At 58.1% G+C, this 223,745-nt stretch carries 223 protein-coding genes, 2 tRNA genes, 1 pseudogene and 1 riboswitch (2 of these 227 cut by a window edge); of the genes and pseudogenes, 112 read left to right on the forward strand and 114 right to left on the reverse strand.

Features of this window, described 5'->3' with window-relative positions; genetic code table 11:
* Positions 1 to 447 carry the start of a circularly permuted type 2 ATP-grasp protein gene (locus ABFT80_RS16090; RefSeq protein WP_347972939.1) on the reverse strand. It extends 966 nt beyond the left edge of the window, so only the first 447 of its 1,413 coding nucleotides appear in the window; the start codon lies at positions 445 to 447; its stop codon lies off the left edge, out of view.
* A gap of 250 nt (positions 448 to 697) precedes the next feature.
* Between ABFT80_RS16090 and ABFT80_RS16095 the strand changes: the two genes are divergently transcribed.
* Positions 698 to 1,114, forward strand: a complete 417-nt coding sequence (locus tag ABFT80_RS16095; protein ID WP_347972940.1) for a DUF4864 domain-containing protein — start codon at positions 698 to 700, stop codon at positions 1,112 to 1,114.
* Here the strand turns inward: ABFT80_RS16095 and tgt are convergent.
* The 12 genes from tgt to ABFT80_RS16155 form a co-directional block, all read right to left on the reverse strand.
* On the reverse strand, positions 1,111 to 2,241 hold the full coding sequence (gene tgt / locus ABFT80_RS16100; RefSeq protein ID WP_347972941.1) for a tRNA guanosine(34) transglycosylase Tgt: 1,131 nt from the start codon (positions 2,239 to 2,241) through the stop codon (positions 1,111 to 1,113). The genes ABFT80_RS16095 and tgt overlap by 4 nt on opposite strands.
* On the reverse strand, positions 2,238 to 3,314 hold the full coding sequence (queA, locus tag ABFT80_RS16105) for a tRNA preQ1(34) S-adenosylmethionine ribosyltransferase-isomerase QueA (protein WP_347972942.1): 1,077 nt from the start codon (positions 3,312 to 3,314) through the stop codon (positions 2,238 to 2,240). The genes tgt and queA overlap by 4 nt, the downstream gene beginning before the upstream one ends.
* Entirely contained in the window at positions 3,314 to 3,763 is a 450-nt protein-coding gene (locus ABFT80_RS16110) for a DMT family transporter (protein ID WP_347972943.1), read from the reverse strand. The genes queA and ABFT80_RS16110 overlap by 1 nt, the downstream gene beginning before the upstream one ends.
* A gap of 18 nt (positions 3,764 to 3,781) precedes the next feature.
* Entirely contained in the window at positions 3,782 to 4,297 is a 516-nt protein-coding gene (locus ABFT80_RS16115) for a peptidylprolyl isomerase (RefSeq protein ID WP_347972944.1), read from the reverse strand.
* 31 nt (positions 4,298 to 4,328) lie between these two features.
* Positions 4,329 to 4,916, reverse strand: a complete 588-nt coding sequence (locus ABFT80_RS16120; protein ID WP_347972945.1) for a peptidylprolyl isomerase — start codon at positions 4,914 to 4,916, stop codon at positions 4,329 to 4,331.
* Positions 4,917 to 4,933: 17 nt separating this feature from the next.
* On the reverse strand, positions 4,934 to 5,434 hold the full coding sequence (gene coaD / locus ABFT80_RS16125; RefSeq protein WP_347972946.1) for a pantetheine-phosphate adenylyltransferase: 501 nt from the start codon (positions 5,432 to 5,434) through the stop codon (positions 4,934 to 4,936).
* 364 nt (positions 5,435 to 5,798) lie between these two features.
* Positions 5,799 to 8,597 carry a DNA gyrase subunit A gene (gene gyrA, locus ABFT80_RS16130; RefSeq protein WP_347972947.1) on the reverse strand — a complete coding sequence of 933 codons (2,799 nt, stop codon included), beginning with the start codon at positions 8,595 to 8,597 and terminating at the stop codon, positions 5,799 to 5,801.
* A gap of 191 nt (positions 8,598 to 8,788) precedes the next feature.
* Positions 8,789 to 9,139 (reverse strand): AzlD domain-containing protein, encoded by a 351-nt coding sequence (locus ABFT80_RS16135; protein WP_347972948.1) that lies wholly within the window; start codon positions 9,137 to 9,139, stop codon positions 8,789 to 8,791.
* Positions 9,136 to 9,879 (reverse strand): AzlC family ABC transporter permease, encoded by a 744-nt coding sequence (locus tag ABFT80_RS16140; protein ID WP_347972949.1) that lies wholly within the window; start codon positions 9,877 to 9,879, stop codon positions 9,136 to 9,138. The genes ABFT80_RS16135 and ABFT80_RS16140 overlap by 4 nt, the downstream gene beginning before the upstream one ends.
* Positions 9,880 to 10,052: 173 nt before the next feature.
* On the reverse strand, positions 10,053 to 12,521 hold the full coding sequence (gene clpA / locus ABFT80_RS16145; RefSeq protein ID WP_347972950.1) for an ATP-dependent Clp protease ATP-binding subunit ClpA: 2,469 nt from the start codon (positions 12,519 to 12,521) through the stop codon (positions 10,053 to 10,055).
* A gap of 7 nt (positions 12,522 to 12,528) precedes the next feature.
* Positions 12,529 to 12,855, reverse strand: a complete 327-nt coding sequence (gene clpS / locus ABFT80_RS16150; protein WP_347973159.1) for an ATP-dependent Clp protease adapter ClpS — start codon at positions 12,853 to 12,855, stop codon at positions 12,529 to 12,531.
* Positions 12,856 to 13,107: 252 nt separating this feature from the next.
* Positions 13,108 to 13,434: a phasin family protein gene (locus ABFT80_RS16155; protein ID WP_347972951.1), complete on the reverse strand. Its 327-nt coding sequence runs from the start codon at positions 13,432 to 13,434 to the stop codon at positions 13,108 to 13,110.
* Positions 13,435 to 13,710: 276 nt separating this feature from the next.
* On the opposite strand from ABFT80_RS16155, the gene ABFT80_RS16160 reads away from it, so the two are divergent.
* Complete coding sequence (locus ABFT80_RS16160) at positions 13,711 to 15,042, forward strand: D-alanyl-D-alanine carboxypeptidase (RefSeq protein WP_347972952.1); 1,332 nt, start codon at positions 13,711 to 13,713, stop codon at positions 15,040 to 15,042.
* A 43-nt stretch (positions 15,043 to 15,085) separates the two neighbouring features.
* Here the strand turns inward: ABFT80_RS16160 and ABFT80_RS16165 are convergent, their stop codons facing one another.
* The 5 genes from ABFT80_RS16165 to ABFT80_RS16185 all read right to left on the reverse strand — a co-directional run bounded on the left by ABFT80_RS16165 (position 15,086) and on the right by ABFT80_RS16185 (position 18,742).
* Entirely contained in the window at positions 15,086 to 15,781 is a 696-nt protein-coding gene (locus ABFT80_RS16165) for a DnaJ domain-containing protein (protein WP_347972953.1), read from the reverse strand.
* Positions 15,778 to 16,512, reverse strand: a complete 735-nt coding sequence (locus tag ABFT80_RS16170; protein WP_347972954.1) for a VWA domain-containing protein — start codon at positions 16,510 to 16,512, stop codon at positions 15,778 to 15,780. Before ABFT80_RS16170 ends, ABFT80_RS16165 begins: the two co-directional genes overlap by 4 nt.
* A 49-nt stretch (positions 16,513 to 16,561) precedes the next feature.
* Positions 16,562 to 16,993, reverse strand: coding sequence for a DUF1489 family protein (locus tag ABFT80_RS16175; protein WP_347972955.1), 432 nt, complete (start codon positions 16,991 to 16,993; stop codon positions 16,562 to 16,564).
* 64 nt (positions 16,994 to 17,057) lie between these two features.
* Positions 17,058 to 18,458 (reverse strand): L-serine ammonia-lyase, encoded by a 1,401-nt coding sequence (locus ABFT80_RS16180; protein WP_347972956.1) that lies wholly within the window; start codon positions 18,456 to 18,458, stop codon positions 17,058 to 17,060.
* Positions 18,459 to 18,613: 155 nt separating this feature from the next.
* Positions 18,614 to 18,742 (reverse strand): hypothetical protein, encoded by a 129-nt coding sequence (locus tag ABFT80_RS16185; protein ID WP_347972957.1) that lies wholly within the window; start codon positions 18,740 to 18,742, stop codon positions 18,614 to 18,616.
* Positions 18,743 to 19,016: 274 nt separating this feature from the next.
* On the opposite strand from ABFT80_RS16185, the gene ABFT80_RS16190 reads away from it, so the two are divergent.
* Entirely contained in the window at positions 19,017 to 19,769 is a 753-nt protein-coding gene (locus tag ABFT80_RS16190) for a DUF599 domain-containing protein (protein ID WP_347972958.1), read from the forward strand.
* Here the strand turns inward: ABFT80_RS16190 and ABFT80_RS16195 are convergent.
* The 4 genes from ABFT80_RS16195 to ABFT80_RS16210 all read right to left on the reverse strand — a co-directional run bounded on the left by ABFT80_RS16195 (position 19,715) and on the right by ABFT80_RS16210 (position 23,170).
* Entirely contained in the window at positions 19,715 to 20,515 is an 801-nt protein-coding gene (locus ABFT80_RS16195; protein ID WP_347972959.1) for a YdcF family protein, read from the reverse strand. The genes ABFT80_RS16190 and ABFT80_RS16195 overlap by 55 nt on opposite strands.
* Positions 20,516 to 20,553: 38 nt before the next feature.
* Positions 20,554 to 22,035 (reverse strand): Asp-tRNA(Asn)/Glu-tRNA(Gln) amidotransferase subunit GatA, encoded by a 1,482-nt coding sequence (gene gatA / locus ABFT80_RS16200; RefSeq protein ID WP_347972960.1) that lies wholly within the window; start codon positions 22,033 to 22,035, stop codon positions 20,554 to 20,556.
* Positions 22,036 to 22,086: 51 nt separating this feature from the next.
* Entirely contained in the window at positions 22,087 to 22,374 is a 288-nt protein-coding gene (gatC, locus tag ABFT80_RS16205; protein WP_347972961.1) for an Asp-tRNA(Asn)/Glu-tRNA(Gln) amidotransferase subunit GatC, read from the reverse strand.
* A gap of 88 nt (positions 22,375 to 22,462) precedes the next feature.
* Positions 22,463 to 23,170, reverse strand: a complete 708-nt coding sequence (locus tag ABFT80_RS16210; RefSeq protein WP_347972962.1) for a metal-dependent hydrolase — start codon at positions 23,168 to 23,170, stop codon at positions 22,463 to 22,465.
* Positions 23,171 to 23,242: 72 nt separating this feature from the next.
* Here ABFT80_RS16210 and ruvX point away from each other — a divergent pair, with 72 nt between their 5' ends.
* Positions 23,243 to 23,728, forward strand: a complete 486-nt coding sequence (gene ruvX / locus ABFT80_RS16215) for a Holliday junction resolvase RuvX (protein WP_347972963.1) — start codon at positions 23,243 to 23,245, stop codon at positions 23,726 to 23,728.
* On the opposite strand, the gene ABFT80_RS16220 is transcribed toward ruvX, so the two are convergent.
* Both ABFT80_RS16220 and ABFT80_RS16225 read right to left on the reverse strand, forming a co-directional pair.
* The gene (locus tag ABFT80_RS16220; RefSeq protein WP_347972964.1) at positions 23,695 to 24,006 is read right to left on the reverse strand and encodes a DUF6105 family protein; all 312 of its coding nucleotides are present in this window, start codon (positions 24,004 to 24,006) and stop codon (positions 23,695 to 23,697) included. The two genes, ruvX and ABFT80_RS16220, sit on opposite strands and share 34 nt — an antisense overlap.
* Positions 24,007 to 24,144: 138 nt before the next feature.
* Positions 24,145 to 25,770: an acyl-CoA dehydrogenase family protein gene (locus ABFT80_RS16225; RefSeq protein ID WP_347972965.1), complete on the reverse strand. Its 1,626-nt coding sequence runs from the start codon at positions 25,768 to 25,770 to the stop codon at positions 24,145 to 24,147.
* A gap of 180 nt (positions 25,771 to 25,950) precedes the next feature.
* Between ABFT80_RS16225 and ABFT80_RS16230 the strand changes: the two genes are divergently transcribed.
* The 4 genes from ABFT80_RS16230 to dprA are packed head-to-tail and all read left to right on the forward strand — an operon-like array spanning position 25,951 to position 30,001.
* Positions 25,951 to 26,913: an aspartate carbamoyltransferase catalytic subunit gene (locus tag ABFT80_RS16230; RefSeq protein ID WP_347972966.1), complete on the forward strand. Its 963-nt coding sequence runs from the start codon at positions 25,951 to 25,953 to the stop codon at positions 26,911 to 26,913.
* Entirely contained in the window at positions 26,910 to 28,196 is a 1,287-nt protein-coding gene (locus tag ABFT80_RS16235) for a dihydroorotase (protein WP_347972968.1), read from the forward strand. Before ABFT80_RS16230 ends, ABFT80_RS16235 begins: the two co-directional genes overlap by 4 nt.
* A 24-nt stretch (positions 28,197 to 28,220) precedes the next feature.
* A complete protein-coding gene (plsY, locus tag ABFT80_RS16240) occupies positions 28,221 to 28,847 on the forward strand; it encodes a glycerol-3-phosphate 1-O-acyltransferase PlsY (protein ID WP_347972969.1) in 627 nt (208 codons plus the stop codon).
* Positions 28,844 to 30,001, forward strand: a complete 1,158-nt coding sequence (gene dprA, locus ABFT80_RS16245) for a DNA-processing protein DprA (protein WP_347972970.1) — start codon at positions 28,844 to 28,846, stop codon at positions 29,999 to 30,001. Before plsY ends, dprA begins: the two co-directional genes overlap by 4 nt.
* Here dprA and ABFT80_RS16250 read toward each other — a convergent pair.
* Complete coding sequence (locus tag ABFT80_RS16250; RefSeq protein WP_347972971.1) at positions 29,963 to 30,166, reverse strand: hypothetical protein; 204 nt, start codon at positions 30,164 to 30,166, stop codon at positions 29,963 to 29,965. The genes dprA and ABFT80_RS16250 overlap by 39 nt on opposite strands.
* 278 nt (positions 30,167 to 30,444) lie before the next feature.
* Between ABFT80_RS16250 and topA the strand changes: the two genes are divergently transcribed.
* From topA to ABFT80_RS16295, 9 genes are all read left to right on the forward strand, one after another.
* Positions 30,445 to 33,057 carry a type I DNA topoisomerase gene (gene topA, locus ABFT80_RS16255; protein ID WP_347972972.1) on the forward strand — a complete coding sequence of 871 codons (2,613 nt, stop codon included), beginning with the start codon at positions 30,445 to 30,447 and terminating at the stop codon, positions 33,055 to 33,057.
* A 6-nt stretch (positions 33,058 to 33,063) separates the two neighbouring features.
* Positions 33,064 to 35,388, forward strand: coding sequence for a ribonuclease R (rnr, locus tag ABFT80_RS16260; protein ID WP_347972973.1), 2,325 nt, complete (start codon positions 33,064 to 33,066; stop codon positions 35,386 to 35,388).
* Between the two features lie 2 nt (positions 35,389 to 35,390).
* Positions 35,391 to 35,825, forward strand: a complete 435-nt coding sequence (locus tag ABFT80_RS16265) for a DUF983 domain-containing protein (protein ID WP_347972974.1) — start codon at positions 35,391 to 35,393, stop codon at positions 35,823 to 35,825.
* Between the two features lie 55 nt (positions 35,826 to 35,880).
* Positions 35,881 to 36,621, forward strand: coding sequence for an NUDIX hydrolase (locus ABFT80_RS16270; RefSeq protein WP_347972975.1), 741 nt, complete (start codon positions 35,881 to 35,883; stop codon positions 36,619 to 36,621).
* Between the two features lie 139 nt (positions 36,622 to 36,760).
* Positions 36,761 to 37,948, forward strand: a complete 1,188-nt coding sequence (locus ABFT80_RS16275) for an MFS transporter (protein ID WP_347972976.1) — start codon at positions 36,761 to 36,763, stop codon at positions 37,946 to 37,948.
* Positions 37,949 to 38,270: 322 nt separating this feature from the next.
* Positions 38,271 to 39,935 (forward strand): 2-isopropylmalate synthase, encoded by a 1,665-nt coding sequence (gene leuA, locus ABFT80_RS16280; RefSeq protein WP_347973160.1) that lies wholly within the window; start codon positions 38,271 to 38,273, stop codon positions 39,933 to 39,935.
* A gap of 135 nt (positions 39,936 to 40,070) precedes the next feature.
* Positions 40,071 to 41,822, forward strand: coding sequence for a tetratricopeptide repeat protein (locus tag ABFT80_RS16285; RefSeq protein ID WP_347972977.1), 1,752 nt, complete (start codon positions 40,071 to 40,073; stop codon positions 41,820 to 41,822).
* Between the two features lie 20 nt (positions 41,823 to 41,842).
* Positions 41,843 to 42,613, forward strand: a complete 771-nt coding sequence (locus ABFT80_RS16290; RefSeq protein ID WP_347972978.1) for an alpha/beta fold hydrolase — start codon at positions 41,843 to 41,845, stop codon at positions 42,611 to 42,613.
* Positions 42,614 to 42,672: 59 nt separating this feature from the next.
* Positions 42,673 to 43,278: a hypothetical protein gene (locus ABFT80_RS16295; RefSeq protein WP_347972979.1), complete on the forward strand. Its 606-nt coding sequence runs from the start codon at positions 42,673 to 42,675 to the stop codon at positions 43,276 to 43,278.
* On the opposite strand, the gene ABFT80_RS16300 is transcribed toward ABFT80_RS16295, so the two are convergent.
* Positions 43,268 to 44,191, reverse strand: coding sequence for a metallophosphoesterase family protein (locus ABFT80_RS16300; protein ID WP_347972980.1), 924 nt, complete (start codon positions 44,189 to 44,191; stop codon positions 43,268 to 43,270). The two genes, ABFT80_RS16295 and ABFT80_RS16300, sit on opposite strands and share 11 nt — an antisense overlap.
* 56 nt (positions 44,192 to 44,247) lie before the next feature.
* On the opposite strand from ABFT80_RS16300, the gene ABFT80_RS16305 reads away from it, so the two are divergent.
* On the forward strand, positions 44,248 to 44,733 hold the full coding sequence (locus ABFT80_RS16305; protein WP_347972981.1) for an NUDIX domain-containing protein: 486 nt from the start codon (positions 44,248 to 44,250) through the stop codon (positions 44,731 to 44,733).
* 12 nt (positions 44,734 to 44,745) lie between these two features.
* Here ABFT80_RS16305 and ABFT80_RS16310 read toward each other — a convergent pair whose 3' ends face one another.
* Complete coding sequence (locus ABFT80_RS16310) at positions 44,746 to 45,732, reverse strand: glutathione S-transferase family protein (protein WP_347972982.1); 987 nt, start codon at positions 45,730 to 45,732, stop codon at positions 44,746 to 44,748.
* 256 nt (positions 45,733 to 45,988) lie between these two features.
* On the opposite strand from ABFT80_RS16310, the gene ABFT80_RS16315 reads away from it, so the two are divergent.
* The 3 genes from ABFT80_RS16315 to rpmG all read left to right on the forward strand — a co-directional run bounded on the left by ABFT80_RS16315 (position 45,989) and on the right by rpmG (position 47,634).
* Positions 45,989 to 46,498: a GNAT family N-acetyltransferase gene (locus ABFT80_RS16315; RefSeq protein WP_347972983.1), complete on the forward strand. Its 510-nt coding sequence runs from the start codon at positions 45,989 to 45,991 to the stop codon at positions 46,496 to 46,498.
* Between the two features lie 67 nt (positions 46,499 to 46,565).
* Positions 46,566 to 47,345 (forward strand): HugZ family pyridoxamine 5'-phosphate oxidase, encoded by a 780-nt coding sequence (locus ABFT80_RS16320; RefSeq protein ID WP_347972984.1) that lies wholly within the window; start codon positions 46,566 to 46,568, stop codon positions 47,343 to 47,345.
* 121 nt (positions 47,346 to 47,466) lie between these two features.
* The gene (rpmG, locus tag ABFT80_RS16325) at positions 47,467 to 47,634 is read left to right on the forward strand and encodes a 50S ribosomal protein L33 (RefSeq protein ID WP_019173400.1); all 168 of its coding nucleotides are present in this window, start codon (positions 47,467 to 47,469) and stop codon (positions 47,632 to 47,634) included.
* Positions 47,635 to 47,989: 355 nt separating this feature from the next.
* Here the strand turns inward: rpmG and ABFT80_RS16330 are convergent, their stop codons facing one another.
* Both ABFT80_RS16330 and ABFT80_RS16335 read right to left on the reverse strand, forming a co-directional pair.
* On the reverse strand, positions 47,990 to 49,360 hold the full coding sequence (locus ABFT80_RS16330; RefSeq protein ID WP_347972985.1) for a PleD family two-component system response regulator: 1,371 nt from the start codon (positions 49,358 to 49,360) through the stop codon (positions 47,990 to 47,992).
* Between the two features lie 37 nt (positions 49,361 to 49,397).
* Entirely contained in the window at positions 49,398 to 49,754 is a 357-nt protein-coding gene (locus ABFT80_RS16335; protein WP_082549745.1) for a response regulator, read from the reverse strand.
* Between the two features lie 231 nt (positions 49,755 to 49,985).
* Between ABFT80_RS16335 and ABFT80_RS16340 the strand changes: the two genes are divergently transcribed.
* From ABFT80_RS16340 to ABFT80_RS16365, 6 genes are all read left to right on the forward strand, one after another.
* Positions 49,986 to 50,285, forward strand: a complete 300-nt coding sequence (locus tag ABFT80_RS16340; protein ID WP_347972986.1) for a DUF3572 domain-containing protein — start codon at positions 49,986 to 49,988, stop codon at positions 50,283 to 50,285.
* Positions 50,285 to 50,938, forward strand: coding sequence for a hypothetical protein (locus ABFT80_RS16345; protein WP_347972987.1), 654 nt, complete (start codon positions 50,285 to 50,287; stop codon positions 50,936 to 50,938). The genes ABFT80_RS16340 and ABFT80_RS16345 overlap by 1 nt, the downstream gene beginning before the upstream one ends.
* Positions 50,939 to 51,011: 73 nt before the next feature.
* Positions 51,012 to 52,331, forward strand: coding sequence for a DNA polymerase IV (locus ABFT80_RS16350; protein ID WP_347972988.1), 1,320 nt, complete (start codon positions 51,012 to 51,014; stop codon positions 52,329 to 52,331).
* Positions 52,332 to 52,534: 203 nt separating this feature from the next.
* Positions 52,535 to 53,311: an amino acid ABC transporter substrate-binding protein gene (locus tag ABFT80_RS16355; RefSeq protein WP_347972989.1), complete on the forward strand. Its 777-nt coding sequence runs from the start codon at positions 52,535 to 52,537 to the stop codon at positions 53,309 to 53,311.
* 83 nt (positions 53,312 to 53,394) lie between these two features.
* The gene (locus ABFT80_RS16360) at positions 53,395 to 54,075 is read left to right on the forward strand and encodes an ABC transporter permease subunit (RefSeq protein ID WP_347972990.1); all 681 of its coding nucleotides are present in this window, start codon (positions 53,395 to 53,397) and stop codon (positions 54,073 to 54,075) included.
* Positions 54,072 to 54,845, forward strand: coding sequence for an amino acid ABC transporter ATP-binding protein (locus ABFT80_RS16365; protein ID WP_347972991.1), 774 nt, complete (start codon positions 54,072 to 54,074; stop codon positions 54,843 to 54,845). Before ABFT80_RS16360 ends, ABFT80_RS16365 begins: the two co-directional genes overlap by 4 nt.
* A 238-nt stretch (positions 54,846 to 55,083) precedes the next feature.
* Here the strand turns inward: ABFT80_RS16365 and dnaE are convergent, their stop codons facing one another.
* Together dnaE and ABFT80_RS16375 are read right to left on the reverse strand one after the other, a co-directional pair.
* Positions 55,084 to 58,569 (reverse strand): DNA polymerase III subunit alpha, encoded by a 3,486-nt coding sequence (gene dnaE / locus ABFT80_RS16370; RefSeq protein WP_347973161.1) that lies wholly within the window; start codon positions 58,567 to 58,569, stop codon positions 55,084 to 55,086.
* Between the two features lie 144 nt (positions 58,570 to 58,713).
* The gene (locus ABFT80_RS16375; RefSeq protein WP_347972992.1) at positions 58,714 to 60,726 is read right to left on the reverse strand and encodes an acetyl/propionyl/methylcrotonyl-CoA carboxylase subunit alpha; all 2,013 of its coding nucleotides are present in this window, start codon (positions 60,724 to 60,726) and stop codon (positions 58,714 to 58,716) included.
* A gap of 183 nt (positions 60,727 to 60,909) precedes the next feature.
* Between ABFT80_RS16375 and ABFT80_RS16380 the strand changes: the two genes are divergently transcribed.
* The 10 genes from ABFT80_RS16380 (at position 60,910) to parE (ending at position 72,011) form a co-directional block, all read left to right on the forward strand.
* Positions 60,910 to 62,037, forward strand: coding sequence for an S-(hydroxymethyl)glutathione dehydrogenase/class III alcohol dehydrogenase (locus ABFT80_RS16380; RefSeq protein WP_347972993.1), 1,128 nt, complete (start codon positions 60,910 to 60,912; stop codon positions 62,035 to 62,037).
* Positions 62,038 to 62,047: 10 nt separating this feature from the next.
* Positions 62,048 to 62,509, forward strand: a complete 462-nt coding sequence (locus ABFT80_RS16385; protein ID WP_347972994.1) for a YaiI/YqxD family protein — start codon at positions 62,048 to 62,050, stop codon at positions 62,507 to 62,509.
* Positions 62,506 to 63,159, forward strand: coding sequence for a DUF1345 domain-containing protein (locus ABFT80_RS16390; RefSeq protein WP_347972995.1), 654 nt, complete (start codon positions 62,506 to 62,508; stop codon positions 63,157 to 63,159). The genes ABFT80_RS16385 and ABFT80_RS16390 overlap by 4 nt, the downstream gene beginning before the upstream one ends.
* Positions 63,160 to 63,167: 8 nt before the next feature.
* Complete coding sequence (gene fghA / locus ABFT80_RS16395; RefSeq protein WP_347972996.1) at positions 63,168 to 64,001, forward strand: S-formylglutathione hydrolase; 834 nt, start codon at positions 63,168 to 63,170, stop codon at positions 63,999 to 64,001.
* A gap of 168 nt (positions 64,002 to 64,169) precedes the next feature.
* Positions 64,170 to 64,553, forward strand: a complete 384-nt coding sequence (locus ABFT80_RS16400) for a helix-turn-helix domain-containing protein (protein ID WP_347972997.1) — start codon at positions 64,170 to 64,172, stop codon at positions 64,551 to 64,553.
* Between the two features lie 102 nt (positions 64,554 to 64,655).
* A riboswitch (glycine riboswitch) is annotated at positions 64,656 to 64,743 on the forward strand.
* 149 nt (positions 64,744 to 64,892) lie between these two features.
* Positions 64,893 to 65,990, forward strand: coding sequence for a glycine cleavage system aminomethyltransferase GcvT (gene gcvT / locus ABFT80_RS16405; RefSeq protein WP_347972998.1), 1,098 nt, complete (start codon positions 64,893 to 64,895; stop codon positions 65,988 to 65,990).
* A gap of 5 nt (positions 65,991 to 65,995) precedes the next feature.
* Positions 65,996 to 66,364 carry a glycine cleavage system protein GcvH gene (gcvH, locus tag ABFT80_RS16410; RefSeq protein ID WP_347972999.1) on the forward strand — a complete coding sequence of 123 codons (369 nt, stop codon included), beginning with the start codon at positions 65,996 to 65,998 and terminating at the stop codon, positions 66,362 to 66,364.
* 14 nt (positions 66,365 to 66,378) lie between these two features.
* A complete protein-coding gene (gcvP, locus tag ABFT80_RS16415) occupies positions 66,379 to 69,183 on the forward strand; it encodes an aminomethyl-transferring glycine dehydrogenase (protein ID WP_347973000.1) in 2,805 nt (934 codons plus the stop codon).
* A 7-nt stretch (positions 69,184 to 69,190) separates the two neighbouring features.
* Positions 69,191 to 69,835, forward strand: coding sequence for a YoaK family protein (locus ABFT80_RS16420; RefSeq protein WP_347973001.1), 645 nt, complete (start codon positions 69,191 to 69,193; stop codon positions 69,833 to 69,835).
* 121 nt (positions 69,836 to 69,956) lie between these two features.
* Positions 69,957 to 72,011 (forward strand): DNA topoisomerase IV subunit B, encoded by a 2,055-nt coding sequence (gene parE, locus ABFT80_RS16425; RefSeq protein WP_347973002.1) that lies wholly within the window; start codon positions 69,957 to 69,959, stop codon positions 72,009 to 72,011.
* A gap of 23 nt (positions 72,012 to 72,034) precedes the next feature.
* Here parE and ABFT80_RS16430 read toward each other — a convergent pair whose 3' ends face one another.
* Complete coding sequence (locus ABFT80_RS16430) at positions 72,035 to 73,156, reverse strand: DUF2336 domain-containing protein (protein WP_347973162.1); 1,122 nt, start codon at positions 73,154 to 73,156, stop codon at positions 72,035 to 72,037.
* A gap of 131 nt (positions 73,157 to 73,287) precedes the next feature.
* Here ABFT80_RS16430 and ABFT80_RS16435 point away from each other — a divergent pair, with 131 nt between their 5' ends.
* Both ABFT80_RS16435 and ABFT80_RS16440 read left to right on the forward strand, forming a co-directional pair.
* On the forward strand, positions 73,288 to 73,752 hold the full coding sequence (locus ABFT80_RS16435; RefSeq protein ID WP_347973003.1) for a MaoC family dehydratase: 465 nt from the start codon (positions 73,288 to 73,290) through the stop codon (positions 73,750 to 73,752).
* Positions 73,752 to 74,630 carry an HpcH/HpaI aldolase/citrate lyase family protein gene (locus tag ABFT80_RS16440; RefSeq protein ID WP_347973004.1) on the forward strand — a complete coding sequence of 293 codons (879 nt, stop codon included), beginning with the start codon at positions 73,752 to 73,754 and terminating at the stop codon, positions 74,628 to 74,630. Before ABFT80_RS16435 ends, ABFT80_RS16440 begins: the two co-directional genes overlap by 1 nt.
* Here ABFT80_RS16440 and ABFT80_RS16445 read toward each other — a convergent pair.
* Both ABFT80_RS16445 and ABFT80_RS16450 read right to left on the reverse strand, forming a co-directional pair.
* A pseudogene (locus ABFT80_RS16445) lies at positions 74,621 to 75,231 on the reverse strand (flavin reductase family protein). The gene ABFT80_RS16440 and the pseudogene ABFT80_RS16445 sit on opposite strands and share 10 nt — an antisense overlap.
* Positions 75,231 to 75,815: a nitroreductase family protein gene (locus tag ABFT80_RS16450; RefSeq protein WP_347973005.1), complete on the reverse strand. Its 585-nt coding sequence runs from the start codon at positions 75,813 to 75,815 to the stop codon at positions 75,231 to 75,233. The pseudogene ABFT80_RS16445 and the gene ABFT80_RS16450 overlap by 1 nt, the downstream one beginning before the upstream one ends.
* 133 nt (positions 75,816 to 75,948) lie before the next feature.
* Between ABFT80_RS16450 and ABFT80_RS16455 the strand changes: the two genes are divergently transcribed.
* Positions 75,949 to 76,947 (forward strand): hypothetical protein, encoded by a 999-nt coding sequence (locus ABFT80_RS16455; protein WP_347973006.1) that lies wholly within the window; start codon positions 75,949 to 75,951, stop codon positions 76,945 to 76,947.
* Positions 76,948 to 76,992: 45 nt separating this feature from the next.
* Here the strand turns inward: ABFT80_RS16455 and thrS are convergent, their stop codons facing one another.
* The 3 genes from thrS to ABFT80_RS16470 form a co-directional block, all read right to left on the reverse strand.
* A complete protein-coding gene (gene thrS / locus ABFT80_RS16460) occupies positions 76,993 to 78,969 on the reverse strand; it encodes a threonine--tRNA ligase (RefSeq protein ID WP_347973007.1) in 1,977 nt (658 codons plus the stop codon).
* A 109-nt stretch (positions 78,970 to 79,078) separates the two neighbouring features.
* Complete coding sequence (gene yidD, locus ABFT80_RS16465) at positions 79,079 to 79,456, reverse strand: membrane protein insertion efficiency factor YidD (protein WP_347973008.1); 378 nt, start codon at positions 79,454 to 79,456, stop codon at positions 79,079 to 79,081.
* Positions 79,453 to 79,614 (reverse strand): hypothetical protein, encoded by a 162-nt coding sequence (locus ABFT80_RS16470; RefSeq protein ID WP_347973009.1) that lies wholly within the window; start codon positions 79,612 to 79,614, stop codon positions 79,453 to 79,455. The genes yidD and ABFT80_RS16470 overlap by 4 nt, the downstream gene beginning before the upstream one ends.
* Positions 79,615 to 79,731: 117 nt before the next feature.
* Here ABFT80_RS16470 and ABFT80_RS16475 point away from each other — a divergent pair, with 117 nt between their 5' ends.
* Entirely contained in the window at positions 79,732 to 80,601 is an 870-nt protein-coding gene (locus ABFT80_RS16475) for a LysR substrate-binding domain-containing protein (protein ID WP_347973010.1), read from the forward strand.
* A 141-nt stretch (positions 80,602 to 80,742) separates the two neighbouring features.
* Here the strand turns inward: ABFT80_RS16475 and ABFT80_RS16480 are convergent, their stop codons facing one another.
* The gene (locus tag ABFT80_RS16480) at positions 80,743 to 81,186 is read right to left on the reverse strand and encodes an iron-sulfur cluster assembly scaffold protein (RefSeq protein ID WP_347973011.1); all 444 of its coding nucleotides are present in this window, start codon (positions 81,184 to 81,186) and stop codon (positions 80,743 to 80,745) included.
* 219 nt (positions 81,187 to 81,405) lie between these two features.
* On the opposite strand from ABFT80_RS16480, the gene folE reads away from it, so the two are divergent.
* The 3 genes from folE (at position 81,406) to ABFT80_RS16495 (ending at position 83,665) form a co-directional block, all read left to right on the forward strand.
* Positions 81,406 to 82,044 carry a GTP cyclohydrolase I FolE gene (folE, locus tag ABFT80_RS16485; protein ID WP_347973012.1) on the forward strand — a complete coding sequence of 213 codons (639 nt, stop codon included), beginning with the start codon at positions 81,406 to 81,408 and terminating at the stop codon, positions 82,042 to 82,044.
* A gap of 39 nt (positions 82,045 to 82,083) precedes the next feature.
* Entirely contained in the window at positions 82,084 to 82,539 is a 456-nt protein-coding gene (gene hisI / locus ABFT80_RS16490; RefSeq protein WP_347973013.1) for a phosphoribosyl-AMP cyclohydrolase, read from the forward strand.
* Positions 82,540 to 82,699: 160 nt separating this feature from the next.
* Positions 82,700 to 83,665 carry a patatin family protein gene (locus tag ABFT80_RS16495; protein WP_347973014.1) on the forward strand — a complete coding sequence of 322 codons (966 nt, stop codon included), beginning with the start codon at positions 82,700 to 82,702 and terminating at the stop codon, positions 83,663 to 83,665.
* A gap of 50 nt (positions 83,666 to 83,715) precedes the next feature.
* Here the strand turns inward: ABFT80_RS16495 and recJ are convergent, their stop codons facing one another.
* From recJ to ABFT80_RS16520, 5 genes are all read right to left on the reverse strand, one after another.
* A complete protein-coding gene (recJ, locus tag ABFT80_RS16500) occupies positions 83,716 to 85,503 on the reverse strand; it encodes a single-stranded-DNA-specific exonuclease RecJ (protein ID WP_347973015.1) in 1,788 nt (595 codons plus the stop codon).
* 64 nt (positions 85,504 to 85,567) lie between these two features.
* Positions 85,568 to 86,545, reverse strand: a complete 978-nt coding sequence (gene glpX, locus ABFT80_RS16505; protein WP_347973016.1) for a class II fructose-bisphosphatase — start codon at positions 86,543 to 86,545, stop codon at positions 85,568 to 85,570.
* A 151-nt stretch (positions 86,546 to 86,696) separates the two neighbouring features.
* Positions 86,697 to 88,010 (reverse strand): homoserine dehydrogenase, encoded by a 1,314-nt coding sequence (locus tag ABFT80_RS16510; RefSeq protein ID WP_347973017.1) that lies wholly within the window; start codon positions 88,008 to 88,010, stop codon positions 86,697 to 86,699.
* A gap of 43 nt (positions 88,011 to 88,053) precedes the next feature.
* Positions 88,054 to 89,271, reverse strand: coding sequence for an LL-diaminopimelate aminotransferase (locus ABFT80_RS16515; RefSeq protein WP_347973018.1), 1,218 nt, complete (start codon positions 89,269 to 89,271; stop codon positions 88,054 to 88,056).
* Between the two features lie 72 nt (positions 89,272 to 89,343).
* The gene (locus tag ABFT80_RS16520) at positions 89,344 to 89,616 is read right to left on the reverse strand and encodes a hypothetical protein (protein WP_347973019.1); all 273 of its coding nucleotides are present in this window, start codon (positions 89,614 to 89,616) and stop codon (positions 89,344 to 89,346) included.
* Positions 89,617 to 89,802: 186 nt separating this feature from the next.
* Here ABFT80_RS16520 and ABFT80_RS16525 point away from each other — a divergent pair, with 186 nt between their 5' ends.
* The 6 genes from ABFT80_RS16525 to ABFT80_RS16550 all read left to right on the forward strand — a co-directional run bounded on the left by ABFT80_RS16525 (position 89,803) and on the right by ABFT80_RS16550 (position 94,672).
* A complete protein-coding gene (locus ABFT80_RS16525) occupies positions 89,803 to 91,635 on the forward strand; it encodes a PHA/PHB synthase family protein (RefSeq protein WP_347973020.1) in 1,833 nt (610 codons plus the stop codon).
* 158 nt (positions 91,636 to 91,793) lie between these two features.
* Positions 91,794 to 93,071, forward strand: coding sequence for a YcbK family protein (locus tag ABFT80_RS16530; RefSeq protein ID WP_347973021.1), 1,278 nt, complete (start codon positions 91,794 to 91,796; stop codon positions 93,069 to 93,071).
* A 79-nt stretch (positions 93,072 to 93,150) separates the two neighbouring features.
* Positions 93,151 to 93,225: transfer RNA gene (locus ABFT80_RS16535), tRNA-Glu, on the forward strand.
* A gap of 241 nt (positions 93,226 to 93,466) precedes the next feature.
* The gene (locus ABFT80_RS16540; RefSeq protein WP_347973022.1) at positions 93,467 to 93,748 is read left to right on the forward strand and encodes a DUF2218 domain-containing protein; all 282 of its coding nucleotides are present in this window, start codon (positions 93,467 to 93,469) and stop codon (positions 93,746 to 93,748) included.
* Positions 93,749 to 93,776: 28 nt separating this feature from the next.
* Positions 93,777 to 93,956, forward strand: a complete 180-nt coding sequence (locus ABFT80_RS16545; RefSeq protein WP_347973023.1) for a hypothetical protein — start codon at positions 93,777 to 93,779, stop codon at positions 93,954 to 93,956.
* Positions 93,957 to 94,063: 107 nt separating this feature from the next.
* Positions 94,064 to 94,672, forward strand: coding sequence for a transglutaminase-like cysteine peptidase (locus ABFT80_RS16550; RefSeq protein WP_347973024.1), 609 nt, complete (start codon positions 94,064 to 94,066; stop codon positions 94,670 to 94,672).
* Between the two features lie 137 nt (positions 94,673 to 94,809).
* Here the strand turns inward: ABFT80_RS16550 and ABFT80_RS16555 are convergent, their stop codons facing one another.
* Complete coding sequence (locus tag ABFT80_RS16555; protein WP_347973025.1) at positions 94,810 to 95,340, reverse strand: gamma carbonic anhydrase family protein; 531 nt, start codon at positions 95,338 to 95,340, stop codon at positions 94,810 to 94,812.
* 97 nt (positions 95,341 to 95,437) lie between these two features.
* Between ABFT80_RS16555 and ABFT80_RS16560 the strand changes: the two genes are divergently transcribed.
* Positions 95,438 to 96,169 (forward strand): hypothetical protein, encoded by a 732-nt coding sequence (locus ABFT80_RS16560; protein ID WP_347973026.1) that lies wholly within the window; start codon positions 95,438 to 95,440, stop codon positions 96,167 to 96,169.
* A gap of 28 nt (positions 96,170 to 96,197) precedes the next feature.
* On the opposite strand, the gene ABFT80_RS16565 is transcribed toward ABFT80_RS16560, so the two are convergent.
* Both ABFT80_RS16565 and cysE read right to left on the reverse strand, forming a co-directional pair.
* The gene (locus tag ABFT80_RS16565) at positions 96,198 to 96,401 is read right to left on the reverse strand and encodes a DUF3126 family protein (RefSeq protein WP_347973027.1); all 204 of its coding nucleotides are present in this window, start codon (positions 96,399 to 96,401) and stop codon (positions 96,198 to 96,200) included.
* Between the two features lie 129 nt (positions 96,402 to 96,530).
* A complete protein-coding gene (cysE, locus tag ABFT80_RS16570) occupies positions 96,531 to 97,379 on the reverse strand; it encodes a serine O-acetyltransferase (protein ID WP_347973028.1) in 849 nt (282 codons plus the stop codon).
* A 124-nt stretch (positions 97,380 to 97,503) separates the two neighbouring features.
* Between cysE and ABFT80_RS16575 the strand changes: the two genes are divergently transcribed.
* Positions 97,504 to 98,289 (forward strand): enoyl-CoA hydratase-related protein, encoded by a 786-nt coding sequence (locus ABFT80_RS16575; RefSeq protein ID WP_347973029.1) that lies wholly within the window; start codon positions 97,504 to 97,506, stop codon positions 98,287 to 98,289.
* On the opposite strand, the gene ABFT80_RS16580 is transcribed toward ABFT80_RS16575, so the two are convergent.
* The 3 genes from ABFT80_RS16580 to ABFT80_RS16590 all read right to left on the reverse strand — a co-directional run bounded on the left by ABFT80_RS16580 (position 98,286) and on the right by ABFT80_RS16590 (position 100,253).
* The gene (locus tag ABFT80_RS16580) at positions 98,286 to 99,059 is read right to left on the reverse strand and encodes an alpha/beta fold hydrolase (RefSeq protein ID WP_347973030.1); all 774 of its coding nucleotides are present in this window, start codon (positions 99,057 to 99,059) and stop codon (positions 98,286 to 98,288) included. The genes ABFT80_RS16575 and ABFT80_RS16580 overlap by 4 nt on opposite strands.
* Before the next feature lie 32 nt (positions 99,060 to 99,091).
* Positions 99,092 to 99,592, reverse strand: coding sequence for a DUF192 domain-containing protein (locus ABFT80_RS16585; protein ID WP_347973031.1), 501 nt, complete (start codon positions 99,590 to 99,592; stop codon positions 99,092 to 99,094).
* Positions 99,593 to 99,656: 64 nt separating this feature from the next.
* A complete protein-coding gene (locus ABFT80_RS16590) occupies positions 99,657 to 100,253 on the reverse strand; it encodes a cold-shock protein (RefSeq protein WP_347973032.1) in 597 nt (198 codons plus the stop codon).
* A 220-nt stretch (positions 100,254 to 100,473) separates the two neighbouring features.
* On the opposite strand from ABFT80_RS16590, the gene gloA reads away from it, so the two are divergent.
* Both gloA and ABFT80_RS16600 read left to right on the forward strand, forming a co-directional pair.
* Positions 100,474 to 100,914, forward strand: coding sequence for a lactoylglutathione lyase (gene gloA, locus ABFT80_RS16595; RefSeq protein ID WP_347973033.1), 441 nt, complete (start codon positions 100,474 to 100,476; stop codon positions 100,912 to 100,914).
* Between the two features lie 72 nt (positions 100,915 to 100,986).
* On the forward strand, positions 100,987 to 102,519 hold the full coding sequence (locus ABFT80_RS16600; protein ID WP_347973034.1) for an acyl-CoA carboxylase subunit beta: 1,533 nt from the start codon (positions 100,987 to 100,989) through the stop codon (positions 102,517 to 102,519).
* A gap of 39 nt (positions 102,520 to 102,558) precedes the next feature.
* Here the strand turns inward: ABFT80_RS16600 and ABFT80_RS16605 are convergent, their stop codons facing one another.
* On the reverse strand, positions 102,559 to 103,611 hold the full coding sequence (locus tag ABFT80_RS16605; RefSeq protein ID WP_347973035.1) for an aldo/keto reductase: 1,053 nt from the start codon (positions 103,609 to 103,611) through the stop codon (positions 102,559 to 102,561).
* Positions 103,612 to 103,759: 148 nt separating this feature from the next.
* Positions 103,760 to 104,239 carry a hypothetical protein gene (locus ABFT80_RS16610; RefSeq protein ID WP_347973036.1) on the reverse strand — a complete coding sequence of 160 codons (480 nt, stop codon included), beginning with the start codon at positions 104,237 to 104,239 and terminating at the stop codon, positions 103,760 to 103,762.
* A gap of 215 nt (positions 104,240 to 104,454) precedes the next feature.
* Between ABFT80_RS16610 and ABFT80_RS16615 the strand changes: the two genes are divergently transcribed.
* Positions 104,455 to 104,619 carry a hypothetical protein gene (locus tag ABFT80_RS16615; protein WP_347973037.1) on the forward strand — a complete coding sequence of 55 codons (165 nt, stop codon included), beginning with the start codon at positions 104,455 to 104,457 and terminating at the stop codon, positions 104,617 to 104,619.
* 90 nt (positions 104,620 to 104,709) lie between these two features.
* Complete coding sequence (locus ABFT80_RS16620) at positions 104,710 to 105,762, forward strand: DUF1176 domain-containing protein (RefSeq protein ID WP_347973038.1); 1,053 nt, start codon at positions 104,710 to 104,712, stop codon at positions 105,760 to 105,762.
* 1 nt (position 105,763) lies between these two features.
* On the opposite strand, the gene ABFT80_RS16625 is transcribed toward ABFT80_RS16620, so the two are convergent.
* The 7 genes from ABFT80_RS16625 to ABFT80_RS16655 are packed head-to-tail and all read right to left on the reverse strand — an operon-like array spanning position 105,764 to position 112,028.
* Positions 105,764 to 106,645, reverse strand: a complete 882-nt coding sequence (locus ABFT80_RS16625) for an alpha/beta fold hydrolase (RefSeq protein ID WP_347973039.1) — start codon at positions 106,643 to 106,645, stop codon at positions 105,764 to 105,766.
* Position 106,646: 1 nt separating this feature from the next.
* Positions 106,647 to 108,254 (reverse strand): molybdopterin-binding/glycosyltransferase family 2 protein, encoded by a 1,608-nt coding sequence (locus ABFT80_RS16630; protein ID WP_347973040.1) that lies wholly within the window; start codon positions 108,252 to 108,254, stop codon positions 106,647 to 106,649.
* On the reverse strand, positions 108,251 to 108,958 hold the full coding sequence (locus ABFT80_RS16635; RefSeq protein ID WP_347973041.1) for an XdhC family protein: 708 nt from the start codon (positions 108,956 to 108,958) through the stop codon (positions 108,251 to 108,253). Before ABFT80_RS16635 ends, ABFT80_RS16630 begins: the two co-directional genes overlap by 4 nt.
* Before the next feature lie 4 nt (positions 108,959 to 108,962).
* The gene (locus tag ABFT80_RS16640; protein ID WP_347973042.1) at positions 108,963 to 109,301 is read right to left on the reverse strand and encodes an XdhC family protein; all 339 of its coding nucleotides are present in this window, start codon (positions 109,299 to 109,301) and stop codon (positions 108,963 to 108,965) included.
* Positions 109,302 to 109,327: 26 nt separating this feature from the next.
* Positions 109,328 to 110,581 (reverse strand): vWA domain-containing protein, encoded by a 1,254-nt coding sequence (locus tag ABFT80_RS16645; protein WP_347973043.1) that lies wholly within the window; start codon positions 110,579 to 110,581, stop codon positions 109,328 to 109,330.
* A 4-nt stretch (positions 110,582 to 110,585) separates the two neighbouring features.
* Positions 110,586 to 111,515 (reverse strand): AAA family ATPase, encoded by a 930-nt coding sequence (locus ABFT80_RS16650; RefSeq protein WP_347973044.1) that lies wholly within the window; start codon positions 111,513 to 111,515, stop codon positions 110,586 to 110,588.
* Between the two features lie 18 nt (positions 111,516 to 111,533).
* Positions 111,534 to 112,028, reverse strand: coding sequence for a flavin reductase (locus tag ABFT80_RS16655; protein WP_347973045.1), 495 nt, complete (start codon positions 112,026 to 112,028; stop codon positions 111,534 to 111,536).
* Positions 112,029 to 112,182: 154 nt separating this feature from the next.
* On the opposite strand from ABFT80_RS16655, the gene ABFT80_RS16660 reads away from it, so the two are divergent.
* Together ABFT80_RS16660 and ABFT80_RS16665 are read left to right on the forward strand one after the other, a co-directional pair.
* Positions 112,183 to 113,241 (forward strand): branched-chain amino acid ABC transporter substrate-binding protein, encoded by a 1,059-nt coding sequence (locus ABFT80_RS16660; RefSeq protein ID WP_347973163.1) that lies wholly within the window; start codon positions 112,183 to 112,185, stop codon positions 113,239 to 113,241.
* Entirely contained in the window at positions 113,241 to 114,248 is a 1,008-nt protein-coding gene (locus tag ABFT80_RS16665) for a P1 family peptidase (protein WP_347973046.1), read from the forward strand. The genes ABFT80_RS16660 and ABFT80_RS16665 overlap by 1 nt, the downstream gene beginning before the upstream one ends.
* On the opposite strand, the gene ABFT80_RS16670 is transcribed toward ABFT80_RS16665, so the two are convergent.
* Positions 114,249 to 114,479 carry a DUF2171 domain-containing protein gene (locus ABFT80_RS16670; RefSeq protein WP_347973164.1) on the reverse strand — a complete coding sequence of 77 codons (231 nt, stop codon included), beginning with the start codon at positions 114,477 to 114,479 and terminating at the stop codon, positions 114,249 to 114,251.
* 112 nt (positions 114,480 to 114,591) lie between these two features.
* Here ABFT80_RS16670 and ABFT80_RS16675 point away from each other — a divergent pair, with 112 nt between their 5' ends.
* The 3 genes from ABFT80_RS16675 to purB are packed head-to-tail and all read left to right on the forward strand — an operon-like array spanning position 114,592 to position 117,208.
* A complete protein-coding gene (locus tag ABFT80_RS16675; RefSeq protein ID WP_347973047.1) occupies positions 114,592 to 115,314 on the forward strand; it encodes a DUF2259 domain-containing protein in 723 nt (240 codons plus the stop codon).
* Complete coding sequence (locus ABFT80_RS16680; protein WP_347973048.1) at positions 115,311 to 115,850, forward strand: hypothetical protein; 540 nt, start codon at positions 115,311 to 115,313, stop codon at positions 115,848 to 115,850. Before ABFT80_RS16675 ends, ABFT80_RS16680 begins: the two co-directional genes overlap by 4 nt.
* A 50-nt stretch (positions 115,851 to 115,900) precedes the next feature.
* Positions 115,901 to 117,208: an adenylosuccinate lyase gene (purB, locus tag ABFT80_RS16685; RefSeq protein ID WP_347973049.1), complete on the forward strand. Its 1,308-nt coding sequence runs from the start codon at positions 115,901 to 115,903 to the stop codon at positions 117,206 to 117,208.
* 53 nt (positions 117,209 to 117,261) lie between these two features.
* Here purB and ABFT80_RS16690 read toward each other — a convergent pair whose 3' ends face one another.
* The 3 genes from ABFT80_RS16690 to ABFT80_RS16700 form a co-directional block, all read right to left on the reverse strand.
* Positions 117,262 to 118,068, reverse strand: a complete 807-nt coding sequence (locus ABFT80_RS16690; RefSeq protein WP_347973050.1) for a VOC family protein — start codon at positions 118,066 to 118,068, stop codon at positions 117,262 to 117,264.
* 195 nt (positions 118,069 to 118,263) lie between these two features.
* The gene (locus ABFT80_RS16695; RefSeq protein WP_347973051.1) at positions 118,264 to 119,166 is read right to left on the reverse strand and encodes an MBL fold metallo-hydrolase; all 903 of its coding nucleotides are present in this window, start codon (positions 119,164 to 119,166) and stop codon (positions 118,264 to 118,266) included.
* A 21-nt stretch (positions 119,167 to 119,187) separates the two neighbouring features.
* On the reverse strand, positions 119,188 to 119,847 hold the full coding sequence (locus ABFT80_RS16700; protein ID WP_347973052.1) for a peroxiredoxin: 660 nt from the start codon (positions 119,845 to 119,847) through the stop codon (positions 119,188 to 119,190).
* A gap of 155 nt (positions 119,848 to 120,002) precedes the next feature.
* Between ABFT80_RS16700 and ABFT80_RS16705 the strand changes: the two genes are divergently transcribed.
* Positions 120,003 to 120,551: an RBBP9/YdeN family alpha/beta hydrolase gene (locus tag ABFT80_RS16705; protein WP_347973053.1), complete on the forward strand. Its 549-nt coding sequence runs from the start codon at positions 120,003 to 120,005 to the stop codon at positions 120,549 to 120,551.
* Here the strand turns inward: ABFT80_RS16705 and ABFT80_RS16710 are convergent, their stop codons facing one another.
* Both ABFT80_RS16710 and ABFT80_RS16715 read right to left on the reverse strand, forming a co-directional pair.
* Positions 120,552 to 121,316, reverse strand: a complete 765-nt coding sequence (locus ABFT80_RS16710; protein WP_347973054.1) for an HpcH/HpaI aldolase family protein — start codon at positions 121,314 to 121,316, stop codon at positions 120,552 to 120,554.
* Between the two features lie 104 nt (positions 121,317 to 121,420).
* Positions 121,421 to 121,738, reverse strand: coding sequence for a DUF1476 domain-containing protein (locus tag ABFT80_RS16715; protein WP_347973055.1), 318 nt, complete (start codon positions 121,736 to 121,738; stop codon positions 121,421 to 121,423).
* Between the two features lie 261 nt (positions 121,739 to 121,999).
* On the opposite strand from ABFT80_RS16715, the gene purC reads away from it, so the two are divergent.
* From purC to ABFT80_RS16735, 4 genes are all read left to right on the forward strand, one after another.
* Complete coding sequence (gene purC / locus ABFT80_RS16720) at positions 122,000 to 122,797, forward strand: phosphoribosylaminoimidazolesuccinocarboxamide synthase (protein ID WP_347973056.1); 798 nt, start codon at positions 122,000 to 122,002, stop codon at positions 122,795 to 122,797.
* Between the two features lie 34 nt (positions 122,798 to 122,831).
* Positions 122,832 to 123,074: a phosphoribosylformylglycinamidine synthase subunit PurS gene (gene purS, locus ABFT80_RS16725; RefSeq protein ID WP_347973057.1), complete on the forward strand. Its 243-nt coding sequence runs from the start codon at positions 122,832 to 122,834 to the stop codon at positions 123,072 to 123,074.
* A 1-nt stretch (position 123,075) separates the two neighbouring features.
* Positions 123,076 to 123,744 carry a phosphoribosylformylglycinamidine synthase subunit PurQ gene (gene purQ, locus ABFT80_RS16730; protein WP_347973058.1) on the forward strand — a complete coding sequence of 223 codons (669 nt, stop codon included), beginning with the start codon at positions 123,076 to 123,078 and terminating at the stop codon, positions 123,742 to 123,744.
* Between the two features lie 74 nt (positions 123,745 to 123,818).
* Positions 123,819 to 124,229 carry a hypothetical protein gene (locus ABFT80_RS16735; protein ID WP_347973059.1) on the forward strand — a complete coding sequence of 137 codons (411 nt, stop codon included), beginning with the start codon at positions 123,819 to 123,821 and terminating at the stop codon, positions 124,227 to 124,229.
* On the opposite strand, the gene ABFT80_RS16740 is transcribed toward ABFT80_RS16735, so the two are convergent.
* Positions 124,226 to 124,465 carry a DUF1127 domain-containing protein gene (locus ABFT80_RS16740; RefSeq protein WP_347973060.1) on the reverse strand — a complete coding sequence of 80 codons (240 nt, stop codon included), beginning with the start codon at positions 124,463 to 124,465 and terminating at the stop codon, positions 124,226 to 124,228. The two genes, ABFT80_RS16735 and ABFT80_RS16740, sit on opposite strands and share 4 nt — an antisense overlap.
* 81 nt (positions 124,466 to 124,546) lie before the next feature.
* On the opposite strand from ABFT80_RS16740, the gene ABFT80_RS16745 reads away from it, so the two are divergent.
* Entirely contained in the window at positions 124,547 to 125,965 is a 1,419-nt protein-coding gene (locus tag ABFT80_RS16745; RefSeq protein WP_347973061.1) for an aminotransferase-like domain-containing protein, read from the forward strand.
* Here the strand turns inward: ABFT80_RS16745 and ABFT80_RS16750 are convergent.
* The 3 genes from ABFT80_RS16750 to ABFT80_RS16760 are packed head-to-tail and all read right to left on the reverse strand — an operon-like array spanning position 125,962 to position 127,434.
* The gene (locus ABFT80_RS16750; RefSeq protein WP_347973062.1) at positions 125,962 to 126,267 is read right to left on the reverse strand and encodes a DUF6958 family protein; all 306 of its coding nucleotides are present in this window, start codon (positions 126,265 to 126,267) and stop codon (positions 125,962 to 125,964) included. The genes ABFT80_RS16745 and ABFT80_RS16750 overlap by 4 nt on opposite strands.
* The gene (locus ABFT80_RS16755) at positions 126,260 to 126,796 is read right to left on the reverse strand and encodes a GFA family protein (protein ID WP_347973063.1); all 537 of its coding nucleotides are present in this window, start codon (positions 126,794 to 126,796) and stop codon (positions 126,260 to 126,262) included. Before ABFT80_RS16755 ends, ABFT80_RS16750 begins: the two co-directional genes overlap by 8 nt.
* Complete coding sequence (locus ABFT80_RS16760; protein ID WP_347973064.1) at positions 126,793 to 127,434, reverse strand: TetR/AcrR family transcriptional regulator; 642 nt, start codon at positions 127,432 to 127,434, stop codon at positions 126,793 to 126,795. The genes ABFT80_RS16755 and ABFT80_RS16760 overlap by 4 nt, the downstream gene beginning before the upstream one ends.
* A 151-nt stretch (positions 127,435 to 127,585) precedes the next feature.
* Here ABFT80_RS16760 and purL point away from each other — a divergent pair, with 151 nt between their 5' ends.
* The 4 genes from purL (at position 127,586) to ABFT80_RS16780 (ending at position 131,868) form a co-directional block, all read left to right on the forward strand.
* A complete protein-coding gene (gene purL / locus ABFT80_RS16765) occupies positions 127,586 to 129,802 on the forward strand; it encodes a phosphoribosylformylglycinamidine synthase subunit PurL (protein WP_347973065.1) in 2,217 nt (738 codons plus the stop codon).
* A 14-nt stretch (positions 129,803 to 129,816) separates the two neighbouring features.
* Positions 129,817 to 130,050 (forward strand): BolA family protein, encoded by a 234-nt coding sequence (locus ABFT80_RS16770; protein WP_347973066.1) that lies wholly within the window; start codon positions 129,817 to 129,819, stop codon positions 130,048 to 130,050.
* A 143-nt stretch (positions 130,051 to 130,193) separates the two neighbouring features.
* On the forward strand, positions 130,194 to 130,529 hold the full coding sequence (gene grxD, locus ABFT80_RS16775; RefSeq protein WP_347973067.1) for a Grx4 family monothiol glutaredoxin: 336 nt from the start codon (positions 130,194 to 130,196) through the stop codon (positions 130,527 to 130,529).
* Positions 130,530 to 130,623: 94 nt separating this feature from the next.
* The gene (locus tag ABFT80_RS16780; RefSeq protein ID WP_347973068.1) at positions 130,624 to 131,868 is read left to right on the forward strand and encodes a multidrug effflux MFS transporter; all 1,245 of its coding nucleotides are present in this window, start codon (positions 130,624 to 130,626) and stop codon (positions 131,866 to 131,868) included.
* Between the two features lie 7 nt (positions 131,869 to 131,875).
* Here ABFT80_RS16780 and ttcA read toward each other — a convergent pair whose 3' ends face one another.
* The 3 genes from ttcA to ABFT80_RS16795 form a co-directional block, all read right to left on the reverse strand.
* A complete protein-coding gene (ttcA, locus tag ABFT80_RS16785; RefSeq protein WP_347973069.1) occupies positions 131,876 to 132,736 on the reverse strand; it encodes a tRNA 2-thiocytidine(32) synthetase TtcA in 861 nt (286 codons plus the stop codon).
* Positions 132,737 to 132,845: 109 nt separating this feature from the next.
* The gene (gene rpsD / locus ABFT80_RS16790; RefSeq protein ID WP_347973070.1) at positions 132,846 to 133,463 is read right to left on the reverse strand and encodes a 30S ribosomal protein S4; all 618 of its coding nucleotides are present in this window, start codon (positions 133,461 to 133,463) and stop codon (positions 132,846 to 132,848) included.
* A gap of 250 nt (positions 133,464 to 133,713) precedes the next feature.
* Positions 133,714 to 134,133 (reverse strand): winged helix-turn-helix transcriptional regulator, encoded by a 420-nt coding sequence (locus ABFT80_RS16795; protein WP_347973071.1) that lies wholly within the window; start codon positions 134,131 to 134,133, stop codon positions 133,714 to 133,716.
* Between the two features lie 137 nt (positions 134,134 to 134,270).
* On the opposite strand from ABFT80_RS16795, the gene ABFT80_RS16800 reads away from it, so the two are divergent.
* Positions 134,271 to 134,909, forward strand: a complete 639-nt coding sequence (locus ABFT80_RS16800) for an NAD(P)-dependent oxidoreductase (protein ID WP_347973165.1) — start codon at positions 134,271 to 134,273, stop codon at positions 134,907 to 134,909.
* A 56-nt stretch (positions 134,910 to 134,965) separates the two neighbouring features.
* On the opposite strand, the gene ABFT80_RS16805 is transcribed toward ABFT80_RS16800, so the two are convergent.
* Genes ABFT80_RS16805 through ABFT80_RS16815 form a run of 3 tightly spaced genes read right to left on the reverse strand, consistent with a single transcriptional unit; the run spans position 134,966 to position 136,873 of the window.
* Positions 134,966 to 135,172 carry a DUF3008 family protein gene (locus ABFT80_RS16805; RefSeq protein WP_347973072.1) on the reverse strand — a complete coding sequence of 69 codons (207 nt, stop codon included), beginning with the start codon at positions 135,170 to 135,172 and terminating at the stop codon, positions 134,966 to 134,968.
* A gap of 59 nt (positions 135,173 to 135,231) precedes the next feature.
* A complete protein-coding gene (gene murI / locus ABFT80_RS16810) occupies positions 135,232 to 136,020 on the reverse strand; it encodes a glutamate racemase (RefSeq protein WP_347973073.1) in 789 nt (262 codons plus the stop codon).
* Complete coding sequence (locus ABFT80_RS16815; RefSeq protein ID WP_347973074.1) at positions 136,013 to 136,873, reverse strand: RNA methyltransferase; 861 nt, start codon at positions 136,871 to 136,873, stop codon at positions 136,013 to 136,015. Before ABFT80_RS16815 ends, murI begins: the two co-directional genes overlap by 8 nt.
* A gap of 162 nt (positions 136,874 to 137,035) precedes the next feature.
* Here ABFT80_RS16815 and ABFT80_RS16820 point away from each other — a divergent pair, with 162 nt between their 5' ends.
* Together ABFT80_RS16820 and ABFT80_RS16825 are read left to right on the forward strand one after the other, a co-directional pair.
* Positions 137,036 to 138,250 (forward strand): NADP-dependent isocitrate dehydrogenase, encoded by a 1,215-nt coding sequence (locus ABFT80_RS16820; RefSeq protein ID WP_347973075.1) that lies wholly within the window; start codon positions 137,036 to 137,038, stop codon positions 138,248 to 138,250.
* A 123-nt stretch (positions 138,251 to 138,373) separates the two neighbouring features.
* Positions 138,374 to 138,739, forward strand: a complete 366-nt coding sequence (locus ABFT80_RS16825) for a PRC-barrel domain-containing protein (protein ID WP_347973076.1) — start codon at positions 138,374 to 138,376, stop codon at positions 138,737 to 138,739.
* A gap of 75 nt (positions 138,740 to 138,814) precedes the next feature.
* On the opposite strand, the gene alaS is transcribed toward ABFT80_RS16825, so the two are convergent.
* The gene (gene alaS / locus ABFT80_RS16830) at positions 138,815 to 141,475 is read right to left on the reverse strand and encodes an alanine--tRNA ligase (protein WP_347973077.1); all 2,661 of its coding nucleotides are present in this window, start codon (positions 141,473 to 141,475) and stop codon (positions 138,815 to 138,817) included.
* Between the two features lie 183 nt (positions 141,476 to 141,658).
* Positions 141,659 to 142,759 (reverse strand): recombinase RecA, encoded by a 1,101-nt coding sequence (gene recA, locus ABFT80_RS16835; protein WP_347973078.1) that lies wholly within the window; start codon positions 142,757 to 142,759, stop codon positions 141,659 to 141,661.
* A gap of 279 nt (positions 142,760 to 143,038) precedes the next feature.
* On the opposite strand from recA, the gene ABFT80_RS16840 reads away from it, so the two are divergent.
* Both ABFT80_RS16840 and ABFT80_RS16845 read left to right on the forward strand, forming a co-directional pair.
* A complete protein-coding gene (locus ABFT80_RS16840; RefSeq protein WP_347973079.1) occupies positions 143,039 to 144,010 on the forward strand; it encodes a carbohydrate kinase family protein in 972 nt (323 codons plus the stop codon).
* Positions 144,000 to 144,917 (forward strand): pseudouridine-5'-phosphate glycosidase, encoded by a 918-nt coding sequence (locus ABFT80_RS16845; protein WP_347973080.1) that lies wholly within the window; start codon positions 144,000 to 144,002, stop codon positions 144,915 to 144,917. The genes ABFT80_RS16840 and ABFT80_RS16845 overlap by 11 nt, the downstream gene beginning before the upstream one ends.
* A 2-nt stretch (positions 144,918 to 144,919) precedes the next feature.
* On the opposite strand, the gene ABFT80_RS16850 is transcribed toward ABFT80_RS16845, so the two are convergent.
* Positions 144,920 to 145,237 (reverse strand): TfoX/Sxy family protein, encoded by a 318-nt coding sequence (locus ABFT80_RS16850; protein ID WP_347973081.1) that lies wholly within the window; start codon positions 145,235 to 145,237, stop codon positions 144,920 to 144,922.
* Positions 145,238 to 145,335: 98 nt separating this feature from the next.
* Between ABFT80_RS16850 and ABFT80_RS16855 the strand changes: the two genes are divergently transcribed.
* On the forward strand, positions 145,336 to 145,833 hold the full coding sequence (locus ABFT80_RS16855) for a GFA family protein (RefSeq protein WP_347973082.1): 498 nt from the start codon (positions 145,336 to 145,338) through the stop codon (positions 145,831 to 145,833).
* Here the strand turns inward: ABFT80_RS16855 and sufA are convergent.
* The 9 genes from sufA to ABFT80_RS16900 all read right to left on the reverse strand — a co-directional run bounded on the left by sufA (position 145,830) and on the right by ABFT80_RS16900 (position 153,884).
* Positions 145,830 to 146,216 carry a Fe-S cluster assembly scaffold SufA gene (sufA, locus tag ABFT80_RS16860; RefSeq protein ID WP_347973083.1) on the reverse strand — a complete coding sequence of 129 codons (387 nt, stop codon included), beginning with the start codon at positions 146,214 to 146,216 and terminating at the stop codon, positions 145,830 to 145,832. The two genes, ABFT80_RS16855 and sufA, sit on opposite strands and share 4 nt — an antisense overlap.
* Before the next feature lie 110 nt (positions 146,217 to 146,326).
* Positions 146,327 to 146,722, reverse strand: coding sequence for an SUF system Fe-S cluster assembly protein (locus ABFT80_RS16865; RefSeq protein ID WP_347973166.1), 396 nt, complete (start codon positions 146,720 to 146,722; stop codon positions 146,327 to 146,329).
* 5 nt (positions 146,723 to 146,727) lie between these two features.
* Entirely contained in the window at positions 146,728 to 147,948 is a 1,221-nt protein-coding gene (locus ABFT80_RS16870; protein WP_347973084.1) for a cysteine desulfurase, read from the reverse strand.
* Positions 147,948 to 148,646, reverse strand: coding sequence for a hypothetical protein (locus ABFT80_RS16875; RefSeq protein WP_347973085.1), 699 nt, complete (start codon positions 148,644 to 148,646; stop codon positions 147,948 to 147,950). The genes ABFT80_RS16870 and ABFT80_RS16875 overlap by 1 nt, the downstream gene beginning before the upstream one ends.
* Positions 148,639 to 149,904, reverse strand: a complete 1,266-nt coding sequence (gene sufD, locus ABFT80_RS16880) for a Fe-S cluster assembly protein SufD (RefSeq protein WP_347973086.1) — start codon at positions 149,902 to 149,904, stop codon at positions 148,639 to 148,641. The genes ABFT80_RS16875 and sufD overlap by 8 nt, the downstream gene beginning before the upstream one ends.
* Positions 149,905 to 149,913: 9 nt before the next feature.
* The gene (gene sufC, locus ABFT80_RS16885) at positions 149,914 to 150,669 is read right to left on the reverse strand and encodes a Fe-S cluster assembly ATPase SufC (RefSeq protein ID WP_347973087.1); all 756 of its coding nucleotides are present in this window, start codon (positions 150,667 to 150,669) and stop codon (positions 149,914 to 149,916) included.
* A 13-nt stretch (positions 150,670 to 150,682) separates the two neighbouring features.
* Positions 150,683 to 151,048, reverse strand: a complete 366-nt coding sequence (locus ABFT80_RS16890) for a cupin domain-containing protein (protein ID WP_347973088.1) — start codon at positions 151,046 to 151,048, stop codon at positions 150,683 to 150,685.
* Positions 151,048 to 152,562 (reverse strand): Fe-S cluster assembly protein SufB, encoded by a 1,515-nt coding sequence (gene sufB / locus ABFT80_RS16895; protein ID WP_347973089.1) that lies wholly within the window; start codon positions 152,560 to 152,562, stop codon positions 151,048 to 151,050. Before sufB ends, ABFT80_RS16890 begins: the two co-directional genes overlap by 1 nt.
* Positions 152,563 to 152,720: 158 nt before the next feature.
* On the reverse strand, positions 152,721 to 153,884 hold the full coding sequence (locus ABFT80_RS16900) for a cysteine desulfurase family protein (protein ID WP_347973090.1): 1,164 nt from the start codon (positions 153,882 to 153,884) through the stop codon (positions 152,721 to 152,723).
* Positions 153,885 to 154,112: 228 nt separating this feature from the next.
* On the opposite strand from ABFT80_RS16900, the gene ABFT80_RS16905 reads away from it, so the two are divergent.
* Positions 154,113 to 154,787, forward strand: coding sequence for an alpha/beta hydrolase (locus ABFT80_RS16905; protein ID WP_347973091.1), 675 nt, complete (start codon positions 154,113 to 154,115; stop codon positions 154,785 to 154,787).
* A gap of 18 nt (positions 154,788 to 154,805) precedes the next feature.
* Positions 154,806 to 155,462: an FMN-binding negative transcriptional regulator gene (locus ABFT80_RS16910; protein WP_347973092.1), complete on the forward strand. Its 657-nt coding sequence runs from the start codon at positions 154,806 to 154,808 to the stop codon at positions 155,460 to 155,462.
* A gap of 74 nt (positions 155,463 to 155,536) precedes the next feature.
* Here ABFT80_RS16910 and ABFT80_RS16915 read toward each other — a convergent pair whose 3' ends face one another.
* Together ABFT80_RS16915 and ABFT80_RS16920 are read right to left on the reverse strand one after the other, a co-directional pair.
* A complete protein-coding gene (locus tag ABFT80_RS16915) occupies positions 155,537 to 156,877 on the reverse strand; it encodes an esterase-like activity of phytase family protein (protein ID WP_455189956.1) in 1,341 nt (446 codons plus the stop codon).
* 106 nt (positions 156,878 to 156,983) lie between these two features.
* A complete protein-coding gene (locus ABFT80_RS16920) occupies positions 156,984 to 158,111 on the reverse strand; it encodes an anhydro-N-acetylmuramic acid kinase (protein WP_347973094.1) in 1,128 nt (375 codons plus the stop codon).
* A 119-nt stretch (positions 158,112 to 158,230) separates the two neighbouring features.
* Between ABFT80_RS16920 and tyrS the strand changes: the two genes are divergently transcribed.
* Entirely contained in the window at positions 158,231 to 159,484 is a 1,254-nt protein-coding gene (gene tyrS, locus ABFT80_RS16925; protein WP_347973095.1) for a tyrosine--tRNA ligase, read from the forward strand.
* A 4-nt stretch (positions 159,485 to 159,488) separates the two neighbouring features.
* Here tyrS and ABFT80_RS16930 read toward each other — a convergent pair whose 3' ends face one another.
* On the reverse strand, positions 159,489 to 162,884 hold the full coding sequence (locus tag ABFT80_RS16930; protein ID WP_347973096.1) for a YhdP family protein: 3,396 nt from the start codon (positions 162,882 to 162,884) through the stop codon (positions 159,489 to 159,491).
* Positions 162,885 to 162,979: 95 nt separating this feature from the next.
* On the opposite strand from ABFT80_RS16930, the gene ABFT80_RS16935 reads away from it, so the two are divergent.
* The 6 genes from ABFT80_RS16935 to ABFT80_RS16960 all read left to right on the forward strand — a co-directional run bounded on the left by ABFT80_RS16935 (position 162,980) and on the right by ABFT80_RS16960 (position 166,954).
* Complete coding sequence (locus tag ABFT80_RS16935; RefSeq protein WP_347973097.1) at positions 162,980 to 163,447, forward strand: peroxiredoxin; 468 nt, start codon at positions 162,980 to 162,982, stop codon at positions 163,445 to 163,447.
* Between the two features lie 341 nt (positions 163,448 to 163,788).
* Positions 163,789 to 165,042 carry a M23 family metallopeptidase gene (locus tag ABFT80_RS16940; protein ID WP_347973098.1) on the forward strand — a complete coding sequence of 418 codons (1,254 nt, stop codon included), beginning with the start codon at positions 163,789 to 163,791 and terminating at the stop codon, positions 165,040 to 165,042.
* 73 nt (positions 165,043 to 165,115) lie between these two features.
* On the forward strand, positions 165,116 to 165,583 hold the full coding sequence (locus tag ABFT80_RS16945) for a hypothetical protein (protein ID WP_347973099.1): 468 nt from the start codon (positions 165,116 to 165,118) through the stop codon (positions 165,581 to 165,583).
* Positions 165,584 to 165,940: 357 nt separating this feature from the next.
* Positions 165,941 to 166,144 carry a CsbD family protein gene (locus tag ABFT80_RS16950; protein ID WP_347973100.1) on the forward strand — a complete coding sequence of 68 codons (204 nt, stop codon included), beginning with the start codon at positions 165,941 to 165,943 and terminating at the stop codon, positions 166,142 to 166,144.
* Between the two features lie 137 nt (positions 166,145 to 166,281).
* A complete protein-coding gene (locus ABFT80_RS16955; protein WP_347973101.1) occupies positions 166,282 to 166,530 on the forward strand; it encodes a DUF6074 family protein in 249 nt (82 codons plus the stop codon).
* A 70-nt stretch (positions 166,531 to 166,600) separates the two neighbouring features.
* A complete protein-coding gene (locus ABFT80_RS16960; protein ID WP_347973102.1) occupies positions 166,601 to 166,954 on the forward strand; it encodes a putative quinol monooxygenase in 354 nt (117 codons plus the stop codon).
* Positions 166,955 to 166,996: 42 nt separating this feature from the next.
* Here the strand turns inward: ABFT80_RS16960 and ABFT80_RS16965 are convergent, their stop codons facing one another.
* From ABFT80_RS16965 to ABFT80_RS16975, 3 genes are all read right to left on the reverse strand, one after another.
* Positions 166,997 to 167,302 carry a DUF883 family protein gene (locus ABFT80_RS16965; RefSeq protein WP_347973103.1) on the reverse strand — a complete coding sequence of 102 codons (306 nt, stop codon included), beginning with the start codon at positions 167,300 to 167,302 and terminating at the stop codon, positions 166,997 to 166,999.
* Between the two features lie 77 nt (positions 167,303 to 167,379).
* The gene (locus tag ABFT80_RS16970; RefSeq protein WP_347973104.1) at positions 167,380 to 167,670 is read right to left on the reverse strand and encodes a Dabb family protein; all 291 of its coding nucleotides are present in this window, start codon (positions 167,668 to 167,670) and stop codon (positions 167,380 to 167,382) included.
* Positions 167,671 to 167,731: 61 nt separating this feature from the next.
* Positions 167,732 to 167,860, reverse strand: a complete 129-nt coding sequence (locus ABFT80_RS16975; RefSeq protein WP_347973105.1) for a hypothetical protein — start codon at positions 167,858 to 167,860, stop codon at positions 167,732 to 167,734.
* 335 nt (positions 167,861 to 168,195) lie between these two features.
* Between ABFT80_RS16975 and ABFT80_RS16980 the strand changes: the two genes are divergently transcribed.
* A complete protein-coding gene (locus ABFT80_RS16980; protein ID WP_347973106.1) occupies positions 168,196 to 169,455 on the forward strand; it encodes a cyclopropane-fatty-acyl-phospholipid synthase family protein in 1,260 nt (419 codons plus the stop codon).
* A gap of 71 nt (positions 169,456 to 169,526) precedes the next feature.
* Positions 169,527 to 170,102 (forward strand): 5-formyltetrahydrofolate cyclo-ligase, encoded by a 576-nt coding sequence (locus ABFT80_RS16985; RefSeq protein WP_347973107.1) that lies wholly within the window; start codon positions 169,527 to 169,529, stop codon positions 170,100 to 170,102.
* On the opposite strand, the gene ABFT80_RS16990 is transcribed toward ABFT80_RS16985, so the two are convergent.
* Entirely contained in the window at positions 170,086 to 170,598 is a 513-nt protein-coding gene (locus ABFT80_RS16990) for an Lrp/AsnC family transcriptional regulator (protein ID WP_347973108.1), read from the reverse strand. The two genes, ABFT80_RS16985 and ABFT80_RS16990, sit on opposite strands and share 17 nt — an antisense overlap.
* A gap of 144 nt (positions 170,599 to 170,742) precedes the next feature.
* Between ABFT80_RS16990 and ald the strand changes: the two genes are divergently transcribed.
* Entirely contained in the window at positions 170,743 to 171,861 is a 1,119-nt protein-coding gene (gene ald / locus ABFT80_RS16995; protein WP_347973109.1) for an alanine dehydrogenase, read from the forward strand.
* A gap of 60 nt (positions 171,862 to 171,921) precedes the next feature.
* On the opposite strand, the gene ABFT80_RS17000 is transcribed toward ald, so the two are convergent.
* Positions 171,922 to 172,479: an OmpA family protein gene (locus ABFT80_RS17000; protein ID WP_347973110.1), complete on the reverse strand. Its 558-nt coding sequence runs from the start codon at positions 172,477 to 172,479 to the stop codon at positions 171,922 to 171,924.
* Positions 172,480 to 172,652: 173 nt separating this feature from the next.
* Between ABFT80_RS17000 and ABFT80_RS17005 the strand changes: the two genes are divergently transcribed.
* Positions 172,653 to 173,183, forward strand: coding sequence for a dihydrofolate reductase family protein (locus ABFT80_RS17005; protein ID WP_347973111.1), 531 nt, complete (start codon positions 172,653 to 172,655; stop codon positions 173,181 to 173,183).
* Here ABFT80_RS17005 and ABFT80_RS17010 read toward each other — a convergent pair whose 3' ends face one another.
* Genes ABFT80_RS17010 through ABFT80_RS17025 form a run of 4 tightly spaced genes read right to left on the reverse strand, consistent with a single transcriptional unit; the run spans position 173,184 to position 176,405 of the window.
* Complete coding sequence (locus tag ABFT80_RS17010; protein ID WP_347973112.1) at positions 173,184 to 173,762, reverse strand: GNAT family N-acetyltransferase; 579 nt, start codon at positions 173,760 to 173,762, stop codon at positions 173,184 to 173,186.
* Between the two features lie 2 nt (positions 173,763 to 173,764).
* Positions 173,765 to 174,616 (reverse strand): 3-mercaptopyruvate sulfurtransferase, encoded by an 852-nt coding sequence (gene sseA, locus ABFT80_RS17015; RefSeq protein ID WP_347973113.1) that lies wholly within the window; start codon positions 174,614 to 174,616, stop codon positions 173,765 to 173,767.
* An 11-nt stretch (positions 174,617 to 174,627) separates the two neighbouring features.
* Positions 174,628 to 175,371 (reverse strand): alanyl-tRNA editing protein, encoded by a 744-nt coding sequence (locus ABFT80_RS17020; protein ID WP_347973114.1) that lies wholly within the window; start codon positions 175,369 to 175,371, stop codon positions 174,628 to 174,630.
* The gene (locus ABFT80_RS17025) at positions 175,371 to 176,405 is read right to left on the reverse strand and encodes a cysteine synthase A (RefSeq protein WP_347973115.1); all 1,035 of its coding nucleotides are present in this window, start codon (positions 176,403 to 176,405) and stop codon (positions 175,371 to 175,373) included. Before ABFT80_RS17025 ends, ABFT80_RS17020 begins: the two co-directional genes overlap by 1 nt.
* 223 nt (positions 176,406 to 176,628) lie before the next feature.
* On the opposite strand from ABFT80_RS17025, the gene ABFT80_RS17030 reads away from it, so the two are divergent.
* Both ABFT80_RS17030 and ABFT80_RS17035 read left to right on the forward strand, forming a co-directional pair.
* Positions 176,629 to 177,270 carry a ChrR family anti-sigma-E factor gene (locus ABFT80_RS17030; RefSeq protein ID WP_347973116.1) on the forward strand — a complete coding sequence of 214 codons (642 nt, stop codon included), beginning with the start codon at positions 176,629 to 176,631 and terminating at the stop codon, positions 177,268 to 177,270.
* Positions 177,271 to 177,363: 93 nt separating this feature from the next.
* Positions 177,364 to 178,179 (forward strand): SDR family NAD(P)-dependent oxidoreductase, encoded by an 816-nt coding sequence (locus ABFT80_RS17035; RefSeq protein WP_347973117.1) that lies wholly within the window; start codon positions 177,364 to 177,366, stop codon positions 178,177 to 178,179.
* Here the strand turns inward: ABFT80_RS17035 and ABFT80_RS17040 are convergent.
* From ABFT80_RS17040 to ilvA, 4 genes are all read right to left on the reverse strand, one after another.
* Positions 178,176 to 179,366: an MFS transporter gene (locus ABFT80_RS17040; RefSeq protein WP_347973118.1), complete on the reverse strand. Its 1,191-nt coding sequence runs from the start codon at positions 179,364 to 179,366 to the stop codon at positions 178,176 to 178,178. The genes ABFT80_RS17035 and ABFT80_RS17040 overlap by 4 nt on opposite strands.
* Before the next feature lie 112 nt (positions 179,367 to 179,478).
* Positions 179,479 to 180,864, reverse strand: coding sequence for a DEAD/DEAH box helicase (locus ABFT80_RS17045; RefSeq protein WP_347973119.1), 1,386 nt, complete (start codon positions 180,862 to 180,864; stop codon positions 179,479 to 179,481).
* Positions 180,865 to 181,162: 298 nt separating this feature from the next.
* Positions 181,163 to 181,696: a DUF1697 domain-containing protein gene (locus ABFT80_RS17050; protein WP_347973120.1), complete on the reverse strand. Its 534-nt coding sequence runs from the start codon at positions 181,694 to 181,696 to the stop codon at positions 181,163 to 181,165.
* A 10-nt stretch (positions 181,697 to 181,706) separates the two neighbouring features.
* Positions 181,707 to 182,963 (reverse strand): threonine ammonia-lyase IlvA, encoded by a 1,257-nt coding sequence (gene ilvA / locus ABFT80_RS17055; protein WP_347973121.1) that lies wholly within the window; start codon positions 182,961 to 182,963, stop codon positions 181,707 to 181,709.
* Between the two features lie 151 nt (positions 182,964 to 183,114).
* Here ilvA and ABFT80_RS17060 point away from each other — a divergent pair, with 151 nt between their 5' ends.
* Entirely contained in the window at positions 183,115 to 184,572 is a 1,458-nt protein-coding gene (locus ABFT80_RS17060) for a TrkH family potassium uptake protein (RefSeq protein ID WP_347973122.1), read from the forward strand.
* 85 nt (positions 184,573 to 184,657) lie between these two features.
* A complete protein-coding gene (locus ABFT80_RS17065; protein WP_347973123.1) occupies positions 184,658 to 185,830 on the forward strand; it encodes an alpha/beta hydrolase in 1,173 nt (390 codons plus the stop codon).
* A 14-nt stretch (positions 185,831 to 185,844) separates the two neighbouring features.
* On the opposite strand, the gene ade is transcribed toward ABFT80_RS17065, so the two are convergent.
* Entirely contained in the window at positions 185,845 to 187,659 is a 1,815-nt protein-coding gene (gene ade, locus ABFT80_RS17070; protein WP_347973124.1) for an adenine deaminase, read from the reverse strand.
* A gap of 249 nt (positions 187,660 to 187,908) precedes the next feature.
* On the opposite strand from ade, the gene ABFT80_RS17075 reads away from it, so the two are divergent.
* The 5 genes from ABFT80_RS17075 (at position 187,909) to ABFT80_RS17095 (ending at position 192,540) form a co-directional block, all read left to right on the forward strand.
* Positions 187,909 to 188,886, forward strand: coding sequence for a tripartite tricarboxylate transporter substrate binding protein BugD (locus ABFT80_RS17075; RefSeq protein WP_347973125.1), 978 nt, complete (start codon positions 187,909 to 187,911; stop codon positions 188,884 to 188,886).
* 287 nt (positions 188,887 to 189,173) lie between these two features.
* Positions 189,174 to 189,635 carry a tripartite tricarboxylate transporter TctB family protein gene (locus ABFT80_RS17080; RefSeq protein WP_347973126.1) on the forward strand — a complete coding sequence of 154 codons (462 nt, stop codon included), beginning with the start codon at positions 189,174 to 189,176 and terminating at the stop codon, positions 189,633 to 189,635.
* A 3-nt stretch (positions 189,636 to 189,638) separates the two neighbouring features.
* Positions 189,639 to 191,144, forward strand: a complete 1,506-nt coding sequence (locus ABFT80_RS17085) for a tripartite tricarboxylate transporter permease (RefSeq protein ID WP_347973127.1) — start codon at positions 189,639 to 189,641, stop codon at positions 191,142 to 191,144.
* A 143-nt stretch (positions 191,145 to 191,287) separates the two neighbouring features.
* Positions 191,288 to 191,373: transfer RNA gene (locus ABFT80_RS17090), tRNA-Leu, on the forward strand.
* 66 nt (positions 191,374 to 191,439) lie between these two features.
* Entirely contained in the window at positions 191,440 to 192,540 is a 1,101-nt protein-coding gene (locus ABFT80_RS17095; RefSeq protein ID WP_347973128.1) for an NADH:flavin oxidoreductase/NADH oxidase, read from the forward strand.
* Positions 192,541 to 192,552: 12 nt separating this feature from the next.
* Here the strand turns inward: ABFT80_RS17095 and ABFT80_RS17100 are convergent, their stop codons facing one another.
* The 4 genes from ABFT80_RS17100 to wrbA all read right to left on the reverse strand — a co-directional run bounded on the left by ABFT80_RS17100 (position 192,553) and on the right by wrbA (position 195,592).
* The gene (locus ABFT80_RS17100; protein WP_347973129.1) at positions 192,553 to 193,551 is read right to left on the reverse strand and encodes an alpha/beta fold hydrolase; all 999 of its coding nucleotides are present in this window, start codon (positions 193,549 to 193,551) and stop codon (positions 192,553 to 192,555) included.
* Between the two features lie 69 nt (positions 193,552 to 193,620).
* Positions 193,621 to 193,944, reverse strand: coding sequence for a DMT family transporter (locus ABFT80_RS17105; RefSeq protein WP_347973130.1), 324 nt, complete (start codon positions 193,942 to 193,944; stop codon positions 193,621 to 193,623).
* Between the two features lie 88 nt (positions 193,945 to 194,032).
* Positions 194,033 to 194,779, reverse strand: a complete 747-nt coding sequence (locus ABFT80_RS17110; protein WP_347973131.1) for a F0F1 ATP synthase subunit A — start codon at positions 194,777 to 194,779, stop codon at positions 194,033 to 194,035.
* A 213-nt stretch (positions 194,780 to 194,992) separates the two neighbouring features.
* A complete protein-coding gene (wrbA, locus tag ABFT80_RS17115) occupies positions 194,993 to 195,592 on the reverse strand; it encodes an NAD(P)H:quinone oxidoreductase type IV (protein ID WP_347973132.1) in 600 nt (199 codons plus the stop codon).
* A 162-nt stretch (positions 195,593 to 195,754) separates the two neighbouring features.
* On the opposite strand from wrbA, the gene ABFT80_RS17120 reads away from it, so the two are divergent.
* From ABFT80_RS17120 to ABFT80_RS17155, 8 genes are all read left to right on the forward strand, one after another.
* Entirely contained in the window at positions 195,755 to 196,495 is a 741-nt protein-coding gene (locus ABFT80_RS17120; RefSeq protein ID WP_347973133.1) for a competence/damage-inducible protein A, read from the forward strand.
* Between the two features lie 58 nt (positions 196,496 to 196,553).
* The gene (locus ABFT80_RS17125; protein WP_347973134.1) at positions 196,554 to 197,393 is read left to right on the forward strand and encodes a universal stress protein; all 840 of its coding nucleotides are present in this window, start codon (positions 196,554 to 196,556) and stop codon (positions 197,391 to 197,393) included.
* A gap of 118 nt (positions 197,394 to 197,511) precedes the next feature.
* Positions 197,512 to 198,009, forward strand: coding sequence for a xanthine phosphoribosyltransferase (gpt, locus tag ABFT80_RS17130; protein ID WP_347973135.1), 498 nt, complete (start codon positions 197,512 to 197,514; stop codon positions 198,007 to 198,009).
* 179 nt (positions 198,010 to 198,188) lie between these two features.
* Positions 198,189 to 198,680: an NUDIX hydrolase gene (locus ABFT80_RS17135; protein WP_347973136.1), complete on the forward strand. Its 492-nt coding sequence runs from the start codon at positions 198,189 to 198,191 to the stop codon at positions 198,678 to 198,680.
* Between the two features lie 77 nt (positions 198,681 to 198,757).
* Positions 198,758 to 200,290 carry an inorganic phosphate transporter gene (locus ABFT80_RS17140; RefSeq protein WP_347973137.1) on the forward strand — a complete coding sequence of 511 codons (1,533 nt, stop codon included), beginning with the start codon at positions 198,758 to 198,760 and terminating at the stop codon, positions 200,288 to 200,290.
* A gap of 593 nt (positions 200,291 to 200,883) precedes the next feature.
* Entirely contained in the window at positions 200,884 to 204,687 is a 3,804-nt protein-coding gene (locus tag ABFT80_RS17145; protein ID WP_347973138.1) for a vitamin B12-dependent ribonucleotide reductase, read from the forward strand.
* 389 nt (positions 204,688 to 205,076) lie between these two features.
* Positions 205,077 to 206,612 (forward strand): ATP-binding protein, encoded by a 1,536-nt coding sequence (locus ABFT80_RS17150; RefSeq protein ID WP_347973139.1) that lies wholly within the window; start codon positions 205,077 to 205,079, stop codon positions 206,610 to 206,612.
* Positions 206,613 to 206,924: 312 nt separating this feature from the next.
* Entirely contained in the window at positions 206,925 to 208,595 is a 1,671-nt protein-coding gene (locus ABFT80_RS17155; RefSeq protein WP_347973140.1) for an alpha/beta hydrolase, read from the forward strand.
* Positions 208,596 to 208,603: 8 nt separating this feature from the next.
* On the opposite strand, the gene ABFT80_RS17160 is transcribed toward ABFT80_RS17155, so the two are convergent.
* The 6 genes from ABFT80_RS17160 to ftsZ all read right to left on the reverse strand — a co-directional run bounded on the left by ABFT80_RS17160 (position 208,604) and on the right by ftsZ (position 216,217).
* Complete coding sequence (locus tag ABFT80_RS17160; RefSeq protein ID WP_347973141.1) at positions 208,604 to 210,358, reverse strand: peptidoglycan D,D-transpeptidase FtsI family protein; 1,755 nt, start codon at positions 210,356 to 210,358, stop codon at positions 208,604 to 208,606.
* Between the two features lie 205 nt (positions 210,359 to 210,563).
* Positions 210,564 to 210,872 (reverse strand): hypothetical protein, encoded by a 309-nt coding sequence (locus tag ABFT80_RS17165; RefSeq protein WP_347973142.1) that lies wholly within the window; start codon positions 210,870 to 210,872, stop codon positions 210,564 to 210,566.
* A gap of 104 nt (positions 210,873 to 210,976) precedes the next feature.
* Positions 210,977 to 212,878, reverse strand: coding sequence for a bifunctional sugar phosphate isomerase/epimerase/4-hydroxyphenylpyruvate dioxygenase family protein (locus ABFT80_RS17170; RefSeq protein ID WP_347973143.1), 1,902 nt, complete (start codon positions 212,876 to 212,878; stop codon positions 210,977 to 210,979).
* 226 nt (positions 212,879 to 213,104) lie between these two features.
* Positions 213,105 to 214,064 carry a quinone oxidoreductase family protein gene (locus ABFT80_RS17175; protein ID WP_347973144.1) on the reverse strand — a complete coding sequence of 320 codons (960 nt, stop codon included), beginning with the start codon at positions 214,062 to 214,064 and terminating at the stop codon, positions 213,105 to 213,107.
* 264 nt (positions 214,065 to 214,328) lie between these two features.
* Complete coding sequence (locus ABFT80_RS17180; RefSeq protein ID WP_347973145.1) at positions 214,329 to 215,033, reverse strand: outer membrane protein; 705 nt, start codon at positions 215,031 to 215,033, stop codon at positions 214,329 to 214,331.
* 155 nt (positions 215,034 to 215,188) lie between these two features.
* The gene (gene ftsZ / locus ABFT80_RS17185) at positions 215,189 to 216,217 is read right to left on the reverse strand and encodes a cell division protein FtsZ (protein ID WP_347973146.1); all 1,029 of its coding nucleotides are present in this window, start codon (positions 216,215 to 216,217) and stop codon (positions 215,189 to 215,191) included.
* A 210-nt stretch (positions 216,218 to 216,427) separates the two neighbouring features.
* On the opposite strand from ftsZ, the gene ABFT80_RS17190 reads away from it, so the two are divergent.
* The 5 genes from ABFT80_RS17190 (at position 216,428) to ABFT80_RS17210 (ending at position 222,232) form a co-directional block, all read left to right on the forward strand.
* Positions 216,428 to 216,931, forward strand: coding sequence for a SixA phosphatase family protein (locus ABFT80_RS17190; RefSeq protein WP_347973147.1), 504 nt, complete (start codon positions 216,428 to 216,430; stop codon positions 216,929 to 216,931).
* Positions 216,932 to 217,014: 83 nt separating this feature from the next.
* On the forward strand, positions 217,015 to 218,472 hold the full coding sequence (locus ABFT80_RS17195) for a YcjX family GTP-binding protein (RefSeq protein ID WP_347973148.1): 1,458 nt from the start codon (positions 217,015 to 217,017) through the stop codon (positions 218,470 to 218,472).
* Complete coding sequence (locus ABFT80_RS17200; RefSeq protein ID WP_347973149.1) at positions 218,469 to 219,560, forward strand: YcjF family protein; 1,092 nt, start codon at positions 218,469 to 218,471, stop codon at positions 219,558 to 219,560. Before ABFT80_RS17195 ends, ABFT80_RS17200 begins: the two co-directional genes overlap by 4 nt.
* Before the next feature lie 72 nt (positions 219,561 to 219,632).
* Positions 219,633 to 220,187 carry a hypothetical protein gene (locus tag ABFT80_RS17205; protein WP_347973150.1) on the forward strand — a complete coding sequence of 185 codons (555 nt, stop codon included), beginning with the start codon at positions 219,633 to 219,635 and terminating at the stop codon, positions 220,185 to 220,187.
* Positions 220,188 to 220,393: 206 nt separating this feature from the next.
* Positions 220,394 to 222,232, forward strand: a complete 1,839-nt coding sequence (locus ABFT80_RS17210; protein ID WP_347973151.1) for a monovalent cation:proton antiporter-2 (CPA2) family protein — start codon at positions 220,394 to 220,396, stop codon at positions 222,230 to 222,232.
* A gap of 12 nt (positions 222,233 to 222,244) precedes the next feature.
* Here the strand turns inward: ABFT80_RS17210 and ABFT80_RS17215 are convergent, their stop codons facing one another.
* Positions 222,245 to 223,745, reverse strand: the 3' portion of a protein-coding gene (locus tag ABFT80_RS17215; RefSeq protein WP_347973152.1) for an L-lactate permease. 287 nt of this gene lie beyond the right edge of the window; only the last 1,501 of its 1,788 coding nucleotides appear in the window; its start codon lies beyond the right edge, outside the window; the stop codon is at positions 222,245 to 222,247.

Genomic DNA, 223,745 nt, shown 5'->3' on the forward strand with positions numbered 1-223,745 from the left:
TTCGCTGATCCGCACGATATCGACGCCGATAATATGCGTGTAAACGCCTGCAGGCGGGCGAACGCCGATCATTTCCGGCAGGAATGCAGCGTTGTTGGCAATCAGCTCTTTGGGAATGCGGCCTGCCCGGATGATTTCCTGACGATGATAGATGTCGTCCAGAAAGGCATTCAGCGCCTGAACGCGCTGCTCGATCCCTTGCGTCAGACGACGCCATTCGGCACCGGAAATTATGCGGGGAACGATGTCGAACGGAATGAGACGCTCGGCCGCTTCCTGCTCTCCGTAAACAGCAAAAGTGATCCCCGTTTTGCGAAACACGCGTTCCGCATCCTGCATCTTTTCCGTAAGACGCGTCGGGTCCTGTTTCTTCAGCCAGTCGTCGTAACCCGAATAGGGCTTTCTCAGTTCGCTTCCATCTGGAAGCATTTCATCAAACGCAGGCAAGCGCTTACTCCCATGTAGTCCCATTTCAAATGGGTACTTCGGGAAATGCAAGCGCAATCGAGAAGGTTGCAAAAAATGCTTGCGCAATCTTCGCGCGCTGCCCATTTCGAAGGCGAATTGCCCAGGCTTTTGAGCAAAAAATGAGCGTAATTCAGTAAATGAGACAGGAATTTCTCAAATCGCGCAGAGCGATGAAACCGAACTTCTGCTTCGCACGTATAAATGTGAAACCGAACGGAGGGTAATACCGATGCTTCGCAGCCTTATTGTTTCAGGATTCGTTTTGGCGGCCTTGAGCACGAATGCGTTTACAGGCGAAGCGGAGGTGAAAGGCGCACAGTCGGTGATCGGCTCGCAACTGGAAGCGTTTCAGTCCAACAACGAATCCGCCGCCTATAATTACGCAGCCCCCAACGTCAAACGCATCTTCCCGACGGTCGACAGCTTCATGTCGATGGTGACGAATGCCTACAAGCCGGTTCGTCAGCCGAAATCGTTCGCGTTCGGAAAGTCGGAAGAAAACGGCGGCAAGATCGTACAGCAGGTCTATATCGTCGGCCCCGACAGCAAGGATTACGAGGCGCTCTACACGCTGGAGCAGCAGCCCGACGGTTCCTGGCTCATCACCGGTGTCAGCCTGAGGGCATCCAACGCGCTTAGCATTTAAAGCGGAGCCAAATCGCCCCGCGCCCAGCCTTCTGTGATCTCACCGGCACGGTTGGTGAAATTCCCGGCTTCTATGGAAGATCTGATGTCCTGCATAAGATGCTGATAATACGAGATATTGTTCCAGCTAAGCAGCATCGCGCCAAGCGCTTCCTGTGACTTGATCAGATGATGCAGATAGGCGCGCGAATAGTCCCGCGCTGCCGGGCAATCGCTTTCCTCATCGAGCGGTCTGGGGTCGTCCGCATGGCGGGCATTGCGCAGATTGACCTTGCCGCGCCTCGTATAGGCAAGACCGTGACGCCCTGCCCGCGTCGGCATCACGCAATCGAACATATCGATACCCCGCGCTACGGATTTCAATATGTCATCCGGCGTTCCCACCCCCATGAGATAGCGCGGCTTTTCCGCTGGCAATTCGGAGCATGTTACGTCGAGCATGGCGAGCATGACGTCCTGCGGCTCACCTACCGCAAGACCGCCGACCGCATATCCTTTGAGGTCCATTGACGAAAGAGCCTGCGCGGAGCGAACCCGAAGTGAAGAAATGTCTCCGCCCTGCACGATGCCGAACATCGCTTTCCCGGCCTGTTCGCCGAACGCCACCTTGCAGCGATCCGCCCAACGAAGCGAAAGCTCCATGGCGCGTTCGATCTCGTTTTCCTTGGCTGGCAAGGCAACGCATTCGTCGAGCTGCATCTGGATATCGGAATCGAGCAATCCCTGAATCTCGATCGATCGTTCCGGCGACATTTTATAGGGCGCACCGTCGATATGGGAACGAAAAGTCACGCCCTGCTCGTCGAGTTTTCGCAGTTTCGACAGCGACATGACCTGAAAGCCGCCGGAATCGGTGAGAATCGGATGCGGCCAGCGCGCGAAATCGTGCAATCCGCCGAGCCGTGCAACACGTTCCGCGCCCGGACGCAGCATCAGATGGTACGTGTTGCCAAGGATGATGTCGGCGCCGGTGCCCCGCACCTGATCCATATACAGAGCCTTGACCGTACCGCCCGTACCGACCGGCATGAAGGCAGGCGTGCGGACCGTTCCGCGCGGCATCGTGATATTGCCACGACGCGCGGCACCGTCAGAAGCGACGACGTTGAATTCAAAATTTTCGGTCATCGTACCTCGGAAGGGAAAAGCAGGCTGCTGTCGCCATAGGAGTAAAAGCGATAGCCGTTTTTGATCGCATGGGCATAGGCGTCACGCATCGTCTCAAGCCCGGAAAACGCCGAAACGAGCATGAACAAAGTCGAACGCGGCAGATGAAAATTCGTCATCAGCGCATCGACGATTTTGAATTTGTAGCCCGGCGTGATGAAAATCCTGGTTTCGCCGGACCATTCGCCAATTTGACCGGGTTCGGTCGCAGCACTTTCAAGCAGGCGCAGCGAGGTCGTTCCGACCGCGATCACCTTGTTGCCGCGCACACGGGCGGCATTTATCGCATCTGCCGTTTGCGCTGAAACTTGGCCGGTCTCGCCATGCATCTTATGATCAGTCGTGTCGTCAGCCTTGACCGGCAGAAACGTTCCGGCCCCGACATGCAGGGTCACGAAATGCCGTTCGATGCCGCGTGCGTCGAGCTTTTCGAAAAGTTCCGGTGTGAAATGAAGTCCTGCAGTGGGAGCAGCTACAGCGCCCTCTTCGCGTGCATAGACCGTCTGGTAATCGGCACGGTCGCGATCGTCCTCCTCGCGCTTCGAGGCGATGTAAGGCGGCAGCGGTATGTGGCCGACAGCGTGCAAGGCTTCATCCAGCACGACGCCCGACATGTCGAAACCGAGCAGAACTTCGCCAGCCTCGCGCTTTTCAAGCACGGTGGCATCGAGACTTCCCGCAAAACACATATTCTGGTCATGGCCGAAGCTGATGCGGTCGCCTTCTGCCAAACGTTTTGCTGGGCGCATGAATGCCAGCCATTGGTCGGGCGCGACGCGCATATGCAGCGTTGCATCGACATTTGCTGTCGCATCGCCGCGCCTGCGAACACCGTTCAATTGCGCGGGTATGACCTTGGTGTCGTTGAACACCATGACATCGCCGGGTTCCAGCAAATCCGGCAGGTCGAAAACACGCAAATCCTCGCGTTTGCCGTGTTGGACGAGCAAAAGCCGCGCCGAATCCCGCGGACTGGCGGGGCGCAGCGCTATGTTTTCTTCAGGAAGATCGAAATCAAAAAGGTCGACACGCATCAGTAAAGTCGAATCATCAATGCGCCAGCAAGAAGCATCATGGCCCCGGCAATCCGGCCAACTGAAATCTCGCGCACGGCAACGCCAAGATAGCCGACGCGATCGATGAGCATTCCGGCGATCAATTGCCCGGTCACGAGAAACGCCATCAATGCCGCCGCTCCAAGCTTTGGCGTGAGGATCGTCGCACTCGTAACATACAGGCCGCCGAGACAGCCACCGGCGATGAAAAGCCATGGAGCCGGTGCACGCCAATCGAGCGAGATACCCTGCATGCGCGTGAACACGAAGGTCACGATGGCAAGCACGACAGCGCCGGCGAAGAACGAAATAGCGGCAGCGGCCACGGGAAGACCCAGGCCGCGCGCCAGTTCAGAGTTTACGGGTGCCTGCAAAGCGATGCAGGCACCGGCGAGGACGCCGAGCAGAGACCAGAAAAAACCTGCCACGGCAGACCTCGTTCAGTTTTAGTTTGTGACGTCGGCCGCAACCTTGATCGACACGATCTTGTCCGGATCCTGCACAGGCTCGCCGCGCTTGATCTTGTCGACATTTTCCATGCCTTCGATGACCTGGCCCCAGACCGTGTACTGGCGGTTCAGGAAGCCTGCATCGTCAAAGCAGATGAAGAACTGCGAGTTGGCCGAGTTCGGGTTCTGCGAACGGGCCATCGAGCAGGTGCCGCGGCCGTGATTGGCATTGGAAAACTCAGCCTTGAGATCGGGACGATCCGAACCGCCCATGCCAGCACGGGCCGGATTGAAATCCTTGCCCGTCGATTTTCCGAACTTCACGTCGCCGGTCTGCGCCATGAAACCTTCGATCACGCGGTGGAAAACGACGCCATCATAAGCGCCTTCGCGTGCGAGTTCCTTGATGCGGGCAACGTGGCCCGGTGCCAGATCAGGGAAAAGCTCGATGACTACATTGCCCTTGGTCGTTTCCATGATGAGCGCGTTTTCGCGATCCTTGATTTCGGCCATAAGATTCAATCCTTTTGTGCTTTAGCGATAGTTAGTTGCCGTCCGCAGCGATGCGGACCTTGACCATGCGGTCGGGGTCGTTGACGACGCCGTTCATGGACGAGTCGCCTTTCTTGATATTGTCCACCAGTTCGATGCCGCTCTCGACATTGCCGACGACGGTATACTGGCCATCAAGCTGAGGTGCCGGTGCGAACATGATGAAGAACTGCGAGTTGGCCGAATCCGGGCTCTGAGCGCGAGCCATGCCGACCGTTCCGCGAACGAAGCGTTCCTGCGAGAATTCGGCTGGAAGATTAGGCCGCTGCGAACCACCCGTTCCGGCGCGTTGCGCATTGTAGCTATCATTCATGTCGCCAAACTCGACATCGCCGGTCTGCGCCATGAAACCGTCGATGACGCGATGGAAAGCGACATTGTCGTAAGCGCCTTCGCGAACCAGCGCCTTGATCTGCTCGACATGCTTGGGTGCAACGTCGGGACGCAGGGCGATCGTCACGTCGCCATCCTTGAGCGTGATGATCATCGTGTTTTCAGGCTCGGCCGCAAATGCGGACGCAGCGCCAGCCAAAAGGCCGATGGAAACGATGAAAGACGTCGCAAGTCTTCTGAGCCGCATGGAAGCTCCTCCTGATTCTATTTGGCGAATTTCTGTTCAAGAATGCCGGCAACAGCTTTTGGTACGAATGGACGAATATTGCCGCCCATCGATGCTATCTGGCGAACAAGTGTGGCGGTAATCGTGCGAACCGAGGGGCTCGCGGGCAAAAAGATGGTCTGTAGATCGGGTGCCATCGTCTCATTCATACCGGCCATCTGCATTTCATAGTCCAGGTCTGTGCCGTCGCGCAGGCCGCGTATCATGATCGAAGCGCCATTTTCGCGTGCCGCGTCTATCACCAATCCATCGAACGACACCACCTTGATGCGTTCGGCGTCGTTCCCGAATTCGTCCTGCATGGACTGTTTTATGAGTTCCACGCGCTCTTCAAAGGTAAAGAGCGGCTTCTTTCCCGGATGAATGCCGATTGCCGCATAAACTGTATCCGCAACGGCCAGAGACGCTTTCAAAACGTCCAGATGTCCGTTGGTCAGCGGGTCGAAAGACCCGGCATATATCGCGATACGTTCGATCATTGGCTGCTTCTAACTGTCTCGATCAAGGATGGCAATCTGCCGGTCATAACCCGTTTTGGTTGGTGAACACGCAATGAACAGCGTCCTCACAATAGAGTCAGCTCCCGTTCTTTAGAAACTGCGATGAAACCAAATCGCCATCTGTCCGTTATGAAGACAAGGAGAATAGACCAATGATGATAATCATGCTTGCAATGTCAATGACTGTCGCCATGCTCATCGCAACTGCTTTCGGCCTTCATCAGGAGGCGGAGAAAGTACGTCACACGGAAAAGAATAGAACCTATTCGAATTTCGGTATTCGATAATTTCCAAGCAAGCCGCGTCGCACTTTTATCAAGCGCGACGCTTTAAACTTGTGACTTCAAGCCTCAGGTGCCTGCTCATCCGTTGCTTCTACTGAAGCGCTCTCTTCAGGCTCAACCAAAGCGCCTTCTTCGAGAATCTCGTCTTCCGCCTGCGGATCGGAGATGCGCTCGACAGAGACAACCTTCTCATCATCAGCCGTATTGAAGATCGTGACGCCTTTGGTGGCGCGGCTGGCCGTACGGATTCCGCTGACAGGCACACGAATAACCTGTCCGCCATCCGACACCATCATGATCTGGTCGGCAGGTTCGACCGGGAATGCGGCAACGAGGCTGCCGATTTCAGCAACCTTGGAAACGTCCGTGGCACGGATACCCTTGCCGCCACGTCCGGTAAGCCGGAAATCGTAGGACGATGAGCGTTTGCCATAGCCATATTCGGTAACGGTCAAGACGAACTGTTCGCGCGCCTTCAGCTCGTCATAACGCTCCTGCGAAAGGCTTGCGTCTTCGACGACTTCCTCATTGGTCAGCGCTATTTCTTCGTCTTCGCCAGTAGCAAGTCTGCGCTCGACTGCAGACTGCTTCAGGTAAGCCGAACGCTCAGCCGGCGACGCATCGACGCCGCCAAGAATGGTCAGTGAGATTGCGCGGTCGGTTGCGGCCATGTTGATTCCGCGAACACCGACGGAGTTGCGGCTCTGGAATACGCGAACATCGCTGACGGAGAAGCGAATGCACTGGCCTGAACTTGCGGTCAGAAGTACGTCATCCATATCCGTACAGGTTTCGACGCCGAGGATTTCGTCGCCTTCCTCCTCCAGCTTCATCGCAATCTTGCCGTTGCGGTTCACCTGAACGAAGTCTGACAACTTGTTCCTGCGCACGGTGCCGCGAGTCGTCGCGAACATGACGTCGAGCTCGCCCCAGCTCGTTTCGTCCTCCGGCAGCGGCATGATGGTGGTGATGCGCTCGCCCTGCTGCAATTGCAGAAGGTTGATGAGCGCCTTGCCACGCGACTGCGGATTTCCGATCGGCAAGCGCCAGACCTTTTCCTTGTAGACGATGCCGCGCGATGAGAAGAACAGCACCGGCGTATGTGTATTCGCCACGAACAGACGCGTGACGAAATCCTCGTCCTTCGTCGACATGCCGGACCGGCCTTTGCCGCCGCGGCGCTGCGCACGATAGAGCGAGAGCGGGACGCGCTTGATGTAGCCCGAATGGCTGACGGTAACGACCATATCCTCACGCTGAATAAGGTCTTCGTCATCCATGTCCGAGCCGCCTTCGCTCAGCACGGTGCGGCGCGGCGTGCCGAACTCATCGCGCACGGCAATCAGTTCGTCCTTGACGATCTGCTGGATGCGGGCGCGAGACGACAGGATTTCGAGGTAATCCTTGATCTCGTCGCCGATCGTGTTCAACTCGTCGGCGATCTCGTCGCGGCCAAGCGCGGTCAGCCTCTGAAGACGCAATTCGAGGATGGCGCGGGCCTGTTCCTCGGACAGATTGTAGGTGCCGTCCTCATTGATCTTGTGACGCGGATCGTCGATCAGCAGAATGAGCGATTCGACATCGCCGGATGGCCAGCGCCGTTCCATCAACTGCTCGCGGGCAGTCTGCGGGTCCGGTGCCTGACGGATGACGCGGATCACTTCATCGATATTGGCAACCGCAATCGCCAGACCAACCAACACATGCGCGCGATCGCGCGCCTTGCGCAGCAGGAACTTCGTGCGTCGGCTGATGACGTCTTCGCGGAAGGCCGTGAACGCCTTCAGCATGTCGATCAGCGTCAGCACTTCCGGCTTGCCGCCATTCAGCGCAACCACGTTGGCGCCGAAGGAGGTCTGCAGCGGCGTGAAACGGTAAAGCTGGTTGAGGATAACCTCGGCCACCGCATCGCGCTTCAACTCAACGACGACGCGATAACCCTGGCGGTCGGATTCGTCACGGATATCGGAAATGCCCTCGATGCGCTTGTCGCGCACGAGTTCCGCCATCTTTTCGATCATCGACGACTTGTTCACCTGAAAAGGAACTTCGGTGATGATGATGGCTTCGCGGTCGTTGCGGATTTCTTCGATGGCAACCTTGCCGCGCATCATGATCGAGCCGCGGCCGGTCGAATAGGCATTGTAGATGCCGGTGCGTCCAAGAACGATGCCGCCGGTCGGAAAGTCGGGACCGGGTATGATTTCCATCAACGCCGCCAGGTCGATGGCCGGATTGTCGATAATGGCAATCGCGCCGTTACAGACTTCCATCAGATTGTGCGGCGGAATATTCGTCGCCATACCGACGGCAATGCCGCCGGAACCGTTCACCAGAAGGTTCGGGAAACGGGCTGGCAGGACACGCGGTTCGCTGCCTGACGAATCGTAGGTGTCCTGGAAGTCGACCGTATCCTTGTCGATATCCTCGAGAAGTTCATGCGCGACCTTGGTAAGACGCGCCTCGGTGTAACGCATTGCCGCCGGCGGATCGCCGTCGATCGAGCCGAAATTGCCCTGCCCGTCGATAAGCGGCACGCGCAACGACCAATTCTGAGCCATGCGGACCAAGGCGTCATAGATCGAAGCGTCGCCATGCGGATGGTATTTACCCATCACGTCGGCTACGGGACGCGCCGATTTCACATATTTGCGGTTCCAGTGATAACCGCTTTCATGCGCTGCATAGAGAATGCGCCGGTGAACGGGCTTCAGGCCATCGCGGACGTCCGGCAATGCACGGCTCACGATAACGCTCATCGCATAATCGAGATATGAGCGCTGCATCTCCTCGATGATCGAAATCGGTTCGATTTCCGAGGGGTTTCCGGGCGGTGCCGGTGTCTTCACGTCGGTCAAATTGCGTCACACATGTTTAAGAATCACCCGCTCTTTATATAGGAACCCGCCAGCTTTCTCCAACGAAGCAAGGTGTTTTCCAGCGATGATTTTCCTTTATTTATCAAACAGATAGATGGAGTTGGGAAGATTTTTGAAATCAAGGGCGCGGCACGCGCCGAAAAATCGCGAAAATAGGCGCAAAAATGCACCTAAAACCCTGCGAAAATACCGATTATCAGGACGATTTCGGCAATTACGATACCTACGAGGACGCGTTTTCCACTGACCAGATAGGCGACGAAGCCGATCACTGCCGCACCGACCCGCAAGGCCAAAGCGGTGTCAGCCAGCGCGCCGCTTGGAAACACGATCAGATTGCCGATCACACCAGCAACGAGCGCCGTCGCGACGGCCCGGACGAGCACCAGAAAATCGGAGCTTTCAGAGATCCGTCCGCCGAAATACACGCCCAGAAAACGCCACGCATCCGTCGCCAGCCAACCTGCAACCAGAATGAATAAAAATGGCCACCACCAGGCCTCGTTCGACCAGAACGTCATACCTGGCCCTTCCGCATGAATTTGTGCGCCAGATAGGCGCCGCCACCACCCAGAATGCCCGCAGCAACCAGGTCGAAGCTCGGCAGGAGCACATGGAAGACCGGGCCGAGGACCAGCCCCAAAATCATGGCGATATGCCCTGCCCGCTCGCGCGCCGAACTCCAGAGCGACGTCAGGAAGTAGATGGGCGTCAGAAGAAACAGTGCGGCAGAAACGACGGGCGGAAAGCTGTCTGCCATCAGAAACACGACCGCGACGACGACCATGTTCATGAGAACCAGCGTGCCGCCCAGCCCCGCATAATAGGTGGTGCGCATATGCTCCGGCACCCGCTTGAGTTTTTCCATCGCCAGCACCCATGAGGTGACGGCAACGAAATGCGAGAGCAGGTAGAGCACCCATTTGCGCGTATGCGGTGCGCGCATTTCGGGAACGAGCGCCACAACCATCGGCATCAATCGCACGGAGGACAGCGCGACGGCAAAGGCGGCTGCAGGCAGCGAGGCCCCGGAAAGGATTGCGCCGATCAGCACGACTTTCGCAGGCAGCGCCCAGACAACGCCGGTCATGAACACGGCCTGCGCCATGGTGATCCCGGATTCTTTGGCAAGTCCGGCAAAGCCGATGAAAGCGCTGGCCAGTATCAAGCCGGGAACGGAAACCGCAGCCATGATGCCGCGAAAGAACCATGTCCCACGCGGCGCGGATTTAGATTGCAACGAAACGTCAGAGTCCGGCATGCAGCGAAAAACCAGCGCGTTCGGCCCAAAACGCCAGCTTTTCCGGTGGAAACACGACGCAAAGGACAAAAAAGTCTGCGCCTCATTACTGAGACGCAGACCGGACTAACACAAACCTCTTGGAAAGTCAGGCCTCATCGACCACGCCAGAAAGCGTCTCGATGAGGCCAGTCTTATGACTTCCGCGGCAGTTGCGGAACAAGACTGCGCTTGCCGCCGTCCTTGCCCTTCGACACCGTCTTGGGCTTCGGTGCCGCTGCTTTCTTGGGAGCGGCTTTTTTCGCCGCAGCCTTTTTCACTGGAGGCTTTTTGACCTCTTCCTTCTTCGGCTTGACGGGCGTTTCTTCAGGCAGGGATTCGAGCTTCAGGCCCTTTTCTCCCGTTTCCTTGGTCTCGACCGTCACGCGAACCGTGCCGCCCTTCTTGAGCTTGCCGAACAGCACTTCATCCGCCAGCGGCTTCTTGATGTGCTCCTGAATGACACGGCCAAGCGGCCGCGCACCCATGCGTTCGTCGTAACCCTTGTCGGCCAGCCATGCGATCGCTTCCGGCGCGAGTTCGAACGTCACGCCGCGATCGGAAAGCTGCGCTTCCAACTGCATGACGAACTTCTCGACCACCTGATGGATGACCGGGATCGGCAGCGAGCCGAACGGAATGATCGCATCCAGACGGTTGCGGAACTCCGGCGAGAACAGCCGGTTGATCGCCTCGACATCGTCGCCTTCGCGCTTGACCGAGCCAAAGCCGATTGCCGCCTTGGCCATCTCGGAGGCACCCGCATTCGTCGTCATGATCAGGATGACATTGCGGAAGTCGATCTGCTTGCCGTTGTGATCGGTAAGCTTGCCGTGATCCATGACCTGCAACAGAATGTTGAACAGATCCGGGTGGGCTTTTTCGACCTCGTCGAGCAGCAACACGCAATGCGGATGCTGATCCACGCCATCGGTCAACAGACCGCCCTGATCGAAGCCGACATAGCCGGGAGGCGCACCGATAAGCCGCGAGACGGTATGGCGCTCCATATATTCCGACATGTCGAAGCGGATCAGCTCGACGCCGAGCGAGGCAGCGAGCTGCTTGGCAACTTCCGTCTTGCCGACGCCCGTCGGGCCTGAGAACAGGTAGGAGCCGATCGGCTTTTCCGGTTCGCGAAGGCCTGCACGTGCAAGCTTGATCGCCGACGACAATGCGGTGATCGCCGTGTCCTGACCGTAGACCACGCGCTTCAGCTCGATTTCGAGACCAGCGAGAACCTGCTCGTCGTCTGCCGAAACCGTCTTCGGCGGAATGCGGGCCATCGTGGCGATGGTCGCCTCGATTTCCTTGATGCCGATGGTCTTCTTGCGCTTGTTATCCGGCAGGAGCATCTGCGATGCGCCCGTTTCGTCGATCACGTCGATTGCCTTGTCGGGCAACTTGCGGTCGTTGATGTAACGCGCCGAAAGCTCGACGGCAGCCTTGATCGCATCCGCGGTGTATTTCACCTTGTGGAAGCTCTCATAATAAGGCTTCAGGCCCTTCATGATCTCGATTGCGTCGTCGACGCTCGGTTCATTCACGTCGATCTTCTGGAACCGGCGCACGAGTGCGCGGTCCTTTTCGAAGAACTGCCTGAACTCCTTGTAGGTCGTGGAACCGATGCAACGAATTGCACCCGACGACAAAGCGGGCTTCAACAGGTTCGAAGCATCCATTGCTCCGCCTGAAGTGGCGCCCGCACCGATGACCGTATGGATTTCATCGATGAACAGAACCGCGCCTGGAAAATCCTCCAGTTCCTTCACGACCTGCTTGAGGCGCTCTTCGAAATCGCCGCGATAGCGTGTGCCGGCGAGCAGAGTGCCCATGTCGAGCGAGAAGATCGTCGCGTCGCGAAGCACTTCGGGAACTTCGCCTTCGACGATCCGCTTGGCCAGGCCTTCCGCGATGGCGGTTTTACCGACACCCGGATCACCGACATAAAGCGGATTGTTCTTCGAGCGGCGGCACAGAACCTGAATCGTACGGTTGATCTCGGTTTCGCGACCGATCAACGGGTCGATTTTCCCGGCCTTGGCCTTGTCGTTCAGATTGACGCAATAAGCAGTCAGTGCGTCCTGCTGCTTCTTCTTGCCGCCTTCTTCGGCGGCTTCCGCACCGGTCGAGCCTGACTGCTCTTCATCCGCGCCTTTCGGCGAACGGCTTTCCGAAGCACCGGGACGCTTGGCGATACCATGCGAGATGTAGTTGACCGCATCGTAGCGGGTCATCTGCTGTTCCTGCAGGAAGTATGCAGCATGACTTTCGCGCTCTGCAAAAATCGCGACCAGCACATTTGCGCCCGACACTTCCTCACGGCCGGAAGACTGGACGTGAATGACTGCGCGCTGAATCACGCGCTGGAATCCGGCTGTCGGCTTCGAATCCTCATCGTAGCCCGTAACCAGATTGTCCAGTTCGGTATCGATATAGGTCAGTACTGTGTGTTTGAGTTCGTCCAGATCGACATTGCAGGCGCGCATGACTGCAGCGGCCTCCGAATCGTCAAGCAGGGCGAGCAGGAGATGTTCGAGCGTCGCGTATTCATGGTGACGCTCGTTTGCAAGAGTCAGCGCCTGATGAAGCGCCTTTTCCAGGCCTTGGGAGAAAGCCGGCATAAAAACCTCACTTTTTCTCCATCACGCATTGCAGCGGATGTTGATTCTGACGGGCAAAGTCCATGACCTGAGACACTTTGGTCTCGGCCACCTCGAATGTATAGACCCCACATTCGCCAACACCGTGATGATGCACGTGCAGCATGATGCGAGTCGCCGCCTCCCGATCTTTCTGGAAAAATCGTTCAAGAATATGGACGACAAATTCCATGGGAGTGTAGTCGTCGTTTAAGATGAGTACCCGATAGAGGCTCGGCTTCTTCGTTTTCGTTTTGGTGCGCGAGATTACTGCCGTGCCACGGCCAACTCCGTTGTTGCCCGGCCCGTCCTGCATCCTTGCCACATTTGATTCTGTGGCTTTCCCGATAGTCTTCAAAAATTCCTTGCCTTTCATCGGGCACGCTTCCGACATTGAATGTAGGTAGTCAAAATCAGATTTTAAGCCCTTCTGCTGCGCTGACAATACGGCTGATGGTGCCATCGGTCGATTTGCCGGCATAGACAGACACAATAAAATGAAACAGACGAAAAAGCCCGGCTGCAAAAAGCAACCGGGCCTTCGATTGGAACGCTGCGCTGGTAAGGCTTAGCTGGCCTTAGCGACGGCCTGTTCGAACGGACGGTATGCTTCCTTGGCGAGGTCTGCGTAAAGTTCGCTGATTTTTGTCGCTTCGGCGACGAAACCTTCATAAGCGCTTTTCGCGTAGTCGGCCTGCACCTGCACTGCCGACTCAAGTGACTTGGAGGAAATCAGCTTTTCGAAAGCAGCACCGCCATTCTCGAAACTTTTCTTGGTGTAATCGCCTGCCTCGGCCGCAATTGCCTGCGTGCCTTTCGAAAGAGCCGCAAAGCTCTTGAGGCTGTGATCTACGAATTCTGCACCGAAATTTCCGGCATTCTCAAACTGCGCCATTTTTATTTCCCTTTTTTGTAGGAATTCGACGGACACCCGTCTTGTGCACTGCATTAATTTTAGATGCGATGCACAAAAAGTCAACATTCGCGCGGTTCGGTATCAACGAGCCTGTAGGTAAAGCTCGAATTAAATGGTGAACGTTCCGGTTACCATAAACGGATTGGTAACGCTGCCCGCGTAACATGCCCCCTTAGACATGAGGCTGGACCTTTGCCGCCTCGGGCGAAACACAAATTCTCAAAGGGTGTAACAGTGCGCAAGGCGTTGTCGGGTATGGCTCTCCGAACATTATTTTCTTTCAAAGGCGCGGTTGCCGCGTCGCTGGCATTGGCGATCTCCTTAACCGCCACGGTTCCAGCATCTGCGAATCCTAAATATGCAGCGATCGTCATCGACGCGAATTCGGGAAAGACTCTTTTCCAATCGAGTGCCGATGAGCCGCGTTTTCCTGCGTCCCTCACCAAGATGATGACGCTCTACATGGTGTTCGAAGCCATGTCGTCGGGCAAACTGACCAAGGAAACGCGCATTCCGTTTTCGGCGCAGGCTGCCGCCATGCCGCCGACAAAGATCGGCGTGAAGGCTGGCAACTCGGTCACCACCGAAACGGTCATCCTGTCGCTCGTTACCAAATCGGCCAATGATGCCGCCGCCGCGATGGGCGAATATCTCGGCGGTTCCGAGCAGGGTTTTGCCCGTTTGATGACGCAGAAGGCCAAGCAGCTCGGCATGAACAACACCGTGTTCAGAAATGCTTCGGGCCTTCCGAACGACCAGCAGCTCACCACCGCGCGTGACATGGCGATCCTCGGCATAGCGCTGCGCGAGCATTATCCTCAGTATTATTCGTATTTTTCGACCAAGTCCTTCACGCTTGGCCGCCAGCGCATGGGCAACCACAATCGCCTGCTCGGCCGCGTCAGGGGTGTCGATGGCATCAAGACGGGTTACACCCGCGCTTCTGGCTTTAACCTGACCTCGTCGGTCGTCGATGGGGATCGCAGCATCGTCGCGGTCGTCATGGGCGGCAAGTCCGGCGCCAGCCGTGACAACCATATGGCAGACCTCATCAAGAAGTATTTGCCTGCTGCATCGACCCGCGACCGCGGTCCGCTCGTTGCCCGTGCCGGCAGCACGACATTTGTAACGATGGCCAGCGCCATCCTGCCGAAGAAGAACGCCCCTACCCCGGATTTCCGTCCTGACAACGCTTTCGTAGCGATGGAAGAAGTGGCACCAACACGCCGTCCGTCCCAGCAGGTCGCATCGGCTGAGGCAGCCATCCAGGCATATGCCGCGTCGGCTCCACGCCCGCAGGTCAATGTGGATGTCGATCCGGTGAATACGGCGTCTGTGCCAAGCGGTTGGGTAATCCAGGTCGCATCTTCAACGAGCCAGAGCGAAGCGCAGGCATTCCTCTCGAAGACCAGCGGTGCTGCACCGCAGGTTCTGGCAGACGCCTCGCCGTTTACCGTGCCTTTCCAGAATGGCAACCAGACCTACTACCGCGCACGCTTTGCTGGTTTCGTGTCCAAGGACGCTGCCTGGAATGCATGTGGCGCTCTGAAGAAGCAGAAAATCGCCTGTTACGCCGTGCAGCAGTAAGCACGGCGTTCCGCCTCCCGGAAAGTAATTTGTCGAAGGAGTATCAATTGTGATTGGAGAGCAGGACGTCCTTGGCTTCGTTGATTCTCGCCGCGAGAAAAGACGTACCTCCGAGATCGGGGTGCAGGCGCTGCATCAAGCGTCGATGCGCCTTGCGGACATCCGCAGCAGCGGCCCCCGCTTCAAGACCAAGGACCTTGTAGGCCTCCTCCTTAGTCATGGCGCCAGAACTTGGCGCAGCTCCCTGCCTGTCGCGACCGTCCGCATTCGCGTCTTCGCGCCAGGCGGGAAATCGGCCATCAAGATAAGTCTGTAAAAGCTGGTCGCTTTCGGGATCCGAGCCGAGCTCCCGATGCAGCTCATTCAGTTCGTCGAGGCTCATGGAATCGAGCGTCTTGCCTTCATGACGTCCCGCCAACACGAAACCATCCAGCGTCCCGCTGTCATGGTCCAGTTCCATTTCGATTGCCGCGGTTCTGACCGTAGATGTCTTTCCCGGTGATTTTTGCTGGGACGAAATCCGCCGCGCCCATGTAAACCAGCCGAGCGCCAGCGAGATCAACCCGCCGCCAACGCCTGCGCGTCCCATGAAAAGCATGATGACGCCGATCGCACCGAGCAAAATCGGGCCGACCATTCGCACCGTCGTTGCGATCTGTTTTGCATCGAGACGCACCAGCGCAACGCACAGCATCGCCAGCAGCATGAACCCCGCCAGAACTCCCAGAAAAATACTCATTTCGGGCCGCTTCCGCGCAGATTTTCGATCATCAGCCGATCATGTGGTGTGCCGCGCTGCTCCAGCGCCTTGAGCCCGCCTGTCGCGTAGACGGCGACCGTCGCCAGCAGTTTCGCCAGGGTTGCGGCAGATTGCCGGTCGAACCGGAACCATGCGCCCTTGGACAGCCGGGCGATTTCCTTGAAAGCGATCTCTGCCGCCGAATCGCGCCCTTCCTGAAATATGAAGACCGGCGTTCCATGAAGGCCGAGGCGACCGGCTTTTTCGGCCAGATCGTCAACATTCTCTTCCATCGCATCGCCGATATAGACCAGTGCATTGACCTTTTTCTTGCCCGTCTCGGCCAGCGTATGCGCCAACACCTTGCCGATCTGCGTCTGGCCGCCCTGACAGGTGATTTTCGTCATCAAGTTTTTGAGAGATGCCGTATCGGCAACGAATTTGGACGCGCGGCATTCACCCAATCCGCGAAAATAGATGAGTTGCACATTGAGCGAACCGGCCTTGCCGACGGCATCGAACATTTCTGCCTGCAGCGAGCAGGCGAGATCCCATGTCGGCTGACGGCTCATCGTGGCGTCCATCGCCAGTGTGAGACGTCCGGCATCCTGCCCGGTATTCTGGATCATGGCAGCGCGCGCCTGACGCACGAACGCATCGATCTCGGCAGACTTCGAGACATTCCTGGCGACGCTCGTCGAGGTCGTGGCGGGTGGGCGTTTTTCATTCATGCTATGAACATGTGGCGATCGCCACGAGCTTGCAAGCCCGCCCCGCGCGTCAAAGCAGCCCAAGGTCCGCCAGTTCGCGCTTCAGATTCGGCGGAAGCTCTGCCGCGCTACCGGTCCCGATGTCGGCCGGCGCATCGGTGTCTTTGAGATAACGCCATCCCTGAAATGCGCGGCGCGGCTGCCAGTCAGTGCGAATGACATTTGGTTTGAGCACGAGCTGGCAGCGGGAAATGCCTTCGCTATCCGTAAACGGACGCACCTCAAGCAAGCGCTGACGGCATTGCACATTGCCCTTGATAACCCAATAGAGCGAACCGCCATCGACAAGTTCGGCCGCGCGCGTCGGCACCATGCGTGTGGTGTGGAATTGCTCGACCGGCTGGCCAGCGCGACGCTTTTCCTCAAGGCGGAAGGCAATCCACTCCTCGAGGTCTTCGACGCTGCTGCAGCCGACGCAGAGTTTTATGAGGTTCAGTGCCATATCAAGAGATTTAGCGAGTGCGCTCGCCCGGTCAACAGTCCAGGCCGGTTCTCCACAGAGCGCGTCAGCATTCCACCACGTTCACCGCGAGACCGCCAAGGCTCGTTTCCTTGTATTTCTCGTTCATATCCATGCCGGTCTGGCGCATGGTTTCGATTGCTGCATCGAGCGGCACGAAATGTGTGCCGTCGCCCTTTGTCGCAAGCGAGGCCGCCGTGACTGCCTTCACAGCGCCCAGCGCGTTGCGCTCGATACAAGGCACCTGAACGAGACCACCTACCGGATCGCAGGTCATTCCAAGATGATGTTCAAGCGCGATTTCCGCTGCATTCTCGATCTGCGCGGGCGAACCGCCCATCACCGCGGCAAGGCCTGCCGCCGCCATTGCCGAGGCCGAACCGACCTCACCCTGACAGCCGACTTCCGCTCCGGAGATCGAGGCGTTGGTCTTGATGATTCCACCGATTGCGGCAGCCGTCAGCAGAAAATCGCGGATGCCGCGCTGGTCGGCATCGACATGGAAATGCAGCCAATAACGCAGCACCGCAGGCAAAACACCGGCAGCGCCATTCGTCGGCGCAGTCACAACGCGCCCGCCAGCCGCATTTTCTTCATTCACCGCCATCGCGTAGATCGACAGCCAGTCATTCGCCAAAAGCGGATTGGGCCGGTTCTGGCGCCATTCTTCCTGGAGCTTGTCGTGAAGAAAGCGCGCCCGGCGTTTTACCTTCAGCCCGCCCGGCATGATGCCGTCCTGCGAAAGCCCACGCTCGATACAGCCGCGCATCGCATCCCAGATGCGGTCCAAACCAGCATCGAGTTGCTCGCGTGTTACGTGGGTTTCCTCATTAATACGCTTCATTTCAGCGATGGAAAGCCCGCTTTCGCCCGCCATTTTCAGCATTTCGACGGCATTCTTGAACGGATAAGGCACGGTTTTGCCCGTCTGTTTCTGCCCGGTCGTCTTCATGCGCTGAAGCTCTTCATCGGAAACGACGAAACCGCCCCCGATCGAGTAATAGATGCGCTTCAAAAGCAGACGGTCTTCACCGTCATACGCGTAGAACGCCATACCATTCGCATGGCCGAGCAACGGCGTTTTCTTGTCCAGAACGAGATCCGTTCCCGGGTCGAAACGATAGGAGGGATGGCCGGGAGGCGAGACTTGTTTGGTGGAGTTGATTTCCTCGATAATGCCGTCAACCTTATCGGGATCGACCGTAACCGGTGTCAGTCCCGTCAATCCAAGCACGACGGCCCGGTCGGTTCCATGCCCTACGCCCGTATAAGCGAGCGACCCGTGCAAGCTTGCGCCCAGTTTTTCAACCTTCGCACCAGCGGGACGCGGCCAGTCATCGCCTGCGAGCTCTTCCAGAAAGCGCACGGCAGCCGTCATCGGGCCCATCGTGTGCGAGCTCGAAGGGCCTATCCCGATTTTGAAAAGGTCGAAAACCGACAGAAACAATTTGCTGTGTCCTCAAATCCGATAGCGTGGGCTATCGGATATAAGATGATGTGTCGAATTTTTCGAGGAAATGGGCTTCGCACCCCCCGCCGTTTGCTAGCGCATCAACGACACTTGGCAAATCACTGTATTCGAATTTACGGTTTGGTTGAAGCTCAGCTTGCAGCGAGAACCGCGGCGGTTTCGGTTCCGCCGACGAGCCAAGCGAGCAGGATGATACCTGCAAAAGCGATCACTGCCTTGGCCGTCAGGCCCCAGCAGGATTTTTGAACGCCATCGTCCATGATTGTCCTGTATCTTTCGCGTTGAACCAATCGTTCAACACCATCCGCCTATCGGCAGGGAGCGATTTACTACTCTTTAACCAATCATTTCGCAACTGCGAAACAAGGCGAAAAACAGACAAATCTTGCACGGCAGCCATGCGAATTTGCTGGCCGTGCCAACGAATTCAATCGTTTGGCGCCGGTTCCTTACTGCACGCATTTTCAATATGTTTGGCTGCATTGTGGCAAGGTGTACAAACCATAGCAAAGCAGGCTGATTTAAGTGGCGGACATGGCCGATTCATATTTTCTGACACTCACCGATTACGCCGCTTTGGCGCTTTTCATCGTCGCATGGCTCGTCCACGGAATGGCTTCCGACGGCAGGATCGTCGGCCGCGTTTCCTTGACCAACGCAATGAATGCACAGCGCGAAGCCTGGATGCGGACCATGGCGAAGCGTGAACTCAGAATGATCGACACGAGCATCATGGTCGGTCTGCAACAGGGAACGGCGTTCTTCGCGTCCAGCGCGCTTATCGCGGTCGGCGGCTGCTTCGCGCTTCTTGGCGCGTCCGATCACGTCTTGAATGTCATGTCGGAACTCTCGCTTGCAGAAAAGCCGCTCCGCTCCGTTTTCGAAATCAAGGTGCTTGGCCTGATAACGATTTTGGCCTTCGCATTTTTCAAATTCGGCTGGTCGTACCGGCTCTTCAACTATTGCTCGATCCTCATCGGCGCCGTTCCGATGGTCAAGGAAGGCGCGGCACATGGCTGGGAACTGGAAGTCGCACTCGGCCGCGCTATCAAGATGAACATCCTGGCAGGCCGGCATTTCAATTCCGGGCTGCGTGCGGTGTTCTTTTCGATCGGCTATCTCGGCTGGTTCATCGATCCGCTTGTGTTCGTACTGACAACCATCCTGCTGTTTGCAGTACTCCTGCGCCGCCAGTTTTTCTCGGCAGCCCGGCAGGCCGTCATTGTTTCCGATCAGGAAGCGTCAGGGCCGGGAAATACCGAGTCGATCCTGCCGGAAAAGCGATAGGCGAAAAGACCGATCCACTCGCGAATGCCGAGCGTCGCGTTCTGCACGCTGTCCAGTGCATTGTCCTTGAAGAAGCCAATGCCTTCCTCACCGGATGTGCGGTAATCGGTCGGCCAGGGCAGAACGGCGAAATCCGCTTTCCTGAACAGCGCCATCGAACGCGGCATGTGAAACGCCGAGGTAATCAGCAGCCAGGTTTCGCCGGGCTGCGGATTGACCAGTTCTTTTGAAAACACGGCGTTTTCAAACGTATTGCGCGAGCGGTTCTCCAGCGTCATCCGGCTCGTCTCGACGCCAAGCGCATTGAGCAGGCGCGGCGCGGTGTCTGCATCGCCCTCGCCTTCAAGGATTAACTCGCCGGAACCACCCGAGATGACGATTTTCGCCTCAGGGAAACGTCTCGCCAGAACGGCAGTCTCGACGAAACGATCCGCCGCATTGTTCAGCTCATAGCCGCCGCGCGCCAGATTGATCGCGCCTTCGAAGCCGCCGCCGAGAACGATGATGCCGTCGATGCGCTCCGGCAATTGCGGGCGCGCAAAGCGTTCTTCAAGCGGGTTGAGCAACATCGCGCCGAACGAGGTCCAGACGACCAGAACCAGGATCAAAAGGCTCGCCAGCGAAAGCGTTGCCGCGAGCCGCCGCATCCTGAGCCAGCCGAGGAAAATCGCGGCAAAGATCAGGAAGATGACCAGGTTCAACGGTTGAATGAAGAACCAGAAGACCTTGGAGAGTACGAAGAACATCGATCAGCCCCCGCTTTTCGTGCGTTCTGCGTTTATGCCTACCACCATTTGTCCGGTGCAAAGCGTCCGGCTGCCTTTTCGATGACATCGGCAGTCTGGAACAGCGATTCCTCGTCGAACGGACGGCCGATAAGCTGCAAGCCGAGCGGCAGACCTTTCGAATCGAGCCCGGCCGGAACAGCGATACCCGGCAGTCCCGCCATGTTCACCGTCACCGTAAAAATGTCATTCAGGTACATTTTGACTGGATCGGAAGCCATTTCCTCGTCGGCAATACCGAATGCAGCGGATGGCGTTGCAGGCGTCAGGATGACATCGACGCCCGCATTGAACGCGTCTTCGAAATCCTTCTTGATCAGCGTGCGAACCTTCTGCGCCTGCAGATAATAAGCGTCGTAATAACCGGCCGAGAGAACATAGGTGCCGATCATGATGCGGCGCTTCACTTCGCGGCCGAAACCGGCGGCGCGGGTGTTTTCGTACATCTCGGCAATGTCCTTGCCCGGAACGCGCAGGCCATAGCGTACGCCATCATAACGGGCGAGGTTCGACGAAGCTTCGGCAGGTGCCACGATGTAATAGGCAGGCAACGCATATTTCGTATGCGGAAGCGAAATATTGACGATTTCCGCACCGGCTTCCTTCAGCCAGGCGATGCCCTGCGCCCAGAGCTTTTCGATTTCTTCCGGCATGCCATCGACACGGTATTCTTTCGGAATGCCGATCTTCATGCCCTTTACGGACTTGCCGATTGCCGCCTCATAATCCGGCACTGCGCGGTCGACCGAAGTCGTATCCTTCGCATCCACCGAAGCCATCGACTTCAACAGGATTGCGGCGTCGCGAACGTCGCGTGCGATCGGGCCAGCCTGATCGAGCGAGGATGCGAAGGCCACCGTGCCCCAACGGGAAACGCGACCATAGGTCGGCTTGATGCCGACCGTGCCGGTGAATGCCGCAGGCTGGCGGATCGAACCGCCTGTGTCCGTGGCAGTCGCACCAGCGCAGAGCCATGCGGAAACTGCGGAAGCCGAACCGCCAGATGAGCCGCCGGGCACCAGATCCTTGTTCGAATCCGTGCCGCGCCAGGGGTTTTTCACCGCGCCGTAATAGGAAGTCTCGTTGGACGAGCCCATCGCGAACTCATCCATGTTGAGCTTGCCCAGCATAACCGCGCCGTCAGCCCAGAGATTGGCCGTGACGGTCGATTCGTAATGCGGCTTGAAACCGTCCAGCACATGGCTGCATGCCTGCGTGTGGACGCCCTCGGTCGCAAACAGATCCTTGATGCCGAGCGGAATGCCTTCCAGCGTTCCGCCATTACCGACGGCGAGCTTCGCATCCGAAGCCTTCGCCATGTCGCGCGCCTTGTCATGCGTGACCGCGATATAGGCATTGAGCGTCGGATTGGCCGCGTCGATGGCGTTCAGGTACGAATCCGTGAGTTCGGATGCGGAAAATTCCTTGTCGCGCAGCGCCTTGCGGGCTTCGGCAATCGTCAGCTTGATAAGTTCGCTCATACACTCAAATCCAGATTCTATTCGCGGAAGCTCGGCGTCTTGCGACGCGACTTACTCGACGACTTTCGGCACGAGAAAGAAGTTCTCGTCGGTCGCCGGCGCATTGGCGACGATGTCGGCCGCCTTGTTGCCGTCGGTCACGACATCGGCGCGCTTCTTCATTTCCATCGGAATAACCGATGTCATCGGCTCGACACCGGAAACATCGACTTCGCTCAATTGCTCGACGAAGCCCAATATGGCGTTCAGCTCGCCTGTCATGCGCTCCGCATCCTGCTCGTCCACCGCAATGCGGGCGAGATGCGCGACGCGCTTTACTGTCTGAATATCTACGGACACAAAAACCTCCGGTAAACCGGGCCAATCACTGCCCGCGCTATACCGGTGCAGACGGCCTCACGCAACAATGTTCGTGCCCGTAAAGCCTCTAGATGTCGAACGGCTCGCCGATCTTCGGCAACAGCACCTTGGCCTTGGCACCGTCCATTCCGGCGACAAACTTGTCGGCATTCGGCTCGATCATGCCGAAAGTAGCGAAATGGCAGGGTATAACCTGCTCGAAATTAAAGAAACGCTGGCAGGCAAGTGCCGCGACCGCGCCGCCCATCGTGAACCGGTCGCCGACCGGCACGATACCGACCGCAGGCTGATGCAATTCGTTGATCAGCGCCATATCCGAGAAAATATCCGTATCGCCCATATGATAAAGTGACTTGTCGTTCTGGAAATGCAGCACGAGGCCTGCGGGATTGCCCAGATAGGTATTCTGGCCGCCCTCGCCCGGAAATGACGAGGAATGCAGCGCATTCACGAATGTCGTGGTGAAACCGCCGCAATCGACCGTGCCGCCATGATTGCCGGGATTGATCTTCTTGTCGCTCACGCCCTGGCCGACGAGATACATGCAAATCTCGAAATTCGCGACGAGCGTCGCGCCCGTGGCTTTGAGGATTTCCACCGTATCGCCGATATGGTCGCTATGGCCATGCGTCAGCAGAACATGCGTAATGCCCTCGGCAGGCCCTTCCCACGGCTTGTTCCATGATGGATTGCCCGTCAGGAACGGATCGATCAGGATCTTTGCGTCGCCCGCTTCGATGCGAAAAGCGGAATGGCCGTACCAGGTAAGTTTCATGATGATCCTCGATTTTTGCTGATCGCAAGGATAGAACGCGACGGGTTCAAGTCAAAAAGAAAGCGGCAGAAATTGGCGATTAGCACAATTGAAGACCTGCAGACGCATCTCGTCGCCGGTAAAACGCTTGCCGCGCTCGACCTCGGCGACAAGACGATCGGCGTCGCCGTGTCGGATCGCGGGCTGTCCTTTGCCAATCCGCGTCAGGTCGTCATGCGCAAGAAATTCACGCTCGACGTCAACGCCCTGCTCGTCACCTTCAAGGCCGACAATGTCGGCGCGGTCGTCATGGGCCTGCCGGTCAATATGGACGGGAGCGAAGGCCCGCGCGCTCAGGCGTCGCGCGCTTTCGTGCGAAATGCCGCGAGGCTGACCGATCTGCCCTTCGCCTTCTGGGACGAGCGGCTTTCGACGGTCGCGGCCGAACGTGCGCTGATCGAAATGGACGTGTCGCGCAAGAAACGAGGTGACCGCATCGATTCAGCAGCGGCAGCTTTTATCCTGCAAGGCGTACTGGACCGTATTCACGCACTCGGCGCGGATGATTCGCCCGAATAAGCGGCGCGCTGCGTTTTGATCCACGCAATGATCGGCTTGCGGCGGCGGAATGCGTAGATCGCCAAAATCAGCAGCGTGTCGATGATACAGGCTTTAACGATCAGCCCCGGAATGATCGTCGGGTCGATTCCGAGCGTTTCCCCGTAAAGCTGGAAGATCAAATCATGAGCCTGCCGCGTCAGCATCACATAGCCGAAATGAATATTGTTGGCAGACAGCAGAAACCAGCCCCAGAAAAGGATGAGTGGTGCGGCCCAAAGTGCCAGAATATAGCGCATCAGCCTCTCCAATCCGTCTTGGAGTGACCGCTTTTCGATGACTTTTCCGAATGACCGCGCATGGAATCCCTGCTTTCGGGATCACAGTGCTGCTTATGTTTTGCGGCTGCAATCTAAACCATTTGTTAAGGTTAATTTCTACGCCGCCGGATAGAGCGTATCCACGATCATTCTTGCATCATGCCGTGCATCCAGCATCCCGTAGGTGCCGCGCCATTGGCCTGCGAGGCGCGTCTCGATGAAAGCATCTGCGATGCGCCCTGCCCCAAGCCGCCGCAACTCCGCTGCTGCTGCCGCCAATGCAAGCTGTTCCGTCAGGATGCGGGCTGAGCCTTCGTCGGAATTCGCGACCTGCATTGCGGCCCGCAACACGCCGACAGTGCCTCGCCCGCTTGGACCGAGATCGCGTTCTATACCGGCGAGCACCTCGTCGAAGAGTGCAGGCGCACGGCCAAGCACGCGCAACACGTCGAGCGCCATGACATTGCCGGACCCTTCCCAGATCGCGTTGACAGGCGCTTCGCGATAGTAGCGCGCGAGCGGCGCTTCCTCGACATAGCCATTGCCGCCAAGGCACTCCATCGTCTCATAAAGAAGCGCCGGTGCGATTTTGCAGACCCAATATTTCACGACGGGCGTCATCGCGCGGGCAAAAGACGCTTCGCTGCGGTCGCTGGCTGCCTCATCGAAAGAGCGGGCCAGCCGGAACGACAATGCGGTCGCGGCAGCCACATCGAGCGCCATGTCCGCCAGAACGCGCTGCATCAGCGGTTGTTCGATAAGCGTAGAGCCATAGACTTGCCGGTGACGCGTGTGGTGCACCGCCTCGGCCAGACCGGCCCGCATCAAGGCTGAAGACGCGACCGCGCAATCCAGCCTGGTCAACGTCACCATATCCATGATGGTTTTGACGCCCGCGCCGGGATCGCCGACCATTTCGCCGATGGCTTCCTCGAATTCGACTTCGGACGATGCGTTGGACCGGTTGCCGAGCTTGTCCTTCAAACGCTGGAACCGCATTCCATTGTTCGACCCGTCGCCAAGCAGGCGCGGAACCATGAAACAGGAAAGCCCTTCCCGCGCCTGTCCAAGCACGAGAAACGCATCCGACATAGGTGCTGACATGAACCATTTATGGCCGGTCAGGCGATAGAAATTGCCACCAGTGCGCTCCGCCTTGGTCGTATTGGCACGAACGTCGGTGCCGCCCTGCTTTTCGGTCATGCCCATGCCGAGCGTCAGCCCGGCCTTTTCAACAGGCGGCTTCTGGCTCTGGTCGTATTTGCGCGTGGTGACGCGCGGCGCCCATTCGCGGAAAAGCTTGGTGCTCGCCATCAATGCGGCAAGCGAAGCGCTGGTCATGGTGAGCGGGCAAAGATGACCGCATTCGAGCTGCGCGGTCAGATAAAAGCGCCCTGCGCGAATCTGATGCCTGCGTCCGGTTTCCGCTTCGCCATTCTCCCAGATCGACGAGTGAAGCCCGCTGGCGATCGAACGGCGCATAAGCGCGTGATAGGCCGGGTGAAATTCCACGACATCGGCGCGACGGCCCTGCCGGTCATGCGTTTTAAGCCGCGGTGTGTCGGTGTTTGCAAGCCGCGCAAGATCCTGCGCTTCCGGCGTAAGCACGAAGCGGCCAAGCCCGTCGAGATCCTTGCGAACAGGCTCCGAAAACCGCTCGGCAAGCTGGATAAGCAGGGGGTCACCCCGCCACGCATTGCTTCCCGTAAGCGGCGGCGGCTGGTTGGTTACCTCGTGCGTCACGCAATTTCCTTTACAATTTCGGGCGCGAATTCGGGGTTATGGACGAATCCGCCCACCGCTCTTTCGGCTTTATAACCCAATGAATGCAACCCGCACGACGAAAATACCGGGGAAGATGGGGTCGATCTCCACACTATGTATTGCCGCAGGCCCCGACCGCGCCTATAGCACCCATTTGATATGACAGAGCCAACAACCTTCCCGCTTTATCCTCACCGCCATCTTCTGGGCATTGCGGATCTGTCGCCGCCCGACATCGAACTTCTGCTGGATAGGGCCGATGCCGCCGTTGCGGTTTCCCGCCAGTCCGAGAAAAAGAAGTCGATCCTTCGCGGCCGAACCCAGATCAATCTCTTCTATGAAGCATCGACACGCACGCAGGCCTCCTTCGAGCTTGCGGGCAAGCGTCTTGGCGCAGACGTCATGAATATGTCGGTCGCCTCTTCTTCGGTGAAGAAGGGCGAAACGCTGATCGACACGGCGATGACGCTGAACGCGATGCGCCCGGACATTCTTATCATCCGCCATGCCTCGGCAGGTGCTGCGGCACTTCTCGCGCAAAAAGTCGGCTGCTCGGTCGTAAACGCCGGAGACGGCGCACATGAACACCCGACGCAAGCGCTGCTCGACGCGCTGACGATCCGCCGTGCCAAGGGCGCACTCTCGCGTCTGACGGTCGCCATTTGCGGCGATGTTCTCCACTCACGCGTCGCGCGCTCCAACATCCTGCTGCTGAATGCGCTGGGCGCTCGCGTGAAAGTGGTTGCGCCTTCCACATTGCTGCCCACCGGCATTGCCCAGATGGGCGTGGAAGTCTGCCGCACCATGCAGGAAGGCCTGAAAGGCGCGGACGTGGTCATGATGCTGCGCTTGCAGCGCGAGCGCATGGAAGGCGCTTTCGTGCCTTCGGTTCGCGAATATTTCCGCTACTACGGCCTTGATGCCGAAAAGCTGAAGGCCGCCAAGGAAGATGCGATGGTGATGCACCCCGGACCGATGAACCGGGGTGTCGAAATCGCCTCCGAAATCGCTGACGGCCCGCAAAGCGTCATTCAGGAACAGGTCGAGATGGGCGTTGCAGTCCGCATGGCCGTCATGGAAGCGCTGCTCGATCCCCGCCGCAATGATGGAGTGCCGTCATGAGCGTCTCCGTCTTCCAGAATGCGCGCATCGTCGATCCGTCGCGCGGTATCGACGAAATCGGCACCGTCATTGTCGACGGAAAGAAGATCGTTGCAGCCGGGGCTTCCGCGCGCAATCAGGGCGCCCCCGGCGGTGCACAAATCCATGATTGCACCGGCAAGACCGTCATCCCCGGCTTAGTCGACTCGCGCGTTTTCATAGGCGAACCCGGCGGCGAACATCGCGAAACCATCGCGTCGGCAAGCCTTGCAGCCGCAGCAGGTGGCGTCACCTCGGTCATCATGATGCCGGATACCGATCCGGTCATCGACAATGTCGCTCTGGTCGAATTCGTACTGCGCACTGCGCGCGACACTGCCGTCGTCAACGTGTTTCCGGCCGCAGCCATCACCAAGCACCTCGAAGGTCGCGAGATGACCGAGTTCGGCCTTCTGATGGAAGCAGGCGCGGTTGCGCTTACCGATGGCCGCGCGACAATCGCAAATGCGCTGACCATGCGCCGCGCCCTCACCTATGCACGCGATTTCGGCGCGGTCATCGCACATGAAACGCAGGACCGGCATCTTGGCGCGACCGGCGTCATGAATGAAGGGCTTTACGCAAGCTGGCTTGGTCTTCCCGGCAGCCCGAGGGAAGCGGAAACAATCCCGCTGCAGCGCGACCTGATGCTGGCGCGCCTCACGCAGGGCAATTATCACGCAGCCAAGATTTCGACGGCCATGGCCGCTGACGCAATTTCGGTTGCCAAGAACGAAGGCACGAATGTCACAGCGGGCGTGTCCATCCACAATCTGTCGCTGAACGAGAATGACATCGGTGAATACCGCACATTCTTCCGGCTTTCCCCGCATCTTCGCGCCGAGGAAGACAGGCTTGCGATGGTCGAGGCACTGAAGGACGGCACGATCGACATCATCGTCTCCTCGCATGATCCGCAGGATGTGGATACGAAGCGCCTGCCTTTCGCCGATGCGGCCGCCGGTGCAATCGGCCTTGAAACGCTGCTCGGCGCTGCTTTGCGCCTCTACCACAATGGCGATGTGCCATTGCTGCGTCTGATCGAAACGCTCTCGACCGCACCGGCCCGTATTTTCGGCCTGCCGGGCGGAACGCTCGCGCCGGGCGCCAATGCCGATCTCTGCATCGTCGATCTGGAAGACCCTTGGGTGGTAAGCGAAAAGGACATTCGCTCGCGCTCCAAGAACACCTGCTTCGAAGGCGCGCGGCTGCAAGGCAGGGTCTTGCAAACGCTTGTTGCGGGCCGCACTGTATACTCGTCCTGACTTGAATAGGCTCCGGGGGGATCAATGTCCGACGCTACATTCACGACGGCATCCTTGCCGATACTGATTGGCTGGCTGGTTTTCGGCTACCTGCTCGGCTCGATTCCTTTCGGACTTCTGCTCACTCGCGCCGCCGGATTGGGCGACGTTCGCAGCATCGGATCGGGCAATATCGGCGCAACCAATGTACTCAGAACCGGCAATAAGGGATTGGCAGCACTCACTCTTTTGCTCGACGCGCTTAAAGGAACAGCGGCAATCGCCATCGCGCTTTATTGGGGCGTACCTGCAGCAATCGTCGCTGGTTTCGGCGCTTTCCTCGGCCATCTCTTTCCGGTCTGGCTCGGCTTCAAGGGTGGCAAAGGCGTTGCAACCTATATGGGCGTGTGCCTCGGTTTCGCGTTCCTCGGCGCATGGCAGGGTCTGGTGACTTTCATCGCAGCCTGGCTCGCTGTCGCGATACTTCTCCGCTACTCCTCGCTTGCCGCGCTGATTGCCATCATCCTCGTTCCGATCGTCTTCTTCGTTGCAGGATTTCAGGAACTTGCACTCGTTTCGGCGATCATGAGCCTGATCGTCATCGCGCGGCATCGCGCCAATATCTCGCGGCTCCTTGCCGGCACTGAATCCCGAATCGGGAGCAAGGGATGATGGAAAAGCCTGCCGGACAGCAATTGAGCGACCGGCAGCGTCTGAACTGGCTTCGATTGATCAGAACGTCGAATGTCGGTCCGGCCACGTTCCGCGATCTTATAAATCGCTTCGGCTCGGCTGAAAAAGCCCTCGAAATGCTGCCGGAACTCGTCCGCACCAGCGGCACGCAGCGCAAATTTCGCATTCCTGCGGCAGAAGAAGCTGAAAAAGAACTCGATTTTGCAAATCGCAATGGCGCGCGCTTTGTGTGTATGGGCGAACCAGACTACCCGGCTGCACTTAAACGCATCGAATATGCGCCGCCGATTCTTGCGGTAAAAGGTGACATTTCGGTTTTGACCCGTCCCGCAATCGCCATCGTCGGCGCGCGCAACGCCTCTCTCGCCGGCATAAAGATGGCTCAAAAGCTGGCCCAACAACTCGGTGAGGAAGGCTATGCCATCGTTTCCGGTCTGGCGCGCGGCATCGATACGGCGGCACATAAGGGCAGCTTGAAAACCGGCACGATCGGCGTTCTGGCAGGTGGTCTAGACCGTCCCTACCCGCCAGAAAACATCCCGTTATGCGGTGAAATCACTTCGAATGGCGGTGTCGTCATCTCGGAAATGCCCTTCGGCTGGGAGCCGCGTGCGCAGGATTTCCCTCGTCGCAACCGCGTCGTTGCAGGTATAGCGCTCGGCCTCGTCGTCATTGAAGCGGCGCAGCGCTCCGGTTCGCTGATCAGCGCGCGACTGGCGAATGAAATGGGCCGTACGATATTTGCTGTGCCAGGCTCACCGCTCGACCCGCGTGCGGCTGGCACCAACCGTCTTTTGAAAGAGGGCGCGACGCTGGTTACGGAAGCGCAGGACGTGCTGGATGCAATTGCGCCTATGCTCGCATCTCCCGTTCAACAACGGTTCTCGCTTGAAGAATCTGCACACGGCATGGATGCGCAGCCGGATACAATTGACGATAGTCTCGCTGCCAGTGACGAGCGCGCGGTCGTCATAGAGATATTGGGACCGACGCCGACGAGCATCGACGAAATCATCGGCCATACGGGGCTGCATGCCTCCCGCATCATGACCGTCCTGCTCGAACTCGATCTTTCCGGTCGCATCGAGCGCCACTCAGGCGGCGCTGTTTCTCTTGTTGGCCTGGATTCGTGAAGGCCGATCACCGCGAATGATGTCGCTCGCTTCGACATATGCCATCTCGATGAGGTAGGCGAGCATGTCGCAGCGCTCCGCTTCCGCCATGGTTCGCAACTGCCCCAGCATCGATTGCATATAGTCCAACGTATCTGTTCGTCGTCTTGCATAAGGCTGAGGCATACGAAATAGTCTCCCTTCTCCGGCAGCGAAAACCGCCGGATTGCTTACGTTCAAGACTGTCGCTACGACGGGCTCGCCTCCCGATCACGAAAAGTATATGTCACATATCTAAAATTGCAATGATATACTTTAATAAACCAAAGGTTGTATGCCGGTTGCGATGCTCATTTGTGCTTGCCTCTTGACCGCATGGCAAAGCACGGCCATGTGACGGACAAAATGAAAACAAGGCCACTCGCTTTTCCGGGCTTGGCCGCTGTTCAGGAAATACCAGCCATATGGACGTCGTAGTCGTCGAATCGCCGGCCAAAGCCAAAACGATCAACAAGTATCTGGGCCGAAACTATAAGGTTTTGGCATCGTTCGGCCATGTCCGCGACCTCCCACCCAAGGACGGCTCGGTCAGGCCCGATGAAGATTTCGCCATGTCCTGGTCCGTGGATGGTCCCTCCTCCAAGCGCCTCGCAGACATTGCGAAGGCAGTGAAGGAGGCCGATGGCCTGATTCTCGCAACCGATCCCGATCGCGAAGGCGAAGCCATTTCCTGGCACGTGCTGGAAGTTCTGCGGCAAAAGAAGGTGCTAAAGGACAAGCCGGTCAGCCGCGTCGTCTTCAACGCGATTACCAAACAATCCGTTCTGGATGCGATGAACAATCCGCGTCAGATCGATGCGCCACTGGTCGATGCCTATCTGGCGCGCCGTGCGCTCGACTATCTGGTTGGCTTCACTCTGTCGCCGGTTCTATGGCGCAAACTGCCTGGCGCCCGCTCTGCTGGCCGTGTGCAGTCCGTCACGCTTCGTCTGGTCTGCGACCGCGAAAACGAGATCGAACGCTTCATCCGCGAGGAATACTGGCAGATCGCAGCCCTGCTCGACACGCCGCGCAATGAAAATTTCGAGGCGCGGCTGACAGTTTTCGAGGGAAAGAAGCTGCAGAAGCTCGATATTTCCTCGAAAGAGCAGGCAGAAGACATCAAGAACATGCTCGACGGCGCGAAATTCAAGACGCTTTCCGTCGAAGCAAAGCCCACGAAGCGCAATCCCGGTCCGCCCTTCACGACCTCGACATTGCAGCAGGCCGCGTCGTCGCGGCTGGGCTTTTCGGCCAACCGCACGATGCAGGTTGCCCAGCGCCTTTATGAAGGCATGGAGATCGGCGGTGAAACGACCGGCCTGATCACCTATATGCGTACCGACGGTGTGCAGATGGTGCCCGAGGCGATCACGGCTGCCCGCCAGTCGATAGCCAAGGAATTCGGCGACAAGTACCTGCCGGAAAAGCCGCGCTACTATTCCGCGAAAGCCAAGAACGCGCAGGAAGCGCACGAAGCGATCCGCCCGACAGATTTCTCGCGCCTGCCCAGCGAGATGAAGAAATTCCTCGATACCGATCAGGCCCGTCTCTACGAGATGGTCTGGAAGCGCGCCATTGCCAGCCAGATGCAGCCTGCCGAAATCGAACGCACGACTGTCGAGATCGAGGCCATCAACGGCTCGCGCACTGCTGGCCTGCGCGCTGTCGGCTCGGTGATCCGCTTCGACGGCTTCATCGCGGCCTATACCGAGCAGAAGGAAGAGGATTCGGAGGACGAGGAAAACAAGCGTCTGCCGGAAATCCGCGCCGACGAGACGCTTGCGAAGCGCGAAATCAACGCGACTCAGCATTCGACCGAGCCACCGCCGCGCTACTCGGAAGCCTCGCTCATCAAGAAGATGGAAGAGCTCGGCATTGGGCGTCCGTCTACCTATGCCGCAACGCTCAAGACGCTTGAAGACCGCGAATACATCACGATCGACAAGCGCCGCCTGCACCCGCATTCCAAGGGCCGCATCGTCATCGCCTTCCTCGAAAACTTCTTCGAACGCTATGTGGAATATGACTTCACGGCGTCGCTTGAAGAAAAACTCGACGAGATTTCCGACGGAAAGCTCGAATGGAAGGCCGTTCTGCGCGATTTCTGGAAGGATTTCTCCGCAGCCGTTGGCGATATCAAGGAATTGCGCGTTACCGATGTGCTCGATGCACTGAACGAAACGCTAGCACCTCTGGCGTTCCCGGAGCGTGAGGACGGCTCGAACCCGCGCGTCTGCCCGAAATGCGGTGTCGGAAACCTGTCGCTCAAGCTCGGAAAATACGGTGCGTTCGTCGGCTGCTCGAACTATCCCGAATGCGGCTTCACACGCCAGCTCGGCGATGCCGTGAACGGCAATGGCGAGCCTGCCGCGATGGAAGACGGTAACAAATCGCTCGGCAAAGACCCATATACGGCTGAGGAAATCACGCTGCGCAGCGGCCGTTTCGGTCCTTACGTCCAGCGCGGTGAAGGCAAGGAAGCCAAGCGCTCAAGCCTGCCGAAAGGCTGGACGGTCGAAAGCATCGATCACGAGCGCGCTCTGGCTCTGCTATCGCTGCCGCGCGATATCGGCGCGCATCCTGAAACCGGCAAGATGATTTCCACCGGCCTTGGCCGCTACGGTCCGTTCGTCCTGCATGACGGCAATTATGCGAATGTCGAAACCATCGAGGATGTTTTCTCGATTGGCATCAACCGCGCCGTTTCCGTGCTTGCCGAAAAGGCATCAAAAGGCCGAGGCGGACGCGGCGGAACGCCAGCCGCACTCAAGGATCTCGGCGAGCATCCGGATGGCGGCGGCAACATCACCGTTCGCGACGGCAAATACGGCCCATACGTTAATTTCGGCAAGGTGAACGCCACGCTGCCAAAGGGCAAAGATCCGCAAACGGTTACTGTAGAAGATGCAGTGGCTTTGATCGCGGAGAAGGAAGCCAAGGGCGGCGGCGCCAAAAAGCCGGCCCGCGCCAAGGCTGCTCCCGCAGCGAAGAAAAAGGCGCCCGCCAAAAAAGCCGCAGCCAAGAAAAAGGAATAATTACAATTGGCAAAAAAGAACCCCGGACGAACAGGCGCTGTCGGAAAGACGCGCTCGTCCGGTTCGTCGGCCCCGACCGACAAGAACAAAAATTTCCGTCCCTCGCGTGACGAGATTCTGCGTTTCATTGCAGAAAACCCGGACAAGAACGGCAAACGCGAAATCGCGAAAGCCTTTGGCCTCAAAGGCGAAGGCCGCATCTGGCTCAAAGATATGCTCGCCCTCCTTCAGGATGACGGGCAGCTTGAGAAAAGCCGCAAGCGGCTGGTCCGCTCCGGCACCCTGCCCAATGTGACGACGCTCGACATTTATGCACGCGACGATGACGGCGGATTGCTGGCGCGACCGTCCAGCCAGCAAGAATCATCCAAAGAATCGATCGTGGTTCGTATCAAGCCGTCGCGCGGTACAGGTCCGGCGGCAGGAATCGGCGACCGCGTCATGGCCAAGGTCTTTCCGACCAACGACCCGACAGGCCCAGCCTACACCGCTCGCGTGATAAAGGTTTTCGAGAAGCGCGAAGACACCGTTCTCGGCATCTTCCGCGTACTCAAGGACGGCACGTACCGCCTGGAGCCGGTCGAAAAACGCCAGGGCGAACTCGTCATCGAGAAGGACTACGCAAACGGCGCGCAAGCCGGCGATCTGGTGGAAGTCGAGCCCGGCCCCTCCAGCCGCTACGGATTGGGCCGCGGCAAGGTGCGTTCGGTTCTGGGCTCGCTGACCAGCGAGAAGGCGGTCTCGATGATCGCCATCCACGCACACGAAATTCCGCATATCTTTCCGCCGGAAGTGATCGCTGAATCCGAAGCGGCCAAACCGGCAACGCTGGAAGGCCGCGAAGACTGGCGTGAACTGCCGCTGGTGACGATCGATCCTGCCGACGCCAAGGACCATGACGATGCGGTCTTTGCCGAAGTCGACACAGATGAGCGCAATCCCGGCGGCATGATCGCCACCGTCGCAATTGCCGACGTGGCGGCTTACATTCGCACCGGAACGGCACTCGACCGCGAGGCGCTCAAGCGTGGCAATTCGGTCTATTTCCCGGATCGTGTCGTGCCGATGCTGCCGGAACGCATTTCCAACGATCTCTGCTCACTGAAAGAGGGCGTGGATCGCCCTGCCCTTGCCGTGCGTATGACCTTCTCGCCGGAAGGCCGCAAGATCAGGCACAGTTTCCATCGCATCATGATGCGCTCATCCGCGAGGCTTTCCTATCAGGAGGCACAGGCGGCAATCGACGGCACTCCCGACGAGGCGACAACGCCCATCCTCGAAATGATCCTGAAGCCGCTTTGGCAGGCTTACGACATATTGAAGCGTGGTCGCGATTCGCGCCAACCGCTGGAACTCGACCTGCCGGAGCGTAAAATTCTCCTGAAGGAAGACGGCACGGTAGACCGCGTTATCGTGCCTCCCCGCCTCGATGCGCATAAGCTCATCGAAGAATTCATGATTCAGGCGAATGTCGCAGCCGCAGAGACGCTGGAAGCGAAGAAGCGAAGCCTCGTCTACCGCGTCCACGACGCGCCCTCACTCGCAAAGCAGGAATCGCTCCGCGAATTCCTGCAGACGCTAGGGCTTTCGCTGGCACGCGGCGCGCAGATGCAACCTGGCCAGTTCAACTCGATCCTTGAGCGTGTTCGCGGCGCCGACCATGAAGCGCTGGTCAATGAAGTCGTTCTTCGCTCGCAAAGCCAGGCGATCTATTCGCCTGACAATCTTGGCCATTTCGGCCTGAATCTGCGCCGCTACGCGCATTTCACGTCGCCTATCCGCCGTTATGCCGACCTGATTGTGCATCGGGCGCTGATAAGCGCGCTCGACCTTGGAAATGATGGCATCACCCGTTCGGAAGAAGAGCGGCTGAAGGACACCGCCGAGCAAATCTCGATAACCGAACGCCGCGCCATGGCCGCCGAGCGCTCGACTGTCGATCGGCTGATTGCCTCGCATCTGGCCGAACATGTGAACGAGACATTCGCCGCGCGTATTTCCGGCGTCACCAAATCCGGCCTGTTCGTGCAACTGCCTCAATATGGCGCAGACGGCTTCATACCGGTGTCATCATTGGGAGATGACTACTATATATATGATGAAGCCGCGCGATCCCTGTTCGGAAGCCGCAGCGGCAAGGGTTTTCAGCTTGCGGACAAGGTCGAGGTAAGGCTTCTGGAAATCGTTCCACTGGCCGGCGAGATGCGGTTCGAAATGTTGAGCGATCCAAAGCCGCTGCCGGGTTCGAAGCGGTCGTTCCATAAAAGCAAACGGCCTCGCTCGAAGTCGCCTGCTGGACATTCGCGACATGCGTCGCGATCTAGGAGATAGGAATGGAAAAACTTGTTCTGGGTGGTCAGGAAGCCGCAGTCAGACAGACGCGCCCTCTCTGGACAGCCATGAAGCGCGGCTTTCTGGGCCGTTGCCCGCATTGCGGCGAAGGCAAGCTTTTCTCGTCCTTCCTCAAAACGGTCGATCACTGCCAGCATTGCGGCGAAGAGATGCATCACCACAGGGCAGATGACCTCCCGGCCTATCTGGTCGTCGTCATCATCGGCCACATCATCGTCGGTGCATTCATGGCGGTCGAAGCGACGAGCACGCTCTCCACATGGCAGCATCTGGCAATTTGGGTGCCGGTCACTATCGTTTCAGCGATTGCCCTGCTCAGCCCCGCCAAGGGTGCGATTGTCGGCCTTCAATGGGCGCTTTACATGCATGGTTTCGGTGGTGAAGAGGATGTCGTCGAGACACATCCTGAATTGTAAAGTGAATTGAAAAACAGTCGTTCCGTCTTAGTACCACCTGAACAAAGAGCCTATCATGGACGGAATGACCAAAGCAGAAGTGGACATTGCCGATGCGAAGGATTTCGCCATCGGAAAAGGCCCTCTTCGGCCGAAAGACGCTGCAACGCTGATCCTGCTGGATCGTCGTGGTGGTGAAATTTGCGTGCTTATGGGACGGCGCCACCAGCGTCACGCCTTCATGCCCGGCAAATTCGTTTTTCCAGGCGGACGCACCGACCCCGCTGATTCCAGAATTCCTGTTCTGCATGATCTGCATCCAGCCGAATTTTCCAAACTTTCCAAAGGCACGAGAGCCGTTGCAGGCGCGCGGGCGCGCGCCATTGCGCTTTCGGCCATCCGCGAAACATACGAGGAAGCGGGCCTGCTCATCGGCCATGCCCAGGCATTCGATACAGCCAAGGAAGGCTGGCTTGGCTTCATGGATCACGGGGTCGCGCCTTCGCTTGAAAATTTGCGCCTCGTCGCGCGGGCAATCACCCCGCCCGGCCGCATCCGGCGTTTCGACACGCGATTTTTCGCCGCCTGGAAATCCGATGTCGCCGTTGCACTTGAAGATGGCGGGCCGACAGACGAGCTGGAAGAGCTTGTCTGGCTGCCGCTTGCCGAGGCGAAAGAGGCAGAGATACCGACAATCACCCGCTCGGTGCTTGGAGATCTTGAAATGCGCCTCGATGCCGATCCCGAACTTTCGCCGGGAGGTCCAGTGACCTTCTATCGGATGATCCGAAACCGCTTTGTTCGTGAAGTTCTGTGAGCGTCATGGCGAAAAGCAGGAAACTTTTTCCCAACGGCACCGTGCTCCATCCATCTGTGTCAGCCGCATTCGTGCAACGCGACGTGATTTCACGTCGTTGTAAAATGCTTTAGCGCCGTCAACGGCAGGTACTTTTCGAATGAATGCATTTTCCAAACCGCATCCCAGCGATACGCGTGTGCACTGGCTATCGATATCGGCGGCGGTTTCTTCGATCGGTGTCGTTGGCATAGCAATCGGCCTCGGCCTTCCTCTGCTCAGCATCATTCTGGAGACGCGCGGCCATTCCGCCTCGATGATCGGTCTCAACACGGCCGTCGCCGGTATCGCCTCGATCGCTGCAGCACCACTGGCAACGCCGCTCGCAATGCGGTTCGGCGTGGTCTGGACTATGCTCGTCTCGATCTTCGTCGGCACCGTGGCATTCGTCGGCTTCTACTTCGCGCCGCAATTCTGGATGTGGTTTCCGCTGCGCGCCATTCTCCACATTGCCCTGACCATTCTCTTCATCCTGTCCGAATTCTGGATCAGCACCTCCGCCCCGCCCCACAAGCGCGGTTTTGTGCTCGGCATCTACGCCTCAACACTGTCGCTTGGCTTTGCGGCTGGTCCGTTTATCTTTTCCAAGATCGGCAGCAGCGGCTTCCTGCCCTTCGGTGTGGTCTGCGGGCTGGTCGCGCTCGCTGCAATTCCTGTGCTGGCAGCCTGGCGCGAAAGCCCGAAAATCGTTCAGAAAAGCGGCGCAAGGAGCTTTCTTCGCTACATCTGGCTGGTGCCAACCGCGACTGCGGCAGTGCTGGTATTCGGCGCAGTGGAAACGGGCGGCTTTGCGCTGTTCCCCGTCTATGGCAGCCGCGCAGGCTACAGCGAAGGCGATGCCGCTTTGCTGCTGAGCATGATCGGCCTTGGCAATGTGCTTATGCAGATACCGCTCGGCATGCTGAGCGACCGCATTCGCGACCGGCGCTATCTCCTGCTTTTGTGCGCCATCATCGGATTTTTAGGCATGCTGCTTTTACCGGCGATCGTCGACAATTGGTATTTGATGGCGACCGTTCTCTTCATCTGGGGCGGTGTCGTTGCAGCGCTCTACACGGTCGGCCTCGCGCATCTCGGCTCGAAACTGCACGGCCATGAACTGGCCAACGCCAACGCCGCCTTCATCCTTTGCTATGGAATAGGCGTCGTTCTCGGGCCGCAGGCAATCGGTATCGGTATGGATCTCTTCGGTAACAACGGCTTCGGCTGGTCGCTGGCAGCCTTCTTCGCAGCCTATATCGCCCTTGGCGTCTGCCGCGTCGCGGTAAAGGTCGTGGGCGGGAAATAGGCATCTTGCCTCTATTATGGCGCTCATGTATGAGAAGCGCATGAACGCCCATCGCGCCAAAACATTTGCAGATCGTCCCGCTTTCGCCGGACAGACCTTGCGCGCGCTTTCTTCGGCACTTCTTCTCCTCGGCCTTATCGGCGATCGCCGGGTCCGCTGATTGGAGCGCCCGGCGGTCGTAATGCCGCCAAGGCGCTGAGCTCCTCATTAATTTTCAGACGAAGATCATGATCGCATCGTTGCGTGTGAGCCCGATAGGCCCGCGAAAGATGCCCGGAGAACGAAGATGAACGCACAGACTGGATTAGCGACCGCCAAGGGAATGCCGGACGCCTCTCGTAAATACGAGCAATATCCGCTGGTAGGCCTCACCGACCGCACATGGCCGAACAAGCAGATCACCAAGGCACCGATCTGGTGCTCCGTCGATCTGCGCGACGGCAACCAGGCACTGGTCGATCCGATGGGTCACGAGCGCAAGGCGCGCATGTTCCAGCTCTTGCTGGATATGGGCTTCAAGGAAATCGAGATCGGATTTCCCTCGGCGTCGCAGACCGATTTCGACTTCGCCCGCTGGGCAATCGAACAGGCCGGCGTGCCGCAGGACGTTTCCTTGCAGGTGCTGGTGCAGTGCCGTCCCGAACTGATTACGCGGACATTCGAATCGCTGCAGGGCGCGACCAATCCGATCGTTCATTTCTACAATTCGACCAGTGAATTGCAGCGCCGCGTCGTGTTCGACAAGGATGTCGGCGGCATCAAGCAGATCGCCACCGACGCCGCCAAGATGATCACCGACATGGCGGCAAAGGCTGGCGGCGGCTACCGCTTCCAGTATTCGCCCGAAAGCTTTACCGGCACCGAGCTGGAAGTGGCCCTGGAGATTTGCAACGCGGTCACTGAAATCGTTCAGCCGACCGCCGACAACAAGCTGATCATCAACCTGCCCTCAACCGTCGAAATGTCCACGCCCAACATCTATGCCGACCGCATCGAGTGGATGTGCCGTCAGCTCGACAATCGCGAAAACCTGATCATTTCCCTGCACCCGCACAATGACCGCGGCACCGGCATCGCTTCGACGGAACTCGGCCTGATGGCAGGCGCCGACCGCGTCGAAGGCACCTTGTTCGGCAATGGCGAACGCACCGGCAATGTCGATGTCGTGACGCTGGCGCTGAACATGTACACGCAGGGCGTCGACCCGGAACTCGATTGTTCCGACATCAACCGCATGAAGGCGGTTTATGAATATTCAAACCAGTTGGTGATCCCGGAGCGCCACCCTTATGTCGGTGAGCTGGTCTACACGGCCTTCTCCGGCTCGCATCAGGATGCGATCAACAAGGGCATGAAGGCGCTGAAGACGGCGAACAAATCGCTGTGGGAAGTACCTTACCTGCCGATCGACCCGCAGGATGTCGGGCGCAGCTATGAGGCGATCATCCGCATCAATTCGCAGTCGGGCAAAGGCGGCATCGCCTATGTTCTGCAGGCTGATTACGGCCTCAACCTGCCGCGCGGCCTGCAGGTCGAATTCAGCCAGAACATCCAGTCGATCACAGATTCGGAAGGCAAGGAATTGTCGTCGCGCCGGATCCATGAACGGTTCATGGAAACCTATGTCGAGCAGCCGGCCGCGCGCCTGAAATTCGTCGATCATCAGACTTTCCCCGATACGGAGGTCAAAGGCCGCCGTGTCGTCGAAGCCACGATCATCGACGATGGCAAGGAGATCACGATCACCGGCACCGGCAATGGCCCGGTCGATGGTTTCGTCGATGCGCTGTCGCGTCATGTCGGTCAGACATTCTCGGTTTTCGACTATTCCGAGCATTCGATTCAGCGCGGTTCGAACGCTTCGGCCATCTGCTACATGGAGGTCGAACATCCCGCAGGCCGAATCTTCGGAGTCGGGCTCAACACCAATATCGTCGCGGCATCGCTCGAAGCGGTGGTTTCGGCTGTCAATCGCGTCCTGAAATAGAGGCCGGATTGCAACATGTCCGCACCTTCTCTGTGGGTGCGGGCATGTTCTTCATCTTGCAACTTGTGCGTTCCGCCAAGCCCCGTATTATTGACGCCAAGGGGAATACAGGGGCAACATTGAAAGGTACCGCGTTTGCAGAGAGAAACGCCTGCCGCCCCCGCAGTGCGCGATACGCTTGAGCGCCTCCTATCGAGCAGAACATTTGGACGATCCGAACGCGCGCGAAAACTTCTGCGCTATCTGGTCGAGCGCGAACAGGCAGGTCAGGCCGACCTGCTGAAAGGCTTTTCCATAGCCGTCGATGTTTTCGGGAAAGATTCCGACTTCGACTCCTCGACGGATTCCCTTGTTCGCGTGCAGGCCGGTCGCCTGCGCGACCTGCTTAAACAATATTTCAAAACCGAAGGTGCGACCGAAGACATCCGCATCGACATTCCGCGCGGCAGCTATGTACCGAGCTATGCATTCGCCAGCGCGCACGCCTCTTCAGGCAAAACGATCGCCGAGACCGGAGCAATCCGCTTGCCGGCCGATACTGCCCGCGAACCTGCCGTCAGGATCGGCAAGGCGCGCCAGAGGCATGATTTCGTACTGGGTCATCTGAAACTCATCTGGGCAGCCCTCGCCCTCGTCATCTTTATTCTCGGCGCGCAATTGATGTTGAATGTGCGCGAGGCCTCGAACACGCCCTTGCTCGTTGCTGGAAACGAGACGGATCGGCTTGCGACCAATGCCGTCACCGCACTCTCCGCCAATGATCAATTGCCGCGTGTATACGTCGTATCCAGATCCGACGACGCACCTGTCACGCTGTTCGAAGGCGCTTTGCGAAACGCGCTTTCCCGATTCGATACTGTCGATCTGATGGCGCGCGACGCCGATCACAGCACGACTGGCGAAGACAGGACGCTTCAATTCCGGTTCGAGATCGCCACGGGGCCGTCTTCAGGCAGCGTGCTGATGGAATTGCAGCATCTGGCCACGGCAAAAGTTCTCTTTTCCAGGGTCTTCCTGCCGGACGATCTTCGCCCCGAATCCATCGACGACGAGATCGCGGAAATGGTAACGGCTTCCATCCCGGTCGCCGGCACAATCTACAGCTTTATCGAGCAGAACAGCCTGCAAACCGGCCTCGTCGCCTGCCTTCTCCTCAACGACGACTATTACCTCGACCAGAGCCGCACCGGCCATGAGGTCGCCTATCGCTGCTTTGAAACCCTCGTAAGGCAAGGCTCGAAATCGCCGCTTGCATTGGCCGAGCTGGCCTCCTTGCAGTTCGAGGCGGCAAATCTCGCTTATGATTACCCGCCGGCATCGGTCTCGGCCGAAGCGCTCGACAATGCGCATCGCGCGCTGGTCATGGGTGCCAACAGCGCCTATGCGCACCGCGCCTATGGCTACATGCAGTCGCGCATGGGGAACAAATCCGAAGCAGTCAGATGGCTGAACAAGGCATATGAGTTGAACCCCTACGATCTGACCATGGCCGCGGCCTATGGCTATGGTCTGGTAATGGCCAGCGAGTATGATCAGGCAGTGCCGATCCTCGCTCGCGCGGTGGAAGTCGCAAGCGTTCATCCGTCATGGTGGGATTACGGGCTGTTTCTCGGCGCTTTCATGACAAACGACATGGCGCTTGCCAACAAAGCTGCAGTGCGGTTCGCTACGGTTAAGCGATCGCATTATCTCGCTGCCCGGCTGATTGTAGCGCAATGGGAGAAAGATGAGCCCCTTGCCGATTCGCTTCGTCGCGACATCCGCAACGACTACAAAAAATTCGCTGCGAACCCGCGAGCCGTCTTTTCCAAACGGCTTTATCCCGACGACATGGTAGACAGGCTGAGTTCGGCGCTACAGGCTGCGGGACTGGGAAATCCAAGCTGAATAAACATTCGAAGGCCTAAATGACTTCAAATCTTTTTCATGCGGGGCGTGCAGGCTCCAATCCGCCCGTTGTTTTCCTGCATGGGTTCGGCGGGAGCCATGACACATGGCAGGCTTTTCCCGAAAAACTGGCGATCGCCAATCGCTGCATTTTTTACGATCTTCCCGGTCATGCGGGATCGCTGGACTTTCCGGGGAATTTCTCGCCCAGACGTGCAGGTGAAGCCATACTTGCCGATCTCGATGCGCAGAACGTCAAGGAATTCCATCTCGTCGGACACTCGATGGGCGGTGCGATCTGCTGCCTGATCGCGATGGCCGCGCCTGAGCGTGTCGCCTCGCTTACGCTGGTCGCACCGGGAGGGTTCGGTCCCGAAATCAACGCGGATCTGTTGCGTCGCTTCGCAACTTGCAGCAGCGTCGAGGAATTGCGCGACTGCCTCAAGCTCATGAGCGGGCCGGGCCACGATCCTGAAAAAGAAGCGCTCGAGGCTCTGTCAAAACATCGGAAAATTCCCGGCCAAACAGAAAAACTGCAGGAAATCGTCGCCATTATCACGCGCGACGGCAAGCAGGGCGCATTGCCGAAAGCAAATCTGGAGAACTTCGATTTTCCGGTTTCGATCGTCTGGGGAACCGACGACGACGTACTGCCCTTTTCGCAGACGAATGATCTCCCGGCGAGTTTCCGCTTTTTCCCCATTGAAGGGGCAGGACACATGCTGCCCGAAGAAGCTCCCGAAATCATCGCCGACGTGATCCGGCAGACCGTTTCCGCGGCCTCACCATAGAAAAGCTGCTTTCCCGCCGCCATCATGCTAATTCATCGATCATTCTGGGGGCAGATTGAATGAATTCGCCGGAAAACGCATCTGAGCAGAACCCGCCGCGCAAGCTCGCCGATGCCGTGCGCGCGGTTAAGAATGCAGTGGCCGACCGCAACGACGTGGTCGTGGAACTGCGTGAGTCGCAGAAAATCCGGCTCGAACTGCTGGCAGCGGAACTCGAACCCGTCTTTGCCGAAGTGCCTGCCGATGTCGATCTGTTCGATTTCGCGATAAGTGCAGGTTTGCAGCCGCGGCTATGGATCGACGCGGTCAGCCACGTCACGATGGGACGCGATACGCGAACCTATCGCTTTTTGCAGGATGGCCGCGCCGGTCGCGTCGTGCTGGCCGAATCCCTCGACATCAAGCCGGTTGCCGATCAGGTCACGCGCTACATTGCCGAACGCATGGTGGAGCGTGAACGCCTGCAATCGGGTGAAACCCTGCCTCTGACGAACCCTCAGCCGGCGCGTGAGATTGAAACGGCGCCCACCCCGCAAAAGCCAGCCAGCAGGCTCAATGGCTTCTTTGCCGGTCTTGGTGTCATCACCGCAGGTGCGCTTGCCGGGCTGGGAATCACCGCCCTGATTCTGTGGGAACGCCTGGCGACGATCCGCATCAGCTTCTGACGAGCTGACTGCTTCCCACTTCAAGATCGCGTTTTTCGATGTCGCTCAAAGGCATCGAAACCCCTGTAAGCCCGCGCCTTGTAAGCTGGATGTTCCAGTTTCCCGCCTCGCCGGAAATATCGAGAAGATTGTATTGCGCAGGCGGCTTTGAAGCCCCCAAGCCCTGCCCGGCAGCCGCGACACCGACAACGGGCGTCTTGTTCTTGCCGCCGATCACGAAAAGGCTCGGCAGATGCGAATGCCCATGCAGCACCAGTTCCGCGCCATGCTTGGCAATCGTCTTGTGGAAACGGCTGATGCCGAACAGCCTTTTGTGCTGCGGAACAGCCCCGCGAACCGGCGGATGATGGATCATGATAACGCGGCAATGTCCGGCCTTGCCTGCAATATCGAGCAACTTTCCAAGCCTCTCGGCCTGCGCCTCACGGAAAAATCCGGTCGCCATGAACGGCGCGGTCGCATGGGCTGAAGAAACGCCGATCAGAGCCACATTGTCGCGAACACGCAAATAGGGAAACGCGTTGCGGTCGGTCGGCGGCGCAAGCCCGTCGCCCGCCATCCAAGGTCCCCAGGCCTTGCAGGCCTTGTCGAACGCACCAGGCACATAGGCATCGTGATTCCCAAGCACTACCGACACATCATCGGGCGAACCGAGTTCCTGCAGCCACAGGCGGGCCATCTCGATTTCGCCATCCAGCGCGAGGTTCACAAGATCGCCAGTCACCGCAAGATGGTTGGGGCTGGATGCCTTCATGTCGTTGACGACAGCATCGATCACGCCGTCATGCATGAATTTGCGGCGGTTTCGCTGCCAGTTCACGTAACCAGTTACCCGCTTGGAAGCGAGTTCGCGATAGGTTAGATCGGGAAGAGGTCCAAGATGGACGTCTGAGAGATGGGCAAGCCTGAACATCCTTTTCTTGTAGGATAGACGTTCAAAGCTTTCCACCCGAAATGTTACAGGCTGAAATGTCAGTTACCCTACGTCAAACCGGCTGGCCTCGTCTGCGCGCCCGGCTGTTCCATTTTTACTTCCTGCTTCGGCGCCCGATGACGTTCGGCGCGCGCGGTATCGTCTATGATGAAGCGGCGAATTCCGTCTTCCTGATCCGCCACACCTATGTTCCAGGCTGGCAATTGCCGGGCGGCGGCGTGGAAATTGGTGAAACCGCGATGGAAGCCCTGACCCGCGAACTGGAAGAGGAAGGCAATATCGTGATCGCAGCCGAACCGGTTTTGAAGTCGCTGCATTTCAATCGGCAATCCAGCCGCCGCGACCATGTGGCGCTGTATCTGATCACGCAATTCAGTCAGAGCGGACCCAAAAAGCCGGATCGCGAGATCGCGGAATCAGGGTTTTTCCTGCTCGACCAGTTACCAGAGCAGACGACGCCAGCCACCAGACGGCGGCTTGGCGAAGTGCTTTCAGGCGAACCATCATCGCCTTACTGGTAGTCATATTGGCACTCAGGCCGCCTTGCGGAAGCGGTCCCGGTCATGTGCCGCATGCAGTTCGATCTCCGGGCCAAGCGGCACGATGCGCGTCGGATTGATATTCGCGTGGCTACCGTAATAATGCGACTTGATGTGGTCGAAATCCACGGTTCCCGCCACACCTTTTACCTGAAACAGATCGCGCAAGTAATTGGAAAGGTTTGGATAATCGGCAATCCGCCTCAGATTGCATTTGAAGTGACCGACATAGACCGGATCGAACCGCACAAGCGTCGTGAACAGCCGCCAATCGGCCTCCGTCATGCGATCGCCAACGAGATAGCGTGACTGGCCAAGACGTGCTTCCAGCGTGTCGAGTGTTTCGAACAGACGCTCGAACGCCTCTTCATAGGCTTCCTGTTTGGTCGCGAACCCGGCGCGATAAACGCCATTATTCACTGCCGGATAGACGATCGCGTTTATCTCGTCGATCTGAGCGCGCAGCGCCTCAGGGTATAAATCGACATTCGCATCGCCCCATTCGTCAAACTCGGAATTGAACATCCGTATGATTTCGGCAGATTCGTTGGAAACGATCGTTTTGCGCTGCTTGTCCCAAAGCACAGGCACCGTCACACGCCCGGAATAGATCGGGTCGGCCCTGGTGTAGATTTGATGGAGATAATCAGAACCATAGAGTTCGTCGCCCGTCGCACCGTCTTCTGCCAGAAACGTCCAGCCATTCTCGCCCATGAAAGGATGCACGACCGAAACGGAAATCACATCTTCCAGTTTCTTCAGGGCGCGAAAGATCAGGGTTCGGTGCGCCCAGGGGCAGGCAAGCGAGACATAGAGGTGGTAGCGTCCGGGTTCAGCCTTGAAGCCGCCCTCGCCGCTCGGCCCGGCAGAGCCGTCACGCGTGATCCAGTTGCGGAATTGCGATTCCGAGCGTTCGAACTTTCCGCTCTTTCCCGTGTCGTACCATTTGTCATGCCACACGCCGTCTACGAGCAAACCCATATCGTTCTCCTTTGCATTCAATGTATGCGACGAGAACAGAAATTCGAGAGATTCGTTTTCAAACACACTGTCACCGCAGTTTTTGACCACAAATCCGATGGACGGGCGCTAAAATTGATGGTAGCGGGCTGATTAATGAACGAGATGGCAAAAATCCGGTTTGACCGACGACGAATGAACGCCCGCGCTTAAACCGCGCCGATAGCGTTGCTGCATCATGCAGCCAACATTTCTCGCATACCCGGATGCCACGACAATGTTCCTCTCCGACGTCACCTATATGGCGGAAACCGCCGCGCACTTTGCCGAGATCGAATCGATCAATGAAGAAGCATTCGGCCCCGGTCGTTTCGCGCGCGCTGCCTACAAGATCCGCGAAGGCGGACCGCATGAGCATGCGCTTTCATTCGTAGCGATCCACAATGACAAGGTCATCGCGTCGGTCCGCCTGACACGGATCGCCGGGGACAAGGGCGAAGCGCTGCTTCTCGGCCCGCTTGCCGTGCGTCCAGCGTATAAGAACAGAGGCATCGGCCGGAAGCTCGTCGCAATCGCCATCGAGGCGGCGCGCCGCGCTGGCGAAGCATGCGTCCTGCTTGTCGGCGATGAACCCTATTATGGCCCGCTCGGCTTCAGGAAGATTCCGAACGGACAGATCACCATGCCGCGCCCGGTCGATCCCGAACGTATTCTGGCTTACGAAATCGAGCCGGGATCAGCCGCGCAATTGCGTGGAAATGTCGATCACGCCGCCCGGAAACGCTGACCAACGCCTTGCCATCCAAACGACTTGCGTCCAAAACTGGACTAACTTAATCCACTTTGGGAATAGCATGAGCGAAAAGAAAGAACCGATCCGCCCGACCGACGACGCGGCGATCCGATTGGCTAAGACATTAATCCGCAACGCGCGCTATGGCGCGATCGCGACGCTCGATCCTGAAACGGACAATCCGCTCGCAAGCCGGGTGGGTGTCGCGACGGACATCGACGGCACGCCGCTCATCCTCATTTCGCTGCTGGCGCCGCACACAAGGGCGCTCATCGCAGACCCCCGTTGCTCGCTACTGGTTGGCGAAACCGGCAAGGGCGACCCCCTCGCCCATCCGCGCATTAGCCTGACCTGTCTGGCCACGAAGCTCGACCGCGACGGAGAGGCCCACGGGCAGGCCAAGCGCCGCTATCTCAACCGAAACCCCAAAGCCGCTCTTTACGTCGACCTTGGCGACTTTTCGTTTTTCCGGCTGGAACCGCAACATGCGGGCCTCAATGGCGGATTCGGCAAGGCATATCTTTTGAAGCGCGAAGAGCTTCTGTCGGAGGCGTCCATATCGGCCGCACTCGCAGATTCGGAGCAAGGCTCCATCGACCATATGAATGCCGATCATCTCGATGCAATCGGCCTTTACGCCGCGCATTTCGGCAAGGCGGATGGCGGCGGCTGGAAGATTTCCGGCGTCGACCCCGAAGGAATGGACCTGATCGACGGCGACCGGGTAACGCGAATCTGGTTCCCTGCACCGCTGTCCGGTGCCGGCGACCTTCGAAAGGTGCTGGTCGAGATGGCGGGCGAAGCCCGAAAAGCCGGAGCAGTGGCGCAAACCAGGGCGTGAGCGCAGTGCGGGCTTGACTTTCCGCAGGCGTTCTTTATGTGTCGCGCAAAGTTTTCCGCGTCCGGGGTTTACGACCTGTGCTGAAGCGGTGCTAACTCCAGACAATTAACGGACGAGAATCATGGCTAAGGCTGCAAACATCAAGATCAAGCTTCTCTCGACGGCCGACACCGGCTTTTTCTACGTGACGAGCAAGAACAGCCGCACGAAAACCGAGAAGCTTTCCTTCCGCAAGTACGACCCGGTTGCGAAGAAGCATGTCGAGTTCAAGGAAACGAAGATCAAGTAATCTTCGTACCAATGGAATTGAAAGCGCCGCCTTCGGGCGGCGTTTTTCGTTTGTGCGAATAAAAATGTGTACCGAAGATAAAGGGGGCCGATCGGTTGCCTGATGACGGTACGAGGAATCCGCTTTCAGTCCGACCGGCCCGCCCCATGGACCCAGGAGATGCGGCGGACCTGAGCGTCACGGGGTTTTCTTATGCGCGTCGGCTTGGCGTTGGGCCGAAAAATCGCACTTAACCTCGAAAGCACGCTCGCCCGAAGCTTGCAGAAAATCAACTATTTATTAAGCAAGCCTGCAGAATCACTGCAATCACGGTAAATTTCCGCGCCATTCAGTCAGTTAAGACCCCGGTTCGGGATCAGGCGGCCTTTGCAACGACGCGGTTGCGCCCCTTCGTCTTGGCTTCGTAGAGAGCCATGTCGGCACGCTTCATGAGATCGGCGATCGTGTCATTGCCGAGTTTCAGCGACGAGACACCGACACTCACCGTAACATCGGCGCTCTTGCCCTCACCTATGATGAACGGCTTGCCCGCCACCAACCCGCGAACGCGTTCTGCAACGCTTTCGGCAACGGCGGCATCCGTATCCGGCATCACGACGACGAACTCCTCGCCACCGTAGCGACAGGCCAGATCGATGCCGCGCACATTCTTGCGAAGCCGCTGCGCGAACTCACGAAGCACCTCGTCGCCGCCATCATGACCGTAAGTGTCGTTGATCAGCTTGAACCGGTCGAGGTCGGTAATCATGATCGACAGCGGGCGTCCGCGCGACACGGCACGCTCAAACAGCGTCGCAAGATTTCCGTCGAGATAGCGGCGATTGTGAAGCCCGGTCAGCCCGTCCGTAACAGCCATTTCGATCGTCTGCGTAACGCTGTGCCGCAATTGATCATTGTAGCGCTTGCGCCGGACCTGAATACGCATGCGCGCAATCAGCTCCTGCCGGTCCACGGGCCGTACGACATAATCGTTCACGCCAAGGTCGAGCGCCCGCGCAATGCGCTCATCGCCATCGTTTTCCGCAATCAGGATGATCGGCAGGAAGCGTGTACGATCCAGCGAGCGAAGCTGCGAACACAGCCGCAAATGGTCGAAATCCTTGAATGCGGTGGAAATCAGCACGCATTCATAGGCTTTTTCGGTCGCCTTGAAGAAACCGACATGCGGGTCCGAAACCACATCCATATCCGCAACATTGCGGAAAATTCGATGCATGATTTCGTGATAGGCCGGATTGTCGTCGATCAGCAGCACCTTGGGAATCGCATCCTCTATGCCCTGGCGCCGGTCCAGCAATTCCTCGATGCCGATATTGTGCGTGGCGGACGCCCGAAGGCGCAGCTCATCGGTCAGCATCTTCAGCCGCACAAGGCTTTTCACCCGCGTCATAAGCTGCAGATCATTGACCGGCTTGGTCAGAAAATCGTCGGCACCAGCCTCCAGACCGCGCACACGGTCGGCAACCTGATCCAGTGCGGTGATCATCACGACCGGAATATGCGCCGTCGCCGGATTGGCCTTCAGCCTGCGGCACACTTCGAAACCGTCCATGCCCGGCATCATGATGTCGAGCAGCACGACATCGACCTTGCCGTTTTCGCAAATATCGAGCGCATCCGGCCCGTTCGTGGCGGTCAGGACTTCGAAATACTCGGCAAGAAGTCGGACTTCGAGAAGTTTGACGTTCGCGGGAATATCGTCGACGACGAGGATATGCGCGGTCATGACCTGCTCGAACTCCGTTTTTCCCCGCGGGCCGGCATTACGCGTCGCCCAGATAGGATTTGATCGTTTCGATGAAACGCGGAACCGAAATCGGCTTCGAGATATAGGCCTCGCAGCCGCCCTGACGGATACGTTCCTCGTCGCCCTTCATGGCGAACGCCGTGACTGCAATGACCGGAATGACGTGAAGATCGTCGTCTTCCTTGAGCCATTTGGTCACTTCGAGCCCGGAAACCTCCGGGAGCTGAATGTCCATCAGGATCAGGTCGGGCCGGTGCGTGCGCGCCAGTTCAAGCGCTTCAAGACCGTTGCGCGTGCGCACGGTTTCATAGCCGCTGGCCTCGATCAGGTCGCGAAAGAGCTTCATGTTCAGCTCATTGTCTTCGACGATCATAACTTTTTTTGTCATCTGAATTCTCATCCCGGCTGCCAGATAGTCTTGGCCGCCATCGCCGCATGCCCCGATAAGGACATCAAACCCGATGACGACACTAACGCAAGAACATTGACGAAACGGAAACCGGATCGTTTGATTCCGTCATATGTTCTCTTTGGTTTCAGTTCGGCTTGCAGTCTTTCCAGCAACTGTCTAGTTCAGGAGTAGATTGCCGCTGGATTGCCGCCGATGAACAGACAGAGCTTAACGCCGGAAAACGCCGAAACAATAGCGGTAAGCGCGCTGGCCTTCATTGCTTCCGACCCGGAATTGCTGCCGCGCTTCCTGTCGATGACCGGCATCGAGGCGAACGCCATTCGCGCGGCCGCAAGCGAGCCGGGTTTCCTTGCAGGCGTCATGCAATTCATCGTCGCGCACGAGCCTACCCTGATGCGCTTTTCGCAAGAATCGGGAATCGCCCCTGAAACCATCGCCGCCAGCGTGAAAGCCCTGCCGCTTGGCGACGACGACAGCTATCTGGAAGCATAATGAGCGAAGATCCCGAAACAGCCCGCCAGATCGCCGAACTGGCGCAGGACACCCGCCCGCTTCTCGTTCTCGATGTAGATGAAGTCGTGCTGGAATTCGTACGCCCGCTGATGGGTTTTCTGAATTCTCAGAATCTCGAACTGAAAACCGATACCTTCCGTCTGGATGGCAACATCGTCGAACTGGGCACCACAAAGGCAGTGGAAAGCGAACGCGTATCCGAACTGATACACGACTTCTTTGTCGTGCAGGCCGAGTGGCAGGAGCAGCTCGAAGATGCTGCCGATTCGATTGCCGAAATCGCCCGCGGCGCCGAGATCGTGTTGTTGACCGCCATGCCGCACCGGCACCGCGAGACGCGACGTGCCCATCTGGACCGCCTTGGCTTCCATTATCCGCTTTTGACCACCGAAAGGGCCAAGGGGCCAGCATTGCGTGCGCTTCGCGGCAAGACGAAAAGGCCGATCGCATTCGTCGACGACACGCCGCACAATCTGGTTTCGGCACGTGCCAATCTGTCGGATGCACATCTGTTTCACATGATGGCGTTCGAGGAATTGCGCCCGGTTCTCCCGCCCCTGCCCGACGACATCATCATGCTGGCAAACTGGCGCGATGCGACACCGAAGATTGCGGCTTCACTCGGGCTCTGAAACACGCCGAATCCGCTTTCTATTTCATGCGCTGATGCTGTAATGTCGCGATGTTCATCATCCGTTCGCAGCTATGGCCACATCAGCCCAAAATGATCCAAACCATGGCTTTTGCCGCGACTGCCTGCGCTTCCAGCGCAGCGACGCGCGGCGTTGCGATTCCTGCGGCAGTCCGAGGATCACGCGACATGCCGAACTCTACGACCTTCACATCGCCCATATCGACTGCGACGCCTTTTATGCAGCCGTCGAAAAGCGCGACAATCCCGAACTGAAGGACCGCCCCGTCATCATCGGCGGCGGCAAGCGCGGTGTGGTTTCGACCGCCTGCTACATCGCCCGCATCAATGGCGTGCGCTCGGCCATGCCCATGTTCAAGGCGCTGGAAGCGTGCCCCGAAGCGGTCGTCATCAAGCCGAACATGGAAAAATACGTCGCAGTCGGGCGCGAAGTACGCGCAATGATGCAGGCGCTGACGCCGCTGGTCGAGCCGATTTCCATCGACGAGGCATTTCTCGACCTTGCCGGCACGGAGCGGCTTCACGGCCTGCCTCCGGCACTGGTGCTGGCGCGATTTGCACGTCAGGTGGAACAGGAAATCGGCATTACCGTCTCGGCCGGGCTCTCCTATTGCAAATTTCTGGCAAAAATCGCTTCCGATTTTCGAAAACCCCGCGGCTTTTCTGTCATTGGTCAGACAGAAGCCGTTGAATTTCTCGGCCAGCAGCCCGTCACGCTCATCTGGGGCGTCGGCAAAGCGTTCGCGGGAACGCTCGAGCGCGACGGCATTCGCATGATCAGCCAGTTACAGCGCATGGAGCGCAACGATCTGATGCGCCGCTACGGCACGATGGGCGACCGCCTTTATTATCTCTCGCGCGGAATGGACGAACGCCGCGTCCAGCCGGACCACGATGCGAAAAGCGTGTCGGCGGAGACGACCTTCAACAGCGATCTGGCAACATCTGAGGAATTGGTGCCGATCCTGCGCGCGCTGTCGGAAAAAGTCTCAGCGCGTCTGAAAAAATCCGGCATCGCCGGGCGGACGGTGGTTCTCAAGCTCAAAACGCGTGACTTCAAGATCAGGACACGCAATCGCGCGCTCGGCAGCTCGACGCGGCTTGCCGACCGGATTTTCCTGACCGGCCTGCAAATGCTCGAAAAAGAACTCGACGGGACGAAGTACCGCCTGCTCGGCATCGGCGTCAGCGATCTTTCCGACGATGACCGCGCCGATCCGCCTGATCTCGTCGATGTTCAGTCGCGCAAGCGCGCGCTGGCTGAGGGCGCAATGGACGCGCTTCGCGGTAAATTCGGTCGAGCCGCGGTCGAAACAGGCTATACATTCGGGCGTGGCCGCAATGCACATCCGGAACAGGAAACCGAAGATTGACGTCGAAAACCGGAACATATTTTCTGAGATTCAGGCATCAGCGAGATTCACAGAGATAATTTTCTACGATATGCAGAATAATCGATATGAAATTCTCAAAGGTTGAAAAATCTCCGCGTCCTTCCTCTTGTTGAAGGCCGATGTGAATCCTAATTTGCGGACAAACGGCACATCGCCGCGAAACCACGAACGGAACGAACATCATGACCTGGCTAAAATCGCTTTTCATTGCTGGCGCACTTCAGGCAGCGCTCGTCGCAATGCCCGCCCATGCAGGCGAAAACCTCAATGACATCAAAGCCGCCGGCGCGCTGAAGATCGGCACCGAAGGCACCTACGCGCCCTTCACCTATCATGATGGCAGCGGCAAGCTGGTCGGTTTCGACGTTGAAATCGGCGAGGCGATCGCAGAGCGTCTTGGCGTGAAGGCCGAATTCCTCGAAGGCAAATGGGACGGCCTGATCGCCGGTCTCGATGCCAAGCGTTACGACGCCGTCATCAATCAGGTCGGCATCACCGAAGCGCGCAAGCAGAAATATGATTTCTCCGAGCCGTATATTGCCTCGAAAGCGGTGCTTATCGTGCGCAGCGACGATGACAGCGTCAAGGATTTCGCTGATCTCAAGGGCAAGAAATCCGCACAGTCGCTGAGCAGCAATTTCGGCAAGATCGCCGAGGCAGCAGGTGCCGAACTCGTCGGCACCGACGGTTTCGACCAGTCGATCCAGCTCGTCCTCAACCGCCGCGCTGACGCGACCATAAATGACAGCCTATCCTTCCTCGATTTCAAGAAGCACAAGCCGGATGCGCCCGTGAAGATTGCCGCCGAGCAGCCTGACGCGGACTATTCGGGCGTCATCATCCGCAAGGGCGAGCCGGAGCTTCTGGCGGCTATCAACGATGCACTGAAGTCGATCAAGGACGACGGCACCTACCAGAAGATTTCCGACAAATATTTCGGTCAGGACGTCTCAAAGTAACGGAGCAGGCATGCGGGCGGTTTCTTGCCGCCCGCGCAACCAGTCGCTAAACACATAACAACAGTTCAGCGGAAGGCCCTGCAATGCCCCATTGGCTACAACTCATGCTCGACTCGCTCGGCCCGCTTTTGTGGGCCGGTCTTGTTTTCACGATACCGCTGACGCTTCTGTCTTTCGTGCTGGGCTTGTCGGTCGGACTTCTGGCAGCGCTCGTCAGACTTTTCGCAGCGTGGCCGTTCGCGGCAATCATCCGCTTTTATGTCTGGATCATCAGAGGCACGCCGCTTCTGGTTCAGCTCTTCCTGATCTTCTACGGCCTGCCCAGCGTCGGCATCGTGCTGGATGCGTTCACCGCAGCCCTTATCGGCTTCACGCTGAATGTCGGTGCCTACACGTCCGAGATCATTCGCGCGGCCATTTCGTCAGTCGCCAAGGGTCAGTGGGAAGCGTCGTTTTCGATCGGCATGTCGTGGGGCCAGACGATGCGCCGCACAATCCTGCCGCAGGCAGCACGCGTGGCCGTGCCGCCGCTATCCAACACCTTCATTTCGCTGGTCAAGGATACCTCGCTCGCCGCTGCCATCACCGTGCCGGAGCTGTTTCAATCGGCCCAGCGCATCGTCGCCACCACTTACGAACCGCTGATCCTCTACATCGAAGCCGCACTCATCTATCTTGCCATCAGCTCGGTTCTGTCTGCTCTTCAGTCACGACTTGAAAAGCGGCTCGACCGCTATGGCGGCTTCATGGAGGCGCGGGCATGATCGAACTCACCAATATCGAAAAGACTTTTGGCGACAACACCGTCTTCAAAAACGTGAATTTGAGCTTCGCGGAAGGCAGCGTGACCGCCCTTGTCGGGCCTTCGGGCGGTGGCAAGAGCACGCTTCTGCGCTGCATCAATCTGCTTGAAATCCCGACTGCCGGCCGGTTGCAGATCGGGCAGGAAGCGCTTGATTTCGAACCCGGCAAGGCAGTCGGCTGGGCTTCGATCCAGAGACTTCGCCGCCAGACCGGCATGGTCTTCCAGAGCTTCCAGCTTTTCCCGCACCGCACGGCCGTCGAAAACGTCATGGAAGGGCTGATCACCGTCCTGAAATGGCCGAAGGAAAAAGCCCGTAAGCGCGCGCTGGAGCTGCTCGAAAAGGTCGGCCTTGCCCAGAAGGCGGACGCATGGCCAGCGACACTTTCAGGCGGCCAGCAACAGCGCGTCGCAATTGCGCGCGCACTCGCCCCTGCTCCAAAAGTGCTGCTGTGCGACGAACCAACCTCCGCGCTCGACCCGGAATTGTCGGGCGAAGTCGTGGAAGTTCTGGCGCAGCTTGCCCGTGAAGGTACGACGATGGTGATCGCCACGCATGATCTGCGGCTGGCATCGAAGGTCGCGCAGGAAGCCGTGTTTCTGGATGGCGGCGCAGTTGTCGAGAAAGGCAACGCGCAGGAGCTGTTCTCGACGCCAAAAAACCCGAGGACAATCCGGTTTATTGCAACGATCACGCAGAAGCCGGCTGAGCAAGCTGGCAGCGGGATTTAGAAGACTGCATTTTTAATAGAAACGCTGGCGGGACATCACCCCCCTCTGCCCTGCCGGGCATCTCCCCCTCAAGGGGGGAGATTACTCCGTCACGAACGCGCTGCATCAATTTTTGACGTCGCAGAATGCAGGCGGAGAGAGTGATGTCATCCAATCTCCCCCCTTGAGGGGGAGATGCCCGGCAGGGCAGAGGGGGTGCCTCGCGATTCCATCAACACAGGAACCGCTCTCGGAATCCCTAAACCAGCTCCACCTCAACCACTCCGGGCACAGCCCGCATTGCCGAGGCAATCTGCGGCGAGATGCGGTAGCGTTCGGGAAGCTCGATCTCGACCTCGCCCTGCGCATTGTCCTTGATGAGCACGAAGCTCACCTGCCCCTCGCCCTTGGTCGACAATTGCCCGGCAAGCGTTCCGAGCGGGCTTGGGTCGCGCAGATAGATGCGCAGCGCCTTCTGCACGCGGCTCGCTTCGTCTTCCAGCGAATGCACCGTCTGGATGCGCAGATTGACGCCTTCAGGCCGGTCTTCCGCCGCAACCGTGATAACCAGCGAGCGGCCAGGCTCGAGAAAATCGCGATATTGCGCGAGCCCTTCGGAAAACAGCACGGCCTCATATTGCCCGCTGACATCGGAAAACTGCACGATGCCCATCTTGTTACCGGTGCGCGTCTTGCGCTCCTGCCTGGTCGTCACTGTTCCGGCGAGGCGACCAGCAGTCGCGCCCTTTTTCACTGCCGCCGAAAACTCGGCCCAGTTCTGCACGCGCATCTTTTCGAGCGTCGTCTTGTATTCATCCAGCGGGTGCGCCGACAGATAGAAGCCGACGACCTGAAATTCACGTTGCAGCCGCTCGGCAGACAGCCACGGGTCTGCAAATGGCAGGTTCAGCGCCTGCGACTGCGCGCCGAGCGACGCGCCGAAAATATCCGACTGGCCGGACGTGGCATTCTGCTGCGCAAGGGCTGCAAGCCCCATCATGCGCTCGACACCCGCCATCATCGATGCGCGATCATGGCCGAAATTGTCGAATGCGCCCGCCATGATCAGGCTTTCCAGAACCCGTTTGCCGACGACCCGCGGATCGACCCGCTCGCAGAAATCGGCAAGGCTGGCAAAGGGCTTGTCGGCACGGCGGTCGACAATGTGCTGCACCGCCGCCTCGCCGACGCCCTTGATGGCCGAAAGCGCGTAGAAGATGCGGTTTTCCGCTACTTCGAAATCGCTGTAGGACGTCATGATCGACGGCGGAACGACATCGATGCCAAGCCGCATCGCATCCTGACGGAAATCGCTGAGCTTTTCGGTGTTCGACATATCGAGCGTCATCGAGGCCGCGAGGAATTCCACCGGATAATGCGCCTTGAGATAGGCAGTCTGGTATGAAACCACGGCATAGGCTGCGGCGTGCGACTTGTTGAAGCCGTAGTCGGCAAACTTTGCCAGCAGGTCGAAAATGAAATCCGCCTGCGGCTTCGAAACGCCCTTTTCGACCGCGCCCGAAACGAAGCGCTCGCGCTGCTTGTCCATCTCCGCGCGGATCTTCTTGCCCATGGCGCGGCGCAGCAAATCTGCTTCGCCGAGCGAGTACCCGGCAAGCTCCTGCGCGATCTGCATCACCTGTTCCTGATAGACGATGACGCCCTGCGTCTCCTTCACCAGATGGTCGATCTTGGGGTGGATCGACGCCAGTTCCTCCTCGCCATGCTTGCGCGCATTGTAGGTCGGAATGTTCTCCATCGGGCCGGGTCGATAGAGCGCGACCAGCGCAATAATGTCCTCGATACGATCGGGTTTCATGCCGATCAGCGCCTTGCGCATGCCCGCACTTTCCACCTGGAATATGCCGACCGTCTCGCCGCGCGAAAGCATCGCGTAAGTCGGCTGATCGTCGATCGGGATATGCGCAAGATCGATCTCGATGCCGCGCCGCCGGATCAGCTTCACGGCGGTTTCCAGAACCGTCAGCGTTTTCAGGCCGAGAAAGTCGAACTTTACGAGGCCCGCATCCTCTACCTTCTTCATGTTGAACTGCGTAACCGGCATGTCCGAACGCGGATCGCGGTACATCGGCACCAGTTCGGAAAGCGGCCTGTCGCCGATGACGATGCCCGCGGCGTGGGTCGATGCGTGGCGGTAAAGCCCTTCGAGCTTCTGCGCCATATCGAGCAGCGTCTGCACGATCGGCTCGCGCTCGGCCTCCTCTGCAAAGCGCGGCTCGCCCTCGATTGCCTGCGCCAATGTCACTGGATTGGCCGGGTTCGCGGGCACCATTTTGCAGAGGCGGTCGACCTGCCCGTAAGGCATTTGCAGCACGCGGCCGACGTCTCGCAGCACGGCGCGCGCCTGCAGCGTACCGAAGGTGATGATCTGCGCGACCTGATCGCGACCGTATTTTTCCTGAACGTAACGAATGACTTCGTCACGACGATCCTGACAGAAATCGATGTCGAAATCGGGCATCGACACGCGGTCTGGGTTCAGGAAGCGCTCGAACAGCAGCGAATATCGAAGCGGGTCGATATCGGTGATCGTGGTCGAGTAAGCGACCAGCGAACCGGCACCCGAACCGCGGCCCGGCCCGACCGGAATGCCTTGCGCCTTGGCCCATTTGATGAAGTCCGCAACGATCAGGAAGTAGCCCGGATATTTCATCCGCTCGATGACGCCGAGTTCGAAATCCAGCCGCTCGCGATATTGCTCTGCCGTGAAACCCGGCGACAATCCATAATCGGCAATGCGCGCTTCGAGGCCCACATGCGCCTGCCGCGCCAGTTCCTCGGCCTCCGCCTTCACCGCCGCGTCAGCATCCGCAATGTCGCCGCCGGTGAAACGCGGAAGGATAGGCCCGCGATTTTTCGGATAGTAGGAGCAGCGCATGGCGATCTCGACCGTATTGTCGAGCGCTTCGGGAATGTCCGCGAACAGCGAAGACATGTCCGCGCTGGTCTTCAGATGATTGTCGGGGCTCAGCCGCCTGCGGTCGTCCTGCGCGACCACCGAACCTTCGGCAATCGCAATCAGTGCGTCATGCGCCTCGTAATCGTCACGGCTCTGGAAGAACGCCTCGTTGGTCGCGACCAGCGGCAATTCATGCCGATAGGCCAGATCGATGGTTGCCGCCTCGACCATTTTGTCATAGCCGCCCAAACGTTCGATTTCGACATAAAGCCGGTCGCCGAACATTTCTTTCAGTGCGAGCAATCGGCTTTCGGCAAGCTCAGTATGGCCGCTTTTCAGCGCTGAACCTATCGGTCCGAGAGGCCCGCCGGTGAGACAGATCAGCCCTTCAGAAAGCTGCTCGACCATCTGTGCCGTGACATGCACCGGATCGCCCGGCGTACCGTCGAGATAGGCCCGGCTGACCAGCCGGACGAGATTGGCATAGCCGACCTCGTTCGCCGCCAGAAGCACGATCGGATTGAGCGGGATCGTCTGGCGGTGGTCGCGCGCGCTGGTCACCTGTTCACCGAAGGCAAATGCCATCTGGCAGCCGATGATCGGCTGGATACCGTCTTTCGAGGCTTTTTGCGCAAATTCCAGCGCGCCGAACAGATTGTTCGTGTCCGTAACAGCGATCGCAGGCGACGAATTCTTCACCGCATAACCGACGACCTTGCCAAGTTGCAGCGCCCCTTCGAGAAGCGAATAGGCCGAATGCACACGCAGATGGATGAACGGCCGCACAGCAATTTTCTGCGCCGGCTTCTTTGTAATGCCATTCATGGCTTCGCGCATCAGCGGGTCGCGCGGGGGCCTGTCATTCGCCATTGGATATTTGCAACCGTCCTTCGAGTCGGGAGGCTTCCATTGTCACGCAACCCGCCACCGGGGTCCAGCATCAATAAACTTCTCTACAGGGAATGCCGCTTATGCGAACTCCATGATCACCGCATCGACGGCAAGGCTATCACCCTGCTTGGCGTTGATCTTCTCGACCGTCAGATCGCGGTCGGCGCGAAGCACGTTTTCCATTTTCATCGCTTCGACGACGGCAAGCGTCTCGCCCGCTTTCACTTCCTGCCCTTCGATGACAGCAACCGAAACGACCAGCCCTGGCATCGGGCAAAGCAGAAGCTTCGACGTATCCGGCGGCAATTTCACCGGCATCAGGCGCTCGAGTTCGGCGGTGCGCGGCAGCATCGTGCGGGTGACGACTGACAATCCCTTCCAGTCGATACGCAGTCCGTTCGGGACGGGGCGAAGCTGCGCCGAAACTTCGGTGTCGCCGACCTGCCCGATCCAGATGGCATCGCCCAAACGCCAATCGGACGCGACCGACAGAGCAGCAGAACCGGCGATCGAAAGATCGAGTTCCATCGGCATCGAAATCATCCCATCGACGATTGCGACATCGAGATAGTCGTCGGCAATGCGCACCACCCAGTCGGGCTTGAGTTCGCCGGAATGCGGCGCGAGTCTGCCTGTCAGGCGGTCCAGCCGGTCGCGCCGCAACAATTCGACGGAGGTCGCGATTGCGGCGAGCGTCGCCTTCTGCTCGTCATCCGGCACGATCGGCGCAAAGCCATCCGGGAATTCTTCCGCGATGAACGCCGTCGAGATATTTCCATCGCGCCAGCGTGGATGCTGCATGAGCGCCGAAAGAAACGGAATATTGTGCTCGATACCATCGACAATGAAATTATCCAGCGCGTCCGCCATGGCATCGATTGCCTCGATACGGGTCGGTGCCCATGTGCACAGCTTGGCGAGCATCGGGTCGTAGAACATCGAGATTTCCGCGCCTTCGGTGACGCCGGTATCATTGCGGATGATACTCTTGCCGTACTTTCCTTCTTCCGGCGGGCGGTAGCGTGTCAACCTGCCGATCGAAGGCAGGAAGTTGCGATAGGGATCCTCGGCGTAAAGGCGGCTTTCGACAGCCCAGCCGTTGAGCTTCACGTCCTTTTGCTGAATGGCCAGCTTCTCGCCCGCAGCAACACGGATCATCTGCTCGACCAGATCGACACCGGTAATGAGTTCCGTCACCGGATGCTCGACCTGCAGACGCGTGTTCATTTCGAGGAAGTAGAAATTGCGGTCCTTATCAACGATGAATTCGACCGTTCCGGCACTTTGATAGTCCACCGCCTTGGCCAGCGCGACCGACTGTTCGCCCATTGCCTTGCGCGTCGCTTCATCGAGAAATGGCGACGGTGCTTCCTCGACGACCTTCTGGTTGCGGCGCTGGATGGAGCATTCGCGTTCGCCCAGATAGATGCAATTGCCATGCGCGTCGGCCAGCACCTGAATCTCGATATGGCGCGGATCGACCACGAATTTCTCGACGAAAACGCGGTCATCGCCGAAGGAGCTTTTGGCTTCCGAGCGAGCGCGGTCGAAACCGTCGCGCACTTCCGCCTCGCTCCAGGCAATGCGCATGCCCTTGCCGCCGCCACCGGCGGACGCCTTGATCATCACCGGGTAGCCGATTTCGGAGGCGATTTTTTCCGCCTGCTCCGCATCCTCGATGATGCCGAGATGGCCCGGAACGGTGCTGACTTTGGCGGCGTTTGCGAATTTCTTGGATTCGATCTTGTCGCCCATGGCCTTTATGGCCTTCGGCTTCGGTCCGATGAAAACGATGCCTTCCGCTTCCAAAGCCTCACAGAAAGATGCGCGTTCGGACAGGAAGCCGTAGCCCGGATGCACCGCTTCCGCCCCCGTCTGCTTGCAGGCCTCGATGATCTTTTCGGGAAGCAGATAGCTTTGCGCGGCGGGCGACGGGCCGATATGCACCGCCTCATCTGCCATTTCGACATGAACCGCGTCGCGGTCGGCGTCGGAATAGACCGCAACCGTCGCGATACCCATGCGACGCGCCGTCTTGATGACACGGCAGGCGATTTCACCGCGATTGGCGATAAGGATTTTCTTGAACATAAAGGGGCATTCCTCCGAAGCGGCTATCTTTCTATGTGCTTGGCTATGGCGGTCAAGTGCACGGGTCGTTGCCCAGACCAAAGTTCAGCACGAAAGCCGGACGAAAATGCCGCTTTTCGGTGTTGATCGGCCAAGCAAAACCTGAAACTTTGGCCGCGAATCGGAATACCTCAGGAGAAATGCATGAAAACCCGCGCCGCCGTTGCCATAGGAGCCGGAAAACCGCTCGAAATCATGGAAGTCGATCTCGACGGCCCGCGCGAAGGCGAGGTTCTGGTCGAGATCAAGGCGACCGGCATTTGCCACACCGACGAATTCACTCTATCGGGCGCCGACCCGGAAGGTATCTTTCCGGCCATTCTCGGTCATGAGGGTGCGGGCGTCGTTGTCGATGTCGGCAAAGGCGTGACGTCCCTGAAGAAGGGCGACCACGTCATCCCGCTTTACACGCCGGAATGCCGCGAGTGCTATTCCTGCTTGTCGCGCAAGACCAATCTTTGCACCTCCATCCGTGCGACGCAGGGCCAGGGCCTTATGCCGGATGGCACCAGCCGCTTCTCCATCGGCAAGGACAAGATTTTCCATTACATGGGCTGTTCGACCTTCGCGAACCACACGGTCCTGCCCGAAATCGCGCTGGCCAAGGTCAATCCCGACGCGCCTTTCGACAAGATTTGCTACATCGGCTGCGGCGTCACCACCGGCATCGGTGCAGTCATCAACACGGCAAAGGTCGAGATCGGCTCGACGGCCATCGTCTTCGGCCTCGGCGGCATCGGGCTGAACGTGCTGCAGGGCCTGCGCCTTGCCGGTGCCGACATGATTATCGGCGTCGACATCAACAATGACCGCAAGGCCTGGGGCGAGAAATTCGGCATGACGCATTTCGTCAATCCGAAGGAAGTCGACGGCGACATCGTGCCTTATCTGGTCAACCTGACAAAGCGCAATGGCGACACGATTGGCGGCGCGGACTATACGTTCGATTGCACGGGCAACGTGAAAGTCATGCGCCAAGCCCTTGAATCTTCTCATCGCGGCTGGGGCGAGAGCATCGTCATCGGCGTCGCAGGTGCCGGTCAGGAAATCTCGACGCGTCCATTCCAGCTCGTCACGGGCCGCTCGTGGAGAGGCACCGCATTCGGTGGCGCGCGCGGCCGCACCGACGTCCCGAAAATCGTTGAGTGGTACATGGAAGGCAAGATCCAGATCGACCCGATGATCACGCACATCCTGCCGCTCGAAGACATCAACAAGGGCTTCGACCTGATGCATGCAGGCGAAAGCATCCGCAGCGTCGTCGTCTACTAAGGTGAACGCGGTGCCGGCCCCGATCATCTATGTCGATGCCGATGCCTGCCCGGTGAAGGCCGAGGCCGAGAAGATTGCAGAACGTCTCGGCCTCGTTGTCACCTTCGTCTCGAATGGAGGCTTGCGCCCTTCCCGCGATCCGATGGTCCGCCACGTCGTCGTGTCGAAAAGCGCCGATGCCGCAGACGACTGGATCGTCGAAAATGCCCAAGCGAACGACATTGTCATAACCGCCGACATTCCGCTTGCCGCACGCGCGGTCGAGCTTGGCGCGCATGTCATCGGCCCGACCGGCAGGCCGTTTACGCCCGAATCCATCGGACTTGCGCTCGCAATGCGCGATCTCAAGCAGCATCTGCGCGAAACCGGCGAGATAAAAGGCTACAATGCAGGCTTCACGCCGCAGGATCGCTCGCGTTTTTTGAGCGCGCTCGATCAGGCAGCTCGACGGGCAAAGGCATCGGCTGGATGAATATCTACCAACTTCGCCATTTTGCATTCTACGCCGCCGTAGTGTTGGGCATCATCGTTCTGGCTGCGGCCTTGCTCTTCAAGCAGCCGCTGGCCTACGCAATCGGCGCGAATTCGTTCTTCATCGTCTATATCGCGCTGGTGCTTCGCCGCATGCCCGCCTTCACATCCGAATATCTAAGCAAATCCGCGCAGGATGCCGACGAGCCGATCGGGATCATCTTTCTCGTGACCTTTGTCATCATATGCGTAGCCGTCGGCTCGCTGTTCCTGCTGATGAACGCGAAAGATGCGCCGCATCCGATCGGGCTGGCCTTCTCCATGCTGTCCCTGCCGCTCGGCTGGTTCACGATCCACACGATGGCGGCACTTCATTACGCGCATCTTTACTGGACCGGTGACGACAATTTTTTGCCCACGCACAGCCGCAAACCCGTAGGCGGGCTTCTGTTTCCTGAAACGGAAAAGCCAGTCGGCTGGGATTTTCTCTATTATTCACTTGTCATCGGCATGACCGCGCAGACCGCCGACACCAACATCAGCACCACCCAGATGCGCATCGCGACGATGGTCCATTCGGTCCTGTCGTTTTTCTTCAACACTGTGATTGTCGCGGCCGCCGTCAATCTGGTGGTTTCACTCGCAAGCTAGGAATATTCATGAAAACCGTTTCCACCGCAAAAGCGCATGGCGGCACGCAAGGCGTCTATTCGCACGCATCGGATGCCTGCGCCTGCGACATGACTTTCGCGGTTTTCGTGCCGCCGCAGGCCAAGGATGGTCCCTGCCCGGTGGTCTGGTATCTTTCGGGCCTCACCTGCACGCACCAGAACGTCATGGACAAGGGCGAATATCGAAAGATCGCCGCCGAACTCGGCCTGATCATCGTCTGTCCCGATACAAGCCCCAGAGGCGAAGGCGTGGCGGATGAAAAAGACAATTGGCAGTTCGGCTCAGGTGCCGGCTTCTATTTGGATGCGACGGAAGCGCCGTTCGCAAAGAACTACCGCATGTATTCCTACATCACCGAGGAACTACCCGCGCTGATCGCCAGCGAATTCCCGGCTGATATGACCCGCCAGTCGATTTTCGGCCATTCGATGGGCGGTCACGGTGCGCTGACCATCGCCCTGAAAAACCCGGATCGCTTCAAGGCATGCTCCGCCTTTGCGCCGATCACGCACCCGATGGTCGCCGGATGGTCGAAACCCGCATTCGAGAAATATCTTGGTACGGATGAGCAGTCATGGCGCGCTCACGATACGGTCGCACTCATCGAGGACGGCAAGCGCTTCAATGGGTTTCTGGTCGATCAGGGCAAAAGCGACGGCTTTCTTGAAGATGGCTTGCGCCCGTGGCTTCTGGAGGAGGCCTGCAAACAAGCTGGAATCCCGCTCACGCTACGCATGCAGGAAGGCTACGACCACTCCTATTTCTTCATCTCGACCTTCATGGAAGATCATCTGCGCTGGCATGCCGAACGGCTTGGCTAGATCACCCGGAACCGGCAATTTTCGATGTAAGATTTTCTCTTAAATACAAGACTTTACACGATAATGCCAAAAATACCTTGTCATAGCCGGTAGCATCCCTATCCTCCGCGAAAGCTGTCGCCGCTCCTGGCGGCAGATTTCTCGAGATAAAAGATGGGGGTCCATCGGGTGTCCGACACCACGAATATTTACGAAGAAACGCCTGATCTTGATACGACAGGCGGACGTATTTCACGCGCTCGCGAAGCGAGCGGATTGACCGTAAAAGAAGTCGCCTGGCGACTTGGCGTCAAACTCTCAACCATTCATGCTTGGGAAAGCGATCGTTCCCAGCCCGGCGCGCACCGGATGAACATGCTTTCGGGCATGCTGAATGTCAGCGTCTCCTGGGTGCTTCACGGTGTGGGCACCGGCCCCGTCGAGCCGGAAGACGAAAGCGAAATGATCGAATCCGTCGGCGCACAGCTCGACCGCCTGAAACTGCTTCATGCAGAAACCGGCCAGCTCATCACCCGCCTGCAGCACGACATGGATAAGCTTTCCACGAATTAGCCCCTACTTAGACGTGGATTGCTCGCGTCTCGCATATTGCGGGACGTGACAAAGCGTGAAGCTTGAGCTAGCTATGACTCGCCGGGAGCCTTGAAAGAGGCTCTACTGTTTGCGGGAGAGAGCAGCGAAGAGCTGCCGCCGAAGGGGAAATCGCCCGAAATCTCTCAGGCAAAAGAACCGTAAACGGAAAGGCACTCTGGAAAGTCGGGGCTCACGCTCCGCGCCGAAGGTGTAAGTATGGCCGACAGGGTTCCGGCTGTGCGAGTCTCTCAGGCTTCAGACAGAGGGGCACGAATTTGCTGCGAATAGCGGCTGGATGCGTGCGACTCTGGAGCTGACATGACGGGCGATACCAAAACTCTTCCTCTCGACGATCTTCACAAATCGGCTGGCGCGCGCTTCGGCGCATTTGCAGGCTGGTCCATGCCGCTGACCTATCCTGCAGGCGTGATGAAAGAACACGAACACACGCGCAAACATGCGGGCTTGTTCGACATTTCGCATATGCGTCTCTTCGTGGTTTCCGGAAAAGACGCTGCCGCTCTCCTCGCCAAGGCCTGCCCGCTAGATGCAACAGCGCTTGCGGCCTCCCAATCGAAATACACATTCTTTCTGAATGACGACGCAGGCATCATCGACGATCTGATCGTAACGCGCCTTGGCGACGAGCGTTTCATGGTCGTCGCGAACGCCGGAAACGCTGCAAAGGACGAGGCGCATCTTCGCAAGATCGCAGAAGGCTTCGATTGCAAAATTGAAGCGCTCGACCGCGTATTCCTTGCAATTCAAGGACCAGACGCCGCAACCGCACTTTCCAGCGCGGGCGTGGATACCGGCTCGCTTCTTTTCATGCACGGCATAGAACCGCGCGAAAACTGGTTCCTGAGCCGTTCGGGCTACACCGGCGAAGACGGTTTTGAGATCGGTCTGCCGGAAGCGGATGCGCGCGACCTCGCGGCCAAACTGCTTGCGGACGATCGCGTCATGTGGATTGGCCTTGCCGCCCGCGACAGTTTGCGGCTGGAAGCTGGTCTTTGCCTCCATGGTCAGGACATCACCGAAGAAACCAACCCGGTTGATGCCGCCTTGATGTGGGCAATCTCAAAGGATTTGCGCGCGAATGGTGAGTTCGTCGGCGCCGATGCGCTGCGCAAGAAACTCGAACATGGCGCAACGGAAAAGCGCGTCGGCCTGAAACCCGCGGGAAGGCAGCCGGTTCGCGCCGGTGCTGCCCTCTTCGATGAAGCGGGCAATGCCGCAGGTCGCGTCACATCAGGCGGCTTCGGGCCTTCGGCCGGTTTCCCTGTCGCGATGGGCTACGTTTCGGCCTCGCTGGCGCAAATCGGCACACAACTCTTCGCAGACGTTCGGGGCACGAAAATCCCCGTCGAGATTCACACTCTTCCCTTCACGCAGCATCGCTATCGCAAAGGATGATTTTTATGACCAAGACCTATTTCACAGACGATCATGAGTGGCTTCGCGTCGAGAACGGCATCGCGACCGTCGGCATTACCGACTATGCGCAGGAACAGCTTGGCGATCTCGTATTCGTCGAGCTTCCCGAGGGCGGCAAGGCTGTCAAGAAGGGCGAAGTCGCCGTTGTCGTTGAATCCGTGAAGGCCGCATCCGACGTTTATGCGCCGGTCGATGGCGAGATCGTGGAAGCGAACCAAACCCTCAGTTCCGATCCGGCTCTGGTGAATTCCGCTGCCACGAGCGATGGCTGGCTCTGGAAAATGAAGCTCGCCAATGAGACCCAGCTTGAAGGCCTGCTCGACGAAGCCGGCTACAAAGCCCTTATCGGCTGATACTGAAAGGCAGGATGATGACCACTGCACAATCCCCCTTCGCCGCACGCCATATCGGGCCGCGCCAGATCGATACGCGCGAAATGCTGGCCGCAATCGGCGTTCCTTCCGTCGAAACACTGATTTCGCAGGCCGTGCCGAAGTCGATCCGTCTGGATCGCCCGCTCGATCTGCCCAAGGCTGCGAGCGAAGCCGAAGCGCTGGCCGAATTGTCGGCCACGATGAGCCGGAACATCGTTCTGAAAAGCTTCATCGGCGCGGGCTACCACGGAACGCATGTGCCGCCGGTCATCCAGCGAAACCTGTTCGAAAACCCCGCATGGTACACGGCCTATACGCCCTACCAGTCGGAAATCAGCCAGGGCCGCCTCGAACTTCTGTTCCATTTCCAGACGCTTGTGACCGAATTGACCGGCCTGCCGGTCGCATCCGCCTCGCTTCTCGATGAAGCGACCGCCGCCGCCGAGGCTGTCGGCATCGCCTACCGTCATCACCGCGAAAAGCGCAACCGCGTGGCACTTGCAGGCATACCGCATGCGCAGACGCTCGATGTCGTGAAGACCAGAGCCGAACCGCTCGGCATAGATGTCGACGGCGACATTATCGATGAAAACACCGCCGCCCTGCTCGTCTCCTGGCCGGATACGCATGGCGTCTACGGCGACCACAAAGCCGCGATCGCAAAGGCAAAGGAAGCTGGCGCCATCGTCATTTTCATCGCCGACCCGCTGGCGTTGACGATCAACGAAGCGCCTGCCGATCTTGGTGCCGACATTGCAGTTGGCTCCATGCAGCGCTTCGGTGTGCCGATGGGTTATGGCGGACCGCACGCCGCTTATTGCGCCGTCTCCGACAAGCTCACGCGCCTGATGCCCGGTCGCCTCGTCGGCCAGTCCACCGACGCGCATGGCCGCCCCGGATACCGTCTCGCGCTTCAGACTCGCGAACAGCACATCCGCCGCGACAAGGCGACCTCCAACATCTGCACCGCGCAGGCCCTGCTCGCCAATATGGCGGTTTCCTACGCGATCTGGCACGGCCCCGCTGGCCTGCAGGCGATCGCACAGCAAACGGCAGCCCTCGCCTCGCGCCTCGCCGCTGGCCTGAAATCCGCAGGCGTCGAAATCGTCGAAGGCACCCGCTTCGATACGGTTACAATTGCAACCAACGACGCGAAAGGCATCGCCGCCAAGGCTGAAAACACCGGTCGCCTCCTTCGCGTTCTCGATGAGACGCATGTCGGCGTGACCTTCGACGAAACCTCGACGGAAGCCGATCTGGACGAAATCGCTGCGCTTTTCGGTGCAAAGCCTTCTGAAAAAGCCGAAATTTCAGCCACAAAACGCGGCAAAACCTTCCTCACTCAGCCCGTTTTTCACGAAAACCGCTCCGAAACGGACATGATGCGCTTCCTGCGTCGCCTTGCCGACAAGGATCTGGCGCTCGACCGCGCGATGATCCCGCTCGGCTCCTGCACGATGAAGCTGAATGCCGCCGCCGAAATGATGCCGGTAAGCTGGCCGACAGTCGCCGGGCTGCATCCGTTTGCGCCGCGCGCGCATTCGCAAGGTTATCGAGCGATGATCGATGAGCTTGAAGGCTGGCTCGCCGAAATCACAGGCTTCGACGCCGTTTCGCTTCAGCCGAACGCCGGAAGTCAGGGCGAATATGCCGGACTGCTCGCCATCCGAAGCTACCACAAGGCGCGCGGCGACGATCATCGCACCGTCTGCCTGATCCCGTCCTCAGCCCACGGCACCAATCCGGCAAGTGCGAGCATGGCGGGCATGAGCGTCGTCGTCGTGCGCTGCACGGAAGATGGCAATGTCGACATGGACGATCTGACCGCGAAGGCAGAATTGCATGCCGAAAACCTCGCAGCGCTCATGATCACCTACCCGTCCACGCATGGCGTGTTCGAGGAAGGCATTCGCGACATCTGCGCGCTGATCCACCAGCATGGCGGGCAGGTCTATCTCGACGGCGCAAATCTCAACGCGCTGGTCGGCCTCGCGCAGCCGGGCGAAATCGGCGCCGATGTCTGCCACATGAATTTGCACAAGACATTCTGCATTCCGCATGGCGGCGGTGGTCCGGGCATTGGCCCGATCGGCGTGAAGGCGCATCTTCAGCCGCATCTGCCCGGCCATGTTGCCGAAGGCAGCGCCCATGCGGTGTCGGCTGCACCTTTCGGCAGTGCATCGATCCTGCCCATCACATGGATGTATATCCGCATGATGGGCGCGGACGGCCTGAAGCAGGCAACCGAAACGGCAATCCTCAGCGCCAATTACATCGCAACCCGCCTCGCGAAGCATTTCCCGGTTCTTTACAAGGGCCGCAACGGACGCGTCGCGCATGAGTGCATTCTGGATACGCGCGTTTTGAAGGAAAAGGCTGGCGTGTCGGTCGAGGATGTCGCCAAGCGCCTTATCGATTATGGCTTCCATGCACCTACCATGTCCTGGCCGGTCGCTGGCACGTTGATGGTCGAGCCGACCGAATCCGAGCCAAAGCACGAGATTGACCGCTTCTGCGAAGCGATGATTTCGATCGCCGAGGAAGCCGAGCGCGTTGCGAAGGGTGAATGGCCGAAGGACGACAATCCGCTGGTCAACGCGCCCCACACCTCCGCAGAAGCGCTGGCCGACGAGTGGAAACATCCCTATTCGCGCCGCGAAGCTACTTTCCCTGCCGGAAACGGCGACCAGACCTCGAAATACTGGCCGCCCGTCTCGCGCATCGATAATGTCGGCGGCGACCGCAATCTGGTCTGTTCGTGCCCGCCGGTAACGGAGTATCTGGGCGCGGCAGAATAACCACCGCATGAAGCAACTTTCCCGCCACACGAAGCTTGCCGCGACGGGCCTCGCCTTCACGGCAGGCTTCGTCGATGCGCTGGGCTTCATTCACCTTGGCGGCTATTTCGTCTCGTTCATGACGGGAAACTCGACGCGGATGGCCGTGAGCATCGCCGACCGCGTTGGAGATGCGGCCCTGCCCGCGCTCATCATCGCGCTGTTCGTTATCGGCGTTATGGCAGGCAGCATTGCGGGCGCGCAGATGAAGCGCAACCGCACCAGAAATTTGCTTTTCGGCATCGCCGCCCTGCTCGCGCTTTCCGCCCTTCTGGCCCAACTCGGATTGCAGACGCCCGCGATCCTGCTGACCCCGATGGCGATGGGCGCCATGAACACGATTTTCCAGCGTGACGGCGAAGTTTCGGTCGGCGTCACCTATATGACGGGTGCGCTGGTCAAATTCGCCCAGCGCGCAGCACAAGCGCTGACCGGCGGCGACAAATGGGCATGGGCGCCTTACCTGCTTTTGTGGAGCGGACTGGTGACAGGCGCCGTCTGCGGTGCAGCACTTTATTCACAATTCGGGCTGATGGTGTTGTGGCTGCCAGCCGCCGCTCTTTCCATATTCGCGGTCGTGGGACGGTGGGATATGGAAGAAAACCGGGTATAACGCCCCCGTTCGCCTCGAACGACGCATGCCGGACCTGAATAAAACAGGAACAATTGTCGCCCGGCAGCTATAAAAATGGCACATTCTGCAAGTGATTCGAGCCACCAGGCATACGGTATTCATGGACGACAGCAACGACCTTTTCGGCAAACTGGAAACCACCGCACCGCGAGCAACCGCGCGCCCGGCAGATCCGTTGGTTCAGGCTGCGCGCAAGACAGCGGTCAAAGAAACAATCAAGGACGCCAGCGACGGCTATAGCGCGGCAGACATCGAGGTTCTGGAAGGTCTGGAACCCGTGCGCCGCCGCCCCGGCATGTATATCGGCGGCACCGACGAAAAGGCGCTGCATCATCTGTTCGCGGAAGTCATCGACAACTCGATGGACGAAGCCGTCGCGGGCCATGCGACCTTCATTGATGTCGAACTCAGTGCTGACGGATATTTGAGCGTTACCGACAATGGCCGTGGCATTCCGGTCGATCAGCATCCCAAATTCAAGGACAAGTCGGCGCTCGAAGTCATCATGACCACGCTGCATGCGGGCGGCAAATTCGATTCGAAAGTCTATGAGACTTCCGGCGGCCTGCACGGCGTCGGCGTTTCTGTGGTCAACGCACTGTCCGACGATCTCGTTGTCGAAGTGGCGCGCGGCCGCAAGCTTTACCGCCAGCGCTTTTCGCGCGGCGTCCCGCAGGGCGGGCTGGAACATCTGGGTGACGTGCATAATCGCCGCGGCACCACGGTTCGCTTTCACCCCGACGAGCAGATTTTCGGCAAGGATGCGAAATTCGAACCGGCGCGGCTTTACCGCATGGCGCGCTCAAAAGCCTATCTGTTCGGCGGCGTTCAGATCCGCTGGTCATGTGATCCCTTGCTGATCAAAGACAAGGACCCGACCCCGGCCAAGGCCGAACTGCATTTCCCTGGCGGCCTGAAGGATTATCTCGCGGCCTCGCTCGGCGGTGATTTTCAGGTCACGCGCGAAATCTTCGCAGGCAAGAGCGACAAGCAAGGCGGCCACGGCTCGCTAGAATGGGCCGTCACTTGGTTTGGTGGCGACGGCTTTATCAACTCCTACTGCAACACCATCCCGACCGGTGAAGGCGGAACGCATGAGGCAGGCTTCCGCAACGTTTTGACGCGCGGCCTGAAAGCCTATGCCGAACTGACCGGCAACAAGCGCGCGGCCATCGTTACCAGCGAAGACGTGATGATTTCGGCAGCGGGCATGCTTTCGGTCTTCATTCGTGAGCCGGAATTCGTCGGCCAGACCAAGGACAGGCTGGCGACAGTCGAGGCCATGCGCATCGTGGAAACCGCGATCCGCGATCCGTTCGATCATTGGCTGGCGGACAATCCGCAGGAAGCCTCAAAACTTCTGGAATGGGTTATTGCACGCGCAGATGAGCGTGTTCGCCGCAGGCAGGAAAAAGAAGTCTCGCGCAAGACGGCAGTTCGCAAGCTGCGCCTGCCGGGCAAATTGGCCGATTGTACGCAGAACGCCGCGGCCGGTGCCGAACTCTTCATCGTCGAGGGTGACTCCGCTGGCGGCTCGGCCAAGCAGGCGCGCGACCGCGCCAAGCAGGCGGTGCTGCCATTGCGCGGCAAGATCCTCAATGTCGCGAGCGCCGGTCACGACAAGCTGACGGCCAACCAGCAGATTTCCGATCTCATTCAGGCGCTTGGCTGCGGCACGCGCTCGAAATATCGCGACGAGGATTTGCGCTACGACCGCGTGATCATCATGACCGACGCCGACGTCGACGGCGCACATATCGCATCGCTGCTGATCACCTTTTTCTATCAGGAAATGCCGCAACTCGTCAGCGCCGGACATCTCTATCTGGCCGTCCCGCCGCTCTACCGCATCAGCCAGGGCGGCAAGACGCTTTACGCGCGCGATGATGCGCACAAGGACGAGTTGATCAAGACCGAGTTCACCGGGCGCGGCAAGGTCGAAATCGGGCGGTTCAAGGGCCTTGGCGAAATGATGGCCAATCAGCTTAAGGAAACGACGATGGACCCGAAAAAGCGCACGCTGCTGCGTGTCGAGGTTCTGGTCGATGAGGACGGCACCAAGAGCGCCGTCGATGCCCTCATGGGCACCAAAGCCGACGCCCGCTTCCGCTTCATCCAGGAACGCGCCGAGTTTGCGGAAGAGCTGGATATTTAGGTGGTTTCTAAACCGACAACTCCCTAAGCAGCAGCAATCGCCAGCGCATGCCCGCGCGCATTGGCGCGCAGCGCATCGAGGTGGATGGATTTAACCAGAGTTGCGAGGTCACCTTCGGCACTCTGCCCGCCCAGTTCCTTGAGCATCAGCCAGGAAACCTCCTGTGCACCGGCCTGACGCCGGCCATTGGCGACTTCGCGCCACACTTTCAGGGCGCAGAACAGCACCCGATGCATTGTCTCCGAAAGCCCTGCTTTCCGGAAAATTGCGCCAAGCGCAATGTCATTACCCGCAGCCAACATCGAATTGACGCGCGTTTCATTCTGCCCCGTCAACGCAACAAGCGCCGAGCCGAAGAAGTCGATCTTTCCATGCGCGACCATGCGAATGATGAAACCTGATGTCAGATCGCCGCGGAGGCGCATATGCTCGATCAGGGCGGCGTGTTCGACCGATGGCGTGCCTTCGATCAGGGTCAGCGAGGCCTTTACGCAGGCATCGCGCGTGAGTTTTTCGGCGCGGGCATAGCCGATCAACCCTTGAACCAATGGAGATTGGCGCAACGCCTCTCCAAGCTTCACCAGTAGCATATGGCGGCAATCGGATGGCAGCCGCCTATCGGCGATCAACGCCTCGCGAACCTGTGGCAGATGGCCGTGGCGCTCGGCCATGCGGCGAAAGCTCAATGAGGCAATGGTCGCACCGCTGTTGCGAACCAACGTCGCGCAGGCTTCCGGCTCTCCGACTTCAGCAATGGCTGCCGCTACGCCCATAGAAACCTGCGGACGATCCGCGATCAATTGCTGGATGGCCGCATGGCCGGACGCGACGCGATCAACGAGATCGGAATCGGTCAACAGCGGCGAGCGCATGAGAATGACGCCGGCGACCTCCGGCTGGTCGCAGGCCAATGCGTTTATGATCTGGATGGGAGCCGCACGGCTCATCGAAAGAGGCTCGGCGATGGCAAGGCGCACTTTCGCGGACGGATCGTCCAGAAGCAAAGTAAGTGCGGCTTCAGCCGCGCATCGGTCCTCGAAAGGCATGTCGCTTGAAATATAGGCTCTGGCCAAAGCATTGGCAGCGGCTGCCCGCTCTGAAGCCTTGGCCGTGTTGATCCATTTGAGGAAATGCCCCACGATCATGCAGTCTACCCATATGCCCACCGGAGAATCTCCGGTTCCCGGCAACAAGAAGTAGGCGCAAATGGTTTACGAACGGTTCACCATATTTCTTAACCTTGCAGCACTCCCCCCAACACAATAACAGTGAACGAGTGGAGGAGCTTATGGCCGGTTTGTATCTTGAAGAATTCGTGGTTGGTCAGGTGATAAAGCACAGCCTTACCAAGAGCGTCACGGAAAGTGACAACATGCTGTTTTCCACCATGACGCTCAATCCGCAGCCGCTGCATATCGACTTCGATTTCGCGGCAAAAAGCGAATGGGGCAAGCCACTGGTCAATTCACTGTTCACGCTCGGCCTGATGATCGGTATCTCGGTGCATGACACGACGCTCGGCACCACGATCGGCAATCTCGGCATGACGGATACGGCGTTTCCGAACCCGGTCTTTCATGGCGATACGATCCGCGTTGAAACGGAAATCGTGGCGGTTCGCGAATCGAAATCAAAGCCGGATCGCGGCATCGTCACTTTCGAACACCGCGCCTTCAATCAAAACGGCATACTGGTCGCGCAATGCACGCGTCAGGCCATGATGCTGAAGAAAGCCGCCTGATGCGCTCACTGCTTTTCGTCCCGGGCGATTCCGAAAAGAAGCTCGAAAAAGGTTTCCAGTCGGACGCCGATGTCGTGATCGTCGATCTGGAAGATTCCGTTTCGCTTGCGAATAAGGAAGCTGGCCGCAGGGTTGCTGCGGAATTTCTCGGCCAAAAACGGCAGGTGACCGTTTATGTCCGGGTCAACGATCTCTCGACCGGCCTGACCGACGACGATCTGGCAGCACTCGTCCCAGCCCGGCCCGATGGCATCATGCTGCCGAAATCGAACAGCGGCGAGGATGTTCAGCATCTTTCGACGAAACTGCGGGTTTATGAAGCGAAAAACGGCCTGCCGGATGGTGCAATTCGCATCATCCCGATCATTACCGAGACAGCAGGCGGCGTTTTCGGTGCACAGACCTATCGCGACAAGAGCCCGCGCCTTGCTGGTCTGACATGGGGTGCGGAGGATTTGTCGGCGGCAATCGGCGCGCGTGCGACACGCGACGATAAAGGCCGATATACAGATGTGTTCAGGCTGGCTCGCGCGGTGACGATCCTCGCTGCTGCCAACGCCGATGTTGCGGCAATCGACACTGTCTTTCCGAATTTCCGCGACATGGATGGCTTTGCCGCCGAATGCCGCGCTGCAGAGCGCGATGGTTTTACGGCAAAGATGGCGATCCATCCCGCACAGGTGCCGGTCATCAACGAGGCGTTCACGCCATCGGCTGCGGCCATGGAACACGCCAATGCGGTGATCAAGGCTTTCGAAGCGGCGGACAATCCGGGCGTCGTCGGCCTCGACGGGCAGATGTACGACATGCCGCATCTGCGCCGTGCGCAAAGGCTGATTGCGCGGGCAAAATCATCTGGGCTTTTGCCTCAGGATTGATCTTCCCAGCGCGGGCGGCGCTTTTCGAATGTCTGCTCGATCGAGGAAAAATCGAAATAGCCGAGCCGTGATACATTACCGGCTTTGATTACATCGAACAGGCCGTCCGTCAGGAACGCTTCGTCGATATGAATGCCGACGACCTCGCCAATGACGACAAAAGCGCCGGCATGTTTGCCGTCGAGGCCTTTCGGCTCGAAAATCTCCGTTACCTTACATTCGAGGGCGGCAGGCGCTTCGGCAACGCGCGGCGGGGCAACCAGTCTGGAGGGCGCAGCGGTCAGCCCGGCATAGCCGAACTCGCTGGTGCCGCGCGGCGCGTTGACGGAGCTCATATTCATCTTGTCGGCCAGATCGCGACCGACCAGATTTGCGACGAATTCGCCGGTTTCACGCGCAAAAGTCGCGCTGTCCTTTTCACCCTCGGACGAAAACCACACAAGATGCGGATTGGACGACAGCGCGTTGAAAAAGGAATAGGGCGCGAGATTGACCTCGCCTTTCTTGCTGACGGTCGAAATCCAGCCGATGGGTCGCGGCGAAACGATCGCCTTGAACGGATCGTGCGGGAGGCCGTGTCCTTGGATGGTTCGAAAAACATCATGCGCTCCACGGACCGGCATAGTCGGCGTAAAGCTTGGCGATGTCCGGGCGCGGACGCTCCGGCGCCACACCGTCGAAAGTGCCGATATGCACGAAGCCGACGACGCGCTCATGCGGCGCGAGGCCGAGAATGGCCCTGCCCTCATCCGTGTCCGAATACCAGTTGGTGATCCAGTTTGCGCCATAGCCAAGCGCATTCGCCGCGATGACGAGGTTCATGGCTGCAGCACCGCCCGACAGGAACATTTCCCATTGCGGAATTTTGAGGTTTTCCTTTGGGCTGGAAATCACGCCGATCACCAAGGGCGCACGCGCAAAACGCGACTTTTCCTGGGCCTTGCGGCCTTCCGGCAAAGGACCTTCGCGCTTCTTGGCAAGTTCGGCCAGCTTTTCGCCGATCTCGACGCGAGACTGGCCGCGATAAAGAATGAACCGCCATGGTTCGAGCCGTCCGTGATCTGGAACGCGCGATGCGATGCGAATCATCGTCTCGATTTCGTCGCCGGTCGGCGCAGGCTCGCGCAGCTCCTGTATCGGCGCGGAACTTCTGGTCAGCATAAATTCGATGATCGGCGAATCCATTCGTCTAAAATCTCCTGAAATATATGGCTGGAGCGTCTCTTGGATCGAGCGCGTCTGGCTTTTGCGGGAACGGCCGCGAGGCGCGTGTCAAAAGAGCCTTGAAATTGCCACCGGCCTGAGGTTCATAGCAACCATGACCGCCGGGATATTCCGCCTTTTTGCCGTTCTGTCCAGTGCCGCAGTGTTCACGGTACTGCCAGCACTCGTTTCCGCGCAGGAAACGGACTCAGGCGTGGACGATCTGCAACTGCCCGGCATCACCAATTTCGCACCGCCGCGAAGCGAAGAACCGCTTGCCAAGCAAGGCCAGGGACAGGGCGTAATCACTCTCAGCGCACGCATGACCGATGAGGGCGAGGATATTTCGCACGGTCTCGTCTGGCGCGTCTTCGGATTGACGCAGGGTGCGGACGGTAAGCTACCGCTGATCGCCTCCGATAAGGGCGGAACGACGACCTTCCACCTCGAACCCGGCAGCTATCTGGTGCACGCAGCATTCGGGCGTGCCGGCGCCACCAAGCGCATGTCGGTGACTGCGGATTCGAAGAGCGAAACACTCGTTCTCGATGCAGGCGGGCTGGAACTCGATGCCGTGCTTTCCGGCGGCAAGCGCATTCCCGCCGACAAGCTGCGCTTTTCGATCTATGACGAAAAGGCGGATGAAAGCGGCGATCGCGCGCTGATCATCCCCGATGTGAAGCCGAATACGGTCGTGCGGCTGAATTCCGGCGTCTATCACATCGTCTCCACTTACGGCTCGGTCAACGCCATTATCCGCTCCGATATCAGGGTCGAAGCGGGCAAGCTGACCGAAGCAAGCGTCGAGCACAGAGCGGCGGAAATGACGTTCAAGCTGGTGCGTGAGGCAGGCGGCGAGGCAATTGCCGATACGTCCTGGTCGATCCTGACCGAGTCTGGCGATCCGGTCCGCGAAGCAGTCGGCGCTTTTGCGTCGGCGGTACTGTCGGAAGGCGACTACATAATCATCGCCAAGAACCGTGACCGCATCTACCAGCGCGATTTCTCGGTCGTCGCAGGTCAAAATCAGGACGTCGAGGTAACGACCGCCGATGTGGCGAGCGAAACCCAGCCCACCGGCCAGCCAATGACTGCAAACGAACCGCTGGACTGATTGCTTAAAAAAAACGGCGGGAGAAATTCCCCCGCCGCTTATCAATCAAGCCGCGTCGCGGCGGCGTTTGAGATCCGGCGCGAGCGCCTCTTCCGTCAAAGACGAGACAGCCTCTTCAAGCGACAGCGAATGCTGATCGCGTGAGCCGAGACGGCGGATATTGACCGTCTGCTCTTCTGCTTCGCGCTTGCCGCAGACGAGAATGACTGGAACCTTGGCCAGGCTGTGTTCGCGGACCTTGTAGTTGATCTTCTCGTTGCGCAGATCGGGTTCGGCCGAAAGTCCGGCAGCCTTCAAGCGTGCAACGACACTCTTGGCGTAATCGTCGGCATCCGATGTGATGGTCGCGACGACAACCTGCAACGGCGCGAACCAAAGCGGGAAATGACCCGAATAGTTCTCGATCAGGATGCCGAGGAAGCGTTCCATCGAACCGCAGATCGCGCGATGCACCATGACGGGCTGCTTCTTTTCCGAATCCGAGCCGATGTAGAAGGCCCCGAAGCGTTCCGGCAGGTTGAAATCGACCTGCGTCGTTCCGCACTGCCATTCACGCCCGATGGCGTCCTTGAGGACGTATTCGAACTTTGGCCCGTAAAACGCGCCCTCGCCCGGATTGATCGACGTCTTGATCTGCCCACCCGACTGCTCCTCGATCTGGGTCAGAACGCCATGCATGATCTGCTCGGCGTGACCCCAGGCCTCGTCGGAACCGACGCGCTTTTCAGGGCGCGTGGAGAGCTTCACCTGAACTTCCGTGAAGCCGAAATCGGCATAGGTCGTCAGGATCAGATCATTGATGCGCAGGCATTCGGCTGCAAGCTGCTCTTCCGTGCAGAAGATATGCGCATCGTCCTGCGTGAAGCCGCGAACGCGCATCAAACCATGCAGCGCGCCTGACGGCTCGTAACGATGAACATTGCCGAATTCAGCAAGCTTTACAGGCAGATCGCGATAAGACTTCAGACCGTGCTTGAATATCTGGACGTGGCCGGGGCAGTTCATCGGCTTCAGCGCAAACACGCGTTCGTCGTCGGTCTCGTCGCCAGCGACAGTGACCTTGAACATGTTTTCCTTGTACCAGCCCCAATGGCCAGAGGTTTCCCAAAGCGACTTGTCCAGCACCTGCGGCGCGTTGACTTCCTGATAGCCCTGCACGTCGAGGCGACGTCGCATATAGGAAACGAGGTTCTGGAACATCTTCCAGCCCTTGGCATGCCAGAAGACGACGCCCGGCCCCTCTTCCTGAAAATGGAAAAGGTCCATCTCGCGGCCAAGACGGCGATGGTCGCGCTTTTCGGCCTCTTCCAGCATGTGGATGTAGGCCTCTAGCTGTGTCTGATCGGCCCAGGCCGTTCCATAGATGCGCGTCAGCATCGGGTTGTTGCTGTCGCCGCGCCAATAAGCGCCCGCGACCTTCATCAGCTTGAAGGCGCTGCCGATCTGGCCGGTTGAAGCCATATGCGGCCCGCGGCAAAGGTCGAACCAGTCGCCCTGTGCGTAGATTTTCAAATCCTGATCTTCAGGAATGGCGTCGATCAGTTCGAGCTTGTAGCGCTCGCCCTTGTCCTCAAAAACCTTCTTGGCACGGTCGCGCGACCAGACTTCCTTGGTGAAAGCCTTGTTGCGCCCGATGATCTCGCGCATTTTCTTTTCGATGACGGGAAAATCGTCGGGCGTGAACGGCTCGTTGCGCGCGAAATCGTAATAGAAGCCGTTTTCGATGACGGGACCGATGGTCACCTGCGTTCCGGGCCACAATTCCTGCACAGCCTCTGCCAGCACGTGTGCGGCATCGTGGCGGATGAGTTCAAGCGCGCGCGGATCGTCGCGCAGCACGATCTCGACAGAACCCGATTTGCCAAGCGGATCGGAAAGATCGCGCACGGTGCCGTCTATCGCATAGGCGACGGCTTTCTTGGCCAGCGACTTCGAAATCGATTCCGCAAGGCCAGCACCGGTCAGCGCCGCGTCATATTCGCGGACGGAGCCATCGGGAAATGTGAGGGAAACATTGGACATTCTATTCTCCTATCCAGTCCCGCAAACGAGCGCGGGTGGTGATTGCCGGATGCGTCCGGCGGCGAGCGGTCTTTTAGATGCTGAAATGAAAGCCGTAAAGGCGTTTGGCTTATTCGGGAGTCGGCTTTTTGCGCTTGGCCCCGATGTGCCAATAGCGCCACGGCATGAACCACCGGTAGCGGCTCTGCAGAGTTTCCGGCACGCGGTCTATGCCGTGCGTGCCGAACGGCCCGCATCTCATGACGCGGAAAAAGCCCATCCAGCCGCCTGCCCAAAGGCCATGCCGCGCGATGGCCTCATGCGCGTATTCCGAACAGGTCGGCAGATGGCGACATGTATTGCCGATGAAACCGGACAAAGTGAGCTGATAGAGCCGGACGATAGACGTGCCGAAAACCCGGCCCGGCGTCTTGCGCCAGGGACCGGGCCAGTTGCGCCCGCGCGAAACCGCGGTCGGGCGATGCTCATGCCGGTGTTCGCTGCTCATGTTTTGGTGCGAAAGCTCCATCTACCCGTTAGATGTCGCCTGCGGCGTGGTTTTGCAACCGCGATATCGTCTTCGCACTGCTTTCCCTTGCGCCTGACCGGCGCTGGCTGGAACGTCACGATACGCATCACATCCTGGAAAATTTCGATCATGTTCATGGCCGTATCCTCCTTGCTGCAAGCAGGAATAGGCCTCCTGTACACGCCCCTCAAACGAGTATAATTTCGCTCTGGAATAACTTGAGGTTATGCGAAATGCAGCGTGGAAGACTGCCTTTGACGGCGCTTCGCAGTTTCGAGGTGACGGGACGTCTTCTGAGTTTCAGCAAGGCTGCCGAGGAACTGTTCGTTTCGCAGGCGGCGATCAGCCGGCAGATACGCGAACTGGAAACCTTTATCGGCTCCCCTCTGTTCGAGCGCCATCATCGTCGCGTTTCGCTCACCGAGAGCGGCGCATATCTTCTTGCCCGCCTTACCCGGAATTTCGACGACATGGACCAATGCCTGAGCGAGTTGCGGCAGGCGTCGTCTAACGAAACGATTGCGGTGAGCGTCGAACCGTCCTTCGCCGGCGCATGGCTGGTGCCGCGACTGAATTTTTTCAGCCTCTCAAACCCGTCGATCGATGTGTCTGTTATCGTCGATGCCAAGCTGGTGGAGTTCCGCACGCATGAAGCCGAATTGGCAATTCGCCACAGCGCCACCGAACGATTCTGGCCGCGCACGCAAGCGAGGCATCTGGTCGATATTGCGGTCAGTCCTGTGCTCTCTCCGAAACTGCTTGATAATGGCCCGCCGCTGACAGAACCGGCAGATCTCAGGCATTATACGCTTCTGCACGAAGAGAACCGGAATGGCTGGCAACGCTGGTTCGAGGCGGCCGGAATCCCTGACGGCCTGCCGCAACGCGGCCCGATCTTTACCGACAGCGCGCTTGCCGCACAGGCCGCGGCACTTGGACATGGCGTGGCATTGGGCGACCGCGTTCTGAACCAAGCCGATTTGAAGGCCGGGCGCCTTGTCATGCCATTTGATGTGGAAGTGGACTTCGGCGCCTACTGGCTGGTCGCATCCGATTTCGAAAAACTCAGTCCCGGCGCAAAAATCTTTGCCGACTGGCTGATAACTGAAATCGCCTCGGCATAGAGACCGTTTGATAATTCGCCCTGGCGAGTCATATGGCGTGGTTTTCGAGAACCGGAGCGGAGCGTACATTTGGTACGTGAGCGACGGAAGCGCAGAAAACCGCGTCAGATGGCCGCCAGGGTAGAATTTGCAAATGGTCTCTTAGGCGGCGTCCGCTTGCTTCTTCTCAATCTGGCCGATCGCATCGACGACCGCATCGAAGGTGAGCATGGTCGAGGCGTGGCGCGCCTTGTAGTCGCGAACGGGTTCCAGATATTTCAGATCGGCAAAACGGCCTTCCGGCGGCGGTCCGTTTTCCTTCAGCATGCGCAGCATCGTCGCGCGGACGGCGCGCAACTCGTCCGCACTTGCGCCGACCACATGCTCGGCCATGATCGCCGACGAAGCCTGACCGAGCGCACAGGCTTTCACATCGTGGGCGAAATCCGTCACCACGCCATCGCGCATGACGAGGTCGATCGTGACGGTCGAGCCGCAAAGCTTGGAATGCGCCTTGGCTGATGCATCCGGGTACTCCAAGCGGCCAATACGTCCGATATTGCCGGCAAAACCGAGAATTTTCGCGTTGTAGACGTCGTCGATCATCGTTTTTCCATCCAATGCCGCATCTTGGAAGATCAATCCTCTTCCTTTCGACATAACAGGTCTTATATAAGGGCTGTGCTCGAACGTCGGCAAGAAGGCCGCATAAGAGCATTTGCAAGCCGCTTTTCGGGCCGGAATCATAAACTCCGAATTTCCCGCAAAAGGCTGTGGTCCGTTCAACTCGTTCCTTCAAAGAAAGGAACTACGGGAGACGCCTTTATGGACGCCGTCATTAAAAACCTTACTCCGCGCGCCGACAATTCAGACAAAAAAATCGTAGATCGCCCATCGCAAGCCGAGGTCGAAGCTGCCGTTCACACACTTTTGCGCTGGACCGGCGACAACCCGGACCGCGAAGGCCTGCTCGATACGCCAATGCGCGTTGCCAAGGCCTATCGCGAAATGTTCAACGGCTACGATCAGGATCCGGCGGAAGAGCTGGGCCGGACTTTCGAAGAAGTCGCCGGTTATGACGATCTGGTGATCGTGAAAGACATCAGCTTCCATTCGCATTGCGAGCACCACATGGTGCCGATCATCGGGCGGGCGCATGTCGCCTATCTGCCAGACGGCAAGGTGGTCGGCCTTTCCAAGATCGCCCGCGTCGTCGACATTTTCGCCCATCGCCTGCAAACGCAGGAAGCGATGACTGCGCAGATTGCTGGCACTATACAGGACGTGCTAAATCCGCGCGGCGTTGCCGTGATGATCGAGGCCGAGCACATGTGCATGGCCATGCGCGGCATCAAGAAACAGGGATCGACGACCCTGACCTCGACTTTCACAGGCGCTTTCAGAGACAGCCCCGAAGAGCAGGTCAGGTTCGTGACAATGTTGCGGAGCGGCCGTCGCGATTGATCTCGCTATGGCCGGCTCCGCCAGACCAAGGAACCGGCCGTGCCTATCACTTTTCCGCAAGCATCATCCGACAAGAAGCAGCTTGAAGAAGGCGCGGCGTTTTCGCCGCGCTTCGACGCTTTCGGCCTCGTAACAGCCGTTGTGACGGACGCCGCCGACGGAACATTGTTGATGGTCGCCCATATGAATGCCGAGGCGCTGGGTCTGACGCTCGAAACCGGCATCGCACATTACTGGTCGCGTTCGCGCAATTCGCTTTGGAAAAAGGGCGAAAGCTCGGGAAATTTCCAGCATGTCGTCGAAATCCGCACCGATTGCGACCAGGACGCAGTGTGGCTGCGCGTAAATGTCTCAGGCCATGATGCAACCTGCCACACAGGGCGGCGTTCCTGCTTTTACAGGGTAGTCGGGGTCGATGACGGCACGGCTTTTTTGCGCAGCGATGGCACCCGGCCATTGTTCGACGTGAAAAAGACATATGGCGGCGGCAATTGAACCAGACTGAAAGCAGTGGGTCATACCTGTCCATACGTTCGAAATCCATCCAAACAGATGACTGGATGACAATTCGATCGAATTGACAGTCATGGCCCTTAGAATTCACCTTTTGGATACGCCCTGAGCATAGGATTGTTCCGGGATACGGGAGAACACGATGCTCGAATGGGCGTCATTGCGCGGAAATCCTTCGATGAGAGAGGCGAACGGCCTTTCATCGGGGACGGCGAACGAAACCAAACCCAAGAAATCCGGCATATCGCTGGCGCTTGGTGGCGGTGCCGCGCGCGGCTGGGCGCATATCGGCGTGCTGCGCGCACTTGAGGAAGAAGGCATCGAGATCGATATGATCGCCGGAACCTCGATCGGCGCGCTGGTCGGCGGCTGTTATCTCGCCGGAAAGCTGGACGAACTCGAAGAATTCGCACGAAGCCTGACCAAAAGACGCATTTTCGGTCTTCTGGATTTCCGCCTGAGCGGCAACGGCCTGCTGGGCGGCATGCGGCTGACGGCGCGTATGCAGGAACATTTGTCGGGCCTGACTTTCGCCGACCTGCCGAAGCCATTCGTCTGCGTTGCAGCCGAAATTCGCACCGGTCATGAAATCTGGCTGTCGAGCGGCTCGCTGATTACCGCGATGCGCGCGTCTTACGCCCTGCCCGGCGTTTTCGAGCCGGTCATTGCCAATGGCCGCATTCTGGTCGACGGCGCGCTGGTCAATCCGGTTCCGGTTTCCGTGTGCCGCGCTTACGAGCAGCCTTTGGTCGTGGCCGTCAATCTTCACTACGATCTCTATGGACGCGCCGCCGTTATCAAGCACAGCGCAGGCGAGCTGGTGATCGAAAAGGACGCCGCACCCGGCGGCAAAAATCGTCCCGCCAATCCGTCGAAGGAAACGCGCCTCGGCATAACGGGCGTGATGGTCGAGGCGTTCAACATCATCCAGGATCGCATTTCGCGCGCACGCCTGGCAGGCGATCCGCCGGATTTGTCGTTGCAGCCGAAACTCGGACATATCGGCCTGTCGGAATTCCATCGCGCCGACGAAGCGATCCGGCTTGGTTACGAGGCAACGAAGGCACAGATCGGCGATCTGCAGCGGCTGCAAACGGTTTTTGGCTAAAGCATCGAACCGAAAAGTGGTCGCCGGTTTTCGGATTATTCCGATGCGATCTAAAATGCCGGCGCTGCATCCGTGATGCGAAACTGGACCGATTTCGATCCATTCCAGTAATTTCCAGACAATGATCCGGCGACATGGATCGTTGAGCCGCGATTCTTGAACAGAAAATCGCCCAAAACCGTATCCGCAGCGCGAAATGCAATCGCCTGTATGCGCTTGCCGCTGTCGGATTGCAGGTCTGCGCGAATATGCGACGTGCCGACGAGACGCGCATCGAGCAGTTTGTGACGCGGCAGAACGAAGACCGGCGCGACATGGCCCGAACCGAACGGCCCCGCCTTTTCCAGTGAATCCAGAAGATCGAGCGTCGCACCATCGGCGGCAAGTGCGGCATCGATCTTCAGCGTTTCCTCATCCTGAAGCCGGAAGACATCTGCCGATGCACGCTCTTCGAAAAACGCGCGTAATGCCCCGAGTTTCGCGTGTTCGACCGTGATACCCGCCGCCATTGCGTGCCCGCCGCCCTTGACCAGCAGCCCCTGTTCGACCGCCTCGCGCACGAGCTTGCCAAGATCGAAACCGGATACGGACCGCCCGGAGCCCGTACCGACACCATTTGCATTGAACGAAATGGCGAAGACCGGACGCCGCGCATGATCCTTCAAACGCGAGGCGAGCAGACCGACAATGCCCGGATGCCAGCCGGAACTGGCGGTGATGAGAACTGCCGGGCCTGTACCTCCGATAAGCTCCGCATCGGCTTCGGCGCGCGCTTCGGCAAGCATCGCCTGCTCCATCGCCTGCCGTTCTTGATTGAGCCGGTCGAGCGTTTCGGCAATCGTTGCCGCTTCGACCGGGTCGTCTGTCGCCAGCAATTTGCTGCCCAGTGCCGCATCGCCGATACGTCCGCCGGCATTGATGCGCGGCCCGATCATGAAACCCAGATGAAATGCCGCGATCGGTTCACCAATGCGCGAAACGCGCGCGAGGGCTGCGATACCGGCATTGCGCTGCTGGCGGATCGCCAGAATACCTTTGACGACGAAGGCGCGGTTGACGCCGGTCAGCGGAACCACGTCGCAGACCGTTCCAAGCGCCACCAGATCGAGCATCGAAAGCAGGTCCGGGCGCGACGCGTCGGGCATCCGATTTCGCAGGACTTTCGCTGTCTGAACCAGCGTTAGAAAGACGACACCTGCGGCGCAAAGATGGCCCTGACCGGAAAGATCGTCTTCCCGGTTCGGATTGACCACCGCGACCGCATCCGGAAGCGGGCCCCCGACCTGATGGTGGTCAAGGACGACGACATTCGCGCCCAATTCATTCGCCGCTGCGATCGAGGGGCCGCTATTCGTTCCGCAATCGACCGTGACTATAAGCGAAGCGCCGCGCGAAACGAGATCGCGCATGGCTTCGGGGTTCGGGCCATATCCTTCGAAAATGCGGTCGGGAATGTAGATTTCCGACTGAATTCCATAATGATCGAGAAAGCGCTTCAGAAGTGCGGAAGACGATGCGCCATCGACGTCATAATCGCCGAAAATGGCAACGCGTTCCTTGGTGATGACGGCGCGTGCGATACGCTCCGCAGCCTTTTCCATATCCGTCAGCGAGGCAGGGTCCGGCAACAGATCGCGGATGGTCGGATCGAGAAATTGTTCGACTTCTTCGGCACTTACGCCACGACCTGCAAGCACACGCGCGACGATATCCGGCACGCCATGACCTTGTGCCATGGCGAGTGCCGTCATTTCCTGCCGCTCGTTGAGACGGTGTTCCCAAGCAATGCCGGTCGCTGAGCGCCGAACGCCAAGAAAATATCGCCGTTCCGCGCTCACGCGTCGATCCGAATGTCATTCATTCCGGCACAATAGACCGGCATGAAGAGATGCCAAGAGCGCCTCAGAATTTTTCGAGGTCCTGATGGCGGGCCTTGATCTCGCGAACCGTGCGCGAGGACGAACGCAGGACGATTGTTTCGGTGCGGATTGAATCCTTGCCGAACTTCACGCCGTCCAGAAGATTGCCGTCCGTGACGCCGGTTGCCGCGAACAGAACGTCGCCGCGCGCCATATCGTTGATCCGATAAATCTTGTTCGGATCGGAAATGCCCATCTTGGCGGCGCGCTCCACATGCTCAGGCGCATCGAGCAGCAAACGGCCCTGCATCTGCCCGCCAATGCAACGCAGTGCGGCAGCGGCAAGCACGCCTTCTGGCGCACCGCCGGTGCCGAGATAAATGTCGATGCCGGTTTCTTCCGGGTCCGTCGTGTGGATGACACCGGCAACATCACCATCACCGATCAGACGGATTGCAGCACCGGTTTCACGAACGGCTTCAATCAGCTTGGCGTGGCGCGGACGATCCAGAATGCAGGCGGTGATTTCAGAAACAGGCACGCCTTTGGCCTTCGCCAGGCGCTCGATATTTTCCTTCGGCGAAGCGTCGAGGCTGATCGTATCTTCCGGGTAGCCGGGTCCGATTGCGATTTTGTCCATGTAGACGTCGGGCGCGAAAAGCAGGCTGCCCTTTTCGGCAATTGCAATCACGGCCAGAGCGTTCGGCAGATTCTTGGCGCAGATCGTCGTGCCTTCGAGCGGGTCGAGCGCGATATCGACTTCCGGGCCTTCGCCCGTGCCGACTTCTTCACCAATATAGAGCATCGGCGCTTCGTCGCGTTCGCCCTCGCCGATGACGACGGTGCCGCGAATGTTGAGGCTGTTGAGTTCGGAGCGCATGGCATCGACCGCAACCTGATCCGCCGCCATCTCATCGCCACGTCCCCGCAGACGCGCAGCCGCCACTGCGGCACGCTCGGTCACGCGGACGAGTTCCATGGTGAGAATTCTATCGAGACCCGCAATCGCGCTTTTCGCCATCAGTCATTCCTTTGATATTGGTCGTGCCGCCCGGTTGGCGACGCGGCTTGTTTTGTCAAAGTGTCATGACAACGGCAAGACCGCGCGATGCCTTTACGGCTCGGCGTTCAGATATGAATCGATTAGAACCGGTCACTCTTTGCGACAGCTTTTATCCAGCGCGTTCGATGCGGATAACCTGCGGCTTGTCTGTCAGGTGGCCGTCCTTGGTAATGCCGTCCACGGCCTTGCGCACGGCGGCTTCCGTCGTCTCATGAGTGACGAGGATGACGTTCTTCTGGCCGGTTTCGATGGCGCCAGCGGCATGCTGGACGATGGATTCCAGCGAGATTTCATTGTCGGCCATGCGCTTGGCGATCGCCGCGAACACGCCAAGACGATCATACACCGTCAGGCGAATGAAATAGCCGCCGGCATGCGAGCGCATGCGTGCCTTCTTGTAAGGCGCGAGTTCCTTTGCCGGGCGTCCGAACACCGGGCCGTGCTGGAAGCCGGGCTGGCTCTTGGCGATGTCGGCAATGTCGCCGACCACGGCGGATGCCGTCGCATTGCCGCCAGCACCGGGACCGGAAAGCAGCAATTCGCCCAGAATATCGGTTTCGATGGCGACCGCGTTCGTCACGCCATGCACCTGCGCGATGACAGACGCCGTCGGCACCATCGTCGGGTGCACACGCTGCTCGATGCCGCTTTCGGTGCGCTGTGCAACGCCCAGCAGCTTGATGCGATAGCCAAGCTCGGCTGCGGCGCGAATATCGGCCTGCGTGATGTTCGAAATACCTTCGAGATAGATGTCGTCGGCTGCGATCTTGGTGCCGAATGCGAGGCTGGTGAGGATCGCCAGCTTGTGCGCGGTATCATTGCCCTCGATGTCGAAGGTCGGGTCGGCTTCCGCATAGCCGAGACGCTGCGCGTCTTTCAGGCATTCATCGAACGAGATGCCTTCGGCTTCCATGCGGGTCAGAATGTAATTGCAGGTGCCGTTAAGAATGCCGAAAACGCGCGTGACGCTGTTGCCAGCCATCGCCTCGCGCATCGTCTTGATGACGGGAATGCCGCCAGCAACCGCGGCTTCGTAATTCAGCAGAACGCCCTTCTTCTCCGCACTTTCGGCCAGAGAAACGCCGTGCTTGGCGAGAAGCGCCTTGTTGGCCGTGACGACATGACGGCCAGCTTCGAGTGCGGCCTTTACTGAAGTCCGCGCCGGGCCTTCTTCGCCGCCGATGAGTTCAACGAACACATCGATATCGGCCTTGGTGGCCAGCTCGACCGGATCGTCAAACCACTGCGCGCCGCCGAAATCGACGCCGCGATCGCGGGCGCGATCACGCGCGGAGACTGCAACGACGGAGATTTGCCGTCCGCATTGACGCGTCAGTGCGGCTTCCTTCTCCTGCAACACGCGCGCCACGGAGGCACCCACAGTACCGAGACCGGCAATTCCAATACGCAAAGCTTCGGCCATGTCCCGCAAAGTCCCTTAAATCTGTCTGGAAATCAGGTTTCGCTCAACGCCGTCCGGCGAGCGAAACCACATTGTCCTGTTTTTCCGCCACCGTGGAGAAAAACTTCTTGATGTTGCGCGCAGCCTGCCGGATGCGATGCTCATTTTCAACGAGCGCCAAGCGCACGTAATTGTCGCCATGCTCGCCAAAACCGACGCCCGGCGCGACCGCGACATCCGCCTTTTCGATGAGGAGCTTTGAAAACTCCAGCGAGCCCAATTGCTTGAACTGTTCAGGGATCGGCGCCCAGGCAAACATCGAGGCAGGCGGTGCCGGAATATCCCAGCCCGAACGGCCGAACGCATCGACCATCACGTCGCGGCGGCGATGATAGACTTCGCGCACTTCCGCAATGTCCGCGCCATCGCCATTCAATGCCGCACTTGCGGCAACCTGAATGGGCGTGAATGCGCCATAGTCGAGATAGGATTTCACGCGCGTCAAAGCCGAGATCAGGCGTTCATTGCCGACCGCAAAACCCATGCGCCAGCCGGGCATGGAAAACGTCTTCGACATGGAGGTGAACTCGACGCAGACATCAATCGCGCCCGGCACCTGAAGCACCGAAGGCGGCGGATTGCCATCGAAATAAATCTCCGAATAGGCGAGATCCGACAGGATGATCAGATCGTTCTTTTTCGCGAACGCCACGACATCCTTGTAGAAATCCAGCGATGCGACGAGTGCTGTCGGATTGGACGGATAGTTCAGGATCAGCGCCAGCGGCTTGGGGATCGAATGGATCATCGCGCGTTCGAGTGCGGGGATGAAGCTGTCGTCCGGTTCCGACTGGATGGAACGGATGACGCCGCCCGACATGATGAAGCCGAAAGCGTGGATCGGATAGGTCGGGTTCGGGCAAAGGATAACGTCGCCAGGCGCGGTGATCGCCTGCGCCATATTGGCGAAGCCTTCCTTGGAGCCGAGCGTCGCGACGATTTGCGTGTCGGGATCGAGCTTCACGCCGAAACGGCGCGCATAATAAGAGGCCTGTGCGCGGCGCAGGCCCGGAATGCCGCGCGACGAGGAATAGCGGTGCGTGCGCGGATCGCGAACGACCTCGCATAATTTATCGACGATCGCCTTCGGTGTCGGCAGATCGGGATTGCCCATACCCAAATCGATGATGTCCGCGCCCCTGGAGCGCGCGCTGGCTTTCAGACGATTGACCTGTTCGAATACATAAGGCGGAAGCCTGCGAACCTTGTGAAACTCTTCCATGTCAGGTCTCGAATTAGGGAGGTTGGGATTGGAGGCGCGGTATACACCCGATTGCCGGGCCGGTCGATACCGTTACTCCGCTTCGATCTGCTTCAGCGTGTCTGCGGCATGCGTATCTGCGAGCTTTTTCAGCTTCGCGGCATCGCTCGGCGGCACACCGGCACCGGCCGAACCGGTTTGACGGGTTTGCGCCGATTTAAGCTCGGCGAATTTGGTGGTCTTCTCACTGGGTGTGATCTGCTGCGCAGCTACTTCCGGCTTGATATTCAGATTCGGAAAAGTACCGGTTTTGCGCGCGCCCGGCACCGACCCGTCAGGCGGCGTGCCGCATGCGGAAAGCAGCAAGGCCGAAGCCATTCCGCAGGAAAAGAGAAAACCGCGACATTTCCCGAAAAAAACGACGGTTTCAGTGCACGCTGTCATAGTAATTCCCCGGTGGCCATTTTAAACCAAGGTAACGTTCAGAATTCACCCTATCGGCCTTCACATGGTAACATGTCAAGAAATCGCCTCGGGAGGAACCAAAAGACCATGACCAAGGCACCCGATTCGGGCAACAGCAAACGCAATGAGACGCCCTCATCGGTCGAGCAATATCTCATCAAGGATCCCGAAGATTTCGCGATGAATATTGCCCGGATGATCGAGCAGGCGGGCAAGGCCGCTTCCGCCTGGGTCGAACCGCGCGAAAAAGGCGACCTTCGCGACACGGTGTCCGAGCCCGCCGCCGACATGGTCAAGACATTCTCGAAGCTGACGGAATATTGGCTTTCCGACCCCAGCCGGGCGCTGGAGGCACAGACGCGGCTTTTTTCAGGCTATATGGATGTCTGGTCGAAAGCCATTCAGCGCACCGCATCCGGCGAGACACCAGAACCTCCGCCCATCGTGGAAATCGACAAGCGCTTCAAGGACCCCGACTGGAGCCGCAACGCCTTTTTCGATTTTCTCCGGCAGACCTATCTCGTCACCTCGAAATGGGCCGAAGACATGGTCGAACATGCCGAAGGGCTGGACGAGCACACGCGCCACAAGGCCAGCTTCTATGTAAGGCAGGTTTCAAACGCGATTTCGCCGTCGAATTTCGTGCTGACAAATCCCGAACTTTTCCGCGAGACGGTTGCCAACAATGGCGAGAACCTGGTGCGCGGCATGAAGATGCTGGCCGAGGACATTGTTGCAGGCAAGGGCGAATTGCGGCTGCGGCAGTCCGATTATTCGGGCTTCGAGATCGGCAGAAATATTGCGCTGACGCCCGGCAAGGTCGTAGCGCGCAGCGATGTCGCCGAAATCATCCAGTATTCGCCGACCACGGAAACGGTGCTGAAGCGCCCTCTGCTGATCTGCCCGCCCTGGATCAACAAATTCTACATTCTCGATCTCAACCCCGAAAAATCCTTTATCCGCTGGGCCATTGCGCAAGGCCATACAGTGTTTGTCATTTCATGGGTCAATCCCGACGAGCGCCACGGTCACAAGGGCTGGGAGGAATATATCCGCGAGGGCCTGCAGTTCGGGCTGGATACGGTTCAGACGGCAACCGGCGAAAAAGAAGTCAACGCGATCGGCTATTGCGTGGGCGGCACGCTTCTGGCGGCAGCCCTGGCACTTCTGGCGCAGGAAGGCGACGACAGGATAGCGACCGCGACCTTCTTCACGACGCAGGTGGATTTCACCCACGCTGGCGATTTGAAGGTCTTCGTCGATGAGGAGCAGATCACCGCTCTTGAGCGCGCAATGAACGGCAAGGGCTTTCTGGATGGCACGAAGATGGCCATGGCCTTCAACATGCTGCGCTCCGGCGATCTGATCTGGCCCTATGTCGTGAACAATTACATGCGCGGCAAAGACCCGCTGCCCTTCGATCTTCTCTACTGGAACGCCGACTCAACCCGCATGGCAGCGGCGAACCATTCCTTCTATTTGCGCAATTGCTACCTCGAAAACAATCTTTCGCAGGACCGCATGGAGATAGCCGGCAAGACATTATCACTCTCCGACATCAAAATTCCGGTCTACAATCTGGCGACGCGTGAAGACCACATCGCGCCTGCCCGCTCGGTGTTTCTGGGCGGACAATATTTCGGCGGCGACGTTACTTATGTGATGTCCGGCTCCGGACACATCGCCGGTGTCGTAAATCCTGAATCCAAGAAGAAATACCAGTATTGGACCGGCCCCAGGCCGGTTGGCGATCTTGAGACATGGCTTTCCAGAGCCGAGGAAAATCCCGGTTCCTGGTGGCCCAACTGGCAGGAATGGATCGAGAAGAACGACGCACAAAAAGTTCCTGCCAGACAGCCCGGCGAGAAAACCCAGATACTGGATGAAGCGCCCGGAACATATGTTCGGGTGCGCGTGTAACATTTCGTAATGTGTGGTGAATTGACGGCGCGATCAAAGCGCGCGAAATGGTTTGCTTCGAACATGGTGCCGCCTTATTCGGCCCATAGCTCCCGCCTCGGGGACTTGTAGATTCGTCAGTTGTTTTCCTGATCGCAAAAGCGTTCGGCTTTTCGACCTTGAGTAAAATTGATCGCCGCGCCGTCTTTGGTGACGCAGGCATGAAGCACAGGAAGGGGACCGGTTTGAGAGTATCAGGCTCGGTTAACGTGAACGGGAAAGGCCGCGTCGTTTTAGCGGCACTGTTCTCAGTTCTTGTTGCCTCCTGTAGTTCCACCGGCGATCCCAATCTCGATCTCGCACCGGGCTTCAGCGCAAACGGCGCTGGCCAGGCTGCTTCTCCTACCGGCACCATCACCGGATCGATAGATCCCAGCCAGTCGGCCAATCTTACAATGTCGGAAGAAGGCGATACCGATCTTCCCGGTGAAGTCGCCTATGTTCCGGCGATTCGCCCCGGCGGCGAATCGGAGGCCGTACAGCAGCTTGCGGCGCAGGACGCGCCTGCAACCGCTGCAGTCCCGGCAAATGCACCAGCAGCGACTTCGGATCGCGCATCGGCAGGTGCTGCACCAGCAGCCACCGCAACTGCGAAAGCAGAGCCTGCTCAGGTAGCTACCGCAGCGCCAGCCGCTGAAGGCACTTACGTCGAAGCAGCCGAATTTCCCGAAGCAAAGCCGATGGAAGCCAAGAAAAAGGGTTTCCTGGCATCTTTCTTCGGCGCCTCGAACGCAAACGCTGCGCCCTCGCCCGCAGCGGCAAAACCAAAAGCCGCGCCGCAGCCTGCACAGGCGCAGCAGGCAGCAAAGCCGATTATTACGCTTGCAAGTGCCGAGCCTGCCGAAAAGCCCCTCGTCAATCTGGCTTCGGCATCATCGTCAGCATCTTCAAGCGACAATGCGCTGCCCGGCGTTCGCCAGCACGCGCTCTTCGAAATCAAGCGCAAGTCGGGCATCGATGACGACAGCGATGTCGATCTTCACGAAGGCGACGACGATGACGGCTCCTATCAGGTCGCATCGGCTGCCGGTCTTGCCCGTCTGACACCGAACGGGCTTCTCAAACAGACCGAAAGCGTCGATGTCGCCTGCCTCAAGCCTTCCCTCGTACGTGTCCTGAAAACGATCGAGCAGAGATACGGCAAGAAGGTCGTGGTCACATCAGGCTTCCGCAATCCTGAGCGCAACCGCCGCGCGCGTGGAGCTAAGAACTCGCTTCACATGTATTGCGCCGCCGCAGACATTCAGGTCGCAGGCGTCAGCAAATGGGATCTCGCACAATATGTACGCACCATGCCCGGTCGCGGCGGCGTCGGCACATATTGCCATACGGAATCCGTGCATGTGGACGTCGGTCCGGAGCGCGATTGGAACTGGCGCTGCCGTCGTCGCAAATAAACTGAAAAAAGTTTGTAATAAGGTGATTTTGGCGGTTGCCCCTTTCAAACAAGCTGATTATAACGCGCCTCATCTGAACGCGCCCATCGTCTAGCGGTCAGGACACCGCCCTTTCACGGCGGTAACAGGGGTTCGATTCCCCTTGGGCGTACCAGACCTTTCCAAGGTTTTTCGATTTGATTTGAACAGCGTTTTCAACGCTGTGAAGCGTATTGCTTCAGCGGTCCGCGCATTCCCGAAAAGTTGACAATTACGCACCAGAAAAACCTGACGCGCCGCGCATTCGGCGCTAAAAGCGGGTTTTCCACTGCATCGGCCCGAAAACCGGAATCGGTTTGAGGAAAGCACGATGCAGCAGATTCAAAAGTCTATGATTGCAACGAAAGGAATTGGTCATGGCGACAACGACAGCATCGGTAAAAACCGAGAATGCCAGCCGCTACCTTCAACAACTCTGCAAACACTGGAGCCATAAGTTCAAGGTCGAGTTCACGCCGCAAAGCGGTGGTATCGAATTCGGCGAGACGACTCATGTCGGGCTCACGGCCAGCGATTCGGAACTGGATGTCGTGATTACCGCCGACGACGCCTCCGAACTTCCGCGCGTTGCGGAAGTGGTCGAGAATCACATCGTTCGTTTTGCGTTTCGCGAGGAACTGGTGTTCGATTGGAAATAAGCTCGGACGAGCAGGAAGCGCGTTGCGAATGAAACGGCCTTATGTACGAACATTTCTGACACTTGCCCTTGTCGGCCTCTCCCTGGCCGGCTGCGGGGCCGGCAAGGCGGTAAGCAATGCCGGTCAGAAGTTCGACAAATACGGCTGCATCGCGCGCGACTTCAAAGGCGAGACGCCCTGCGACGAAAGCGGGACGCCTGCGCCCTGAGATTTTGCCTTAAAAATTTCCTACCGATTTAGCTCAATTCCTAGCGCGCCGCTTTGCGTGAAATAAATCCGGGCCTGTCATTGTGATGTCAAACGGGGACGTCAACAATGATAAAAACACTGGGAAAAACCTTCCTGCTCGCCATCGCCCTTCAGCTCGTAGCCTTCGGTGCTACGGCGCGTGCGGATCAGCCTTTCATGCAGACTTCTGGCCGCACGTCGCAGCCGGTTGGACACTATGAGTTCTGCCAGCGCCTGCCGGAAGAATGCAATCAGAAGACCGCCAAGCGCCAGCCTGTTAAACTGACGCGTGAGCTTTGGGCGGCCATCATCGACATCAACAATGTCGTGAACGCCAGCGTCGAGCCGCTTACCGACATGGAAATATACGGCCAGGAAGAATACTGGGCCTATCCTGACGCAGGCGTCGGCGACTGCGAGGATTACGCGCTGGAAAAGCGCCGCCGTTTGATGGCGCTTGGCGTCCCTGCAGGCGACCTTCTGATCACGGTGGCACGCCAGCCGAATGGCGACGGCCATGCAGTCCTGACCGTTCGTACGAGCCGCGGAGAGTTCATCCTCGACAATCTGGAGCCGCGCGTGCTGGCCTGGGGTAAGACGGAATATACCTATCTGAAGCGCCAGTCGGAGCGCCACTCCGGCGTCTGGATCAAGATCAACGATGGCCGCGCCGATGCGGTGGCCAGCGTACGTTAAAGCGCTGTGCGTCCTATTGGACGCACAAAGGAATTTTAAAGTTTGTCGCCTCGTTCATGCCGTGACAGATCCCTGTCCAACGGCATGACAAAGGGCCGGTCCAAGTCCCCGGACCGGCCCCTTTTTTTGCTTTCTCGTCAGTCTTTCTTTTTCAGCCCCTTGCGGAAGCGCCGGGCGTTTTCGACATAATGCGCGGCCGAAAGCTTCAGCCTGTTAATCGCCTCGTCATCAAGCGTTCTCACGGCCTTTGCAGGCGAGCCGACGATCAGGGAATTGTCGGGAAACTCCTTGCCTTCGGTAACGAGCGAACCTGCCCCCACAAGGCAGTTGTTTCCGATTTTTGCACCGTTCAACACAATCGCGCCCATGCCGATCAGGCTGTTTTTGCCGATCGTGCAGCCATGCAGCAGCGCGCGGTGGCCGATTGTGCAGCCTTCGCCTATCGTCAGCGGGAAGCTGGGGTCGGTGTGCATGATGGTGTGTTCCTGCACATTCGTATCGTCGCCGATGGTGATGTTTTCATTGTCGCCGCGAATGACAGATCCGAACCAGACACCGACATTCCTGCCGATGTTCACATTGCCGATAATCGTCGCGTCGGGCGCGATCCAGTTGGTCGGTTCATCGGCAAATTCGGGAGATTTCCCGTCCAGTTCGTAAAGCGGCATAATTCCTCCATGCAGCAAGCTTTGCAATTTACCGGTCGTTTACCATAAAATTGCAAAGGTGGAGCCGACGATTCCTTCTTTATATCGGGAAAGACCGATGCAGCAGACATCTGCCCCTGCCCATGAAGAGCAGAACTTCTCACCGGCAGGAACGTCCTTCATGCTGAAACTGCTTTATGCGTTTCTGGGCTTGGTCGTGCTCTCGATCGTTATCAATCTCGGCGGAAAATGGCTCGGCGACAGGCTGGTTCTGGCCGGACATTCGGAAAAAGCCGACATCCATGAAATCGTCATCGGCAACAGCGTTATCGCCGTGCCGGAAAACATGATCCGTTTCGACAGAGACAGGCGCGACGGCGCTGCCGACCGTATCGACCTCTATATGCGCTGGCCGGCACTGGACGGCTACAGCGCGGCTGCAAAGGACGATTTCAACCATGCGAGCGGCAGGAAGGCGATCATCTTCGTGTCGATGGAAGAGCCGGTCATGTCACGCGATATGAGCGGCCGCTTCATGCCGATATACCGCTCTTTGATAGAGCGACCTTCGACAGGCCCCGGCGGCCTGACATTTTACCAGTTTCGCCAGAAGTCCGGCTATCTCAATGAAGTTCTTGCCGTTTCCGGCAATGGCGAAGCGCCTTATGTGGCGCGGTGCCTTTCGGGGGCGAGCGCGGAAGAATCGCTTGCGCCATGCGAGAGAGACATTCGCATCAATGATGCGCTCAGCCTCTCCTATCGATTTCCAAGGGAGTTCCTCGGAGATTGGCAGCGTATGGACGCCGCCATCCGGGAAAAAGCGGAACGGATGATCAGAACGGCCTCTTGAGGCCGCAATTCGTCCCGCTGGGTAGAATTTAGTTCAGGTCGATGTCGAGAATGGCCATCGAGAAATTGTAGTCGCCATCATCTTCATCCTTGAAAACGATGCCGAGGAATTCGTCGCCGACATAAACTTCAGCGGAATCGTCCTTGCGTGGACGTGCCTTCACCTGAAGGTTGGGATTTTGAAAAGTCTTTTGAAAAAAGGCTTCGAGTTTTCTGATTTCTTCGGGTTTCAACTGCGTCTCCCGGTCCGAGAATGAAATTGTTTGGGTGCGAGGGCTTCTGGCACGTCAACAGTGGCGATGTAAAGGCGAACGGCCCGAATAACAGCCGCCCGCCGCCTTTCGCAGCGGAAGCACGCCGCTTCAAATATCGAAGGAAATGACCTGGTCCATCGCATGGGAAGGCAATGCCTGATCCATGTTGCGCGCCGGGTGATCGCAACCCGCCTCACCCACGATACGTGCCGGAACGCCCGCCACAGTCTTGTTGTGCGGCACGGACGCCAGCACGACAGACCCGGAGGCAATCTTTGCGCAATGCCCGACCTCGATATTGCCGAGTATCTTTGCGCCCGCGCCAATGAGAACGCCGTAACGGATCTTTGGATGGCGGTCGCCGTTGGATTTACCCGTGCCGCCAAGCGTCACGCCATGCAGGATCGACACATCGTCCTCGATCACCGCAGTTTCGCCGACGACGAGGCCGGTCGCGTGGTCGATGAATATGCCCATGCCCATCTGCGATGCCGGGTGAATATCGGTCTGGAAGACCGATGACGAACGGCTCTGCAGATAGAGAGCGAAATCGCGACGCCCCTGCTCCCACAGCCAATGGGCCAGCCGATGCGTCTGAACGGCATGGAAACCCTTGAAATAGAGAAGTGGCATCAGGAACCGGTCGCAGGCCGGATCGCGCTCGTAATAGGCCTGCATGTCGACACGAACCGTGTTGCTCCAGTCGGGCTTTGCGCGCAGCATGGCCTTGAACGTCTGGCCGATAACCTGGGCGCTGACATCGCTGTGGTCCAGCCGCGCGGCGATCCGGTGAATGACCGCGCCTTCGAGGCTGCCATGGTTCAAAATCGTCGAATACAAGAACTGCGCAAGCAGCGGATCGCGGTTGACCGCTTCCATCGCCTCATCGCGCACCGAGCTCCAGATAGGATCGACGGGCTGGAGATTGCTTGCTTTCGTTGTCTGGACAGTCGTCATCGACGTCTCCGATACGTGTTCTTGTCTTTGTTCGAACAGCTCTTATAAGCACAACAGCGGCACGAATGAATTCAATTTTCCTTAGTGCCCATTCAAATGGATTTGCATGTCTGGAATTCAAGCGATGTTGGCAAACGAAACCATTCAGTTCGAAAACGCCGATGGTGTCGCAATCCTTACCATAAATCGCCTTGGTAAAAAGAATGCAATCACGCACGAAATGTGGATCGCCATACGCGATCTGGTCGCTGCGGCGGGCAATGATGGCACAACGCGCGCGCTGATAATTCGCGGTGCGGGCAAGGATTTTTCGGCTGGTGCCGACATTACCGAATTCGCCGAATTGCGCGGCAGCGAGGCAAGCGGGCGCGACTATGAGTTGACCAATTCACAAGCCTTCGCCGCTCTGCGCAATTCACCGGTGCCGGTCATCGCTGCGATCCGCGGCACATGCATCGGCGGCGGCTTCGGCGTTGCGGCAGCGGCGGATATCAGAATCGCGACGGCAGATGCGGTTTTTGCCGTTCCTGCGGCAAAGCTAGGCCTTGCCTATCCCGCGGATGCGATGGCCGACATCGTCCACGCGACGGGCGAACAGATGGCCCGCTATCTGACCTTCACCGGACTGCGGATCGATGCGGCCAAAGCGCTTTCGACCGGGTTTCTTCTTGAAATCGTGGACGATGAAGAATTGGACGCGCGCGCGCTGTTTCTGGCGAAAGAGATTGCCGCGCATGCGCCACTCTCCGTCCGCGCCTCGAAAGCTGCAATCGGCGCAGTTCTTTCGGGAAACGAAAAAGACGCCGAAAATGCCCGCAGGCTTGGCGACATTACATTCGCCAGTGCCGACTATGCGGAAGGCCGCGCTGCGTTCCTGCAACGCCGCAAGCCGGTTTTCAAAGGCAATTAAGCAATTAGCGGGTGATCCGCGTAAAACTCAAGCACGCGCTTCTTGAAGGTGCGGTCGCCGACGGACAGCATGTGATCGCGCCCGACAATGTCGAAGGCTTCCGCATTCGGCATCAAAGCGGCAAGTTCCTGCGCCGAACCCGCAATATCGTCCGTCGTGCCGACACCGATCAATGTCGGCTGCGTGATGCGCCCGACATCGGCCTCGCTCAGCAAGGTCCGCGATGTCGCGATGCAGGCGGCAAGCGCATGCCGGTCGCTCTTGGTTTGGTCGGCAAAGGTGCGGAACATCTTGCCGCGCGGATGGGTGATCTGCGCCGGATCGGGCACGACCAGCGCATCCGCGATCGGATCCCAATCGCCAACGCCCGTCACCATGCCGATACCCAGGCCGCCGAGTACAAGCGTTGCGACCTTCTCAGGCTCGGCAAGCGCCAGGAACGCCGATATTCTGGCGCCCATCGAATAGCCCATGACATGTGCGCGTTCGATGCCCAGATGATCGAGCAACGCGCCTGCGTCCGACGCCATTTTTTCGGGCGTATAGTCGGCGGTTTCATAGCTTTTGGAAGACTGCCCGTGGCCGCGATTGTCGAGCGCAATTGCGCGATAACCGGCTTCGTTCAGCGTTTTGATCCATCCTGGCGCAACCCAGTTCACATAATGGGTCGAGGCGAAGCCGTGGATCAGGAGAACGGGCTCGGCAGCGCCTTGCGAAGGTGCTGCGTCGATATAAGCCAGTTTCTGGCCGTCATGTTCAAATGTCTGCATGGGGCGGTTTTTGCCTGCTTGATGTGGCGGCGTCAACCGCCGCCAGCGACTGCATCGATCGCCGGATGCCGAAGCAGCACACCAGCCGTAAGCCCCTTGGCGCTTGCCGTGCCGCGTTTAAGCTCAAGCACGAAACGAACCGGCTTGCGCGGCGAGATGGGGGCTATGGAGAATGGTTCGCCTGGAAGGACATCAACGATGCGCCCATCCTGACCGATAAACACCAGATCAAGCGGCATCGGCGTGTTCTTCATCCAGAAACCGACATCGCCGGTGCGCTCGAATACGAACAACATGCCGCGATCTGCCGGCATGTCCTCGCGAAACATCAATCCGCGTGCGCGCTCAGATTCGTCGTCTGCGATCTCAATTGAAAAGCTTGGCTTGCCAGAAATCTCCGCAACCAGCGGTGTCGCATCGACCGGCAGCATCATCGCCTGCGTTTTGGCGAAGGCTTGCGGCGACGCGATCAGAACGGGCGCGAGAAAGGCCAGAAAAAGAGCCGCAAAGCCGGCTCGAATGGAGATTGTCATTGGCGCCCCGATTGCAATTAGGCAGGTTCAGCCAAATGACAGCCCTGCAAGCTATTGCCCAAACCTAGTGCTGGACGGGCAATGTGCCAATATCGGGGTGAATTTCGGCAGCCATAAGGCCCTTGTCGCCGCGTCCGAAGCGGCAAAGCACAACCTGGCCCGGACGCAATTCGGTAAGGCCATAACGGCGAAGCGTTTCCATATGCACGAAAATGTCTTCCGTGCCTTCGCCGCGTGTCAGAAAGCCGAAGCCCTTCGTGCGATTGAACCATTTGACCAAAGCGCGCTCAAGTCCGCTTTCGGCAGTCACCGCTACATGGGTGCGCTGCTCCTGCATCTCTGCCGGATTGACCGCCGTGGACATGTCCATCGAAATGACGCGGAAAGCCTGAAGCCCCCGATCGCCCTGCTTGGCGAGGCACACGATGCGTGCGCCTTCCAGCGCCGTCGGAAAACCATCCCGCCGAAGGCAGGTCACATGCAAAAGGATATCGCTGAAGCTGGAATCGTCCGGCAGGATGAAGCCATATCCCTTGGCGACATCGAACCATTTTATAGCGCCGGCAATCTCTACCAGACCGGTAGAATCGCCTGCATCTTCCCCATGCGACAGTTCGTGCCCCGAATTGTCATGCCCCGGATATGAGGCTCGTTCTCCCATCAGAATGCCCCCTTCCTCACAAACGCAGCAACTGATTCTTATTTGAAGATTAACACCGCGTGTTCCATTCAGTGCAAGGGCCGAGCCGCCTTTTTTTACTTCATTCACGTAATAACGCTTACGTCGTTAATTCAGTATCGGCTGAGATGCGGGTTGGAGGTTGTCGCGGGGTGGCTACCCGCCTTATGTTCCCCGCGACCTCAACGGAAGGAAAATCCCTATGCGCTATCTCCACACAATGGTCCGCGTCGCAGATCTCGATGCATCGCTCGACTTCTATTGCGGGAAATTCGGACTGAAAGAGGTCCGCCGTACCGAAAGCGAAAAAGGCCGCTTCACACTGGTTTTCCTCGCCGCCTCAGAGGATGAACAATCCGGCACCAGTGAAAAGGCACCACTTCTCGAACTGACCTTCAACTGGGACCCGGAAGACTACAAGGGCGGGCGCAATTTCGGCCACCTCGCCTATGAGGTCGATGACATCTACGCCACCTGCCAGCAATTGCAGGACAAGGGCGTAACCATCAACCGCCCGCCGCGCGATGGCAACATGGCCTTCATCAAGTCGCCGGACGGCATTTCGATCGAACTGCTCCAGAAAGGCCCTGCACTCGAAAAAGCCGAGCCCTGGGCATCCATGCCGAACACCGGAAGCTGGTAACAGCGCGAAAAGTCCTGATTTGCGCATCTTCCGCGCCGTGCTAACAGGTTCGTCACGAACCGGAGGAGCCCCATGAAGGACGTGCTGAAAGAACTTGAGCGTCGCAGGGAAAATGCGCGTGCAGGCGGTGGCCAGACGCGCATCGACGCCCAGCATAAAAAGGGAAAGCTCACCGCGCGCGAGCGGATCGAGATTTTCCTGGATGAAGGTTCTTTCGAAGAGTTCGACATGTATGTCGAACATCGCTCCACCGATTTCGGCATGGAGAACAACAAGATTGCGGGTGACGGCGTCGTCACCGGCTGGGGCACGATCAACGGCCGCACCGTTTTCCTGTTCGCCAAGGATTTCACCGTATTCGGCGGATCGCTCTCCGAAGCGCATGCCGAGAAGGTGATAAAGGTGCAGGAAATGGCGCTGCGCAACCGCGCGCCGATCATCGGCATCTACGATGCGGGCGGCGCGCGCATTCAGGAAGGCGTCGCAGCGCTTGGCGGCTATGCCGAGATTTTCCAGCGCAATGTCCTGTCCTCGGGCGTCATTCCGCAAATCTCCGTCATCATGGGGCCGTGCGCCGGTGGCGATGTCTACTCGCCTGCCATGACCGATTTCATCTTCATGGTGCGCGACACGTCCTACATGTTCGTGACCGGACCTGATGTCGTCAAAACAGTTACAAATGAAACTGTTACGGCTGAACAGCTCGGTGGCGCGTCCGTCCACACCACGAAATCATCCATCGCAGACGGCGCTTATGACAATGATGTCGAGGCACTTTTGCAGATGCGCCGCCTGATCGACCTGCTGCCTGCATCGAACACTGCCGAGCTGCCGGAAATCGAATGCTACCAATCGGTCACGGATGCCGATCTGTCGCTGGACCGTTTGATCCCGGAAAACGCCAACAAACCCTATGACATCAAGGAATTGATCCTCAAAACCTGTGATGAGGGCGATTTCTTTGAAATTCAGGCGGCATTTGCGAAAAATATCGTCACCGGGTTCGGACGCGTCGAAGGCCGCACCGTCGGTTTCGTCGCCAACCAGCCGATGGTGCTTGCAGGCGTTCTCGACAGCGATGCGAGCCGCAAGGCGGCGCGTTTCGTGCGCTTCTGCGACTGTTTCAACATCCCGCTCGTGACATTCGTCGATGTACCCGGCTTCCTGCCCGGCACTGCCCAGGAATATGGCGGGCTCATCAAGCATGGCGCAAAACTTCTGTTCGCCTACGCGGAAGCGACCGTTCCGAAAATTACCGTCATCACCCGCAAAGCCTATGGCGGCGCATATGATGTGATGGCCTCTAAGCATCTGCGCGGCGATATGAACTATGCATGGCCGACAGCGCAGATCGCAGTGATGGGCGCAAAAGGCGCGGTCGAGATCATCTATCGCAAGGATATAGGCGACGCCGACAAGATCGCTGCACACACGAAAGCCTATGAGGATCGCTTCCTCTCGCCCTTCGTGGCAGCCGAACGCGGCTATGTGGACGAGGTTATCATGCCGCATTCCACGCGGCGCCGCATTGCGCGGGCATTGCGGATGCTGCGCAACAAGGATTTGAAAAACCCCTGGAAGAAGCACGACAATATCCCTTTGTGATCAAAGGGATATTGTCTTTTCCCGACTCAATCTAAGAGCTTACGGGCAAGGATTTCCCGTACGCTGATGGATCACATCGACTGCCGCCTGCATCTCGTCGGTCCAGGTTACGTCTGCTGACGACAACGCCATTTCAAGCTGCGGAATGCTCGTCGCGCCGATAATGTTCGACGTCACGAAATAGCGGCTGGTGACGAACGCATTGGCAAACAGCGCAGGCTCCATGCCGAAGGAACGCGCAAGCTCGTTGTATTCGAGCAGCGTTTCGGCGGCATTCGGCGTCTGGTAGCGCTGGCCACGGTCGAAAAGCGTTGACCGTGCGCCTTCGGGACGCGCGCCGTGATCGTATTTGCCGGTCAGATAGCCCTGTGCGAGCGGCGAATAAGGCAGGAATGCAACCTCCTCCCGGCCACAGACTTCGGCGAGATTTACCTCGAAAGTACGGTTCACGAGATTGTAGCCGTTTTGGAGCGATGCCACGCGCGGGCCAACGCCCTTGTCGCTCTCCGCCACGAAGCGCATCACACCCCAGGAGCTTTCATTCGAAAGCCCGAGATGCCGGATTTTTCCGGCCTTCACCAGCTCTTCGAAAACAGCCAGCGTTTCGGCAATCGGTGTTTCGTCTGCGTCAGGCTCTGTCGGTGTGTTGCCGATGTGGTTGGGATTGGAGCCCCATTTCACCTGACGTTCCGGCCAGTGGATCTGATAGAGATCGATGTAGTCCGTCTTGAGTTTCGCGAGCGACTTTTCGACTGCATCGAAAATGTCGGTGCGAACGAGTTTCGATGGGCGTCCACCACGGAACCAGTCATTCGCCGTGCGGCCAACGACCTTGGTAGCGACAATCACCTGATCGCGGTTTTTGCGGGCCTGCATCCAGTTGCCGATATAGGTCTCGGTGCGCCCCTGCGTCTCCGCCTTTGGCGGGATCGGATAAAGTTCTGCGGTATCCAGAAAATTGACGCCGCTCGAAAAAGCCAGGTCGAGCTGAGCGTGGGCTTCTTCTTCGGTGTTCTGCTGGCCCCAGGTCATGGTGCCGAGGCAAATTTTTGAAACGGAAAGGTCGGTGCGGCCAAGGCGGCGCTTTTGCATATTCGGTCTCCGGAAATCGTAAGCATAGGCCCGCAAAGCTGCGGACTTTTCACAAAATGATCATGCGGGAAGCAAAGCGCGGACGCGCTTATCGCTGTTTGAATATCCGATCAGTGGTGATTTCTCAACGAAGGCAGCCGAAAAAAGCCTAATTATCGCTTCGCTCTTTTTTGGCGCGGCGCTTGGCTTCATCGATCATCATATTCGCGACCTGCATGCGCACCATGGCGCGCTGGCGCAGATGCGGCGCGACACGATCTGGATGATTTTTGAACGCGAAACTGCGGCGCAACCGTCCGAAATCCGTGCTGGTCTTCATTTTGTGAAGGCCAAGCTCCTGCGCAATCGCTTCCGGTTCGATGGTCGGCAGAGGCGTAATCACATCCTCTTCAACGTCAGGATGTCCTTGTAAAAGCGCCGCAAGCTCGGCCTCGAAATCCGAAACCGCCCGATATTCGGCAGCCGCGGTATCGCTGGAAACCTTTATGCGCCCGGAATGGAGTTCATCGACGACTGAGAGATAATCGAAGGGCACGGATGGCGGCACAGCGCGCTGATCGTCAGCGCCCTTCTCCACAAACAGATCATCAAGCAGGGAGGCAAAATCGCGACCTGCATTCTTACCCATAACCGGCTCGCTCCACAGGATTCGCCATCATCGATTACCAGAAGATAGGGCGCTCTGGTTAATAATCATCAGGAAAAATAACTAGAATTTATCGGAATGAAAATGATCCTCGCGCAAGCGCTTTTTGCATGACTGCTATGCGATATGCTGCACTGCACAATAAATAATAATCGATTATATTGTTGATCGGGGAGGACTTGAAACAGAGGTCCGTCATGAACTTCATCACTGAATTGTTCGCCCGCCCTCGCCCGAGGGAAAATGTGAAATATCGGGCAGCGCTTGCTCTGCTCAATGCAATGAGCAACAGGGAACGCGCCGATATCGGCATCAAGGCCGCAGATTTCCCGAAAGTCGCGCGCGAAATGGCACAAAGATAAAGAAATATTCCGCCTTTGGCGTGAGCGATGGCTTGCGCCAAGGGATTGCCGCAATCCGTGCTACGATTCTCCCCAAATCGGAGATTCGTCATGAAAGCCTTCCATTGCGGACTTGCATTCGCGACTGTCCTTGCGGCCTCCAGCAGTTCTTTCGCTCAGCAAACCGAGCAGCCTTATCTCGATAATCGATCCGATGCCGCAGCCCTCGTGAAATCGCTCTACAATGCGGTGAGCAGGCAGGAATATGCGCGCGCCTGGAGCTATTTCGGCGAATTGAAGCCCGCGAAGGACGTCGAGACGTTTCGCAAAGGCTATGAAAACACCGAGCGCGTCGATGTGATCACCGGCGATGTCGGCACGGAAGGTGCTGCAGGCAGCACCTATTTCAGCGTTCCGGTGTCGATCGCGGCTGCGCAAAAGGATGGCACGGTCCAGGTTTTCGCCGGCTGCTACACCGCCCGGCTCTCCAACCCGCAAATCCAGGACGAAAATTTCACGCCGCTTCACATCGAAAAGGGCGAGTTGCAGCCAAGCGACAAACCCTATGAGGAAGCGTTGCCCGCCTCATGCGGCGATGCGCCGGTCGAGCCGAAAGACGCCCTGCTTGAGAAAGCCAAGGCAATGTTTGCCGCGGCCTATGCCGACCAATGCGATTCACTAAGCCCCGGCGCCGACCCGCAAAATATTCAGGCGGAAAGCCACGACATCGCCTATCGCAACGAGACTGACGAGGCCAATGAACCGGAACGCAAGGCGCGGCTGTTCCGCTTCTTCTGCGGTTCCGGCGCCTATAATGAAATGCACGTCTACTATCTCAACACCGATCTCGACGGCTTAAGCCCATTGCAGTTTGCAAAGCCAGACCTCGATATTCGCTACGAGAATGAGGACACGGAAGGCGCAGTCGAAAGCGTCTCCATCATCGGCTTCACCACCGAGGATCAGTTGATAAATTCATCCTATGACGAAGGGACGAGATCGATCACCGACAATGCCAAATGGCGCGGCGTCGGGGATGCGTCTTCGAACGGCATCTGGATTTTCCGCAACGGGGTCTTCACGCTCGTCAAATACGATGTCGACGCGTCCTATGATGGCGAGGTGAACCCGGAAACCGTTCTGGATTACCACACAGCGCCTTAAATTATCTGGCCGAAAGCATCCAGTTGAGCGTCTCGCGCCAGTCCGTCATGCGGATCGGCGTGCCATGCGTGCCGGATTCGAAGGCGACGAAACGCGTCGGGTAAGACGGCGATTTCGCGCGTATCGAGCGGAAGAAGGCAGCCTGCTTTTCCAGCGGAAACACCTTGTCGCGGGTTCCCTGACCGAAAAACACCGGAACTTTTGAGCGAAAAGCAGCACTGTTCAGGAAATTTTCGTCCCAATGCGAGCCCAAAAGCAGCAGGCCTGAAAGTTTCGGGCCGATTTCGGCATCCTGCGCCAGCTTCCAGCACAGCCCGCCGCCCATCGACCCGCAGGCGACGATGATCTTCGCATTAGGCGATTGCGCGGCGTAATGCCCAAGCAGTGCCTTGATTTCGGCCGCGCCCTTGTCGCCGAAATCGGTGAAATCCGGCGAAAGATAGAGTCCGCCATTGCCCGCAACGAGGTTCTTCACCCGGTTGAAATTGCCGCCGAAGGTGAAGTCATCGACGCCCTGTTTGCGGCTGCCACCCTGCCCGTGCAGATAGACGACGATCAGGCCAGCACCTTTCGTCTTTCCGACCGCGAAATGCCTGATTTCTCCCGCCGAAGTTGCCAGCCGCAAATCCTGCTGGACCTTGCGAATTCCGGTCGAAACGTAATTGCGCTTTACGCGTCGCTCCGGAATTTCATCGCGCTGGTTGATATCGCGCAATTCATTGTATTCGACGACACGGTAAGCACTGCCGTCCTGACTGGAAATGACCGACGAATAAGCGAACAGATCGTCCTTGTAGGGCGCTAGCTGCGCATAGGCCAAGGCAGGCAGCGCAAATATGAAAAGCGCAGAAACGGCCAGCCGGAAGATGCCTGCTTGCTTCATGTCACCCCTGAAGAACTCCGCCTGCGCTTTCGAGCAGATCTCTTGTGTCAACGTCGAGTGTCGCCGCAGCGCCGATCTCCACATCCACGACCGGAACATCGCCACTTTCGACAATGTGCCGTGCCCCGGTGTCGCCCTCGAGCGTAGCCAATTCCGGGAAAAGCGCGCGCGGCAACAGAACCGGATTGCCGCGTTTGCCATTGTGAACGGCACGCACGACGGACAATCCACCCGATTTCTCGAAAGCGGCAATCATGCGATCGAAATCCTCGGTCGTTACGCCCGGCATATCGCCCAGCACGACGAGCACGCCTGCCGTATCGTCAGACAGAGCCGTTATTCCAGCCTTCAACGAACTGGAAAGGCCCGATGCGAAATCCGCATTGTGGACGAACTCCACGTCAAGCCCGTCGAGCGTCGATCTGATCGCATCGGCCTGATGACCGGTCACGACATGTACGTGCTGTGCCTTCGATGCCAGTGCGCGTTCTGCCATGCGCCGCGCCAGCGGCTCTCCGTCGAACAGTGCCAGCAATTTGTTTGGCCCGCCCATGCGGCTCGAACGCCCAGCCGCCAGAATGATTGCGTCTACCGTGGCACCGGCAGTCTGTTTTGCTTCGCGCGGCTGCGGGCGGTTCGGTATTTCCATCAACAGACCCCCGACGCCCATTGCGGCGATATCGGCGTCATTGACCGGGACACCGGCAATCAGCCTGTCCAGAACCCAATCGAACCCGTTTTCCTTCGGGCTACGCGCGCACCCCGGCGCGCCAATGACGAATTTGCCGTCGATTTCGCCCAGAACCAGCAGATTGCCCGGATCTACCGGCATGCCGCAGCGCATGACCGTGCCGCCAGCCTGCCGGATCGCCGCCGGAACCACATCGTCGCAATCGCTCATTGCCGATGCGCCGAAGACGATCACCATGTCATTGCCGGCACTTGCCTTGCCGATTGCCTGCGAAACGGCACCGCTCTCATGCGGCGGACGCTGTTCGCTAGAAATTTGCGAGGACGAGCGCGCCAGGCGCGATTGCGTAATGCGCGTTGTCTTGTCGAGCACGCTGGCTTTCGTGCCGGGCAGCGTCGTCTGGATAAGGCCGACTTTCATCGGCTTGAATGGATGCACACTAAATATCTGCTTGCCCGCGCAAAGCGCTGCGACCTGCCGAAGCTTTTCCGATGCGACGGCAAAAGGAATGATCTTCACCGTCGCCGCCATCTGGCCGTTTTCGACATGGGCGAATTGCGGCAAGGTCGCCAGGGTGATTGCAGGGTCGATGCCATTGATTGCGTCGACCAGCGCCTTATCGACCACGAACACGCCCGCCTTCGCGGCATAGATATTGACGCGGCCGGTGGACGCCGGTTTCGCATCCAGATTGTCAAAAGACAGAGAAGTGACGATGGTTTCCGCCGCATCGTCCTCGGCAAGATCGTCCGGGTCCAGAAGTGCGACGATGACTTCCTGAATGCCCGCAGCGCGGATCGCCGCAATGTCAGCCGCAGTCAGGCGATGCGATTTGCGAAACCTTATGTCGCCCGCAACAAGCGTATGCGCAAGGATACCGCCTTCGGCCTTTTCGATGGAAACCGGGCCGAACTTCAAGTGTCTCGGCCTTCATGGCTGGAAACGCCGCGCGTGCGGAACGCTTCTATGATCTGGGAAAGCGTGGCGACCGCGATTTCGGCCGGATTGGCGGCGCCTATATTCAGTCCGATCGGTGCCTTGATGCGCTCGATCTGCTCCTGCGTTGCACCAAGCGCCAAAAGCCGCTCGACACGCTTCGCATGGGTTTTGCGGCTGCCAAGCGCGCCAACATAAAAACAATTCGCATCAAGCGCTGCCTTCAGCGCGAAATCGTCGATTTTCGGATCGTGCGTGATGGCCGCGAGCGCGCAATAGCTGTCCAACGGATGGTTCTGCAAAACAGTTTCGGGCCAATCGGCGTGAAGCGAGACCTCGGGAAACCGCTCTTCGCTGGCAAAAGCGCTGCGCGGGTCGATGATCTCGACCGGATACCCGGCAATCCGCGCCATAGGCGCCAGCGCCTGACTGATATGCACCGCCCCGATGACCACGAGCCGTGGGCTCGGCAGATGCATATTTATGAAAACCGGTTTTTCGTCCGTGCCGGCGGTCAGCGAACGGCCTGTGCGAAACGCATTTTGCAGAACATCGCCCAACTCGTCGTTGCGCGCTTCCGTCTCGTTCACGAGGCGGCTTTTGCCTTCGGTCAAATCGGTAAGCACGGCAATTGCCTGCCGGGACTTTCTGGCTGCGTTGATCTGGCTGAGAAGCTGCGCGTCCAAACTACTATTTCAACCCTTCAACGAAAACCTTGATCTTGCCGCCGCAGGAAAGCCCGACCTGCCAGGCGGTTTCATCGGCCACGCCGAAATCGAGCATGCGCGATTTTTGGCTTTCCAGCACTTCCAGTGCCTCGGCAACGACTGCGCCTTCGACGCATCCGCCGGAAACCGACCCTTGAAAATTGCCTTCGGAATCGATTACCAGATGGCTGCCTACCGGTCGCGGCGCGGAGCCCCAGGTTTCTACGACGGTTGCCAAAGCAACCTTGCGGCCGCTCTTCAGCCACTCCTCGGCGATCAGGAGCGGGTCACGGATTTCATCGATCTGCGCAGTTTCAGGCATTTCGCTTTCTCCCGCATGAAATATGGTCACGCCACCTTGTCGTTGCCAAGCCCCAGCCAACGCTTCGGATCGGTCACGATGTTGTGTTTCTGATCAAGCGACGCGCAAAGGTCGCTCAGCGCGTTCAGATTATGCACCGCGCGAAACTCATCGACGTGAGGCAACATGGCCCGAACGCCCCGCGCCCGCGCCTGAAATCCGTCGAAGCGCAGCAGCGGATTGAGCCAGATCAGCCGGCGGCAGGATTTTTTGAGCCGCTCCATTTCCTGCGAAAGCTCCGCCACATCGTCGCGCTCCAGCCCATCCGTGATCAGCAGAACGACGGCACCTTGCCCCAACACGCGGCGCGACCAGAGCCTGTTGAATTCGGCCAGCGTATCGCCAATGCGCGTGCCGCCTGCCCAATCGGTGACGGCAGCACCGCAATCTGCGAGCGCGCGGTCGGGGTCGCGATGACGCAATTGCCGGGTCAGATTGGTCAGGCGCGTGCCGAAGACGAATGTGTGAACATGCCGCCTCTTTTCTGCCAATGCATGCAGGAAATGCAGGAAAATCCGCGTGTATTGGCTCATCGAGCCGGAAATGTCGGCCAGAACGACAAGCGGCGGATGCTCTTCGCGCTGCGAGCGAAACCGTGACAGAATGAGCCTTCCGTCGGTGCGGGTCGCTTGCCGCATCATCGCGCGCGGGTCGATGCGCGCGCCGCGCATATCGGGTCGGAAGCGTCGCGTGCGAACCTTGTCCACCGGCAGCTTGAGAGCCGTTATCGCGCGCCGCGCCTCCAGCATCTCGGCAGCGCTCATCTGCGCGAAATCCTTGGCTTGCAGTAATTCGCGCGACGATGATGTGAGGCGCGCATCCAGCTCGATTTCGAGGATTTCGCGCATCTCGCGGGCGTTCTGACTTGAACCTAGAAGCGCCTCGCTCGCGCGATTTTCAGCGGGACGCTGCTTGCGTTTCTCTGCCTTGTCGGGCGCGACAGGCGAAAACATCGCGATCATCTTTTCGATCAGCTCGCGCGACCGCCAGAAAAGGCGGAATGCCTCGTCGAATGTTTCGTGGTCTTCATGGCGGCTCACCAGAACCGCGTGCAGCGTCCAGTAGAAATCCTCGCGCGACCCTATACCGGCAGAAAGCACCGCCTCAATCGCTTCCTTGACGGATGCAGGCCCGACCCTGATGCCTGCCTTTCGCAGCGCCCGCGCGAAATAGACGATATTGTCCGCCAAACGCCCGTCGGGGCTGGCTGCCAAACGCGTATCGCTTGTCGAAAAATCCATCGACCTACTCTGCTGCCGAAAGCTCGGCCTTGACTTCACTGAGAATACGGCGCCCTTCCGAACCGTCGATCCGGGCAATGTCGTCCTGATATTTGAGCAGCACGCCGATCGTGTCGGACACCGTTTCGGGGTCCAGCGCCACCTTGTCCAATTCGGTCAAAGCGCTTGCCCAATCGATGGTTTCAGCGACGCCCGGAACCTTGAAAAGCTCCATTTCGCGCAATTTCTGGATGAAACGCACGATTTCATCCGAAAGGCGGGCATTTGCCTTCGGCACCTTGCGGTGAACGATGTCCAGCTCGCGCGCGGCATCGGGGTAATCGACCCAATGATAGAGACAGCGGCGCTTCAAAGCGTCGTGAATCTCGCGGGTGCGGTTCGTGGTGATGATGACGATGGGCGGCTCTTCGGCCTTGATCGTACCGAGTTCCGGCACCGTGACTTGAAAATCGGAGAGAATTTCGAGCAGGAACGCTTCGAACGCCTCGTCCGCACGGTCGAGTTCGTCGATCAGGAATACCGGTGCAGCACCCTTGGTGCCGCTCAACGCATCGAGAACCGGGCGTCGGATAAGATATTTTTCGGAAAAGACGTTGCGCTCAAGTCCTTGGCGATCGACCGAGCCGGAGGCTTCCTCCATGCGGATCTCGATCATCTGGGCGGCATAGTTCCACTCATAGACAGCCGAGGAGACGTCGAGGCCTTCATAGCATTGAAGACGAATGAGCCTGCGGCCGAGAGCGCTGGCCAGCACCTTGGCGATTTCGGTTTTGCCGACGCCTGCTTCACCCTCCAGAAACAAGGGCCGTTGCATGCGCAAGCTGAGAAACAGCACTGTCGCCAGCGCCCGGTCGGCGACGTAATCGGCATCGGCAAGCAATGCCTGCGTTTCGTCTATGGTCTGCGGCAGCGGCCGCGCCGGGCTATTGCTCATTTCGTCTCCGAAACACCGCTATAAGACGTGATAGCTGCGGTCATGATAGATCAAGGGCCGGAGGTTAGCGCCGATGCGCAGACCTGTCACCTTGCCGAAGAGCACGCGATGCGTGGCGAGATCCTTGGTGTCGATCAGCTCGCAATCGAAGACGGCAAGCCCGTTCAGCAAGGTCGGCGCTCCCGACGAAATCGTATCCCACTGACCAAGCGCGAAACGCTCGTCCTGAGGCAGCTTGGTCACGCCCGAAAACGCCACCGAAAGTGGCTGCTGCTGCGAACTCAGCGTATTCAAAGCAAAATTGCCATTATTGAGGAACGGCAAATTGTTCGGATTTTCGCGGTTCAGGCAGACGAGAATCACCGGCGGCGTGTCCGAGACTGAACATGCGGCAATCACCGTCGTTCCGCGCCGGCCGGCGGCACCATCTGTCGTCACAATATGCACGGCACCTGCGAAATGGCTCATTGCATCGCGGTAGTCTTGCGGCTCTACGTCGTTCTTCTTCAGCACCAGCGCCCGTTCCAATTACATCTGAATGCCCGGTATATATGGGCACTGTGATTGCGCAACAACCAATAGGCTGAACGGCGGTGTTGCGCATCGAACCGCCAGCCGTTACCTCTGCCGAAAGAATGTCGGCAAAGCCGGAGGTGACTTGAACACGATGCGATCCGCCGCTGCGCGCTGCCTGCTGGCATTTGTCTTCGCTTCCGGCCTGTCACAGGCTTGGGCAGATGAGATCGTGATAGGCGTTGCAGCCCCCCTTTCCGGCCCAAGCGCGATCCTTGGTGAGCAGATCAAAGCCGGGGCGGAAGCAGCATTCACTGCCGGCATCCGGCTTGAAATCGCGGACGATGCCTGCACTGCCGAGGGCGGCGAAAGCGCTGCACGCCAGTTCGTTGCGGCAAAGACGGCAATCGTCATCGGCTTTCTGTGCACTGAAGCGATCGAAGCTGCACTGCCCATTCTCAAGGACGCGTCTATCCCTGTCATCGATGTGGGTGTGCGAACCGACAGCCTGACGGATCGTCGTGAAAAGACCGGCTGGCCGATCTACCGCATCGCCCCGCGCTCCGATGCGGAACGTATGGCGGCAGGCACGATCCTGACGCGGCTATGGCGGAGCGAGCTTTTCGCGATCGTCGATGACGGCACGATTTACGGGCGTGAACTTGCCGAAAGCTTTCGCATCGCTGCCGAGCAATTGGGTCTGAAGCCGGTTTTCATCGACAATTTCAGGCCGGGTCTCGAAAATCAGGTCGGCATTGTCGGCCGATTGCGGCGCAGCGGCGCGACAAAAGTGTTCGTTGGAGGCGACCGTGACGATATTGCGATCATGACGCAGGACGCGGCGCGCCTGAACGCCGGAATGATTTTCGCGAGCGGTGAAAATCTGCGCGCGCCAGGCGATGTACCACTGGCCAATGGAACGCTGATGATCGGTCTGCCGGAGTGGTCGGAAGTGTCGGATGCCGGGACTCTCGCCGCATTTCGCGAGAAAGGCATAGAGCCGGACGGCTACACGATGCCCGCCTATGCGGCGGTCGAAATCGCGCGCGAAGCTGTCGCCAGCGGCAAACCGATTTCCGAGGCATTGCAGAATGACGAGTTTGCGACCGTGATCGGAACGATCCGTTTCGACGAAAAAGGCGACGTCTCGCAAAATCCCTATCGGCTGTTCCGCGTCAAAGGCTCGAATTTCATTCCAGTTGAGCGCCAGTAATGTCCACATTTCGAACAGGTCCGCGAAATCTCATCACCGATGTTGCAGGCCTGAAGGTCGGCAACGCGGGTGATGCGCGGCTGAAATCCGGCGTATCGGTCGTTTATTGCGAGGAACCGGCAGTTGCCGGTGTGCAAATTCTCGGCGGCGCGCCGGGTACGCGCGAAACCGATCTGCTCGAGGCGCATAATTCGGTGCAGACGATCAACGCGGTGGTTCTCTCCGGCGGCTCGGCGTACGGTCTCGACGCCGCATCCGGCGTGCAGGCCGCTCTTCGCGAAAAAGGCGTCGGTTTTGCCGTTCGCGATCAGGTGATCCCCATCGTTCCCGCTGCCATCCTGTTCGATCTGATCAATGGCGGGAGCAAGGATTGGGGTCGCTATCCGCCCTATCGCGACCTCGGATATGAGGCCATGCAAGAGCTGACGGATGAGTTTTCGCTTGGCACAGTCGGAGCAGGAATAGGTGCAACCACGACAGGTTTGAAGGGCGGACTGGGCTCGGCCTCGACGCTTATCGATGGCGGTATAACAATTGGCGCGTTGGCCGCAGTCAATGCGTCCGGTTCAGTCACAGTTGGCAACACACGCCATTTCTGGGCGGCACCTTTTGAAATCGGCGATGAATTCGGCGGCTTGGGCTATCCGCATCCCCTGCCCGAAAATTCGAGCAAGGTACGTCTGAAATTCCGCGATTTCCTCGAAGGCGCAAATACGACCATTGCCGTCATCGCGACAGATGCGATCCTGACCAAAGCAGCGGCCAAACGGCTGGCGATCTCCGCACATGACGGTTTTGCCCGCGCGATATGGCCAGCGCATACGCCAAGCGACGGCGATCTGGTCTTCGCCATCGCCACAGGAAAAAGCGGGATCACACCGACGCCCGAACAGGCGGTCGACCTATACGCAATGGCAGGCGCGACGATGGCGCGCGCCATTGCTCGCGGCGTTCATGCCGCGACTCCCGCCGAAAATGATCTCTTTCCTACGTGGTCTGCGCGGTAGCTATTCTTCTTCGAAAGTGACCGCCACATCGCCATTGGCAGACAGGCGCACCTTGTTGCCTTCGACATTCGCGATGAGGCCTTTGGAGATGAAATGGTGATGGCCTTTATGTGAACCCTCGCCGCTGTCCTTCTTCGTCAGCTTGATGCGATGGTCCTCGATCTTGTCGACCGTGCCGACATGAACGCCATCGGCGCCGATTACTTCCATATGCTCACGGATTGCGCTTATATCAGCCACGAGATTTCTCCTTGTGTGAAAGCCACTTCCATCAACGCACATCATGCGGAATGGATGCGCCGAACGCCAGTTGAAAAACGCGCAAGACCGTGCCGGAAAGCTTATGAAAAAAAGACTGATCCTCTTCCTCGCATTCTTCTTGGGTCTCGCAGCGCCAGCCTTTGCAGGCGATGCGGCAGAACTTGAAATTCTGGGTTTCAGCGAAAATGGCGGCATCTTCGCTTTCGAGGAATACGGCGTTCAGGACGGATCGGGCTTTCCCTACGCAAATCGATACTATGTCGACACCGCAACGGACGAATATCTGCCCGGCACACCGGTCCGCATTCGTCTGGACGATGAAAGCGCGACGATTGAAAAGGCCCGCGCGGAAGCACGCCAAGCGGGTGAGAAATTCGTGGCAAGCGATGTCCTCGCGCGCAATCGCGGAAATCTGGCCGGGTTTAACGCGATCACAGAGTTCAGCGCCGACCCATTCCGCATGGAAGTCAGCCCGCGCGCCATATTCCCGCCCATCGACAAGAAGCTCGAATTCCGTTTGGAAGAATTCGTGCTGCCGTCGAATGCCGAATGCATGGATTTCAACGAAATAAAGGGTTTTCGCCTCTCGCGCATCGATACGAGCGATGGCGGAACGACGCGCATCATCCACGAAGACGAAACGATCCCGCAAAGCAGAAGCTGCGCGCTGGGCTACCGCATCGGCGCGGTTCAGACGTTTTTCCCGACCGGTGGAGATGCGGTCTATGCCGTTGTCATTGCAGTGCGTAGGGTCGGCTTCGAAGGGCCGGATCATCGCTGGATCGCAGTCGCGGGCCGCCTGTGAGAGACACGTCGATCGCAGCGACAACCCGGATCGGCTTTGCGAAGCGTCTCATTCAGCGCCTTCGCCTCTCCATACCGTCTCTAAGCCATGCTCTCATCGGCGCAGTCCTGTGGGGCGCATTGATGGGCGCCAGCGCGCTGAACAATCTGCTTTGGGACGCCTGGGAAACCACCGGCCAGATCCGTTTCGTCTCAATGCTCTACGCAATCGGCGGCCTGCTTGCGTTCCCGCTCGGCCTGTTTATCTCGAAATTCATCGCGATTGGGCGCAGCAACGAGACGGCATTCGCAGCCGCCTTTATCGGCCTCGCATTCGCAACCGTCGCGATGACCGCCATGGTCTACGCGATCCAGTACCGCGCCTATTATGCGGAATGGCACGCCCCGACATTCTCGATCATCTGGTTTTTCCAACTGGTCTTCACCGCAGTCGTCTCATCCTATCAATTTGCGGTTCTCGGGCTGCGGCTGTTCTTCCCGCTTGGTTTTGCCGCACTCTTTGCCGCTTCCCTGTGGTTTGCCCGTCTGCCGCGTTGAGCTATCGGGCATCGTCTGCTAGAGGGTCCGCAACATAAAAAGGACCCGCCATGATCCCTCGTTATTCCCGTCCGGAAATGGTCGCCATCTGGTCGCCGGAAACCAAATTCCGCATCTGGTTTGAAATCGAGGCATATGCCTGCGATGCGCTTGCCGAAATCGGCGTTATTCCGAAGTCCGCCGCCAAGACGATCTGGGAAAAGGGCGGAAGTGCTACCTTCGACGTTGCGCGCATCGATGAAATCGAAGCCGTGACAAAGCATGACGTCATCGCCTTCCTCACGCATCTGGCGGAATTCGTCGGCCCCGACAGCCGCTTCATCCATCAGGGCATGACCTCGTCCGATGTGCTGGACACCACACTCAACATCCAGCTCGTGCGCGCAGCAGACCTGCTTCTGACGGACATGGACCGCGTTCTTGCCGCGCTGAAGAAGCGCGCTTTCGAACACAAGGATACGGTTCGCATCGGACGCAGCCACGGCATCCACGCAGAGCCGACGACGATGGGCCTGACGTTTGCCCGCTTCTACGCCGAAATGGAGCGCAACCGCGCTCGTCTAGTCAATGCGCGTGCCGAAATCGCCACTGGCGCGATCTCCGGTGCAGTCGGCACTTTCGCCAATATCGATCCGTCGGTCGAAGAATATGTCTGCGAAAAGCTCGGCCTGGCTCCAGAACCGGTATCGACGCAGGTCATTCCGCGCGACCGTCACGCCATGTTCTTTGCAACGCTCGGTGTCATTGCCTCGTCCATCGAGAACGTCGCCACCGAAATCCGCCACATGCAGCGCACCGAAGTCCTTGAAGCCGAAGAGTTCTTCTCTCCCGGCCAGAAGGGCTCGTCCGCAATGCCGCACAAGCGCAATCCGGTTTTGACTGAAAACCTGACCGGCCTCGCCCGTCTGGTGCGCATGTCGGTTGTTCCGGCGATGGAAAATGTAGCTCTCTGGCATGAGCGCGATATCAGCCATTCGAGTGTCGAACGCGCGATTGGCCCGGATACCACCATCACGCTCGACTTCGCGCTGAACCGTCTGGCTGGCGTGATCGAGAAGCTGGTCATCTATCCCGAAAACATGCTGAAGAACATGAACAAGTTCCGCGGTCTGGTGATGAGCCAGCGCGTTCTGCTTGCTCTGACGCAGGCAGGCGTTTCACGCGAAGATTCCTACCGCCTCGTACAGCGCAACGCCATGAAGGTGTGGGAACAGGGCAAGGATTTCCTTGAGGAACTTCTGGGCGACGAGGAAGTGCTCAAGGCTCTTTCCGAAGAAGAAATTCGCGAGAAATTCGACCTCGGCTACCACACCAAACATGTCGATACGATTTTCCGCCGCGTGTTCGGCGAAGCCTGAAATCAAAAAGGCGGCGCTTTAAGCGCCGCCTTTTTCAATTTATCCGACCGAAATCAGCCTTTTACGACACTGATCGTCGTGCCCCACGGGTCTTCATAACGCACAGGCTGTTCAGCCAAAGCCGAGCGCATCTCGACCCACGAAAGCCCGGTGCTGTCGTTATCGCGTTTTCCGGCACCCGCACTGCGCCACGAATTCGCACCGATATGGTGATGATAGCCGCCTGACGAGAGGAAGACAGCCGCATCGCCATATCTGGCAGCGGTGTCGAAGCCGAGTTCCTTGTGCCACCAGGCTTCCGCCTGCTTGGGATCGCCGACCCGAAGATGCACATGGCCGACAATGCTGTTTTCAGGTGCGCCTTGCCAGCCGGCGTCACCGGCAGGCACGGAGGCGAGCAGGTCCGGCACATTCAGGCCCAGTGTCGCCATCTCAACCTGCCCGTCCTTCCATTTCCAGCTACCATGCGGGCGGTCGGCGTAGATTTCGATGCCGTTGCCTTCAGGATCTGTCAGGTAAAGCGCTTCGCTGACGAGGTGGTCGGATGCGCCCTCGACGGGGATTTTCCGGTCGATAGCATGCTGTAGCCAGCGACCGAGATCGGCGCGCGTCGGCAGAAGGAATGCCGTGTGGAACAACCCGGCGGAACGAGGATCGTCCGGCTTGGCCGAAGGATCGAATTCGATCACGAGCAAAGGTCTGCCAGCGGCACCCAGCGTGATGGTTTCGCCATCGCGGCCAATCTCTTCCAGACCGACAATCGCGCTATAAAACTCCGCGAGGCCCTTGGCGTCCTTGGCTTTAAGCCCGACGCGCGAAACGCTGATCGGGGTGGTCGCGGCAAATGGAAGTTCGCTCATTTTCGGCTCCGTATGACCGCGCGTGGTTCCTGCCCCAATGGCAAGCAAACCCGCTGCGGTCAGGACCGTGCGTCTGGCCGGTTGCAAGATAAAACTCCTGACGCACAATGTCTTGTTGCCTTCTAGATGAGCCATTCGGATTGTTCACACAAGCCGAGACAAAGCGAACACGCCGTTCACATTTTGAAGACGATCCTAAATGGATTTCCGTGCGGCTCCGCAATGCAGCGTATCGAGCGGGATTTTCAGATAGCGTGTGCCGTTCGCTTCGGCTTGCGGAAGGTGGCCGCCATTCATGTTCACCTGAAGCGCATGCAGAATGAGCTTTGGCATGGGCAGTGTAGCGTCCCGCGCATCGCGCAGTGCAACATAGTCGGCCTCAGTCTTTGCCTTCACGAGATGAATGTTCGTGGCCTTCTGCTCGGCCACCGTGCTTTCCCAACGCGGCTCACGCCCGCCCGGCTGATAGTCATGGCCGGTGAAAATGCGCGTTTCGTCGGGCAGGCTCAGTATCTGCTGGATCGAGTTCCAGAGCGCGCTCGAACTGCCACCGGGAAAATCCGCGCGCGCCGAGCCGCCATCGGGCATAAAAAGCGTGTCATGCACGAAGGCCGCGTCACCGATCACATAGCTGATCGACGCCAGCGTATGGCCGGGCGAAAACAGCACGCGCGCTTCGAGCGTCCCGATGTAGAAAACATCGCCCTCCGCGAACAGATGGTCCCATTGCGAGCCGTCGCCCGGAAAATTCGGCAGATTGTAGATGTCTTTCCAGAGTTTCTGAACGCCGACGATCTTTTCACCGATTGCCGTCGGTGCTCCGGTTCGCTTCTTCAGATATTGCGCCGCGCTGAAGTGATCCGCATGCGGATGCGTGTCGAGTATCCATTCCAGCGAAAGCCCGCTCTGTTCGATGAATGCGAGCAGAATATCGGCTTGCACGGTGTCTGTAGCACCTGATTTTTCATCAAAACCCAGAACGGGATCGATTATCGCGCATTTTCTGGTCGCCGGATCGGACACCACATATTGTATCGACGAACTTGCCTCGTCGAAAAATGCGGTGACCTCCGGCTTTTGCAGAACCCCGTTTGCCATGCCTGCCCCTGTGCGCAAATGTCAGCCGGTGGGCTGTTTGGTCTTGCGCAGGTAAGGCAGAACCGTCTCGAACGCGCCAAAACGCTCCTTTGCTTCCTCGTCGGAAACCGCTGCGGTGATGATGACATCCTCGCCCTGCTTCCATTGCGCAGGCGTTGCCACCTTGTGCTTGGCGGTCAACTGGATGGAATCCAGCGCGCGCAGGATTTCATCGAAATTGCGCCCAGTGGTCATCGGGTAGGTCAGGATCAGCTTGACCTTCTTGTCCGGGCCGATGACGAAGACGGAGCGAACCGTCGCATTGTCGGCGGGCGTGCGACCTTCGCTGCTATCGCCTGCGCCTGCCGGCAGCATGTCGTATAGCTTCGCGATTTTCAGATCGCGGTCGCCGATCAGCGGGTATTCGACATCGTTGCCGGTGACTTTGCGAATATCGTCCTTCCACTTGGCGTGGCTTTCGACAGGATCGACGGAAATGCCGAGAATCTTGGCATTGCGCTTGGAAAACTCGCCTGCAAGACCTGCCATATAACCAAGCTCGGTGGTGCATACGGGCGTGAAATTCTTCGGATGGCTGAAGAGAATTGCATACCCGTGGCCGATCCAATCGTGAAACTTTATTTCACCTTGCGTGGTTTCTGCCGTGAAATCCGGGGCTGTATCGTTGATGCGTAGGCTCATTTTCTCATCCTCATACCGATAAACTGTCTTGGTTCAATTCTGCACCTAGGACAAGAGCGAAGCAATGGAATAGGCGCCTACCGATTTGGACGTATTCGAGCTTGCCGGCATCGAACCCATTGTCTGGCGCGGGCACTATCGCTAAATGCGGGGACATGAAAGTCAAAGACGCAGATATTCTGATCATCCCCGGATACACAAATTCCGGCCCCGATCACTGGCAGACCCGCTGGGAGAGCAAGCTCTCGACCGCGCGCCGCGTGGTTCAGGCCGAGTGGTCGAAGCCCGTTCGCGAGGATTGGACCACGGCAATCGCAAACGCCGTGAACGAAGCGGAAAAGCCGGTTGTTCTGATTGCGCACTCGCTTGGCGTAGCGGCAACCGTTCAGGCCATTCCGCTTTTCAAAAAGCCTGTGGCAGGCGCATTTTTCGTGTCGCCTCCCGATGTCGCCAATCCGAAAATCAGACCGAAACATCTGATGACATTCGGCCCCTACCCGCGCGATCCGTTGCCATTTCCGTCGATCGTTGTCGCCAGCCGAAACGACCCCTATTGCGCGCATGAGGTCGCCGAAGACATCGCGGGCGCCTGGGGCTCGCTTTTTATCGATGCAGGCGAAGCCGGACATCTGAACTCGGATTCAGGTCACGGCCCATGGCCCGAAGGCACCATGACCTTCGCGAATTTCCTGACCAAGCTTTGATCAGCCCATCGAGCGTTTTGCGGCGCTGAGCAGGCTTTCTGCGCCGAGCGAAATCATCCGGCCTTCTGTGCCCATGGCGAGAAACCGGAAGCCCATTTCGACAAAACGGCCGCACAAGGCCGGATCGACCACGAAAATTCCGGCGATTTTCCCCGCTGCATTGGCTTTTTGCGCAATCGTCTCGATGGTTTTCATCATATCTTCGAGCGTCGCATCGACTTTTTCGCCATTTGTCCAGGCAATCGAAAAATCGCTCGGGCCGACGAAAACAGCGTCGATGCCGGGCGTGGCCAGAATCCCGTCCAGCGCATCCAACGCGCTGCGCGTCTCGATCATCGCAAAGGAGAGCGTCTCAGAATTCGATTTGCGCAGCCAGTCGGACGCGTCGCGGCTGCGCGGGACAGCGAATGTCGGCCCGTAGGAGCGCTCGCCGATCGGCGGATATTTCATCGAAGCGGCAAACATGCGCGCATCCTCGACCGAGTTCACCATCGGCGCGATGACGGCTTCCGCACCGAAGTCGAGTGCGCGGCTGGCAGCGTCGAATCGCGCGACGGGAATGCGGACAATCAGATGTTTGCCTGCCGCTTGAACCGGCACGGCAGAGCGCAGGACGCTGTCTTCGTGGTGCCCGCCATGCTGCATGTCGAGCGCAACGGCGTCGAACCCCTGCGCGGCAACGATTTCCACCGTCAGCGCATCGGGAACGCCCGACCACGCGGTAATGATGGTTTCGCCCGCCCTGAGCCGTGATGCGAGTGTCATTCGATTCCTCCCTGTTACCGGAACAATAGGATGAGCGACCGGCAAAACAAAACCGCCCGAAACGGAATTTCGGGCGGTTTCTTCAAAAAAGCAGCGTTGAAAAATCAGCTATTGCGAATTTGCTCGACCGCCTGTGCCAGATATTCGTCCATCGTGCGACGGATCTGATGTTCGGACTGCGCGATACCGGCGGCGGCGAAATCATCGTGGAGTTTGTGAAAGACGCCGTCGCCTGCGCGGTCAAAATCGGCCTTCACGACATCACGCGCATATTCGTCCGCCGCTTCGCCGCTCTTGCCGAGCTTTTCGGCAGCCCACTGGCCGAGCAATTTGTTGCGACGCGCGACAGCGCGGAACCTCTGCTCCTCGTCCATGGCGAATTTCTTCTCAAAGCCTTCTTCGCGGTCTTTCATACTTGTCACGCTACTTCCTCCGATTCGGCCGGGGTGTGAGATTGGTTGCCTACGCAGAAACCAAAACCTGAGACTTGGGTCAATATACGGCGTGAAATCGAAGATGCGGCAATTCGCGTTGGAAACAAGGCAATAGGCCCGATTTGGCGATTGAGGAATTCGCACTATTGGGATAGGAGACCGCTAAAATCCATGGCCGCCTTGTATCTTGTGCGGCGAGATAAGGATAAAAGGTCGGATACGACCATCCTTCAACCAGAGAATTATGAGATGAAGACTCGCCGCCGCATCTACGAAGGCAAGGCCAAGATCCTTTATGAAGGCCCTGAGCCGGGAACGCTGATTCAGTTTTTCAAAGACGACGCGACCGCCTTCAATAAGAAGAAGCACGAAATCGTCGATGGCAAGGGCGTGCTCAACAACCGCATCTCCGAGTACATCTTCAATCATCTGAACCGCATGGGCATCCCGACGCATTTCATCAAGCGTCTGAACATGCGCGAGCAGTTGATCAAGGAAGTCGAGATCATCCCGCTCGAAGTGGTCGTTCGCAACGTCGCGGCCGGTTCGCTTGCAAAGCGACTCGGCATTGAGGAAGGCACCGTTCTTCCCCGTTCGATCATCGAATTCTACTACAAGGCGGACGCTCTCGACGATCCGATGGTTTCGGAAGAGCATGTCACGGCATTCGGCTGGGCAAGCCCGCAGGAAATCGACGACATCATGGCGCTTGCCATCCGCGTCAACGACTTCCTTTCCGGCCTGTTCATGGGCGTCGGCATCCAGCTCGTCGATTTCAAGATCGAGTGCGGCCGTCTTTTCGAGGGCGACATGATGCGCATCGTCGTCGCCGACGAGATTTCGCCAGATAGCTGCCGCCTCTGGGACGTCGCCACGCAGGACAAGCTCGACAAGGATCGTTTCCGCCGCGATATGGGCGGCCTGGTCGAAGCCTATCAGGAAGTCGCGCGCCGTCTCGGCATCATGAACGAAAACGAGCCGGCTCGTCCGACCGGTCCCGTTCTGGTCGCCACCACGGATGCCCCCAAGGGCAGCAAGCCCCACTGAAATGTCTGCATCGCAAAGCAGGAGCGAAACCGACGTGATCAAAGCCCGTGTAACCGTTACCCTGAAGAACGGCGTTCTCGACCCTCAGGGCAAAGCCATCGAAAGCGCGCTCGGCACGCTCGGCTTCGAAGGCGTGGAAGCCGTCCGTCAGGGCAAAGTGTTCGACCTCGAAATCGACGGTACCGACCGCGCGAAGGCCGAGGCCGATCTGAAAGCCATGTGCGACAAGCTCCTGGCCAACACGGTCATCGAAAACTACGCGGTGGAGCTCGCCTAAGGTGAAATCAGCCGTCGTTCTTCTCCCCGGCCTCAACCGCGACCGCGACATGATCGCGGCGCTGACCAAGATTTCCGGCAAGGCGCCAGTCACCATCTGGCAGACAGATACGGAAATCCCCGATGTCGATCTGATCGCCATTCCCGGCGGTTTTTCCTACGGCGATTATCTGCGCTGCGGCGCTATTGCCGCGCGCATGCCCGTACTGCGCGCCGTCGCTGAGAAGGCTGCAAAGGGCGTCACCGTCATCGGCGTCTGCAACGGCTTCCAGATTCTCGTCGAAGCGGGCTTGCTGCCGGGCGCGCTCATGCGCAACCAGTCGCTGAAATTCGTCTGCCGCGAAGTGAAGCTTGAGGTGACGAACGCCAACACGGCTTTCAGCCGCGCCTACGCGCCGGGCCAGATCATCCGCAGCCCTGTTGCGCATCACGACGGCAACTATTTTGCCGACGCGGAAACGCTGGCGCGCATCGAAGGCGAAGGTCAGGTCGTGTTCCGTTATGCCGAAGGCACCAACCCGAACGGCTCGATCAACGACATTGCCGGCATCGTGAATGCGGGCGGCAATGTGCTTGGCATGATGCCGCATCCCGAAAACCTGATCGAGACCGCCCATGGCGGACATGACGGTCGCGGACTTTTTGAAAGCGCACTCGGCGTAGCAGCATAAAAATTTAACGCATCGCAGCACATTTTCCGGCACCGTTCGAATTCGGTTTGCGATTCGCGCCTGGAGCCCGCCCGATGAATAGATTTCTGCTTGCCACGTCGATTATCGCGCTGGGTGTACTCGCGGGATGCCAATCCGAAAAGAAAAGTCCGGCATCCCAAGTTCCGTCAGGAAAAAGCGCGTCCCTTCGCACCATGGAGCAGGTGGCGATCGCGGCGCATAAGTGCTGGTTCGCGAGCAAGGATCCTGCATTCCGCGCCTATCGCATGGCCAATGAGCTGAACTCATTCAGCGGCACGCCGCGCTTCCTGCTGGTTCCTGCAAAAGACTACGGCGCACGTCCGCTTCTGGTCGTGCAGGCGCAAGGCAACTCTTCGAGGGTCGATGTCTTCGGGCCGCTGATGAACGAGTCTCTCGGAAGCCGCATCAACTCCGATGTCGGACGCTGGAGAGCAGGCGACAATTCCTGCTCCAGCGCGGCCTAATCCAGAAACGACCGGATGCCCTCACGATAAGCATCGGCTCTGGATATGCCGATATCCATCAACTGCTCGTCGGTAAGCTCCATCAGCGCAATTCGGCTGCGGCGGCGCGCAAGCCGCACTTCGAGCCATTCGATGAATTTCAACGCCACAACGTTCAGCTTGCGCACGAAATCGGTGTTGCCGCGATCAAAGCTGCTCTCACCGAGAGAACTCTTGATTGTATCGATTGTACCCATAACATTCGCTTTCGAAGCTTACATTCTACGAATCTTTCTTTGGATTGACTCTCATTGGGTTACAATCTAAAAATTGTCACCATGACAAATTGGCTTCCGACACTTCAGGATTCATCGGCTCCGATCTATCTTCGGCTGGCCGACAGCATCGAAAGCGATATCGACAGCGGCGCCCTGCCTGCGGGCGAGAAGCTGCCTCCGCAGCGAAATCTCGCTTACGATATCGGGGTGACAATCGGCACGGTGGGCCGTGCCTATTCGCTGCTGCGCGAACGCGGACTGGTGAGCGGCGAGGTTGGGCGCGGAACTTACGTATTGAATCGCGATACACGGACCCCGGTTCGAACCGAGCCACCCTTGACGAGCACCAGGGGCGGAACACGCTTTTTTGAGTCCGTTCCCGGCAAACTTCGCTTCGACAGCACGGCCGCGCCGAATGTCGGCCAAGGCAAGGTCATTGAGGGATTGCTAGCCGCAATCACCCGCGAACAGCCCGATGACGTGGCAAGCTATACGCGTACATTTCCGTCAAGCTGGTTCGATGCAGGAAGCAAATGGCTGTCGCGCAACGGTTTTCAGCCCGCACCGGAAAGCATCGTGCCGACGCTCGGCGCGCATTCGGCAGTGATTGCGGTGATCTCCGCCCTCACCTCGCCCGGCGACCACATATTGTTCGAGCACGTCACCTATTCGCAGCTCGCGCGCAGCGCCGGGCTGATCGGACGACGCCTGGCGCTGGTCCAATCAGACGAGCATGGCGTCGATCCTGACGATTTCGAGCGCGTTTGCGCACAGCGGCACCCGGTCATGGCGTTTCTGATGCCCACGGCGCAGAACCCGACAGGCGCGATCATGCCCGCGGAACGCCGTATGGCAATCGCGAAGGTGGCCAAGAAATACAATGTCCTGCTTATCGAAGACGACCTTTACGGTGCGCTGACCGAAGATCAGACACCGCTGCTGGCCGAATACGCGCCGGAGCGCACATTTGTCGTCGGCGGACTTTCGAAATCGGTTGCGGCTGGCGTGCGCGGCGGCTGGGTCTCATGCCCGGCGAATTTCCGGCACGGCATAAGAACCGCCCACAAGATGGTGACTGGCGGCATGCCATTTCTGCTGGCCGAGCTTTGCGCGCGGCTTGTGCTTTCCGGCGAGGCCACCGCTATCCGTTCCCGTTCGCTGGCCGAGATCAATGCACGGCTCGCGCTCGCCCATGCTGCCCTTGAAGGCCAGAGTTATTCAGGAAATGCGAATGTTCCGTTTCTGTGGCTGTCATTGCCGGAGCCTTGGCATTCCGGAACGTTCAAGAACGCCGCATACGAACAGGGCGTGATGATCGACGACGAGGACGAGTTCAAATCCGGCCGCTCGGACCGAATCTATCATCGCGTGCGAATCGGCGTCTCCGCATCTCGCAACAGAGATGATGTCGTTACCGGCCTTGCTGTGATCCGCCGGCTTCTCGACGAAGGCGGCGCAGGCTACGACAGCTTCGGCTAAGCCTGGGTCGCGAAGAGCCGCACCGGCTTGCCGGGTCCTCGCTTTATTATCCCCTTCGCTTCGAGGTCGAGCTGGACCGCCTTGAGCCACCATCCGGCCTTGTCGCCGCCGGGAAACAAATCATCAGACAGATGCGGCAGAAGCGCTGCTTTTGCTTCCGCAACCGTGAGGCCGGGCGCTTCCAAAGGCAGGATAGCCATCAACGCATCGCGCATCGCCATATATTTGGCTCGGTCGACACGCTGGACATGAGAAGGCGAAGTGACACTTTCGATCGTGATCCTGGCTTCCGCGTCAGGCATTTATCTCTCCATTGACAGTGATTTTCGGGCTTTTGAACCCCATTGCCACCCACGCGCCGAGCAATTTTGTAAAGAATGACAGCGACTGCCGCTTGCCGTTCGGCACGTCATTCGAGAGCACCGAAGCGTCAGGAAGATCACTTGTCATCGTCCGCAACTCGAGTGGCGGCAATTTGCCCTCAGGCCAAAGGTGGCCATAAAGGCTGAGCCAATGACCGCTCTCCAATTCGAGAAACACAGGCGTATTACAACAGCTCGCGACGACCCGCCGCGTCTTCGATTGCGGCGTCAGGCGGAATTCCTTGAGCAAATCGGTGCCCTTCGTAAAACGGACGCGATCCTTCCGGTAGAGAATAAAGCGTGTGCCGCCATTCGCCTCCAGAATTGGCGCGGCACCGGGAAGGACCTGCAGCCTTTCGCCTGCCGAACGGCAGCTATTGCAATGGCATTCGGCGCTGACAATCGGCGCTTTCTCCACCTCGATATGGACCTGTCCGCAAGCGCAGGCGAGTTGAGTGATCTGTGTCATGCTGGCCTCTGCTCCTTGTTGGGGTGAGCGAAGAGAAGACGAATGTACTGATCGAGATGATCGAGGCTTTCGCGCGCCAGTGCCGGATCATTGCCCGCCTTGGCAAGCACGAAGGCGCCCTGGATCACCGTCTGCGTATGTCGCGCCAGGCTTTCGGCGGTCCAGCCACCAAAAATGCCTCGGTCCTTGATCGCCGCGCGAATATCGGCCTCAAGGGTCGCTGCATGGCCGAAAATGCTCGCGCCGCAGGCGTCGCGAATGGCGGGCGAGACAGCGTAGACTTCCTGCACCATCGTCCCGACCAGACAGGAGAATTCCGCCAATTCGCCTTCGATGATCGACTTGCGGAAGGCCACATAGGCCAATACGCGATCGAGAGGATCTTGCGGCCCATGGTACGGCGCTTCGGCAAAAAAGGCAGTCGTCGTTTCCGCCCAATATTGGGCCGCCGCTACGCCGAGCGCTTCCTTGCTTTCGAAATGATGGAAGAACGAGCCCTTCGTCACTGCCGCAGTCTGGCAAAGGTCGTCGACAGTGGTCGCGGCAAACCCTTTGGCGCGGATCGTATCGCGCGCGGCTTCGAGAAGCCTTGTCTTGGCGTTGCCGCGTTCAGGATTGCGTTTCGTCGGTCTGGACATGGAAAATACATACCGTTTAGTCGGTATAAACGCAAGTCTTCGCTCAAACTCTTGCATTCCCGGTGAATTTCTGGCCTTTGCCGGTATCTCCGAGCGTCGGCTTGCGCTATTGAGCCATTTTTCGGCGCCGCAACGGAATCGACAGGCCAAAATGACGATCCAGAACAATGTGAAAATCACCGACGAGCTCATTGCCGCACACGGCCTGAAGCCCGACGAATATCAACGCATTCTCGATCTGGTCGGCCGCGAGCCGTCCTTTACGGAATTGGGCATCTTTTCTGCGATGTGGAACGAGCATTGCTCGTACAAATCATCCAAGAAATGGCTGCGCACCCTTCCGACCACCGGCCCGCAGGTCATTCAGGGTCCGGGCGAAAATGCCGGTGTGGTCGATATTGGCGACGGCGATTGCGTGGTCTTCAAGATGGAGAGCCACAACCACCCTTCATATATCGAACCCTATCAGGGTGCTGCGACCGGCGTCGGCGGCATCTTGCGCGACGTCTTTACGATGGGCGCGCGGCCAGTGGCGGCAATGAACGCCCTGCGTTTCGGCTCGCCAGATCATCCCAAGACCAAGCACCTCGTTTCAGGTGTCGTTTCCGGCGTCGGCGGCTATGGCAATTCCTTCGGCGTGCCGACCGTTGGCGGCGAAGTCAATTTCGACGCGCGCTACAACGGCAACATCCTCGTAAACGCATTCGCTGCCGGTCTTGCAAAGACTGACGCGATCTTCCTTTCGGAAGCCAAGGGCGTCGGCCTTCCGGTCGTCTATCTTGGCGCGAAAACCGGACGCGATGGCGTCGGCGGCGCGACGATGGCGTCTGCCGAATTCGACGACAAGATCGACGAGAAGCGCCCGACAGTTCAGGTCGGCGACCCCTTCACCGAAAAATGCCTGCTCGAAGCATGCCTCGAATTGATGGCGTCCGGCGCGGTTATCGCCATTCAGGACATGGGTGCTGCTGGCCTCACCTGCTCGGCGGTCGAAATGGGCGCAAAGGGTGATCTCGGCATCGAGCTCGATCTCGACAAGGTGCCGGTGCGTGAAGAGCACATGAGCGCTTATGAAATGATGCTTTCGGAAAGCCAGGAGCGCATGCTCATGGTGCTTCGCCCTGAAAAGGAAGCCGAAGCCGAGGCGATTTTCCACAAATGGGGCCTCGATTTCGCAATTGTCGGCAAAACGACCGACGATCTGCGCTTCCGCATCCTTCATCAGGGCGCGGAAGTCGCAAATCTCCCGATCAAGGATCTGGGCGATCAGGCACCGGAATATGACCGCCCCTGGGTCGAACCGGCAAAGCACGCCCCGTTGGCTGAAGACGACATTCCGCAGGCGGACGTCGCCGATGCGCTCGTAAAGATGATCGGCAGCGCCAATCTTTCCAGCCGTCGCTGGGTCTGGGAGCAGTACGACACGCTCATTCAGGGCAATTCGCTGCAATTGCCGGGCGGTGACGCTGGCGTCGTGCGCGTCGAAGGCCACGCGACCAAGGCTTTGGCCTTCTCGTCGGACGTCACGCCGCGCTATTGCGAGGCGGACCCGTTCGAAGGCGGCAAGCAGGCAGTCGCCGAATGCTGGCGCAACATCACTGCAACCGGTGCCGAACCGCTTGCGGCAACCGACAATCTGAATTTCGGCAATCCCGAACGCCCAGAAATCATGGGGCAATTGGTGAAGGCAATCGGTGGCATCGGCGAAGCCTGCCGCGCGCTGGGCTTCCCCATCGTTTCCGGCAATGTGTCGCTCTACAACGAGACGAACGGCCAGGGCATTCTGCCGACGCCGACGATCGGCGGCGTTGGCCTCATTCGCGACTGGTCGAAAATGGCGCGCATCGCCTTTGCCGCCGAAGACGAAGCGATCCTGCTCGTCGGCGCGCCGCCCTCATGGGGTACGCATCTGGCGCAGTCCATCTATATGCGCGACGTTCACAACCGCACAGACGGCCCTCCTCCGCCCGTCGATCTCGCACACGAAAAAACGGTCGGCGATTTCGTGCGTGAACTGATCACCGAAGGCACGGCAACTGCCGTGCACGATCTGTCCGATGGCGGCCTCGCCGTCGCCTTGGCTGAAATGGCAATGGCCTCCGGCATCGGCGCAACCGTAAACCAGTTGAACGGCGTCTCCCCGATCCCGGTCTTCTTTGGTGAAGATCAGGGCCGCTATCTGGTGACGATCCCGCGCGACAAGGTGGACTGGTTCTTCGCAACCCGCTCCAAGGATGTCGACGTGTTCGCACCATGGATCGGCGTGACCGGCGGCACGGAATTGAAACTCGGCGAATCGCGTGCGATACCTGTTTCAGAGCTGACGCAAGCTCACGAAGCCTGGTTTCCCGACTTTATGGACAACTGAACAAGGTACGCAAAATGGCAATGGACGCACGCGACATCGAGAAGCTGATCAAGGACGGCATTCCGGACGCTCAGGTGACGATTCGCGATCTGGCCGGCGATGGCGACCATTATGCGGCCGAAGTCGTGTCGGAAAGCTTCCGTGGCAAGAGCCGCGTTCAGCAGCATCAGATGGTTTATGACGCGCTGAAGGGCAATATGGGCGGCGTTCTCCATGCGCTGGCGCTCCAGACGAGCGTTCCAACCTGATTTACGCTTTCCGCTCTCCGCAAACTGCGGAAACCGGGCGTGCGACTATTGGAAAGCTACACTGTTGCAACCACATACGGTACGGTGTTAGCACTTGGAAAAATGCCGGACCTTGAATCCGGCCAGGACGAGGCAAGAAGATTATGAGCGGAATCAACGATTTTATCGCCAATGAAGTGAAGACCAACGACGTCGTCCTTTTCATGAAGGGCACGCCGGGCTTTCCGCAGTGCGGATTTTCGGGTCAGGTCGTTCAGATTCTCGACTATCTCGACGTCGATTATAAAGGCGTCGATATTCTGACCTCGAGCGAGCTTCGCCAAGGCATCAAGGATTACTCCAACTGGCCGACCATCCCCCAGCTTTACGTGAAGGGCGAGTTCGTCGGCGGTTGCGACATCATCCGCGAAATGTTCCAGGCTGGTGAATTGCAGACTTTCTTTCAGGAAAAAGGCATCAGCGTCAAAGGCGCGGCCTGATTTTCCGGGCCTCCGGCCCGGTACCGTTTGATTAGAACTGAGTTTGTCAGAGTGCGTCGTTCAACGGCGCACTTATTTGCTTTTGGATATAGAAATGGACCATCAGACATCCCCCGAGGCGGCGGACGCACGCCCTCCTATTGCGCGTTGGGAATTTATCGCGCTGGCCGCCGCTCTCATGGCGCTGAACGCTCTTGCCATCGATATCATGCTGCCCGGTCTTCAGGAGATTGGCGCGAGCCTCGGTGTGGCCGATGAGAACGCCAGGCAATATGTCATCACCGCCTACATCACCGGATTCGGCTTTGCGCAGCTCATCTACGGACCGGTTTCCGATCGTTTCGGACGCCGCGCACCACTGCTTTTCGGCCTGACCGTCTATGTGGCAGCAGCCATTGCCTGCGTCTTCGTGCCCAGCTTTACGCTGCTGCTGGCATTCCGCTTCATGCAGGGACTGGGTGCCGCGGCAACGCGCGTCATCGCTATATCCATCGTGCGTGACGTTTACGGCGGCCGCGCAATGGCAGAAGTCATGTCGCTGGTTTTCATGGTGTTCATGATCGTGCCGGTCATCGCGCCGGGCATCGGACAGGTCATCATGCTGTTCGGCGAATGGCACATGATCTTCATGTTCATGGGCGTCGTTTCGTTTCTGGTGACGCTTTGGGCGTTTTTCCGCCTGCCGGAAACGCTTCATGAGCAATATCGCCGGCCGCTGACAGTCGCCGGAACTGCGCAGGCATTCCGCATCGTTCTGACGAACCGCGTGGCGATCTGCTACACGGTAGCGATCACATGCACTTTCGGCGCACTGTTCGGCTTCATCAATTCCGCGCAGCAGATCTATGTCGGGCTTTATGGCGTAGGCACCATGTTCCCCGTCTATTTCGCCGCTGTTGCCGGATTGATGGCCGTGTCCTCGTTTCTGAACTCGAGACTCGTGGGAAAATTCGGTATGCGCCGCCTGGCGCATGGCGCAATGATAGGGTTTCTGATCGTTACAGGGATTGCCTTTGCGCTCTCGCTGTTTGGACAGCTTCCGCTTTGGCTTTTCGTCACGCTGTTTGCAATCGCAATGGCTCAGTTCAGTTGGATCGGCTCGAACTTCAACGCATTGGCGATGGAACCGCTCGGCCATGTGGCTGGTACGGCATCATCCGTGCAGGGTTTTTTCCAGACGGTTGTAGGCGGCGTGATCGGCGCGATGATCGGACAGGCGTTCGACGGAACCATCGTGCCCATGGCTGCCGGCTACTTCATTGCGGGCGCACTGGCGCTTGTCATGGTGTTGATTGCCGAGAAGGGAAAACTCTTCCAGCCGCACCATCAGCCGCTCTGAAAGCGGACTACGCTTTGGGCAGACCGGCTCCAAGCGCTGAAAAATCGAACAGAGAGCGGTCGAGCAAATGGCTCGGCCGCACATTGCCCAGCGCCCTGACCATTGTGTCCTTGCGGCCCGGCATGCGCTTTTCGATATCGTCCAGCATCGATTTCATTGCATTGCGCTGCAGCCCTTCCTGACTGCCGCACAGATCGCATGGAATGATCGGAAATTTCATCGCATCCGCAAAACGGCTCATATCGCTTTCCGCGCAATAGGCCAGCGGGCGCAGCACCATGACATCGCCATCGTCGTTCAAAAGCTTGGGCGGCATTGCCGACAGCCTGCCGCCGTGGAAGAGATTCATGAAGAAGGTTTCGAGAATATCCTCGCGGTGATGGCCGAGAACGAGCGCCGAACACCCCTCTTCCCGCGCGATGCGGTAGAGATGCCCACGGCGCAGGCGCGAGCAGAGCGAGCAATAGGTGGCGCCTTCAGGAACCTTTTCGGTGACGATGGAATAGGTATCGCGATACTCGATGCGATGCGCGATGCCGTTCCTGTCGAGAAATTCAGGCAGAATGTGCTTTGGAAAATTCGGCTGACCCTGATCGAGATTGCAGGCAAGCAGCTCGACCGGCAGCATTCCGCGCCATTTCAGATCGAGCAGAAGCGCCATAAGACCGTATGAATCCTTGCCGCCCGACAGCGCGACGAGCCAGCGTTCGCCGGGCTTCACCATCGCGAAATCTTCGAGCGCCTGCCGTGTATTGCGCAGCAGGCGCTTGCGGAGCTTGTTGAACTCGACGGAAGACGGCGCATCGAGAAACATCGCGTGGCACGCGGCGTCTTCGGAAACCGTATCGATGGAAAGATGCTGGTTCATGCTCTGCTGTTACACCAGACGGGGTAGAAGGTCGATTGGTGTGTTGAGGGAACCAAAACGAAAAAGGCCGCCCCGAAAGGCGGCCTGATCCAAATTCCGTAAAACCGAATTAGCGCGAATAGAATTCGACGACGAGGTTCGGTTCCATCTGAACCGCGAAAGGAACATCAGCAAGGTTAGGAATGCGAGCATAGGTCGCAACCATCTTGTTGTGATCCACTTCGAGGTAGTCAGGCACGTCGCGTTCTGCGAGGCCGACTGCTTCGAGAACGATCGTGAGCTGCTTCGACTTCTCACGAACCTCGATCACGTCGCCAGCCTTCACACGGTACGAACCGATGTTCACGCGGCGGCCGTTGACGTTGACATGGCCGTGGTTGACGAACTGGCGGGCCGCGAAAATCGTCGGCACGAACTTCGCGCGATACACGATTGCGTCGAGGCGCGATTCCAGAAGGCCGATCAGGTTTTCCGAGGTGTCGCCCTTGCGGCGGTTTGCTTCCTCGTAAATCTTGCGGAACTGCTTTTCCGAAACGTCGCCGTAGTGACCCTTCAGCTTCTGCTTGGCGCGGAGCTGCAGACCGAAGTCGGAAAGCTTGCCCTTGCGGCGCTGGCCGTGCTGGCCTGGACCGTATTCGCGCTTGTTGACCGGCGACTTAGGACGGCCCCAGATGTTTTCGCCAAGACGGCGATCGATTTTATACTTTGCGGATTCGCGCTTGCTCATCGCATTCCCTTTCAAAAAGATACGCGCGGAACCTAACGTTCCGTGCGAAGGAAACGCGCCCTCCTCTGGCTTCCGTTTTCGAAGCCTGACAGGACTTTCACGCGAAGCTGTGCGGAAAATCCACGGGACACGTCAGTGGAACAAGACCGGGAAAACGATAAACGCTCTCATTCGGCCTTGCGGTATAAAAATAAACACCAGGCATTTCGGCCCGGTGCTGGCGCGTGATTAGGCGAGAGCGCCTGTTTTGTCAATCATTACCCGCATTGCGGTCGAAACTTTCGCGCGCCGAACTCACCAGAGGGCTGTTGGCCGCTGCCCAGACGCCCAGTGCGGAGATCGGCACCGCAATCGACTGGCCAAGCTCCGTCAGCGCATATTCGACTTCCGGCGGCGTGGTGGGTTTCACGGTGCGGCTGACGAAGCCGTCCCGCTCCAGCGAGCGCAGCGTAACCGTCAGCATGCGCTGCGAAATCCCTTCGATCGATCGGCGCAACGCGTTGAACCGAACCGGCGCAGGCTGAAGGCCGATGATGACGAGCAGGCTCCACGTATCTCCGACGCGGTCCAGCACATAGCGGATAGGGCAATAGCCATTGTCATCCGCCAGCAATCCCGGATTTGTATGCAGAAGCGGGACGGATTTGCCGAGCGGCGTCGATGCGGTCATGCGGTTCTCTCTCCGTAACCTGGGCACGAAACAATGCCTTCTTTAAAGGCATGCGCGACAGGCGTATGTAGTTACCGTTGATAACCTGATTATATAAAATACCTTCGCGGTCAATGCCAGCGGAGCAAAGGAGAGATATTATGAAGATCGCGCTGATAGGAGCATCCGGCTTTGTCGGAAAAGCCGTCCTCAAGGAAGCCGCAACGCATGGCCATGAAGTCACGGCCATCGCCCGCAACACCGACAAGATCGAAGCACTGCCGGGCGTCACCGCTGTCGCGGCGGATGCAAGCGATACCGGCGCACTTGCCAAGGCAATTGCCGGTCACGACGTTGTTATTTCAGCCTACAATCCCGGCTGGGGCGATCCGGAAATCCGCCAAAAGCAATTGTCGGTATCGAAGGACATCATCGCAGCGGCGAAATCCGCAGGCATACGCCTGATCATGATCGGCGGTGCCGGAAGCCTCGAAATCCAGGGCAAGCAATTGGTCGATTCGCCAGAATTTCCAGCAGAGTGGAAAGAAGGCGCGCTTGGCGCTCGCGATGCACTCACCGCAATCCGCGGCGAAAAAGATCTGGAGTGGACGTTCCTGTCACCCGCAATCCATCTGGCGCCCGGCGAACGCACCGAAAAGTACCGCCTTGGCACGGATTCGCCGGTATTCGACGAGAAGGGCGAAAGTGCAATTTCGGTTGAGGATATGGCTGTCGCCATCGTCAGCGAAGTCGAAAACCCGAAGCACATCGGCAAGCGCTTCACACTCGGCTACTAAGCGATCCTGGCCGGAGGATCAGTCACTTAGAACTATGCATCGTGCTTCCCGAAAATCTAACTCGATTTTCGGGCCGATGCCGTAGACTTTTTCTCCGGCAGTCCCTTGCGCTTGGTTTCTGCAAAATCCTCAAGCTGTTTCTCGCTCATGGATTCGTACATTTCCTTCGAGGCGCCTTTGAGCTTGCCCTTTGTGGTCTCGCCGCGTTTGGCAGACAAAGCAGCTCCTGCCGCCTTCTGCTGAGCTTTGGATTTGGCAGGCATTTTATCTCTCCCTTCGAGGAAGAGAAATGCGTGGCACAAGCCACGCGTTCCAACGCCGCTTACAAAATCGTCAGGCCAAAACCTTGCATCAATCTTCGGGTCGAAAAATCAGGCTTACCGGACGTGAACTGCGCAATATCGGGCGCGTGCTCTATCTCGTCCTGCCCGGACGCCGAAAGCAGCGACAAAGCCCGGCGGGAAATCGCTTCGGCCGGGTCCAACCAATCGACCGGCCACGGCGCGAACTGCCGAAACACATTGGCCAGAAACGGATAATGCGTGCAGGCAAGCACCACGATATCCGTGCGTTTTCCGTCCATTTCGACAAAACACGGCGCGATTTCCTCGCGCAGCGCTTCCGAATCGATCCTTTCGCCGCGAATATGGGCCTCCGCCATACGTGCGAGATTCTGACTTCCGACAAGCCGCACATGACATTGCGCGCCAAATGACTGGATAAGATCGCGCGTATAGGCACGCTTGACGGTTCCGGGCGTTGCGAGAACCGAAACGAGGCCGGAGCGAGTGCGCTCTGCTGCAGGCTTGATTGCCGGAACCGTGCCGACGAACGGCGTTTGCGGATATGCCGCGCGCAATTCACCCAGCACAAGTGTCGAGGCAGTGTTGCAGGCGATCACCGCAAGTTCGGGGTCATGCTCTTCAATCAATCTGCCGAAAAGCTCGACGATACGCGCCTTTAGTGCGCCCTCTTCCCAGTCGCCATAGGGAAATCCCGCATCGTCCGCGATATAGACGAAACGCCGATCCGGCATCAAAACGCGCGCTTCCCGCAAAACGGTCAAACCGCCAATGCCTGAATCGAACATCAGGACCGGGCGTTCACTCATCGCCCGTTTCCCGCAGCGCCGAACTGCCTTCCGGGTGGATTGCGCGGTCGGCCTCTTCCTTGCGTGCCGGATAGCCAGCGCCGCGCGGTTCTTTCGGCGAGAAATAATCGAGCGACGAAACCACGCCACGCAACACCTTCAACTCTGCCAGCGTGAAACCGGGCCGGGTCAGCACGGCTCGAACGGCATCGACCATACGCGGCTTCTTGGCCAGCGGGCGGAAGTAGCCACGCGTATCGAGTGCAGCCTCCAGATGCGCGAAAAGCCCGTGAAGCTGCTCTTTTGGCGCGGGGGTTATTTCCGGGCCGGAAAACGCCGTGTCCGTCTCGCGCTCCAGACCGGATTTCATCCACTCATAGGACATGAGCAGCGTTGCCTGCGCAATGTTCAATGAAGCGAAAGCCGGATTGACCGGAAAAGTCACGATTTCGTCAGCCAGACCGACTTCCTCGTTGAACAATCCGTATTTTTCGCGCCCGAAAAGAATGCCTGTCTGTTCGCCTGCGGTAAAACGCGTCCGCAATTCGCGAGCCGCATCGACCGGGCCGCGAACAGGCTTGAACCCGTCGCGCTCGCGCGCCGTCGTTGCAAACACGTAATTCAGATCGGCAATTGCCGACGGCAGATCTTCGAACACCGTCGCGCCGTCGATTACGTGGTCGGCCTTGCTGGCAACGGAGCGCGCCTTGTCGCTCGGCCAGCCATCGCGCGGCTTTACGAGGCGCAATTCCGACAAGCCGAAATTCGCCATGGCGCGTGCCACCATGCCGATGTTTTCACCGAGCTGCGGCTCGACCAATATTATGGCCGGGCCTTCGGCAATGAGTTTGCGGTCGCGATCCGTTCCAGCCATTTATCCGTTCCGTGTCTTCGTCGGTTCCCTTGCATAGTTCCGGCCAAAACGGAACAGCACATACAGGAAGCTTGAGTTTGCGAAGGGGAAAAGCCTTTGCTATACGGCCTCTAGCAATCCTTAGGACCTTCGTGTCCTTCCCACAAAAAGCGAGGCATTTTCATGGCGAAGATCAAGGTGGAAAATCCGGTCGTCGAACTCGACGGCGACGAGATGACCCGCATCATCTGGCAGTTCATCAAGGACAAGCTGATCCATCCTTATCTCGACATCGATCTCAAATATTACGATCTCGGCGTTGAAAGCCGCGATGCGACCGGCGATCAGATCACGATCGACTCGGCAAATGCCATCAAGAAATACGGCGTCGGCGTAAAATGCGCGACCATCACGCCGGACGAGCAGCGCGTCGAGGAATTCAAGCTGAAGAAGATGTGGAAGTCGCCGAACGGCACGATCCGCAACATTCTCGGCGGCACGATCTTCCGCGAACCGATCATCATGAAGAACGTCCCTCGCCTCGTTCCGGGCTGGACGCAGCCGATCATCGTCGGCCGTCACGCTTTCGGCGACCAGTATCGTGCGACCGATTTCCGCTTCCCCGGCAAGGGCAAGCTGACGATCAAGTTCGTTGGCGAAGATGGCCAGACGATCGAGCACGAAGTGTTCGACGCGCCGTCCTCCGGCGTCGCGATGGCCATGTACAATCTGGACGATTCGATCCGCGAATTCGCCCGCGCCTCGCTGAACTACGGCCTGCTGCGCAGCTACCCGGTCTATTTGTCGACCAAGAACACCATCCTCAAGGTCTATGACGGCCGCTTCAAAGACATCTTCCAGGAAGTCTACGAGGCCGAGTTTGAAGCGCAGTTCAAGGAAAAGAAGATCTGGTACGAGCATCGCCTGATCGACGATATGGTCGCTTCCAGCCTGAAATGGTCGGGCGGTTACGTCTGGGCATGTAAGAACTACGACGGCGACGTGCAGTCGGACACGGTCGCACAGGGCTTCGGCTCGCTCGGCCTGATGACCTCCGTGCTCATGACGCCAGATGGCAAGACGGTCGAAGCGGAAGCCGCTCACGGCACCGTTACGCGTCACTATCGCCAGCATCAGAAGGGCGAGGAAACCTCGACCAACTCGATCGCTTCGATCTTCGCATGGACCCGCGGCCTCGCGCATCGCGCCAAGCTCGACAACAATGCAGACCTCAAGCGTTTCGCCGACACTCTGGAGCGCGTCTGCATCCAGACCGTCGAATCGGGCCACATGACCAAGGATCTGTCGCTGCTCATCGGCCCCGATCAGCCTTGGCTCTCGACCACCGGCTTCCTCGACAAGATCGACGAGAATTTGCAGAAGGCGATGTCGGCCTGATTTTTCAACAGCATATTTCGCGTTATTGAAAAAGGGCGGCCTGGTGGCTGCCCTTTTTTCGTAATTGCATCGAACTTTTTGCGACCCGAACCATTTTGTTATGGTGTAAAATCAGGAGCTATCATGTTCGCTAGAAAATTTTCTGCCGCCCTTCTAATCTCCGGCTTGTTTGCAGGCACTGCCCTTGCCCAGGGTGCCTTGGTGGAGATCGAGGACAATGTGCAGGTATCCGCATTCAGCGCGACCGCAGATCAGGTCGATGATTGGAATGTCTACGCAGCGGACGGCACCAAGATTGGCGACATAGAAGAAGTCGTCGGTACGGCTGCAAACACGCCAACCGCACTCGTCGTCGATTTCGACGGCAAAGGCGGTTATGCCGACCGGGACGTCGTGATCCCGTTCGATCAGTTTACCAAGCAGAATGACAGGCTCGTGCTGAACGCGGACGCCGCAGCGGTCGGCGCAATGCCGGTTTGGAACGACTAACTTACGTTGTCAGTTTAATAAAAAGGCCGCCAAATTGGCGGCCTTTTTATTTGAATTTCGCTCTTCGTCTTTATATCAGCCTGCTAGCACCGCACGCACTGCATCGACCGCATCTTGGGCCTTGGTACCATCAGGGCCGCCAGCCTGCGCCATATCGGCACGTCCACCGCCGCCCTGCCCGCCAAGTGCTGCTGAAGCGATGCGGACGAGTTCGACGGCACTGAATTTCTCCGTCAAATCTGCGGTAACGGCAACGACGACGCTTGCTTTCTCATCCTCGCCAACGCCGACGAAGACGACGACACCTGAACCGACCGACTTCTTTGCATCGTCAGCAAGCGGCTTCAAATCCTTCGGAGAAACGCCAGAGACGACACGTCCGAGGAAGCCTACACCGGCTACCGTCTCGCCTTCGCTTGGTGCACCGCCAGCCCCGCCGCCGAGTGCGAGTTTCTTGCGCGCGTCGGTCAGTTCTTTTTCGAGCTTGCGGCGCTCATCGACCAGCGCCTCGACGCGTGCCAGCGCGTCGGATGGCGACACTTTAAGTGCGGCGGCGACCGATTTCAGCCTGCGGTCCTGTTCGTCCAGATGCTTGCGTGCGTCCTCACCGGTCAGCGCTTCGATGCGGCGGACGCCAGCGGCAACCGCGCTTTCTCCAAGCAGCCGCACGAAACCGATGTCGCCGGTGGCGCCGACATGTGTGCCACCGCAGAGCTCGACGGAGTAAGGCTTTCCGGAATCGTCACCAGAGGGCACCTTGCCCATCGAGACGACACGAACCTCATCGCCATATTTTTCGCCGAATAGTGCCATCGCGCCTTCGGCAATAGCATCATCGACGCTCATCAACCGCGTCGTGACAGGGCTGTTCTGAACGATGATCTGGTTGGCGATCTCTTCGATCCGCTCAAGTTCGGCAGCCGAAATCGGCTTCGGATGCGAAAAATCGAAGCGCAGTCTTTCGGGTGCCACGAGCGATCCCTTCTGCGCGACATGGGTTCCGAGCACTTCGCGCAAGGCTTCGTGCACGAGATGCGTGGCGGAGTGGTTGGAACGCAGCCGCGTGCGGCGTGCCGAATTGACCTTCAACTCCACCTCGGCACCGGTTTTTACACTACCGCTGACAACGTTGCCGTAATGCACGAAAAGCCCGTCGCCCTTCTTCAGCGTATCGGTGATCTCTATCGAGAAATCATCGCCTTCGATCGTGCCGGTGTCACCCATCTGTCCACCTGATTCGCCATAGAACGGCGTCTGGTTGACGACCACGCCGATCGCATCGCCTTGTGCAGCGCTATCGACTTCAGAACCGTCCTTGATCAGTGCCAGAACGACGCCTTCGGCCTGTTCGGTGTCGTAGCCCAGGAATTCGGTCACGCCTGCCTTGTCCTTCACGGAGAACCAGACTTTTTCGGTCGCGGCGTCGCCGGAGCCGGACCAGTTGGCGCGCGCTTCGGCTTTCTGACGCTGCATTGCGGCGTTGAAGCCGTCCAGATCTACCGTCACATCGCGCTGGCGAAGTGCGTCCTGCGTGAGATCGAGCGGGAAACCGTAGGTGTCGTAAAGCTTGAAGGCTGTCTCGCCGTCCAGCCGATCACCCTTGCCAAGATTTTCGCTGGCATCGTTCAGAAGCGTCAGGCCGCGCGCGAGCGTCTTGCGGAAACGGGTCTCCTCAAGCTTCAGCGTTTCGGTGATCAGCGCCTGACCACGGATAAGCTCGGGATAAGCCTGCCCCATCTCGCGCACCAGCGCCGGAACCAGACGCCAGATCAATGGCTGTTCGGCACCAAGCAACTGCGCATGGCGCATGGCGCGGCGCATGATCCGGCGCAGCACGTAGCCGCGGCCCTCATTCGACGGCAGAACACCATCGGCAATCAGGAAGCTCGATGCACGCAGATGGTCGGCGATGATGCGATGGCTCGCGCGGTTCTTGCCCTCTGCCTTTACGCCGGTCGCTTCCTCAGAGGCGCGGATCAGCGCGCGGAAGAGATCGATGTCGTAATTGTCGTGCTCGCCCTGAAGGACGGCGGCGACGCGCTCAAGGCCCATGCCGGTATCGATGGATGGACGGGGCAGCGCGACCCGCTCTTCCTTCGACAGTTGCTCGAACTGCATGAAGACGAGGTTCCATATTTCAATGAACCGATCGCCATCCTCATCGGCGCTGCCCGGAGGACCACCGAAAATGTTTTCGCCATGATCGAAAAAGATTTCCGAGCACGGACCGCACGGACCCGTATCGCCCATCGCCCAGAAATTATCGCTGGTCGCGATGCGAATGATACGATCATCGGAAAGGCCCGCAATTTTCTTCCAGTAATCCGCAGCCTCGTCATCGGTATGATAGACCGTGACGAGAAGCTTATCCTTGGGAAGGCCGAATTCCTTGGTCAGCAGGTTCCAAGCGAGTTCGATCGCGTTTTCTTTGAAGTAATCGCCGAACGAGAAATTGCCGAGCATCTCGAAAAAGGTGTGGTGACGTGCGGTGTAGCCGACATTGTCGAGGTCGTTGTGCTTACCACCCGCACGAACGCATTTCTGCGAGGTCGTAGCGCGCGAATAGTTTCTGGTCTCCAGACCCGTAAACACGTTCTTGAACTGCACCATGCCGGCGTTGACGAACATGAGGGTCGGATCGTTACGCGGAACGAGCGGGCTCGATGGCACGACTTCGTGGCCATTCTTGCGGAAATAGTCGAGAAAAGTCGACCGGATTTCGTTTACGCCGCTCATGTCATTGCCTTTGTGAAAAGCCCGCCATCGAAAAAGGCGGAAATTGGACATGGCCTTTTAACGTCAGCGCCCGAACCTGTCCAGAAACAGCACGCAACAACGCTGAATCGAAATTCAGTGCCCGCGCCATGAAAAAAGCCGCCGGACGAAACCGGCGGCTTTGAAAAGGGAAACCAGTGAAATTTACTGATTTGCCGCGTCGTCGAAACCTTCACTCGGGCCTTCATCTACGGAGCGGTCCTCTTCAAGGAACTTCTCGGCTATAAGCCCGGCGTTCTGACGAAGCGCCAGTTCGATCTCGCGCGCCGTGTCGGGATTTTCCTTGAGGAAGGTCTTCGCATTTTCACGGCCCTGCCCGAGACGCTGCGAATTATACGAGAACCATGCGCCCGACTTCTCGACCACACCAGCTTTGACGCCAAGGTCGACCAGTTCGCCCGTCTTGGAAACGCCTTCGCCATACATGATGTCGAATTCGACGACCTTGAAGGGCGGCGCAAGCTTGTTCTTCACGACCTTGACGCGGGTCTGGTTGCCGACGACCTCGTCGCGATCCTTGACCGAACCGATGCGGCGAATATCGAGACGAACCGACGCATAGAACTTCAGCGCGTTCCCGCCGGTAGTCGTTTCCGGCGAACCGAACATAACGCCGATCTTCATGCGGATCTGGTTGATGAAGATGACCATCGTATTCGAACGAGAGATCGAAGCGGTAAGCTTGCGCAGCGCCTGGCTCATCAGACGAGCCTGAAGACCCGGCAGCGAATCGCCCATCTCGCCTTCGATTTCAGCACGCGGTGTGAGTGCGGCAACCGAATCGACCACCAGCACATCAATCGCACCGGAACGAACCAGCGTGTCGCAGATTTCCAGAGCCTGCTCGCCGGTGTCGGGCTGAGAGATCAGGAGGTTTTCGAGATCGACGCCGAGCTTGCGCCCATAAACCGGGTCCAGCGCATGTTCCGCATCGACGAAGGCGCAAATGCCGCCCTTTTTCTGCGCTTCTGCCACCGTGTGCAGCGCAAGGGTCGTCTTGCCCGAGCTTTCAGGCCCGTAAATTTCAACGATACGGCCACGCGGCAAACCACCGACGCCGAGAGCAATGTCGAGCCCGAGCGAACCGGTCGGGACCGTTTCGATCTCGACGATCTTTTCGTTGGCGCCGAGCCGCATGATCGAGCCCTTGCCGAAAGCACGCTCGATCTGCGAGAGCGCGGCATCCAGAGCCTTAGATTTGTCCACCGATTTTTCCTCTACAAGCCGCAATGAATTCTGAGCCATGATACATCACCCCTTGCTCGTCAATGAAGTCCGGTAAGCTCCGGAAACCTTTTTCTTTTGTACCCATTTTGTTCTATTTTTGCAATAGCACTCAAGATATTGAAAATAAACAATTATTCGATTTTGTTCTATTTTTGTCTTCGCACCGCTCGATAAATCCCGAAACCTGCTTCGAAGCGGATACTCACAAATTCCGCCACAAAGCCGATTCGCTCAATCATGTTGCCCGGCCGGGTCAGTCTACGTAAGGTCCGGCGTGTTCGTTCACGGAATTTTGCCATGACACTTCCCCTTCTTCTGACCGTTGGCGGCGCGCATATCGACCGGCGCGGACAGGTTTCGGGCGCCTATATTCCAGGTGCTTCTAACCCCGGCACCATGATGGAAGATGTCGGCGGTGGTGGTTTCAATGCGCTGCGCTGCGCGGTGCAGCGCGAAGTGCGGGGCACATTGATCTCGGTTCGCGGCGGCGATTCTGCGGGAGAATCCGTGTCCAAGGCAGCCGAAGCAGCCGGAATCACCGATCACTCGGTGGTTTTTCTGGATCGGGCGACACCTTCTTACACGGCGCTGCTCGACGAGAATGGCGATGTGATCGCCGCACTTGCCGATATGAGCCTCTACGACCTCGCTTTTCCCAAGCAGATGCGGCGCGCAAAGCTGCGTGAGGCGGTCGATGCGGCGGACGCCATCCTGTGCGATGCCAATCTTCCCGCCAAAGCGGTGGAGGCGCTGACAGCGCTTGCCGGAGAAAAGCCGGTTTTCGCGATTGGCGTATCGCCCGCCAAGATCGTGCGTTTTTCAGGTGCTCTGGACAGGCTTTCCTGCCTCTTCATGAACGGGCGCGAGGCGGCAGCTCTGACGCATTATAGTGGGACAGACGCAGCCGAACTTGTGGAAGCCTTGCGTGAAAGCGGCTTGAAACGCGGCGTCGTCACATCCGGCGCCGACGCGATGATCGCGTTTGATGCGGATGGCGTGTTTTCGCTTACGCCGCCCGCGCCGCGCATTGTTGAAGATGTAACAGGCGCCGGAGACGCGCTGGCCGGCGCTACAAGTGCTGCCCTGATGCGCGGCCTGCCGTTTCGCGCAGCACTTCGCGAAGGCGTGGCGGCAAGCCTGCTGGCGCTCGAAGATCGCTCTGCCGCACCCAAAATGTCACGCCAGGCATTTGAAGCAGTTCTGGCTCTTGTACCGGAGGCTGCGAGCCTGCAAGAGGAAGCGCAATTCGGAGAGACCAATGACGCCTGAAACCGCCCGCCCCTTCATCGATATCCATGCGCCGGTCGCCGAAGCGCTCGCGGCTGGAAAGCCAGTTGTTGCGCTGGAAAGCACGATCATCACGCATGGCATGCCGTTCCCAGACAATGCGACGATGGCGGGCAATGTAGAGCGTATCATTGCCGAGGAAGGCGCGGTCCCGGCAACGATTGCGGTCGTGGGCGGCCGTATCAAGATCGGCCTTTCCGAAGCAGAGCGCGAGGCGCTGGCGCAGGAGCAAGGCGCGATGAAGCTTTCGCGCGCAGATCTGGCGTTCGCCGTTTCGCAAAAGCGCACCGGCGGCACGACTGTCGCCGCAACAATGATTGCAGCGCATCTCGCAGGCATACGCGTATTCGCGACCGGCGGCATTGGCGGCGTTCACAAGGGCGCGGAAAAGACCTTCGACATCTCGGCCGATCTCGATGAATTGTCGCAGACGCCCGTCATCGTTGTTTCAGCCGGCGCAAAAGCTATCCTAGACATCGAAAAGACGCTGGAAGTTCTGGAAACGCGCGGCGTGCCGGTCGTTGCTTACGGTTCGGATGTGGTGCCCGCCTTCTGGTCGCGCAGCTCGCCATTTGCTGCGCCCCTGCGTCTCGATACGGCAGAAGCGATCGCGAATTTTTATGCGACCCGTGCAGCGCTCGGCATAAAGGGCGGCATGCTGATTACCAATCCGGTGCCGGAAGCATCCGAAATCGTGCCCGAAATCATGGCCGAACATATCGCGAAGGCGCAAAAAGCCGCCGACGAGCAGAAAATTTCAGGCAAGGCTGTGACGCCGTTCCTGCTGGCGAAAATCCTCGAATTGACGAATGGCGAGAGCCTGAAGACCAATATCGCGCTGGTCGAAAACAATGCGCGGCTTGCCGCCAAGATCGCACGCGCGCTTTAGCCTTACTTCTTGGCGCGCAGCGTTGCCTCATAGGCTTTGCGCGTCCAGATCGTCATTTCCTCGGGGTCGTCATAAGCGGCTTCGGGGATCGACCAATAGGGCATGACGATTGGCTTTTTCTTGCCCTCATAGGCCCATTGCCGCGCGCCCGCGTCGGCAAATTCGCCTTGGCTCTCGGCGTCCGCTTTCAGCAAAACCTCGCCATCCACCTCAAGCGCGACGATCAGGCCTTGGTGGTAAATGCCCTTGCCGCCGAACATGCGTCTGATGGTGATTGGTCCGAGGCCGGAAAACATGTCGGCAATGTCGTCATTCGTCATGGGCGCTTCCTTTCCTGCACGATATTCCGTCAAAAAGCTTCTGGCCAGAAACCTTGTTCCAGCTCCGGCGTTTTCATCCAAACACGGAAGGATACAGAATGCCCATGTTGCTCGAAGGCTCTTGCCGTTGCGGAGCGATAAAATTCAAGGTGCAAAGCAATACGCCGGTTCCCTATCAGCTTTGCTACTGCTCGATCTGCCGCAAGCAGCAAGGCGGAGGCGGCTATGCGATCAACCTGGGCGCAGACGCGTCCACGCTTGAAATCAAAGGTAAACGCGATCTCGGACTTTACCGCGCCGAAATCCATGATGATGAGCACCCGAAAGGCGAAACATCGTCGGGTGAGCGGCGGTTTTGTAAGAAATGCGGATCAGCGCTCTGGCTTTTCGATCCGAGCTGGCCGGAATTTGTGCACCCCTTTGCGTCCGCGATAGACACGGAATTGCCCGCGCCGCCCGAACGCGTGCATCTGATGCTGAAATACAAGGCGGAATGGGTAGAGCCTGATATCGGCAAGAAGGACAAGAAATTCGACCTGTACCCGGAAGAATCGATTGCCGATTGGCACAAGCGCCGAAAGCTATGGGTGGATTAAGCGGCGCTCTGCGACCGCGCTTCCGCCAATGCTTTGAGATCGGCAGGCTTCAATTCCACGGATTCGCCGCAACCGCACGCCGAACTCTGATTCGGATTAGTGAAAGTGAAGCCGGTGCGCAGCGTCGTCGTTTCGAAATCCATCTGCGTGCCGAACAGGAAAAGTGCAGCTTCCGGCGCGACATAGACATTCGCACCGGCATGTTCGACATGGTCGTCTTTCGGATTAGGCTCGGTCACCAGATCGACCGTATATTCCATACCCGCGCAGCCGCCTTTTTTGATGCCAAGGCGGATTCCGACTGCGTTGGGCCGCGCAGAAACGATCTCGCGAACGCGATCTGCGGCTTTTTCAGTTACGGTAATGACGGCGAAACGTCCCATGTCAGTCTCCACTCTCGGCAGGTTCAAGGCCTGCGGAATGATTCATTGTAACCTAAAAATGGTGAATATCGACGCTCGATACAAGCCGATTTCCACCATCCGGCGTCTACCTAGTACCAGCCGACGGCAACCTGCGCCTCTTCGGACATGCGATCCGGCGTCCATGGCGGGTCGAACGTCATGGCGACTTCGACATTCGAAACACCTTCGACGGCACCAACTGCATTCTGCACCCAGCCCGGCATTTCACCGGCAACGGGGCAGCCTGGCGCTGTCAGGGTCATATCGATCTTGACCGAGCGGTCGTCTTCGATGTCGATCTTGTAGATGAGGCCGAGTTCGTAAATATCCGCTGGAATTTCAGGATCGTAGACGGTTTTCAGCGCCGAGACGATGTCGTCCGTCAGGCGCGCAAGCTCGTCTTCCGGGATTGCGGAGGCCGAAACTTTGCCGCTCAAGCTCTCGTCGGGCTTGATCTCTGCGGTTTCTGGCGTCAATTCGTCCATCATCATCACCCGAAAAACTTCCGCGCTTTTTCAAGCGCTTCGACCAAAGCATCTACCTCGGCGCGCGTATTATACATCCCGAAGGATGCTCTGCATGTAGATGTCACACCGAAACGTTTCAACAGAGGCTGCGCGCAATGCGTTCCCGCGCGAACCGCGACACCTGCCCTGTCGATGACCATCGAAACGTCATGGGCATGAATACCCTGCAATTCGAACGATACTATGGCACCCTTGTCCGGCGCATCGCCGAAAATGCGCAACGAATTGATGGATCGCAGGCGCTCATGCGCATAATTCTTGAGGTCGGCCTCGTGTGCGGCAATCGCCTCACGTCCGACACTGTCCATATAATCGAGTGCAGCACCCAGTCCGATTGCCTGCACGATCGGCGGCGTGCCAGCCTCGAAACGGTGCGGCGGATCGTTGTAGGTCACATTGTCCTCGGTCACGTCGAGGATCATCTCGCCGCCGCCCTGGAAGGGCCGCATGCGCTCCAGCATCTCGCGCTTTCCATAAAGCACGCCAATGCCGCTTGGCCCGTATACCTTGTGGCCGGTGAACACGAAGAAATCGCAGTCCAGATCCTGAACGTCGATCGGCATATGCACAGCACTCTGGCTGCCATCGACCAGAACCGGAATGCCACGCGCATGCGCGAGGCGCACGATTTCCTTGATCGGCGTGATGGTGCCGAGCGCGTTGGACATATGGGTGATCGCGACCAGCTTGGTGCGGTCCGTCAGGCGTTTTTCGAATTCCTCGATATGGAACACACCCTGATCGTCCACCGGCACCCAGACAAGCTTCGCGCCCTGCCGTTCACGAATAAAATGCCACGGCACGATATTGGAGTGATGCTCCATGATGGAGATCAGGATTTCATCGTCAGCACCGATATTCGGCATGCCGTAGCCATAGGCAACGGTGTTGATCGCCGAGGTCGTGTTGCTGGTAAAGACGATCTCGTCCACGCTGCCCGCATTCAGAAAGCGGCGAACAGTTTCACGCGCCTTTTCATACGCATCGGTGGCGGCGTTAGACAAGAAATGCAGGCCGCGATGAACGTTTGCATATTCATTGCGGTAGGCGTGATCGATGGCGTCGATGACGGCATTGGGCTTCTGAGCAGAAGCGCCATTGTCCAGATAGACGAGCGGCTTGCCATAGACTTCCCGCGACAGGATAGGGAAATCGCGCCTGATCTTTTCGACGTCGTAACTCATTAAATCACCCTGTAGAGGGTCGACATGATGTCAACCGGGCTGCGAGAAGAGCCGCCTAGCAAGACTTCGCCTCGGAACATGTCAAAGGCCACCAGAACGACCAGATGGGCAAACGCGGCCAAGATCGCCCGTCCGTAACCCAGAACTCCCCCAAAACGCGATGTCAGGATCGCGTAGCTCAGCAAGATGCAGGATGCCACGACAGGACCGATCTGTAGCAGAAGGAAGAGCATGGACAGCGGCTCCGGAGAGCCCCCCATCGTGTTATCGACGCGCCACCACATGAAAAGCACTAGGAGAAAACGCAATACCGTCGTCGCCAACGTAAATCCGACGAGCACAAGGAACGCTGAATACAGGTGACGCGCCGTTCCCTGACCAGCCATCGCTTTAGTCAACCCGAACAGGATCGCGCCCGAGACGAAAATATATACGATGGGCCACACCAGAAACGTGAGGATGCCGGTGGCCATCCCGATGTCGAGTGGCGTCACCAACGTCTCGTCCACGCTCTGTATGAGTCGGAAAGCCGCCCAGTCGACCACATTGATGGCCATCACCAGAAACACGGCTACTCCCACGATCTGCCCCCAGGGCAGGTTGCGATCCGCAGCTTCTCGAATAGTCGTCGCCGGAAACAGAAACACGCGGAAACTGTCTCCTAGATAGGCAGCGATATTGCCCGTCAGACTAGCCATGTTCCACAAACCAGTCGTCCAGACGCGCTTCCAGCGCTTCTACCACCGGTTCGACTTCCAGTTCCTCGATAACCTCTGCAACGAATGCCTTCACGAGCAGCCCGCGCGCGGTCTTCTCGTCGATGCCGCGCGCCATCAGATAGAACAGATGATTGTGGTCGATCTCGGTAACAGTCGCGCCGTGGCCGCACTGAACGTCATCCGCGAAGATTTCGAGTTCCGGCTTGGTGGAAAACTCGCCATCATCCGACAGAAGCAGCGTGTTGCAGGCCATCTTCGCGTCGGTCTTCTGCGCGTATTTGGCAACATTGATGCGGCCCTGAAAAACGCCATGCGCCCGGCCGGTAATGACGTTGCGGATGACTTCCGTCGATGTCGTGTTCGGCACTGAATGGTCGAGCACCATCGTCACATCCGTATGCGTATCGCCGGACAGGAGATTGATGCCGCGCAGCTTGAAATCCGAGCCTTCGCCGGTCGCGTTGACATGCACTTCCTGTCTGACGAGCTTGCCGCCCGCATTGAGGATGAACAGAACGAGCTTAGCATTTTCGCCGAGTTCGGCCTTGAACTGCGCAAGATGCGTGGACTGTTCCGGCTGTTCCTGAACGATAATCCAGAGAATTTCGGAATTCGCACCCACGACAAGCTGGCTGACGGACGTGACGAAAGCCGCCTCGCTGCCGGTCTGGCGCTCGACGATTGTCGCCTGAACTTCATCGCCGACACGCACTGTAAGGCGCACATGGGTCTGCCCGCCTGCATGCAAATTCTGAAGCTCGATTGGGGCCTCGAATTTGCTGCCGGAAGCGAGATCGAGGAAATAACCGTCCGCAACGAATGCCGCATTCAACGCGCCAATTGCGTCGTCGCTGCCATAGCGGTCAAGTGCATCCGCGAAGCTGCCGTCGCCAAGCTTTTCCGAAAGCGGCTGTATGGTGATGCCATCGACCGTCGAGGTCTTCTGCGCCTTGCCATTCAGCAGTGAGAACACAGACGAACCAGCCAGAAGCGGCGTGACCGTCGCGGCCTTTGCCGTCGCATCATATTCGGGAACAGTCGTCAGCAGACGACGCAGATCTGTGTAATGCCAGGATTCGATACGACGCGTCGGCAAGCCGGCCTTGACAGCCTCGATCGCATCGTCGCGCTTCACCATGACAGCTTCATCGCCCGGCAGATGCGTAAGACGCTCGCCGAACGCGTCGATCAACGCGGTTTCGGCAGGCGTTCGCGCAGGCTTTGCATGAAAATTCATAACACTCACCTATGCCGCCTCTTCGATGATACCCGCATAGCCATTCTCTTCCAGTTCCAAAGCCAGCGACTTGTCGCCGGACTTGATCACCTGACCCTTGTAGAGAACATGCACGCTGTCGGGCACGATGTGCTCCAGCAGTCGCTGATAATGCGTGATGACGACAATCGCACGGTCTGGCGAGCGCAAAGCGTTGACGCCATCCGAAACGATCTTGAGCGCATCGATGTCGAGACCGGAATCGGTTTCGTCCAACACGCAGAGCTTTGGCTCCAAGAGCTTCATCTGAAGGATTTCGGCGCGCTTCTTCTCGCCGCCCGAAAAGCCGACATTCAGCGGACGCTTCAGCATGGCCATATCCATGTTGAGGCCTGCCGATTCTTCCTTCACACGCTTGAGCAGGTCAGGAATTTTCAGTTCCGGCTCGCCCCGCGCCTTGCGCTGGGCGTTCATCGCAACCTTCAGGAACTCCATCGTCGCAACGCCCGGTATCTCCATCGGATACTGGAAAGCGAGGAAAATACCGGCAGCAGCGCGCTCGGCAGGGTCCATCTCAAGAATGCTCTCGCCATTGTAGAGGATCTCGCCCTCGGTCACTTCATAATCTGGGCGACCGGCAAGAATGTAGGAAAGCGTCGATTTTCCCGAACCGTTCGGTCCCATGATGGCAGCGACTTCGCCAGCCTTCACGGTAAGGTTCAGACCGCGAATGATCTCGGTGTCCGTATCGGCGATCTTGGCATGCAGGTTTCTGATTTCGAGCATATTATTATCCGTTTCAGACAGTTGCGCCTTGGGGCGCCGTGTAGGTTTCATCGACAATATTGCCGGTGTTGCGAACGTTAGAAGGCTCGAACAGTAGAATTTGCGCTTCGCTGTCGGCGACTGGGCGGTGTTCCACACCGCGCGGCACAACAAGCGCTTCACCTTCATTCAGCGTAACGGCACGGTCCCGGAATTCGAGACGGATCTGGCCACGCCAGACAAAGAACATCTCGTCTTCATTCTCATGCTGGTGCCAAGGAAACTCTCCCTGGATCTTCACCACTTTCACGTCCTGACCGTTCAGTTCAGCCACGACCTTCGGCCGCCACTGTTCACTGAACAGCGAGAATTTCTGATCGATGTTGATCTTTTCGACCATCAGCCGACCGAGCCTTCGAGCGAAATTCCGATCAGCTTCTGGGCTTCGACCGCGAATTCCATCGGCAATTTCTGGATGACTTCCTTGACGAAGCCATTGACGATGAGTGCAATCGCTTCTTCCTGCGGAATGCCGCGTTGCATCACGTAGAAAAGCTGATCATCGGAAATTTTCGAAGTCGTCGCCTCGTGTTCGAACTGAGCTGTCGCGTTCTTCGCTTCGATGTAAGGCACGGTATGCGCGCCGCATTCCTCACCGATCAGCAGGGAGTCACACTGCGTGAAGTTACGCGCGTTCGATGCCTTGCGGTGAGCGGAAACCTGACCGCGATAGGTGTTCTGCGAGAACCCGGCAGCAATGCCTTTGGAAATGATGCGGCTCGACGTGTTCTTGCCGAGATGGATCATCTTGGTGCCGCTGTCGATCTGCTGATGGCCGTTCGAAACGGCAATCGAATAGAACTCACCGCGTGAATCGTCGCCGCGCAGAATGCAGGACGGGTATTTCCATGTGATCGCGGAGCCGGTTTCGACCTGCGTCCACGAAATCTTCGAGCGGTCGCCGCGGCAATCGCCGCGCTTGGTCACGAAATTGTAGATGCCGCCCTTGCCCTGCGCATCGCCCGGATACCAATTCTGGACCGTCGAATACTTGATCTCGGCATCGTCGAGCGCAACGAGTTCGACGACCGCAGCATGAAGCTGGTTTTCGTCGCGCTGCGGCGCGGTGCAGCCTTCGAGGTAGGAGACGTAAGCGCCCTCTTCCGCGATGATCAGCGTGCGTTCGAACTGGCCCGTATTCTTTTCATTGATACGGAAATAGGTCGAAAGCTCCATCGGGCAGCGAACGCCCTTGGGTATAAACACGAACGAACCGTCGGTGAAAACGGCAGAGTTCAGCGTCGCATAGTAATTGTCGGTCGTCGGAACGACGGTGCCTAGATACTTTTTGACCAGTTCCGGATGCTCGCGGATCGCCTCGGAAATCGAGCAGAAGATCACGCCCGCAGCAGCCAGTTCCTTCTTGAAGGTCGTGACGACCGAGACGGAATCGAACACAGCATCGACGGCAACGCGGCCGGATTTATAGACGTTGTCGCTCGGCTCTTCGCTGTCATCTACAGGCTTTTCAACGCCGGCAAGAATTTCCTGCTCGCGCAGCGGAATGCCGAGCTTTTCGTAAACCCGCAGCAGTTCGGGATCGACATCTTCAAGCGAAGTCGGTCCAGGCGTGCTTTTCGGCGCCGCGTAATAGTGAATGTCCTGAAAATCGATCTTTGGATAATTGACGCGCGCCCAGTTCGGCTCTTCGAGCGTCAACCAGCGACGGAAAGCCTCAAGACGCCATTCAAGCATCCATGACGGCTCGTCCTTTTTCTTCGAAATGAAGCGGATCGTGTCTTCGGAAAGGCCCTTGGGAGCCTTGTCCATTTCGATCTCGGTTTCGAAACCGTACTTATACTGATCCACATCGATCTTGCGGACTTGCTCGATCGTTTCCTGCACAGCAGGCATCGGCGTTCTCCATCCATGCCGAGGTCAAGGCCCGGCCGTTTTCAAACTATGGCACCGCAGATGCGGCGTAAGTTCAATATAGTGCGTGGCGACCGGAAATTCACCCGGCCAGCGCCAAACGCACCGGCTTACAGCCCGAAGGCCAAACTTTTAGCCGCTTAGGCGGCTTTGCTCTTCTCCGACCGCCTGGCAGCAAGCTTTTCAAGCGCCGCAGCAAACAGGTCGATCTCTTCCTTGGTCGTCGCCGCGCCGATGGACACGCGCAACGCGCCGGTATTCTCCGCAAAGCCCATCGCCTTTAAAACATGGCTCGGGCCAACCTTGCCCGACGAACAGGCCGAGCCAGCCGAAAGCGCGACGCCAGCCAGATCGAACGCAATCTGTGCTGTTTCGGCTTTGACGCCGGGAATAGCGAAGAATGACGTATTGGCAAGGCGTTCTGCGCCTTTCCCAAAGATTTCCGCGTCTGGAACAACTGAAAAGATGGTGTTTTCGATCATATCGCGCAAGGCGCGGACGCGTTCGATATCTCCAAGCGTTTCTTTCGCAACGCGTGCTGCCGCGCCGAAACCGGCAATGGCCGTCAAATTTTCAGTGCCTGCGCGATGCCCCTTCTCCTGCCCGCCCCCGGAAACCAGCGGCTTCGGCATCATCAAATCAGAGGCAGCGACAATCGCACCAACGCCCTTGGGACCGCCGATCTTGTGCGATGAAAGAATGAGATAATCGCCGCAAGCAGATGAAATATCGAGCGGAATTCGACCAGCGGCCTGCACCGCATCCAATACGAGTATGCCACCGGCTGCTTTGACGATTGCAGCGATCTTTTCGATAGGCTGGACGACGCCTGTCTCATTATTGGCGACATGAATGGCGACAAGCGGCAGGCCTTGCGCCTTGTCGTGGCTGGAAAGAGCGCTTTCGAGCGCTGCCAGATCAATCACCCCGTCACGATTAACACCGACAAGCACGATATTTTCAGGCTGGAAGCGACCGCCATTCAAAAGGCATGGATGCTCGGCGCTCGAAACATAGAGCTTCGACATGCGGATCGCGCCGCGTCCCATCTGCCAGTCCGGCGACAACAGCGTCGATGCGGCCTCGGTCGCACCGGATGTGAAGACGACATGTTCGGGCTTTGCACCAACGAGTGCCGCCACATCGCGACGCGCATCTTCGATCAGACGGCGCGCGAACCGGCCTTCACTGTGAACCGATGACGGATTTGCCGAAACATCCAGCGCCGCAACCACAGCTTCGCGCGCCGCATCGAGAAGCGGTGCGCTTGCATTGTAGTCGAGATAGGCGCGCGGACTGGTCATTTTCGTCGAATTTGGTTCCTTAGAGCGGGCGTAACAGGCAGGAAGCGTTATTTCCTTGAAATTACAAGGCGACCCGTCCTATCTACGCGCTTTGCCGGATGGGCATCAGTCCCATCAGTTTTGAACAATTCTAAACTAGCTTCTAAAAAGACGCCAGTCATGCGTCAAGGCCAGTAGGTGATTGTTCCAACCGGCTTTCGCGGTTTTTGCTGTTATTTGGAGTGTTCTATGCCTGAGGTCATTTTTGCCGGTCCCGCTGGTCGTCTGGAAGGACGTTATCAGCCGTCCAAGGAAAAGAACGCGCCGATCGCTATCATCCTTCATCCGCACCCGCAATTCGGCGGAACGATGAACAACAAGATCGTCTATGATCTTTTCTACATGTTTCAGAAGCGCGATTTCACGACGCTTCGTTTCAATTTCCGCGGCATCGGCCGCAGCCAGGGCGAATTCGATCACGGCACGGGCGAATTGTCCGATGCGGCGGCAGCACTCGACTGGATTCAGTCGCTTCACCCGGATTCGAAAAATTGCTGGGTCGCGGGCTATTCGTTCGGCTCATGGATCGGCATGCAGCTTCTGATGCGCCGCCCGGAGATCGAAGGCTTCATCTCCATCGCGCCGCAGCCGAACACATATGACTTCTCGTTCCTCGCGCCCTGCCCGTCATCGGGCCTCATTATTCACGGCGATGCCGACAAGGTTGCCCCGCCGAAGGACGTTCAGGGGCTGGTCGACAAGCTTCACACGCAAAAGGGCATCACGATCACGCAGAAGACGCTGCCCGGCGCCAACCACTTCTTCTCCAATGACAGCGAATTGCTGCTGGAAGAATGCGCGGATTATCTCGACCGGCGTCTGGCTGGCGAATTGTCCGATCCCCGCCCAAAGCGTTTGAGATAAACAGAAGGACGAACAGCGATGTACCAGCCTCCTCATTTTGTTGAAACACGGCTGGACGTCCTGCACTCCCTGATCCGTACACACCCGCTCGGCCTGCTCGTTTCGAACGGGCAGGAAGGGCCGGTCGCCAATCCACTGCCCTTCCTGCTCGACTCCGATGTCTTGCCGAACGGACGACTGCGCGCTCATCTTGCCAAGGCAAATCCGCAGTGGCGCATGCTGGCCGATGACCCGGAAATCCCGGTACTTGTCGTCTTTCAGGGCGCAGATACCTATGTGACCCCATCCTGGTACGAAACAAAGCGCGAGACCGGAAAGGTCGTGCCGACCTGGAACTACGCAATTGTTCAGGTCCGTGGTCGGGCACGCGTGATAGATGACAAGGATTGGCTCCGCGCGCAGATCGCGGAATTGACCGAAAGTCACGAGACGAAGCGGTCGGAACCATGGCAGGTCAGCGACGCACCCGAAGCCTTCATTCAGGCACAGATCAAAGGCATTGTCGGCCTCGAGATCGACATTTCAAGCATCGAAGGCAAATGGAAGGTCAGCCAGAACCGTCCAGTCGCCGATCGCGCCGGTGTGGCGGAAGGATTGCAAACCGGCACTGAATCAGATGGCACGACCGAGATGGCGCATCTGGTGCGCCAGTATGGCGGATTAGACACCGAATAGGCCGGGCTTTCGCCCGTGCTAAACCGATGACAAAAAAGGGCTCCGCGAAGGAGCCCTTTTCGTTTCAGGCTAAATTATTCGGCTTTCAGGAACTCACCGACTTCAAGCAGGACGAATTCATTGTCGTCCGCCTTGTCCAGCGCGCGGCCTGCCGAGAACGGCAGATTGTTGTCATTGCCGACGATGATGTGCGTCTCATCGACCAGATCGACATTCTCGATCGTCACGAACGGCATGTCGTAAAAGCCTTCGCCGCCGCCCTGACGCTTCTTGTTGTCGGGGTCGGAGATTTTCAGAAGGTCGATATAGCCGATCTTGCGCAGCGCCTGCCCGACATTGTCATCGCCGAACGCTATTTTGTAGATGCGCTTGACCTTCGACGGGGTCGCGAAGCAATCGGGCGTCGGGTTCTTCGCATCCGCGCAAGCCTGTGCGGCAACGCCCGCGCCATTGTCGCGCTCGATAACCAAACCCTCGGTTTCGCTGATCATGTTGAAATCGCCGATCGCCTCGCCGCCTTCGGCCAGCGGATAGAGCCAGCTACGGCCCGTCCATTTCTTATCTGCAACATCGAATTCGATAACGCGCAGCGCAGTCTTTCCGTCAACCTGCTCGACCTTGCCGTCCTCTGCGTAAACCGGACCTTCCAGCAGTCCGTAAAGCTTGCTGCCGTCCTTCGACATGGCAAGGCCCTCAAAGCCACCGGAACGCTTCAGATTGAAGGCCGGGATTTTCGCGGTCGGATTTGCGGGCAATGCAAGTGCCGGATGATCGGGTGAGCGCACGGGCTGGCCATCGACAGTCGTTTCGAACACATCCGTCAATTTGCCTTCGAGATCGAATTTCAGGAGGTAGAGTCCAAATTCCTCCCCAATCCAGAATCCATCGGCAACCGGCTGGATCGATTCCACATCGAAATCACCACCCGTCAGGAAACGCGTGTCCGAACCTTCGAGAACGATTGGAAACGGTGACTTCTTGTCGGGATCGGTCAGGAAAAGCGTATCGATGCGCTCAACCTCGCCATTGTCCCAGTCGAAGCGCAGATGGTGAAGCATCAGTGCGGCGTCCGTCGAATTGAGTTTGTTGCCGAATCCATTGTCCGACATCGACCAGAACGTGCCGTCCTCCATCGCCTTGATACCGGAGAAACCCTGAACGGGCTGACCATCGAAAGGCAACGAAAGCCCGGTCGGACGCACGCCATCCTTGCCCGGAACAGTGCCCAGGCCTTCGGCGCGAAGACGATCCGGCGTCGAGAACTTGCCGGAGGTGCGCAGATGTTCCGGCGCATTTTCAGGTGCCGCGATGATCGTGTTCGCAGTCAGGATCGCATGCCCGACCAGCTTGGACGAAAACTCCTTGCCGTCGGCAAGCGCGGAAGACGAAGACAAGGCGAATATGGCGGCAGCCATGAAAAGGGAGCGTCGCATTTTGGGATACCCGATGTGATTGACAGGACGCAGCAGAGCTAGGTGCAGCGCATGTCGGGCGGGTGACGCTTTTATAAAAATTCAATGACTATCCCGGTTCGGCCAGTACACCGCCCGTCACAGGCTCGGCGCAACCGGTCGTGCTTGGAAATGTCAGCGGCAGACGGAGGCGCGAGCGAACCGCCAGATAGGCCCAGGCCTGCGCTTCCGTGGCGTCGCCGTCAAAGCCTGCATCTTCGGCGACGATGACGTCTGCGCCGGTTTTCGCAGCGCCGGAACGCAAATCCCCTACAATATGCGGGTTCTTGCGCCCACCGCCGCATACGATCCAAAGCTTTGGCTTCTCCGGCAGATGCTGCGCGGATTTGAGAATTGCCTCCGCGGAAACCGCGGCCAATGTCCGCGCGCCGTCTGAAAGTTCGAGATTTCGCGTGATTTCGAGCGTGAAATCGTTCCGGTCCAGCGATTTCGGACCGGTTTTCTCGAAAAACGGATTGTCGAGATATTGCTCGACCACGGAACGGACGATGCCGCCTTCACTGGCGATTGCCCCGCCGGCATCATAGGGAACACCGCCTTCGCTGCTCACCCATTGGTCGATCAAGGTGTTGCCGGGTCCGGTGTCGAATGCGACCGGATCGCCATTGGCTCCGACATAGGTAATATTCGAAATGCCGCCTATGTTGACGAAGACGACCGGGAAGCGGCCCGCATAGGGTGGCTTCAACGAACCGGCTAGTGCTTGATGATAAATAGGCACCAGCGGCGCGCCCTGCCCTCCATGAAGCATATCGTTGGCGCGCATGTCGTAAACCACTGGAATTGCCGTCTCACGAGCCAGCAATGCCCCGTCACCAAGCTGCACGGTCAGCGCTTCCTGCGGCCTGTGCAAAACGGTCTGGCCGTGAAAGCCGATCACATCCGGCTTTGCCCATTTTCCCGTTTGCGCTTGAAGGAATTCACGAACAGCAACAGCATGGCGCTCGGTAAGCGCCTTCTCCAGCGAGGCCAGATCGCCGGGCCGCTCCGTTCTCGTGCGGATTTCTTTTGCCGTCTCCAGCGCCAGTTCGATGCGTCTGCGGAAAACTGCATCATGGGAAACCGAAAGCGTCGGGCCTTCCTCTATAAAGCTTTCTCCATCGGTTTCGAGCGCCGCCACGTCGATGCCGTCCATCGATGTGCCGCTCATCAGGCCGATGGCGATGAATTTCTGCATAGCAGACATGTCCTTGTTTGCGCCGGAAACTTGTGATTCTGGCACTCGGGATGCTAAAGGCCCGCGATCCGCATTCCAACCATTTGCGGTTGTCCGCTGTTTTGCCGAAAGAAAAGATCATGTCCGACTTCAAGTCCGATTTCCTGCGCACGCTTTCAGAGCGCGGCTTCATCCACCAGACCTCGGATGATTCCGGCCTCGACGAACTGTTCGCGAAGGAAATTGTGACGGCCTATATCGGCTTCGATCCGACCGCATCGAGCCTTCACGCCGGCGGCCTGATCCAGATCATGATGCTGCATTGGATGCAGAAAACCGGCCATCGCCCGGTCGCGCTCATGGGCGGCGGCACCGGCATGGTGGGCGATCCGTCCTTCAAGGATGAAGCCCGCAAGCTGATGACACCGGAGACGATCCAGCAGAATATCGACGGCATCAAGAAGGTCTTCGCGAACTATCTGACATTCGGCGATGGTCCAACAGATGCACTGATGGTCAATAATGCGGAATGGCTGCTCAAGCTGAACTACCTCGAATTTCTGCGCGATGTCGGCCGCCATTTCTCGGTCAACCGCATGCTGAGCTTCGACAGCGTGAAGCTGCGGCTCGAGCGCGATCAATCGCTGTCGTTTCTCGAATTCAACTACATGATCCTGCAGGCTTACGATTTCGTCGAGCTTAGCAATCGTTACGGCGTAAAGCTGCAGATGGGCGGCTCGGATCAGTGGGGCAACATCGTCAACGGTATCGATCTCGGCCACCGGCTCGGCACGCCGCAGCTTTATGCGCTGACCTCGCCGCTGCTGACCACCTCTTCCGGCGCGAAGATGGGCAAGTCGCTGAATGGTGCGGTCTGGCTGAATGCAGACATGCTCTCGGCCTATGATTTCTGGCAGTACTGGCGCAACACGGAAGATGCCGATGTCGGCCGCTTCCTGAAGCTCTACACGACCATGCCTCTGGATGAGATCGCACGTCTGGCAGCTCTCGGCGGCTCGGAAATCAACGACGCCAAGAAGGTGCTGGCGACGGAAGTGACCGCCATGCTTCATGGCCGCGCAGCCGCAGACGAAGCGGCTGAAACCGCGCGCAAGACCTTCGAGGAAGGCGCCTTTGCCGACACGCTTCCGACCGTCGATGTGCCGAAGGCGCAGCTTGAAGATGGCACCGGCATTCTGGCCCTGCTGGTAACGGCAGGACTTGCTGCGTCCAACGGCGAAGCGCGCCGTCACATTCAGGGCGGCGCGGTGCGCGTGAACGATCAGCCGGTTTCGGATGATCGCCTGAGCATCGGCACGGCCAATGTTACGTCAGACGGTGTGGTGAAGCTTTCGGTCGGCAAGAAGCGGCACATTCTCGTCCGCCCGGTCTAAAGCCCTATTGGAACTCGAAGATCGACCGGAATATTCCCGGTGCTATGGCCGATAGCGGATTGATCTGAAGTTTCGGAGATTTGGCGTTGCCTTCAAGCTTGTAGGTAACGCCAATCAATCCACGGTCGCGACCATTTCCGAGGATAAGGCCGAAAAGCGGAATCTCGCCGAATATGCGGTTCACGCCATAGGCGGGCATGAAAGTGCCTGTCATCGACATGTTTCCGCGCTGGTCATAAAGCGTGCCCTGGAACGTCGTGCCGATCTGCGGTCCGCGCAACACGCCGTTTGCAATTCTCAAAAATCCATCGCCGCGCTCGATCTGCGCATATCCGCGCTCGAAATCGGCGCGAGACACATCAATCTCGCGGCCTACAGTCTGGTTGAGACTGCGATTGTCGCCGGGCGGCGTTGTCGAAACAAGCGATGCAAGACGCGGCTCGTTGACGATGCGGAAATTCTGCGTATCGATCTGGCCGCGCATCGGGCCGTCAGCCGCACCGGCGAGCGCAACCTTGATCGTGCCGCCCTGCATATGCTCATACATGTTTAGAAAGCGCAGTATTGCACCGGCATCGGCCGCCTGCATTCTCATCGAGCGCCCGTTGCCATTCGAACCATTCTCAGCATTGATAACGCCGCCGGAACTGGACGTCGCCGACACCTGGAAGCCGCTGCCCCTGTAATCCAGCTTCATGTTGGACAGGTTTTCACCGTTGAAACCGGTCACGCTTTGAACATCGGCATTCAGCGAGAAGGAACCGGCACCGGCCAATGAGCCGCCCCCGCCATCCTCTTTGGAGGTGAAGCGTTTGATCAGGGGCCGCGCATCAAGGGCGCTGCCATTGACGCTCACCGCATAGCTTCCGCCGGATCGCTTCACCGAAACCGCGAAATTGTCGCCACGATTGAGGCTGACCTTGTCAAATGTGGCGGTCGATAAGGTGGCGCCCGAAAGCGCGATATTGCCGCTGGCCGCGAAAGTATCACCCGAAAGTTTGAAATTGGAGAGGTTGGTGGCGTTGTCCTTCTTCTCCATGACAAATTCAGCGGTGGCGGGAATCCCGGAACCCTTGCTCCAGCCGACCCATGGAAGCATGAGTTGCGCAGCACTCAGATCGGCAGAAATCGTCTGCTTTCCGGGCGCACTCTGCACCACGTCCAGCGTCACCGTGCCGGACAGGATATTCGAAAGCCCCGGCGCGATGGCATTGCGCGTCTTGTCGTCAAGCACGAGCTTGATGTCGCGGTCGCGTTCCGGGCCAGTCTCGCGCAGCGGCTCGATCATTTTGAGATCCGCCGGAATACCGTTGAGGCGCGCTTTCGTGACGATCAGAGCCTTGTCCGGATCTATCGTGATCGTGCCATTTGCCTCTGTGACTTTCTGGTTATCGAGAGGTTTGGCGATCGACAGGTTTTTGTAATCCAGCGTCACCAGCCAGCCGAGCGTATTGCGATCGACGCCCTTCTGCAGCGGAATGTCGGCTTTCACATTGCCGGAAATCTCACCTGAAAAGTCTTCCCCTTTCAGGTCCAGACGACGAAAAGCGTTGATCGGCTCGTAGGAAGCAAGTTGCGCCACGGCAGTTGCCTCGCCCGCAACATCGATGTCCAGCTTGCCGATAACCGGCCTGCTGCGAGAATCGCTGATCGTCAGCTTGCCATTACGGCCATCCACACGGCCGCCGTCAGGCAAATAGGCCGAGCCTTTGGAAAGCGTGACGTCCACACTTCGCCCGCCAAACCGTATCGTCCCGTCTGCGTCGCGAACGGGCGGCATTTGCCCGGTTGTGTCGAACCGCGTTCCGCTGATAGTGAACGCGCCGAATATTTCCTCGTCACTTAACGGTATGCCGTTTCCAAGCCGTCCCGGCTCGGTCTTCATGGTCAGTTCGCCCTCGGTCACCTGCCCGCCAAAGAGATGGTCCCGAACCCAGTCATGTGCGCCGCGCGCCGAAAACCAGGGCCACAATTGCTTGACCTCGGACACCGGCATGTCAGCCACTTTAAGATTGAATGAAACGCCGGGCGACTTGCCTTCTGGCAGCTCGATTGAAGCGCTGCCGGCGACGTTGCCGTCACTGCTTTTCACTGCAATCTCGTCGGCGCTCAGAACCCGCGTTTTCTCGCTGTAGGTACCCTGCAACTTTGCCGCCAGCGCGAAAGCGGGCTCAGAAGAGCCTTCCGGCGAAAGAGTCGCGTCGCTGCTCACCAGCTCATAGCGATAGGCTGGTGCTTGCGCCAAGTTGGAATCATGCGGCCGCGGGCCGATAGCGCCGTTGAAATTGAAACGCGAACGCCCCGACACGACGGCCAGCCGGTTTATCTCGATCTTTCCGCTTCCGGTCAGCAATGTTGCCGTCAGGTCGAGATCGCCGCTGAAGACGCCCGGCTTGCCCATATCGAGCGAGGCCGATTTCATCGAGAAATTCGCAGCTAACCTGGACGGATCTCCGCCGATGCCTTGCGATCCTTTCAGTGAAAGATTGACCGCCCCGAGCGCTGTCAGATCGGCTTCGCGCGGCGCCTCGCCTTGCGTTACCTGGCCTTGGCCCGCCTCCGAAACAACCTCTATCTGCAGATCGCTCACACGTTGCGAAACCTCGTCGCGAACCGCCGTTCCCGTGATGGACATGTTGCGTCCATCGATGTCGGCCATCGCCGATATCTGGATTTTCCCGGCACCGGCCTCTTCGAGAACAGCATTCTGGATGTGGATGACGCGCACCCTGCCGTCTTCGGGCAGCATGAACTCGACATTGTTCATTTCAATATGGCTGGTCGCGCCGCGCTGAACCGCGTCGAATGTCCTGCCGAGAGCCAGAAAGAAGCGTTCCGCGAGCTTGTCCGGGTCGATCAACCCGTCCTCGTTGCGCAAAGGGCGCGTCCAGTCGACTGCATCATTCGTCGGAAAGGCACCCGTCATGATGCGGGCATCCGAAATCGTGGCGCTTCCAAGCGCCAGACTGCCACGCAAAAGCGCTTCCGGCCGCATGCCGAAGCGGATTTCACCGGCACTCAGCATTTCCGCACCGTCAGTGCTGTTTTTCAGATTAACATCTTCCATTCGCACGGCGAGCAGCGAACCGCCGTCGATCGAGATACCAGAATGCGCCATCGTCGCATCCACATCGAATCCGGCGAAGCGCTCTATGGCTTTTTCGGCTTCGACACGCAGCTTTTCGGTTCCGATGCCGGTTTGGCCAAGCACGAAAAGCGCACCGACGATCAGGCCTAAAAATGTGGCGCCGACACCCAGCGTCTTAACGCAGGCACGGCTTATGGAACGCTTGCGCTTAGGTTCTGCAGAAGGATCGGCAGCCGAAGGCAAAGAGCCGAGATCGGCAATTTCCTCGCGCCGGAACCTTATTTTTTCGTGTCTTGGTATCTCGTGATCCACACGGTATCCATTCTGCAGCGGGATCAGGGAACGATTCCGGCCACGCCACTATAGGCGTCATCACACCGCGCGTAACCTCAAACAAGGGCATGGATATGGCTGAAATTCAAATCGGACAGGCCGCACCGGCATTCGACCTTCCGAAGGCTGGCGGCGGGACGATCAGCCTTTCATCGTTGCACGGTAAAATTGTCGTCCTCTATTTCTACCCGAAGGACGACACGAGCGGTTGCACCGCCGAAGCGATCGACTTCTCGGCCCTGAAAGGCGAATTCGACAAGATCGGCGCAACGGTCATCGGCATGTCGCCCGACAGCGTCAAAAAACACGACAAATTCCGCACAAAGCACGAATTGTCCGTCGAACTTGCTGCCGACGAGGAATTGAAGACGCTGGAGGCCTATGGCGTCTGGACTGAAAAAAGCATGTACGGCCGCAAATATATGGGCGTCGAGCGTACGACGTTTCTCATCGGCAAGGACGGAAAAGTCGTGCGGGTCTGGCGCAAGGTCAAGGTTTCCGGCCACGCCAAAGAGGTTCTGGAGGCCGCACAGTCGCTATAAAAGACGCAACATCCAGAAAATTGCGGGGAACTTTCCCGTACATCCGCACGTTGTCACAGCACAATGTTTCTAAAGGAGATTTGGATGTTTCGTGGACTTGCACTTTGGCTTTTGGGTATTCCGATTCCGATCATCATTCTGCTTTGGCTCATTCTGTAGCCAATACTTTTCAAGCTCAGAATTTTAAACTGCCACGAACACCAAAACCCGCCTCTTTTCGGCGGGTTTCTTCGTTTAAAGAGCGGAATTCCGCGCTTTTCCGGCTCTCGGCAAAGCTTTGTTAACCCTAACAATGTGTAATCATCCATGTATTCCATTCAACATCATGGAAATCCGCACACGTGGCTTATCGGGTTCAGGCGACACATTTCGGCAGGCGCAAAGAGCCTCACACCGTCATCATCGCGCGCGGCGATGAGATACGCCATTTCACCATCAGACCATGGTTGGCTGCCCTTATCGGATCAGCGCTTTGCGCAGTTGCGATCGGCTACCTTCTCGCAACCTCGTATCTCGTCATGCGCGACGATCTCATCGGCGCTTCGACCGCCAGGCAGGCACGAATTCAGCAAGCTTACGAAGACCGGATTTCCGCCCTTCGCGCGCAAGTCGATCGCATAACGAGCCGGCAATTGCTCGATCAGCAACTCGTCGAAAGCAAAGTCACCGAACTGCTCACGCGTCAGACCGAGCTGAATGAACGTCACGGACGGCTTGCCCCCATGCTTCCGGCAACCGCTGCGACCGGCAATCTTCCGGGCAACGCGCCCGTTCCCGCCCAAAAGCCCGAGATTCGCGCAAGCATCGATGGCGAAACGACACCAGGTTACGCCAAGGCAGCAGGTCTGCTCGCATTTCGCCCTGCCCGCCCCGCATTCGAGGATGAAACACCGGCTGATCGCGCGGATCTGATGTTCATCGCGATCAACAAATCTCTGCGCACGATCGAGAAAGAGCAGCTTTCAAGCATCAATTCGCTTGCGGAAAATGCGTATCAGACCGCCGATGCGATTTCGGAAGCGCTGGAATCTGCCGGACTGCCTATCGACACGGAGGATTCGGATAACGCGGTCGGCGGTCCTCTGATCGCACTGGACAAAGCGACCGTGTTCGACGCACGTGTCAAGGAACTGGACGAGGCTCTGACAAAACTGGAGACGATGAAGGAAAAGGCGCGTCTGCTGCCGATTTCAAATCCGGCTCCGGGACATCCCGTATCCAGCACATTCGGAGTTCGCAAAGATCCGCTTCTTGGAACGCCCGCGCTGCATTCCGGCATGGATTTTCGCGCGACACCCGGCACGCCGGTCAAAGCGACCGCCAAAGGCAAAGTCGTCCGTGCCGGTTGGGCCGGCGGCTATGGCCGCATGGTGGAAATCCTGCATGATGGAGGCTACTCGACCCGCTACGCCCATATGAGCAAGGTTCTGGCTCAAAAGGGCCAGAACGTGCAGCCGGGTGACATCATCGGAGAGGTTGGCAGCACCGGAAGGTCGACCGGTCCTCACCTTCACTATGAGGTGCGAAACCAAGGTGCCGCGACAGATCCGCTACGTTTTCTGAAGCTTGGGAAGGCCATTGGCCCCTACCTCTGAGCACGAAATTCCATCACCTAAAAAATCCGAAATTTTCCGGAACCGTTGAAACATCGCGACGTTCAGAAGCTGGATGTTTCTGATCGCGTCGCTGATGTCGATTGAACGTGTCCCCAGCGCTTTAATAGGGCATAATAGCCCTGTTCGAATCACTGCGTTTGGTCAAGATTTCTGGACTGAAGGTACTATCGGAATGCTGAACGGCAGCGCTCTATCTCCCCACGCTCAAATAACCAAATCAATTCTGTTTCCTGTGCCGGAAGCGGTGAAGCAAGCCATGCTTGTCTATCTCTGCAGCCAAGTGGAAGGACGTGCAATTTCCACCGCGGATGCCATCGGCTCGATGCGGCGCGATGCGCCCGAATGTACACTTACAGACAAACAACTCGAGCTTTACGCCGTCACGCAGGCCGTGGAGCAGGATTACGCGATCCGTTTCGATTGCAATGCGGCAGAAAAGACTCGCATCGAACTCGCCGAAAGCCTCTCGCCCAAGGCGGCTTACGATGACAAGATAGGCTATGCGACGCGCGCGGCCTGACGCGCTATCTTATTTGATTGGCAAAAATCCCGATTAAGGGCCGAATTGACGTCTCTACGGGTTTCTTTTGCCATATTCCAAGCTAGTATTCCGGCGATCCAGATTGTGGGGGCGCTCTCTCGGAAAGCTTGATGCTACTACGCCTGATTATCCTCTGCACCATCATCGCAATCTTCGCCTTTGGCTTCGCGGAACTCGTGAATTACGCCAGCGACCGTTCGGCCTCAGAGGCATGCGGAGAATGGTCGAATCCTGATTGCCCAGCGACATCTCCCCCCGCTGCAGAGTAATTCAAAAACTCTCGGAACATATTGAATCTCCATACGTTTCCCTTGAGAACCAACCAAGGAGAAAATTATGAATTGGGATCGTGTTGAAGGCAATTGGAAACAGGTCAAAGGTAAGGTCAAGGAGAAGTGGGGCGATCTCACCGACGATGACCTGGACGTGATCGACGGCAAGCGTGAGCAGCTCGAAGGCAAGCTTCAGGAGCGCTACGGTTACGCTAAGGATCAGGCCAAGAACGAAGTGGACAACTGGTATAACAGCCAGAAGCTCTGATCAAAAAGCCCCGGTACTCAGCCGGGGCTTTTTTCTTTAGCCGCGTCACTCACTCGCTCGAAATTTACGCGGCGCATTAACGTTTCATTTGGGACGTATGCCTAATTCTGCCTCGGGAGAAATATTCGGGGCCGTTCATGAGTGTAGTAAACATAGTCGCGTTTCCGCTTCATCGCAGGAAGACATTGGTAAAGGGGATTGCCAAGGTTTTGGCGTCCAAGAACGGCGAGGATGCAAATCGCTTCTGGCGCGATACTGCAAAGACCATTCTTCGTCAGCTTCAAACGCAAGGATTGCAGCAAGGCGATTCCGAACGCGAAGTCCGCGCCCTGCTTTCGGCAGTAATGGCCGAAATCCAATGGAACGCTGAGACGGCAACGGCCTGAGCGTCTTGTTTTGCCCGGCCGCTGCTTCTGAGATACAAATCTTCAAACCAGAACAGCCGGGCAGCACACAATGAACTCTGCAAATTCTATTGCCGCCATTTCGAAATTCGAGGTGATCGACGGCAATGCCGAGGAATTCCTTCAGCTTCTTCGCGAACACGCGAGAAAAGCGCTTCACGAAGATTCAGGCTGTCAGCGTTTTGGGATTTTCCGGCAATCGGCTGCTTCGTTCTTTTCGAACGAACTCTACGACAGTGACGCCGCTTTTAAGAATCACGAAGCAAGTGCGCGATCGGCATCATTCAATGCAGCGGCCAAGCCCCTGCTCAAATCGCATGAACGCATGACTGGCGAATCGGTCGAACATTTTGAACGAGAGCACGGAATTCACCCGAGCGACCTGAACGCGACAAACGACGATTGAGCCTGCCACCGGCAAGCCCAATCATCGCTAAAAGTGCCGCGACTATCGGCGCGAAAAGAAGCTGACCAGCAAACCTGCAACGACCAGACCGACGATTGCGGTGGCAGCCGGGTTGTCACGCGCCGTTTGTTCGACATCGCGAGCTCGCTTCTTGATATGCGGCAGCGCATCATTGAACCGCGCGCGTGCTTCGTCGTAAAAATCCGAAGCTACATCCACCGCATCGTCATAAGCATGCGCTCCGCGCTTGCCTGCCGCCTTTTTAAGGCTGGCGATTTCCTTGCGGAGACTCTTCAACTGATCTTCAAGATCGAGGTCGTCGCGAATTTTTGAAAAAGTGGAAGCCATGAAAAGCTGCTCCTGAACATATTTGAAATTACGCCTCTAAAATGCGCGGGGCTTCAAATCGTTCCGGTTGGCGGGCTCTACTTCTCCGATACGACATCCGCCGAATAACGTATCTCGCGCATCGGACGCACCTTGCGGGTTGTCGCGTCGTAGGTCGGGTGGGCCTTGTAGGCGGACAGCGCAGCCTGATCGTCGAACTCGGCGTAAACGACGATGTCGATTTCATCCGACCAGGTATCGACCTTGGTGTTCTTGGTGACTTCAAAGTGCCGCGAATGCGGGATCGTGCCGAGCGCCATGAGTTCGGAGCGGATCACGTCCACGCTCTCTCCCGGTTTGGCGCTGAAAAAGACTATATGCCGGATCAACCCAGCCTCCATGCAAATTTCATGGCGTCTTTTGGGTCGAAGCGGCAACAAGGTCAATGCGTCATATACCGACACTTCTCATAAGCGACTGGAGCGCCCTGATCACCATGTCGAGATAACGGCCATTGTTCCTCGCCGCATCCCAAACGATCAATCCGGTGATGAGACAGACGGCAACAACGTAACGCAAAAAAGCCTCCCGATTTTATAAATATTCAGGTTTTTTCACTGTGCGAATCTGGATTCCACTAGACGGCTTGCTCATGCAGCCTAGCAGCCAATAGTAAAACGAACAGTTTCAAATGTTGACGCGATTAGAATCTGTCCATTCAGCTTTTGTATACTGGCATATCGGTTGGCCCAGAACACCTCTTGAAGTTTTTGAAAACGACGTGGAATATCGTAGCCGGCATTCAACGGGGAGGAGCTGAAACTAATGACGGAAATTCGTCGTTTCAGTGAAAGTCCATCTTTTCCAAAGAGTTGGACAAAATTCTTTTGGAGATGCGACTTGAAGGCCCGGCTATGAAATCGACAAATGACAAAAGCCTGGTTTCAAGCGAAACCGTAAAGCTGGACGAGCACAATTTCGCGGAGTTCGCAAAAGGCCTTCCAGCCCGCGTCCGTATGGTGCTTTCGGGCGCAATGCAGCTTGCCCGCGGCTCGCTTCACATCACCATGCCAGATGGCCGCGCCGTACTGGTAGGCGGCAAGGCTCCCGGACCGGACGCAGCCCTCATTCTCAACAATTGGCGCCTGCCCGGCCGCGCATTCACCGGCGGCACGATCGGCGTTGCCGAATCCTATATCGACGGCGATTGGGAAAGCCCGGACGTGACGAGCTTTCTTGAACTCTTCGTCGTCAATGTGGAAGCCGGCGAACGGGTTGCAGGCGGTGCAAACTGGCTGATGAATACCGTCCAGCGCATCCGCCACTGGCTGAACGAAAACACGCGCACCGGCTCGAAGCGCAATATTTCCGCGCATTACGATCTGGGCAACGCCTTTTACGGTCAGTGGCTCGATTCGAGCATGACCTATTCTTCGGCGCTTTATGCGAACGGCGCGAACGATCTGGAAAGCGCACAGGCCGCCAAATACCGCGCGCTGGCAAAAGACACCGGCATCACTTCCGATTCGCATGTACTTGAAATCGGCTGCGGCTGGGGTGGTTTTGCCGAATTCGCGGCCAGCGAAATCGGCTGCCGGGTGACGGGGCTGACGATCAGCCAGGAGCAATATGACTTCGCGACAGCGCGCATGGCAAAGTCGGGCCTGTCGGACAAGGTCGAGATCAAGCTTCAGGATTATCGCGACGAGAGCGGCAAATACGACAACATCGCCTCCATTGAGATGTTCGAGGCCGTTGGTGAGAAATATTGGCCGGTCTTCTTCGGCAAGGTCAAAGAATGCCTGAAACCCGGTGGCACGGCGGGCATGCAGATCATCACCATCAACGAAAACGCCTATGAGCTTTACCGCAGCAGACCGGATTTCATCCAACGCTACGTGTTTCCGGGCGGCATGCTGCCCACGCCTTCTCACCTGAAGTCCCTCGGAAACCAGCACGACCTTTCCTATCTGCGCGAGCGCATTTTCCCGCAGGATTATGCGCGCACCCTCGCCGACTGGCGTATCCGCTTCTGGGCATCTTGGGAAAAGCTGGTGCCACTCGGTTTCGACGAGCGCTTCAAGAAGCTCTGGGAGTTTTACCTGCATTATTGCGAGGCAGGTTTCCGCGCCGAATATATCGACGTGCGGCAGGTCGTTTATCAGGCGAAGTAAGAGCCGCTTTGCCTCGCTGCGATGTCGTATTTCGAATGCGTATTATCCGCGTGGCGCGATAGGCTTTGCAAATGAGCCAGACCCTGAACGAGTGGCGAAAAGCCGAGCGTAGTCGCCTGATCGAAGAACGGCTGGCTATACCTGCTGAAATGCGCTCAGTGATGTCGGTCGAAATCAGCAAGGCGCTGGATCTGGAGATCGGCGATTTCCGCGGCCGCACGGTCAGCCTCTATTGGCCGTTTCGCGGCGAGCCGGACATGCGCCCGTGGATGAATGCGATTATCGAGCGCGGCGGAGCGGTTGCCCTGCCAATAGTGGTGGAGAAAGCGCAGCCTCTGATTTTCAAGGCCTACAAGCCCGGCGACCGGTTGGAAAAAGGCGTCTGGAACATCCCGATCCCGGCGGATGGCGCTCCAATCATACCTGATGTGGTCATCGCGCCGGTGGTCGGCTTTGACGCAGAAAACTACCGGCTGGGCTATGGCGGCGGCTTTTTCGACCGTACATTGGCCGCCATGCCGGAAAAGCCCTCGGTGATCGGCATCGGCTACGAGAGCGCGCAAATCCCGTCGATACGGCCGCAGCCCTACGACGTCGTCATGGATATGATCGTGACCGAGCGCGGCCGCTTTACGCCGAAATCTTGAGACCGGACTTTTCCCGCGGCGGCTGTACGCGCTCCAGCGGAATGCCGACGCTCGTACGGTCCACGATTTCGCGAAGCGCGAAAGACGAATTGATCTTGATGACATGCGGCATCGCCGTCAGCCATTCCTTGTGGATGCGTTCATAGTCGGCCAGATCCTTGGCCGCGATGCGCAGGATATAGTCGTACTCGCCGGACATTAGATGGCACGAAAGGATGTTGGGGCATCGCTTCACCGCAGCTTCGAAATCGGCAAGCGTCTGATGAAACTGGCCGGAAAGCGATATGTGGACGATGGCCGTCATTTCGTGGCCCAGCGAAGCATTCGACAGCCGCGCATGATAGCCTCTGATGACGCCGGTCTTCTCAAGATTGTCCAACCGGCGCGAGCAGGCGGATTGCGACAGGCCGACCTTTTCGGCCAAGGTCGCATTGGCCATTCTTCCGTCTCGCTGCAAGGCATCGAGAATCGCAATATCAATCCTGTCCAGTGCCATTAGCCGACAATCCTTCGATAAAATCGCAATTATGCGCAATGATTAACGAATTTTACGCCACTCGACAAATCAATTCGCAAACATATTTTCCGGCTTTTATGTTCAAATACCGCTCATAACAAGACTATATGAGGAGATCCTGTCATGCGCGTCGGTTGCCCCAAAGAAATCAAGAATCATGAATATCGCGTGGGCCTGACGCCCGGCGCAGTTCGCGAATACGCGGCCCACGGCCATGAAGTTCTCGTTGAAACCGGTGCCGGTTCCGGCATCGGCGCTGACGACAACGCCTACCGCTCCGCAGGCGCGAAGATCGCTAAGACTGCGGAAGAGGTTTTCGCCAAATCCGACATGGTCGTGAAGGTGAAAGAGCCGCAGCCCAACGAATGGGTGCAGCTTCGCTCCGATCAGATCCTCTATACCTATCTTCACCTCGCTCCAGACCCGGAACAGACCAAGGGCCTGCTTGCCTCGGGCGTGACCGCAGTTGCCTATGAAACCGTGACGGATGATCGCGGCGGCCTTCCGCTGCTTGCACCGATGTCGGAAGTCGCAGGCCGTCTCTCGATCCAGGCTGGCGCAACAGCACTTCAGAAGGCCAATGGCGGACGCGGCGTGCTGCTGGGCGGCGTTCCGGGCGTTCTGCCGGGCAAAGTCACCGTTCTCGGCGGCGGCGTCGTCGGTCTTCATGCGGCCAAGATGGCCGTCGGCCTCGGCGCCGACGTCACGATCATCGACCGCTCGATCCCGCGCCTTCGTCAGCTCGACGACATTTTCAACGGTCGTGTCCATACCCGCTACTCGACGGTGGAAGCACTTGAGGAAGAGTGCTTCAGCGCAGACATCATCGTCGGTGCTGTGCTGATCCCCGGCGCCGCCGCCCCCAAGCTTGTAACCCGCGAGATGCTTTCGGGCATGAAAAAGGGCGCGGTCCTCGTCGATGTCGCCATCGATCAGGGCGGCTGCTTCGAGACTTCGCATGCAACCACCCATGCAGAGCCGACCTACGAAATCGACGGCATCATTCACTACTGCGTAGCCAACATGCCGGGTGCCGTGCCCGTCACCTCCGCGCAGGCGCTGAACAATGCGACGCTGCATTATGGATTGCAGCTTGCCGACAAGGGCCTGAAGGCACTGGTGGACGACCATCATCTGCGCAACGGCCTGAACGTCCATCGCGGCCGCATCACCAACAGCGCAGTCGCTGAAGCTCTTGGCTACGAGCTGGCAGAGCCGAAAATGGCGCTGGCCGCAGCCTGAGACATTACACCTTAAAGAAAAAAGCCCGCCGGTAACTTGGCGGGCTTTTTGTTTGGCGGTTTAACGGAGGAAATCGTCGATCCGGCGCAGCGTCACGCGGCGGTTCTGCCAGTTTTCGTTCTGGGTCGGCACCAGCAGATATTCTTCGCCGTAGCCGACAGTTTCCAGCACATAGGGCGGCACGCGAAATTCGCGAACCAGCGTGCGCTTCAGGGATTCGGCACGGCGTTCCGACAATATCTGGTTGGAATAATCAGATCCGACAGCATCCGTATGCCCTTCGATGAGCACGCGCGTATCCGGCCTGCGGCGCACAAGCCGGTTGATCGCAGTCGCGATATTCTCGATCTTTCCATATTGCGAATTCGGAATTTCGGCCGAACCGAAGGCGAAATTGATCGACTGGATGTCGATCGACGGGGCCGCGCGGCGCAATTCGGGCCGGCGCTTGAATTCGCGGATATCGACCCGCTCGCTCTGGCGCAGCTTTCTCGTCGGCGCAGCATCGAGCCTGCGCTCGATTTGCGAAGCCGATGGCGTATTGGCCTGCGCAAAGACCTGAGTTGGAACGACAAGCGCTGCAATGAGCGCAACAGCAACATGACGACGGTTCAACATTTCCCTAGCTCTCCAAAAGGTGCTTACCCGCGAACTAATGCCAAACTCCGCCTGAATTATCGATGAACAGCGGGTTCAGCAATCGTTGGCAGATCCCGAAAGTTGCGCAACCTCGCTTTCGCGTAATATCGCCCCAAGTTATTCTGAATACATTGCGGTGGAGATTTTGCAGCATGGCAAAGCTCGTCTTTGGAATGAACCAGTCCCTTGATGGCTACGTCGACCACATGGAATTTGCGCCTGATCCCGTACTGTTTCGTCACTGGACAGAGCATGTGCGCGATCTGACCGGCAGTGTGTACGGCCGCCGCATGTACGAGATCATGCGCTATTGGGATGAAGACCGTCCTGAGTGGACCCCGGATAAACACGAGTTCGCAGCAGCATGGCGTCGCCAACCAAAGTGGGTCGTGTCGCGTTCGTTGAAGTCGGTCGGTCCCAACGCCACCCTTGTCGGGGATGACATCGGGGTGGTGATACGTGACCTGAAGGCTCGGCTCGCTGGGGAGATTGCAGTTTCCGGACCAGATCTGGCACGAAGCCTAACCGATCTGGGTCTTATCGATGAATACCGCCTTTACATGCACCCCGTCGTGCTTGGTCGCGGTAAGCCATTTTTCCCTGGCCCCCGTCCGCCGCTCCGCCTTGTTTCTACCGATCACATCGGCAAGGACGTGATCAGGTTGACATACGTACCTGCTTAATCAGCGCATTACGCTTTCGCAGCGCTCCTGAAACGGCAGAGGCTTCACCACTTCCGTTTTCTGGCCCACCGGCGCGAAACCCAGCTTTTGATAAAGCGGCAGTGCAGCGGGATGGTCGAGCGTGCATGTCTGTACCGAAACGAGGCGCGGACCGTGCGACCAGGCGGCTTCGATAGCCGCACCCAGAAACCAGCGGCCAAGCCCCTGCCCCGTTGCATGCTCCATCATGCCGAAATAGGCCAGTTCGACGCTTTCCGGCAGATTCGGCTTTATGTCGAAGAAGCCAGCCGGTGCGCCATCGACGTAAAGCACGCGAATGTCGCGATCCTCGCGGTGCAAACCGGCAGACAGCGCGAAATCATCAAGTCGCAACACGTTGACCCAATGCCATTTGCGCCCCACCCGATCCATAAGGTAGCGGTAGTAATGCAGCGGTATGTTTTTCGTCTTCAAAAGAGCGATCTGCCTGCCTGTCGGCAGCGCCGGATAACGGCCCGGCTGCTTGTGCATTTCGAGAAACGTCACAGTCACCGGGATCGGTGAAAGGTCTTCCGCCGCAGCGGACATCGGCTCCGTCATGTTCAATCCTTACCGGTAATGACCGGCGTGTCCGTCAGCCCGCCCCATTCGGTCCATGACCCGTCATAAAGGCGATTATTCGAGTGTCCGACCGTTTCCAGCGCTAGCGTGATGACCGCAGCCGTCACGCCCGAACCGCAGGACGTCACGGCTGGCCGGTTAAGATCGACGCCTGCCTTGTCGAAAATCGCGCGCAAGCGCTCCGGCGGCAGAAGTTTTCCGTTTTCCGACAATGATGACGCAGGAATGCTTTTCGCGCCCGGCATATGGCCTGAGCGAACGCCAGCCCTCGGCTCGGGGTCTGTTCCGGCAAAGCGCCCGGCAGGCCGCGCATCGAGGATTTGCGCATCGCCGCTGGCGACTGTCTGGCGCATGTCGTCAAGGCTGGCGACGCGTTCGGCATCGAAATTTACATGGAACACGCAAGGCGCGATTTTCGTCTGCTCGCTGGTAGTCTTTTTCCCGGCTGCTTTCCATCCATCGAAGCCGCCATCAAGCAGATAGACCTGATAAATGCCCATCGTGCGGAACATCCACCAGACGCGCGGCGCGGAGAACATGCCGGGGCCATCATAGACCACGATCGTATCGTCAGCCGAAATGCCCATCGCGCCGGCATGCTTTGCGAAAACATCTGCCGGAGGAAACGTATGCGGAAGACTGGCTTCTGCATCAACGACCTGATCCTGATCGAAGAACACCGCGCCCGGAATATGCGCCGCCTCATATTCGGCCCGCGCATCGCGGTTTTGCGCAGGCAGATACCAGGACGCATCGACAATCGATATTCCGGGCGATCCGAGCTTGGCTTCCAGCCAGTCCGCATCGACCGTGAAAGGGCTTTCCTTGCTCATGTCAGTTTTCCTTAAACGGCCGGAATCGGCCCGAAACGAATGCGGAAGCGACGATTCTCGCGTCCTTTTTTCTCGATCTTGCCGATGTGGATTTCACCGATCTCACCAGTATGCGCCACATGCGTTCCGCCGCAAGGCTGACTGTCGATCGAAGCATCATCGCCGATGCATACCAGCCTTACATGACCGTTTCCGACCGGCGGGCGAACGTTCTTCGACTTGATAAGCCCAGGATCTGCCGCAAGTTCCTCGTCCGAAATCAGCCGCATGAAAATGGGGTGGTTGGCAACGATAAGCTCGTTCAGCTTTGCCGTGATCTCATCCTTGGTGAATTCCACGCCCGGAAGATCGAAATCCACGCGCGAGTCGTTCTCATTTACCGCAGCCCCGGTAATCGGATACGGGCAAACGACAGAGAGAAGATGGCATGCCGTGTGCATTTTCATAAGCCGGTAGCGGCGATCCCAATCGATTGCCATAACCACCTTTTCACCGATCTGGAACGCAGGCTGATCGGGCGCCGGAATATGGACGATTTCGTTCTTCGTTTCGCCGGTAATCGTTTCCGCAATCTCGATACGGCTGCCGTCTTCGCGTTTCAGATGTCCGGTATCGCCCGGCTGGCCGCCTGAGGTCGCATAGAAGATCGTGCGGTCGAGAATGATCCCGCCACGCTCGTTGAGCGCGACAATGGTGGCTTCCGCCTCGCGAAGATAGGAATCGTCGCGAAACAGGATTTCCGTCGAAGCACCCATCAGGTCGTTGCCTCGAATGGAATGGAAATCGAACTTTTCTCGCTCATCCACTCCGGTTCGGGCAGATTCTTCGAACGCAGGAATTCCGGGTTGAAAAGCTTCGACTGGTAGCGTGTTCCATAGTCGCAAAGCACGGTGACGATCGTGTGGCCCGGCCCCAGCTCGCGCGCCAGGCGGATGGCTCCGGCGATATTGATGCCGGTAGAACCGCCGAGGCAAAAACCCTCTTCCTGAACGAGCCGGAAGACGATCGGCAATGCCTCTTCATCTGGAATCTGAAACGAGAAATCGGGTGTGAAGCCGTCGAGATTGGCAGTAATACGCCCCTGCCCGATGCCTTCGGTGATCGAGCTGCCTTCCGACTTCAGTTCTCCGCTCGTGTAAAAGCTGTAAAGCGCCGCACCCAGCGGGTCCGCCAGTGCGATCTTCACCGATGAGTTCTTCGATTTCAGGCCCATGGCGACCCCGGCCAAGGTTCCGCCCGTGCCGACCGCCGACACGAAACCATCGACCTTGCCGTTCGTCTGCGACCAGATTTCCTCGGCAGTCGTCTGAATGTGCCCCTCGCGATTGGCGACATTGTCGAACTGGTTCGCCCAGATCGCGCCATTTGGCTCGGTTTTCGCCAATTGCTCGGCCAAACGTCCCGAAACCTTCACGTAATTGTTCGGATTCTTATAGGCGACCGCAGGAACTTCGAGCAGTTCCGCACCCAGCACACGCAGGGCATCCTTCTTTTCCTGGCTTTGCGTATCGGGAATGACGATGACCGTGCGGTAGCCGAGCGCTTTTGCGACGACTGTCAGGCCGATGCCGGTGTTGCCAGCCGTTCCTTCGACGATCACGCCACCCGGTTTGAGCAGGCCCTTCTTCTCGGCGTCGCGAATGATGAACAGGCCCGCGCGATCCTTTACCGATTGGCCCGGATTCATGAACTCGGCCTTGCCGAGGATTTCGCAGCCCGTTTCTTCCGAAGCTCTTTTGAGCCGGATGAGCGGAGTGTTGCCGATCGCGTCGATCACCGAATTGAGCATGAACCTATCCTTGTTTCGAACCCGGACCCTAGAAATGTGGCGCAGCTCTTTCAAGGGACCAGTTTCCTCAACACGTTGTCATTCGGCATTTTGATTCACGTTTTCATGAAAAGCCGAGCCTGACCCGCGCAATTTGATCCAAAAAACATGGTTTTGCGTAACAAGGGCGAAAATGCTAATGCCGTCGAAAGCCTCTCGCGGCCATATGTTCGAATCTGGATTTATGACAAACGAAATGAACGGCAGGATCGAAGCGCTTATGGCGCGCTATGTCGCCGGAACGCTGCCGGAGCCGGCGCGCATACTCGTCGATACGCATCTTGCGCTGAAGGATACGAATCGCGATCTGGTTCAAGGCCTCGAAGCGATGGCCGGTGACGATCTCGAGAAAACCGAAATTGCGGCTATGACCAGGCGCGACGAGCGTCTGGAACGTATTTTCGTGAGTTCCGCGCCTAAAATCGCGCCTCGCGCCGAATCCACCGGCATTTTTCCGGCGCCTCTCAAGGACTTCATCGGTTTCGACGCGGATCAGGTGCCGTGGCGCACCAAGCTTCCGGGTTTCCGCGAATTCGACATCGGCGAGTTCGACGGTTGCCATGCCAGCCTTTTCTGGATCAGGCCCGGTAGAAAAATTCCGGCGCATCACCATGAAGGCATGGAACTGACGCTGGTTCTCCACGGTGCATTCAGCGACGTATTCGGTCGCTATGGCCGCGGCGAGATTGCCGTTGCCGACGAAACGGTAGATCACCGTCCGATTGCCGAAAACGAGACGCCGTGCATCGGCTTTGCCATCACGGAAGGTTCCCTGCGTCTGAGTGGCCCGGTCCATCAGCGTCTGGGAGATATTCTAGGGCTTTAGCAAACCGACCGAATTACGCACCGGAACCGACGAAAGTCGTTTGCGGTAGAAACTGCGCGCTACGCAAGTACCAGGATAGGGAACGATAGAGGCATGGCGATTTATCGCGCGAACCCGAAGGACGGCGTGGCCTGGGTCACAGGTGCGAGCACCGGCATCGGCCGTTCGCTGGCGCTCGATCTTGCGGCAGAGGGCTACACCGTTGCCGTGACCGCGCGCGACGAAGAGCGTCTGGTGTCTTTGGAAAGCGAAGCTAAGGGACCGGGCCGTATCATCTCATTCCCATGCGATGTAACCGATGGCGTTGCGATGCTCGCAACTGTTGTCGCGATCGAAGAACAGCTTGGTGCAATTGCGCTGGCGGTCTTCAACGCCGGTACGTATTTTCCGACCCGCGGAGAACGGCTCGACGCGCTGAACATCATAAATTCATTCGACATCAATCTGTTCGGCGTCCTCCACGGACTGGTGCCGGTCGTGGAGCGCATGCGCCTGCGCGGCCAGGGCCATGTCGTTTTCGTAGGCTCGGCCTCGTCCTATTTCGGCTGGCCGTCCGCTGCCGCCTACGGCTCCACGAAAGCGGCCCTCAACAATTTCGCCGAGTCGCTGAAGCATGATTTCGATAAGATGAATATCCGCATCCAGCTCGTGAATCCGGGTTTCGTCGATACGCCGCTAACCGAAAAGACCGGTTTCTCCATGCCTGCACTCGTGCCGGTTGCCGATGCTTCGAAGCGCATGGCAAAGGGCTTTCGCAGCGGCGGTTTCGAAATCTCGTTTCCACGCCGCCTGAACTGGCCGCTCAAACTTCTTCGGGCGCTGCCTTTCAGCTTCCGCTTCTGGCTGATCCACAAGATCACGGGCTGGAAGGACCGGCCCATGGCCAAGGCGCGCAAGCCACGGTCTTAGGTTTGCTCCGGCTTCGCATCACGAGCGGCGAGATAAACCGCAAGCGCGAAACCCAGCGTAACCAGATAGAACAGGAAAAGCGCCGTGTAAGCGGTTGCCGGGTTATCGGGCGTGGTTGACGCGGTGACGACACCACCGGTCATGAACTGCATGACGCCAACGCCGCCTATCGAGAAAAAGTTCATCAACGTCACGCCGCGTCCGGTCAGATGGCGAGGCACGAAAGCGCGCGCATGGGCCATCAGCAAGGCATAGCTGCCGCCGGCAACGCCGATCACGACCAGTGCAACGGTCGTTTCGAAAATGCCAGGAACCGGCACGAATGCCAGATAGGCCAGCACGAGCAGGCTTGCCGTATTGCCGACCACGGCAACCCATTTGCGGGTTTTGAAGATCACGTCCATGGGCCCGTATAGAAACGACCCGGCGACCATTGCGAGCGCCATGAAGAACGTGACCTGCCCGATCAGGATGACGTCGGCGCCATAGACATCCGAGAGATATGGCCCGGCCCAAAGGCCTCGTATTCCAGTCGCGGGCGCATAGTTCAGCGCGGTAAGCGGAATGATCGGCCAAAGCACGCGCAGCCGCATCAATTCCGCATAGCCGGAAAATCCACTGCCCGTATTTTCGTGATCGCGCGGCGGATCGCGCACCAGCGCATAGACTGCAAGCGCCGTCGTCACCGTAAAGCCAGCAAGAATTACCAGCACGAAGCGCCATCCGAAGGCTTCCGCGGCATTTGCCAGCGGCGAAGCGCCGATGACGTTTCCGGCAGTACCGAAGGCGATCGTCCACGATGCCAGAACGGCAAACCTTGCCGGCGGATAATTATGCGCGAAAATAACCAATATGGACATCAGGACCGGCGCGCAGCCCAGCCCGATCAAAGCCATGGCGCAGATGACCATCCACGGCTCGACGGCCATCGAGAATAGCAATGCGCCGCCCCCGCCGCAGACGCCGAGCAGGATCGACGCCGTACGTTTCGGCCCCCATCGGTCGAGCGACACGCCGATTGCGAACTGGGCAAGTGCAAAAGCAGCGAACCATGCACCGGAAGCAACGGAAAGCTCCGCTTTCGTCATTCCGATCTCGATTGTCAGTATCGGGGTAAGCACGGCCATGAAAGACCGGTAGAATTGCGAAAGCACGTAGCCAATCGCCAGCGCCGCTATACCGGCCATGAACTTCCCCCCGGAAAAAATAAGGGCGGCTATGACACCGCATAGCCGCCCCTATCTTAAAGTCGGTATTCACGCAATTAGCCCAAAGCCTTGGGCCAAGCTTTAGCCCGGTTTAAGCCGCGCGCGCCGCAGGCTTGCGAGCGCCGAAACGCTTCTTGCCGCGGAAAGGCTTCTTGGCGTCGCCGCCCTCGCCACCCGGCTTGCCGCCGAAAGACTTGTTTCCGAACCGGTTGCCGCCCGGCTTGGCGCCGCGTGGCTTCTGGCTCGAGCGATTTTCCTCGCGGTCATTCGCAGGCGTGAAGACACGATCCTGCTTGTCGCGCGGCGAAGGCTTCGGGTCAGGCTCGCCGGTATGATCTGCCCCAACCGGCAGCTTCATACGAATAATGCGCTCGACCTGACGCAGCTTCGATGCTTCGGCCGGATCGCAAAGCGTGATCGCAATGCCGTCCGCGCCGTTACGGCCCGTACGGCCGATACGGTGAACATAGCTTTCCGCCTCATCCGGCAGGTCGAAATTCACGACATGGCTGATGCCGGGAACATCGATGCCGCGTGCAGCGATATCGGTCGCGACCAGAATGCGCATCGAGCCATCACGAAAACCGTTGAGGGCCTTCTGACGTGCATTCTGCGACTTGTTGCCGTGAATGACGGCAACCTTGAAACCGTCGCGTTCGAGATCGCGCGTCACGCGGTCTGCACCATGCTTGGTGCGCGAGAACACGATCACCGAGCTCATCGCCGGATCAGCCAGCATTGCCGACAGGATCTGACGCTTCTGCTTGGTGCGGGCCAGAACGACACTCTGCTTGATTTCGGCAGCGGTCGTGCTCTGCGGCGAAACTTCGACGCGCAGCGGGTTCTTCAAAAGACCCTTTGCAAGATCGGCGATTTCATCCGGCATGGTTGCCGAAAAAAGAGCCGTCTGGCGGTCATGAGCGGTCGCCTTGGCGATTCGCTTCACATCGTTGATGAAGCCCATGTCGAGCATACGGTCGGCCTCGTCCAGCACCAGCCATTTGGTGTCGGCAAGAACGACTGCGCCTTCGCGGATCAGATCCATCAGGCGGCCCGGCGTTGCGATGAGAACATCGACGCCCGGTGCGATTTTCTTGATTTGCTGGAAGCGCGAAACGCCGCCCAGCACGAGCGCCGTCGAAACATGCGCGCCTTTGGAGAACAGACGAATGGCCTCCTCGATCTGCACGGCAAGCTCACGCGTCGGAGCAAGGATCAGCGCACGCGCCGTCTTGGGGCGACGCTTCGTGCCGAGTGCGATGATCTTGGAAAGGATAGGCAGGGCAAAAGCTGCCGTCTTGCCGGAACCCGTCTGTGCGATACCCAAAAGGTCGCGGCCTTCCATCTGTGCTGGAATGGACTGCTCCTGAATGGGCTTGGGCGCAACGAGGCCCGCATTTTCTGTGGCTTTCAGCAGTGCGCCGCTGATGCCGAGTTCGGCGAAACCCTTTTGCTTCGCCTCAATATCATTATTCAATTTCTTCATCTTTCATGCGGACATCGCCGCAAAAACTCGCGACGGGGCGCAACCCGTCCGATAAATTCTTTCATGAAACGACAAGGCGGCGGGCTTACATTGCCCGCTCGGCTGCGCTGTCGTGCTCACGATCTTTGCCGTGAGCGTTCCACAATCTCCGCTCATTCGGGGATGGTGGAACCAGACGCAACCAGTCCCCTCACGGGAAAGCCGGAAAAACCCGGCCCAAGCGCCTGCTGCGCATATGGGACAATTCGCGGCAAAACGCAAACAGAATTATTGTGCAGCGCAAAACGGCTTAACTGGCTTCGTGCGCCATGGATTGCAGCTTCAGCACCGAATTCCAGTTCCGGGCGGTGATCGCAACGCCAAGTATCCTGTCGATTTTCGGCCCCAGCTTCGAGTCCGAAAAACCCTTCGGCGTATGAAAATAGAGCGCGTGCGCGTCGATATGGAGATTTTCCGTTTCAGTGACCTTCCCCTTCAAAGCCGCGATGGCAGCCTGTTCAGGTTCGGTCTTGAGAACGAAAAGATGAAGCTTTGTCGGCTCCTTGGTCTCTTCGCGGAAAGGGTTTTTCTCGACCATCCGGTCGAAATCCTTGCTGCTGATGACGAAGATTTCCTTGGTGAAGTCGAAATGCTTTGCCGTGAGAACCGCGATTTTGCGCTCGACCTCTTCAGCCTTTTTGTCGGAGGTCAAAACAGCGTTTCCGCTGTTGATGTAAGTGCGGACATTGCCGAATCCGGCCTCGGTCAGCACCTCGCGCAAAGGTTTGGTCGGCAATTGAGTCGCGCCACCGACACCGCGAAACAGGATTATGAATGACGTCATTTCACGAACCCTAGATGATCAGCCCCGCGAGTGTCTCATTGTCCGTGATATCCTGATAGGCCCATCCGGCTTCATGGAAGCGCTTGCTCAGGATGGCAAAATTCTTCGCATCCTTGGTTTCGATACCGATCAGCACCGAACCAAAATTGCGGGCTGATTTTTTCAGATATTCGAAGCGCGTGATGTCGTCTTCGGGTCCAAGCAGATCGAGGAAATTGCGCAAGGCGCCCGGTCGCTGCGGGAAGCGGAAGACGAAGTATTTCTTCAGTCCTTCGAAGCGAAGCGCGCGTTCCTTGACGTCCGGAAGCCGTTCGAAATCGAAATTTCCGCCCGAAACGACGACAACGATCGTCTTTCCCTTGATTTCTTTGCGCGGAAAATCCTTCAGCGCATCGATGGCCAGCGCACCGGCAGGTTCCAGCACGATGCCCTCGACATTGAGGATTTCGATCATCGTCGCGCAAAGGCGGTTCTCCGGGATAAGCCGCACGTCGTCGCCCGAAAAGCGCTGAAGCTGTTTCAACGGCTCGCGTCCGATCTCCGCAACGGATGCGCCATCGACGAAATTGTCCACCGCTTCGAGCTTGATGCGTTTTCCGGTTGTCAGGCTTTGATGAAGGCTCGGCGCGCCGGAAGGTTCGCAAAACACGAAACGAGGATTGAGGCCTGCCTCGGTCATGAAGCGGCTGACACCCGCCGCAAGTCCACCGCCGCCGACAGGCAGGATCACCATATCCGGCTGCTTGCCCGCTGGCATCTGCGCGACGATTTCATCTGCAACGGTCGCCTGCCCTTCGATGATGTCCTTATGATCGAAAGGCGGCACCATATGCGCGCCCGCTTCCGCCGTGAAAGCGATGGCTGCACGATAACAATCGTCGAAAAAGTCGCCCACCAGCCGGATTTCGACAAATTCACCGCCGAAAAGCCGGGTTTTTTCGATCTTCTGCTGCGGCGTCGTCACCGGCATGAACACCACGCCCTTCTTGCCGAAATGGCGGCAGACAAAGGCGAAGCCCTGCGCATGATTGCCTGCGGAAGCGCAGACGAAAAGCTCGGCCTTGTTTCCAGCCGACAGCGCTTTTCGGAAGAAATTGAAGGCGCCGCGTATCTTATAAGAGCGAACCGGGGTCAGATCTTCACGTTTCAGCAGAATGCGCGCGCCGGTCTTGCGGGAGAGATAGGCGTTTTCCTGAAGCGGCGTTTCGGGAAAAAGTTCGCGCATGGCGCCCGTTGCGTTGGCAACGCTATCGGCAAAGCTTGTCATTACAAAATCCCGGCTGGCTGAAGTCGCAATTCCTGTTGTTCAACCCGCGCAGCCTATTGCATATTCGTCCGCACGAAGCCACTGTCCGGCCTTGTCGGCCCGGTAACGCAGACGGGAAAATGTTGGAAGTCGCATTGTCCAGAGTCCGCTGGTGAACAGGGTAGCCATTCGAGCCGCGACACATGTGGCCGCGATTTTCGCAATCTATCTCGCCATATCGATGCTCATTCCGGCAGCGGTCGATCTTTATTACGGCAATGACGACTGGAAGGTCTTCGCCTTCTCTGCCGTGTTCATGGGCGGGTTGGCGCTGGCCGTGGCACTGGCCACGCAAGGCCGACCTCCGCCGGTCAACACCCGCTTCGGCTTCCTGCTGGTCAATCTCCTGTGGCTGACGATGGCCATTGCAGGCACCGTGCCATTCCTCGCCTCTTCTCTGGAGATGAGCCTGACGGACGCGATTTTCGAATCCGTTTCCGGCATCACCACCACCGGCTCGACCGTCATCTCCAGTCTGGACAGCGCGCCACCCGGCCTTTTGATGTGGCGTTCGCTTCTGAGCTTCATGGGCGGCCTGGGCGTCATCGCGCTCGGCCTGTTCCTTTTGCCGTTTCTCAATATCGGCGGCGTGTCCTACTTCAAGATCGAATCGTCCGACATTGAAGACAGGCCCTTCGAGCGCTTCCAGACCTTTACATTGAGCCTGATCGGCATCTACACGGCGCTCGTCTTTGCCTGCGCGATTGCCTATTCGGCTGCCGGCATGGAGGGTTTCCACGCCGTCAACCACGCAATGTCAACGGTTGCGACCGGCGGTTTTTCGACCCATGACACATCCTTCATCCGCTATGCGAACAATTCGGCTATCCTCTGGATCGGCTCCATCTTCATGTTCATCGGTGCACTGCCGTTCTCGATCATGATCCTCTTCGCCGTTCGCGGACGCTTCGATGCGATCCGCGATCCGCAGATACGCGTTTTCGCTGGCTATTCGATTGCTTTGGCGATCGCGGTCGCAATCTATTTGCGCGTGACGGACGGCGTGCCGTTCTTCGAAGCACTCACGCAATCCACCTTCAATCTTCTGTCGATCATCACCACCGCCGGTTTCGCCAGCCAGGATTACACGCTTTGGGGGCCGTTCGCGGTTCTCTGCATATTCCTCGCGACCTTCCTCGGCGGCTGTTCGGGCTCCACGACCGGCGGCATCAAGGCGTACCGTATTCTCATCGTCTTCGAACTGATCGCCAACGGCTTGCGCCGCCTGATCTATCCGAACACGGTTTTGCCCGTTCGCTACGGCGACCGCACCGTACCCGACGACATGCAGCGCGCAGTCGTCCTGTTCATCGCGTGCTTTCTTGTTTTGTGGATCATCACCAGTGTTCTGCTCGGCTTGACCGGCCTCGACTTCATAACCGCCGTCACCGGCGCGCTGACCTCGTTGACCAATGTCGGACCGGGCCTCGGACCGGTCATCGGCCCTCTTGGAAACTTTTCGTCCCTGCCCGACGCAGCAAAATGGATATGCTCGGCGGCAATGCTTCTTGGCCGGTTGGAAATCCTTGCGGTGCTAGTGATCTTCACGCCACACTTCTGGGGACGCTGACCGTGTTGGGCATCCATGGCTGGACCAGCGCCCGATCAGCAGCTAGAGAACGGTCAAGGGACATCGTGACCTGCAAGGCGTCTTGATGACAAATCGGCTGTTTTCGACCGGACTGCGCGTTCTGGCGCTGGCACTTTTTCTGGCTGGTTGCGCCGGACAGCAGACGCATGAGCTGATTGCAAACCCGATCCTCGAAGCTCCAGCGTCCGCTATCGCAGGCAGGCACGATATTTTCGTCGCGACCACCCGCGCCAAGGCCGATGACTACCGTCTGGTCTTTTCCGGCCAGCGGTCGCCCGACATCAGCTTCGCCAAGGTCGATATGACTGTTCCCGGCATCCACAGGCCCGGCTCGATCGAACTCCGCAAGCGCAACCAGCCCGCAGATCCCGCCAAGTATTTCCTTGCAAACGAAGTCTCCGCCTATAAGGGCGCCACGCCGTTCACCAAGGATTTGAAAGCCGACATCGCCAAGCGCGGCGGCCGTGCTCTTGTGTTCGTTCATGGCTACCGCACGCAGTTCGACAGCGCGGTATATCGCCTGACACAGATCGCCCATGACAGCGGCTATGCCGGAACGCCGATCCTGTTTTCCTGGGCTTCGGGGGGGCGCACGGTCGACTATGTCTACGACACGAACAGCGCGAGCGCCGCGCGCGACGCACTTGAGGAAACATTGCGTCTGGTGGCGGCGTCGGGTGCAACACGCATCGACATCATCGCGCATTCCATGGGCAACTGGGTCACGATGGAAGCCTTGCGCCAGCTCGCGATTACCAACGACAAGGATTTGAACGGCAAGCTGGGTGATGTCGTGCTTGCGTCACCGGACATCGACGTGGATGTGTTCAAGAGCCAGATGCATCGCTACGGCATACCGAATAAGCCGTTTTACCTGTTTCTCTCAAGCGACGACCGCGCGCTTGAACTTTCGAGCATCATCGCCGGCAACCGCCCTCGCCTTGGCGGCTACAAGGATGCAGCCGAAATCGCCAAGCTTGGCGTGACTGTCGTCGATCTGAGCAATGTCGAGGCCGGTGACTCGCTGAACCACACGAAATTCGCCGATAATCCCGTCCTCATCCGCATGCTCGGCGAACGCCTGGCCGAAGACGATTCGTTCGGCGTAAACGACCGCCAGGTAACCGACCGCATCGGCCAACTGGGAACCGGCATCGGCCAGACCATCACATCGGCGGCCGAGATCGTCATAACGACACCGATCGAAGTGCTGCGCATAGCGGTCGGCGGGCCGTAACCCGCCCGGTTGCTCTATACGAAAAGATCGACCTTCTCGAACTTCGTCACATCGATCAGGCCGACATCCGAGATGCGCAGTTCCGGGATGACGACAAGCGCCAGCAGCGAGTGCTGCATGTAGGCATTGTTGAGATCGCAGCCCATTTCGCGCATCGCATCGGTCAGCCTGTCGGCCTTTTCCGCAACCGTCTCAGCACGCTCATCCGACATCAGGCCTGCAATCGGCATCTCGACAAGCGCAAGCTCCTTGCCATCGGAAATCAGCACCACGCCGCCGCCGACCTCGCCCAGCCTGTTTGCGGCCAGCGCCATGTCTGCCTTGTTCGTGCCGACGACGATCATGTGATGGCTGTCATGCGCAACGGTCGAGGCCATGGCGCAATTCTTCAGATAGCCGAAGCCTGAAACGAAAGCGTTGGTCACGCCGCCCGTGCCGCGATGGCGCTCGACAAGCGCGATCTGGCAGACGTCGTTTTCGCGGTCCATCGAAACCAGTTCGTTTTCGACCGGCAGAGACGCTTCCAATGCCTTGGTCGGCGCCTGATTTTCAATGACCCCGATCACCCGAACCTTGACCTCATTGGCCCCCTTGGGTGCGGGAATGTCGAAGTCCTTCGCCGTCAGGTTTTTGCCGAGCTTTACGGTGTTCTTTGCGCTGGCTGGATAATCATATGCCGGAATGTCCAGTTCGAGCTTACCGCCCTTCGCCAGCCTGTTGCCGCGCGCATAAACCTCGTCGATCTTCATTTCGGCCAGATCCGAAACTATCAGGAAATCCGCCAGACGCCCCGGCGCGATGGACCCGATTTCCCGCTCCAGCCGGAAATGCTGTGCCGTGTTGATCGTCGCCATCTGGATGGCCGTAATGGGCTTCAGCCCCTGCGCGATGGCATGGCGCACCACCCGGTCCATATGCCCGTCGCGCACCAGCGTTCCGGAATGGCTGTCATCGGTACACAGAATGAAGTTGCGCGGATCGATGCCCTGCTCCGTCACAGCCTTGATCTGCGAGGCCACATCGTACCAGGCGGAACCCAGCCGAAGCATCGCCTTCATGCCCTGCCGGACGCGTGCAATCGCATCCTCGGCGCGCGTGCCTTCATGGTCATCTTCCGGTCCGCCCGCCACATAACCATGAAACGGCAGGCCGAGATCGGGCGATGCATAGTGTCCGCCAACCGTCTTTCCGGCCTTCACCGTTTCCGCGATGCCGCCAACCATCACCGGATCGTTTGCCGCTACACCGGGAAAATTCATGACCTCGCCCAGACCGATGATATTCGGCCATGTCATGGCCTCCGCAACATCGGCAGCGGTCAGTTGCGCGCCGGCATTTTCCAGCCCCGGCGCGGAAGGCACGCAGGACGGCATCTGCACATGCACATTGATCGGCATGGCCAGCGCCTCGTCATGCATCAGCCGAACGCCTTCGAGACCAAGCACATTGGCAATCTCGTGCGGGTCGATGAACATGGATGTCGTGCCGTGCGGAATGACGGCGCGCGCAAATTCCGTTACCGTCACCATGCCGCTTTCGACATGCATATGCGCATCGCAAAGTCCGGGCACGAGATAGCGCCCGCCGGCATCCACGACCTTTGTTCCTTCGCCGATGGCATGGCTGGCATCCGGCCCGCAATAGGCGAACCGCCCTGCAACGATTGCGATGTCGGTCGCCGGTATGACCTCGCCCGAATGGACGTTCACCCAGCGCCCGTTGCGAACCACAAGATCGGCCGGTTTGCGCCCGGTCGCCACATCCACCAGCCGGGTGACGGAGTCCGTCCAGGATGCAGGCTTGTTGAAACCGTTTTCGCTTACCGGCATGTCATCGCTCCAATACAAATTTTTATACAGCCTTGCCCAATTTCTCAGGCCTTTCAAAACGTCTCATTCGCAGTTTTGTCGTCTGCGCAATCATTCCATTGTCGTATTGCGCTTGACACCGAAAGTCATGTCCATTTGCATGATCGCCTGCCCTCGCGCTTTGTTTCGGCAAAGCTTGAGGAACGAGGAGGAACCGGCCGGACAGGCCGATCTACATAAGTCGGGCAAATCTGCCCATGGGAGGACTTCATGAAGAAATTTGTCGCAGCTCTGGCTGCCGCAACGATTGCTGCGTCCATTTCTTTTGCAGCGAACGCACAGACCTATCCTGAACGTAACATCACAGTTGTCGTGCCGTTTGCGGCAGGCGGTCCGACCGACACGGTCACGCGCCTTGTCGCCGAAGCAATGTCGAAGGATCTCGGGCAGCAGGTCATCGTCGAAAATGTCGGCGGCGCCGGTGGAACGCTCGGTGCAGGCCGCGTCGCGCAGTCCGACCCGGACGGTTACACGCTTCTGCTGCATCACATCGGCATGGCGACCAGCGCCACGCTCTACCGCAAGCTCGCCTATGACACGCTGAACGATTTCGAATATGTCGGTCTCGTTACCGACGTTCCGATGACCATCGTCGCCCGCAAAGACCTTGAACCGACCGATCTTAAGGGCCTCGTCGAATACGCCAAGGCCAACAAGGACACGGTAACGGTCGCCAATGCCGGTATCGGCGCGGCATCGCACCTTTGCGGCATGCTGTTCATGAGCGCCATCGAAACACCGCTAGTCACCGTCCCTTATAAGGGCACAGGTCCGGCAATGACCGACCTTCTGGGCGGGCAGGTCGACATCATGTGCGACCAGACCACCAACACAACCAAGCAGATTCAGGGCGGCACGATCAAGGCCTACGCCGTAACCTCTGCCGAGCGGCTGGACGTCCTGCCGGACGTACCGACTGCCGTCGAAGGCGGACTGGCGGACTTCCAGGTCGGCATCTGGCACGGCATCTACGCCCCCAAAGGCACCCCTGCCGAAGTGACCGAACGCCTTTCAAAGTCGCTTCAGGTGGCCCTGAAGGATGAGAACGTCATCGCTCGCTTCGCCGAACTCGGCACTGTGCCCTCGTCCGAGGCAGATGCAACGCCTGCCGCGCTCAAGGCAAAGCTTGAAAGCGAGATCGCACGCTGGAAGCCCGTGATCGAGGCCGCAGGCCAATACGCCGACTGATAATTCGAGACGCATCGGAGCAATCCGGTGCGTCCTTCGAGGCTCGCTTTGCTCGCACCTCAGGATGAGGAAAGTTGCGGTCAAAAGTCAGATGAAGTGCGTTCGAACTCAGTCTTTTCGACTCTACAACGCCTTCGTCCTTGCCCACCTCCCTCATCCTGAGGTGCGAGCAAAGCGAGCCTCGAAGGACGCACTAACAGGCACGAACCTTCCTCATCCTGAGCTTGTCGAAGGACGCACAACATGGCCGCTAGTCACAACTTGACCGCTAAACAGGTAGATACGGCATGAAATCCTACTCCATCGACCCCTCAAACGGGCTTTGCGGAGCCATTTTCGTCGGGGCTGGCCTGTTTTTCCTGATGCAATCGCTCGATCTGGAAATCGGCACGGCGTTCCGCATGGGACCGGGCTATTTCCCACTCGTCCTCGCCTGCATCATGATCATCCTCGGCATCGTCATCTTCGTGCAGGCATTGCGCGTCGAGGGGGAGCCGATCGGCCATATTGCCTGGCGCGGAATGGCATTCATCCTGTTCGCGCCGATCTTCTTCGGTCTGACCGTGCGCGGCCTTGGCTTCGTTCCGGCAATTTTCTTCACCGGCCTGATCGCGGCCTTCGCCAGCAGCCGCATGAAGCCCGGAGTAGCCCTCTTGCTCGTCGCCGGCCTGACAATTTTCTCCGTAGTCGTCTTCAGCTATGCGCTAGGGCTGCCCTTCCAGCGCTTCGGCCCTTGGGTGAGGTTTTAGGCGATGGAACTCTTTGACAATCTGGCGCTCGGTTTCTCGACCGCCTCCACGCTATGGAATCTGTTTTTCTGTCTCATCGGCGTTCTGCTGGGAACGTTGATCGGCGTTCTGCCGGGCATTGGCGCGACAGCGACCATCGCCATGCTTTTGCCGATCACCTTCCAGCTTGAGCCTGTATCCTCGCTCATCATGCTGGCCGGCATCTATTACGGCGCGCAATATGGCGGCTCGACCACGGCAATTCTGATCAACATGCCGGGCGAATCCTCATCCGCCGTAACGGCCATCGACGGCTACCAGATGGCCCGAAAAGGTCGTGCGGGCGTAGCACTTGCCACCGCCGCGATCGGTTCGTTCTTCGCCGGAACCGTTTCGACCTTCCTGGTTGCCATTTTCGCACCGCCGCTGACGCTGATTGCGCTGAAATTCGGTGCCGCCGAGTATTTCTCGCTGATGGTCGTGGGCTTGGTGTCCTCGGTCGCACTTGCGCACGGCTCGGTCATCAAGGCGCTGGCGATGCTCGTGCTTGGCCTGCTTCTGGGCCTCGTCGGCACCGATATTTACACGGGCACACCCCGCTTCACGCTTGGAATCCGGGAATATGCCGACGGGCTGAATTTCGTCGCGGTCGCTGTCGGCATTTTCGGCGTGGCTGAAATCCTGCGCAATCTCGAAAACGAGAGCGGACGCTCGGTCCTGATGTCGAAAGTCAGCGGTCTCATGCCGACCAAGGACGATTTCAAGCAAATGGCAGGGCCGATCCTGCGCGGCACGGCACTTGGTTCCGTGCTTGGCATTCTGCCCGGTGGCGGCGCGATCCTTGCCTCATTCGCCTCCTACACGGTTGAAAAACGCGTTTCCAAACACCCGGAAGAATTCGGTAAAGGTGCCATTGCAGGCGTCGCAGGACCGGAATCGGCAAACAATGCAGGCGCACAGACCTCTTTCATTCCGCTTCTGACGCTCGGAATTCCGGCAAATCCGGTCATGGCGCTGATGATCGGCGCAATGATCATTCAGGGCATCGTGCCCGGACCCAACGTCGCGGTCGAACAACCCGCTCTTTTCTGGGGCATCATCGCCTCGATGTGGATCGGCAATCTGATGCTGATCGTGCTCAACCTGCCGCTGATCGGGCTTTGGGTGAAGCTGCTGACGATCCCGTATTACATGTTGTTCCCGATCATCATGGCGTTCTGCGCAATCGGCGTCTACAGCGTCAATTCCAATGTCTACGACCTCTATGCCGTCGCCTTCTTCGGCTTTATCGGCTACGTGCTGACCAAGCTTCGCTGCGAGCCCGCGCCTTTGCTCCTCGGCTTCGTTCTTGGTCCGCTTCTTGAAGAAAACCTCCGCCGCGCCATGATCCTGTCGCGCGGCGATCCGATGACTTTCATCAGCCGGCCCATAAGTGCGACCCTGCTTTTCATCGCGCTTGCTGTGCTGATCGTCGTTTTCCTGCCAAGCGTCAGAAAGAAGCGCGACGAGGTGTTCGTCGAGGAAGATTGATCGCGAACTATTGACCAAACATGCCGCACAGTTGAAAAGCGACCGCGTGATCGCAAAAAATTGCAGACTTTTTGGATGCGATCATGCGACAAAACAAAGGGTTAGAGCCGTCATATGATTCCGTCAGGAAGCTCTGATCGCTCGCGGACGTGGCGAAATCGGTATACGCAACAGACTTAAAATCTGTCGACCTCTGGTCTTGCGGGTTCAAGTCCCGCCGTCCGCACCATATGTGTCATTCGCAGGCCATCCGGGCCGCACCTCAGCACACACCTTTGCAAAAGGCCGAGATTTCATGACCGATCTGTTTTCTCCCATTAAATTAGGCAATCTCGAACTCCCGAACCGCATAGCAGTCGCCCCGATGTGCCAATACTCGGCCGATGATGGCTCGGCGACGGAGTGGCATTTGCAGCATTGGATGAACCTCGCCATGTCCGGAGCGGGCATGATCACCGTCGAAATGACCGATGTCGAACGGCGCGGACGCATCTCGCACGGCTGCCTCGGCCTCTATTCCGACGCCAATGAAGACGCTGCGAAACGTACGCTGGACGCGGCCAAGCGCGTCGCCATTCCGGGAACGAAATTCGGCGTTCAGCTTGCCCATGCCGGGCGCAAGGCCTCGAACCAGCGCCCATGGGAAGGCGGCGGACCGCTGACTGCCGATCAGGACCCCTGGCCAATCGTTTCGGCGTCGGCTGTCGCTTATGACGATGGCTGGCAGACGCCGCATGCGCTTTCGGAAGAAGAAATCGAGGCGATGGTCGAGCGTTTCGCCGAAGCCGCAAAACGTGCCGCGCGTGTCGGTTACGATTTCATCGAACTTCATTCCGCGCATGGCTATCTTCTGCACCAATTCATCTCGCCGCTTTCGAACAAGCGTACGGATCGGTTTGGCGGATCGTTGGAAAACCGCATGCGCTTTCCTGTTGCCGTCGCAAAAGCAGTGGCAAAGGCAGCACCTGATCTGATGATCGGCGCACGCATTTCCGTTACGGATTGGGTCGAAGGCGGGCTGACGGTCGAGGAAGGTGTAGAGGTCGCACGCGCCTACAAGGAAGCCGGGCTTTCCTACATCTGCTGCTCGAGCGGAGGCAATTCCCCGCTTCAGAAAATCCCGACCGGCCCCGGCTATCAGGTTCACCTTGCCGAAAAGGTCAGTCGCGAGGCTGGCATTCCGACGCGAGCGGTGGGCATGATCGATGATCCGCATCAGGCGAACGAGATCGTGACATCTGGCAAATCCGAGATGGTTGCAGTTGCCCGCGCCTTGCTGGCCGATCCGCGCTGGCCGTGGCGCGCAGCGGCAACGCTCGGCCATAAATTCGATGCGCCGCCGCAACTCGCGCGCTCCGCGAGCGTCATGAAAAAATGGGCTACGGAAACAGCTTAAAAAGCGAAATCTCTACGAGTTTTCCGGTAGTTTTTCGCTGATTTTGCCGAAAACACGATCTGCAAAGCGCCGAATAAACGCAATTACACGCGTTTTTTCGGCGTATTGCGGCATGTGACCAACGCCTTCGAGCAATTCGAACTCGGCATTCGGGATCGTCTCGGCCAGCATTTTGCCATGTACTCTATGGTCCAGAACGCGGTCGCTTCCGCCGAACATGATGCCGACAGGCATATCGATTTCGCCATAACGCGCTTCGATCCGGCCAAGATCATGCTCTACCGCCACCACATCGCTTGCGGTTCCGAAAATATGGCTCGGCCTCAACCCCGCATATCCGCCACCCTTGATGGCATAATCTTTCGGGATCGCTTGGGGTCCGAACACGAAATTCAGCGTCTTTTCCGCATTCTTCAGCGAAGCCGGAACGGCAACCGTATGCGAGACGAGCCAGCGTTTCGCACCGTTCTTGATGTAGAGCGGCTTGAACTCCGGCGGAACTTCTTCAAACATATGCGAGAGCGGCGAAAGCAGGACCACGCCCGAAATTGCTTCGGGATGTTCGACGGCCAGTGCCAGTGCGATTGCGCCGCCCAGCGAATGACCGACGACGAGCGGCTTTTCGATGCCTGTTTCCTCACAAAAGCGCCGGATGAACCGTGCCTGCTCGGAAAGGCCGCCGGTCGAACCGCGCGCCCGGATCGAATAGCCGGAACCTGGCCGATCCAGCGCAATCAGCCTGTAGCCTGCGCCGAAACTCTCGAAAAGCGGATAGCGGAAATGGTGAAGCTGCGCGCCAAGCCCGTGCAGGAAGAGGATCGGCGGTCCCTCACCTTCGTCGACATAGTGGATACGATTGCCATCGACCGTGACGAACTTGCCCGACGCCGGCACGAGCCGCTCGGCTTCCGACGCGATGCGGCGCGTGGCGAACAGGAAATATCCGCCGATCAAAATCACGACGAGAACGATTGCGGTGAAAAGCGAACTGAAAACGGCGGCAAAACTCATCGGGTCAATTTAGAGCATCGGACCGAAAAGTGAAATTCGGTTTTCGGTCCGATGCTTATTCAAATCGCTTTATGCGATCGGGCTCGAAAGTTTCATCAGCACGATGCCGCTCACAATCAGAGCCGCCGCAGCGATACGCATCGGGGTTGCGGCCTCTCCAAGCACCAGAACGCCCAGGGTAAACGCTCCGACTGCACCAATGCCTGTCCAGATCGTGTAGGCGGTTCCCAGCGGCAGCGACCTCATGGAGATCGACAGCAATGCGAAGCTCGCAATCATCGTGACAATGGTGATGACGCTGGGAACAAGCAAGGTGAAGCCCGAAGACTTCTTCATGTAGAAAGCCCAAACGATTTCAAGCAAACCAGCGAGTACGAGATAAATCCAGGCCATGGAATGGCCCTCCTTTCAAAGCCGAGCCGTCTCGGACGTTTCAACATGAATAATGAGAGGCCGTCCCCTCGTTTGGTGAAATGTAAAGTCAGTGCCCCGGATGCAACGCATCGTTGAGGTACATGCAAGTCAGCATCGTAAAAATGTAAGCTTGGATCACGCACATCAGCAGTTCAAGCGCGGTCAGCGCGATCGTCATCAATAGAGGAAAGATCGCCCCAAGGATGCCGAATGTGCCAAGACCACCAAGAGATACGACGAAGCCCGCAAAGACCTTCAACGTGATGTGCCCGGCCAGCATCACCGCGAACAGACGGACAGAGTGGCTTACCGGGCGGGAAATATAAGACACCACTTCGATCGGCACGATAATGGGCGAAAGAAGCGGCGGCACGCCTGCGGGCATGAAGAGCCGGAAGAATTTGAGCCCGTTTCTCCACGCGCCGTAGAGCGTGACCGTGAGAAACACCAGCATGGCAAGCGCGAAAGTCACGATGATATGGCTCGTCACCGTGAAGGCATAGGGAAACATGCCGATCATATTCGCGACGAGCACGAACATGAAAAGGGAGAAGACGAGCGGGAAAAACCGCATTCCTTCTTCTCCGGCATTGTCCCGAAGCGTCTTGGCGATGAACTCATAGAGCAGTTCTGCAGACGACTGGAGACGCCCCGGCACAAGGCCGCGGCCCGACGTTGCGAAAAACAGGAAACCTGCCGCCAAAACGACCGTCGCGAACATGTAGAGGGAAGAATTGGTAATGCTCAGATCGATACTGCCGATTTCAATCGGCACGATCCTGCTGATCTCGAATTGTTCGATTGGCCCGGCCATCGCCCGGCCCTCCTGTGAGTGGGCCGGGCCGTCCCGGAATAGTAATCAGCGGCGCGGGTCGTCCCGCACGGAGCTTCAATTAGCTATGAAATCCTGGCGGGTCAATACAGATCATATCTCGAGAGCTGCCGCCCGATCCGTGCCCGCTTGCCAAAAAAAGCGGACCGTTTTGCAACGATCCGCTTCGATTAAAAAATACACTGGTTATGAAAATTAGCCGTGCAGCTTTACTGCAAGCTCTGCAACGCGCTTGCCCTGGAATTTTGCGCCTTCCAGTTCCTGTGCCGACGGCTGACGTGAGCCGTCGCTGTCGGATGTGGTGGTCATGCCGTAAGGCGCGCCGCCACGGACAACGTCATTGCCCATCTGGCCCTGATAGGCATAGGACAGCGGAACGATGATCATGCCGTGATGCTGAAGCTGCCACTGCGTGGAGATCAGCGCGAGTTCCTGGCCACCATGCTGGGTAGCCGTCGATACCATGACCGAACCAAGCTTGTTGACGAGCGCACCCTTTGCCCAGAGCGGGCCGGTCTGGTCGAAGAAATTCTTCATCTGCGAAGCCATCATGCCATAGCGGGTTGAAGTGGCAACGATGATGGCATCGTAATTTTCGAGTTCAAGCGGATCGGCAATCGGCGCGTCCTGGTCGAGCTTGTAATGAGCGGCCTTGGCGACTTCCTGGGGAACGAGTTCGGGGACGCGCTTGATGGAAACTTCCGCACCGCCTTCGCGAGCGCCTTCGGCCGCGGATTTCGCCATCTGCTCGGTGTGACCCCAGCTCGAATAATAAAGCACAAGAACTTTCGCCATTTGCCGTTCCTTTTGAAATTATTTGGTTCGTAACAACCATCTAGGGCTGTTATCGTTCATTGGAAACAATGCACTTGCAGACAGATCGTTCACAAAACGAATACCATTGCCGCGTGCGCGGCTCCGGTCTATTTCAAACGTCTGGTTTCTGGAGAGTTTGCGATGGCCGACATCATCACTGCAGCAATGATCGTTATTGGTGACGAAATCCTCTCTGGAAGGACAAAGGACAAAAACATCGGCCATCTGGCCGACATCATGACCGCCATAGGCATCGACCTCAAGGAAGTGCGTATCGTACCGGACGAGGAAGACGAGATCGTCGATGCGCTGAACGCGGTGCGCAAAAAATACACCTATGTTTTCACGACCGGCGGCATCGGACCGACCCATGACGACATCACCGCGGATTCGGTATCCAAGGCTTTCGGCGTTCCCTGCGAGTACGATGCGAAGGCCTATGCCCTGCTCGAAGCGAGCTATGCCAAGCGCGGCATGGAATTCACCGAAGCGCGCAAGCGCATGGCGCGCATGCCCCGCGGCGCCGAGCATATAGACAATCCGATTTCACTGGCTCCCGGCTTCAGGGTCGAGAATGTGCATGTCATGGCAGGCGTTCCGACGATTTTCCAGGCGATGCTGGATGCGGTCGTGCCGACCTTGAAGACCGGCACGAAGCTCCTTTCGGCGACAATTCACTGCCCGTTCGGCGAAGGAACGATCGGCGGGCCATTGGGAGACATCCAGAAAGCGCACCCCGATACGATCATCGGTTCATACCCGAAACATCTGGACGGCACCTACTGGACCGAGCTTGTGGTTCGTGCACGCTCTGCGGAAGCGCTTGAAGCGGCGCGCGCCGAGGTTGCCGCCATGGTCGAGGGCCTTGAAAAGGCTGCATAACGGAACAAAACCGATCGCTGCAACATTGTGTTTTGCAGACGAGCAAAGGAAGTGAGCTATGCCGTTCAAAACCATTCTGGCCATCATTCAGACCAATGACGATGTCGAGCGTGTACTCGATTGCGCTATCGGTCTGGCCGGCGATTTCGATAGTCATGTCATAGGCTTGCACTCCGAAGCTCTGCCGATGCCTTACACTTCGGCGGTCGGTTTTCCCGACACGGAATTCCTGCAGATAACAGTGGAAGCCAACAAGGAACGGGCCGACCGGCTTCAATCCGTGTTCAACACGCGCATGCAGGAAACCGGCATTCCCTTCGAATGGCGCAGCCTTGAAAGCTTTTCCGGCGACAGCGCCATTTCCGGTGTGTCGAGTGCGCGCAGCGCCGATCTGGTGCTCGTCGCGCAGGCCAACCCGGAAGGCGAATCCGGCGTGGCGATCGACGTCGATGCGCTTCTGTTCGACGCCGGCAGGCCTGTGCTGATCACGCCGCATGCCGGTCCGACGCTCCATACGTTCCGCAAAGTGCTGATTGCGTGGAACGGCAGCAAGGAAGCGGCGCGTGCGACATTCGACGCCCTGCCCTTCATAGAAAACGCCGAGCGCACGGAAATCCTCGTGATCGATCCGCCGGATTCCTACGAGGAAGACAGCGCGACCGCAGGCACAGAGATTGCGGCTGCGTTGACGCGTCATGGCGCAAAGGTCAGCGTCGTTACCGAAAAAACGGACGGAAGTTCGGTCGAAGAGGTTATCAAAAGCCGGATCGCAGAGACAGACGCCGATCTTCTCGTTCTTGGCGCATACACCCATTCATGGTTCCGCCAGTTCCTGTTTGGCGGTACCACGCGTTCGGTGCTGCAATCGATGCCGATCGCGACTTTGCTGTCCCGATAGAGCCGGAATCAAAATCATTTCGTACATTTGAAGGGTGGGACTTGCCAAAAGCCCCGCTTTTCGATTAATTCCGCGCGCATTCCTGCGCCTCCGGCGCGACAAAGCCGGAGTGCGCAAAATGTCCCTTCCAGAAAAAGCCTTTCCCGTCTCCTGGGATCAATTCCACAGGGACGCTCGCGCCCTCGCTTGGCGTCTTGCAGGCGTAAACGGCCAGTGGAAAGCAATCGTCTGCATTACGCGTGGCGGGCTCGTTCCGGCAGCGATCATTTCGCGTGAACTGGGCATTCGCGTCATCGAATCCGTCTGCGTCGCTTCCTATCACGACTACACATCGCAGGGTCAGATGCAGGTTTTGAAGGAAATCACACCGGCTTTGCTGACGGACGAAGGCAAGGATGTGCTGATCGTCGACGATTTGACCGACACCGGAAAGACCGCTGCAATCGTACGCGCAATGCTACCCAAAGCGCATTTCGCAACCGTTTATGCAAAACCCAAGGGCCGCCCGCTGGTCGATACTTTCGTGACCGAGGTTTCGCAGGATACCTGGATTTATTTCCCTTGGGATATGGGCTTCACCTATCAGAAGCCGATCGCGGACGACCATCAGGGCTAGAAACCCGCCGTCCGACAAACCGATTGCAAAAACTCGCAATCGAAGAAATCATTCCTATATGAGGCGCTGCTGGAGTCGATTCGGTTTCGGCGCGGTTTTATGAATTTTTTACTTTTATTACACACAATTAACCGTAATAAATGTAAGTCGGCAAATATCCAGAAAGGCACGTCTCGACCATGTTGGCCCCCTACACAGCACGCAAGCGCATCCATGAACGGATCCGCCGCCTTTTCGGTGGCATGCCTTGCAGGGTGCAGGCGGCGGCTTTGCCTTGGCGGCAGACCGACAAGGGCATCGAGATCATGCTGATCACCAGCCGCGGCACCGGTCGCTGGGTCTTGCCCAAGGGCTGGCCGGAAGGCCCGGAGAAACTGCCCGAAGCGGCAGCGCGCGAGGCTGCGGAAGAAGCTGGCCTTTCGGGTTCGATGGAACATGCACCTGCCGGCAGCTACTTTTACGAAAAAGCGCAATCTTCCGGCGTCGCATGGCGCTGCGAGGTCCGCGTCTTCCCGATGGAAGTAACCGATGTCGCCTCCAAATGGCCCGAACGCAAAAAGCGGACCCGCCATTGGTTTCTGGTAGAACAGGCAGCAGGACTGGTGCGCGAACCTGATTTGGGTGAGCTGATCTACGGTTTTGGCGTCAATCCACGGAAATTCGCGGCCTGAAGCGGTTGTTTTCGGCTTAAGACTTGTTCCTGACTTGTCGATTGAATAGTGCTCCCGGAACAATCCCGGGATAGCAGATGACCGACACGCCCATTCGCAAGGATACGCTCGACAAGGATCTCGACAAGCTTGCGCATGTCGAGGAAGCCTCGATCTTTGTCGCACGCTCCCTGATCGCGCCTGGGCTGGCCCTGCTCTTCCTCGCACTGATCGCGATTTTCGCCTCGATCTACATGTTCGACGAGCCGCGTGTCGTCATCATTGTGGTGGCCGCCGCCATCGGCGGCTACATGGCGCTGAACATCGGCGCAAACGATGTGGCCAACAATGTCGGTCCGGCTGTCGGCGCAAAGGCGCTCACCATGGGCGGCGCACTGCTGATCGCGGCGGTTTTCGAGAGTGCTGGTGCTCTCATTGCCGGTGGCGACGTCGTCGATACGATTTCGAGCGGCATCGTATCACCTGCCACCATTGCCGATCCTGAAGTGTTCATAAGGCTGATGCTGGCCGCCCTGATCTCATCGGCGCTCTGGGTGCATCTTGCGACATGGATCGGCGCTCCGGTCTCAACCACGCACGCAGTCGTCGGCGGCGTTGGCGGCGCAGGCATTGCCGCTGCCGGGGTGTCGGCGGTGAACTGGTCCTCCATGGCGACAATCGCGTCGAGCTGGGTCATTTCGCCGATACTGGGCGGCGTCATCGCGGCGCTGTTTCTCGCCTTCATCAAATCGGCGGTGATCTATCAGGACGACAAGATCGCTGCCGCGCGCCGCTGGATACCGTTGCTGATCGCAGTGATGGCCTCCAGTTTCGCAGCCTATCTTTCGATCAAGGGCCTGAAACGCATCATCGATCTGGATACGTTGCACGTCTGGATGGTCGGTATTATCACTTTCGCGATCATATGGCTGGTTTCGAACTATTACGTTCGCCGTCAATCGGAAGGGCTTGAAAACCGGAACCAATCCCTTCGGCTGCTTTTCCGTATCCCGCTGATCATATCTGCCGCACTGCTTTCCTTTGCACATGGCGCGAACGATGTTGCCAATGCGGTCGGCCCCCTCGCCGCGATCGTTCATGCCGTGCAGACGAACGATGCGGACGCCGTCGTTCAGATACCGATTTGGGTGATGGTGATCGGCGCAGTCGGCATTTCGCTCGGACTGATGCTTTTCGGACCCAAACTGATCCGTATGGTGGGCGAACAGATCACCCGGCTGAATCCGATGCGCGCCTTCTGCGTGGCGCTGTCAGCAGCACTTACCGTGATCGTCGCATCCTGGTTCGGCCTGCCGGTAAGCTCCACCCACATTGCAGTCGGCGCGATCTTCGGGGTCGGTTTCTTCCGCGAATGGTACACCACGCGCTCCAAGCGCCGGAAATCATACATGGAGCGCAAGGCTGCCCGCTGGCGCGCTGAGCGCGGTGCGCTGCCCGAGAAGCAGCCTGTCGATGAAGAAGAACAGACCATGTCCGGCGAGGAAATAGTTCGTCGCAAGCTGGTGCGCAGGGCGCATGTCACGACCATCGTCGCAGCATGGGTGACGACCGTTCCGGCCTCCGCCGGACTGGCCGCGCTGATTTTTTATGCGATCGGCCTCATGTCCTGATATTTTTTCGGTTTTGCCAGCCTGTTCAAAAGTCTGGTTTTCTCCCCGTTATCCACATAGTCGGCACACAAGATGTTGTGGGTCATAAATTCTACAAAAACGAACCCTTGACGACTCAGGCCGACTTGCCTTTTATGAACCCGTGCTTGTGTTGAAGGCACTGCCGGAAAAGTTTTGAGCCCGGTGTTTCCAGTCCCCAGTGAGTTTTCTCGCGCATTGCGCCTTGGTTGTTCAAACAACCGGGAACGGTCGTTTTTTGCCGTTTTTCAGGGTCTGGCGTGAGAAATGCTGATCTGGAAAAAATGTGTCGTTAACACTATATTTAGTGTTGCAGCACATCATTGAATACCACATAAGGTGATTACTCGCCTCGGTGAGGACTCACATAAAAGGCGTCAGTACGAGGCTCTGCAAAAGTCTGGAAATCGCTGGATTTAGCCCCTCCAAGGGCTTTCCAACGGGCGATATCCGGGCTGGCGATAACGGAGCCGGCAGCAATCGTGCGCGCCGGCATGGCGGACATGGCCTTTATGCGGAATCTACGAGGGATTTCGCGCAAAAGGCGCTATATATAGAACCGAAGGGACAAGACGATGCGGATCGAACGGCGTTTCACCAAAGCAGGCCAGTCTGCTTATGCGGAGATCGAATTCCGCAAGGCAGTGAGTGAAATCAAGAATCCCGATGGCTCGATCGTCTTCCGTCTGGCAGACATCGATGTGCCCGCCCAGTTCAGTCAGGTCGCTGCCGACATTCTGGCGCAGAAATATTTCCGCAAGGCCGGTGTGCCTGCGCGTCTGAAGAAGTTCGAGGAGAACGACGTTCCCTCCTTCCTCTGGCGCTCTGTTGCCGATGAGGCGGAACTCGAAAAACTGCCGGAAGACGAACGCTACGGCTCCGAGCGCGATGCGCGCCAGGTTTTCGACCGTCTCGCCGGTACCTGGACCTATTGGGGCTGGAAGGGTGGCTACTTCAATTCCGAAGAAGACGCATCCGCTTTCCGCGACGAGCTCGCCTACATGCTGGCAACCCAGCGCGTAGCACCCAATTCCCCGCAATGGTTCAACACCGGTCTACATTGGGCTTACGGCATCGATGGCCCCGGCCAGGGCCATTATTATGTCGATCCTTTCACCGGCAAGCTCACCAAGTCGAAATCATCTTACGAGCACCCGCAGCCGCATGCCTGCTTCATCCAGTCCGTCGCCGACGATCTGGTGAATGAAGGCGGCATCATGGATCTTTGGGTCCGCGAAGCGCGCCTGTTCAAATACGGTTCGGGCACCGGCTCCAACTTCTCGCATCTGCGCGGTGAAGGCGAAAAGCTTTCCGGCGGCGGACGCTCGTCGGGCCTCATGTCCTTCCTGAAAATCGGTGACCGCGCAGCAGGCGCCATCAAGTCGGGCGGCACGACGCGCCGCGCCGCCAAGATGGTCGTGGTCGATGCCGACCATCCCGATATCGAAGCCTATATCGACTGGAAGGTGAAGGAAGAGCAGAAGGTTGCGGCCCTCGTCACCGGTTCCAAGATCGTCCAGCAGCATCTGACCGCCATCATGAAGGCCTGCGTCAATTGTGAAGGTCAGGACGATGATTGCTTCGATCCGTCGGTGAACACGGCGCTGAAGCGCGAAATCAAGGCTGCCAAAAAGAACCAGGTGCCTGAAAACTACGTTAAGCGCGTCATCCAGTTCGCCAAGCAGGGCTACACCAATATCGACTTCAAAACCTACGACACGGATTGGGATTCGGAAGCCTATCTCACCGTTTCGGGCCAGAATTCGAACAATTCCGTCTCGCTGAAGGACGACTTCCTGCGCGCTGTGGAAAATGACGGCGACTGGCACCTGACCGCCCGCAAGGACGGCAAGGTCATGAAGACGCTGAAGGCACGCGATCTTTGGGAAAAGATCGGTTACGCCGCATGGGCATCTGCCGATCCGGGCCTGCACTTCAACACGACGATGAACGACTGGCACACGTCGCCAGCCGCTGGCGACATCCGCGCATCGAACCCGTGCTCGGAATACATGTTCCTTGACGATACGGCGTGCAACCTCGCCTCTATCAACCTCCTGACATATCGAAATCAGGATGGCTCGATTGACATCAACCGTTACGAACACACCGTCCGCCTGTGGACGATCGTGCTCGAAATCTCGGTGATGATGGCGCAGTTCCCGTCGAAGGAAATCGCCCGTCTCTCGTACGAATATCGCACGCTCGGCCTCGGCTATGCCAATATCGGCGGCCTGCTGATGACGTCCGGCATTCCTTATGACTCCGCTGAAGGCCGTGGCATCTGCGCCAGCCTGACTGCGATCATGACCGGCATTTCCTATGCAACGTCCGCCGAAATGGCAGGCGAGCTTGGCGCTTTCCCGGATTACGAGCGCAACTCCGCCAACATGCTGCGCGTCATGCGCAACCATCGCCGCGCGGCCTACGGCCAGAGCGAGGGCTACGAAAAGCTCGCGGTCAATCCCGTGCCGCTGGTCGCTTCCGATTTGAAGCATCCAGAACTCGTAGAGCATGCGAAAGCTGCGTGGGACCGAGCCATCGAACTCGGCGAAAAGCACGGCTACCGCAACGCCCAGTCCACCGTCATCGCGCCGACCGGCACGATCGGCCTTGTCATGGATTGCGACACGACCGGCATCGAGCCCGACTTCGCTCTGGTGAAGTTCAAGAAGCTGGCAGGCGGTGGTTATTTCAAGATCATCAACGGTGCGGTTCCTGAAGCGCTCCGTACGCTCGGCTACACCGAGAGCCAGATCGCCGAAATCGAAGCTTACGCAGTCGGCCACGGCAATCTCAACCAGGCACCCGGCATCAACCCCGGCTCGCTGAAAGCCAAGGGCTTCACCGACGAGAAGATCGCAACGCTGAACACCGCACTGAAAAGCGCCTTCGACATCAAGTTCGTCTTCAACAAATGGACGATCGGCGAAGATTTCGCGAAGGACGTGCTGGGCTTCACCGACGAGCAGCTCAATGACTTCTCTTTCGAGATGCTGCCTGCCCTTGGCTTCTCGAAAAAGGAAATCGAAGCGGCAAACATCCATGTTTGCGGCGCGATGACGCTGGAAGGCGCGCCTTTCCTCAAGGACGAGCACCTGCCCGTCTTCGATTGCGCCAATCCATGCGGCAAGATCGGCAAGCGCTACCTCTCGGTCGAGAGCCACATCCGCATGATGGCTGCCGCGCAGCCCTTCATTTCGGGTGCGATCTCGAAAACCATCAACATGCCGAACGAAGCGACCGTCGAGGATTGCAAGGAAGCCTACATGCTTTCCTGGAAGCTGGCGCTCAAGGCCAACGCGCTTTATCGCGATGGTTCGAAGCTCTCCCAGCCGCTCAACGCCTCGCTTCTGTCGGATGACGATGAAGACGCCGACGACATGATCGAAGAGCTGATCGCCGCACCAAATGCGCAAAAGGCTGCGATGGTCACGGAAAAGATCGTCGAGCGCATCATCGAGAAGGTCGTGCGCGACCGCGAGAAACTGCCGAACCGCCGCAAGGGCTACACCCAGAAGGCAGTCGTCGGTGGCCACAAGGTCTATCTGCGCACCGGCGAATTCGACGATGGCCGCATCGGCGAAATCTTCATCGACATGCACAAGGAAGGCGCTGCTTTCCGTGCGATGATGAACAACTTCGCCATCGCGATCTCGCTTGGCCTGCAATATGGCGTGCCGCTGGAAGAATATGTGGAAGCGTTCACCTTCACCAAATTCGAACCGGCCGGTATGGTCATCGGCAACGATGCGATCAAGAACGCGACGTCGATCCTCGACTACGTGTTCCGCGAACTAGCCGTCTCCTATCTCGGCCGCAACGACCTCGCCCATGTCGACACGTCGGACTTTTCGAACACCGCACTTGGACGCGGCATTTCGGAAGGCCGGGCGCAGGCCTTCTCCAAGGGCCTGACCCGCGGCGCACCACTGAAAGTAGTATCCGGTGCCAGCAACGAGCCAAAAGGGTTTGGGGGTTCGAGCCCGTCCGGGACCACCACCCCGGTAAAAGCCGCTCCGACCGCCTATTCCGGCTCGAATGTGCGTTCGATCTCCACAGGCGGAACGGTAACGGCACTCAAGCCGGTCGTTTCCGAACTGGTCGAAGAGGCAACGGCGTTCAAGCGCGACTATGAAGAACGCGCCAAGGAAGTGGCCAATGATGAAGGCGTCGCTGAAACCGCATCCGCCCTCTTCACCGACGCTGCTGCCAAGGAAGTCACAGACGCCAAGGCGCTCGCCGCCGACCGCCGGGCAAAATCGCTGATGCAAGGCTATACGGGCAACTCCTGCTCGGAATGCCAGAACTTCACGATGGTCCGAAACGGCACCTGCGAGAAATGCGATACGTGCGGAAGCACGAGTGGTTGCAGCTAAGGCATTGACCGTCTGATCGGCATATCAGTTACCCTATAGTTTTGCCCAAAGCACCCAAAGTATGGCTCAAATGAATAAAGCGGCTCGCCATCGGCGGGCCGTTTCTCTTTTCAGACCCACAACATGCTCAGGCGGTGGCAGACCAGTAGTTCCACAGCCGGAACGTCTCTGAAATCGTTTTATATATGTTGGTACTCACATTCCATGCATTCTCGGCGTAGCGGCTTCCTCAGGTCATATATTGCAAATGCAAGTTGGTGGCATTTGCGCCAAAGGGGCGGACAATCGAGAGTAAGGTCCATATAGGCCTCGGAAATTACCATCAGCATCCTAATTGACGAATGCGCATCCCATGCCAAAAGTACAGATGGCTAACGGCAGGGGGATATATGGGAAAGCGCAGTATAACAGATGAAGAAATCGGCCTGATCAAAGCGATGCTATCGCGTCGAATGAAAAATCGAGATATTCAATTCTATTTTAATCGACAAGAAAGGCCGGTCAATTCAGGGCGCATATCTCAGATAGGAGGTCGGACTTATGGCTCAGAGGTTCCTACGGCCTCAGATGATGCACTTAGTCAGTTTTTGGCCGACTTTACTCCGGCAGAGGTCGGAGCGATCCGTGAATCAGCAGCACCAAACGCCGAGCCTACAATTGGCGAAGTAGCTTTATCACTGTTTGAACAGAAAAATGGAGGCTGGTTTTTGGTCCACCATGAGGGCGAAGAGACCGAGTGCAAGGAAACTTTTTGCCTAAAACCAGAAGGACGCTTTGCCGATCCGCTCAGATCGATAGCAGGGTTGGCGAATAACAAAGGAGGGTACCTATTTTTCGGTGTTCGGGAACAGCAAGATAAAACCCTGAAGGTAACAGGGTTACGTGATGAGACGTTTGCTGAAACTGATCCCGCAGACATTAATCGCTGTTTAGCTGGTGCATTGGCACCCGTGCCAAAATTCACAAAATTCATCTTAGATTTTGATGGACCGCTTGTAGGCGTCATCCATGTTGAAAAGCACGAGCATCCCCCCATCATTGCTGTAAAGAACGTCAATACTGAAGTTAAAGAAGGAGGAATATACTATCGTTATGTCGGCGAGACACGCGTCGCAAAGCCTGCTGAAATAAATCTCATAATTGCCAAGAGGGAACAGAGGGCGGTAGCGGAGTTTGCGCGCCGGATGTCACGAGTTGCGATCGGTTCTGCAGCAACGCTCGATTTGGATACGGGAAAGGTCGACGGAAGGTCGGGAAACTTATTTATCGGAGAAGAGCTATTACCCAAGTTACAGTTTATCCGGGAAGGGGAATTCAGTGAGCAAAAGGGCACGCCTACGCTCAAATTGATAGGCGATGTCTCTCCCGTGTCGGTTGGCCCCGAACGAAAAGTCCGCCACAATGTAACAAACGAAGCGGTTCTCATGAATTTTCTCAAGCAGGAACGTGTTGAGCATCCGCTGCAATATCTACTGCATTCCGCTCATACAGGTCGCAAATGGCTGCCCCTCTTCTATTACGCTCATAGCTCCGGCTTGCCGCTGGACAATGTCGTCAAGACTTTGAAATCGGAAGCTGCGACTCATAAAAATACATTAGAAAGCGCCATTTCCCGCTTGCAGAGCGGCAACCCATCGGCCTTTCAAACTCCAACGGGCAGAGCGAGGATTGCTAATGAAGAGACATTGAATGGGACATTGAATGCCCCTGTGGATACACAGGAAGTTACGGCCTTGGCGTTGGGCATTCAAGGACTGAAAAACGGAAGTGTTATCGATTTTGATTGGCTGAAAACGATACTGCAGTCAGCTTACAGGCTCACTGAGGGAGATAGCCCCAGGGTAACGAATGCTCGAAGTCAGGTTTACCGGGCAGCATGCAGGCTGGACGAAATGCAGTATGAGGCAATGGCAAGACGCCTTTGACATGTCGACAATCTAGATTTGCTGCAATAAGCCATCGACATCTACGTATCTTTCGGTGTTGGCCTGCTCCGTAGATCTTCTTTCTACTGGAATGAGTTGACGATTTCCTCCGGAGAAAGATCTTAGGCCTTCCATTTTGATCGAGAAAAGGCGCTCCGAAAAGGGCGCCTTTTATTTTATGGCAGATCGTCCAATCTCATCCGCGGTACATTCCGCGACTGACAGCGACAAAGGAGCCACTTTCCGATTTTCATCGGTCAAAGCATGATAACGTCTTGCCCCAATCGTACCGCCTACCTCTGGACCAGCTAAATGCCATTCATAAAAATCCCCCAGCTTCTCGGAAGATTTTACGGCTCTTTTTGCGGCGGCGGATTGATAATTGGAACGCTGTTTTTCGCGGCATCTCTTACCCCCAGCCTGCTGCCGCGGAGCGAGGCGTTGCAAGGCGTCTTGTCTGGTGCATCCTTCGCGGCCGGCTACGGCATCGGTGTCGGGCTGCGCGCGCTTTGGTATTTCCTGGGATTTCGGAATTTTCTGAACCCGCGCGCAGAAAAGCTCGTGTCACTGGCTGCAATAGTGGTCTGCGCGGCGATTGCTCTGGCGTTTCTGTGGCAGGCATCGCATTGGCAGAACTCGATACGGGTTCTGATGGGGCTCGATACCGTCGATACGATCAGGCCGTTTTTCGTCGGCGCCATCTCCTGCGCAGTCGCAATCGCCTTGCTTTTGATCGGCCGGCTTTTCAAACTGACATTCGGCTATCTATCGCGCGTGATCGACAGAATCGCACCCAAACGGGTGTCGAACCTTCTTGCGGTCATTTTCGCGGCGCTGCTGTTCTGGTCATTGGGCAGCGGCGTTTTCCTGGAGGCTGGCCTGCGTCTCCTGGACGGATCCTACAAGCAATATGACGCCCTGGTATCGGACGAAGAGGACAAGCCGACCGACCCGCTGAAATCCGGCAGCACGCAATCCGTTCTGCGATGGGAAGATCTCGGGCGTGCCGGCAGAGAGGCGATATCATCCGCTCCTACCCGTGCCGAGATTGCGAATTTCACCGGACGAGATGCGAAAGAACCCATTCGCGTCTATGTCGGCCTCAATTCGGCCGACGACATCGAAACGCGCGCGCGCCTCACCCTTGAAGAAATGATACGCGTCGGAGCCTTCGAACGCTCGGTCGTGGTCATTGCAACGCCGACCGGGACCGGCTGGCTCGACCCTGCAAGCCATATGCCGCTGGAATATCTGCATCATGGCGACACGGCGACCGTCTCGGTCCAATATTCATATCTCGCCAGTTGGCTGGCTTTGATGGTCGAACCCGATTATGGCGCAGAGACCTCCAAGGCGGTGTTCAGGGTCGTGTACGATCATTGGCTTCAGATGCCCGAAAACGACCGTCCGAAACTGTATCTGCACGGCCTGAGCCTCGGCGCAATGAACTCCGACCTTTCTTACGATTTGTTCGATATTGTCGGGCAACCGTTCGACGGAGCGCTGTGGGCCGGTCCGCCTTTCACGAGCCGTACGTGGAGACAGGCCACTGCGGGAAGGAACGAAGGCTCACCTGCATGGATGCCGCGTTTTCGCGACGGCTCGGTCATCCGGTTTACCGGACAGGATAATTATCTGGACGAGGCCGAGGCGCCCTGGGGGCCGATGCGGGTGGTTTTCCTCCAATATGCCAGCGATCCGATTACATTTTTCGAGCCGAACTCTCTGTTTCGCGCACCAGCCTGGATGCGCAATCCACGCGGCCCGGACGTTTCGCCGAGCCTGCGATGGTTTCCCGTTGTGACGTTCCTGCAGTTGAGCCTCGATATGGCGATCGCCACCAGCACACCGATGGGACACGGCCACGTCTATGCTCCCGAACATTATGTGGACGCATGGGTAGCCGTGACCCAACCGGAAGGCTGGTCTCCTCAGGATTTGCAGCGGCTGAAGAACATGCTTGCGTCAACATTGAAGGACTGACCGACTGCTCATCTTGGTGGTGAAGCGGTCGGGACCGCAACGGATTGAAGCGGGAGCTGCCTCATCGGCGCGAAGCGCTCGGCTCCCCAAGCCCCCAGACGCACCATTGCCGGGAATGGAGAAGCCGGGCGCTGCGCATAAGGCTGAAGCGGAAGCATCGGCAAGGTTCGCTTCATGATTTCGCCGGTGACGGGAACCGCATTCCAGCCGGATGTCCTGAAACCATGTGTCTCGGGAAGCGGCTTGGGTTCGTCCAGAACCGTCAGGAACAGATATCGCGGATTGTCGGCAGGCGCGATGCCCATGAATGCGGTCAAAACACTTTCACCCGAATAGCGTCCATTGACGACTTTTTCGGACGTACCGGTCTTTCCGCCGATGAAGTATCCGGCGACATCCGCATTTCTGGCGGAACCCACCTCGGCGTTGAGCCGCATAAGATAACGAATTGCCTCTCCAGTTTGAGGCGTCACCACGTCGCTCGCGATGATCCGGCCTTCCAATGGCGCGCCCTTGATTATGGTCGGCCGTATCAAGCGCCCGCCATTCACGAGTGCCGCAACGCCCATACTCGCCTGAAGCGGCGTTACAGCAACGCCGTGCCCGAAGGCGACGGTAGCGGTGCTGATCTCGCTCCAACGCCTTGGCAGGATTGGCCGCGCATTTTCAGGCAATTCGGTCAGCAAACGGTCGAACTGACCCAATTGGCTCAAAAACGTCTTGTGGTTCTCGATACCGACATCCATCGCCATCTTGGCCATGGCGATATTCGAGGAATGAATGAAAGTCTCTGGAATGTTCAATGGACGGTTCTTGCCGCGATAGTCGCGTATTCTTGCCCTTCCGAAACGCAGAGGCTGGCTGGCATCGATGACGGATTTGATGTTGAACAGACCGGAATCCAGGGCCATCGCAGTTGTCATGGCCTTGAATGTCGAACCCATTTCATAGGTGCCGACGCTTACTCTGTTGATGCGATCCGTCTTCAAGGCATCCGCCGGGATATTCGGATCGAAGTCCGGGAGAGACGCCAAAGCGACGATCTCGCCATTGGTGATATCCATGACCAGACCGGCCCCGGCTACAGCATCGAACCGTGTCACGGCTTTTCGCAACTCGTCGGTCAATGCGTGCTGCACCCTCAAATCGAGACTGAGGGCGATGGGTTCGAGGCTATTGCGATTCATCTGCAGCCCGGCTTCACGCAAATCCTGCAGCCCCTGCCCGTCGATCCACCGTTCAATGCCTGCGATTCCGGTGTTGTCGATATTGACCGAACCCAGAACATGGGCGCCGGTCACGCCATTTGGATAAAATCGGCGTGTTTCATTGCGAAAACCGACGCCGGGTATTCCCAGCGCCCAGAGACGGTCCCGCTCCGCTGGCGTCACACCGCGTTTGATCCACGCAAAGCCGCTGTCGCGGCTCAGACGCCTGCGCACATCCATCATGTTCAAGTCCGGGAACACTCTGACTATGCCTTCCACGGCTTCATCAAGATCGAGTATGCGGCGCGGTTCCGCGTAGACGGAAACGCTCGGAATATCCATTGCAAGGGTGGTGTTGTTCCGGTCAACAATATCGGGCCGAGCAACAGAAGGCGGCATTCCAGCGACGCGTCTTTCAGGCATTTCAGCATTGGCCAGCATGATCAGGCGAACGCCGATCGCAGCATACAGGCACGCAAACAGAACGATCATGAACTGCATGCGCATGCGAAAACCGGAATGGCGGCCGGTGAATGTGAAGGACAATTTCTTCATCACGCGTACCGGCCGTTGGTGCACAAATGGAGATCATCTCCCGGCTTGCGGTCAGGATTGTAAAGACAGGATTTGCGCGCATGCGCCGCTGCGATGGACATTTTGAGATTCCGCAAAGGTGTGAACTGTCGATGGCAGAGCGATCGACGGATGGGCACCGGGCGGAATGGGTCTGGCTTTCTACGCCAGAATTTCGCTCAGTGCGTCAGCACCGGGCGGTTTGCGGAGGACGATTAAGCGCTATCGCGACACTATCGATCTCGCATTGAGGGCAGGAGAAAATCACAGCCGCCTTCGCTCTGGCGAGATTGAACCCTAGAAGAGCGAACATTTCAGCCGAATTGTCGTGATGCGAAACCTGATTCGGGACAGGAATATCGTCGTCCGAATCCAGCTCATGGATGTTGGTGATTTCGGCAACGGGCTGATTGATGAATTCGGGCGCGGATGGCTGGATGGCGAGCACCACCACCAGCATAACCAGCACGATTACCGCAGCAATCATACGGCGCATCGGCCAATCTGATTCCAAACTCAACATAGTTCAAATTTGCATTTTATCGTTAAGGCCGCGTTAAATCAGACCCTTTTGCAAATGGAGAGACGGCCAAACGTCGCTTAAATCCTCGGCATGCCGCTCGGTCTGACAAGTCTTTTCTGGGCGGCAATCCGGAATGGCGCGTTCGGCGCGCCATAGCCTGCATACCCGCCGCGCCTTTCGACGATTTCGAAGAAGAAGCCTTCGCCATAGCTCGGGCTGTACATCTGGAAATATTCGCCGTGGTCATCACGGTCGTAAAGTATGTTCGCAGAACGCAGGCGGTCGGTGAATTCCGGCTCCAGACCGAACCGCGCTTCAAGATCGTCATAGTAGTTTTGCGAGATTTCCAGCGTCGCAAAGCCGAGTGCCTTCAGACGTGATGCCGTGGCGAAAATATCGCTGCTTTGAAACGCAATGTGCTGGACGCTTGAGCCAAAACTCTCGGCGATAAAGCGCCCCGCCAGCGTCCGCCGGTTTTCAGCGCCGTTCAGGGTCAGCCGCAACAAGCCCTCTTCGCCCTCGATAACCTGGCTGCGCACCAGACCGGATGGATCGACTACATCCACCATCGGCGATTTTCGCGTACGGAATATGGATGTGTAGAACAGAAGCCAGGTCAGCATCTCCTCGTAATTCATCGTCTGCGCGATATGGTCGATGCCGATAAGACCAGCATCATCTTCCTGAGGCTCGGCCGAAGGCGTGAACTCGACGTCCCAGACTTTTTCGAGCCCGCTTTTTGCGTCTACGAAAAAGATCACTCCGCCGCCAACGCCGCGTATTCCGGGGATCGAAAGCTCACCCGGCCCGTGGGGCTGCTCAAATGGCTCGGCACCAAGCGCCCGCGCGCGTTCGACCGTGGCAGCCGCATCCTCGACCTTGAGCCCGAACGCATAGGCCGAACTGCCGTGAACGACATAGGACGAGTGAGCGAGGCCCTCGCGTTCCGTATTGATCACGATGTTGATGCCGCTTTCAGCCGGTCCTTGCCGCCACAAGGTGACGTCCTTGTTGATGTGATTTCCGGCAAGGCGAAACCCCATCGCGCGCAGCATCGAGGCCAGCTCGTTGGCTTCTGCCTCGTCGGCGGAAAATTCGATGAATTCCACCCCTGAAACCGCGATCCGGTCAGGCATGTCCGGCACGTCGATCGCAATCTGCGGCTCTTGCCTGCGTACCCGGTCCATGAGGTTGATGAGCGAACGGCGGCCATCGACCGAAATGGATTTCGGCGAGCCGCCGCGAAACTGATCGTTGAAGATTTCGAGCGACAGCGGGCCGTCATATCCGGTTGCGGCCACCGCACGCATGAAATCCGTCACCGGCAGATCACCCTCGCCCGGCATGTTGCGGAAATGGCGGCTCCAATAGAGCAGGTCCATATCGATCAGCGGCGCATCCGCCAGTTGCACGATGAAGATGCGGTCGCCGGGAATGGCACGGATCGAATCGACGTCGATCTTGCGCGCAAGCGTGTGAAAACTATCGAGTATCAGCCCGATATTCGGATGGTCCGCGCGCCGCACGATCTCCCATGCATCACGATGGTCGTGGATATGCTTGCCCCATGCCAGCGCCTCGTAGCCGACACGCACGCCGCTCTTTGCAGCGATTTCGCCGAGTTCCCGAAAATCATCTGCCGCCCGGTCGATGCCGCCCAAAGATGCGGGCGAGACATTCGAACAGATCAGCATCAGATCGGTCCCAAGCTCTGTCATGAGATCGAATTTGCGTTTGGCTCGGTCGAAAGCGCGCGCCCTTTGCGGCTGCGGCATGCCTTCAAAATCACGAAACGGCTGGAACAGAGTGATTTCCAGCCCATGATCGCGCACCATGCGCCCCACTTCTGCCGGTGTGCCGTCGAAAGCCAGAAAATCCGCCTCGAAAATTTCAACGCCGTCGAAACCGGCAGCCGCGATTGCTGCAAGCTTTTCGCGCAAATCGCCGCTGATCGACACGGTAGCAATGGACGTCTTCATGCGTGTTCTCACTCGGTTCGTAGCAGGTGTTCTTCATAACCGGTGAACAATCGGAAATCACCCACGCCCGATGAAAGAAAGCCCATAATCGCAGATTGTTTCAAGCCCACACGGCAAGCGGTGGTCAAAAGAAAAAGGCGAGCCATAGGTCCACCCAAAAAGGCTTAGCGGAAGGAGGCCGTCGTCATTGCCTCCCTCTTTAGCCGGTTGGTCAGTCGGGCTTCCGTCACCGCGCCGTCGTCATCAAGACACGGCCGACCGGGCTTCCTGACTCGACGAAGGAGTGAGCCTCGTCTGCGGCCGACAGTTTGAACGTCTTGGCGATCGGCATGACAATCTCCCCGCGAACGGCAAGCTGCATCAGTTCTTCGATCCGAGTGCGCACGCGCTCCGTACCCATCTCCTGACCGAACATAAAGCTGAAGACGGTGAGGCTTTTCAAAAGCAGGTCCTCGAAGCTGACGGAAGTTGCCCCGCCGCCTGCCGCCCCGATCAGGCCGTAGCGCCCGCGCCTTGCACAGGCATCGAAGATCGGGTTCCCGCCCGCCATGTCGAGCACGAGATCAACGCCGCGACCGCCGGTAATTTCCTGCACCCGCGCCACCACGTCTTCGCTCTTGTAGTCGATGCCGTGGTCGGCACCGAAATCAGCGATCTTGCGCAGGCGCTCGGGCGTCGCGGCGACAGCGATAACCTGGGCTCCCGCTCTGTGCGCCAGTTGCACCGCAGCGAGGCCGACGCCGCCAGCAGCACCTCTCACCAGCACCGTTTCGCCCTTCGTCAGCCGACCGAACTCGAACAGGCCGTCGCTGGCGGTTCCGAACTCCACGGGCAACACCGCCGCGGTCGTCAACTCCAATTCCTGCGGAACCGGGTAGACGTAGCTTTGATCGGTCGCGAAGAGTTCAGCGTGGCTTCCGTCAAAGGCGAAGGCAGCGACCTTATCGCCGACTTTAAACGCCTTAACCTCGCTGCCAACCGCTTCAACGGTCCCTGCAGCCTGATAGCCGACGACATGCGGGACATTGGGCGGCGGTACCTTCCTGCGGTTGAGGATGTCACCGCCCTGGATGGCGACACAGGCGACGCGGATCAGCACAGTGGCCGGCCCGACCTCCGGATCAGCGATTTCCTCCCAAGTCAGGACCTTTGGATCGCCGTTTGTGCGATAGACAGCAGCTTTCATATTCATATCCTGTTTCGAGATTTGACCGTTGGACGCTGCACCGGCCGTCTTTCCTTCGAGTGGCGCGGTTTGGTTTGCGTTTGAATTTCGCGGCAGCGATCGACGGTGTCCCGCAGGGTTTAGTCACCCCACGCCCGGACTTCTAGGCCCAGCCAATAAAGAAATTGCTTAACGGGACACCGCAAAGCCGCAAGCGCCCACCGACGCCTCTCGAACTCAAAAAGCTATTTCAGACCGGCGGGGGTAGAATTTCCAAACCGACTCTTAGAAAGAATAGCGCAGACCGATCGTTACCTGATGCGAACGCACATCCACGTCGGAATCGGTGCCATCGACAGAAGTCAGTTCGACATTCTCGATGTTGAAATAGCGATAGCCAAGGTCAGCCGTCATTTGCGGCGTGAAGGCGTAGGAGACACCTCCTCCGACCTGCCATGCGAAGCCCGTACCTGAATCGTCCAGCACAGTGCCGACGCCCGTCACTCCATGATTGTCGAATTTGACGTGTCCCACGCCGATACCGGCACCGACATATGGCTTGATAGGACCATCGAGGAAATCGATATAACCGTTCACCAAGCCGTAGGTCACACTGGTTTTGCCGGAAGCGGCATTGCCGTCAAATGTCCCCACGCCTGCAACATCATGGGAATCCACATCACTTTGCGAATAGCCGACTTCGATTTCGCCTCTCGGCGTCAAACCGCCAAGGTTGAACTGGGTGCCCACAGCCAGTGAACCGACCCATCCGGTATCGTAACTGTTGCTTACATTCGTTCCGAGAACATTGAAATCCGTATCGCGGTTGAACGCCGCGCCGATCCTGGCCGCGATATACCAATCGTAGCTCGGCTCGACGATGGGAGCAGCTTCTATCGGCGCCGGTTCGCCAATATCTGCTGCCTGAGCAGCCAATACGGTGCCTAGCAGGCCCAACGCCGCGATATTCAAGAGAAGAACTGGGCGCATGACGAAACACTCCGGTTCGAAACAGGCTCACCCCAGTATAATATTGATCAAACGCGACGATTTGGCCAGTAAAACAACTGACGCGACGTCAGATCGTGATCGCCATTGTAGACAGCTCACAATCCAACGTCAGCGCATCGCTGCTATTTGCTGCTTCAGTGCGTTGTCTGACCGGGAGCAAGCTGCCCTCGCCCATCAACCGCTGGATTGGCCTGAAGCGGCTGCGCTTCAAGGCCGGTAGCAACAACCGAAACCTTGAACTGGCCTTCGAGCTCTTTCTCAAAAATTGCACCGACGATGATGTCTGCGTCGTCGCCGACCTCTTCGCGAATGCGCGTCGCAGCTTCATCGACCTCGAACAACGTCATATCCATGCCGCCGGAAATCGAGATCAGCACGCCCTTGGCGCCCTTCATCGAGCTTTCGTCCAGCAACGGATTGGCAATGGAGGCTTCGGCAGCCTTGCGCGCCCGGTCGACACCGGAACCGATGCCGGTTCCCATCATCGCGCGGCCCATGTCGCGCATCACGGTCTTCACGTCGGCGAAATCGAGATTGATCAGACCTTCCTTCACGATCAGGTTCGTGATGCAGCTCACGCCCGAATGAAGCACCTTGTCGGCCATGCCGAAAGCATCTTCGAACGTGGTCTTGGCAGTCGCGATACGGAAAAGATTCTGGTTTGGAATGACGATGACGGTGTCGGCGGCTTCCCGGAGCAGCTCGATGCCGCGATCCGCCATTTGCATGCGGCGCTTGCCCTCAAAAGTGAATGGCTTGGTTACAACTGCAACAGTCAGGATTCCGGCGTTGCGAGCAGCCCGCGCAATCACGGGTGCGGCGCCCGTGCCGGTGCCGCCGCCCATGCCTGCGGTCACGAAGCACATATGCGTGCCCGACAGATGGTCCATGATTTCGTCGATGGTTTCTTCTGCGGCGGCCTGCCCGATTTCAGGCAGCGAGCCCGCGCCCAATCCCTCGGTGGCCAGCGCGCCCAACTGGATCAGCTTAGGCGCCTTGGACATGGTAAGCGCCTGCGCGTCCGTGTTCGCGACGATGAAATCGGTGCCTTCCAGCCCTTCGGCAATCATGTTGTTGACCGCATTGCCGCCGCCACCCCCGACGCCGATGACGGTCAGCTTCGGCCTCATCTCCGAGATTTCGGTTTTTTTGGAAGTGCTCATTATACCGTTTCCTCTAAGGCCCCCGCCCGAATCATACCGGAATGAAAAACAGATACTCAGATTCGAAGCAAGCAAAGGCCCAAGGCGTTTTGATGTAGACTACGCACATATCATTGGACGATAAGCTGCGGCCAGCTACTTTGCCGTGAGAATGGCCTGATTTGCCGGCCATATCGTCGGAATGTCCGGCGCATCGGGAGTTAAAGAAAATTGAGCAGGCTTTTACTCCTGAGACACGCCAAAGCCGGCTGGGCAAAGCCCGGCATGCGAGATTTCGACAGACCGCTGGAAAAATCAGGCATCGAAGATGCGAAAGCCACCGGCGAGACCATGACTGCCATGGGATACATCCCGGACCTGACATTGTGTTCCACTGCAACGCGCGCCCGCGAAACCCTGCAGGCGGTCGCCGAACACGCCGATACCGGCCGCGTGACATATATGGAAGAACTCTACAGGGCGGATGCCGCGGGTTATCTGGAAATCATTCGAGAACATGGCGCCAGCGGCTCAATCCTCGTGGTCGGGCACAATCCTGTGTTGGAGGACCTCGCGACCGCGCTTTCCGCATCAGACGATCAGGCCGCGACCGCCTCATTGCGCAAGGGTTTCGCAACGTCCGGTCTTGCCGTTCTACGATTTGATGGTGCGCTCTCCGAGGCCGAGCGAGGCCGCTTTCGTCTGGAAGCCTTCCTGACGCCGGCAAGAAGCTAGAACCGGGGAAAACGCGTCCGGCATTTCAAAACCATACCGAACGGCCTATATCCTGTTGAAATTCATCAGGCAGGGTTCAACATTTGGCGTCTCTGACAAGTTTCACCGATGAGGCGCGCATTGCGCTCGATACGATTTCCGGCCGCACTGCCGGTCTGTTTTCTCCATCCGTCAGGATAGGCGTCACCGGACTTTCTCGTGCCGGAAAGACGGTCTTCATCTCGGCCTTTGTCCATAATCTGATCCATGGCGGTCGCCTTCCGCTTTTCGAGGCGCAAAAATCCGGTCGCATCGCGCGCGCTTTTCTCGAAGAGCAACCCGACGATGCGGTCCCGCGCTTTCAGTATGAAGATCATATCGACGCGCTGCTGAATTCGCGCATCTGGCCGGATTCCACGCGCGCGATTTCGGAACTCAGGCTGACCATTCAGTATGAGTCCGCCTCCGGCTGGAACCGCATGTTCTCAAGCGGCAGACTTTCGGTCGATATTGTCGATTATCCCGGAGAATGGCTGCTTGATCTTCCGCTTTTGGCGAAAAATTATGCGGAATTCTCAAAAGAAGCGGTCGAAATGGCCGATTTTCCGGTGCGCCACGACCTTTCGACGGCATGGCGCGCGCTGGTCGAAAACATCGATCCATCCGCAGACGCCGATGAAATGCTTGCCCGCAGTCTGGCCGAAAGCTTCGCGGCATATCTGAAAGCCTGCAAGCTGGACGAACGCGCACTTTCCACGCTGCCGCCGGGCCGATTTCTCATGCCCGGCGATATGGAGGGTTCGCCCGCACTCACCTTTGCCCCGCTTCCCCGCCTGACTGAAAAGGCCCGGCCCGGTTCGCTCCACGCGATGATGGAGCGCCGGTACGAGGCCTACAAAACGCATGTCGTGAAACCCTTCTTCCGCGAGCACATTGCCCGCCTCGACCGGCAGATCGTGCTGATCGACGCCATGCAGGCGCTGAATGCCGGGCCTGCCGCAGTGGCGGATCTCGAGCGTGCCGTGACCGAAATTCTCGCCTGCTTCCGCCAAGGGCGTGGCAATCTGCTGACCGATTTCTTCACCCGCCGCATCGACCGCATCCTGATTGCGGCGACCAAGGCGGACCATCTGCATCATGAAAGCCACGACCGGCTGCAGGCAATTGTCCGGCGTATCGCCAAACGTGCTGTTGCGCGGGCAGATTTTACCGGCGCGGAAGTCGATGTGCTGGCAATGGCCGCAATCCGCGCAACGCGCGAAGGCACTGTGAAGCAGGGTCGCGATACGCTTCCTGTCATCATTGGAACGCCGCTGAAGGGCGAAACCATCGGCGACGAGACCTTCGATGGAAACACCGAAACAGCCATATTTCCCGGTGATTTACCGGCGAGAGCGGATTCAGTTTTTGAAGAAACAACGGACGATCAGAACACAGCCATCCGCTTCGTGCGCTTTCGTCCGCCCAAGCTCGAAAAGACCGCCGAAGGTATCACGCTGTCCCTGCCCCATATCCGGCTGGACCGCGCGATTCAGTTCCTTATCGGAGATCACCTCGCATGAGCGCTCCGCGTAAACCTGCCTCCTTTCGGCTGGAGCCGGAGGAGAAGCCGACCCCCGCACCAAAGGCCGAAACAGTCCGGCGTCCGCGCTCGTTAAAAGCGGAAATGGCGATAGTTACACCTGCAACTATCGATGTTTTCGACGAGCCGGACATTGCGACAGCCGAGCCGCCGCCTGCAACTGCGCCCAAAAAGCGCTCTGGTCTCGGTACGATCTTCATCGGCGCGTTCGGAATCCTGCTCTCGCTGGCCTTTGGCTTGTGGGCCGACAAGCTCATTCGGGATCTGTTCGCCCGCTTCGAATGGCTGGGTTGGTTTGCTGTCATTGCCGCAATAGTCGCGGCCTTGACGCTGATCGTAATTCTCGCACGCGAATTGCTCGCCCTTTCGCGCCTCGCATCGGTCGAAAAAATGCGGTCGCAGGCGCTGGAAGCGATTTCCCATGACGATCCGAAACGCGCCAAGAAAGTCGTCGATGAATTATCGGCCTTCGTTGCCTCGAAACCTGAAACGGCAGTCGGGCGGCGTGCACTGTCAGAATTGCGCGATGACATCATAGATGGCGCAGACCTCGTGCGGCTTGCCGAAGCCGAGCTTATGGCGCCGCTCGATGCGCGCGCGAAAATCCTGATTCTGGATGCCGCAAAACGCGTCTCGCTCGTAACTGCCGTCAGCCCGCGCGCGCTGGTCGATATTGCCTATGTGGTTTTCGAGGCAGGAAGGCTCATCCGCAGGCTCTCCGAGCTTTACGGCGGGCGTCCCGGTACACTGGGTTTCTTCCGGCTGGCGCGCAGCGTTCTGGCGCATCTGGCCGTCACCGGATCGATCGCGGCAGGCGACAGCATTGTCCAGCAGATAGTCGGCCATGGGCTTGCGGCACGGCTTTCGGCCAAGCTTGGCGAAGGTGTCGTCAACGGCATGATGACGGCGCGCATTGGCATCGCGGCCATGGAAACCGCACGTCCTCTGTCCTTTACCGCGTTGAAACGCCCCGGAATGGGCGACTTTCTGTCCGCACTCACCTCTTTCGCAACCAAAGACAGCAGTGGAAAGACACCCCGCAACGACGAACAAAACCAGACAAGGTGACGAACCGTTAACCATTCTTGTCCAAGGTCGGCTTCTATCGTATTCCAGTTTTCCAGTCTGTCGGGTGCCTCGATGAAACGCGCAACTCTGTCTGCAATCCTGCCGTTCGCCCTGGCTGCAACGGCGATGATCGGAACCACTGTCTCCGCGCAAAGCTCGGAACGTGACCGCAAATTCTTCAAATCCGTCGAGGGCCAATGGGTTGGTCCTGGCGAGATCGTCGCCGGAAAGTACAAGGGCACGAAGTTTACCTGCACCTTCACCGGCTCGACGCCGGACGGCAAACTCGGCATGACGCTGGACGGCGGCTGCCGCGTCGGCATGTTCACGCAGAAAATGAGCGCGACCGTCGAACGCAAGGGACGCGCAGGCTATCAGGGCAAATTCATGGATGGCGCGGCCGGTAGCGGCCTGGACATCGTGTCGGGCAACGTCGTCGAAGGCCAGAAGGTCGTTTTCGGCATCAACCGCAATCAGCTCAAGGGCGTGATGCAGGCTCGCATCCCCGATGAAAACAGCATGACGGTGACGGTTTCCGTCAGCGTCGAGAAGCAGATGGTCCCGGTCATCGGCATGAACCTCAAGCGCGTCGATGGCGCAGCCGTTGGTTCCATCGCCAGCAAATAAGACCAAATACGCAAGTTCTTGAAGGCGCGCGCTGCAAAGCGGGCGCCTTTTTCTTTTGCGGCCCTTCCGCGTCATCCCGGAACTGCCGGAAACAAGCAAACCGGAACCTCCCCTAACGCACTTTTCGTGCTGCCACTAAGCGCATATGCTGGGAACAGCCCGACCTTTCAGCACAGCCCCAGCGGCCGATCCCGGAAAACAAAATCATGGCAGCCGAAGCCTCGAACAGCGAACTCATTCAGGTCGTAGCGCTTTTGGCTGCCGGTGTCGTGGCGGTGCCGATCTTCAAGCGGATCGGGCTGGGTTCCATACTGGGCTACCTCGCCGCCGGTCTCGCAATCGGTCCGTTCGGCCTTGGCATTTTTAACGATTCCGGCGCGATCCTTCATGTCGCAGAACTCGGCGTGGTGATGTTCCTTTTCATCATCGGGCTCGAAATGCGGCCATCCCGCCTATGGAGCCTGAGACGTGAAATCTTCGGTCTGGGCGTGCTTCAGGTCGGGTTTTGCGCGGTTTTGCTGACGGGCGTCGGTTATTTCACCGGTTTTCCGCTCGCTCAATCCTTTGTAGCGGGTGCGGGCTTCGTCCTGACCTCGACGGCAATCGTCATGCAGCTTTTGGAAGAACGTGGCGAGATGTCGTCTCCGGGCGGCCAGCGCATGATTTCGATCCTGTTGCTGGAAGACATCGCCATCGTGCCGCTGCTTGCGCTCGTTGCCTTCCTGGCGCCTGTCGCTGCCGGTCATCCCGAAACGACATGGATTACCGTGCTAACCAATATCGGAATAGGCATCGGGGCGATTGTCGGTCTCGTCGTTGCCGGACGCTATCTGCTTAATCCGCTTTTTCGCATTCTAGCGGATTCGAAAGCCCGCGAAGTTATGACTGCCGCTGCTCTCCTCGTGGTTCTCGGCTCAGCATTGGCGCTCCAGATGGGCGGCCTCTCAATGGCCATGGGCGCGTTTCTGGCGGGCGTTCTGCTATCCGAGTCGACATTCCGCCATCAGCTTGAAGCCGACGTCGAGCCATTCCGTGGCATCCTGCTCGGCCTTTTCTTCCTTGCCGTCGGCATGTCCCTGAACCTCTCTGTCGTCGCAGCCAACTGGCAGATGGTCCTGTTCTACGTCCTCGCCTACATGATCGTGAAAGCGCTCGGCATTTATCTCATCGCACGTCTGCTGAAATCGGATCATGCGCAGGCTATCGAACGCGCGGTGGTGATGGCGCAAGGCGGCGAGTTTGCCTTCGTGCTTTATTCCGCCGCCACCACCGCAGGCATCATCGACGGCGAAGCCAACTCGCTGCTGACGGCAATCGTCATTATTTCCATGGTCCTGACACCGCTCGCCATCATCGGCCTGCGCTATTTGACGCCAAAGGAGGAGCAGTCGCTTGAAGATGTCGATGTCGTCGATGATCTGCATGGCAGCGTGCTCGTCATCGGCTTCGGACGCTTCGGCCAGATCGCAACGCAACCCCTGCTTCTGCGCGGGCTTGACGTGTCGATCATCGACAATGACGTGGAGATGATACAGGCCGCAGCCACTTTCGGCTTCAAGGTCTATTATGGCGACGGGACGCGGTTGGACATTCTCCATGCCGCAGGTGCAGGACGCGCCCGCGCGGTCTTGATCTGCGTGGACAAAGGCGAAATCGCGGTGAAAATCGCCGAGCAGATGAAATCCGAATACCCGCTGGTGCCGGTCCTTGCGCGCGCCTTCGACCGCGGCATCGCGATGGATCTCATTCAGGCAGGCGTCGATTATCAGCTTCGCGAAACCTTCGAATCGGCACTCTCCTTCGGCGAGGCGACTTTGAGAAAGCTCGGTATCGACGAAGAAGAAGCGGCTGAAACCATTCGGGATGTTCGCGAGCGCGACGATGCGCGTCTCGATGCGCAGCTTGTCGGCGGCCTTGCGGCGGGCCGGGGCTTCTTCAAAGGCAACATGCCGATCCCTGCGCCATTGGCACCGCCCAAGCGCCCCGGTCGTGCGATGAGCGAAGAAACGGCGACGGTGCTGGTAAAGCCCGCCGCCGCCGATTAGACCGCCCGCGACTTATTCGGCTGCCACGGTCTGCGTCTTGGCCTGCGGCTCTCCACGATTGAAGTACATCGCCACAAGCACAACGGCCAGCCAGACCACCGCGAAGGCCCACCAGACACCGCCATAGATCAGCGCCATACCGATCAAACCGGCCTGTAGGGTGTAATACGCCATCGGAATGAGCGTCATGCGGATGACGTCCCCTTCCCGGTCGGTCAGGCCGACGACTGCTGAGGCTGCCACCACGTTGTGAACGCAGATCATATTACCAGCAGCGCCGCCGACCGCTTGAAGCGCCACCACGCCGATGGTTGCCAAACCGGTCAAGCCGATCTGTTCTGCCGCAGAGAACTGGAACAGCGAGAACATCATGTTCGAGACGGTGTTCGAGCCCGCGATGAAGGCACCCAGCGCGCCGATCAGTGGTGAGAACAGCGGCCAGATGCTTCCCGTTGCACTGGCGACGGTTTCGGCAAGCACCAGCGGCATGGATTCCAGCCCGCCCTCACTCGTGTTGATGAAAACCTGCACCATCGGAACGGCGATGATGAGCGCGGGTGCTGCGGCCATCATGGTTTGCGCGGAATTCGACCATGCCCGCCCATACGCCTTGCCGCTCATCTTGAAGACGAAGAACGAAATCACGGATGCGAGAATGAGAATCGTTCCGGGCGAAAAGAGAAGCTGTGCACTGGCGCCGATGCCCGATCCGAAGAGATCAGAAACCGCCAATGTCGCCTCCGGCGAAGTCAGCGCTGCTTTGAGCGGCGCAATCGTGCGCGTTGCGATGAGAAGGCCTGCAACGATCACATAGGGAGACCAGGCGCGCAGCAGCGAGATGGAACGTCCATCCGTACCCGCCTCGGCAGCGGCTGCGGCATTCGAATCGAGCGCACCGAACCAGCTTTCGGTCGCCTTGGACCTCGGCGGAAAGTCGAAGCGATCCTTCGGCAGCAGGAAGCCTTTCTTAGCTGCCGGGACAACGATCATCAGGCCGATCAGACCACCAACAAGCGACGGAAACTCCGGTCCGAGCAGGAGTGCGACGAGATAATACGGAACCGTGAATGCAAAACCGCAGAACAGCGCGAATTTCCAGACGGCAAAGCCATCCTTGAAAGAACGATTGGCGCCGAAGAAGCGGGTCAGCATACCGACCATGATCAACGGAATGACGAAGCCGACAAGCGCGTGGATCATCGCCACATTGACGGCAAGCTGAACGACATATTCCGTCAAAGTCAGTGGTGCGATGCTCTGAACGACGCCTTCATTATTAGAAAGCCCTGTGGTGACACCAACCAGCATGGGCGTGCCGACAGCGCCGAAGGAAACCGGCGTGGATTGGATGATCAGCGTCACCAGCACTGCTGCCATGGCCGGAAAGCCGATTGCGACCAGAAGTGGTGCAGCCACCGCAGCGGGCGTGCCGAAACCGGAGGCCCCTTCGATCATCGAGCCAAACAGCCATGCGATGATCAGCGCCTGTATTCGCCGGTCAGGCGACAAGTCC

Source organism: Foliimonas ilicis (genome assembly GCF_039939195.1).
Lineage (GTDB): Bacteria > Pseudomonadota > Alphaproteobacteria > Rhizobiales > Rhizobiaceae > Foliimonas > Foliimonas ilicis.

Excerpts from the sequence above, each read along its gene's own strand:
- ABFT80_RS16095 (WP_347972940.1), top strand. The coding sequence starts at position 698 with ATGCTTCGCAGCCTTATTGTTTCAGGATTCGTTTTGGCGGCCTTGAGC.
- tgt (WP_347972941.1), bottom strand. The coding sequence starts at position 2,241 with ATGACCGAAAATTTTGAATTCAACGTCGTCGCTTCTGACGGTGCCGCG.
- queA (WP_347972942.1), bottom strand. The coding sequence starts at position 3,314 with ATGCGTGTCGACCTTTTTGATTTCGATCTTCCTGAAGAAAACATAGCG.
- ABFT80_RS16115 (WP_347972944.1), bottom strand. The coding sequence starts at position 4,297 with ATGGCCGAAATCAAGGATCGCGAAAACGCGCTCATCATGGAAACGACC.
- ABFT80_RS16120 (WP_347972945.1), bottom strand. The coding sequence starts at position 4,916 with ATGCGGCTCAGAAGACTTGCGACGTCTTTCATCGTTTCCATCGGCCTT.
- coaD (WP_347972946.1), bottom strand. The coding sequence starts at position 5,434 with ATGATCGAACGTATCGCGATATATGCCGGGTCTTTCGACCCGCTGACC.
- ABFT80_RS16135 (WP_347972948.1), bottom strand. The coding sequence starts at position 9,139 with ATGACGTTCTGGTCGAACGAGGCCTGGTGGTGGCCATTTTTATTCATT.
- ABFT80_RS16140 (WP_347972949.1), bottom strand. The coding sequence starts at position 9,879 with ATGCCGGACTCTGACGTTTCGTTGCAATCTAAATCCGCGCCGCGTGGG.
- clpA (WP_347972950.1), bottom strand. The coding sequence starts at position 12,521 with ATGCCGGCTTTCTCCCAAGGCCTGGAAAAGGCGCTTCATCAGGCGCTG.
- clpS (WP_347973159.1), bottom strand. The coding sequence starts at position 12,855 with ATGCAGGACGGGCCGGGCAACAACGGAGTTGGCCGTGGCACGGCAGTA.
- ABFT80_RS16155 (WP_347972951.1), bottom strand. The coding sequence starts at position 13,434 with ATGGCGCAGTTTGAGAATGCCGGAAATTTCGGTGCAGAATTCGTAGAT.
- ABFT80_RS16160 (WP_347972952.1), top strand. The coding sequence starts at position 13,711 with ATGGCTCTCCGAACATTATTTTCTTTCAAAGGCGCGGTTGCCGCGTCG.
- ABFT80_RS16165 (WP_347972953.1), bottom strand. The coding sequence starts at position 15,781 with ATGAGTATTTTTCTGGGAGTTCTGGCGGGGTTCATGCTGCTGGCGATG.
- ABFT80_RS16170 (WP_347972954.1), bottom strand. The coding sequence starts at position 16,512 with ATGAATGAAAAACGCCCACCCGCCACGACCTCGACGAGCGTCGCCAGG.
- ABFT80_RS16175 (WP_347972955.1), bottom strand. The coding sequence starts at position 16,993 with ATGGCACTGAACCTCATAAAACTCTGCGTCGGCTGCAGCAGCGTCGAA.
- ABFT80_RS16185 (WP_347972957.1), bottom strand. The coding sequence starts at position 18,742 with ATGGACGATGGCGTTCAAAAATCCTGCTGGGGCCTGACGGCCAAGGCA.
- ABFT80_RS16190 (WP_347972958.1), top strand. The coding sequence starts at position 19,017 with ATGGCCGATTCATATTTTCTGACACTCACCGATTACGCCGCTTTGGCG.
- ABFT80_RS16195 (WP_347972959.1), bottom strand. The coding sequence starts at position 20,515 with ATGTTCTTCGTACTCTCCAAGGTCTTCTGGTTCTTCATTCAACCGTTG.
- gatA (WP_347972960.1), bottom strand. The coding sequence starts at position 22,035 with ATGAGCGAACTTATCAAGCTGACGATTGCCGAAGCCCGCAAGGCGCTG.
- ABFT80_RS16210 (WP_347972962.1), bottom strand. The coding sequence starts at position 23,170 with ATGAAACTTACCTGGTACGGCCATTCCGCTTTTCGCATCGAAGCGGGC.
- ABFT80_RS16220 (WP_347972964.1), bottom strand. The coding sequence starts at position 24,006 with ATGCGCTATATTCTGGCACTTTGGGCCGCACCACTCATCCTTTTCTGG.
- ABFT80_RS16230 (WP_347972966.1), top strand. The coding sequence starts at position 25,951 with ATGACAGAGCCAACAACCTTCCCGCTTTATCCTCACCGCCATCTTCTG.
- ABFT80_RS16235 (WP_347972968.1), top strand. The coding sequence starts at position 26,910 with ATGAGCGTCTCCGTCTTCCAGAATGCGCGCATCGTCGATCCGTCGCGC.
- plsY (WP_347972969.1), top strand. The coding sequence starts at position 28,221 with ATGTCCGACGCTACATTCACGACGGCATCCTTGCCGATACTGATTGGC.
- dprA (WP_347972970.1), top strand. The coding sequence starts at position 28,844 with ATGATGGAAAAGCCTGCCGGACAGCAATTGAGCGACCGGCAGCGTCTG.
- ABFT80_RS16250 (WP_347972971.1), bottom strand. The coding sequence starts at position 30,166 with ATGCCTCAGCCTTATGCAAGACGACGAACAGATACGTTGGACTATATG.
- topA (WP_347972972.1), top strand. The coding sequence starts at position 30,445 with ATGGACGTCGTAGTCGTCGAATCGCCGGCCAAAGCCAAAACGATCAAC.
- ABFT80_RS16265 (WP_347972974.1), top strand. The coding sequence starts at position 35,391 with ATGGAAAAACTTGTTCTGGGTGGTCAGGAAGCCGCAGTCAGACAGACG.
- ABFT80_RS16270 (WP_347972975.1), top strand. The coding sequence starts at position 35,881 with ATGGACGGAATGACCAAAGCAGAAGTGGACATTGCCGATGCGAAGGAT.
- ABFT80_RS16275 (WP_347972976.1), top strand. The coding sequence starts at position 36,761 with ATGAATGCATTTTCCAAACCGCATCCCAGCGATACGCGTGTGCACTGG.
- leuA (WP_347973160.1), top strand. The coding sequence starts at position 38,271 with ATGCCGGACGCCTCTCGTAAATACGAGCAATATCCGCTGGTAGGCCTC.
- ABFT80_RS16290 (WP_347972978.1), top strand. The coding sequence starts at position 41,843 with ATGACTTCAAATCTTTTTCATGCGGGGCGTGCAGGCTCCAATCCGCCC.
- ABFT80_RS16295 (WP_347972979.1), top strand. The coding sequence starts at position 42,673 with ATGAATTCGCCGGAAAACGCATCTGAGCAGAACCCGCCGCGCAAGCTC.
- ABFT80_RS16300 (WP_347972980.1), bottom strand. The coding sequence starts at position 44,191 with ATGTTCAGGCTTGCCCATCTCTCAGACGTCCATCTTGGACCTCTTCCC.
- ABFT80_RS16305 (WP_347972981.1), top strand. The coding sequence starts at position 44,248 with ATGTCAGTTACCCTACGTCAAACCGGCTGGCCTCGTCTGCGCGCCCGG.
- ABFT80_RS16310 (WP_347972982.1), bottom strand. The coding sequence starts at position 45,732 with ATGGGTTTGCTCGTAGACGGCGTGTGGCATGACAAATGGTACGACACG.
- ABFT80_RS16315 (WP_347972983.1), top strand. The coding sequence starts at position 45,989 with ATGTTCCTCTCCGACGTCACCTATATGGCGGAAACCGCCGCGCACTTT.
- ABFT80_RS16320 (WP_347972984.1), top strand. The coding sequence starts at position 46,566 with ATGAGCGAAAAGAAAGAACCGATCCGCCCGACCGACGACGCGGCGATC.
- rpmG (WP_019173400.1), top strand. The coding sequence starts at position 47,467 with ATGGCTAAGGCTGCAAACATCAAGATCAAGCTTCTCTCGACGGCCGAC.
- ABFT80_RS16330 (WP_347972985.1), bottom strand. The coding sequence starts at position 49,360 with ATGACCGCGCATATCCTCGTCGTCGACGATATTCCCGCGAACGTCAAA.
- ABFT80_RS16335 (WP_082549745.1), bottom strand. The coding sequence starts at position 49,754 with ATGATCGTCGAAGACAATGAGCTGAACATGAAGCTCTTTCGCGACCTG.
- ABFT80_RS16340 (WP_347972986.1), top strand. The coding sequence starts at position 49,986 with ATGAACAGACAGAGCTTAACGCCGGAAAACGCCGAAACAATAGCGGTA.
- ABFT80_RS16345 (WP_347972987.1), top strand. The coding sequence starts at position 50,285 with ATGAGCGAAGATCCCGAAACAGCCCGCCAGATCGCCGAACTGGCGCAG.
- ABFT80_RS16350 (WP_347972988.1), top strand. The coding sequence starts at position 51,012 with ATGGCCACATCAGCCCAAAATGATCCAAACCATGGCTTTTGCCGCGAC.
- ABFT80_RS16355 (WP_347972989.1), top strand. The coding sequence starts at position 52,535 with ATGACCTGGCTAAAATCGCTTTTCATTGCTGGCGCACTTCAGGCAGCG.
- ABFT80_RS16360 (WP_347972990.1), top strand. The coding sequence starts at position 53,395 with ATGCCCCATTGGCTACAACTCATGCTCGACTCGCTCGGCCCGCTTTTG.
- ABFT80_RS16365 (WP_347972991.1), top strand. The coding sequence starts at position 54,072 with ATGATCGAACTCACCAATATCGAAAAGACTTTTGGCGACAACACCGTC.
- dnaE (WP_347973161.1), bottom strand. The coding sequence starts at position 58,569 with ATGAATGGCATTACAAAGAAGCCGGCGCAGAAAATTGCTGTGCGGCCG.
- ABFT80_RS16375 (WP_347972992.1), bottom strand. The coding sequence starts at position 60,726 with ATGTTCAAGAAAATCCTTATCGCCAATCGCGGTGAAATCGCCTGCCGT.
- ABFT80_RS16380 (WP_347972993.1), top strand. The coding sequence starts at position 60,910 with ATGAAAACCCGCGCCGCCGTTGCCATAGGAGCCGGAAAACCGCTCGAA.
- ABFT80_RS16390 (WP_347972995.1), top strand. The coding sequence starts at position 62,506 with ATGAATATCTACCAACTTCGCCATTTTGCATTCTACGCCGCCGTAGTG.
- fghA (WP_347972996.1), top strand. The coding sequence starts at position 63,168 with ATGAAAACCGTTTCCACCGCAAAAGCGCATGGCGGCACGCAAGGCGTC.
- gcvT (WP_347972998.1), top strand. The coding sequence starts at position 64,893 with ATGACGGGCGATACCAAAACTCTTCCTCTCGACGATCTTCACAAATCG.
- gcvH (WP_347972999.1), top strand. The coding sequence starts at position 65,996 with ATGACCAAGACCTATTTCACAGACGATCATGAGTGGCTTCGCGTCGAG.
- gcvP (WP_347973000.1), top strand. The coding sequence starts at position 66,379 with ATGATGACCACTGCACAATCCCCCTTCGCCGCACGCCATATCGGGCCG.
- ABFT80_RS16420 (WP_347973001.1), top strand. The coding sequence starts at position 69,191 with ATGAAGCAACTTTCCCGCCACACGAAGCTTGCCGCGACGGGCCTCGCC.
- parE (WP_347973002.1), top strand. The coding sequence starts at position 69,957 with ATGGACGACAGCAACGACCTTTTCGGCAAACTGGAAACCACCGCACCG.
- ABFT80_RS16430 (WP_347973162.1), bottom strand. The coding sequence starts at position 73,156 with ATGATCGTGGGGCATTTCCTCAAATGGATCAACACGGCCAAGGCTTCA.
- ABFT80_RS16440 (WP_347973004.1), top strand. The coding sequence starts at position 73,752 with ATGCGCTCACTGCTTTTCGTCCCGGGCGATTCCGAAAAGAAGCTCGAA.
- ABFT80_RS16450 (WP_347973005.1), bottom strand. The coding sequence starts at position 75,815 with ATGGATTCGCCGATCATCGAATTTATGCTGACCAGAAGTTCCGCGCCG.
- ABFT80_RS16455 (WP_347973006.1), top strand. The coding sequence starts at position 75,949 with ATGACCGCCGGGATATTCCGCCTTTTTGCCGTTCTGTCCAGTGCCGCA.
- thrS (WP_347973007.1), bottom strand. The coding sequence starts at position 78,969 with ATGTCCAATGTTTCCCTCACATTTCCCGATGGCTCCGTCCGCGAATAT.
- yidD (WP_347973008.1), bottom strand. The coding sequence starts at position 79,456 with ATGAGCAGCGAACACCGGCATGAGCATCGCCCGACCGCGGTTTCGCGC.
- ABFT80_RS16470 (WP_347973009.1), bottom strand. The coding sequence starts at position 79,614 with ATGAACATGATCGAAATTTTCCAGGATGTGATGCGTATCGTGACGTTC.
- ABFT80_RS16480 (WP_347973011.1), bottom strand. The coding sequence starts at position 81,186 with ATGATCGACGACGTCTACAACGCGAAAATTCTCGGTTTTGCCGGCAAT.
- folE (WP_347973012.1), top strand. The coding sequence starts at position 81,406 with ATGGACGCCGTCATTAAAAACCTTACTCCGCGCGCCGACAATTCAGAC.
- ABFT80_RS16495 (WP_347973014.1), top strand. The coding sequence starts at position 82,700 with ATGCTCGAATGGGCGTCATTGCGCGGAAATCCTTCGATGAGAGAGGCG.
- glpX (WP_347973016.1), bottom strand. The coding sequence starts at position 86,545 with ATGGCGAAAAGCGCGATTGCGGGTCTCGATAGAATTCTCACCATGGAA.
- ABFT80_RS16510 (WP_347973017.1), bottom strand. The coding sequence starts at position 88,010 with ATGGCCGAAGCTTTGCGTATTGGAATTGCCGGTCTCGGTACTGTGGGT.
- ABFT80_RS16515 (WP_347973018.1), bottom strand. The coding sequence starts at position 89,271 with ATGGAAGAGTTTCACAAGGTTCGCAGGCTTCCGCCTTATGTATTCGAA.
- ABFT80_RS16525 (WP_347973020.1), top strand. The coding sequence starts at position 89,803 with ATGACCAAGGCACCCGATTCGGGCAACAGCAAACGCAATGAGACGCCC.
- ABFT80_RS16540 (WP_347973022.1), top strand. The coding sequence starts at position 93,467 with ATGGCGACAACGACAGCATCGGTAAAAACCGAGAATGCCAGCCGCTAC.
- ABFT80_RS16545 (WP_347973023.1), top strand. The coding sequence starts at position 93,777 with ATGAAACGGCCTTATGTACGAACATTTCTGACACTTGCCCTTGTCGGC.
- ABFT80_RS16550 (WP_347973024.1), top strand. The coding sequence starts at position 94,064 with ATGATAAAAACACTGGGAAAAACCTTCCTGCTCGCCATCGCCCTTCAG.
- ABFT80_RS16555 (WP_347973025.1), bottom strand. The coding sequence starts at position 95,340 with ATGCCGCTTTACGAACTGGACGGGAAATCTCCCGAATTTGCCGATGAA.
- ABFT80_RS16560 (WP_347973026.1), top strand. The coding sequence starts at position 95,438 with ATGCAGCAGACATCTGCCCCTGCCCATGAAGAGCAGAACTTCTCACCG.
- cysE (WP_347973028.1), bottom strand. The coding sequence starts at position 97,379 with ATGACGACTGTCCAGACAACGAAAGCAAGCAATCTCCAGCCCGTCGAT.
- ABFT80_RS16575 (WP_347973029.1), top strand. The coding sequence starts at position 97,504 with ATGTTGGCAAACGAAACCATTCAGTTCGAAAACGCCGATGGTGTCGCA.
- ABFT80_RS16580 (WP_347973030.1), bottom strand. The coding sequence starts at position 99,059 with ATGCAGACATTTGAACATGACGGCCAGAAACTGGCTTATATCGACGCA.
- ABFT80_RS16585 (WP_347973031.1), bottom strand. The coding sequence starts at position 99,592 with ATGACAATCTCCATTCGAGCCGGCTTTGCGGCTCTTTTTCTGGCCTTT.
- ABFT80_RS16590 (WP_347973032.1), bottom strand. The coding sequence starts at position 100,253 with ATGGGAGAACGAGCCTCATATCCGGGGCATGACAATTCGGGGCACGAA.
- gloA (WP_347973033.1), top strand. The coding sequence starts at position 100,474 with ATGCGCTATCTCCACACAATGGTCCGCGTCGCAGATCTCGATGCATCG.
- ABFT80_RS16600 (WP_347973034.1), top strand. The coding sequence starts at position 100,987 with ATGAAGGACGTGCTGAAAGAACTTGAGCGTCGCAGGGAAAATGCGCGT.
- ABFT80_RS16605 (WP_347973035.1), bottom strand. The coding sequence starts at position 103,611 with ATGCAAAAGCGCCGCCTTGGCCGCACCGACCTTTCCGTTTCAAAAATT.
- ABFT80_RS16610 (WP_347973036.1), bottom strand. The coding sequence starts at position 104,239 with ATGGGTAAGAATGCAGGTCGCGATTTTGCCTCCCTGCTTGATGATCTG.
- ABFT80_RS16615 (WP_347973037.1), top strand. The coding sequence starts at position 104,455 with ATGAACTTCATCACTGAATTGTTCGCCCGCCCTCGCCCGAGGGAAAAT.
- ABFT80_RS16620 (WP_347973038.1), top strand. The coding sequence starts at position 104,710 with ATGAAAGCCTTCCATTGCGGACTTGCATTCGCGACTGTCCTTGCGGCC.
- ABFT80_RS16625 (WP_347973039.1), bottom strand. The coding sequence starts at position 106,645 with ATGAAGCAAGCAGGCATCTTCCGGCTGGCCGTTTCTGCGCTTTTCATA.
- ABFT80_RS16640 (WP_347973042.1), bottom strand. The coding sequence starts at position 109,301 with ATGCCTGAAACTGCGCAGATCGATGAAATCCGTGACCCGCTCCTGATC.
- ABFT80_RS16645 (WP_347973043.1), bottom strand. The coding sequence starts at position 110,581 with ATGGATTTTTCGACAAGCGATACGCGTTTGGCAGCCAGCCCCGACGGG.
- ABFT80_RS16650 (WP_347973044.1), bottom strand. The coding sequence starts at position 111,515 with ATGAGCAATAGCCCGGCGCGGCCGCTGCCGCAGACCATAGACGAAACG.
- ABFT80_RS16660 (WP_347973163.1), top strand. The coding sequence starts at position 112,183 with ATGCGATCCGCCGCTGCGCGCTGCCTGCTGGCATTTGTCTTCGCTTCC.
- ABFT80_RS16665 (WP_347973046.1), top strand. The coding sequence starts at position 113,241 with ATGTCCACATTTCGAACAGGTCCGCGAAATCTCATCACCGATGTTGCA.
- ABFT80_RS16675 (WP_347973047.1), top strand. The coding sequence starts at position 114,592 with ATGAAAAAAAGACTGATCCTCTTCCTCGCATTCTTCTTGGGTCTCGCA.
- purB (WP_347973049.1), top strand. The coding sequence starts at position 115,901 with ATGATCCCTCGTTATTCCCGTCCGGAAATGGTCGCCATCTGGTCGCCG.
- ABFT80_RS16690 (WP_347973050.1), bottom strand. The coding sequence starts at position 118,068 with ATGAGCGAACTTCCATTTGCCGCGACCACCCCGATCAGCGTTTCGCGC.
- ABFT80_RS16695 (WP_347973051.1), bottom strand. The coding sequence starts at position 119,166 with ATGGCAAACGGGGTTCTGCAAAAGCCGGAGGTCACCGCATTTTTCGAC.
- ABFT80_RS16700 (WP_347973052.1), bottom strand. The coding sequence starts at position 119,847 with ATGAGCCTACGCATCAACGATACAGCCCCGGATTTCACGGCAGAAACC.
- ABFT80_RS16705 (WP_347973053.1), top strand. The coding sequence starts at position 120,003 with ATGAAAGTCAAAGACGCAGATATTCTGATCATCCCCGGATACACAAAT.
- ABFT80_RS16710 (WP_347973054.1), bottom strand. The coding sequence starts at position 121,316 with ATGACACTCGCATCACGGCTCAGGGCGGGCGAAACCATCATTACCGCG.
- purC (WP_347973056.1), top strand. The coding sequence starts at position 122,000 with ATGAAGACTCGCCGCCGCATCTACGAAGGCAAGGCCAAGATCCTTTAT.
- ABFT80_RS16735 (WP_347973059.1), top strand. The coding sequence starts at position 123,819 with ATGAATAGATTTCTGCTTGCCACGTCGATTATCGCGCTGGGTGTACTC.
- ABFT80_RS16740 (WP_347973060.1), bottom strand. The coding sequence starts at position 124,465 with ATGGGTACAATCGATACAATCAAGAGTTCTCTCGGTGAGAGCAGCTTT.
- ABFT80_RS16745 (WP_347973061.1), top strand. The coding sequence starts at position 124,547 with ATGACAAATTGGCTTCCGACACTTCAGGATTCATCGGCTCCGATCTAT.
- ABFT80_RS16750 (WP_347973062.1), bottom strand. The coding sequence starts at position 126,267 with ATGCCTGACGCGGAAGCCAGGATCACGATCGAAAGTGTCACTTCGCCT.
- ABFT80_RS16755 (WP_347973063.1), bottom strand. The coding sequence starts at position 126,796 with ATGACACAGATCACTCAACTCGCCTGCGCTTGCGGACAGGTCCATATC.
- ABFT80_RS16760 (WP_347973064.1), bottom strand. The coding sequence starts at position 127,434 with ATGTCCAGACCGACGAAACGCAATCCTGAACGCGGCAACGCCAAGACA.
- purL (WP_347973065.1), top strand. The coding sequence starts at position 127,586 with ATGACGATCCAGAACAATGTGAAAATCACCGACGAGCTCATTGCCGCA.
- ABFT80_RS16770 (WP_347973066.1), top strand. The coding sequence starts at position 129,817 with ATGGCAATGGACGCACGCGACATCGAGAAGCTGATCAAGGACGGCATT.
- grxD (WP_347973067.1), top strand. The coding sequence starts at position 130,194 with ATGAGCGGAATCAACGATTTTATCGCCAATGAAGTGAAGACCAACGAC.
- ABFT80_RS16780 (WP_347973068.1), top strand. The coding sequence starts at position 130,624 with ATGGACCATCAGACATCCCCCGAGGCGGCGGACGCACGCCCTCCTATT.
- ttcA (WP_347973069.1), bottom strand. The coding sequence starts at position 132,736 with ATGAACCAGCATCTTTCCATCGATACGGTTTCCGAAGACGCCGCGTGC.
- rpsD (WP_347973070.1), bottom strand. The coding sequence starts at position 133,463 with ATGAGCAAGCGCGAATCCGCAAAGTATAAAATCGATCGCCGTCTTGGC.
- ABFT80_RS16795 (WP_347973071.1), bottom strand. The coding sequence starts at position 134,133 with ATGACCGCATCGACGCCGCTCGGCAAATCCGTCCCGCTTCTGCATACA.
- ABFT80_RS16805 (WP_347973072.1), bottom strand. The coding sequence starts at position 135,172 with ATGCCTGCCAAATCCAAAGCTCAGCAGAAGGCGGCAGGAGCTGCTTTG.
- murI (WP_347973073.1), bottom strand. The coding sequence starts at position 136,020 with ATGAGTGAACGCCCGGTCCTGATGTTCGATTCAGGCATTGGCGGTTTG.
- ABFT80_RS16815 (WP_347973074.1), bottom strand. The coding sequence starts at position 136,873 with ATGGCTGGAACGGATCGCGACCGCAAACTCATTGCCGAAGGCCCGGCC.
- ABFT80_RS16820 (WP_347973075.1), top strand. The coding sequence starts at position 137,036 with ATGGCGAAGATCAAGGTGGAAAATCCGGTCGTCGAACTCGACGGCGAC.
- ABFT80_RS16825 (WP_347973076.1), top strand. The coding sequence starts at position 138,374 with ATGTTCGCTAGAAAATTTTCTGCCGCCCTTCTAATCTCCGGCTTGTTT.
- alaS (WP_347973077.1), bottom strand. The coding sequence starts at position 141,475 with ATGAGCGGCGTAAACGAAATCCGGTCGACTTTTCTCGACTATTTCCGC.
- recA (WP_347973078.1), bottom strand. The coding sequence starts at position 142,759 with ATGGCTCAGAATTCATTGCGGCTTGTAGAGGAAAAATCGGTGGACAAA.
- ABFT80_RS16840 (WP_347973079.1), top strand. The coding sequence starts at position 143,039 with ATGACACTTCCCCTTCTTCTGACCGTTGGCGGCGCGCATATCGACCGG.
- ABFT80_RS16845 (WP_347973080.1), top strand. The coding sequence starts at position 144,000 with ATGACGCCTGAAACCGCCCGCCCCTTCATCGATATCCATGCGCCGGTC.
- ABFT80_RS16850 (WP_347973081.1), bottom strand. The coding sequence starts at position 145,237 with ATGACGAATGACGACATTGCCGACATGTTTTCCGGCCTCGGACCAATC.
- ABFT80_RS16855 (WP_347973082.1), top strand. The coding sequence starts at position 145,336 with ATGCCCATGTTGCTCGAAGGCTCTTGCCGTTGCGGAGCGATAAAATTC.
- sufA (WP_347973083.1), bottom strand. The coding sequence starts at position 146,216 with ATGGGACGTTTCGCCGTCATTACCGTAACTGAAAAAGCCGCAGATCGC.
- ABFT80_RS16865 (WP_347973166.1), bottom strand. The coding sequence starts at position 146,722 with ATGGACGAATTGACGCCAGAAACCGCAGAGATCAAGCCCGACGAGAGC.
- ABFT80_RS16870 (WP_347973084.1), bottom strand. The coding sequence starts at position 147,948 with ATGAGTTACGACGTCGAAAAGATCAGGCGCGATTTCCCTATCCTGTCG.
- ABFT80_RS16875 (WP_347973085.1), bottom strand. The coding sequence starts at position 148,646 with ATGGCTAGTCTGACGGGCAATATCGCTGCCTATCTAGGAGACAGTTTC.
- sufD (WP_347973086.1), bottom strand. The coding sequence starts at position 149,904 with ATGAATTTTCATGCAAAGCCTGCGCGAACGCCTGCCGAAACCGCGTTG.
- sufC (WP_347973087.1), bottom strand. The coding sequence starts at position 150,669 with ATGCTCGAAATCAGAAACCTGCATGCCAAGATCGCCGATACGGACACC.
- ABFT80_RS16890 (WP_347973088.1), bottom strand. The coding sequence starts at position 151,048 with ATGGTCGAAAAGATCAACATCGATCAGAAATTCTCGCTGTTCAGTGAA.
- sufB (WP_347973089.1), bottom strand. The coding sequence starts at position 152,562 with ATGCCTGCTGTGCAGGAAACGATCGAGCAAGTCCGCAAGATCGATGTG.
- ABFT80_RS16900 (WP_347973090.1), bottom strand. The coding sequence starts at position 153,884 with ATGACCAGTCCGCGCGCCTATCTCGACTACAATGCAAGCGCACCGCTT.
- ABFT80_RS16905 (WP_347973091.1), top strand. The coding sequence starts at position 154,113 with ATGCCTGAGGTCATTTTTGCCGGTCCCGCTGGTCGTCTGGAAGGACGT.
- ABFT80_RS16910 (WP_347973092.1), top strand. The coding sequence starts at position 154,806 with ATGTACCAGCCTCCTCATTTTGTTGAAACACGGCTGGACGTCCTGCAC.
- ABFT80_RS16915 (WP_455189956.1), bottom strand. The coding sequence starts at position 156,877 with ATGGCTGCCGCCATATTCGCCTTGTCTTCGTCTTCCGCGCTTGCCGAC.
- ABFT80_RS16920 (WP_347973094.1), bottom strand. The coding sequence starts at position 158,111 with ATGCAGAAATTCATCGCCATCGGCCTGATGAGCGGCACATCGATGGAC.
- tyrS (WP_347973095.1), top strand. The coding sequence starts at position 158,231 with ATGTCCGACTTCAAGTCCGATTTCCTGCGCACGCTTTCAGAGCGCGGC.
- ABFT80_RS16935 (WP_347973097.1), top strand. The coding sequence starts at position 162,980 with ATGGCTGAAATTCAAATCGGACAGGCCGCACCGGCATTCGACCTTCCG.
- ABFT80_RS16945 (WP_347973099.1), top strand. The coding sequence starts at position 165,116 with ATGTTTCTGATCGCGTCGCTGATGTCGATTGAACGTGTCCCCAGCGCT.
- ABFT80_RS16950 (WP_347973100.1), top strand. The coding sequence starts at position 165,941 with ATGAATTGGGATCGTGTTGAAGGCAATTGGAAACAGGTCAAAGGTAAG.
- ABFT80_RS16955 (WP_347973101.1), top strand. The coding sequence starts at position 166,282 with ATGAGTGTAGTAAACATAGTCGCGTTTCCGCTTCATCGCAGGAAGACA.
- ABFT80_RS16960 (WP_347973102.1), top strand. The coding sequence starts at position 166,601 with ATGAACTCTGCAAATTCTATTGCCGCCATTTCGAAATTCGAGGTGATC.
- ABFT80_RS16965 (WP_347973103.1), bottom strand. The coding sequence starts at position 167,302 with ATGGCTTCCACTTTTTCAAAAATTCGCGACGACCTCGATCTTGAAGAT.
- ABFT80_RS16980 (WP_347973106.1), top strand. The coding sequence starts at position 168,196 with ATGAAATCGACAAATGACAAAAGCCTGGTTTCAAGCGAAACCGTAAAG.
- ABFT80_RS16985 (WP_347973107.1), top strand. The coding sequence starts at position 169,527 with ATGAGCCAGACCCTGAACGAGTGGCGAAAAGCCGAGCGTAGTCGCCTG.
- ABFT80_RS16990 (WP_347973108.1), bottom strand. The coding sequence starts at position 170,598 with ATGGCACTGGACAGGATTGATATTGCGATTCTCGATGCCTTGCAGCGA.
- ald (WP_347973109.1), top strand. The coding sequence starts at position 170,743 with ATGCGCGTCGGTTGCCCCAAAGAAATCAAGAATCATGAATATCGCGTG.
- ABFT80_RS17000 (WP_347973110.1), bottom strand. The coding sequence starts at position 172,479 with ATGTTGAACCGTCGTCATGTTGCTGTTGCGCTCATTGCAGCGCTTGTC.
- ABFT80_RS17005 (WP_347973111.1), top strand. The coding sequence starts at position 172,653 with ATGGCAAAGCTCGTCTTTGGAATGAACCAGTCCCTTGATGGCTACGTC.
- ABFT80_RS17010 (WP_347973112.1), bottom strand. The coding sequence starts at position 173,762 with ATGACGGAGCCGATGTCCGCTGCGGCGGAAGACCTTTCACCGATCCCG.
- sseA (WP_347973113.1), bottom strand. The coding sequence starts at position 174,616 with ATGAGCAAGGAAAGCCCTTTCACGGTCGATGCGGACTGGCTGGAAGCC.
- ABFT80_RS17020 (WP_347973114.1), bottom strand. The coding sequence starts at position 175,371 with ATGGGTGCTTCGACGGAAATCCTGTTTCGCGACGATTCCTATCTTCGC.
- ABFT80_RS17025 (WP_347973115.1), bottom strand. The coding sequence starts at position 176,405 with ATGCTCAATTCGGTGATCGACGCGATCGGCAACACTCCGCTCATCCGG.
- ABFT80_RS17030 (WP_347973116.1), top strand. The coding sequence starts at position 176,629 with ATGACAAACGAAATGAACGGCAGGATCGAAGCGCTTATGGCGCGCTAT.
- ABFT80_RS17035 (WP_347973117.1), top strand. The coding sequence starts at position 177,364 with ATGGCGATTTATCGCGCGAACCCGAAGGACGGCGTGGCCTGGGTCACA.
- ABFT80_RS17040 (WP_347973118.1), bottom strand. The coding sequence starts at position 179,366 with ATGGCCGGTATAGCGGCGCTGGCGATTGGCTACGTGCTTTCGCAATTC.
- ABFT80_RS17050 (WP_347973120.1), bottom strand. The coding sequence starts at position 181,696 with ATGACGTCATTCATAATCCTGTTTCGCGGTGTCGGTGGCGCGACTCAA.
- ilvA (WP_347973121.1), bottom strand. The coding sequence starts at position 182,963 with ATGACAAGCTTTGCCGATAGCGTTGCCAACGCAACGGGCGCCATGCGC.
- ABFT80_RS17065 (WP_347973123.1), top strand. The coding sequence starts at position 184,658 with ATGACAAATCGGCTGTTTTCGACCGGACTGCGCGTTCTGGCGCTGGCA.
- ade (WP_347973124.1), bottom strand. The coding sequence starts at position 187,659 with ATGCCGGTAAGCGAAAACGGTTTCAACAAGCCTGCATCCTGGACGGAC.
- ABFT80_RS17075 (WP_347973125.1), top strand. The coding sequence starts at position 187,909 with ATGAAGAAATTTGTCGCAGCTCTGGCTGCCGCAACGATTGCTGCGTCC.
- ABFT80_RS17080 (WP_347973126.1), top strand. The coding sequence starts at position 189,174 with ATGAAATCCTACTCCATCGACCCCTCAAACGGGCTTTGCGGAGCCATT.
- ABFT80_RS17085 (WP_347973127.1), top strand. The coding sequence starts at position 189,639 with ATGGAACTCTTTGACAATCTGGCGCTCGGTTTCTCGACCGCCTCCACG.
- ABFT80_RS17095 (WP_347973128.1), top strand. The coding sequence starts at position 191,440 with ATGACCGATCTGTTTTCTCCCATTAAATTAGGCAATCTCGAACTCCCG.
- ABFT80_RS17100 (WP_347973129.1), bottom strand. The coding sequence starts at position 193,551 with ATGAGTTTTGCCGCCGTTTTCAGTTCGCTTTTCACCGCAATCGTTCTC.
- ABFT80_RS17105 (WP_347973130.1), bottom strand. The coding sequence starts at position 193,944 with ATGGCCTGGATTTATCTCGTACTCGCTGGTTTGCTTGAAATCGTTTGG.
- ABFT80_RS17110 (WP_347973131.1), bottom strand. The coding sequence starts at position 194,779 with ATGGCCGGGCCAATCGAACAATTCGAGATCAGCAGGATCGTGCCGATT.
- wrbA (WP_347973132.1), bottom strand. The coding sequence starts at position 195,592 with ATGGCGAAAGTTCTTGTGCTTTATTATTCGAGCTGGGGTCACACCGAG.
- ABFT80_RS17120 (WP_347973133.1), top strand. The coding sequence starts at position 195,755 with ATGGCCGACATCATCACTGCAGCAATGATCGTTATTGGTGACGAAATC.
- ABFT80_RS17125 (WP_347973134.1), top strand. The coding sequence starts at position 196,554 with ATGCCGTTCAAAACCATTCTGGCCATCATTCAGACCAATGACGATGTC.
- gpt (WP_347973135.1), top strand. The coding sequence starts at position 197,512 with ATGTCCCTTCCAGAAAAAGCCTTTCCCGTCTCCTGGGATCAATTCCAC.
- ABFT80_RS17135 (WP_347973136.1), top strand. The coding sequence starts at position 198,189 with ATGTTGGCCCCCTACACAGCACGCAAGCGCATCCATGAACGGATCCGC.
- ABFT80_RS17140 (WP_347973137.1), top strand. The coding sequence starts at position 198,758 with ATGACCGACACGCCCATTCGCAAGGATACGCTCGACAAGGATCTCGAC.
- ABFT80_RS17145 (WP_347973138.1), top strand. The coding sequence starts at position 200,884 with ATGCGGATCGAACGGCGTTTCACCAAAGCAGGCCAGTCTGCTTATGCG.
- ABFT80_RS17150 (WP_347973139.1), top strand. The coding sequence starts at position 205,077 with ATGGGAAAGCGCAGTATAACAGATGAAGAAATCGGCCTGATCAAAGCG.
- ABFT80_RS17155 (WP_347973140.1), top strand. The coding sequence starts at position 206,925 with ATGCCATTCATAAAAATCCCCCAGCTTCTCGGAAGATTTTACGGCTCT.
- ABFT80_RS17160 (WP_347973141.1), bottom strand. The coding sequence starts at position 210,358 with ATGAAGAAATTGTCCTTCACATTCACCGGCCGCCATTCCGGTTTTCGC.
- ABFT80_RS17165 (WP_347973142.1), bottom strand. The coding sequence starts at position 210,872 with ATGCGCCGTATGATTGCTGCGGTAATCGTGCTGGTTATGCTGGTGGTG.
- ABFT80_RS17170 (WP_347973143.1), bottom strand. The coding sequence starts at position 212,878 with ATGAAGACGTCCATTGCTACCGTGTCGATCAGCGGCGATTTGCGCGAA.
- ABFT80_RS17175 (WP_347973144.1), bottom strand. The coding sequence starts at position 214,064 with ATGAAAGCTGCTGTCTATCGCACAAACGGCGATCCAAAGGTCCTGACT.
- ABFT80_RS17180 (WP_347973145.1), bottom strand. The coding sequence starts at position 215,033 with ATGCGCCCAGTTCTTCTCTTGAATATCGCGGCGTTGGGCCTGCTAGGC.
- ftsZ (WP_347973146.1), bottom strand. The coding sequence starts at position 216,217 with ATGAGCACTTCCAAAAAAACCGAAATCTCGGAGATGAGGCCGAAGCTG.
- ABFT80_RS17200 (WP_347973149.1), top strand. The coding sequence starts at position 218,469 with ATGAGCGCTCCGCGTAAACCTGCCTCCTTTCGGCTGGAGCCGGAGGAG.
- ABFT80_RS17205 (WP_347973150.1), top strand. The coding sequence starts at position 219,633 with ATGAAACGCGCAACTCTGTCTGCAATCCTGCCGTTCGCCCTGGCTGCA.
- ABFT80_RS17210 (WP_347973151.1), top strand. The coding sequence starts at position 220,394 with ATGGCAGCCGAAGCCTCGAACAGCGAACTCATTCAGGTCGTAGCGCTT.